Raw genomic sequence first — 230,686 nt, forward strand, 5'->3', positions numbered from 1 at the left:
GCCGCGCATCAGCCAGCTGCTCACCACCTCGCCCGCCTGGTAAGCCCGCTGCACCGCCTCCGACTCCCCTCGGGGAGTCGGACCGGGCGGGCCGAAGCGGTGTCAGGCGGACTGCAGCGCGGTGCGGATCACCTTGGCCAGCTGGTCGGCCGCAGTGTCGAGGTAGAAGTGCCCGCCGGGGAACACCTCCAACTCGGTCGGCCCGGTGGTGAGTCCGCGCCAGGCCCCGGCCTCCTCGACCGGGACCACCGGGTCCGCGTCGCCGACCAGCGCGGTGAGCGGGCAGTGCAGCTGCGGCTGCGCGGACCAGTGGTAGCCGCTGAGCGCGCGGTAGTCGGCCCGCAGTGCGGGCAGCACCATCTCCAGCAGCTCCGGATCGTCGAACACTGCGCCGCTGGTCCCGCCCAACAGGCGGATCCTGGCGATGAGTTCGGCGTCGTTGCTCACCCGGTCCGCCCGGCCGGGGCCGAGCGAGGGCGCGCCGCGTCCGGAGACGAAGAGCCGGGCCGGGCCCTGGTGCCGGTGCTGGTCCTGGCCGGGGCCGAGCAGCCGGGCCGTCTCGTACGCGACCAGTGCGCCCATGCTGTGGCCGAACAGCGCGTACGGACGGCCGGCCTGGAGGCGCAGCTCGGCCGCGACGGCCTCGGCGACGGGGCCGAGCCGGGTGGCCGCCGGTTCGAGCCGGCGGTCCTGCCGGCCCGGGTACTGGACGGCCAGTACCTCGATCTCGGGTGCCAGCGCGCGGGCCAGCGCGATGAACGCGCTGGCCGCGCCGCCGGCGTGCGGGAAGCAGATCAGCTGCGGTGCGTCCGGCAGCGGGGTGTGCAGCCGCCGGAGCCAGCTGCCGGTGCCTGTGCTGGTGCCTGGGGTCGCCATCGCCGCCCTCAGCCCTGGAACAGCCGCTGCTCGTCCTGCCGTTCGAGCACCGCGCACAGGTCGCGCAGTGCCGTCTCCAGCTGGTCCACCTCGGCCTGGCTCAGCTGGACGGAGGGCTCGAAGCGCAGCGTGTTCACGGCGCTGGCGGTGGGGAAGGTGCGGATCCGGTGCGCCCGCAGCAGGAAGCCGGAGAGCACGTAGCCGAAGGTCTCGGAACGGGCCGCCTCCCGGATGCCGGTGGCGGTGGCGTCCGACTGGTCGTGGAACTCCAGCCCCAGCATCAGGCCCTTGCCCCGGACGTCCTTGACCACCGCGGGGAAGTCCCGGCGGAGCGCCTCGAACAGCGCCAGCAGCCGCGCGCCGTTCTGCTCGGCGAGCCGGTAGGCCGCACCGCCGTCGGCCTCCAGCAGCTCCAGCATCTTCAGCGCCAGCGCGGAGGAGAAGGTGTCCTTGGCGAAGGTCGAGCTGTGCAGGAGCTCGAACTCCTTGCGGTAGCGGCCGCTGCGGATCAGGGTGGCGGAGGTCTTGGCGATACCGCCGCCGAGGCCCTTGGCCAGGGTGAAGTAGTCGGCCCGCAGGCCGATGTGCGAGCTGGCGAAGAAGGCGCCGGTGCGGCCGAGGCCGCTCTGGATCTCGTCCACCACGATCGGGCAGTCGATCGACGCGCAGACCTGCTCGATCTCGCGCGCGAACTCCTCGGTCACCACCCGGATCCCGCCCTCGCCCTGGATCACCTCCAGCACGAAGGCGCCGAACAGCGGGAAGTCGTGCTCGACCACCGCGACCACGCCGTCCTCCACCGCCAGGCCCAGCGCGCTGACCCGCTCCGCCTCGACGATCTTGGCGAGCGCGCCCGGCTGGTTCAGCGGCACGAACCTGGCCGGGGCGGCCATGGCCGCGAACGGGGTGCGGAAGGCCGGGTTGTACGTCAGCTGGATGCTGCCGACCAGCTTTCCGTGGAACGAGCCCTCCGGGGTCAGGAACAGCGGCGGCCTGGCCGCCAGCTCACCGTTGTGCCGTGCCACCTCGGCCAGCAACAGCTCGAAGCCGGCCGCCCCGGAGTCCCCGGCCGGCAGGCCCAGCCGCCGGTACGCCGCGGCCGGCACGGCGGCTGTGCCGGCCTCCACCGCCGCCCGGGCCTGCCCGGCCTCGGCCTCGATCGCCTGGAACAGCGCCTGGACCCGGAGCACCCGGTCGAGTTCGGCGTGCTTGGTCGCCACCTCGACCGACTCCGCGCCGCTGTTGGCGAAGACGGTGAAGTACGGCTCGGAGCCCGGGAACTCGCGCTGGACGATGCGGTTCAGGGTGGCACCGACCCGGCTCGCGTACGGGTGCAGCGAGGCCTGGGCCAGCACCGGCGCCCCGCTCTCCAGCAGAGCCTTCGCGGTGGCCACCAGCTCGGGGTGGTTGTGCCCGAGCACCAGGGCGCCGTAGCCGCCCGCGTAGTCGAGCACGGGCACCTCCCGGCCGTCCCGGTCCAGGTACCAGAGGGTGTTGCCCTCGGCCCGGACGTACTCGACGTCGATCCCGAGCATGGCCAGGAAGCCCAGCATGTGCGGTTCCACCAGGTCGAGTTCGGGTTCGGCGGCTGCGGTCATGTCGGCTCCTCCATTGCCTCGCGGTGACGGTCGGGGCCGACCATAGTTGCGGCCCGTCCCCTGGGCGGTCACGCACCGGTAAGCGGGTGTCCTGCGGACCGATGGGCCGCCGGTTACCTGGCGCTGGCCGGCTGCAGCGGTCCGGCCGGTATCGTCACAGGGACCTTGATCATGATTCAACGGGAGCCGCACGTACGGGATTTGAGCCGAGTGGCGCCCGTCGATGTGCCTGATGGAGTGCCATGACTCCCGCAGGAAGGATGAGATGTCCGACAGCAGTCGATCCTCCCCTCTGTTGGCCCTCGACGACCCGATGGAACCGACCCCACTGCGTGAGGTGATGTCACGGTTCGCGACCGGGGTCGTCGTGCTCACGGTCGGCGGGGAGGACATCCACGGCATGACCGCCAACGCCTTCAGCTCGGTGTCGCTGGATCCGCCGCTGGTCCTGTGCTGCGTGGCCCACAGCGCGGTGATGCACCAGGCCGTCAGCTCCGCGGGGCACTTCGCGGTCTCCGTGCTCGGCGCCGATCAGGAACAGCAGGCCCGGCACTTCGCGGACAAGCAGCGGCCGCTCGGCCAGGCCCAGTTCGAGAGCGTCCGCACCCGGCCCGGCACCCGGACCGGGGCGCCGCTGCTGGTCGGCGCGCTCGGCTGGCTGGAGTGCGAACTCACCGAGTCGTACCGGGCCGGCGACCACTCGATCTTCGTCGGTACCGTCCTCGACTCCCGGCGCGGGCCGGGACAGGACGCGCTCCTCTTCTTCGAGGGAAGCTTCCGGCCCGGTGCCTGCGAGCCCCGCAAGACCTCGTGAGCCGGCCAACCCCGTCCCATCGTCCACACCGTCACCATCGTCACCACGGAGAGAAGCGATGACAGAGCAGCACTGCCCGTACGCCATGGACCAGAGCGGCCAGGACATCCAGGGCGAAGCCACCCTGCTGCGCGGGCGCGGCCGCGCGACCCAAGTGGAGCTGCCCGGAGGGGTCGTGGTCTGGGCGGTCACCGACATGGCCCTGACCAAACAACTGCTGACCGACTCCCGGGTCTCCCGCGACCCGTACCTGCACTGGCCCCGCTGGGAGAACGGCGAGGGCGAGTTCGCCCGGACCTGGCCGCTGGCCATGTGGGTCGCCGACCGCAACATGATCACCGCGTACGGTGCCGAGCACAGTCGGCTCCGCAAGCTGGTCGCCAAGGCGTTCACGGCCCGCCGTACGGCCGCCCTGCGCCCTCGGATCGAGGCGATCACGGCCGAACTGCTCGACCGGGTGGCCGAACTGGCCCAGGACGGCCCGGTGGACCTGCGCGCTGACCTCGCCTACGCACTGCCGACCCGGGTCATCTCCGACCTGCTGGGTATCCCGGACGACCTGCGGCCCGAACTGCTGCGCATCGTGGGTGCCTGGCTGCACGGACCGGCGTCCGAGGAGGAGGCGATGGCACTGGCCGGTGAGATGTATGCCCTGCTGGCCCGGCTCATCGAGCTCAAGCGGTCGGTGCCGGGCGACGACCTGGTCAGCGGACTGATCGCGGCCCGGGACGAGGACGACGGCGCGGGGCTCAGCGAGCAGGAGCTGGTCGACACCGTCCTGCTGCTCTTCACGGCCGGGCACGAGACCACCGTCAACCTGCTCGATCACGCCGTCCACCGCCTGCTCAGCCACCCCGATCAGCTGGCGCTGGTTCGGGCCGGAACGGCCAGCTGGGACGACGTGATCGACGAGACGGTCCGGCTGGAGGCGCCGTTCGCCAACATGCCGCTGCGGTTCGCGGTCGAGGACATCGTCCTGGACGACGTCACCTTCGCCCGGGGCGACGCCATCATGATCTCCTTTGCCGGAGTGGGTCGTGACCCGCTGGTGCACGGTGAGAGCGCGGACCTGTTCGATCTCACCCGGTCCACGCTGCGCGACCACATCGGCTTCGGCCACGGGGTGCACTACTGCATCGGTGCCCCGCTGGCGCGGCTCGAGGTGGCCATCGCGCTGCCGGCCCTGTTCGAGCGCTTCCCCGGCCTCGAACTGGTGGAGCCGGCCGACGGACTGAAGCCGCTGGAGTCCTTCATCTCCAACGGGCACCGCGAACTCCCGGTCAGGATTCAGCCGTTGGTGACCGCTGGGGTCTGAGCGCGAAGCGGGCCGGACCGTCGGTGACGGTCCGGCCCGCTGGCGTTTCGGTGTCTGCTGTCAGACCGCCGATCCGACCAGGGAGGACATCGCCGTGACCGCCTCGGCCGCCCGGATGCCGGACTCGATCGCTCCGTCGATGTAGCCGCTCCAGCCGCTGGCGATGTCACTGGTGGCGAAGGCGAGCCGCCCCTGCGGCTGCTGGATCGCACGGTACTGGTGGGTCAGCTGACCGGGTTGGCGGCAGGCCCAGCCACCCAGCGAGTACTGGGCGTTGCCCCAGTCCTGCGCCGTGACGGCGAGCACCTGGATCTCCGGTACGAGCTGCCGCAGCACGGTCTGGACCTGTGCCGCGTCGTTGATGTTGAGCGTCGGGTCGTCGCAGAACGCGAACAGCAGCACGTTGCCGTCGGGCAGGCGCTTGAACGGTATGACGGTGGAGATCGGGAAGCCCTCCTGCGTGTTGGCCCCGAACAGGCCGACATTCCCGGCGGCCTTGATCCAGATCTTCCGGCTGATCGGTGCGCCGATGGTCGCCTGGGACACCGCGTTGTAGACGCTGGGCAGGCCAGGGTTGAAGGTGATCGTCTTCCAGACGTTCACCGGCACGGCCAGCACCGCGTGCGGCGCCGAGTACTGGCGGCCCGCCTGGGTGGTGACCCGCACCGAGCGGCCGGTGTCCGTGATGGTGGCGACCGGCGAGTTCAGCTGCAGGGTGGCACCGGAGTCCAGCAGCAGCGCGCGGGCCAGCTGGATCGTGCCCTGCTGCGGACGGCTGCTGTTGAGCCCCGCGAACCCGGCGGCGCTCCAGCCGGACAGCGCCCAGATCTGGCCCATCATGGTGAGCGCACCGCGCGCGCTTGATCCTCCGGACAGTCCGGCCAGGATCCCGGTGACCCAACTCCGGTCCAGCGTCGAGTAGTTCAGCTGGTCGAGCCGGGCGCGGAGCGAGAGCTGGTCAACGCTCTGGAGCAGGTCCTCGCGGTAGAACGGATTGGTGGGGTGCGGGAAGTAGTCGGTGGAGCCGTCGAACAGCGGGGTGAGCAGCTGACCCATCCGCGGGCCCGCCTGCGCCGGCGCGTACGCGGCGAAGCCGGTACCGCTGGGCATCACCGTCCGCTCCTCCTCCACGCTGGCCACCAGCGGGATGTTGTAGCGCTGGATCTCGTTCCAGACGTACGGCTGCTTGGGGTCCACGAAGGCCCCGCCGTACTCGATCACCTCGCCCGCGAAGCTGCCGGTCCAGGTCCGGCCCCCGATTCGGTTGCGGGCTTCGAGCAGCAGTACTCGCAACCCCTTGGCCCGGAACTCCCGGGCGGCCGTCAGCCCGGCGAAGCCGGCCCCCACCACGATGACGTCGTAGGCGGACGTCTCCGCCTCCGTGGTCTCCGCCCAGGCCGGGCCGGCGGCTGTGATTCCGGCGGCGCCGAGCAGTGCGGTCGAGCCGGCCGCCTTGAGCAGGCTCCGTCGTCTCATTGCGTTCGCGGAGCCGGGCATGCTGCTGGTGTTCATGTTGGTCCCCCATGAGATGTGTGGGTAAGGCCCGCCGGCCGGACACGGCCGACGGGCGGGTTCAGCGGATCGGAGCGCGGATGCTCAGAGGAAGAGGGTGTCCGGGTCGAGACCGAGCAGGACCCGCCCGTGCAGCTCCAGATTGGTGTAGGGCGTCATCATGCCGTGGCGCGAGAGACCCTCCAGATCGCGGTAGAAGCGCTGGAAGTGCGCCTGCCGGGAGAGCGCCGAGGCACCGGAGACCTCGTGCAGCTCCTCCACCGCCTCCTTCACCAGCTGGATCGCGAAGCCGCACTGGCCCCGCACCGTGGCGCTCTCGGTGGGCGCCGGCAACTCGCCCGCGTCGGCGCGCTGCTGGAGCAGCGCGAGGTAGCCGTCGGTGAGGGCCTGCGCTGCGGTGATCCGGTTGGCCGCCAGGGCCACCTTGATCTGCGTCAGCGGGTGCTGACTCTGCTCGGTCCAGTTGGTGTACGCGATGGCCTTGCCGGGCAGCCGCTCCAGGAAGGTCTCCAGCGCTCCTCGGGCGATGCCGAGATAGGTGGCCACGGACAGCGCGGAGACAAAGGTGATCAGGCCGTAGTTGCGCCCGGTGGCACCGGAGTTCGTCCGTCCCTCCAGGCCGCCGGTAAGCAGCTGGGCCACCGAGAGGGCCCGCTCGGCCGGGACGAACACGTCGGTGGCACTGGTGGTGAAGCTGCCGGTGCCGCTGGCCGCCGAGACGTCCCAGTCGTCGGCGATGGTCAGCTCGCTCATCGGCACCAGCGCGTAGAGCACGTCGTGTTCGCCGTCCGGCAGCTCCTGCACCGCCGCGACGAAGTTCCAGTCGGCGCCCCGGCAGCCGGTGTTGAAGCCCCAGCTGCCGTTGAGCACGAACCCGCCGTCGGTCGGTACCGCGAGCCCGGTCGGCGCCAGTCCGCCGGAGACCCGGATCTGCCCGCCGGCGAAGACCTCCTCCTGGACCCGGTCCGAGTAGAGCGTGGCCACCCAGGCCCCCTCCAGCCAGGCCGCGACGACCCAGCCGGTGGAGCCGCACCCGCGGGAGATCTCCGCCACGATCCTGGCCTGGTCGGCGAGCGGGAGATCGAGACCGCCGAACCGCGCGGGCACTGCCGCCCGGAACACCCCCGCCTTCTCCAGCAGAGCGATGTTCTCGTCAGGTATCCAGCGCCGGCTCTCCGCCTCGGCCCCGTTCTCCCGGAGCCGGGGCACGATGCCCGCCAACTCGGTGAGCAGCGAAGCCGTTCCGGTGTTCGCTTCAGCCATTCTTCCTCCATGCGTCGCCGTGCCAATGGGTGCGATCCCGCGGCAGTGGCCGCCGGTTGCCTGGCGGGATCATTTCGGATGCGCAGTCACTGCCCGGCAATCCCGGGCCGACCGGCCGCAATGAGCGGACAGTGGGCGGCCGTTGGGCGGGCGTCAGGCGGCCGCCCAACGGCTCGCGGCCGGCCCGGGAGGGTGCCGTCAGGCGGCCGCCGCCTCGCCGAACGGGTTGTCGATGGCGAAGCGCCACTTGCCGTCGGCGCCCCGGCGCAGCACGTCCAGACCGGTGCCCTGGAGGTGCTCCGGCCCGTCCGGGGTGGTCACGTCGATCTCCCACTCCACCACCAGCAGCGCGGTGTTGCCGGTGATGTGCGACTCGCGCAGCTTCGCGCTCATGGTCGGACGCATCGAGAGGAACTCCGCGAGGGCGTCCTTCCGGGCCTGGCCGGTGAGCGGGTTGCCCGGCTCCCAGACCGAGATCGCGTCCTCGGTGTACATCCGGTTCACGGCGTCCACGTCGCCGGAGTTGAAGGCCTTGACGTACAGCTTGCCGTGCTCCTCGGCATCGCTGGCGAGCTCGAAGTCCTGTGCAGTGCTGGCCATATCGGAATTGCTCCCACTCTCTTCGCGGTCGAATCGCGGTCGAATCATCGACGCGGGGACGTGCAGCGAAGCTATCCGGGGCCGACTCACTCGCCGTTCACCCCGGGGCCACGGACCACCCATCAACCAGGCCGAACCGGCGGGTTACCCGCACGTTACCGGTCGCTGGGACGGCCTTCGCCAGACTGCAGAACGTGCAGTCCCGAATGTCGAGGAAGGGAAATCCTGACGTGATGGCGAATGGCGGCCGGCCCGAAGTGACGGCAGCGCACGATGGTCAGGACGGATCGCCCATCGCCATCGTCGGAATCTCCTGCCGACTGCCGGGGGCGCCCAACCCGGCCGACTTCTGGCAGCTGCTGCGCACCGGTTCCAGTGCGATCACCGACGCCCCGGCAGGCCGGTTCCGGCCCGGCGGCGAACCCGCCGCGGGAGTGCGCCGGGGCGGGTACCTGGACCGGGTCGGCGACTTCGACCCGGCCTTCTTCGGCATCTCGCCGCGCGAGGCCGTCACGATGGACCCGCAGCAGCGCCTGGTGCTCGAACTCGCCTGGGAGGCACTGGAGGACGCCGCGATCAGGCCGGCCGACCTCGCGGGCAGCCGGGCCGGGGTGTTCGTCGGCAGCCTCCGGGACGACTACGCCGCACTGCTGCTCCAGCACGGCGAGCACGCGATCACCCAGCACACCATGACCGGGGTGAACCGCGGCATCATCGCCAACCGCGTCTCCTACCACCTCGGGCTGCACGGGCCGAGCCTGACCGTCGACACCGCCCAGTCCTCCTCGCTGGTCGCCGTCCACCTGGCCTGCGAGAGCCTGCGCAGTGGCGAGTCCACCCTGGCCCTCGCGGCCGGGGTGAACCTCAACCTGCTCACCGGAAGCGCCCTGGCCGAGGAGCGCTTCGGCGGGCTCTCCCCGGACGGCCTCAGCTACACCTTCGACGCCCGGGCCAACGGCTTCGTCCGGGGCGAGGGCGGCGCCGTCGTCCTGCTCAAGCCGCTCGGACAGGCCCTCGCCGACGGGGACCGGGTGCACGGCGTGATTCTGGCCAGCGCCGTCAACAACGACGGCGCCACCCCCGGCCTCACCGTGCCCAGCCGGGGCGCCCAGGAGCAGCTGCTCCGCCGGGTCTACCGCCGGGCCGGGGTGCCGGTCGAGGCGGTGCAGTACGTCGAGCTGCACGGCACCGGCACCCCGGTCGGCGACCCGATCGAGGCCGCCGCGCTCGGTGCCGCGCTCGGCGCCGGACGAAGCCCGGAGCAGCCGCTGCTGGTCGGCTCCGCGAAGACCAACGTCGGCCACCTCGAAGGCGGCGCGGGCATCGTCGGCCTGCTCAAGACGGTGCTCGGCCTGACCCACCGCCTGCTGCCGGCCAGCCTCAACTTCGAGACCGCCAACCCGCAGATCCCGCTCGCCGAGCTCGGTCTCTCGGTGCAGCGCGAGCTGACCGGGTGGCCGCGTCCGCAGGAGCGGCTGATCGCCGGTGTCAGCTCGTTCGGCATGGGCGGCACCAACTGCCACGTGGTGCTCGCCGAGGCCCCCGCCGTCACGCTCCCGCCGCGCGGCCAGGCGCCTGCCGTGCTGCCGCTGGTGCTGTCCGGTCGCAGCGGGGACGCGCTGCGCGCCCAGGCCGCCCGGCTGCGGGCTGCCCTCGCCGCCGACGGCGCCCCCGAGGCGGTGGACGCGGCCTGGACGCTGGCTGCCACCCGGACCGCGTTCGAGCACCGGGCCGTCCTCCTCGCCGAGGACCGGGACCAACTGCTGGACGGGCTGGACGCGCTGGCCGAGGGCCGGCCCGCCCCGCAGACGGTCGCGGGCACGCCCGGACCCGGCGGGCTCGCGGTGGTCTTCACCGGGCAGGGCAGCCAGCGGATCGGCATGGCGCAGGAGCTGTACCGGGACTTCCCGGTGTTCCGGGCCGCCTTCGACGAGCTCTGCGGCCACCTCGACCCGCTGCTGGAACGGCCGTTGCGCGAGGTGATCGCCTCCGGCGAGGGCCTGGACCGGACCGAGTACACCCAGCCCGCGCTGTTCGCGGTCGAGGTCGCCCTGTACCGGCTGGTCACGTCGCTCGGGGTCCGCGCCGACTTCCTGGCCGGCCACTCGATCGGTGAGATCGCCGCCGCCCACGTGGCGGGTACCTTGTCGGCCGCGGACGCCTCGGCCCTGGTGGCGGCCCGTGGCCGTCTGATGCAGCAACTCCCGTCCGGCGGTGCGATGATCGCGCTCCAGGCGACCGAGGAGGAGGTCCGCCCGCTGCTCGCGGGCCGCGAGCACCAGGTCGCGATCGCCGCCGTCAACGGACCCGCCGCCCTGGTGATCGCGGGCGAGGAGGCGGCCGCTGCCGAGATCGCCGCCACCGTGGCGGCCCTCGGCCGCCGTACCAAGCGCCTGACGGTCGGTCACGCCTTCCACTCGCCCCTGATGGAGCCGATGCTGGCGGAGTTCCGTACCGTCCTGGCCGGCCTGGCCTTCCACCCGCCGCAGCTCCCCGTGGTCTCGACCGTCACCGGTGGCCCGGTCGGCGACGAGCAGTGGTGCTCGCCCGAGTACTGGGTGGAGCAGGTCCGGCGCCCGGTGCGCTTCCTGGACGCCGTCCGGGCGTTGGAGGACGCGGGAGTGGCGACGGTCCTCGAACTCGGGCCGGACGGCACCTGCTCGGCGATGGCGGCGGAGTCCGTACGCCGCCCGGCGGCCCTGGCGGCCGTCCCGGTGCTGCGCCGTGACCGGCCGGAGGCGCGGTCGCTGTTCGCCGCCCTGGCCACCGTCTTCGTCCGGGGTGGTCGGGTCGACTGGAGCGAGGCCTACGCCGGGAGCGGTGCGCGCCGGGTGGCCCTGCCCACGTACGCGTTCCAGCGGCAGCACTACTGGGTGGCGGGAGAGCCGGAGCCGACCGCCCCGGCTCCGGTCGGCGTCAGCCCCGCGCCCGAGTCCGTGCCCGAGTCCGCGCCCGCCCCCGTGGCCGGAGCCGTCACCGGGCGGCGGGAGCTGGCCGAGCTGGTGACCGGCCTGATCGCCACCGTGCTCGGCCTCGGCTCCGCCGCACAGCTCGAACCGCGGCTGACGTTCCGTGACCTGGGCTTCGACTCCCTGATGGTGGTGGAGCTGCGCGACGCGCTGGCCGCCGCCACCGGCCTGCCGCTGTCGAGCGGCCTGCTGTTCGACCACCCCACCCCGGCCGCGCTGGTCGCACACCTCCAGGACACCCTGCTGGGGACGGGCGCCGTCACCACGGCCGCCGTCACCACCGCCGGGGACGACGAGCCGATCGCGATCATCGGGATGGCCTGCCGCTACCCGGGCGGGGTCGAATCCCCGGACCAGCTCTGGCAGTTGGTCGCGAACGGCACCGACGCCATCGGCGCCTTCCCGGCCGACCGGGGCTGGCGCGAGGACCTGCACCACCCGGACCCCGACCGGGCCGGTCACACCTCCGCCCGGGCCGGTGGGTTCCTGCACGGCGCCGCCGACTTCGACGCCGAGTTCTTCGGCATCTCGCCGCGCGAGGCCCTCGCCATGGACCCGCAGCAGCGGCTGCTGCTGGAGAGCGCCTGGGAGGCCGCCGAGCGGGCCGGCCTCGACCCCGAGTCGCTGCGCGGCAGCCGTACCGGTGTCTTCGTCGGCGCGACCGGCTCGGACTACGGCCCCCGGATGCACGACGCCCCCGAGAGCGTCGGCGGACACCTGCTGACCGGCACCACCCCCAGCGTGATGTCGGGCCGGATCGCCTACCAACTCGGCCTGACCGGACCGGCGCTGACGGTCGACACGGCCTGCTCGTCCTCCCTGGTCGCGCTGCACCTGGCGGTCCGCTCGCTGCGTTCGGGCGAGTCCGACCTGGCCTTCGCGGGCGGAGCGAGCGTGCTGGCGACCCCCGGCATGTTCGTCGAGTTCTCCCGCCAGCGCGGGCTGGCCGCGGACGGCCGGAGCAAGTCCTTCGCCGAGTCCGCCGACGGCACCTCCTGGGCCGAGGGGGTCGGGCTGCTGCTGGTCGAACGGCTCTCGGACGCCCGGCGCAACGGGCACCGGGTGCTCGCCGTGGTCCGGGGGACCGCGGTCAACCAGGACGGCGCCTCCAACGGCCTCACCGCCCCCAGCGGGCTCGCCCAGCAGCGGGTGATCCGGGCCGCCCTCGCGGACGCCCGGCTGCTCCCCGCCGACATCGACGCGGTCGAGTCGCACGGCACCGGCACCAGGCTCGGCGACCCGATCGAGGCCGAGGCCCTCCTCGCCACCTACGGACAGGGCCGCGAGGGCCGCGAGCCGGTCCTGCTCGGCTCGCTCAAGTCCAACCTCGGCCACACCCAGGCCGCCGCCGGGGTCGGCGGCGTGATCAAGATGGTGCAGGCGATCCGGCACGGAGTCCTCCCCGAGAGCCTGCACATCGACCGGCCGACCCCGTACGCCGACTGGACCACCGGCTCGGCCGAACTGCTCACCGAGGCCCGGGCCTGGCCCGAGACCGGCCGCCGGCGCCGGGCCGCCGTCTCCTCCTTCGGCATCAGCGGCACCAACGCACACGTCGTCATCGAGCAGGCCGCGGACGCCGAGCAGACGGAGCAGGCCCGGCCGGTGGCCGCGCCCGCGCCGGACCGGTCACCGCTGACGCTGCCCTGGGTGCTCTCCGCCCGTGACCAGGCGGGGCTGCGCGCGCAGGCGGCCCGGCTGCACGAGCTGGCCTCCGCCGACCCCGCGCCCCGGCCGGCCGACCTCGGCCTCGCCCTGGCCACCACCCGGACCGCCTTCGACCACCGCGCGGTCGTCACTGGCCGGGACACCGCCGACCTGCTCACCGGGCTGGACGCGCTGACCCGGGGCGCCGATGCGCCCAACCTCCACCTCGGCACCGTCGGCCGGGCCGGCCGCACCGCCTTCCTGTTCACCGGCCAGGGCGCCCAGCGTCCCGGCATGGGACGCCGGCTGCACCAGCACTTCCCGGTCTTCGCCGAGGCGCTGGACGCCGTGCTGGCCGCGTTCGAGCCGCACCTGGACCGCCCGCTGGGCGAGCTGCTGTTCGCCGCGGAGGATTCGGCCGAGGCGGAGCTGCTGCACCGCACCGAGTACGCCCAGCCCGCACTGTTCGCGGTCGAGGTCGCGCTGTACCGGCTGCTCCGGCAGCACGGTCTGGAGCCCGACCTGCTGGCCGGCCACTCGATCGGCGAACTCGCCGCCGCCCACGTCGCGGGCCTGTGGACCCTGGCCGACGCGGCCGCGCTGGTCGCCGCCCGCGGTCGCCTGATGCAGTCCGCCCGCGCCGACGGCGTGATGATCGCGATCGAGGCGGACGCCGCCGAGATCGCCGCCTCGCTCACCGAACTCGCCGAACTCGCCGACGGGCACGGCACGGTGGCCGTCGCGGCCGTCAACGGCCCCAGGGCCGTGGTCGTCTCCGGGGACGCCGAGGCTGCCACCGCGCTCGCCGCCGCCTGGGCGGCCAAGGGCCGCCGCACCCGGCAGCTGACGGTCAGCCACGCCTTCCACTCGCACCACCTGGACGGCATCCTGCCGGAGTTCAGGGCGGTCGCCGAGAGCATCGCGTACGGCACGCCCACCGTGCCGATCGTCTCCACGCTCACCGGCGCGGTCGCCGATCCCGCGCAGCTGCGCACCGCCGACTACTGGGTCCGCCAACTGCGCGAGCCGGTGCGGTTCCTGGACGCCGTCCGGACCCTGGAGGACCAGGGCGCGGGCCTGTTCGTTGAGGTCGGACCGGACGCCGTGCTCAGCGCGCTGGCGGACGCCTGCTTCACCGGGCGCGCCACCGCCGTCCCGCTGCTGCGCGCGGGCCGGCCGGAGACCGAGACCCTGGCCGCCGGCCTGGCCCGGGCCTTCGTCGCGGGCGCCCCCGCCGCCGTGGCCGCCGGCTTCTTCCCGGCCGCCACCCCGGCCGAGCTCCCCACCTACCCGTTCCAGCGCCGCCCCTACTGGCTGGCCCCGGCTCCCGCCGCCGACGCGCGGAGCCTCGGACTCGACCCGGCGGGTCACCCGCTGCTCGGCAGCGCGGTCGAACTGGCCGACCGGGACGACCTGGTGCTCACCAGCCGCCTCTCGCTCGGCACCCAGCCGTGGCTCGGCGACCACCGGATCGACGGCACCGCCCTGGTGCCCGGCACCGCCTTGCTGGAGCTGGCGGTCGCCGCCGGGCAGCGGGCGGGAGCGGAGCAGGTCGCCGAGCTCACCCTGGAGGCACCGCTGGCCCTGACGGAGGGTCGGGCCGCCCGGATCCAGGTCGCGGTCGGCGCCGCGGCCGCCGACGGCCGACGGCCCTTCACCGTCCACGCCTGCCCCGACTCGGGCGACGACGGGCCGCAGCACTGGACCCGCCATGCCTCGGGCCTGCTGGCACCCTTGCTGTCAGGCACGCCGACGGAGGAGCTGCACGACTGGCCGCCCGCCGGTGCCGTGCCCGATCAACCGGCTGACAGCTACGCCATGTTGGCCGAGGCCGGCTACGAGTACGGCCCTGCCTTCCAGGGCCTGCGGGCGGTCTGGCGACGCGGCGAGGAGCTCTTCGTCGAGGTCCGGCTGCCCGAGCCGCAGCAGGCCGGCGCGGAGGCGTACGCGCTCCACCCGGCACTGCTCGACGCCGTACTGCACCCCCTGGTGCTGGCCGCCGCCGACCCGGACGAGCCGGGCCGCATCCTGCTGCCGTTCGAGTGGAGCGGCGTGGCGGTACAGGCCGTCGGCGCCACCGCGCTGCGCGCCCGGATCGTGCCGACCGGCACCGACACCGTTGCGCTGACCCTCGCGGACGGCACCGGTGCGCCCGTCGCCACCGTCGAGGCACTCACCCTCCGGCGGGCCGTCAGGGCCGAGTTGGCCGCCGCCCCGCAGACGGGTGACGCGCTGTTCGAACTGGAGTGGCCCGCCCTGGCCGTACCCGAGGTGGCACCGCCCCGGTGGGTCGAGGCCGACGGCGACGACCTCCCGGACGGCGATGACCTGCCGGCCGGTGGCGAGGACACCGCGCTGGTCGTCGTGCGGTTCCGGCCGGTCGCCGGAGCGGCGCCCGAGCAGGCCGCGCACGCGGAGGCCCGCCGGGCCCTCCGGCTGCTGCAGCAGTGGCTGGCCGAGGAACGCCCCGCCGCCGCACGGCTGGTGCTCGTCACCGAGCGGTCGGTCGCGACCGGCACCGGTGACGCGGTCGACAACCCGGCCTCCGCTCCGGTGTGGGGGCTGGCCCGGGTGGCGCAGTCCGAGCACCCGGACCGGGTGGTGCTGGTCGACGTCGACGGCGGCGCCGCCGACGATCCGGCCGTGCTGGCCGCCGCCGTGGCCGGAGCCGTCGCGCTCGGCGAGCCGCAACTCGCCCTCCGGGGCGGGCAGATCCACGTCCCGAGGCTGGTCCGCGCCGGTGCACCGCAGGCCGGTGCATCGCAGGCCGGGGCACCCGAGCTGGACCCGGACGGCACCGTGCTGATCACCGGCGGTACGGGCGGACTCGGCGCGCTGTTCGCCCGCCACCTGGTCGCCCGCTACGGCGTCCGCCACCTGCTGCTCAGCAGCCGGCGCGGCCCGGCGGCCGACGGCGTGACCGCGCTGACCGCCGAACTCGCCGCAGCGGGCGCACAGGTGACGGTGGTCGCCGCCGATGCCGCCGACCGCGACGCGGTCGCAGCCCTGCTGGCCGCCGTCCCGGCGGCGCACCCGCTGACCGCCGTCGTGCACACCGCCGGCGTCCTGGACGACGCCACCGTCGCCACCCTCACCCCGGACCGGCTGGCGTCCGTCCTGCGTCCCAAGGTCGACGCGGCCTGGCACCTGCACGACCTGACGCAGCACCAGAAGCTCGCGGCCTTCGTGCTGTTCTCCTCGGTCTCCGGTCTCACCGGCACGGCGGGGCAGGCCAACTACGCCGCCGCCAACACCTACCTCGACGCCCTGGCCGCCCACCGCGCCGCCGCCGGTCTGCCCGCCACCGCCCTGGCCTGGGGCCTGTGGGACGGCACCCACGGCATGGGCGGCCGACTGACCGACACCGATCTGGCCCGATGGTCGCGGGCCGGGATGCTGCCGCTGACCCCCGAGCAGGGCCTGGCGCTGTTCGACGCCGCACTGGCGGGCACGGCACCGCTGGCGGTGCCGGCCGCACTCGACCTGGCCCGCCACCGCTCCGGTCCCGACCTGCCGCCCGTCCTGCTGCGCGGCCTGGTCCACCCCCGCCCCCGGGCCCGCAGCACCGCGCAGGCGGACGGACCGGACAGCGGCGCGTCCTGGGCACGCGAACTCGCCGCGCTCGGTACGGACGAGCGGACCGCCGCCGTCCTGGAGCTGGTCCGCTCCGAGGTCGCGGCCGCACTCGGACACACCGGGGCCACCGCGGTCGACCCCGACCGCGCGTTCAAGGACCTCGGCTTCGACTCGCTGGCCGGGGTGGACCTGCGCAACCGGCTGAACCGCGTCACCGGCCTGCGCCTGCCCGCCACCGCGGTCTTCGACCACCCGTCCCCGGCGGCCCTGGCCGGCTACCTGCTCGGACGCCTGACGGAGAGCCAGGCCCCGGCGGGTGCGGCGGCCCGGCCGGTGGCCACCAGGACGGCCGGCCCGGCCGACGAGCCGATCGCGATCGTCGGGATGGCCTGCCGATTCCCGGGCGGGGTCAGCTCGCCCGAGGAGCTGTGGCGCCTGGTCGAGTCGGGCACGGACGCGGTCAGCGGCTTCCCGGAGAACCGGGGCTGGGACCTGGACGCGCTCTACGACCCGGACCCGGAGCACCGGGGCACCTCCTACGTCCGCACGGGCGGATTCCTGCACCAGGCCGACCAGTTCGACCGGGAGTTCTTCGGCATCTCGCCGCGCGAGGCGACCGCCACCGACCCGCAGCAGCGGCTGCTGCTGGAGACCGCCTGGGAGACCTTCGAGAGCGCCGGGCTCGACCCGGCCACCGCTCGCGGCAGCAACACCGGTGTCTTCGTCGGTGCGATGTACGACGACTACGCCTCCCGACTGGCCAGCGCCCCGGACGAGTTCGAGGGCTTCCTGCTCGCGGGCAACCTCTCCAGCGTCCTCTCCGGGCGGCTGTCCTACACCTACGGGCTGGAGGGTCCGGCGGTCACGGTCGACACGGCGTGCTCGTCGTCGCTGGTGGCGCTGCACCTGGCGGCGCAGGCGCTGCGTCAGGGCGAGTGCGATCTCGCGCTGGCCGGTGGAGTGACCGTGATGTCGAGCCCCAACACCTTCGTCGAGTTCTCCCGGCAGCGTGGCCTGTCGGCGGACGGGCGGTGCAAGTCGTTCTCGGCCGCTGCTGACGGAACCGGGTGGAGTGAGGGCGTCGGTCTGCTGTTGGTGGAGCGGCTTTCGGATGCGCGGCGCAACGGCCACCAGGTGTTGGCGGTGCTGCGTGGGAGTGCGGTGAACCAGGACGGTGCGTCGAACGGTCTGACGGCGCCGAACGGTCCTGCGCAGGAGCGGGTGATTCGGCAGGCGTTGGCGAATGCCGGTCTGTCTGCGGTGGATGTGGATGCGGTGGAGGCGCACGGTACGGGTACCACGTTGGGTGATCCGATCGAGGCGCAGGCGTTGATCGCGACGTACGGGCAGGGTCGTGCTGTTGAACGGCCTCTGTGGTTGGGGTCGTTGAAGTCGAACATCGGTCACAGTCAGGCGGCGGCCGGTGTCGGCGGTGTGATCAAGATGGTCGAGGCGATGCGGCGCGGCGTACTGCCCCGCACCCTGCATGTCGACCAACCGTCCCCGCACGTGGACTGGGAGTCGGGGGCTGTTGCGCTGCTGACGGAGCAGCAGGAGTGGCCGGAGACGGGTGCACCGCGCCGGGCCGGCGTCTCCTCCTTCGGTATCAGCGGCACCAACGCCCACGTCATCATCGAGCAGGCGGAGCCGACGGCGGCACCGGAGCCCGTACCCGCTCCGGCGATGGTCCCGTGGGTGCTGTCGGCGAAGTCGCCGCAGGCCCTGCGCCGCCAGGCCGAGCAGCTGCACCGCCACGTCACGGAGCACCCCGAGCTCACCGTGGCCGACATCGGGCACTCGTTGGCCACCACCCGGGCCGCCTTCGAGCACCGCGCGGCCGTGGTCGGCGCCGATCGTGCCGAACTGCTGGACGGTCTACTGCAGTTGGCTGAGGGTCGGGAGGCGCCGGGCGTGCTCCTGGGAGAAGGCCCGAAGCGTGGCCGGACGGCGTTCCTGTTCACCGGTCAGGGCAGCCAGCGGCTCGGGATGGGGCGTGAGCTCTACCAGCAGGTCCCCGTGTTCGCCGCTGCGCTCGACGCCGTCTGCGTCCAGCTCGATCCCGAGCTCGACCGCCCGCTCAAGGACGTGATCTTCGTCGAGGCGGACACCGCCGACTCGGCCCTGCTCGACCAGACCGCGTTCACCCAGGTCGCCCTGTTCGCCGTCGAGGTCGCCCTCTACCGGACCCTCGAACACCACGGTGTGTCGCCCGACTTCCTGCTCGGCCACTCGGTCGGCGAGGTCACTGCGGCCCACCTGGCCGGTGTCCTCGACCTGCCCGACGCCTGCGCCCTGGTGGCCGGCCGGGCCCGGCTGATGCAGGCCGCGAAGGAGGGCGGCGCCATGGTGGCGCTCGAAGCCTCCGAGGACGAGGTGCTGGCGATGCTCGCCGAGTACGGCGACCACACGGCAGCCGTTGCCGGGGTGAACGGGCCGCGCTCGACGGTCGTCTCGGGCGACGAGTCAGTCGTCGACGGGATCGCGGCCAGCTGCCGCGCCCAGGGCCGCCGGACCAGGCGACTGGCCGTCAGCCACGCGTTCCACTCGCCGCACATGGACGACATTCTGGACGAGTTCCGCGCCGTCGCGGCCGCGCGCACCTTCCGCGAACCGCAGCTCCCCGTGGTGTCCAACCTCACCGGCCGGCTCGCCACGGCCGAGCAGCTCCGCTCCCCGGACTACTGGGTCAGCCACATCCGCGAGGCCGTCCGGTTCGCCGACGGCATCCGCCACCTGGAGTCGCAGGGCGTCACCGAGTACCTGGAGCTCGGCCCCGACGGGGTGCTCACCGCGATGGCCCTGGACACCCTCGCCGAGCAGCCCGGCACGCTCCTCCCCGTCCTGCGCAACAGCCGGTCCGAGCTGCGCACGCTCACCACGGCTCTCGCCCAACTGCACTTGAGGGGTGTGGACATCGACTGGTCCACGGTCTTCCCCGGCGCCCGCCGGGTGGATCTCCCGACCTACGCATTCACCCACGGGCGGCACTGGTTGGAGGGCCCCGACACCGTCGGCGATGCCGTCGGATTCGGCCTCGGCGAGACGGGCCACCCGCTGCTCGGCGGCATGGTCGCCCTGGCGGACCGCGACGAGTACGTCTTCACCGGACGGCTCTCACCGCGCAACTGGCTTGGTGAGCATGTGGTGTTGGGGTCGGTGGTGGTGCCGGGTTCGGTGTTTGTGGAGTTGTTGTTGGGTGTGGGTGAGCGGGTTGGTTGTGGGGTGGTGGTGGAGTTGGTGTTGGGGGCTCCGTTGGTGTTGGGGTCGGGTGGGGTGCAGTTGCAGGTTGTTGTGGGTGGTGTTGGTGGTGGTGGTGTTCGTGGGGTTGAGGTGTTTTCGCGGGTTGGTGGTGGGGTGTGGGTGTTGCATGCCTCGGGTGTGTTGGGTTCGGCTGATGGGGCTGATGGGGCTGGTGTGGGGGTGTGGCCGCCGGTTGGTGCGGTTGAGGTTGATCTGGCTGGTGTGTATGGGCGGTTGGCGGTTGGTGGGTACGGGTATGGGGCTGCGTTTCGTGGGTTGAGTCGGGTGTGGCGGGGTGGGGGTGAGTTGTTTGCCGAGGTGGTGTTGCCGGAGGGGGTGCGGGGTGAGGCGGGGCGGTATGTCTTGCATCCGGCGTTGTTGGATGCGGCCTTGCACGCACTGCTCCCCGGAGTGGTGGAGGACGACGGCCCGGCCTGGCTCCCCTTCACCTGGTCCGGCGTCAGCGTGCACGCCGCCGGCGCTTCCACTCTCAGGGTCAGGCTGACGCCCACCGCCCCCGACCCCGAAACGCTGTCCGTCGCCCTGTCCATCGCCGACGACACCGGAGCACCGGTGGCCACCGTCGACTCGCTGCTGCTGCGGCCGCGCTCGGCGGAGGCCCTGCGCGCGGCCGGGGCGGCCACCGCCTCGGACGGTCTGTTCCGAGTGGACTGGGTGCCCACGGCCGTACCGCAGTCCGCTCCGGACGGTTGGGCTGTGTTGGGTGGTGTGGGTGTTGGTGTGGGGCGTTCGTTTGTGGACTTTGCCGGGTTGGTGGCGGAGTTGGATGCGGGTGGGGTGGTGCCTTCGGTGGTGGTGTTGCCGTTGGCGGTTGGTGGTGTGGTGGGTGAGGTGACGGTTGGTGTGTTGGGGGTGTTGCAGGGGTGGTTGGGGGAGGCGCGGTTGGGTGGTTCGCGTCTGGTGGTGGTGTCGGTTGGTGGGGATTTGGGTCAGGCGGGTGTGTGGGGTCTGGTGCGGTCGGCGCAGACGGAGCATCCGGGTCGGTTTGTGTTGGTGGAGGTTGATGAGCTCGTTGGTTGTGGGGCTCTGTTGGCGGGTGTGGTGGCTTCGGGGGAGTCGCAGGCGGCGGTGCGTGGTGGTGTGGTGTCGGTGCCGCGGTTGGTGCGGGCGGGTGTGAGTGCTGGTGCGTCCGGGCCTGGTTGGGGTGCTGGGACGGTGTTGGTGACGGGTGCTTCGGGTGTGTTGGGTGGTGTGTTGGCGCGGCATCTGGTGGTGGAGCACGGTGCGCGTCGGTTGTTGTTGGTGAGTCGTCGTGGTGGGGGTGCGCCGGGTGCGGTTGAGCTGGCGTCGGAGTTGGCGGGGTTGGGTGCGGAGGTGGTGTGGGCGGCTTGCGATGTGGCTGATCGTGAGGCGCTTGGTGCGGTGTTGGCGGATGTTCCGGTGGAGTTTCCGTTGGTGGCGGTGGTGCATACGGCGGGTGTTGTTGATGATGCGGTGATCGGGTCGATGTCGTCGGCGCAGTTGGCTGGTGTGTTGCGGCCGAAGGTGGAGGCGGCGTGGAATCTGCATGAGTTGACGCGTGGGTTGGACCTGTCGGCGTTTGTGTTGTATTCGTCGGTTGCCGGTCTGTTGGGTACTGGTGGGCAGGGCAACTATGCGGCGGGCAATACGTATTTGGATGCGTTGGCCGAGCACCGTCGGGGGCTGGGTCTGCCTGCCACCTCACTCGCCTGGGGCCTCTGGTCCGAGGGAAGCACCATCTCGGGCCACCTGGCGGAGACGGATCTCCGCCGTCTGGCCCGGATGGGTCTGCGCCCGCTCCCGTCCTCGGATGCGATGGCACTGTTCGATGCCGCGCTGAGGTCGGACGAGGCCGTTCTGGCGGTCACTCATCTCGACCAGGCCGCTCTGAGTGCCCCGGACGCCGACGTACCGGCCCTGCTCCGCGGGCTGGTACCGGCGACCCGCCGCCGCGCCGAGACGGCCGAGGTGAACCAAGGTCCTTCGCTGACCGACCAGTTGGCACGTCTCGACCCGGTGGATCAGGAGCGCGTGCTGACCGACCTGGTCCGCACCCAGGTGGCCGGGGTGCTCGGCCATGCCGACCGCAACGCGGTGGAGGCGGACCGGGCCTTCCAGGAGATGGGCTTCGACTCGCTCACCGCCGTCGAACTCCGCAATCGGATCAACGCGGCCACCGGCCTGCGACTGCCGGCCACCCTGACCTTCGACCACCCGTCCCCGGCCGCGCTGGCGACTCATCTGCGAGGCCAGTTGGACCTCGGGGGTTCGGCGGCCGAGGAGCCTGTCCTGGCGCAGTTGGACAGCCTGCGGGCCGAACTGCACACGGCCCTCGGCAACACCGGCCTGCAGGACCGAATCGCTGAGCAGCTCAGGGAGTTGCTCGCCATTGCGGAGGCGGCCGGGGGAGCCCGGGACACCGAATCGGACGGCCCCGACCTCGAGTCGGCGAGCGACGAGGAGCTCTTCGCCTTCGTGGACGAGCTCGACTGATCAGCCGGCCCGCCGACCCTTCGGCGGCGCACGACCCGTACCTGTTACCACCTTGACCGGAGAGCTGAGATCCCGTGGCTGACGAAGCGCAACTTCGCGAATACCTCAAGCGCGCCATTGCCGATGCCCGCGAGGCGCGCAAGCGCCTGCGCGAGGTGGAGGACCGCGAGCACGAGCCGATCGCGATCGTCGGGATGGCGTGCCGTTATCCCGGTGGGGTGCGTTCCCCCGAGGACCTGTGGCGTCTGGTCGAGTCGGGCACGGACGCGGTCACCGGCTTCCCGGAGAACCGGGGTTGGGACCTGGACGCGCTCTACGACCCGGACCCCGACCAGGTCGGCCGCAGCACCACCCGGTCGGGTGGGTTCCTGCACGACGCGGATCAGTTCGATGCCGAGTTCTTCGGGATGTCCCCGCGTGAGGCGCTCGCGACCGATCCGCAGCAGCGGCTGCTGCTGGAGACCGCCTGGGAAGCGTTCGAGAGCGCCGGCCTCAACCCCGACTCGCTCCGTAGCAGTCGGACCGGTGTCTACACGGGTGTGATGTACAGCGAGTACGGCTCGCGCCCCGACCTCCCTGCGGACGGCTTCGAGGGCTACCTGTTCAGCGGCAGCGCGGGCAGCATCGCGGCCGGGCGGCTGTCCTACACCTACGGGCTGGAGGGCCCGGCCGTCGCGGTCGACACGGCGTGCTCGTCGTCGCTGGTGGCGCTGCACCTGGCGGCGCAGGCGCTGCGTCGGGGTGAGTGCGATCTCGCGCTGGCCGGCGGGGTCACGGTGATGTCGACTCCGGTCGCCTTCCTCGAGTTCTCCCGGCTGCGTGGTCTGTCGGCGGACGGGCGGTGCAAGTCGTTTTCGGCTTCGGCCGATGGGACGGGGTGGAGTGAGGGGGTGGGGCTGCTGTTGGTGGAGCGGCTTTCGGATGCGCGGCGCAATGGCCACCAGGTGTTGGCGGTGCTGCGTGGGAGTGCGGTGAACCAGGATGGTGCGTCGAATGGTCTGACGGCGCCGAACGGTCCTGCGCAGGAGCGGGTGATTCGGCAGGCGTTGGCGAATGCCGGTCTCTCCACGGCGGATGTGGATGCGGTGGAGGCCCACGGTACGGGTACCACGTTGGGTGACCCGATCGAGGCGCAGGCGCTGATCGCGACGTACGGGCAGGGTCGTGCTGTCGAACGGCCTCTGTGGTTGGGGTCGTTGAAGTCGAACATCGGGCACAGCCAGGCGGCGGCCGGTGTCGGCGGCGTGATCAAGATGGTGGAGGCGATGCGGCGCGGTGTGCTGCCGCGTACGTTGCACGCGGAGGAGCGTTCGCCGCATGTGGACTGGGAGTCGGGGGCTGTCGCGCTGCTGACGGAGCAGCAGGAGTGGCCGGAGACGGGCGCACCGCGCCGGGCCGGCGTCTCCTCCTTCGGGTTTGGTGGGACGAATGCGCATGTGATCGTGGAGCAGGCTCCGGTCGAGGAATCGGAGGCTGTGGTGGAGCCGGTGGTGCTGCCGGTGGTGCCGTGGGTGGTGTCGGGGAAGTCGCCGCAGGCGGTGGCCGATCAGGCACGTGTGCTGCTTCCGGCCGTGGAGGGCCGTGAGGCGCTGGATGTGGCCTTCTCGCTGGCGACCGGCCGCTCCGCGTTGGAGCACCGCGCAGTGCTCGTCGGCACCTCTCGGGACGAACTCGTCGAGAAGTTGCGTCAGTTGGCCGACGGCGCTCCGGTCGCCGCGCGTACCGCCGGTCGGCTGGGGTTCTTGTTCACGGGTCAGGGTGCGCAGCGGGTGGGGATGGGGTTGGAGCTGTGTGCCGGGTTCCCGGTGTTCGCGGCTGCGTTCGATGCGGTGTGTGCTGAGCTGGACGGGCAGTTGGACCGGCCGTTGCGTGAGGTGATCGCCTCGGGTGTGGGTCTGGATCTGACGGGGTTTGCGCAGCCGGCGTTGTTCGCGGTGGAGGTGGCGCTGTTCCGGTTGGTGGAGTCTTGGGGTGTGCGGCCGGACTACCTGGTGGGGCATTCGATCGGTGAGCTGGCTGCGGCGCATGTCGCGGGTGCCCTCACGCTTGCTGATGCGGCCCGGTTGGTGGGGGCGCGTGCGCGGTTGATGCAGGCCCTGCCGGGTGGCGGTTCGATGGTCGCGGTGCAGGCGTCCGAGGACGAGGTGCTGCCGCTCCTGGTCGATGATGTGTCGATCGCTGCGGTGAACGGGCCGCAGGCCGTGGTGGTCTCGGGCGACGAGCAGGCGGTCGCCGAGGTCGCGGCAGCGCTCGCCGCCCAGGGGCGCCGTACCAAGAAGCTGACCGTCAGTCACGCGTTCCACTCCGCGCACATGGACGGCATGCTGGCCGAGTTCGCCCGGGTCGCCGCGGAGGTCGACTACCAGCGGCCTCGCATCCCGATCGTCTCCACCCTCACGGGGCAGCTGGCCGACGGCGATGACCTGCGCACTCCCGACTACTGGGTCCGCCAGGTCCGCCAACCCGTACGTTTCCTCGACGCCATCCACACCCTTGAGGCCGAAGGCGTCAGCGCCATGCTGGAACTCGGTCCCGACGCGGTGGCCGCGGGCATGGCCGCCGCCGGCGTTCAGGACCCGGCCGCCACCTTGGCCGTCCCGGCCCTGCGGGCGAACCGTCCGGAACCGGAGACCCTGGTCGCGGCGCTTGCCCAACTGCACGCCCGGGGAACCACCGTGGACTGGTCGGCCTACTTCGCCGGCACCGGAGCCCGCCGGATCGACCTGCCCACCTACGCCTTCCAGCACCGCAGTTTCTGGCTGGCGCCCACGGCCGGTACGGGCGACGTGTCCGAGTTCGGCCTCACGCCGACGGGGCACCCGTTGCTCGGCGCAGTGGTGGAGTCGGCCGACGGGACCGGTCTGCTGTTCACCACCAGGCTGTCGCGGGAGTCGCAGCCGTGGCTTGGTGAGCATGTGGTGTTGGGGTCGGTGGTGGTGCCGGGTTCGGTGTTTGTGGAGTTGTTGTTGGGTGTGGGTGAGCGGGTTGGTTGTGGGGTGGTGGTGGAGTTGGTGTTGGGGGCTCCGTTGGTGTTGGGGTCGGGTGGGGTGCAGTTGCAGGTTGTTGTGGGTGGTGTTGGTGGTGGTGGTGTTCGTGGGGTTGAGGTGTTTTCGCGGGTTGGTGGTGGGGTGTGGGTGTTGCATGCCTCGGGTGTGTTGGGTTCGGTTGGTGGGGCTGGTTCGGTTGGTGGGGTTGGTGTGGGGGTGTGGCCGCCGGTTGGTGCGGTTGAGGTTGATCTGGGTGGTGTGTATGGGCGGTTGGCGGTTGGTGGGTACGGGTATGGGGCTGCGTTTCGTGGGTTGAGTCGGGTGTGGCGGGGTGGGGGTGAGTTGTTTGCTGAGGTGGTGTTGCCGGAGGGGGTGCGGGGTGAGGCGGGGCGGTATGTGTTGCATCCGGCGTTGTTGGATGCGGCCTTGCACGCACTGCTCCCCGGCGTCGCCGACGAGGTGGGGCAGACCGGGTTCCCGTTCACCTGGTCCGGCGTCCGGGTCTCCGCGACGGGCGCCGCGTCCCTGCGCGTGAAGCTCGCTCTCACGGGCCCCGACACCGTCTCGTTGACGGCCTTCGACGGCACCGGCGCGCCGGTGGTCGAGGTGGACTCGCTGCTGCTGCGTCCACTGTCGCCGGAGGCCCTCCGTGCGGCCGATCGGGGCACTGGCCACGACATGTTCGGCCTTCGCTGGGTTGATCACCCGGTCGACAACACCCGTGCTGATCTGGGTGATTGGGCTGTGTTGGGTGGTGTGGGTGTTGGTGTGGGGCGTTCGTTTGTGGACTTTGCCGGGTTGGTGGCGGAGTTGGATGCGGGTGGGGTGGTGCCTTCGGTGGTGGTGTTGCCGTTGGCGGTTGGTGGTGTGGTGGGTGAGGTGACGGTTGGTGTGCTGAGGCTGCTGCAGGGGTGGTTGGGGGAGGCGCGGTTGGGTGGTTCGCGTCTGGTGGTGGTGTCGGTTGGTGGGGATTTGGGTCAGGCGGGTGTGTGGGGTCTGGTGCGGTCGGCGCAGACGGAGCATCCGGGTCGGTTTGTGTTGGTTGAGGTTGATGAGCTCGCCGGCTGCGGTGGGTTGTTGGCGGGTGTGGTGGCTTCGGGGGAGTCGCAGGCGGCGGTGCGTGGTGGTGTGGTGTCGGTGCCGCGGTTGGTGCGTGCGGGTGTGAGTGCGGGTGCGTCCGGGCCTGGTTGGGGTGCGGGGACGGTGTTGGTGACGGGTGCTTCGGGTGTGTTGGGTGGTGTGTTGGCGCGGCATCTGGTGGTGGAGCACGGTGCGCGTCGGTTGTTGTTGGTGAGTCGTCGTGGTGGTGGTGCGCCGGGTGCGGTTGAGCTGGCGTCGGAGTTGGCGGGGTTGGGTGCGGAGGTGGTGTGGGCGGCTTGCGATGTGGCTGATCGTGAGGCGCTTGGTGCGGTGTTGGCGGATGTTCCGGCGGAGTTTCCGTTGGTGGCGGTGGTGCATACGGCGGGTGTTGTTGATGATGCGGTGATCGGGTCGATGACGCCGGCGCAGTTGGCTGGTGTGTTGCGGCCGAAGGTGGAGGCTGCGTGGAACCTGCATGAGTTGACGCGTGGGTTGGACCTGTCGGCGTTCGTGTTGTATTCGTCGGTTGCCGGTCTGTTGGGTACTGGTGGGCAGGGCAACTATGCGGCGGGTAATACGTATTTGGATGCGTTGGCCGAGCACCGTCGCGGTCTGGGTCTGCCTGCCACCTCACTCGCCTGGGGCCTCTGGGAGGAGACCAGCGCGCTGAGCGCCGGGCTCGCCGAGGTCGACCGGAAGCGGATGGCCCGGATGGGCCTGCGGCCGCTGGCCACCACGGACGCACTCGCCCTCTTCGATGCGGCCCTGAAGTCGGACGAGGCCGTCCTGGCGCTCACCCCGATCGACCAGGCCGCTCTGAGCGCTCCGGGCGCCGACATACCGGCCCTGCTCCGCGGGCTCGTGCCGGCTACCCGCCGCCGCGCGGCCGACCACGGTGCGGAGAGCGGCCTGTCGGACCGGCTGGAAGCGCTCGCGCCGCTGGAGCGCGAGCAGTTCCTCCTGGATCTCGTGCGAGGCGAGGTCGCCGGGGTGCTCGGTCATACGGACCGGGCGGCCATCGATGTGGACCGCGCCTTCCAGGAGATGGGCTTCGACTCGCTCACCGCCGTCGAACTCCGCAACCGGATCAACGCGGCCACCGGCCTGAAGCTGCCCGCGACCCTCACCTTCGACCACCCGTCCCCGGCCGCCCTGACGGCACACCTCGCTGCCGCACTCTCCGGAACCACCGTGAGCCGCAACCGGGTTGAGGTCGCCGGCACGTTCACTTCGGAGCCGATCGCGATCGTCGGGATGGCGTGCCGCTATCCCGGTGGGGTGCGGTCCCCCGAGGACCTGTGGCGTCTGGTCGAGTCGGGTACGGATGCGGTCAGCGGCTTCCCGGAGAACCGGGGTTGGGACCTGGCGGGTCTCTACGACCCGGACCCCGCGCGGGTCGGTCACAGCTACACCCGGTCGGGTGGGTTCCTGCACGATGCGGACCAGTTCGATGCCGAGTTCTTCGGGATGTCCCCGCGTGAGGCGCTCGCGACGGACCCGCAGCAGCGGCTGCTGCTGGAGACCGCCTGGGAGACGGTGGAGAGCGCGGGCGTCGACCCGTCCACCTTGCGGGGCAGCCGGACCGGTGTCTACACGGGTGTGATGTACCACGACTACGGATCGACGGTGCAGAACGTCCCGGACGAGCTGGAGGGTTACCTCGCCGGGGGCAACGCCGGCAGCATCGCCTCCGGACGGGTCTCCTACACGCTCGGCTTGGAGGGTCCGGCGGTCACGGTCGACACAGCCTGCTCCTCCTCGCTGGTGGCGCTGCACCTGGCGGCGCAGGCGCTGCGTCAGGGCGAGTGCGATCTCGCGCTGGCCGGCGGGGTGACGGTGATGTCGTCCCCGCAGGCGTTCGTGGAGTTCTCCCGGCAGCGCGGGCTCTCGACCGACGGTCGCTGCAAGGCCTTTGCCGCCGCTGCGGACGGAACTGGGTGGAGTGAGGGTGTCGGGCTGCTGCTGGTGGAGCGGCTTTCGGATGCACGGCGCAACGGCCACCAGGTGCTCGCGGTGCTGCGTGGCAGTGCGGTCAACCAGGACGGTGCGTCGAACGGTCTGACGGCGCCGAACGGTCCGTCCCAGGAGCGGGTGATTCGGCAGGCGCTGGCGAATGCCGGTCTCTCCACGGCGGATGTGGATGCGGTGGAGGCCCACGGCACGGGCACCACGCTCGGTGACCCGATCGAGGCGCAGGCGTTGATCGCGACGTACGGGCAGGACCGCCCCGCTGAACGGCCGTTGTGGTTGGGGTCGTTGAAGTCGAACATCGGGCACAGCCAGGCGGCGGCCGGCGTCGGTGGCGTGATCAAGATGGTCGAGGCGATGCGGCGCGGCGTACTGCCCCGCACCCTCCATGTCGACGAACCGTCCCCGCACATCGACTGGAGCGCGGGCTCGGTCGCTCTGCTGACGGAGCAGCAGGCCTGGCCGGACACCGACGGTCCTCGGCGCGCGGGCGTCTCGTCGTTCGGGTTCGGTGGGACGAATGCGCATGTGATCGTTGAGCAGGCTCCGGTCGAGGAGTCGGAGGTTGTGGTGGAGCCGGTGGTGCTGCCGGTGGTGCCGTGGGTGGTGTCGGGGAAGTCGCCGCAGGCGGTGGCCGATCAGGCACGTGCACTGCTTCCGGTGGCCCAGGCCGATGACGTGCTGGACGTGGCTTTCTCGCTGGCGACGGGCCGCGCCTCGCTGGAGCACCGCGCAGTACTGGTCGGCGCCTCCCGTGATGAACTCGTGCTCCAGTTGAGCGAGTTGGCCGACGGTGCGTCAACCAGCACGCGTAGTTCTGCCCGCTCTGGCTTCTTGTTCACGGGGCAGGGTGCGCAGCGGGTGGGGATGGGGTTGGAGCTGTGTGCCGGGTTCCCGGTGTTCGCGGCTGCGTTTGATGCGGTGTGTGCGGAGCTGGACGGCCAGTTGGAGCGGCCGTTGCGTGAGGTGATCGCCTCGGGTGTGGGTCTGGATCTGACGGGGTTTGCGCAGCCGGCTTTGTTCGCGGTGGAGGTGGCGCTGTTCCGGTTGGTGGAGTCGTGGGGTGTGCGGCCGGACTATCTGGTGGGGCATTCGATCGGTGAGCTGGCTGCCGCGCATGTCGCGGGTGTCCTCACGCTCGCTGACGCGGCCCGGTTGGTGGGGGCTCGTGCGCGGCTGATGCAGGCCCTGCCGGGCGGCGGTTCGATGGTCGCGGTGCAGGCGTCCGAGGACGACGTGCTGCCGCTCCTGGTGGACGGTGTGTCGATCGCCGCGGTGAACGGGCCGCAGGCCGTGGTGGTCTCGGGCGACGAGCAGGCGGTCGCCGAGGTCGTGGCAGCGCTCGCGGCGCAGGGGCGGCGTACCAAGAAGCTGACTGTCAGTCACGCGTTCCACTCCGCGCACATGGACGGCATGCTGGCCGAGTTCGCCCGGATCGCCGCGGAGATCGACTACCAGCGGCCCCGGATCCCGATCGTCTCCACCCTCACCGGGCAGCTGGCCGACGGCGACGACCTGCGCACCCCCGACTACTGGGTCCGCCAGGTCCGCCAGCCCGTACGCTTCCTCGACGCCATCCACACCCTTGCCGGGCAGGGGGCGACGACGCTGGTCGAACTCGGACCCGACGCCGTCCTCACCGGACTCGCCGAGGAGATCCTGGACGCGCGGGCCTCCGACGGGCCGACGACCGCCGGGCACAGCGCGGTGGCCCTGCTCCGCCGGGACTGGCCGGAGGCCGAGACCGTCGTCGGCGCGGTGGCCCGACTGCACGCCCAGGGAGCCACCGTGGACTGGTCGGCCTACTTCACCGGCACCGGCGCCCGCCGGATCGACCTGCCCACCTACGCCTTCCAGCGCCGCCGGTACTGGCTGGCCTCGACCGGGCCGTCCACCGATGCGGCCGGGCTCGGGCTCCGGCCGACCGGTCACCCGCTGCTGGGGGCCGGGGTGTTCCTCGCGGGCCAGGACGAGGTGCTGTTCGCCAATCACCTCTCGGTGCACCAGCACCCGTGGCTGGCCGACCGGGCGGTCCTCGGCTCGGTCGTGCTCCCGGTGTCCGCCCTGGTCGAACTCGCCCTGCGGGCCGGTGCGGAGGTCGGCAGTACGACGCTGGAGGAGCTGTCCCTGCGGGCACCGCTCGTCCTGCCGGAGGGCGGCGGGGTTCAGCTCCAGCTGAAGCTCGGCGCACCGGACGCAGCGGGCCTGCGCAGCCTCGCCATCCACTCCCGCGCGGACGAGTACGCCGCGTGGACCCTGCACGCCGACGGGCGGCTCGGGGACGGCGCTTCCACCGGATCCGCTTCCCCGGCCGGGCAGTTGGCATCGATCGAACTGCCGGAGGAGTACCGGCAGGAGAGCTCGGGCTACGGCCTCCACCCGGACCTGTGGGAGGCCGCCCTGCTCGGCCAGGGGGCGGCCGGCCGTGACGGTACGACCTCGGTACCCGCCGAGTGGCGTGGTGTGCGCCTCTACGCGACCGGGGCTCCGGCCGCCCGGGTCCTGGTGACCCCGGCCGGAGAGTCGGCAGTATCGGTCCAACTCTTCGACGAAGCAGACCAGTTGATCGCCGAGGCGGAGTCGGTGGCGTTCCGTGGGCTGGCCGACCAGGAGTTCGGCACGGGCCCCGGCCCGTTGCTCCGGGTCGACTGGACCCCGACCCACCTGCCGGTACCTGCCGTGCCGTTCGGCTGGGCACGGCTGGCCGGTGCGTCCGGAGGCGCAGCAGCGGGAGAGGCGTTCGCCGACGTGGCCGCGGTGGCGGCGGCGCGGGACGCGGGTGCGGCGTTCGACGCCGTACTCGCAACGCCGCTGCAGGGTACGGCCGGTGGCGATCCGATCGGCACCGCTCACCGGGTCATCGCCGGAACGCTCGCGTTGGCGCAGCAGTGGCTGGCCGAGGAGCGACTGGCCGGGGTCCGCCTGGTGGTGCTGACCAAGGGGGCGGTTGCCGTTGCGGCCGACGAGCCGGTGGACCCGGGAGTCGCGGCGGCCTGGGGGCTGCTGCGGTCCGCCCAGTCCGAGGAGCCCGGCCGGATCGTGCTGATCGATGTCGATGCGGACGGCCATGCGGACGACGATGCGGACGGCGAGGAGAACCCGGACCTGGCGGCCCTGTCGGCAGTGCTGGCCTCGGGTGAGGAGCAGGCGGCACTCCGGTCCGGCACGGTTCACCTGCCCAGGCTGGACCGCCTGCCCGAGGTCCGCCCCGGCGGCCTCGACAGCGACCTGCCCGACGACCGGCACGTCCCCCTCGCCGCCCTCGCGGACGGCACCGTCCTGATCACCGGCGGCACCGGCGCCCTCGGCGCCCTGTTCGCCCGTCACCTGGTCACCCGCCACGGCGCCCGGCACCTGCTGCTGGTCGGCCGCCGGGGTGAACACGCCCCGGGCGCGGTCCGGTTGGCGGCCGAGCTGACCGGACTCGGCGCCGCCGTCACGCTGGCCGCCTGCGACGTGGCGGACCGCACCGCGCTCGCGGACCTGCTGGCCGCGATCCCGGCCGAGCACCCGCTCGCCGCCGTCGTGCACGCGGCCGGGGTCCAGGACAACGCCCTGGTCCCTGGGCTCTCCGCCGATCGGCTGGCCGCCGTCCTGCGGCCCAAGGCCGACGCCGCCTGGCATCTGCACGAGCTGACCCGGGAGCTGGATCTCGCCGCCTTCGTGCTGTTCTCCGCGACGGCCGGCGTTCTCGGCAGTCCGGGCCAGGCCAACTACGCTGCCGCGAACGCGTTCCTGGACGGGCTCGCCCAGTACCGCCGGGCCCAGGGCCTGCCCGGTACCGCGCTCGCCTGGGGGCTGTGGGCCGGTGGCGAGGGCATCAACGGGCAGCTGGGAGAGGCGGATCGGCTCCGCTTCGCCCGGGACGGCTTCCGGGAGGTCACGCCCGAGCAGGGCACCGCCTGGTTCGACCGCGCGCTCGGCGCCGATGCCGCTGCCCTGTTGGCCGTCCCGCTCGCCCTCCCGGTCAGGTCGGCGGCGCGCGCGGGGGAGCAGGTGAACCCGCTGCTGCGCGGTCTGCTGACGGGACCGGTGCGTCGCCCGGGGCAGGCCGGGTCGTCGGCGCAGGCCGCCGTACCGCTGGCCGAGCGGCTGGCCGGGCTCGGCGAGGCGGAGCGGTACGAGGCCGTACTGGCCGTCGTGCGCGGGGTGGTGGCCACGGTGCTGGGGCATGCCGAGGCCGTCGCGGTCGGGGCGGACCGGCCGTTCCAGGAGCTCGGCTTCGACTCGCTGACCGCGGTGGATCTGCGCAACCGGCTCAATGCGGCGACCGGCCGCAGGCTGCCCGCCACCGTGGTCTTCGACCACCCGAGCCCGGCCGCGCTCGCCGGGCACGTGCTCCGGTTGCTGGCCGAGGAGGCCGGTACGGCCGCCCGGAAGCCGGTGCTGGCCGAACTGGACGACCTGGAGGCCGCGTTGGCCGCCACCGTCCCGGACGCGGTGGACCGGCAGCTGGTGCTGACCCGGCTCCGGACCATGCTGTCGCGGTTCACCGAGACCGCCGGCACCGAGGAGCCGGCCGTCGGCCCCGACTTCGAGAGCCGGCTGGAGGGTGCTTCCGCCGCCGACATCTTCGACCTGATCGACTCCGAGTTCGGCCACCTCCCGGGCTGACCGCCGGGCTGACCGCCCGATCAACAACCTTGCCCCGTCGGGCTTCTGACGTCGTAGGAGACGCGTAACCACATGTCGAACGAAGAGAAGCTGGTCGAGTACCTCAAGCGGATGACCGCCGATCTGCAGAAGTCCCGCCGCCGGGTCGCCGACCTGGAGGCCGGTCTGGAGGAGCCGGTCGCGATCGTCGGGATGGCCTGCCGCTACCCCGGCGCGGCCTCGCCGGACGAGCTGTGGCAGCTGGTCCTGGACGAGGCGGACGCCATCACGGACTTCCCGACCGACCGCGGCTGGGACCTGGCCGGCCTGTACGACCCGGACCCGGCGAAGCCCGGCAAGACCTACATCAAGCAGGGCGGATTCCTGGACGGCGCGGGCGAGTTCGACGCCGCGTTCTTCGGGATCTCCCCGCGTGAGGCCCTCGCCATGGACCCGCAGCAGCGAGTGCTGCTGGAGACCGCCTGGGAGGCCCTGGAGCAGGCCGGGATCGACCCGACCGGGCTCAAGGGTTCGAACACCGGGGTCTTCGCCGGTCTGGTCGAGCAGAGCTATCTGGACCTGGACGGCCCGGAGGAGTTCGAGGGCTACCAGATGACCAGCAAGCTCAGCAGCATGGCCAGCGGCCGGATCTCGTACACGCTCGGGCTGGAGGGTCCGGCGGTGTCGGTGGACACGGCCTGCTCCTCCGCGCTGGTGGCGCTGCACCTGGCCGCCCAGTCGCTGCGTTCGGGGGAGTCGTCGCTGGCGCTGGCCGGTGCCTCCTACGTGTCGGCCCACCCGGGCGGCTACCTCGACGGCGCCCGGCAGCGGGCGCTCGCGCCCGACGGCCGGTGCAAGCCCTTCGCGGCGGCGGCGGACGGCATCGGCTGGTCCGAGGGCGTCGGCGTGCTGGTGGTGGAGAAGCTGGCCGACGCGCGGCGCAACGGCCACCGGGTGCTGGCGATCGTCCGGGGGACGGCCGTCAACCAGGACGGCGCGTCCAACGGCCTGACCGCGCCGAACGGCCCCTCCCAGGAACGGGTGATCCGCACGGCGCTCGCGGGTGCGAAGCTCACCACCGCCGACGTGGACGTGGTCGAGGCGCACGGCACCGGCACCCGGCTCGGCGACCCGATCGAGGCGCAGGCGCTGCTGGCCACCTACGGGCAGGGCCGGCCGGCGGGCCGCCCGCTCTGGGTGGGCTCGGTGAAGTCCAACATCGGCCACCCGCAGGCGGCCGCGGGCGTCGCCGGATTGATCAAGATGATCCAGGCGATGCGCCACGGCGTGCTGCCCCGGATGATCAACCTGGACCAGCCCACTCCGCTGGTCGACTGGTCGGCGGGGGACGTCCGGCTGCTGGCCGAGGCCCGGCCCTGGCCGGAGACCGGGGCCCCGCGCCGGGCGGCGGTGTCCGCCTTCGGCGCCAGCGGCACCAACGCCCACGTCATCCTGGAGCAGCCGCCCGCCGAACCGGCCGAGCCCGCCGAACCGGCCGGGTCCGCCGAGCTGTTCCCGTACCTGCTCTCCGGCCGGACCCCCGAGGCGCTGCAGGACCAGGCCCGCAGGCTGACCGCCTTCCTCGACCGCGAACCCGCCGCCCGCCCGGCGGACCTCGCGCTCTCGCTCGCCACCACCCGCACCGCGCTCGAACACCGGGCGGTACTGGCCCCGCAGGACCCGGACGGCCTGCGGGACCTGCTGGCGGCGCTGGCTGACGGAGCGTCGGCCCCGGGCCTGGTCCAGGGCCGGTCGGGCGAGGTCGGCCGCACCGTCTTCGTCTTCCCGGGGCAGGGCAGCCAGTGGGCCGGGATGGCGGCGCAGCTGCTGGCCGGGTCGCAGGTCTTCGCCGAGCGGATCGCGGACTGCGAACGGGCGCTCGCGCCCTACCTGGACTGGTCGCTGGAGGACGTCCTGCGGCAGCGCGACGGCGCACCCTCGATCGACCGGCTCGACGTCGTGCAGCCGGTGCTGTTCGCGGTGATGGTCTCGCTGGCCGCGCTCTGGCGCTCCTGCGGCGTCGAGCCCGCCGCCGTGGTCGGCCACTCGCAGGGCGAGGTGGCGGCCGCGTACGTGGCGGGCGCGCTCTCGCTGGAGGACGCCGCCCGGGTGGTGACCCAGCGCAGCCGGCTCGCCCTCTCGCTCCAGGGCGGCGGCGGCATGGGCGCGGTCGCCCTGCCCCGGGACGAGGTCGCCCGGCGGCTGGAGCAGTGGGACGGGAAGCTGTCCATCGCCGTGGTGAACGGGCCGAGTTCGGTCCTGGTCGCGGGCGACCGCGCCCTGCTGGACGAGTTCCTCGACCAGTGCAAGGCGGACGGCGCCCGGACCCGGCGCTTCGGCACCGACTTCGCCTCGCACTCGGCCCAGGTCGAGCCGGTCCGGGACGAGCTGCTCGCGGCGCTGGCCCCGATCCGTCCGCAGGCCGGGAGCATCCCGTTCCTGTCCACGGTGACCTGCGACTGGGTGGACGGTGCCGCGCTCGACCCGGCCTACTGGTACTCCAACCTGCGCCGGCCGGTCGAGTTCGACAACTCGGTCCGCGCGCTGGCCGAGCAGGGCCACCGGGTGTTCGTGGAGATCAGCCCGCACCCGGTGCTCACCTCCGCGCTCCAGGAGATCGCCGAGGACGCGGTCGTCACCGGGACGCTGCGCCGGGACGAGGGCGGTCCGGAGCGCTTCCTGGCCTCGCTCGGCGAGCTGCACGTGCGCGGGGTGGCGATCGACTGGCCGACGCTGTTCGCCGGCACGGACGCCCGTCCGGTCGAGCTGCCCACCTACGCGTTCCAGCACGAGCGGTACTGGTTCGCCCCGGGGTCGGCGACCGTCGACGCCGCCGGGCTGGGGCTGGCCCCGACCGGGCACCCGCTGCTCGGCGCCGCCGTGGCGGTGGCCGGCTCCGACGAGCTGCTCTTCACCACCCGCCTCTCCCCGCACACCCACGGCTGGCTGGCCGAGCACGCCGTCGGGGACGCCGTGGTCGTCCCGGCCGCCGTGCTGGTGGAGCTGGCCGTCCGGGCCGGGGACGACTGCGGCTGCACCGCCCTGGACCAACTGGCCGTCGGCGCACCGCTGGTACTGCCCCCCAGCGGCGGCCTCCAGCTCCAGCTCAAGGTCGGCCCGCCGGATCCGGCCGGGCGCCGCACCCTCACCGTGCACGGCCGCCCCGACCAGGGCGAGGGCAGCTGGACCGAGCACGCCCGGGGGACGCTCGCGGTGCGCGGGCCCGGAGCACCGTTCGAGCTGACCGAGTGGCCACCTCCCGGGGCCGAGCCGGTCGAGCTGGACGGGGCCTACCGGAGGCTCGCGGACCAGGGCCTGACGTACGGTCCGTCGCTGCAGGGGCTGACCGCGCTCTGGCGCCGGGGCGACGACCTGTTCGCCGAGGTCGAACTGCCGGAGCCGGCCCGCGCGGAGGCCGCCGCCTTCGGTCTGCACCCCGCCCTGCTGGACGCGGCCCTGCACGCCGTGCAGCTCGATCTGCCGGGCGCCGCCGCCGTCGACTGGGGCAGCACCCGGCTGTACGCGACCGGGGCCACCGCGCTGCGCGCCCGGCTGAGCCCGGCGCCGGACGGCAGCCGGACGCTGCGGCTGGCCGACCGCAGCGGCCGGGCGGTCGCCGCCGTCGACGGGCTGCGGCTGCGCCGGGCCGAGCCCGGCGGAGCACACGCCCGGTCGGTCGGCGACGCTGTGCTCCAGCCGGCCTGGGCGCCGATCGCGTTCGACGCACCGGCCGAGCCGCTGCGCTGGGCCGAGCTGGGGTCGGCGGCCGGTATCGCCGGGCTGGCCGCGGCGGTCGCGGCGGGCCAGCGCCTCGACGCCGTCCTGGTTCGCCAGCAGACGGAGCCGGACGCCGACGTGGTCGAGGCTGCGCACGCGGGTGCGCAGCGCGCCCTGGCGCTGGTCCAGCAGTGGCTGACGGAGGACCGGTTGGCCGAGCTGCCGCTGGTGCTGGCCACCCGTGGTGCGGTGGCCGTGACGGCGGGGGAGGGCGTCACCGACCCCGCCTCAGCCCCGGTGTGGGGGCTGCTGCGGTCCGCGCAGTCCGAGCAGCCGGACCGGGTGGTCCTGGTCGACCTCGACCCCGACCGTGCCGCTACTCCCGAACAGGAGCAGGCCGCGCTCTCGGCGGTCGTCGCCGCCGGTGAGCCGCAGGCCGCGATCCGCGGCGCCGGGGCCTACTTGCCCCGACTGCGCCGGGCCCCGGCAGCCGGACCCGACGCCCCGTCAGGGGCGTGGAACCCCGACGGGACGGTCCTGATCACGGGTGGTACCGGCACGCTGGGCGGACTGTTCGCCCGGCACCTGGTGACCGAGCACGGGGTACGGCACCTGCTGCTCACCAGCCGGCGGGGTGAACAGGCGCCCGGCGTACCCGAGTTGACCGCCGAACTGGCCGGGCTCGGGGCCCAGGTCACGGTCGCCGCCTGCGACACCGCCGACCGGGCGGCGCTGGCCGCGCTGCTGGCGGCGGTCCCCGCCGACCGGCCGCTGACCGGGGTGGTGCACGCCGCAGGCACCTCGGACGACGGGCTGATCGGCGGGATGACGCCGGAGCGGCTGGCCTCGGTGCTCCGGCCGAAGGTCGACGCGGCCTGGTACCTGCACGAGCTCACCCGCGACCTCGGCCTGTCCGCGTTCGTGCTGTTCTCCTCGCTCGCCGGGGTGATCGGCGGCGCCGGACAGTCCAACTACGCGGCGGCCAACACCTTCCTGGACGCCCTGGCCGAGCACCGGTCCGGCCTCGGGCTGCCCGCCACCTCGGTGGCCTGGGGCCTGTGGGCGCAGAGCGGCAGCATGGGCGAGCACCTCGACCAGGCCGACCTCGACCGCATCGCCCGGGCCGGCTACCCGCCGATCGCCTCCGACCAGGGGCCCGCGATGCTCGACCTCGCCCTCGGCCTGAGCCGGGCGACCGCGGTGGCCGCCCCGCTGGACCTCCAGGCGCTGCGCGAACAGCCCCGCCCGGCCCCGGCGGTGCTGGCCGGACTGGTCCGCCGGCCCGCCCGCCGCGCCGCCCGCAACGACGACGGCGCCGGGACCGCCGTGCTGGAACTGGCCGGTCTCACCGAGGCCGAGCAGCACCAGCGCCTGGTCGTGCTGCTCCGGACCGAGGCGGGCGCGGTCCTGGGGCACCCGGCCCCGGACAGCCTGGACGCCGACCAGCCGTTCGGCGAGATCGGCTTCGACTCGCTCACGGCCGTCGAACTCCGGAACCGGCTGGGCCAGTTGACCGGTCTCCGGCTGCCGACCACGCTGGTCTTCGACCACCCGACCCTGAACGCCCTGGCCGAGCACCTGCGCCCCGAACTGCTCGGCGGGGACGGGCCCGAGGCGGACCGGGGCCCGCTGCCGGGCGACTTCCGGGCCGAGATCCGGCTGGCGGACGACATCCGGCCCGCCGCCGAGGTCCGGTCCACGGTCGAGGACCCGACCGAGGTCTTCCTCACCGGCGCCACCGGCTTCCTCGGCGCCTTCCTGCTGCGCGACCTGATGCGGACCACCCGGGCCCGGGTGCACTGCCTGGTGCGCGGCACCGACCAGGCCGCGGCCACCGCCCGGCTGCGGGCGAACCTGGAGTGGTACCGGCTCTGGGACGAGGTGGACCAGGACCGGCTGTCGGTCGTGGTCGGCGACCTCGGGCTGCCCGGCCTGGGCCTGACGCCGGATCACTTCGACGAACTGGCCCGCCGGGTGGACGCCGTCTACCACCCCGGGGCGATGGTCAACTGGGTCCAGCCGTACGCGATGCTCAAGCCCGCGAACGTGCTGGGGACGGAGGAGATCCTGCGGCTGGCGGCCCGCTACCGGACCGTGCCGGTGCACTACGTCTCCACCCTCGGCGTCTTCGTCGGCCAGGAGGCCGGCGGTGCGCCGCTGCGGGTGGCCGACCCGACCGGCCCGGGCGAGACCCTGCCGACCGGGTACACCCAGAGCAAGTGGGTGGCCGAGGAGATCATCGGCCTGGCCCGCGAGCGCGGCCTGCCGGTCTCGGTCTACCGGGTCGACCTGATCGCGGGCGACCAGCGCAACGGCGCCTGCCAGACCAGGGACTTCGTCTGGCTCAGCCTGAAGGGCCTGATCCAGGCCGGGGCGGTGCCGGCCGGGCTGGCGGTCGACTTCCACCTGACGCCGGTGGACTACGCCAGCTCCGCGATCCTCGCCGTCTCCCGGAACCCGGAGGCCGCCGGAGGCACCTTCCACGTCTGCAACAACAGCGGGTTGGGCTTCACCGCCATCGTGGACCGGCTCCGGTCGTTCGGCTACCGGCTGGACGAACTGGACTGGGACGACTGGCGCAGCCGCGTCCTCGCCGACCCCGACAACGCGATGGTGCCGCTGTTCGACGCCTTCGAGTACATGGCGGCCAGCCCGGAGACCTTCTACCCGGCGATCGACGACACCGAGACCAGGAAGGCGCTGGCCGGCACCGGCATCGAGTGCCCGCAGGCCGGAACCGAACTGTTCGACAAGCACGTCGAGTTCTTCGCCCGGACCGGGTACTTCCCGGACGCCTCCGCCGCAGCGGAGTAGCCCGGCGGGACCCGCCAGGACAGCGAACGCAGGAGGTGCCGGCCGATTCACGGCCGGCACCTCCTTGCTGCGCGTCGGGGTCGGACGGGTCAGACCCGGACGGGCAGGCGCTCGCGGCCCCAGGCGCCGAGCGGCTTCAACGCTTCGTCAAGTGCCAGGCCGTCCTCGGTCAGTGAGTACTCGACCCGCAGCGGAGCCTCGTCGTACGTCTCCCGGAGCACGATCCCGTCCGCCTCCAGCTCGCGCAGCTGCTGGATCAGAACCTTCTCGCTGACGCCCGGAACCTGCCGCCGGAGATCGCCGAACCGTCGGGCCTGGTGGCGCAGCGCCCAGAGGATCAGCACCTTCCACTTGCCGCTGATGACTTCCATCGCAGAGTCCAGACCACAGTGTGTCGGTCTTGCCCGAACGCTCACAGTCCCACCCCTGCCATCTCGTAGGTCCTCGTTCGACCACGCTCAGTTCCGGTGTGCGCTCCAGCGTAACCCAGGGGCGGCGAGGGGGAGCTGGGTTGTGAAAGAGCCTCCACGATTGCCCTGAAGGGCTCGTTCGCGGGAGAACCAGCACGGTGCCCGGTTCCTCGGACGCTGCCCTGCAGGCCCGGTGGGGGAGGGTCCCGCGACGGTGTCGGAGCCGGCCGCAGGCCGGTCGGCGGTTACGCGAAGCGGAACCGGTTGATGTTCATGACGCCGCTGTTGCCGCCGGACAACCTCGCCGGTCCGATTACCGATCGGGAGGCGGCCGAGGTTCTGGAGACCGCCTGGGCCGGCGGCATCCGCTACTTCGACACCGCCCCGCACTACTGCCTTGGCCGCTCCGAGCGCCGTCTGGGCGAATCCCTCCGGGCCCGGCCCCGCAGTGAGTTCACCCTCTCCACCAAGGTCGGCCGCTTGCTCGAGCCTGTCCCGGGCCGGCTCGACTTCGTCCCGGGCCGGTGACTACCTGGCCAAGGGCTTCGCTGTGCCCGCCACCCATCGCCGGGCCTGGGACTTCACCGCCGACGGCGTCCGCCGCAGCAGCCATCGCCGGCACCGGCACCATCGTCCTCGACACCGGCCAAGGCCGCCGCGTCCTCACCCTCTTCCCTGACCACCACCTCTGCCTGGTGAAGATCAGTCATATCCTCGCCGACCTCTCCGATCCGACCCGCCGGCCTGCCAAGTCGTCTGGGCCCCGGGTCGGCTCGCCTCCACTCCCGTCCGGCTATTCCACCGCTTCCCTTTCCTCCAGGGGTTCTTCCGGGCCGGTCCGCTCGGCGGTCGACCGATGACGGCCACCCCGGTGCAGCTCGGCCTGGACCTTCCGCCAAGCACGGATGATCGGGGGTACCTTTGACAGCACCTCGCTGATCTGTGTCAGCAACAAGGTGACGCATCCGAACGATGCGAGAACGAGCAGCGTCACCTGATCCCAGCTCACTGAACTCCCTTTGATCTCCAGGCACTCGACCTACGCCACTGCGGCGTGATCGAGATGTCGGCCAACGCCTCGTATGGGCCGGGCCGCCTGGGGCCGAGGGCTCCAGTAGTGGCTCGGTACTTGTCGATGCTCTGTGTCGCCTGCCGGCACGACCGGTTCCCCGCCAGGCGAGGCGGTCTGCCGCTAGCCGAGGAGGACATTGCGGCGGAGCCATCCGAGAGCGTTCACTCCCAACCGGTCCGGCGCCTGGAGCAACGCGGTCTCCACGGCCTCGAGATCGGCGAGTTCCGGGGGTGCGGACAGTCGATCGAGCGAGGAAAGACGCTCCATCGCGGTCGCCACAATGGCGGGCCAGCCGGGCATGCCGAAGTGGTGGGTGGCCTTGAACACAGCTGTGAACGCACGGTGCAGGAGGGCGTCCTGCCAGCCCTGCCGGCGCATCAGCTCCTCGGTGATCCATACCTGTTCCTCGACAGTGCGGACGAAGTCGACCACCGGTCCTGATGCGGCTCGCAGGGTGAATCGGGAGCCGCCTGCCCAGGGGAGGTCCAGGTCCGAGGCGACCGCCGTGAACGCACCCAGTCGTTCAGGCCCGCCGTCGCGGGCGGCGAGGAGCGCCTTGCGGGCCCGGCGGTAAAGGTCGACACCCTGCGCAAAGACATCGCCTGCGTCCGGCCCGCCAGGCGCCGCACGAATGGCGTCGAGAGCCTCGTTCAACAGCGCCTCGGCGGCCAGCCCGGCCGCCGCCGCACTCAACAGGACCTCCGGGTCGCTGGCGTCGACTCCTAGATGGGCTAGTACGGTCGAGGCCTGCTCCTCCAGTCCCGGGAACAAGGGGGGCTGCTGCTCAGGCCGTGGTGCGAGGAGTGCGGTGAGCCGCGACGACAGGGGAGGTGGGCCGGGCTCCTCGACGGTGACGCCGTGCTGTTGAAGGTCCTCGAAGATGGCGTCCGGCCCGCAGTCGATGTCCGACACGTCATGTCGTCCCGAGCAGTCCTCAGGGCACTCGAACTCCTCGCACATCTCCGGCTCTTCGGACTGTGCCGCGTTGATCAGGTGATAGGCGAGCCGGTCGGCCACAGCCTCACGAGCTGTGATCATGGAGTGGCTCAAGTGCCTTTCCGCGCTTGTCAGAAGAGCATCCTCCTGACTGATCGAGGCCGGCGGCTGCGGTGTGTCGGGAATCCAGGTGTATGCCGACTCAAGCGATACCGACAGCCAGGCCACCCGCAATGCCGGGATCTCGTCATTCCCGGCCAGCGCGGCGACTTCCTCCGCTGCCCGCCCGACCGCGTCGAGTTGGGCCAAGTGGTGTTCACGGACAGATTGCCAGCTCTCGGTGTCCTGGCGTACCTGTTCGGCACCCTGAGCGAGGGCTGCGTCCCGGGTCTCCCGTGCCCGGCTCACCAGTCGGGTCAGGCACGGCCGGCATCCGGATGGACCGGACTCCGGATCGGAGCCGAGCGGTACCGCGCCGAGAGTCCGGCTGAACGGGGCACCGCACACGCAACAGTCCGCGTTCTCCACTTGTCGGACCGTGGGCACGGCGGGTAGGGCGGCTCGGATCGTGCTGTGTGCGTAGACGGGGATGTGCACTGGTGGTGAGCTCCTCAGATGTTGCGTTCCGCAGCTGTCCTCACCATGCTCACCTGGCTGTTCGGCCGCTAGTCACCAATTGGTTCGCTGGGTGCCAAACTTGACGAAAGCTGACTGCGTCGTAGAGGGCGGCAGCAGAACTTGACACCGGCTGGCATCTGTTCGCCGGCCCCGATCAGGAGGACCCGAGTGACGGGAACCCATGACGAGTCCCGGCCGGAAGGCCACCACCAGGATCTGGTCGACGCCCTGCAGGAACTGCACCGCGCGGCAGGCTCGCTGAGTTCTCGAAAGGTGAGCGCGCTGATCCGTGGGTGGGAGGAAAGACTGTCCGAGGCCAGCCATGAGACCGTGCGGTCCACGATCAACGGAAAGGCGATACCCCGTTGGGAGACTGTGCACGACATCGTTGTGGTGTTGGCAGGCCTGTGCAGTCCCCCTCGGGACGCTGATACCGAGTCAGGAAGGTTCCTGTTGCTGTGGCGGGCGGCTCGTGAAGGGGAGAAGGGCGCCCTGAAGTCGTTCCAGGAACTGGCCAACAGCGGCTGGGGTGGTGAGGACGGCAAATGGACACCCGAGATGATCATGGGCATCCTCGTCAACCCGTTCAGCGCCATTCAGATCGCCCCCGGGCTCGCCGCGCCACACGAACCGGTCATCTCCGAGGACGAGTGGATCCGGGCGATGGAGAAGTTCATCGAGGACGACGGGGCCGAGCACGCGCTGAGGCTACTGCTGCACACGCTGAAGGGCGACTACATCGGGGCCGTCGAAGGCACCCCGTTCGGCTACCAGGACATGGACCGGGAGGCACTGGACGCCTACATGGCCTTCCAGTACGGCTGCCGGGAAGTGCGCCGCCGCCTGCGGGCCGAGCCGAATCTCCTCGCCGAGTCGATTCGCGCGATGCGGGCCGACGAGACGATGGACCGGGACGACAGGGCGGAGATGCTGGAGAACGAGTCGGACCTGGCTCTGATGAGGGAGGTCATGATCGTAACCCCGGACACCTGGGACGAGGTCTCGGAGGAGGCCCACCACATGGTCTTCGGCTACCTGATTAAGCAGATAGGTCCGCCCGGCCCGCTTAACCTGCCGGACGCCTATCGCTTCCCTATCCTCTGGCGCATCCCCGAACCTTCCGTGGAGTAGCTCCGACGCTGGCTGGCCGGGGCGTGGTCGACCTCTTGCTCCAAGGTCGGATGCCGGCAACCTGCGTCTGTGCTGGGCGCACAAGGTCAGATCGTGCGGGACCGACCAGGCACATCCCACTGCGAGCCAGAACTCGCCGACTTCGCCCTCACCGTCCTGGAGTCGTGAGATCGCCTTGAGTCGCCCATGTGGTTGGGGCACGGAGCCGGTCCAGCTGTGCAATCGACTCCAGGGCGCTGCCCAGAGCAAGCGTTTCCGCAGGCCGGCGAGGGGCCGGCCTGCGGAAACGAGGAGAGGCTGACCCGCGCTTCGGCAGGTCGACCTCTTGCCTACAGGTCGTAGTACAGCTCGAACTCGTGCGGGTGCGGCCGGAGGGCGATCGGGGCGATCTCGTGGGTGCGCTTGTAGTCGATCCAGGTCTCGATCAGGTCCGGGGTGAAGACGCCGCCCGCGAGGAGGTACTCGTGGTCGTCCTCCAGGGCTTCCAGGACGGCGCCGAGGGAGGCGGGGACCTGGGGGACGGAGGCGTGCTCGTCGGGGGCGAGCTCGTAGAGGTCCTTGTCGACCGGCTCCAGCGGCTCGATCTTGTTCTTGATGCCGTCCAGGCCGGCCATCAGCATGGCGGCGAAGGCGAGGTACGGGTTGGAGGCCGGGTCGGGGGCGCGGAACTCGATCCGCTTGGCCTTGGCGTTGGAGCCGGTGATCGGGATCCGGATCGCGGCGGAGCGGTTGCGCTGGGAGTAGACCAGGTTGACCGGGGCCTCGAAGCCGGGGACCAGGCGGTGGTAGGAGTTCACCGAGGGGTTGGTGAAGGCGAGCAGTGAGGGGGCGTGCTTGAGCAGGCCGCCGATGTAGTAGCGGGCGGTGTCGGAGAGCCCCGCGTAGCCCTGCTCGTCGTAGAAGAGCGGGGAGCCGGCGGTCCACAGCGACTGGTGCACGTGCATGCCCGAGCCGTTGTCGCCGAAGATCGGCTTCGGCATGAAGGTGGCGGTCTTGCCGTTCCGCCAGGCCACGTTCTTGATGATGTACTTGAACAGCATCAGGTCGTCGGCCGCGTGCAGCAGGGTGTTGAACTTGTAGTTGATCTCGGCCTGCCCGGCGGTGCCCACCTCGTGGTGCTGGCGCTCGACCTCCAGGCCGGACGCGGCGAGTTCGAGGGACATCTCGGCGCGCAGGTCGGCGAAGTGGTCGACCGGCGGGATCGGGAAGTAGCCGCCCTTGTACTTGACCTTGTAGCCGCGCACGTCACCGGTCTCGGAGCCGGAGTTCCAGGCGCCGGCCTCGGAGTCGATGTGGTAGTACGAGGCGTTCGCGCTGGTCTCGAAGCGGACCGAGTCGAAGACGTAGAACTCGGCCTCGGGCCCGAAGTAGGCGGTGTCGGCGATGCCGGAGGAGGCCAGGTAGGCCTCGGCCTTCTTGGCGACGTTGCGCGGGTCGCGGCTGTAGGCCTCGCCCGTGATCGGGTCCTGGATGAAGAAGTTGATGTTGAGGTGCTTCTCCTTCCGGAACGGGTCGAGCCTGGCGGTGGTCAGGTCGGGCACGAGCGCCATGTCGGACTCGTGGATCGCCTGGAAACCGCGGATCGACGAGCCGTCGAACATCAGCGTCTCTGCCGGGTCGAAGGTCGCCGCAGGCACTGAGAAGTGCTGCATGACGCCCGGCAGGTCGCAGAACCTCACGTCGACGAACTTGATGTCGTTGTCCGCGATGTACTGCTTGACCTCGGCGGCGTTGTTGAACATCCATCCTCCTCAGCGAGCCGGTTAAGGGGTCAACCCTAGGAATCGGCCGTTTCCGGCCGGTGACCCCTTCGTTTCCTGAATGTTAACCGGGCTGCTCAAGGGGGAGTCAAAGGCATACGGTTCCGGGCAAAATGCCACCCCGGAACGGGGTCCGTCCGACCAGTGGTCCAGACCACTCCCGGAAGCCCGGTGGGAGTGATTCACCCGCTCGGGGGGAGGGGGCCGAAGATCGCCCGCACTGCCCGGATAGTGTGGATTCGTGGACACCAGAGATGCGTTGGGATCGTGGATCGACGGCCCGAAGACTGCCGCCGAGCGGATGGGCGCCGACTTCGGCTACCGCGGTGAGCGCCTCGGCCTGCCCAAGGAGGGCCCCGGCGCGCTGGCCGGCCCGGGCCGGCGGATCGGCGCGCTGTGCGTCGACGGCTGGCTGGTCAGCCTGATCGCGTACGGGCTGCTCAGCAAGGGCGTCGCGGCGAGTGCCAACGTGTGGACCACGCCGCTGTTCTACGGCATCACGGTGCTGCTGCTCGCGACCACCGGCACCACGGTCGGCAAGCGGCTGTTCGGCCTCCGGGTGGTCCGGCTGGACGGCAGCCGGGCCAGCATCCCGCAGGTGCTGCTGCGTACCCTGCTGCTCTGCCTGGTCGTCCCCGCCGTGGTCTGGGACCGGGACACCCGCGGCCTGCACGACAAGGCGGTCGGCACCGTCGAGGTCCGGATCTGACCCGACCCGGGAGCAGGATCCGACCCCGGAGCAGGAAGTCGGGAGCAGGAAGTCGAACGGCCCCGCCGCGAGGATCTCGCGGCGGGGCCGTGGTGTGTCGGGGGGTGGAGCGGTCAGCGGACCTGGCCGCCCTTGGGCATCCGGGCGCCCTTGGGCATCGGGCCCTTGGGGATCGGCGCCTTGGAGAGCAGGTCGCCCAGGGCGCGCAGCCGGTCGTTGGTCTCGGTGACCTGGCCGGGGGTGATCGCCCGCGGCAGGCGCATCAGGTGCACCTGCAGCTTCTTCAGCGGGACCTCGCCCTCGCCGTTGCCGACCACGATGTCGTGCACCGGGACGTCGCCGACCACACGGGCCATCTTCTTCTTCTCGGCCGCCAGCAGCCCGCGCACCCGGTTCGGGTTGCCCTCACCGATCAGTGCGATGCCGGGACGGCCGATCGCGCGGTACACCGCGTCCTGGTTGCGGGTGACCGCGACCGGGGTCGGGTTGGCGCTCCAGCCGCGGCGGATGTTGTTGAGCACGGCCGCCACGGCGCCCGGCTGTCCCTCCATCTGTCCGAAAGCCGCCTTCTCGGCCCGGCGCCCGAAGACGATCGCCATGGCCAGGAAGCCCACGATGAACCCGAGAATGCCCAGGTAGATGGGGTGGTCGATCGCAAAGCCGATGGCGAGGAAGACGCCGAAGGTGATGAGTCCGACGCCCGCGATGATCAGGCCGATTTTGGTGTCGACCTGCTTGGTCATTTTGTACGCCTGGCGGATCTGCTTCAGCCGCCCAGGTGTTTCCGATGTTTGCCTCGCCATAACGCTCATGGTACGTGGCGGGAGCACGGGATATCCAAGGGCGCCCCCAAACTGCAACCCGGACGCGCCCCCGAGGCCGACCGAACGGAAGCGGGCGGGCCCGGAGCTCAGGCGCGGCGGAGCGCACCGCCCCGTTCGGCGGGCAGCAGCGCGGCCGCCTCGGAGCGGTCGGCGGCGTGCCGGCGGTTCTCGCAGACGGCCGCCCAGGCGTTCCGGCGGGCCCGCTGCTGGCCGCCCGCCAGGAGCACCCGTTCGGTGCGCCGGAGGGCGTGGGCGAGGATTCCGGTGGTGTTCGGCATGCTCCCAGCATCCCCCGAAGGTGTTACCGCACGGTGACCTGCCGGTCAAAGCCGGATGAAAGACCGGCGGCCGGGGTGTGGGAACCACACCCCGGCCGCCGAAGTCCGGTGCCTCAGACGCCCGCGCGCTCGCGGTGCTCCAGCGCCTGGCGGTAGAGCCGCCCGGCGCGGTAGGAGGAGCGGACCAGCGGGCCCGACATGACGCCGGCGAAACCCAGCTCCTCGGCCTCCTGCTGGAGCTCGACGAACTCGTGCGGCTTCACCCAGCGCTCGACGGGGTGGTGCCGCACCGAGGGCCGCAGGTACTGGGTGATGGTGATCAGCTCGCAGCCCGCGCCCACCAGGTCGGCCAGCGCCTGGCTGACCTCCTCGCGGGTCTCGCCCATGCCCAGGATCAGGTTGGACTTGGTCACCAGACCGGCCGCGCGGGCCTGGGTGATGACGTCCAGCGAACGCTCGTACCGGAACGCCGGGCGGATCCGCTTGAAGATCCGCGGTACCGTCTCGACGTTGTGCGCCAGCACCTCGGGACGGGACGAGAAGACCTCGGCCAGCTGCTCGGGCACCGCGTTGAAGTCCGGGATCAGCAGCTCGACGCCGGTGCGGCCGGTCTCCCGGCCCGCCGTCAGCGCGTGCACCTGGCGGACCGTCTCGGCGTACAGCCAGGCGCCGCCGTCGGGCAGGTCGTCACGGGCGACACCGGTGATGGTGGCGTAGTTCAGGTCCATCGTGACGATCGACTCGGCCACCCGGCGCGGCTCGTCCCGGTCGAAGTCGGCGGGCTTGCCGGTGTCGATCTGGCAGAAGTCGCAGCGGCGGGTGCACTGGTCACCGCCGATCAGGAAGGTCGCCTCGCGGTCCTCCCAGCACTCGAAGATGTTGGGGCAGCCGGCCTCCTGACAGACCGTGTGCAGCCCCTCCTTCTTCACCAGGGCGTGGAGGGAGTTGTACTCGGGGCCCATCTTGGCCCGGGTCTTGATCCACTCGGGCTTCCGCTCGATGGGGGTCTCGCTGTTGCGGACCTCCAGGCGGAGGAGCTTCCTGCCGTCGGGCGCGACAGCGGACACGTGCGACTCCTAGAACTAGACGGGGTACCCCCAGGGTACGCCTGTGCTTGTAGGGCTTGTACCGGGCCTGGACCCTGTATTCGCAGGGAGCACAGCGCCCCGGTGGCGCTGGGCATTCCCGCTCAGCGGGCCAGTGCGGGGGCCGGGAGTTCGGCCAGCACCTCGCGCAGCCTGCGTTCCACCACCGGCAGTGCCTCGCCGACCCCGAAGTCGCGGCCCAGCTCCGAGCTGACCGAACCCACTCCGGCGTCCCGGATGCCGCAGGGCACGATCCGGTCGAACCACGTCATGTCGGGGTCGCAGTTGAGCGCGAACCCGTGCATCGTCACCCCGCGCGCGACCCGCACGCCGATCGCCGCCAGCTTGCGGTCGTCGCCGCGCTGGCCCGCGTTGGAGGCCGCGTACTCGGGCCCGGCCAGCCGGGGGTCGATCCCCAGCGGCAAACCCATCCGGAGGGTGAGTTTGCCGATCTCGACCACCTGGGACGGGTCCACCACGGCGTCCGGGATCTCCTGGCCGAGCACCCACACCCCGCTGCGGCCCTCGATCCGGGTGGTGGCCACCCCGAAGTCGCCGCAGGCGCGGATCAGCGCCTCCTCCAGCCGGCGGACGTACGCGACCACGTCGATCGGGTCCGGCAGCTTCACGATCGGGTAGCCGACCAGCTGGCCGGGGCCGTGCCAGGTGATCTCGCCGCCCCGGTTCACCTGCACGACGGGGGTGCCGTCGAGCGGGAAGTCCTCGGGGTTGGTGCGCTTGCCGGCCGTGTAGACCGGCGGGTGCTCCAGCAGCAGCACGGTGTCCGGGATCTCGTCCGCGACCCGGAGCGCATGCAGCCGCTGCTGCTCCGCCCAGGCCTCCTCGTACGGCACCGACCGCTCGCCTGTGCCCATCCGCACGAACCGCACCTGCTCGCTCACCGCTGCTCCTTGCCCATGGCGTTCGAGACCGACCCCGAAACTGTACGCCCCCGTTCGGGTGACAAGGGTGGGGGGAACCGCAGCCGGACCCGGCCGGCTCAGCCGTCGGCCAGGAGCTGCAGACGCAGGGCGAGCTGCAGCTCCAGCGAGCGCTCCGGATGGTTCCAGTCGTGCCCGAGCAGGACCTCGACCCGGTCGAGGCGCTGGACCACGGTGTTCACGTGCACGTGCAGTTCGTCCTTGGCCCGGGTCAGGCTGCCGCCGCAGTCGAAGTACGAGCGCAGGGTGCGGACCAGCTCGGTGCCCCGGCGGGCGTCGTAGTCGAGCAGCGGGCCGAGGGTGGCGCCGACGAAGGCGGCCACGTCGTGGCCGTCGCCGAGCAGCACGCCGAGGAAGCCGAGGTCGGCGGCCGACGCCCCGTCGCCCTCGCGGCCCAGCACCCGCAGGGCCCGGACGCAGCGCAGGCCCTCCGTGTACGCGGCCGCCAGCGCGACCGGTCCGGCGGCGGCCCGGCCGGCGCCGACGGTGACCGGGACGCCGGCCACCCGGGCCAGCCGGTCGGCGGCCCGCTCGGCCGCGTCGCCGGGGGTGGCGGTGCCGTCGTCGGGCAGCAGCAGCACGACCGCCTCGCCGTGCTCGGCGCTGATCCCGCGCGAGCCGAACAGGTAGCGGGAGGCCGCACCGGCGAGCCGGGCCCGGTCGGCGGCGTCGACCACCGCGACCAGCACCAGGTGCGGCCGCCCGAGGTCGACGCCGAGCCGGCGGCCGCGGGCGGTCAGCCCGGCCGGGTCCCGGCCGGGGGCGCTGAGCAGGTCGGCGAGGAGTTCGCCGCGGACCCGGTTCTCGGTCTCGGCGACCGAGCGGCGGAGCAGCAGCAGCAGCGCGGTGACCACGCCGGCCCGTTCGAACAGCCGCCGGTCGGCGTCGTCCAGATCGGGCCGGTCGTGCAGCACGATGCTGCCCAGCGGCTCCTGGCCGGCCAGCACCGCGCAGACCCAGCTGTCACCGGCCCGGACGGCGCGGCCCTCGGCGCGCGAGGCGGCGATCGCATCCGTCAGTCCGTCAGCTCCCGGCGTGCGCCCGGCCAGTACGAGCCCCTCGGCATCGCGTACGCCCACCTCGCCGCCGAGCAGGGTGGCCACGGCGGCCGCCACGTCCGGGACCTCGGCGCCGCGCAGCACCAGGTCGGTGAGCCGGTCGTGGGCCCGTTCGGCCCGCTGGACGGCGGCGGAGTGGGCCTGGATCACCTCGTTGGCGGCGTTCAGCTCGGCCAGGGCGGCACGGGTGTCGGCCAGGGCCTTGGCGGTGTCCAGGGCGATCGCCGCGTGCGCGGCCAGGGTGCAGAGCAGCGCGACCTCGTCGGGGGAGAACGCCCGCGGCGAGCGGTCGGCGGCGAACAGCACGCCGATCACCTGGCCGCCCAGCAGCAGCGGGACGCCGATGATCGCGACCAGGCCCTCGTCCAGCACCCCGGCGTCGATCTTGCCGGTGTGGTGGAACCGGGCGTCGGAGCGGTAGTCCGGGGTGGCGTACGGCCGGGCGGTCTGCGCGACCAGGCCGCCGAGGCCGTCGCCGAGGCTCAGCCGCAGGGTCTGGAACAGCACCGAGACCGAGCCGTCGGTGACCCGCATGTAGGTGTCCCCGGCGGCCTGGTCCGGCAGGGTCAGGTACGCGGTGTCGGTGCCGAGCAGCATCCGGGCCCGGCGGACGATCGCCTGCAGCACCGCGTCCAGGTCGCGGGAGGCGGCCAGGTCCCCCGCGGTGTCGAAGAGCGCCGTCAGCTCGGCCTCGCGGCGCCGGTGCTGACGCATCGTCCGGTGCACCCGCAGGGCCAGCCAGGTGGCGTCGTCGATCTCGGCCAGCACGGCGGCCGGCGCGCCCTGGCGCCGGGCCTCGGCCAGCACCTCGGCGAAGTCCTCGGTGGCGGCGCCGGAGGCGAGCAGGTCGAGCAGCCGCCGCAGGGCGGGGGCGGCGCTGGAGTGGGGGTGCGGGTCGTCCATGGTGCGGGCCATCGTGCCAGTTCCGGCGAGAGGGAGGAACGGTCGGTACCGAACCGGTACCGACCGTTCGTGCGGGATCGGAAGGGTGCGGTCCGATCAGACGGTGACGCGTTCTCCGGCCGGGGACCCGGCGTCCTCGCCGACCTCGGCCAGGTCGCGGCCCCGGGTCTCCCGGGCGCAGAGCACCGCGACCACGGTGATCACCGCGGCGATCGCCACGTACACCGCGATCGGGGTCGAGCTGCCGTAGTCCTTGAGCAGCGCGGTGGCGATCAGCGGGGCCGGGGCGCCGGCCGCGACCGAGGCGAACTGGGAGCCGATCGAGGCGCCCGAGTACCGCATCCGGGTCGCGAACAGCTCGGAGAAGAAGGCCGCCTGCGGGGCGTACATGGCGCTGTGGAAGAACAGGCCGATGGTCACCGCGAGCAGCAGCGAGCCGAAGCTCTTGGCGTCCACCAGCCCGAAGAAGACGAAGGCCCAGACGCCGACCCCGACCGCGCCGAACAGGTAGACCGGCTTGCGGCCGATCCGGTCGGAGAGCGCGCCGAACAGCGGTATCAGGGCGAACTGGATCGCCGAGGCGATCAGCACCGCGTTCAGCGCGGTCTGCTTGGGCAGGTGGACGTGGCCGACCGCGTAGGCCAGCACGAAGGTGGTCATCACGTAGTACGAGATGTTCTCCGCCATCCGCGCGCCCATCGCGGTCAGCACCTCGCGCCAGTGGTGGCGCAGCACCGCGACCAGCGGCGGCTGCTCGGGCGCCTGCGCCTTGCGCGCCTCGGCGGCGGCCAGGGCCTGCTTGAACAGCGGCGACTCGTCCACCGCGAGCCGGATCCACAGCCCGACCATCACCAGCAGCGCGGAGAGCAGGAACGGCACCCGCCAGCCCCAGGCGATGAAGTCCGCGTCGGACTGCACGGCCGTCATCAGCGAGAGCACACCGGCCGCGAGCAGGTTCCCGGCGGGTGCGCCGCCCTGCGGCCAGGAGGCCCAGAAGCCGCGACGCTTGGCGTCCCCGTGCTCGGAGACCAGCAGCACCGCCCCGCCCCACTCGCCGCCGAGTGCGAAGCCCTGGACCAGCCGGAGCAGGGTGAGCAGCAGCGGGGCCGCGACACCGGCCTGGTTGTACGTCGGCAGGCAGCCGATCAGGGTGGTCGAGCCGCCCATCAGCAGCAGGCTGAGCACCAGCAGCTTCTTGCGGCCGATCCGGTCGCCGAAGTGGCCGAAGACCAGCGCGCCGATCGGGCGGGCGGCGAAGCCGATCGCGTAGGTGAGGAAGGAGAGCAGGGTGCCGGTCAGCGGGTCGCTGTTGGGGAAGAAGACCTTGTTGAAGACCAGCGCGGCGGCGGTGCCGTAGAGGAAGTAGTCGTACCACTCGATGGTGGTGCCGATCAGGCTGGCGCCGACCACCTTGCGGAGCGAGGCGCCTTGGGTTCTCGCTGCGTCGGGAGAACTGGGCATGGGGTCACCTGTCTTGTTGCCGGGGGAGCGGGGACGGGGCAGGGCGGGACGGGGGTGGAGCGGGCGGGGCGGGAGCGGGGATCAGTGTGCGGTCCAGCCGCCGTCCATCGGCAGGCTGGCCCCCGTGATGTAGGAGGCGTGCGGGGAGCAGAGCCAGAGCGCGAGCTGGGCCACCTCGTCGGCCTCGATCAGGCGTTTCACGGCGGTGCGGTCGAGCATGATCTGCTCGACCACCTCGTCCTCGTGGATGCCGTGGGCGAGGGCCTGGGCGGCGATCTGCTGCTCCACCAGGGCGGTGCGCACGTACGCGGGGTTGATGCAGTTGCTGGTGACGCCGTACGGGGCGCCCTCCAGGGCCACGGTCTTGCTCAGGCCCTCCAGGCCGTGCTTGGCGGTCACGTACGCCGACTTGAAGGCGCTGGCCCGGAGCCCGTGCACGGAGGAGATGTTGACGACCCGTCCCCAGTCCTGCGCGTACATGTGCGGCAGGGTGCGGCGCAGGATGCGGAACGGGGCCTCCACCATCACCCGCTGGATCAGGGCGAACCGGTCCGGCGGGAACTCGTGCACCGGCGCGACGTGCTGGAGGCCCGCGTTGTTGACGACGATGTCGGCGTCGTCCGGCAGGGCGTCCACCGCAGCGGGGTCGGAGAGGTCGGCGACGACCGCCTCGCCGCCGAGCCGGGCGGCGAGTTCCTTGGCCGGCCCGGCGGAGAGGTCGACGACGTAGACCCGGGCGCCGGCCGCGGCGAAGACCTCGGCGCAGGCCCGGCCGATCCCCGAGGCGGCGCCGGTGACCAGCGCCGTACGGCCTTCCAACGAGCGGGCTGAAGTGGTGTCCATGGCCGAGAACGGTAGGAACCCGCGGCGCCTGATCCTATGTGACAGACAGCTACAGGTCCGGGGCCGACCATGGCGGTGGGCACCACTGGGGCGGCTCGGCCCGGGGCGCCCACCAAGCCAAACACCTGCCGCCGCACCTTCCCTACAACGGGCGCCATTGCGTCACCCGTTCGGAGGATTGCCCGCCCAGATCCACCCATAGCGGCGAAATGCTCGCTACATTCACGCCGATTCCCGACAGGGGGCGCCGCTCCATGGACCGGGGGGACTGGTGAGGCGCTCGAGAGGTGTGACTGATATGCCCCAACGGCCTGCAACCGACAGCCCGGCGTACGGACCGCTCGACCCGCTCGACCCGCACCTCGATCCGCGCGAGAGGCAGGTCGAGGCACGGTCGGCCGAGGTGCACTCGGCCGAGGTGCGTTCGGCCGACGCCGAGGTGCCCGCCTGCCCGGCCGGTGCCGACGGTCAGGCCGGGGTGTCCGGCGCGCCCGCCGCGTCCGGTCCGGACAAGACCCAGAACCCCCGGCTCGCCGCACTGATCGAGGAGGCCGGCTTCTCGCACGCCGGGCTGGCCCGCCGGGTCGACCAGCTCGGCCTGGAGCACGGCCTGGACCTGCGCTACGACAAGACCTCGGTGACCCGCTGGCTGCGCGGTCAGCAGCCCCGGGGCGCCACCCCCGCGCTGATCGCCGAGGTGTTCACCCGCCGGCTGGGGCGGCGGATGACCGCGCAGGACATCGGGCTGGACGCCTTCGCCCCGGTCTACGCCGGGCTGGAGTTCGCCGAGAGCCCGCAGGAGGCGGTGGACATCGTCGCCAGCATGTGGCGCAAGGACACCGGCCTCCAGTCCGAGCTGCGCCGGATCGCCTTCACCCCGGCCGGCCTGGTGGTGCCCAGCCGGGACTGGCTGATCGGCCGCACCGACGAGCGGGTGGCCCGGGACGGCTCCGTCCCCGGCCTGCCGCCCGGCCCCGCCGACGGCCCGTCAGGCCGCCAGGTGCCACCGGGAGTCCGGGGTGCGCTCCCCGCCGCCCGGGGCGCCGTCCGGGCACCCCAGCCCGGCCTGGCCCGGGTGCCCAGCCAGAGCCGGGGGGTGCTGCCGGCCGCCCTCGACGCCGCCGAGGCGCGCGAGCAGCGCCCGCCGCTGCGGGTCGGCCGGGGCGACATCGCCGCCATCCGGGCCGTCGGCGACCTGTTCCGGGCCCTGGACCACGCGTACGGCGGCGGCCACGCCCGGCAGGCGCTGGTCCGGTACCTGGAGAGCGAGGCCGAGCCGATGCTGCGCGGCCGGTACGGGGAGCAGATCGGGCGGGCCCTGTTCGGCGCGGTCGCCGACCTGACCAGGCTGGCGGGCTGGACGTCCTTCGACATCGCCGCGCACGGCCTGGCCCAGCGGTATTTCGTCCAGGCGCTGCGGCTCTCGCAGGCGGCGGGGGACAGAGTGCTCGGCGGCTACGTGCTGACCACGATGAGCCAGCAGGCGGTCCACCTCGGCCACGGCCGGGAGGCGATCCAGCTGGCCCGGGTCGCCCAGCAGGGCGTCGGCGCGGCCGCCGCGCCCACGGTCCAGTCCCTGATGCACGCCGCCGAGGCCCGGGGCCACGCCCTGCTCGGTGACGTACGCTCCTGCACCACCGCTCTGGTCCGCTGCGAGCGGGCCCTCGGAATCGCCCGCCCCAACGACGAACTCCCCTCCTGGGCCCGCTACTTCGACGAGGCGCAGCTCGCCGACGAGTTCGCCCACTGCTACCGCGACCTGCAGCAGTGGCGCCCGGCCGCCCAGCACGCCGAGAAGTCGCTCCGACTACGGGCCCCCGCCTACGCCCGCAGCCGCATCCTCTGCCGCCTGGTGCTGGCCACCTCCCGCCTCGGCCTGGGCGAGATCGACGACGCCTGCAACCTCGCCACCGAGGCGCTCCGGGCGGCCGGCGAGATGCGCTCGGCCCGCACGGTCGAGTACCTGCGGGACTTCCACCGCCGCCTCACCCCCTACCGGGCCAACCAGGCCGCCCGCTCCTTCGACGACGCGGCCCGCCAGTCGGGGGTGATCTGAGCCGCCGTCACCCGGACCGCCGTCACCAGCTCTCCGCGCGGACCCGGGGGCGGCCCTCCGGGGGCGGTGGCGGCGAGGCCTGGCCGCGGACGCGCTGGGCCAGCAGCGGGAAGAGCAGCACGGACAGCATGCCGGCGCCGACCAGCGCCGCGGCGGTGGACGACGGGAGGTGCCCGGCCTCGACCTCGATGGTGGTGATGACCACCACCAGCGGGAGCGCGGTGGAGCCGAACAGGCCGAGCGCCACCCGGTCCCGGCCGGTCAGTCCGGCCGGGGCCAGCAGGGCCGCCGGTACGCCGCGCACGGCTGCGTACAGCACCAGGAAGACCGGGACGAGCAACAGCGTGCCCGGGTCGGAGAGGAGCGCGTCGAGGTCGAAGTTCATCCCGCTGACCACGAAGAAGATCGGCACCAGGAAGCCGAAGCCGACCCCTTCCAGCTTGGCCTCGATCACCTCCTCCTCGGCCTCGGCCACGTCGGCCAGCAGCAGCCGGGAGATGATCCCGGCCGTGAAGGCGCCCAGCAGCATGTCCAGGCTGAGCCAGATCGCGGCCCCGACCATCACCGCCAGCACCAGGATCACCATCCGGACGGCGAACTGCCCCGAGGTGCGCAGCGTGCGCCCGATCAGCCGGCTGATCCAGGCCGGGCGGGGCCGCCGGGCGTAGGCGACGGCGGCGGCGGTGAGGACGGCGAAGGCGGCCAGGATGACGGCCGACCTGACCGGGGTGTTGCCGCTCAGCAGCACGGCGATCGCGATGATCGGGCCGAACTCGCCGACCGCTCCGGTGGCCATCGTCATCGAGCCGAACGGGGTCGGCAGCGTGCCCGAGTCGCGCAGGATCGGCAGGATGGTGCCGAGCGCCGTGGTGGTCAGCACCAGCCCGGCGAAGGCGCCGTTCAGCGGGTCACGGTTGATCAGGGCGCCGGCGCCGAGCGCGACCGCGACGCTGACCAGCCAGGCCAGGACGGCGCGTTTGAGCGGTCCGCCGCGCAGCCGGGCGAAGTCGATCTCGTAGCCCGCCAGGAACATCAGCATCGCCAGGCCGAACTCGGAGAGCGCGTCGACCAGGTCGTCCACCTCGGCCCAGCCGAGCACGTCGGGGCCGATCAGGACGCCGAGCACGATCTCGAAGACCACGGTCGGGACGGCCAGCCACCGCTGCGCGCGGTCGGCGAGCAGCGGGGCGGCCACCGCGCAGGCCGGGATGAGGACGAGGGTGAGCGCCGAGGCGTCGGTGGTCGTCATCGGCGGAATGTCCGACTGTGAGTCATATCGGCATACTGGCACGGCGTTCCGGTGGGGGCGCAGAGGCAACGCCGCTGCGCCCCCACCCCGGAGCGGCTCAGGCAGCCTCGGCGGCCGCCGCGGTGAGCGGGATCCGGAGGTCCCGCAGCACGGCCTGGGCGGCCCGCCGGCCGGAGACCAGGGCGCCCTGGATCGTGCTGGTGTCGCGGTGGTCACCGCAGACGTACAGGCCGGCCAGCAGCCGGACCGGGCGGCGGAAGTTGTGCGGCGGCGGCATCGCCGGCACGGCGTCCGGGACGTGCCGGACGGTCAGGAACTCCCACTGCGCCGCGACCGAGCCGTAGAGCTGGACCAGCCGGCGCCGCAGCAGCGGCTCGTGGCCGGCCGGCCCGCCCTGGTCGAAGGCCCGGCGGCCGAGCACGGTGGTGGCGATCAGCGCCCGGCCGGGCGGTGCGTACGAGGGGTCCACGTCGCTGAGCACCAGGGAGTGCGAGAGCACCGCGCGGCCCTGCGGCCGGTCGGCGTCCAGCAGCAGCACCGGCTCGTCCAGCGGCGAGCGGTCGGCGGTGTGGAAGAACGTGGTGACGGGGTGGAAGTCCGGTACCCGGAGTCCGGGGAGCAGCCCGGCGGCCGACTGCGCGTCGGTGGCCAGCACCACGGCGCGGGCGGCTATCCGGCCGTGCGCGGCGGTGTGCACCCCGTCGGCGGCGACCGAGGTGACCCGGACCCCGAGCCGGAGCGTCCCGGCGGGCAGGCCCTCGGCCAACTGCCTGGGTACGGCGGCCAGTCCGGCCGCCGGAAGACAGAGTCGGCCGCGCGCGTACGAGCGCAGCACCAGGTCGGCGACCCGGCTGCTGGTGCCGAGCGCCGGGTCGCTGAGCAGGGCACCGAGCAGCGGCCGGAGCAGGCCGTCGACGGTGCGCGGCGGCAGGGCCCGTTCGGTCAGGGAGCGGGCGGCGGTGGTCTCCGGGCGGGCCAGCAGCCGGGGCACCGGGGTGGCGGCCAGCCGGCCGAAGGCCGAGGCCAGCCGGGCCCGGTCCAGCGGACTGCCCAGCGGGCCGCGGGCGGCGGCCTGCCGGGCCGGGGTCTGCTGCGGGTCGCCGAACCGGTGGCGGCGCCCGGCGCTGTGCACCAGCACGCCGGGGGCGAGCGGGCGGAGTTCCAGCCGGTCCAGGTCGAGCCGGCGGCCCGGCTCGGGGAAGTCGGTGTTCAGCAGCTGGCCGGCGTGGTCGAGCCGGAAGCCGTCCAGCTCCCGCCCGGCCGCCCGGCCGCCGATCCGTTCCGTCGCCTCCAGGACCTGGACGGTGAGGCCGCGGTCGGTCAGCGCCCGGGCGGTGGCCAGCCCGGCGAGTCCGGCGCCGACCACGATGACGTCAGGGTCGGCCTGACGGCGGGTGCGGCGGGTGAAGTCATGTGCGGGCACGAGTGTGCTCCCTCCCTGGTCCCGGGGCTGCGGCCGGGCAGGCCGCAGGGCGCCGGAACACGGTCCGAGCATGTGATGCCCCGTCAATCGGCGGATCAGGCCGGGAGTCGGGCTCGAATCGGGAGGAGCGGGGACAGGCTGCGGGGCACGGTCACGGGCTGTGCGCCGGAAGGGCGCGCCCGGCCGCTCGGTGGGCGCGCACGGTCACCAGGGGCGCGCAGTGCGCCGTACCCCTGCTGCCGTGCGCCCCCCTACGCCCGGGGCCAACGACGGGTGCGGGTCAGAGCGCCGCGCGCACCGCCGCCTCGGCGGTCGGGTGCCGGAACCGGAAGCCGGCCGCCAGCAGCCTGGCCGGGACGGCCCGGTGACTGCCCACCACCTCGACCGCCATCTCGCCGAGCGCCGCCTTGAGCGCGAACTCCGGCACGGCGAAGACGGCCGGCCGGCCGAGGGCCCGGCCGAGCAGCTCGGTCAGCTCGCCGTTGGTCACCGGTTCGGGGCCGGCCAGGTTGAACGGGCCGCTCAGCCCCGGGGTGTCGATCAGGTGGCGCAGCGCGGCCACCTCGTCGGCGAGCGAGATCACGCTCCAGTACTGGCGCCCGTCGCCCAGCCGGCCGCCGAGGCCGAGCCGGAACAGCGGGAACAGCCGTCCGCCCGCGCCGCCCTTCGCGGACAACACCAGCCCGGTGCGGGCGTGCGCGACCCGGATGCCGGCCTGCTCGGCCGGGCGGGTGGCCGCCTCCCAGTCGACGCAGACCCGGGCCAGGAAGTCGTCGCCGGGCGGGGCCTCCTCGTCGATCACCGCGTCCCCGGTCTGGCCGTAGTAGCCCACGGCCGAACCGCTGACCAGCACCCGGGGCGGCTCCTTCAGCTCGGCCAGCGCGGCGGCCAGGGTCTCGGTGCCGAGCACCCGGCTGTCCCGGATCTCCTGCCGGTACGCGTCCGTCCAGCGCCGGTCGCCCACCCCGGCCCCGGCCAGGTGGACCACCGCCTCGACCCCGTGCAGCCCGGCCCGGTCGAGCTGCAGCAGCTGCGGGTTCCAGCCGACCCCGACGGTGCCGTCCGGCTGCACGCCAGTCCGCGATCGCTGCCGCACCAACCGCACCACCTCGTGCCCGTCCGCCAGCAGCGAGCCGACGAGCGCCGAACCGATCAGACCTGTGGACCCAGTCACCGCAATACGCATGACCCCATCCTGGCAGTTCGCCGACCGGGAAAAGCGGCGCAACGGCGGTGGCGCGGATCTACCATGGCCGCCATGAACGGTGAGCTGAGGATACGGACGGCCCGGCCCGAGGACGAGCCCGAGCTGGCCCGCCTCGACCACGTCTCCTGGTCCTGGCTCAGCGACGTCGTCCCGCAGCCGGCCCCGGACGCCCAGCTGTTCGACGAGCGCCGCCCGCCGGTGAACTTCCTGGTGGCGGAGTCGGAGGGCCGGATCCTCGGCTACATCCAGCAGGGCTCGCCGACCCCGCTGCCGAGCAACCGGCACATCCGGCAGATCCAGGGCTTCGTGGTCGACCCCGCCGCCCGCGGCCGGGGCATCGGACGGGCGCTGGTCGAGGCCGCCTGCGCGCTGGCGCGGGCGGACGGCGTCCACCGGATGACGCTGCGGGTGCTCGCGCACAACGCCCAGGCCCGGCGGCTGTACGAGCGCTGCGGCTTCCAGGTGGACGGTGTGCTGCCGGAGGAGTTCTGGCTCGACGGGGTGTACGTGGACGACGTCTGGATGGGCCGCAAGCTCTGACGGACCGATCCCTGACGGATCGTCAACTGTCGAGCGCCTGACGGGGCGAACGGGTGAGCGGTACCGTACCCGGGTGACCTACTCGACCCCGCCCGGCTGGTACCCCGTACTCGACCCGGGGCCGGACGGCCGCGCCCAGGAGCGGTGGTGGGACGGCCAGGCGTGGACCGCCGAGCTCCGCCCGGTCCCTGCGCCGGTGAGCGCCCCGAAGCGCGGGGCGAAGGTGGGGCTGGTGATCGGCCTGGCACTGGTGGTGCTGGCCGGGGGTACGGGCGTGCTGCTCTGGGCCACCCGGGACGCCGACCCGGCGGGCCGGCCGGCGGCCGCGCCACCGGCGGTGACGGGCAGTCCGAGCGGCACCTCGAGTGCGAGCCCGAGTACGACTCCCAGCGCGAGCCCGACTGCGAGCCCCACCCCGGCCCCGGTGCCGAGCCTGACGCCGGTGGTGCCCAGCCGGCCCCCGCTGCCGTCCACCCGCTCGGTGCAGGACCTGCCGGACGGCTGGGAGGTCCCGGTCCCGTCCGGCTGGCGGATCGACGACCACACCGACACCGTGACGCTGCAGTTCTCCACCACGCCCTACTCGTGCAACGTGGGCAGCGGCAACTGCGTCCGGGCCAACTTCGCGGTGGCCGCCGAGCGCTTCGAGGGCGCCTCCGCCCAGGCGGTGGTGCGGGAGCGGATGTCGGTCTACGGCCCGACCCTGTACGGCGACCTCACCGGGACCCGCACGGTGACCGCGGGCCCGGTCATGGTGGCGGGCCGACTCGGGCACGCCGAGCGCTGGCGGCTGGACCCGGTGAAGGGCGTCCCCGGCTACGTCCTGGTGGTGGCCGTCCGGTCGCCCCAGGGCGGCTACACCGTGCTGGTCGGCTCGACCGACGAGCACCCCGACGCCCCCGGGCCCGAGCTGCTCGACCAGCTGGTCGACAGCATCCGCCCCATCAGCGGCACGGGTACGGGCGCGGGCACCGGGAGCGCTGCCTAGCGGGCCGTCCGCTCCTCGACGAACGACAGCTCGACGGCGGTCAACTCGGCGATCAGCAGCCGGTAGAGCCGCTCGACCAGGTCGGCGGGCAGTCCGTGCCCGTCGGCCAGCGCGCGGACCTTGGCGACCACCTGCTCGACCCGGTCGGGGGCCCGGACCGAGGCCTCGTCGGTCTTGTACCGGGAGACCTCGCGGACCACGCCGACCCGCTCCGCCAGCACCGCCACCAACTGCGCGTCCAAGGCGTCGATCCGGTGGCGCAGTTCGGTGATACGGGGGTCAACGGCGGGCATGGGCGGTGCTCCAGAGGGTGGCGGGACGGTCGGTCAGACCGGCAGCCGCCGACGGGGGATCCGCTCGTTGCGGTCGTACGAGGGCAGCAGGTCGTCCGGGTATTCTCCCTGACTCCGTCTCAGCAGTCCGCACATGTCCAACATCCGGTGCACCATCCGCTCCAGTGCGTCCAGGCCCTCCTCGTCGTTGAGCCCGGGCTGCGCCTCGGTGTTGCGCAGCAGGGCGGGGAACCCGCTGCCGACCAGGATCATCCGGTTCAGCAGCAGGTTGTCCACCAGCTGGTTGTGCACGGACGCCTCGCTGTAGCGGCGGCCGGTCACGATGATGCCGCCGACCTTGTTGGCGAGCGGGCGCTCGAACCGGAGGTAGCCGACGCCCGCCCGCTCGATGAAGATCTGCATCAGGTGGGCCAGGCCGAAGCCGTGCACCGGGGTGGCGTAGATCAGGCCGTCGGCCTGGCGCAGCCGGTCGACGATGCCGGGCATGTCGTCGCGCAGCTCGCAGCTGGTGGCCCGGCTGTTGCAGTCCCCGCACGGGCTGCACGGGCTGATCCGGTGCTCGCGCAGGTGGATCACCTCGAACTCGGCGTCGCGTTCGCGGATCAGCTCGCCCGCGTACTCCAGCGCGAGGTCGGTGTTGCCGTTGTGCCGTTCGGAGCCGCAGATCGCGACGATGCGCACGGGTCGGTCGTACATGGGTGCGGGCACTCCCGTCGGGGCAGTCGGTGGTCGGGGTCGGTCAGTCGGCGACGGCGGCCGGAGCCGGGGCGGGTGCGGCCGGGGCAGCGGCCGGTGCGGGGGCCGGGAGCCGGGTGGCGACCAGGGCCACCAGCAGCGAGACGGCGATCAGGCCGCCGCCGAACAGGCCGAGCCGGTCCAGGCCCTGCTCGCTGCTGTCCGCCGCGCGCAGTACCGTGCGGCCGAGGAAGCCGCCGAGCGCGATCCCGGCGAAGGTGGCCGCCGAGTTGAGCGAGATCAGCAGCGGGCCGGACTGCGGGGCGATGCCGAACAGCCGGTGCTGCTGCGGCGGTTGGGTGGCCATCCCGGCCAGGCCCCAGACCGCCAGGGCGACCGCGGCGGTGCCGAGGCCGTCCCGGGTGAGTGGGAGGGTGACCACCGCGAGGCCGAGCAGTGCGATCGAGACCAGCAGCACCGGGGACGGGCTCCAGCGGTCGACCGCACGGCCCGCCAGGGTGGTGCCGGCCACGGCCGCGACGCCGAAGCCGAGCAGCAGCAGGGCCAGCGTGGAGCCGTTGCCGTCGGTGGCCGGGGCGAGCACGGCGCCGATGTAGGTGAGGGCCAGGTAGCCGCCGGTCATGAAGAGCAGCGTGGTGGCGACGGTGGCGGCCACCCGGGGGTCGCGGGCCGGGGCGAGCCGGGCCTTCAGGCCGGGGGACGGCGGGAGTTGGACCTTGGGCAGCCCGTACCCGACCGCTGCCGCGCAGAGTGCGCCCAGCCCGGCGAGCAGCCAGAAGGTGGCCCGCCAGTCGATGTCCGCGGCCAGCCAGGTGCCGAACGGGACGCCGGCCACGGTGGCGGCGGAGAGTCCGCCGAGCACCACGGCCATGGCCCGGGCCCGGCGTTCGGGCGCGGACAGCGCGGCCGCGCCGGCCGAGGCGGCCGGGATGTAGAGCGCGGCACTGGCGGCGGTGGCGACCCGGGCGAGCAGCAGCAGGCCCAGGTTGGGGGCGAGGGCGGAGAGCGCGTTGCCGACGGCGAAGCCGAGCAGCGAGACCACCAGCAGGGTCCGGCGGTCCACCCGGCCGGTGAGCGCGCCGAGCACCGGAGCCAGCACGGCGTAGGTCAGCGCGAACACGGTGCTGATCCAACCCGCCTGGTCGATGCCGACGTTGAGGTTGTCGGCGACCTCGGGCAGCACACCGGCCACCACGAAGGTGTCGGTGCCGATGGCGAACGCGCCGACCGCCAGTACCGGCAGGAACGGGATTCGGGGGGCGGTGGCGGTCACTGCTGGGCTCCGATCAGAGCGCGGTCGGGGGAGAGGCGGCCGGCGACCAGCAGGCCGCCGAGCAGGGTGGCCTCGATGCCGCCCGGGCGGGACAGCACGGTGATGTCCTCGGCCGGGTCCTCGGTGGTGACCACCAGGTCGGCCAGCCGGCCCGGCCGGACCTGGCCGGCGGTGTCGCCCCGGCCGGCCAGGGCGGCGCCGTTGGCGGTGGCCCAGCGGAGCACCTCGCGGGCCGGGATGCCGGCCATGGTCACGTAGGTCTCCAGCTCCTCGGCGTAACTGCCGTGCGGGGTCCAGGCGAAGCCGAAGTCGTCCCCGGCCACGATCGGGATGCCGAGCTCGACCATCAGCGGCAGGATCCGCAGGCTGTTCTCCACCTCGGCGCCGAACTCCAGCGTCTCCAGGTAGTCGGTGGTCTTGCCGTACTGCTCGCCGGTGGTGAGCAGCCGGTGCGGCTGGTGCAGGCTGGGGATCACGTAGATCCCGCGCTCGGCGATCGCGTCCAGCGCGGCGTCGTCGGCGTAGCTGGCGTGGTCGATCACGTCGACCCCGGCGGCGATCGCGTTCCGGATGCCCTGCAGGCCGCGCGAGTGGGCCCGGATCTGGGCGCCGTGCTCGTGCGCGGTCCGCGCCGCGATCACCAACTCCTCAGCGGTGAAGAGGAGTTCGTGTGAGCGGCCGTTCGGGAAGGTGTCGTCGCCGGAGGAGAACACCTTGACGATCTCGGCCCCCTCGGCGATCTCGGTGGCCACGTACTCGGCCAGCTCCTCCGGGGTGTCGGCGAGCCGCATCAGATCGGTCGGGATGCGCTTCTTCACCTCCCCGTTCCGGCGCTCCGGCGGGCCCGAGACCATCAGGTCCCGGCTGCACGGGGTGATCCGGGGGCCCAGCAGCCGGCCGGAGTCGACCGCCCGGCGCAGCGCCATGTCGATGCCGGAGACCGAGCCCGCGCCGACGAAGGCGGTGTAGCCACAGGCCAGCAGGGCGGTCGCGTTGGCGGCCGCCCGCAGGGTCAACTCCGGTACGGAGTACTTGAACAGCATCTCCCGGCCGTCGTGCACGTCCAGGTACGCGATGTGGGTGTGGCCGAGCGTCATGCCGGGCATGACGGTGCGTCCGGTCAGGTCGACGGTCTCGATGCCGGGGTTGCCGACCGGGGCCTCGCCGGCGGGCAGCACGGCCTCGATCCGGTCGCCGTCCAGCAGGACGCTCCGGGCGGGCAGCGTGGCCCGGCCCAGGCCCTCCTGGACTCCGACGTTGTGCAGCAGCAGTTTTCGGGTCATGGCGGTACTCACTCCACGGGGGTCAGGGGCCGGGTACGGGAACCGAAGACGGTCCAGACGATCTCGGCGCCGGGGCGGTTGGCGACCCAGCTGAGCCGGTACGCCCGGACGCCGGGGTCGTTGGTGACGGCGAGGTCGCTGCCGCCGGCGGCCAGGATCTCCGCGGCCTGCTGGGTGGACTCGGCGTCCACCCAGGTGAACGGGCGGTCGCGCAGCTCGGCGGGCACCACCTCGTGGTAGATCCGGCGCACCTCCCACATCGCCGACACCCGCAACTCGGGCTTGTCGCCCGGGCCTTCGGCCCTGGAGGCGATGCCGTAGGCGGGGGTGGCGCGGGGGAAGAAGCCGAGCAGCTCCAGCTCGCGGTGCCAGTGGAAGCTGGTCAGCCCGGAGTAGGCGCTGGGCACCAGCACCACGTCCACCTCGCCCGCCAGCAGGGCGGCCAGCACCTCGTCGAAGGTCGGGTAGAGCCGGAGCGAGATGGGGTAGCGCTCGGCCAGGAAGTCGGCCGCCAGATGGCTGGAGGTGCCGCTCGGGCCGAGCGTGCCGAGCACGGTGCCCGGTGCGGTCGCCCAGCGGTCCACCAGGCCGGTCCAGCGGGCCGAGTACTCGTCCACCAGCCGGTCGACCAGGTCGGTGTCGATCGCCGCCTCGCCACCGGTCGGCAGGGGGTCGGACAGCAGGGGATCGGTCGGCAGGGGGTCGGTCGGGCGGGCCTCAGTCGGTGAAGCCACGGTTCGCCGCCATTTTCTGGGCCACCTTGGTCTCGTGGTCCGGCTCGGTACGGCGGTCCACGATCCGGGCCGCCTTCCAGCTGACGAATGCGCCGGTGCTGACGATCGGGTCGAGGCCGTCGCTCAGCTCGACCGTGACCGGCACCTTGAGCGCCTCGGTGGCCCGGGCGGTGAGCGCCGCGGTGTCCACCCGCTCGTCCTTGAGCAGTTCGAGCCGGACCGTCAGCCGGTCCTGGCCGCTCGCGTCCTGGTCGATCACCACCTGGTACCCGGCCGAGCCGGTCACCCCGGTGAGCACGGCCAGCTCGATCTGGCCGGCGGTGAAGCGGGCGCCGCCGAGCGAGATCCGGTCCAGCGTCCGGCCGACGATCCGCACCAGGTCGCCGGGCAGCTCGCAGTCGCAGTCGGAGGCCTCCACCGCGACGGTGTCCCCGGTCCGGTAGCGGACCAGCGGCTTGACCCCGTCGACCAGCATGGTGACGGTCAACTCGCCGTTGCCGCGCGGGCCGTGCGACTCGCCGGTGTCCGGGTCGACCACCTCGAACAGGTAGTTGGTCTGGGACAGGTGCATCCGCTTGTTGCGGCAGGCGGTGGCGATCACGAACGCCTCCTGCGAGCCGTACAGGATGTTGTAGACGTCCGCGCCCCAGACCGACTCGAGGTTGGCGGCCAGCGCGGGGGTGCACATCTCACCGGTGACGAAGAGCAGCTTGACGCCGAAGTCCCGCTTCAGGTCGTAGCCGTAGTGCTCGGCGGCCTTGGCCAGGGTGAGTGCCACGCCGGGGGTGCAGCAGATCACCTCCAGCTCCAGCTCCTGCATCAGCTGGAGCGCCTTGGGGAAGCCGATCACCGGGGAGTACGGCCAGATCTTGGCGTTCATCGAGCCGGTGTTGCGGGCCACGTCGCCCAGGGTGTCGCCGAAGGAGTGCACCTCGGTCGGGCCCATCAGGCCGATCCGGGGCCGGTGGTCGCCGAAGTGGTGGCGGAAGATCGAGGCCCAGCTCTCGGTGACGTGGGCGTTGCTGGCCAGCACCTCGCGGCCGTCGCGCGGACAGGGGGTGGCCCGGCCGGTGGTGCCGGTGGTCTCGTAGAAGAACACCGCCTCGTGCAGCGGGCGGCTGAGCACGTCCAGCATCTCGCGGCGCAGGTCGTCCTTGGTGGTGAACGGCAGGCTGGTCAGGTCGTCCGGGCGGACGGCGGCCAGGTCGTGGCCGGCCAGGTGCTTGCCGTAGAACGGCGAGCCGGACGCCACCTGGTCGAGCACCCGGGTGAGCTGGGTGGAGCGCCAGTCGGCGAGCGCCTCTGCGCTCAACTCGCGGGCGTAGAACGAGCGGTGCAGCGGGAGGTAGTCGGCGGCGAACTCGGCCGCGGAGCCCTCGGTGGGGAGCCACATGGCAGGTCTGTCCTTGCGTCGTGGTGTGTCGTCGGTGGAGTGGAGCAGGGCTCAGACGGCGGCGAAGCCGGACGCCTGCTCCAGGAAGGCGGCGAACAGCCGCTCGCCACCCTCGGTGGTGATGCTCTCGGGGTGGAACTGGACTCCCTCGATCGGGAGTTCGTGGTGCCGGAGCCCCATCACGGTGTGGTCGTCGAGGGCCCGGGCGGTGAGCCGCAGCTCGGTCGGCAGCGGCTCCTCCACCACCAGGGAGTGGTAGCGGGTGACCGTCAGCGGCCCGGATGGGGCGGCGGCGAACACCCCGGCGCCGTCGTGGTCGACCGCGCTGGTCTTGCCGTGCTTGGGCTGCGGGGCGACCTCGACCCGGCCGCCGAAGGCCAGGCCGATCGCCTGGTGGCCCAGGCAGACGCCGAGCAGCGGAGTCCGCAACGCGGCGAAGTGGTGCACCAGTTCGACGTGCCCGCTGACGGCGGGGTGGCCGGGGCCCGGTCCGAGCACCACGGCGTCGGGCGCCAGCGCGGCCAGCTGCTCCGGGGTGCGGGTGCGCGAGCGGACCACGGTGGTGCGGGCGCCGAGCGAGCGGAGGTACTGGTCGATGATGTGGCTGAAGCTGTCGTAGGCGTCCACCAGCAGGACCTTCACGGCGTCAGCTCCGTCCCGGTCAGCGCCCAGTGCAGCGCGCTCAGCTTGGTCAGCGTCTCGGCCCACTCCTCGGCCGGCTCCGAGTCCGCCACCACGCCGGCCGAGGCCTGGATCGAGAAGACCCCCTCGTGGTGCACGGCGGTGCGGATGCAGAGTGCGAAGAGCGCGAAGCCGCGGACGTCGAACAGGCCGACCGCGCCCGCGTACAGGCCGCGCGGCTCGCGCTCGATCTCCTCGATCAGCTCCATCGCGCGGATCTTCGGCGCACCGGTCATGGTGCCGGCCGGGAAGGTCGCCCGGACCACGTCCCAGAGGTCGAGGCCCGGCTCCAGCTCGCCGGAGACGGTGGAGACCAGGTGGTGGACGTAGCCGAACGGCTCGGCCCGCATCATCGAGTCCACGCTGAGCGTGCCGGGGCGGCAGACCCGGCCGATGTCGTTGCGGCAGAGGTCGACCAGCATCACGTGCTCGGCGCGCTGCTTGGCGCTGTCGCTCAGCTCGGCCACCTGCCGGGCGTCCGCCGCCTCGTCGCCGTCCGGGCGGGCGGCGACCGTGCCGGCGATCGGCCGCATGGTCAGCACCCCGTCCACCACCCGGACGTACAGCTCGGGGCTGGCCCCGACCACCGTCCGGCCGGCCCAGGGCAGCAGGTACATGTACGGGGCCGGGCTGCGGTGCCGCAGCCGGCGGTAGGCCGCCAGCGGGGTGAGCGCGGTCTCCACGTCGATCCGGTGGCCGATCTGGATCTGGTAGACGTCGCCGACCCCGATGTGGCCCAGGCAGCGCTCGGTCCGGTCCAGGAAGGTCTGCTCGGCCACGCTGTCCCGGACCGCGAACGGCGCCGGGGCGGAGGGGAGTTCGAGACCGTCCGGGGTGCCGGCCGGCGGCACCGGGGCGGGCTCGGGGAGCAGCGGCCCGGTGGCGGTGAGCAGCCGGGCGGTGCCGCTGGCCAGGTCGTACCAGGCGGTGTGCTGGAACAGGGTGAGCGTCTGCCGCGGAGTGGCCTCCGGGCGCTCCGGCTCGGGCAGCTCCTCGATGTCCCAGGCGGACCGGTAGGCGAGCGTGGTGAGGAAGCCGAACGCGAAGGTGGAGCTGGGCAGTTCGGTCCGGACGGTGAAGACCGCCTGGACCGCGCGGATCGCCTCGAACACCGCGGACGGGGCCCGGAGCAGGTGCCCGGGGCCGAGCGCGCGGTCCAGCGCCGCGCGCAGCACGGCTCCCAGCCCGCCCTCGGCGTCGAGCTCCACCCGGCCCTCGTGGAAGCGGAGTTCGGCCAGCCGGCCCCAGCCGACCACGGCGGAGCGCAGGTCGTCGTCGGGCCCGGACAGGCTCTCGAACAGGTAACAGTCCTCGGTGACGGCACGTACGTCCCGGTAGAGCGTCAGCGGATCGCGGTGGAGCAGCGGTTCCGAGCTGACGCCGACCGTCAGGGTGTCCGTGGCCGAGGAGGTGGTGAGTATGGACATCGATCCCCCGTTGTGGCTGATACCGCACAGGACGGCCGCCGTGGGCCCGCTCCTGCGGTTTCAGGAACACTTCATCACCTCGGGCCTCAGCGGGCCCAAACCACTTCGCACTTGTGTGCACAGACCAGTTGCGGAAAGGCAGCACGAAAGCCCGCACGAAAGGCAACACGAAAGGGGTGCGCCGTCATTGACGGCGCACCCCCTCGGCGGGCGTCCGGTCAGTGCTGACCGGAGAGCAGCGCGGCGGCCCGGAGCAGGCTCGCGGCCACCGACTCGGCGTCGATGCCGGGCACGACGCAGCCGAGCAGCACCACCCGGGTGGTGGCGGTGGTGACGGACTGGTGGATGCCGTCGCGGTGGGCGAAGAGCGAGAGCACCCGGGCGCCGTCGGCCAGGATCAGCCGGCCCGGGTCGAGCTCCGCGGTGTGGTCGGCGCCGAGCGCGAGGAAGGCCTCGCCGCCCTGGCTGACCGTCAGCCGGACCTCGCCGGTGACCTTGTCGGCGTCGAAGACGCCGAGCGCGGCCAGGTCGGTCACGGCGGCCGCGTTGACCGCGTCCACCACCGGGTTGATCCGGGGCCAGGCGCCGGCCGGCTTGCCGCGCAGGCCGCGGTCGATCAGGGCCTGGATCGAGGGCGGCTGCCGGTCGGGGTCGGCCCCGATCAGCTTGGACAGCTGCCGGTACGCGGCCACCCGGGGGTGGTTGCGGATGGTGGCCCGGGAGGCCTCGTGCCACTCGGCGTGCTGGGCCAGCCAGAGCCGGTCGGCCGCCTCGGCCAGGCCGTCGACGGTCACCTCGGCGGTGGTGGCCAGCACCTCGACGCCGGGGAAGGCCTCGGCGGCCCGGGCGTCCACGGCGATCGGGGCCGGGGCGGCCGTGGACAGCGGGGCGGTGGTCTCCGTCATGCGCGCTCCTTGAAGACGACCAGGTCACCCGCGCGGAGGTCGAGGTCCTCCGCGGTGAGCAGCCGGTCGGTGTGGATCAGGACGTTGTAGTGGTTCGGGAAGTGGCACTCGTCGAAGCCGACGACCTCCCCCACCAGCCTCTCATCAAGCCAGAGTTGGTCGCCCTGTTCGAGCACGGTGGCGGTGGCGAACTCGGCGAAGCCGAGGAAGCCGACCGCGTCCACCCGGTCGCCGGGGGCGGTGGGCCGGTCGGTGGTGGTGACCAGCTCGTGCACCTCGCCCGCCCGGATGCACCGGGTGGCCCAGGGCGACTGCGTCATGCCCCGGTCGTCCCGGCGGTGGAACAGCAGCTTGACCAGCTTGGCGGAGACGTCCTGCTTGGCGGGCATCCGCAGCCGCCGCTCCTTGCTCCGGCCGATCCGGTACGCCTGCTCGACCAGGTCGACCACCACCGGGCCGTCGTCGGTCCGGCCCGGGCCGGCCGCCACCGCCGCGCGGAAGTCCGCCATGATGCCCTGGTACTCGTGGTCCAGCGAGGACTTGAAGCCCTGGTAGCCCGCGAGCATGTCGGCCACCAGCGTGCTGCCGTCCTTGAGGTGGACCACGATGTCCTTGGTCTCGCCGGTGGGCAGCGCCCAGTCCAGCTCGACCGTGACCGGGATGCCGTCCTCGGTGCGCAGCTCCAGCTCGGCGTAGAACTCCACGCCGCCCCGGACGTCGCCGATGGTGGCGTCGGTCAGGGTCAGTTCGCCGACCACCTGGCGCAGCGCGTCCAGCGCGTTCGGTCCGTTGTCGATCACGCAGCCGCCGCCGCACCGGTCCCGGTCCAGGTACCAGTGGTCGTCGCCGGTGTGCTCCTCGATCTTCTCGTGGTAGCGGCCGACCACCCGCTCGATCAGCTCGCGCGGGGGCAACTCGGCGGCCAGGCGCTGGACATGGCTGTTGTAGCGGCGGTGGAAGGCGGTGAAGAGCGTCCGCCCGGTCCGGTCCGCGACCGCCGCCAGCTCGCGCGCGTCGCTGCTGTGCACGGTGAGCGGCTTCTCGCAGCAGACGTCCACCCCGGCCTCCAGCGCGGCCGCGACCACCGGTGCGTGCAGGTGGTTCGGCAGCGTGATCACCACGCCGTCCACCAGGCCGGAGCCGAGCAGTTCCCGGTAGTCGGTGAACAGTTCGGGCCCGTCCGGCAGCCGGTCCAGCTTGGCCCGGTCCAGGTCGCAGGCGGCGGTCAGGTCGAGCTCGCCGTCCTGTTCGATCGCCCGGAGGAAGTACGGGGCGATCACGCCGAGGCCGATGATGCCGATCCTCATCGGGCGGACACCGCCTCGCCGCGCAGCTCGACCGGGGTGGCCAGGTCCAGCCGCTCGGCCAGCGCGACCAGTTGGGCCGCCACGTGGCCGGGCAGGGCCACGCCGCTCGCGCGCGACTCGGCCGCCTTGGCCGCCTCGGGGGCGCCCGGGTAGGTGACGTACCCGCCCGGCACGGCCGGCGGGCAGGCGCTGACCGTGTCCAGCAGCTCGCGGGCTCCGGCGCCGAAGGACTCGGCGGCACCGAAGGCGGCCGGGTCGATGGCTATCACGGTGTGGCCGATGTCGGTGTCCGGGCGCTCCTCGCCGTTCTCCAGCAGGTCCGGGGTGGGGCCGTAGGAGGCGCCCGCCAGCGGGCCGCAGAGCAGGTCGACCAGGATCGCCAGGCCGTAGCCCTTGGCGCCGCCGGTGGCGGCCGAGCCGCCGAGCCAGGTGACGTCCGCCTTGCCGTCGAAGTAGGCGTCCGGGTCGGTGACCGGGGTGCCGTCAGGCGCGGTCAGCCAGCCCTCGGGGACGGACCGGCCCTCGCGCTGGGCGGCCCGGATCTTCCCGGTGGCGACCGTGGTGGCGCTCATGTCCAGCACGAACGGGGCGCCGCCGGGGGCCGGGGCGGCCACCGCGAGCGGGTTGGTGCCGAGCATCCGGGTCAGCCCGCCGAGCGGCGGGGCGACGCCCTGGGCGCCGCAGTTGGTCATCGCGATGGCGATCAGACCGGCCTCGGTGGCGCGGTGGGCGTAGTACCCGGCGCTGCCGAAGTGGCTGCTGTTGCGGACGGCCACCATGGCGATGCCGGTCTGCTTCGCCTTGGCCACGGCCAGGTCGGTGGCCAGCGTGGTGGTGACCAGGCCGAGGCCGCCGTCACCGTCGATCACCGCGCTGGAGGCGGTCTCGGCGACGGTGCGCGGGGCGGCGGCCGGGTTGATCCGGCCGTCCAGCAGGCGGGGCGAGTAGATCCCGGCCAGCGCGTTGCTGCCGTGCGTGGTGAAGCCGTGCTCGTCGGCGTAGACGACCACCTCGGCGGCGGTGGCCGCGGCCTCCTCGGTCAGCCCCGAGCGCACCAGCGCCTCCCGGGCGAAGGCGCGCAGGGTCTCCAGCGGGATGCGGATGGTCATCGCTTGTCCTCCAGTGCTGCGGTACGGGTGCCGAATCGCACCACGAGGTCCTTGATCTGCTGTGCGTAGCGGGCGAGTTGCTCCAGTTCGAGGAACTCGCCGGGGGTGTGCGCGCCGTGCGTGTCCAGGCCGCCGGGGCCGCAGACCGCGACGTAGCGGTCCGGGCCGCCGGCCCAGATGGCGTCGCAGGTGAACGCGGAGCCGTCGGCCAGCCCGTCGTGCCGGGGGAAGCCGGCCTCGGCGAGCAGCGCCTCCATCGCCGGGTCGCGGTTGTCCAGCACCGGCAGCCCGCGCTTGAGCCAGTCGAACCGGACCACCCGGTCCCAGTCCTCGACCAGCCGGGCGGAGAGCGGGTTGCCCGCGTGCGCGGCGGCGAACTCGTCCCGGGCCCGCGGCAGCAGGCCGGCCAGCTCCCGCTCCAGCACCGCGGCCTGGTCGGCGCTCTGGTAGGCGATGTTCATCCGCAGCTCGCCGGTGCCGTAGACCCGGTTGTGCGAGTCGCCGGTGTGCAGGCCCGCCACGCAGAGCTTGGCGCCGAGCTCGTGCGCCCGCGGACCGAGCCGCCGGGCCAGAAAGTCGGCCAGGAAGCCCAGCGCCACGGTGGCGTTGTGCCCGCCGGCGGGGTGGTCGTCGGTGGAGTCGGCACCGGTCACGCTGAACCGGGGTGTCATCGCGGCGGTGCAGGCGTCCATCACCCGTCCGCCGGTCGGCTCGGCGAACAGCATCAGCCGTCCGACCAGGCCCTGCTCGACCAGCCAGCGGGTGCCGTAGGTGCCCATCGCGCCGCCCTCCTCGCCCGGTACGGAGGCGAGTTGGACCTCGATGGCCCCGGCCAGCCACGGCTCGGCCGCGAAGGCCGCCGCGATCCCGGCCGCGGCCGCGATGCCGGGGCCCTTGTCGTCCACCGCGCCGCGCCCGTACAGCACGCCGCCGTCCAGTCGCGGGTCGATGTGCGGACCGACCGTGTCGACATGGAAGTTGACCACCAGTCGGCGCTCGGGACCGGCGGCCCGGCCCATCCGCACCACCGCGCTGGGCTGGGTGGCGAGGAAGCCGGGGCCGACCCGGCGGACCGGTGCCGGGACGTCGTCCCGGTCCAGCAGGGACGGCTCCGGGCTGCCGAACAGCACCTGCTCGAAGCCGCGCGCCAGGGCGCCGTCCAGGAAGACCCGCTGGGCGTCCACGGTGTGCTCGGCCTTGCCGCCCTCGAACGGGGAGACCGAGGGGACGGCCATCAGGTCGAGCAGCCACTCCAGTTCGGCCGGGCCGAACGGGCCGTCGGCGAGCAGGGGTTCACTCATGGCCGATCGTCTCCCAGATGTCCCGGAAGCTCTCGGTGCAGGCCCGGTAGCCCGCCGCCAGCTCCTCGGCCCCGGCGGTGGCCGCCAGGTGCGGGATATGGGCGACATGCGGCTCCAGGCTGTACCGGCCCCGGTAGCCGGACCGCTCCAGCAGCCCGACGCAGGCCGCCACGTCGATCTCGCCCTTGCCCGGCAGGGTGAACACCGCGCCGGCGGGGGTGCGGTGGCCGTCCTTGACGTGCACGTGGTCCACCCAGGGCAGCACCTCGGACAGGTAGCCGACCGGCTCGTAGCCGTAGGCCAGCCCGTTGCCGATGTCGAAGACCAGCCGCAGCGCCGGGCTGTCCACGTGCTCCAGCAGCCGGAGCGTCTGGGCGGCGCCCTGTCCGGCCCAGCCCTGGCAGTTCTCGTGCAGCAGCACCACGTCCAGCCGCTCGGCCTCCCGGGTCAGCACCGCCAGCCGGCGCAGCGACTCGGCGGCCCACTCGGCCTCCGGGCGCCCGTCGTTGGGGTAGGACATCACCCGCAGCCAGCGGCTGCCGAGCGCGTGGGCGGCCCGGGCCGAGCCGGCCAGCACGGCCAGCTCGGACTCCGGGTCGGTGGCCACGGTGGTGGACCAGTTGCCGATCGGGGTGTCGACCGCCGGCACCGTCAGCCCGGAGGCGGCGACCTCGGCCACCACCTCCGCCAGCCGCTGCTCGGTCAGCTCGTGCAGGCCGAGCCCGTCGACGGTGCGCAACTCGATCGCGCCCAGGCCGAGTTCGGCGTGGATGGCGAGCTGTTCGGTCAGCCCGGGGGCCGCCTCGTCGCCGATCCCGCAGGACCGGTCCCGCCAGTTCGCCGTGTCGTCCCCGGTCACCGGGCACCCCGGTAGAACCGCTCGACGGCCGAGGCCACCCGGGCCACGTCGCCGGGCCGCATGTCCGGGTGCAGCGGCAGCGCCAGCGCCTCGCGGGCGAGCTGCTCGGCGACCGGGAAGTCGCCCGGCCGGTGGCCGAGGTATGCGAAGGCGGGCTGCAGGTGCAGCGGCTTCGGGTAGTAGACCACCGTCTCGATGCCCTCGCCGGCCAGGAACTCCTTCAGTTCGTCCCGCCGCGCCGCCCGCACCACGTAGGTGTAGACGGCCCGGTGGTCGTACCCGTCCGGCGGGGTGAGCAGGTCCGGCGCCAGGTGGGCCAGCCGCTCCTGGTACTCCTCGGCGATCTGCCGCCGGGCGGTCAGGAACCCGTCCAGCTTCGGCAGCCGCTGGAGCAGGAAGGCCGCGGTGATCTCGTCCATCCGGCAGTTGAAGCCGACCTTGTGGTGCAGGAAGCGCACCCCGAGGTCCTGCCCGTGGTTGCGCAGCATCCGGATGTCCCGGGCGAGGTCGTCGTCGTCCGTGACCACCATGCCCGCGTCGCCCGCGCCGCCGATCGGCTTGGCGGGGAAGAACGAGTACACCCCGGCGGTGCCGAACCGCCCGGCCTGGCGGCCGTCCACGGTGGCGCCCAGGCCGACCGCGCTGTCCTCGACCAGCGCGACGCCGCGGCGCTCCGCCAGCTCGGCCAGGCCGGTCATGTCCGGGTGGGTGGTGAACAGGTACGCGGGCAGCACCGCCCTGGTCCGGTCGGTGACGGCGGCCTCGGCGGCGGCCAGGTCCAGGCAGGCGGTGTCGGCGTCGACGTCCGCGAAGACCGGCTTGGCACCGCGCAGCGCGACGGTGGAGGCGGTGGAGATGAACGAGAAGGCGGGGGTCACCACCTCGTCGCCCGGGCCGATCCCGAGCGCGGCCAGGATCACGGTCAGCGCGCCGGTGCCGTTGGCCACCGCGATCGCGTGCGCGGCGCCGGTCCGCTCGGCGACCCGGCGCTCCAGCTCGGCCACCCGGGACTTGAGGATGAACTCGTCCGAGTCGGCCACCTGGCGGACCGCGTCGAGCACCTCCTCGGTCCAGTCCCGGTAGCGGTTGTCCCAGTCGTGGTAGGACACGGTGGTGGTCACGGGGTCTCCTTGTGGAACCGGTGGATCAGCTCGCACACCCGGTCGACCTGCTGGTCCGTCAGGTCCGGGTACATCGGCAGCCCGACCGCGCGGCGGCTGGCCGCCACCGCGACCGGTACCGGGTGCTGTGCGCCCGGCAGTTGGGCCAGCGCGGGCTGCTCGGTGAGCGCGCGCGGGTAGTACACCTCGGTGCCCACCCCGTGCGCGGTGAGGAACTCCACCAGCTCGTCCCGGCGGTCGCTCTCGATCAGGTACACGTAGTACACCGGGTTGCCCGGCTCGGCCGTCTCGGCGAACCACGGGATCTGCACCACCGGTGCCAGCGCCGCCAGTTGGCGGTCGTAGCGGTCGGCCAGCTCGGCCCGCCGCTCGATCTCGGCGCTCAGCGTCCCGAGCCGGGTGAGCAGGACGGCGGACTGGATCTCGTCCAGCCGGCTGTTGTAGCCCAGCTCCAGGTACTCGTAACTGCCGTCCACCTCCTGCCCGTGGCTGCGCAGCCGGCGGGCCCGGGCGGCCACCTCGTCGTCGTCGGTGAGCACCATGCCGGCGTCGCCGAGCGAGCCGAGGGTCTTGGTCGGGAAGAACGAGAGCACCCCGCCCTTGCCCCACAGACCGGCGTGCCGGCCGCCCATCACCATGTCGATGCCCTCGGCACTGTCCTCTAGCAGCAACAGGCCGTGCTCGTCCGCCAGTTCGCGCAGCGTCCGCATGTCGGCCATCTGCGAGAACAGGTGCACCGGCATGATCGCCCTGGTCCGGGCGGTGATCGCGGCCCGGGCCGCCGCCGGGTCCATCGCGTAGCTGCCGGGCAGGATGTCCACCAGCACCGGCTCGGCGCCGACGTGCAGCACCGCCGAGGCGGTGGCGAAGAAGGTGTACGCCGGGACGATCACCTCGTCGCCGGGGCCGATCCCGGCCGCCCGGAGCAGGATCACCAGGGCGTCGGTGCCGTTGCCCACCGCGACGGCGTGCTTGGCGCCGGTGCGCTCGGCGATCGCCTGCTCCAGCTCCCGGCCGAGCGGCCCGAAGGTGAACCGGCCGCTCTCGGCCACGGTGCGCAGCCGGGCTTCCAGTGCGGGCCAGTCCGCCCGGATCGAGGCGGCCCCGGTGAAGAACGGGACGGGTGCGTCGGTGCTCATCGGCAGGCCGCCTTCAGCTCGCCGACCAGCTCGCTGGCGGCCAGGATGCGCCGGGCCGGGGTGTCCGCGTCCCCGATCGCCCGCAGCAGCGCGCTGCCCACGATGACGCCGGTCGCCCGGCCGCGCAGCGCGGCGACGTGCTCGGGCCGGGAGATGCCGAAGCCGACGCAGACCGGCAGGGTGCCGGCCGCGGCGCGGACCCGGTCGAGGTAGTCGTCGATGCCCGGGTCGAGCTCGTCCCGGACGCCGGTGACGCCGTTGGCGGCCAGCGAGTAGAGGAAGCCCCTGGACCGCTCGGCGGTCCGCTGCAGCCGCTCCGGGCTGCTGCCGGGGGCGGAGAAGAACACCTGGCCCAGGTCGTGCGTCTCGGCCGCGGCCAGCCACTCGTCCGCCTCGTGCGCGGGCAGGTCGGGGACGATGAAGCCGTCCGCCCCGGCCGCTGCGGCGTCCGCGTAGAGCTGCTCCAGGCCGTAGCGCAGGAAGGGGTTGCAGTACCCCATCAGCATGATCGGGACGTCCACGCCGTTCTCCCGGGCACCGGCGACGATATCCAGTACGGCGGCGGTGGTGACACCGCGCTCCAGCGCGGCCTGGGTGGTCGACTGGATCACAGGTCCGTCCCCGAGCGGGTCGGAGAACGGCACTCCCAGCTCGATGATGTCGGCACCCGCCGCGCAGACCGCCTCGATCAGCGGGCCGGTCTCCGCCAGGCTCGGGTACCCGCCCGTCAGGTAGGCCACCAGTGCCGTCTCGCCGGTCTCCGCGAGCCGGGCGAAGGTCTTTTCAAGCCGCTCCACCACTCTGCTCCTTCCGCTGCCCGATGGCCGTCATGGCCGAGGTGAGGTCCTTGTCGCCACGGCCGGAGAGGTTCACCAGCAGGTGGCTCCCCGGGGCGAAGCCGGAGGCCAGCCGCACGGCGGCGGCCACCGCGTGCGAGGACTCCAGCGCGGGCACGATGCCCTCGGCGCGGGCCAGCAGCTGGAAGGCCTCCAGCGCCTCCTCGTCGGTGGCGGTCAGGTACTCGACCCGGCCGGTGTCCTTGAGGTGGCTGTGCTGCGGCCCGGCGCCCGGGTAGTCCAGGCCGGGGGCGATGCTGTGGGTGAGCAGCACCTGGCCGTCGTCGTCCTGCAGCAGGTAGGTCCGCATGCCCTGCAGCACGCCCGGCTCGCCGTAGAGCAACGGGGCGGCGTGGTGGCCGAGTTGTCCGCTGCCGTCGCCGGCCGCCTGGACCCCGATCAGCCGGACCTCGTCAGCCAGGAAGCCGCTGAAGACGCCGATCGAGTTGGAGCCGCCGCCGACGCAGGCGATCACCGCGTCGGGCAGCTGCCCGGTGGCGGTGAGGAACTGCTCGCGGGCCTCGGTGCCGATCACCGACTGGAAGTCCCGGACGATGCTCGGGAAGGGGTGCGGGCCGACCACCGAGCCGAGCAGGTAGTGGGTGTCGTCGGGGTGGGTGATCCAGTCCCGGATCGCCTCGTTCACCGCGTCCTTGAGGGTCGCGGTGCCCTGGTCCACCAGCCTGACCTCGGCGCCGAGCAGCTCCATCCGCTGCAGGTTCGGGAGTTGGCGCTCGGCGTCCACCCGGCCCATGTAGACGGTGGCGTCCAGGCCGAGGTACGCGCAGGCGGCCGCGACGGCCACGCCGTGCTGGCCGGCGCCGGTCTCGGCGATGATCCGGCGCTTGCCGAGCCGGTGCGCCAGCAGCGCCTGCCCGATGGCGTTGTTGATCTTGTGGGCCCCGGTGTGGGTGAGGTCCTCGCGCTTCAGCCAGATCGTCACCCCGTGCTCGGTGCCGAGCCGGCGCAGCCGGGTGAGCGGGGTCGGGCGGCCCACGAAGGTGGCCAGCAGGTCCGCCAACTCGGCCTGGAAGTCCGGGTCCTGGCTTGCCTTCAGATAGGTGTCCCAGACCTCCTCCAGCGGACCCACCAGGGTCTCGGCGACGAACTGGCCGCCGTACTCGCCGAACCGTCCCGCGGTCATGCCGCCACCTCCCCGACCCGGACGCCGAGCAGCTCGCCCAGGGCCTGCGCGGTGTCGGCCGCGCCCAGCAGGTTCTCGCCGATCAGCGCGGCGTCGAAGCCGTGCCCGGCCACCCGGGTGAGGTCGGCCCGGCTGCCGATGCCGCTCTCACTGACCGTCAGCACGCCGGCCGGGATCCGGGCCCGCAGCCGAGCCGAGTTCTCCAGGTCGACCGCGAAGGTCTGCAGGTCGCGGTTGTTGATGCCGACGATGCCCGCCCCGGCGGCCAGCGCCCGGTCGATCTCCTCGGCGGTGAAGGTCTCCACCAGCGCGTCCAGGCCGAGCCCGGTCGCGGTCTGGATCAGGTCCTTCAGCAGCACGTCGTCCACCGCGCGGACGATCAGCAGCACCGCGTCCGCACCGGTGGCGTAAGCGAGTTCGACCTGCCGGGTGTCCACCAGGAAGTCCTTGTACATGACCGGGACGGTCACCGCGGCGTCGGTCGCGATCTCGGCCACCAGCTCGGGCGAGCCGCCGAAGAAGGCGGTGTCGGCGAGCACCGAGACGGCCGAGGCCCCGGCCGCCGCGTACGTCCTGGCCTGCTCCACCGCGCGGTCCAGCGGCAGCAGTTGGCCCTTGGACGGCGACTTGGGCTTGACCTCCGCGATCACCGACACCTCGGGGCCGGTGATCGCGGCCGCGAAGGTGCCGGGCACGGCGGGTTGGGGGCGTTCGGCGCCCAGGGACGGGACGCCGGTGATCCGGCTCCAGTCCTCGCGCTTGCGCGCGACGATCTCGTCGAGGTGCACGGGTACGGCTCACTCTCTGTCTTTGCGGATCTGTGCGGGACGGGAGGCGGTCTGCGGCGGCCGGAGGTGAGGGCCGCTACGAACCGAGGGCGAGCAGCAGCTCGGTCGCGGCGCCGGAGGCGACCGCGGCGCGGGACAGGGCGAGGCCGGTGGCCAGGTCCGGGGCCAGGCCGGCCAGGTGCAGGACCACGGCCGCGTTGTAGTGGCAGGTGTCCAGCACGGGGGCCGGGGCGGTGCCGGCCAGGACGGCCCGGGCGGCGTCCGCGTTGGCGGCGGTGTCGCCGCCGCGCAGGTCGTCCGCGTCGGCGGGCCGCAGGTCGAGGTCGGCGGGGTCGAGCACGCGCTCGTGCACCCGGCCGCCGTCCACGGCCAGCACCCGGTTGGGCCCGGTGGTGGTCAACTCGTCCAGGCCGCCGTGCCCGTGCACGATCCAGGTCCGGTCCAGGCCCAGTTCGGCGGCGGCCTCGGCCATCACGTCCTGGTCCCTGCGGTCGGCGGCGCCGATCAGCCGGCCGTGCAGCCGGACCGGGTTGGCCAGCGGACCGGCCAGGTTGAACAGGGTGCGGAAGCCGAGCCGGCGCCGGATCGGCGCCAGCCGGCCGATCACCGGGTGCACGGCGGGGGAGAACAGGAAGGCGAACCGGTGCCGGTCCAGCAGCCCGGGCACCAGCTCCACCGGCCCGAGCGGCACGCCGAGCTCCTCCAGCACGTCGGCACTGCCGCAGCGGCTGGTGGCGGCCCGGTTGCCCGCCTTGGCGACGGTGGCCCCGGCCGAGGCGGCCAGCAGGCCCGCGACGGTGGAGATGTTGACCGAGTCGCTGCCGTCGCCGCCGCTGCCGACCACGTCGACGGCGGTGCCGTGCCAGTCCACCGGCCGGGCGGCGGCCAGGATCACCCGTACGGTGGCGGCCAGTTCGGTCGCGGACGGGCGCTTGGCGGACATCGCGGTCAGGAAGGTGGCGATGTCCAGCGGGTCGGCGGTCGCGTCCAGCAGGGCGGAGACCGCGGCGAAGGCGGAGTCCGCGTCCAGCTCCCGGCCGAGCACCAGCTGTCTGGTGGAGGCGGTGAGCACGGTGGCCGGAGCCATCAGAGCACCTCGACGTTTCCGGTCCGGGCCAGCTCGTTGCGGGTGTCCAGGACCAGCGGCGCAGCCTCCCAGAGGGCGTCGCCGAGGACCCGGCCGTGCGGGGTCACCAGGACCACGCAGTCCTGCGCGGCCAGCTCCTCCCGGGTCCAGCCGACCGACTCGACCGGCTGCCCGTCGAGCTCCAGCTCGGGCACCATCGGGTCGAAGTAGCCGATGGTGGCGTCGAGCTCGCGCAGGCCGCGGATGATGTCCAGGGCCGGGGCGTTGCGCAGGTCGGACACGCCGGGCTTGTAACTGACGCCCACCAGCAGGACCTTGGCGCCGGCCGTGGCCCGGCCGCGCTCGGCCAGCAGCTCCCGGATCCGGGCGACCACCTGCTGCGGCCGGTCGGTGATCCGCCGGTGGGCGGTCTCCACCAGGTCCAGCACCAGGCCCTCGCGGCGGGCCTGCTGGCTCAGGAACAGCGGGTCCACCGGGATGCACTCGCCGCCCACCCCGGGGCCCGGGTAGTGCGGCAGGAAGCCGAACGGCTTGGTCGCGGCGGCGTCGATCACCTCGCGCACCGGCAGTCCCAGGGCGTGGCAGAGGTCGGACATCTCCAGCGAGAGCGCGATGTTGACCAGGCGGAAGGTGTTCTCGTACACCTTCGACAGCTCGGCCACGGCGGGGCTGGAGACCGGCACCACGGTGCGGCAGATCTGCTCGAACAGCAGCGTGGCGCGGCGGGTGGACTCCGGGCCCACGCCGCCGACCAGCTTCGGGGTGTTCAGCAGGGTCCAGCCGTTGGTGTTGGCCGGGTCGACCCGCTCGGGGGCGGTGGCCAGGTGCAGGTCGCGGCCCGGCACCAGGCCGGTGCGCTCCTCGATGGTGCGGGCGATGCCCGCGGTGGTCCCGGTCGGGACGGTGGACTGCAGGACCACCAGGCTGCCGGCCCGCAGGTACGGCAGCAGGCTCTCCACCGCGGCGTCCACGTAGGCCAGGTCGGCGGTCTGCTCGGGGGTGACCGGGGTCGGGACGCAGATCACCACGGCGTCCGCGTCGTACAGCGCCGCAGGGTCCGCGAAGGCGGTCAACTTCTCTGCGACGTCCTGCAGTTCGATGTCGGTGAGGTCGGGCAGGTAGGACTCCGAGCGGTTCACGGAGTCCACCTTGACGGTGTCGATGTCGACCCCGGCGACGAGGAACCCCGCGGTGGCGAAGCCCAGCGCCAGGGGCAGGCCGGTGTAACCCAGCCCGACGATCCCGACCTTCAGGGTGCGGGCGGCCACCTTCGACGTGAAGTCCTCGGCGGTGGCCTCGGCCGACTCCGACGTCGCGATATCCGTACTCGCGACGGCGAGAGCGTGACCAGACAAGCTCGTCATGTCTTCGATCCCTCAGTCCAGCTAGCGGCTCGGTGTGTGCGGTGGTCCCAAGTCGACCAGCTCGACCTGACACACACCCAGACCACTCGGGCGCTCCCGGAACGGACCAGCTGACCTTGGACCCCGAGCCCGTTTTGGGGCGGATATCCGGCCTTGGGTGATTGATCCGTGATGGTCCACGATTGGTTTCCGTGGACGATCGAATTTATTGCCGTGTGGAACTTGTGTGGGACACTCGTTCGATGCCCAGGGGAGGGACCGACAATGAGCTGGCACATTTCCATCGAGGTCGATCGCGAGTCCAGCGATTCACTGACCCGACAAATCCAGGAAGCCATCCGATGCCGCATTGTCGAGCGGATCCTGCACCCCGGAACCCGTCTCCCGTCTACCCGTCAGCTCGCCAGTGACCTGGGGGTTTCCCGCAGTGTGGCGGTCGAGGCATACGAACAGCTCACCGCCGAGGGATATCTGACCTGCCTCCAGGGCTCGGGCACCAGGGTGGCCGATCGCCCGAATGGTGAGACTTCAACGAATTCCCAAACGCTCCGTGAGATCGACCCGATCATGCCGGTGACCTGGGATCTTCGTACCGGACGGGTGAATGTCACCAATTTCCCGCGCATCGAGTGGCTCGCCTGTTACCGGACGGTGCTGGCCGCGGCCGGACGGGACGAGCTGGACTACCCGCCGGTGGCCGGCCTGCCCGCGCTCTGCGACGCCCTGGCCGGCTACCTCGGCCGGGTGCGCGGGGTGCGCGGGAGCGCGGAGACCGTGATGGTGACGGCCGGGTTCGCCCAGGGCCTCTCGCTGCTGTGCGAGGCGCTGCCCAAACTCGGCATCCGCAAGCTGGCGATCGAGGACCCGGGCCACAACGGCCAGCGCAGGTTCATCGAGGAGTGCGGCATGCACTCGGTGCCGGTCCGGGTGGACCGGGAGGGGGTCGACGTCGCGCACCTGGCCGCCACCGGCGCCCGCGCGGTCCTGGTGACGCCCGCGCACCAGTACCCCACCGGCGTGACCATGTCGGCCCAGCGCCGCCGGGCGCTGATCCGCTGGGCGCAGGACGTGGACGGCCTGATCATCGAGGACGACTACGACGGCGAGTTCTGGTTCGACCGCCGGAGCCGGCCGTCCGCCCTCCAGGGCATGGCGCCGGACCAGGTGGTCTACGCGGGCACCGCGAGCAAGACCCTGGTGCCGGGGCTGCGGCTGGGCTGGCTGGTGATCCCGCCGCACCTGGCGGCGATGCTCAGCCGGATCCGCTCCCGGCACGACCTCGGTTCGGACGGCATCACCCAGTGCGCGTTCGCCGAGCTGATCACCAGCGGCATGCTGGACCGCCATCTGCGCCGGGTCAGGTCGCGCTACCGCTCCCGGCGCGAGGCGTTCACCCAGGCGGTGGAGCTGCACCTGCCGCAGGCCCGGGTCACCGGCTCCTCGGCCGGCCTGCACGCCTACCTCCAACTCCCGCCCGACATCAACGAGTCGGCCCTGGTGGAGGCGGCCCTGGCCAGGTCGGTGCTGGTGCACGGCGGTTCCAGGTACCAGTTCGCCCCGGGGGAGCGGCCGCCGGCCCTGGTGGTCGGCTACTCGACCCTGCCGTTGGCCGGGATCTCCGAGTCGATGTACGCGATCCGGGACGCGGTGGACGAGCAACGCGCCGCCCGGGGACGCTCGTTGAGCGCCCCGCCGACCCGGAGCCGGGCCAAGGGCCGGGCCGACGCCCGGATCTGCGCGGTCTGAGCCGGGCCGTCGCGCCGGAGCGTCGGAGTGCTGGGCCGTCGGAGTGCCGGAGCGCGGAGGGCCGCCCCCTGCCGGGGGCGGCCCTCCGGTGTCAGCCCGCGGCCTTGGCCCGGCGGACGAACTCCTCGATCAGCGCCGGGTCCTTGACCCCGCGCCGCACCTCCACCCCGCTGGAGACGTCGACGCCCCACGGCCGGGCCGCCGCGACCGCCGCGGCCACGTTGGCCGGGTTGAGCCCGCCGGCCAGCATCCACGACCCGCTCGGCGGGTTGGCACCCAGCTCCGCCCAGTCCCACGCCTCGCCCGAGCCGGGCACCGGCGAGTCCAGGATCAGCAGGTCCTCGCCGAAGTCGCCGCAGGCCGCGCCCGCGGCGGCCGCCGCCGAGGTGGCCCGGACCAGCTTCAGCCCCAGGTCCCGCAGCGCGGCGAAGGCGGCGGGCGGGTGGTCGCCGTGCAGCTGGACGGCACCGACCCCGGCCGCCGTCGCCGCCTGCCGGACCACCTCCGGCGCCTCGTCGGTGAACACCGCCACGGTGAGCACCCCGGCGGGCACCTGCTCGGCGAGCAGCCGGGCCTGCTCGGGCTCGATCCGGCGCGGGCTGGGCGTGAGGACGAAGCCGATGGCGTCGGCACCGGCCGCGACCGCGGCGGCTACGTCCGGTGCGGTGCTCAGACCGCAGATCTTGACGAACACTTGGCTGGTCTCTCCTCGATCGCTGACTGCTGGTCATTGACGGCTGTCGGTCAAGTGGTCCGGCCGACCGGACCGGAAGTGGCCGGGCATGTCGCGGGTCGCTCTGCCCTAGGTTCTCCGTATGCCCATTGACGCAAGCACGCTTCGCGGCAGCCTCTGTGCCGGTGTCGCCATGGTGACCGTCGGCAGCTCGGCCGCGGTGAGCCCGCTGCTCACCCACTACCCGCTGCTCTCCGGCCAGGCCTGGCGGTACCTGGTGGCCGGGCTGCTGCTCCTGCTGGTCGGCCACCGTACCGCCACCGCGGCCGTGCGACCCACCGCGGCCCAGTGGACCAGAATCACCCTGCTCGCCGCCACCGGCATGGCCGGGTTCAACGTGTTCCTGCTCAAGGCGGTCCAGTACGCCGACCCGTCCACGGTCGGCGCGGTGGTCGGCGCCGCACCGGTGGTGCTCGCCATCGCCGGCCCGCTCGGGGCGGCCCGGCGGCCGTCCGGCCGGATCGCGCTCTGCGCCGTGGTCACCACCGCGGGCGTGATGGTGATCCAGGCCTTCGGCTCCGGATCGGCCACCGGCCTGCTGTACGCGCTCGGTGCGCTGGCCTGCGAGTGCTGCTTCTCGCTGCTCGCGGTCGGCCTGCTGCCGGCCCTCGGCCCGCGCCGGCTGTCCGGGCTGGCCTGCCTGGCCGCCGCCCCGATGCTCGGCCTGGCCGCCGCCGTCACCGACGGCACCGACGCGCTCCGGGTGCCCACCCTGACCGAGGGCCTGGCGCTGGCCTACCTCACCCTGGTGGTCACCGCGCTCGCCTTCTTCCTCTGGTACGCGGGCATCGGCCTGCTCGGCGTCGACCGGGCCGGGCTGTTCGCCGGCATCATCCCGCTCACCGCCGTCCTGCTCGGCCCGGTCCTCGGCACCGGCCGGCTGGAGCCGACCGCCGTGCTCGGCTCGCTGATGGTCGGCGCCGCCGTCCTCTACGGCGTCAGCGCCCCGCCGCCGCGGGCTCGGGAGGCCTGACCGGGTCCGCCACGCCGGTGGGGTCGGCCAGCCGGACCGTACGGGAGCCGTAGAAGACCAGCGCCCCGGCCACCAGGCCGACCACCACCACCAGCAGTGCCCCGCGTGCGCCCACCCACTCCGCCAGCAGCCCGCCGGTGAACCCGCCGATCGGGATCACCGCGAAGGCCACGAACCGGAACGTCGCGCTCACCCGCCCGGTCAGCTCGGTCGCCACCAGCGCCTGCCGCAGCGCCACCGAGTGCACGTTGAAGACCGTCATCCCGAAGCCGTTCAGCACGTAACCCACCGTCAGCACCGCGACCACCAGCGCCGTCGGCCCGCCCGCCAGCGGCAGCAGCACCAGCGCGGCACAGGCCAGCAGCATCCCGGCCGCCATCGCCCGCCCGGCGCCGACCCTGGCCCCGAACCGACGGGCCACCAGCGAGCCGCCGAACGCCCCGACGCTGCCCGCCGCGATCACCAGGCCCAGCCCCGCCGCGTTCAGCCCCAGCTCGCGGATGCCGTAGATCGGCACCACCACCAGCACCACGTCCCAGAGCAGGTTGAACCAGGCCGACTGGACCATCACCACCCGCAGCACCGGCTGCGCCATGGTGACCCGGAAGCCCTCGGCGATCTCCGCCGCGACGCTGCGCCGGGGCCCGGTCCGGACCGGCTCCGGCGTACGGATCGTCAGCAGCGAGGCCACCGAGACCAGGTAGCCGAGCGAGTTGACCACGATCGCCACCGGGGCGGTGAGCAGCTGGATCAGCACCCCGCTCAGTCCCTGCCCGGCGGTCTGCGCGATCGACTGGCTGGACTGCAGCTTGCTGTTGCCCTCGACCAGCAGCCGCCGCTCGATCAGCGACGGCAGGAAGGCCTGGTACGCCACGTCGAACTGGGCCGTGAACAGGCCGGTGACGAAGGCGACCGCGTACAGCAGCCCCATCGACAGGTGCCCGGCCCAGGCGAGCACCGGGATCGACGCCAGCACCAGCGCCCGCCCCAGGTTGGCCGCGATCAGCAGCGGGCGGCGCCGGACCCGGTCCGCCAGCACGCCCGCGAGCAGGGTGACGCAGGCGACCGGCAGGTACTCCAGCGCGTTCAGCAGGCCGAGCTGGCCGGGGGAGGCGTCCAGCAGCTCCATCGCCGTCAACGGCAGCGCCAGCAGGGTGACCTGGGCGCCGAACAGCGCGACCGTCTGCCCGGCCCACAGCCGGAGGAAGTCCGCGTGCCGCCAGAGCGCGCCCCCTCTGGCCGGCGCGGGCGCCGGCTCAGACACCGGAGACCTCGGCCGCAGCGGCGGGGGACCAGTCGATCTCGTACAGCTTCACCGCGGTCTCGATCGCCGCCTGCACCCGGGCGGAGCTGTCGGCCCGGAACCGGAACGCCCCTGCCGTGTGCACCGCGCCGCCGTTGCCGTCCAGCACCGTCCCGGCCGGCGGCAGCGCCTCGGTGTACAGCTCGGGGATCGCGGCGGCGAGCGAGGCCACCCGGTGCACCACGGCGGGCCGCACCGGCGGTTCGGGCATCATCAGGTACCCGGCCACCTCGCCGCCGACCTCCGCGGTCGGGTAGGTCCGCCCGATCCCGAGCTGGACGTGCACCGAGGCCTCGATCAGGTCGAGCCCGTACACCTCCTCCCAGACGAACCGGACCTGGCCGCCGCCCGCCCGGGCGCCGATCTCCAGGAAGACCAGCTCGTCCGAGCCGTTGGCCCGGAACACCTCCAGGTGGAACACCTCGTCGGTGAGCTGCAGCGCGGCCAGCACGCCCTCGGTGAAGGCGACCACCCGGGCCTCGAACACCGGGTCGTCGTTGGCCACCGAGCCGAACGGGGAGCCGACCGCGAAGTCCAGGCAGGAGCCCAGGCAGCGCCAGCTGCGGATGGTGCGCAGCACGCCGCCGGACACCACGCCGTCCACCTGGTACAGGTTGCCGTCGATGAACTCCTCGCACTGGAAGTCCGTCAGCGCCGTGTCCGCCAGCGCACGTTCGACCGCCGCCGGGTCCTCCAGCACGTACACGCCCTGGCTGTCCGCCCCGGCCCGGGGCTTGAGCACGAACGGGTAGCCGTGCTCGGCCCCGAAGGCGCGGACGTCCTCGGCGGCGGCCACCGCCCGGTTGGCCGGCACCCGCAGCCCGGCGGCGGCCACGGCGGCCTTCATCACCACCTTGTCCCGGACCAGCCGGATCTCCTCGACGCCCTTGCCGGGCACCTTCAGCAGCTCGCGCAGCTCCGCGCCGAGCTCCAGGTCGAACTCCGACAGGGCCAGCACATGGGTGAACGGACCGTGCTTGAGCGACAGTTCGAGCGCCTCGGCCGCCACCTCGACCCGGTCGGCCAGGTCGGCGACCACCCGGATCTCCTCCGCCAGCTCCGCGCTGAGCGGCCCGGCGCCCGCCGCCGTGGTCAGGTAGCTGACCCGGTCCACCGTGTGGTCCAGGTAGCGGTGGTACTCGGCGAACCGGTTGTTCCAGCGGTTCAGGATCAGGACGTGGCGTCCCATGATGGCGGGCTCCGTTCGGGGGTCCGTGGTCAACTGCTCGAAGTGCACGCCGAGTTCGGCGGCATCGAGGGCGGCGGTGGTGGCCCGGGGGTCCGGTCCGGCCGCGATGGCGTAGCCGAGGCGGCTGGACGAGCTGCCCTGGGGAGGGACCGGCCGGCCGGGCGCGATCAGGGCGCCGACCTCCCGGACCAGTGGATCGGCGGACACGCCCGGATCGACCACCATCCGGTGGTAGGAGTCGAGTTCGGGACGCAGGAAGAACCGGATGCCGGCGTGGCCGACACCCGTGGCGGGCTGCGCGGGGGCGCACGGCAGGCCGAGGTGCGAGCGGACGGTGATCTCGTACAGGTCGGCGCCGACGGCCAGCCGGAGCAGGTCGGGAATCCGGTCCCCGGGCAGCCTGGCAGCCACCTCCATCAGCAGCGGCCCCCGCTCGGAGAGCCTCAACTCGGCATGGAAAGGCCCGAGTTCGAGGCCGAGCGCGGTGACCGCCCGGACGGTGTACCGCTCGATCCCGGCCCGGACGTCCTCGTCCAGCGCAGCCGGGAAGAGGTGCCCGGTCTCGACGAAGAACGGCTCGGGGCCGAGCTGCTTGGCGGTCACGCCGAGCACCGTCACGGTGCCGTGCTCGACGTACCCCTCCACGCTGAACTCCGGCCCGGCCACGTACTCCTCGACCAGCACCAGCGGCAGCCCGGCCCGGTCCAGGTAGCCGGTGCCGTACCCGTGGATGCGGCGGAACGCCTCGACCGCCTCGGCCTCGGTGCGGGCCTTGTGCACGTTCAGACTGCCCGACTGGTCGACCGGCTTGATCACGCAGGGCAGGCCCAGCCTGGCGATCGCCGCCGGGAGTTCGCACTGGGTGGAGACCAGCGCGTAGGCCGGCTGGTCCAGCCCGTACTCCCGGACCAGGCTCCGCATGACGTGCTTGTGCCGCAGCGCCAGCGCCGTCCGCGGGCTCAGGCCGGGCAGCCCCAGCTCGGCGGCGGCCGCGGCGGCCAGCGGCACGTAGTGCTCGAAGCCGGGGATCACTGCGGCCAGCGGCCGCCGCCGGTGCAGCGCCCGCAGCCGGGCCAGCACGGCCGCGTCGTCGTTGGTGTCGACCGACTCGACCCGGGCGGCGTGGGCCAGGTGCACGTCCGGCACCCTCCGCTCGCCCCGGCCGGCCGTCAGCACCACCACCTCGTGCCCCAACTCGGCTGCTCGATCAACCAGTTGGTAGCCGGAGGAACGCGGTTCGACGATGGCGATCCTCACCACGTCGCCAGCTCCTCGACGGTCGTCGGAACGGCCCGCTCCCGGGCCTGCTCCAGCAGCTCGATGGTGTGGTGGTGCAGCGCCAGGTCGGCCGGCGGCAGCGGACCGCCGTCGAGCAGGTGCGCGTACGCGGTCTCGACGAAGTTGGTCAGCGGCGCGTCCTCGATCACCGCCCGGCCGGGGCGGCCGGAGATCCTGATCTGCCCGAACGCGTCGTCGGTGGAGACCGGGAAGTCGGCCAGCACCTCGCCCCTGGTCCCGGTCACCCGCAGGTGCCGCCGCCGGGACGGCGAGGTCAGGTCGCTCAGCAGGGTGCTGATGATGCCGCCGGTGTGCTCCAGCCGGAGCAGTGCCCCGCCCATCGCGGGCACCGAGCGGTCCGGCAGCGGCATCGCCCAGGTCGGCGAGGAGAGGATCCGGGCCTCGTCCCCGGCCAGGTGCAGCGCCAGCAGCACCTGGTGCGGCAGCTCCACCTCGAAGGCGGTCCGGTGCGAGTCCGAGGAGCCCGTCCGGCCGAACCGCGGCTTGCTCTGCTCCATGTACAGCGCCACCGGCTCGCCGATCTCGCCGTCCGCGATGATCTGCCGGACCCGCTCGGTCACCCGGCTGTTCGGCCAGACGCTGACCGGCAGGATGGTGGCCAGCCCCGCCAGCTCGCACAGCTTGCGGCTCTCCGCCGAGGTGGGCGCGATCGGCTTCTCCAGGATGATCCGGCGGGCGCCCAGCGCCACCAGCTCCTCCACGCAGGCCAGGTGGTCGTGCGGCGGCGTGGCGACGTGGTACACCGCCTCGGGGCCGAACTCCCCGACCGCGGCCCGCAGCGAGGGCAGCAGCACGGTCCTGGGCTGCGCCTCGGTCAGCGCCGGGTCGACCACGGCGACCGTGTAGTCCGGCCCGTACAGCGACCGCAGCGCGTGGTGGTGCAGGTCCCGGCCGGCCCGCCCGTAGCCGACGATCACGGTGGGCGGACGCTCCCGTCCACCCGGGATGGTGGTACTCAACGCCGACACAGTGGCCCCCGCTTCCGGCTCACCCAGGGTCCGTGCACGGTAGTGCCCGGATCTCCAACGGATATGCCACAAGTCTGCGAATGTGTCAGGTCATGCTCCAGACCACTACCGGTGGAGCTGCCCGGACCACTCAGGCCACTGAGGTGCTGTCAGCCCCCGTAGAGCTCCCAGAGCTTCGGGAAGCGCTTCGCCATCTCGTCCGTGTCCTCGAAGTCGAAGCTGTCGCCCTCGGGCCGTCGGGGCTGCGGGGTGCCCAGATCCGGCAGCGGCAGCCCGGTCAGCTGCTCGTGCGCCTCGTCGGCGGCGTAGCCGAGGTCCTCGGCGTCGCCGTCCTCCTCCTCGTCGAAGTCCGGCACCAGCTCCGCCAGGTCGTCCGGCTGGTGCACCGCCCCCTCGAACACCTCCCGGCCCTGGCCGATCAGCCAGCACCGGAAGAAGTCGAAGGTGTCCTCCGAGGCCCCGTCCAGCAGCAGGTACGCCGCCGCCCACAGGTCGTACCGGTAGGCGCGCTGGAACCGCGCCTCGAACAGCCGGGCGAAGTCCACCACGTCATCCGGCGTCAGCTGCGCGAGCCGCTCCACCAGCGCCTCGGCCTGGTCGTCCGGATCGCCCTCGGCCGCGTCCCTGGTCTCGTCGATCAGTTGCCAGAAGTCCGTCTCGTACATCACCGCTCCAGCATCGCCGGTCAAGCCCACGAGCGCACGTGTTGCCCGCCCCGCCAGGCGCGTCGCTCGGCCGTCAGTGCGACCCCGGGGGCAGCCGCGGCGCGCGCAGCCGCTGCCAGAGGTTGCTCCCCCGGGGCTTCACCGGGTCGCTCTGCGGCGGCACCCGGTACTCCGACCCGACCGGGAGGATGGCGGCGGCCGGGATCGCGTTCGCGCCGAGGTGGAGCCGGGGGAGGGGGCGGGAGGTGGAGTCGTTGGCCTCCAGGAACGCCTCCGCCAGCAGGTGCGCCTGGCCGACGGACTGGCCGGCCCCGATGTTGCGGTAGAACTCCGAGGCGAACCTGGCGGCGTCGGTGTCGTCCAGCAGGCCGTCGGTACCGATCGCGCACCCGACCCGTTCGGCGAGCTCGGTGGCGAGCGGCGCGCTGTGACAGGTGTTCAGGACCACCGCGAGCAGATCGGGGGTGGCGAAACCGTCGATCAGCTTCAGCAGCCCGGGCGAGTGCAGCGGGGCGTGGCCGCCGTCGTCGGTGGCGAACAGCAGGTTGCCGTTGCCGTCCGCTCGCCCGGAGACGTGCAGGACGGTCGGGATCTCCTCCCGCAGGGCCCCGGTGAGGTCCTCCAGCCGGGCCGCCGGGACCACCCGGATCCGCAGGGCAGCGCGGTAGCGGGCACCGCGCAGGGCCTGCTGGATGTTCCGCAGCTCCTCGTCCAGCCGGAGCGGTGGCAGCTGACGGGCCGCCGACTGCACGACCAGGACGGATCCGCTCACTCCGTGGCGGGCGGCAGCAGGAGGTGCAGCAACTTTCCCAGGCCGGCGGCGTGGACGGGGTGCCGGCGGATCAGCTCCGCCACCTCGGCGAGCGCGGCGTTCCGGGCACCGGGGTCGGTGGTGGCGAGGCCGGGGTCGGCGGCGGGGAGCGGGGCGTCGGTCAGGGCGTCGGCCATCAGGCGGTGGCCGGCAGCGGCGAACTCGTCGCGGTAGACGGCGAGTTCGATGGCGGCGCAGTGGCGGAGGGCGGTCGGGTCGGGAGCGGCCAGGGCCTGCCGGAGGCGGGCGTGGAGGGTGGCCCGGTCGGCCAGCGCCCGGTAGGCGGTGGGGACGTCGGTCTCGGCCGCCAGATGGAGGATCGCCAGGTGGAGCCGGACGTCGAGGTCCTCCTCCTCGTCCTCCAAGTCCAGCAGCTCGGCGGCGCCCGGGGCGAGCAGCTCGGTCCGGTGACGCTCCAGGAAGTCCTGGGAGGCGGGCCAGTCGGGGGTGTTCAGCCAGTCGACGGCCAGCTCTTGCAGGATCTGCCGGCGGAAGGCGGCCTCGGGGCCTTCGGCGGCAGCTCGGTGGAGCAGGGCGACCAGGAACTGCACGAACTCGGGCGGGAGCGGCCCTGACTCCTCGACGGCGGTCGGAAGGTCCAAGCCCCGCAGGGCAGTTGTGTGCTCTGAGTAGAAGTCGCGCCGAGCGGACCACGAGGGGAGGTTGACCCAGGAACGGACCAGCTCGAGGTCACCGGGGGACACGGTGAGCCAGGGCGGCAGTGCGCTGGGGGCGGTGGCCGCCCACTCCTCGGCGACGAGGGAGAGCAGCTCGCCGGACTCCGCTGCCAGGTCGCGGAGCAGCGTGTGGCAACGGTGTCGGAGCTCCGGTGTGAGCTGGACCTCCGCAGTGTCACTGAGCAGGTCGAGGGCTTGTCGGACACCTGAACGCTGGTTGTCGGAACGGATGTTGTGCGATGCGAGGGCGAGGGTGAGCCGGGCGACCGCGAGGGGGTGGCCGGCCAGTTGGGAGATGCACCGATCGAAATGGGGAAGGGCCGCTGTGGGCGTTCCGGCGGCGATGTGCTGGCTGGAGAGGTTGTTGAGGGCGCTTGCGAGGTCGGGGAGGAAGGCTTGGGGGTTGGTGGTGGTGAGGTCGCGGCGGATGGTGACGGCTTCGGTGATGGTGGCGAGGGCGTTGTGGCGGTCGCCGAGCGCCGCCTGTGCGGAGGAGAGGTTGTTGAGGGAACTTGCGAGGTCGGGGAGGAAAGCCTGGGGGTTGGTGGTGGTGAGGTTGCGGTAGTGCTTGACGGCTTCGGTGATGGTGGCGAGGGCGTCATGGTGGTTGCCGAGCGAGGCCTGGCGGTTGGCGAGGTTGTTGAGGGACATGGCGAGGTTGGGGAGGAAGGCTTGGGGGTTGGTGGTGGCGAGGTTGCGGCGGATGGTGACGGCTTCGGTGATCGTGGCGAGAGCGTTGTGGCGGTCGCCGAGGTCACTCTGCGCGGAGGCGAGGCTGTTGAGGGCGCTTGCGAGGTCGGGGAGGAAAGCCTGGGGGTTGGTGGTGGTGAGGTTGCGGTAGTGCTTGACGGCTTCGGTGATGGTGGCGAGGGCGTCATGGTGGTTGCCGACCGCGGCCTGGCGGTTGGCGAGGTTGTTGAGAGAGCCTGCGAGGTTGGGGAGGAAAGCCTGGGGGTTGGTGGCGGCGAGGTTGCGGCGGATGGTGACGGCTTCGGTGACGGTGGCGAGGGCGTCATGGTGGTTGCCGAGCGCGGCCCGGTAATTGGCGAGGTTGTTGAGGGACATGGCGAGGTTGGGGAGGAAGGCTTGGGGGTTGGTGGTGGTGAGGTTGCGGTAGTGCTTGACGGCTTCGGTGATGGTGGCGAGGGCGTTGTGGCGGTCGCCGAGCGCGGCCTGGCGGTTGGCGAGGTTGTTGAGGAAGCCTGCGAGGTTGGGGAGGAAAGCCTGGGGGTTGGTGGCGGCGAGGTCGCGTTGGATGGTGACGGCTTCGGTGACGGTGGCGAGGGCGTTGTGGCGGTCGCCGAGCGCGGCCTGGCGGTTGGCGAGGTTGTTGAGGGCGCTTGCGAGGTCGGGGAGGAAGGCTTGGGGGTTGGTGGTGGTGAGGTTGCGGTAGTGCTTGACGGCTTCGGTGATGGTGGCGAGGGCGTTGTGGCGGTCGCCGAGGTCACTCTGCGCGGCGGCCAGGTTGGTGAGGGCGCTTGCGAGGTTGGGGAGGAAGGCTTGGGGGTTGGTGGTGGTGAGGTTGCGGTAGTGCTTGACGGCTTCGGTGATGGTGGCGAGGGCGTTGTGGCGGTCGCCGAGCTCACCCTGCGCGGCGGCCAGGTTGTTGAGGGACATGGCGAGGTCGGGGAGGAAGGCCTGGGGGTTGGTGGTGGCGAGGTCGCGCCGGATGGTGACGGCTTCGGTGATGGTGGCGAGAGCGTTGTGGCGGTCGCCGAGCGCCGCCTGCGCACCGGTGAGGTTGTTGAGGGACATGGCGAGGTTGGGGAGGAAGGCTTGGGGGTTGGTGGTGGCGAGGTCGCGGTAGTGCTTGACGGCTTCGGTGATGGTCGCGAGGGCGTTGTGGCGGTCGCCGAGCTCACCCTGCGCGGCGGCCAGGTTGTTGAGGGACATGGCGAGGTCGGGGAGGAAGGCTTGGGGGTTGGTGGCGGCGAGGTGGCGGCGGATGGTGACGGCTTCGGTGATGGTGGCGAGGGCGTTGTCGCGGTCGCCGAGCGCCGCCTGCGTGGCGGCCAGGTTGTGGAGGGCGTCGGCGAGGTCAGGGAGGAAAGCCTCGGGATCTTCGGCGGTGAGGCCGCGGTAGTGCTCGACCGCCTCCAGCGCGGGCGCCCCGGCAGTCAGCCGCTCCCCGCGGGTCGCCCTGGTCGCCCCGAGCCGGTTGAGGGCTTGGGCGAGAGTCGACCGGAAGGTCTCACTGTCCCGCTCGTTGAGCGCCCGTAGGCCCGGGATCCCCGCCCCGTCCCCGAGCCCGGCATGCTCGGCCAGATACCGCCGCAGGTAGAAGTCCCCCGCCCGGTGTGAGCCCTCCCCCGTGAGTCGCGCGGCCGCCAGTTCCCCGAGCGACTCCGTCGCCGCCCGAGCGGGCCCCGCCCAACGGGCCTGGACCGCACGCTCGTTGAACGATCCGGCCAGGTGATCGATGAACTCCTGGTGGTACAGCCGGTAGACCGCCACCCCGCCGCTGGTGTCCTCCACGATGAACCGGCCGAGCGCCTCCAGCGCCCAGTCCACATCCTTGGTTCCGTATGTCTCCCCGGTCGGATCCAGTGCCCCCGCGACGGCCTCCCACACCCCGTCCGCCGGCAGTCCCCGACCGAACGCCCAGGCCAGCGCGGTCAGCAGCACCCGCCCCGCCTGCGGAACCGCAGTACCGTCCCCCCGCCGCCGCACCTCCAGCGCGTCGACAGCGGCATCGAACGCGGCCGCCACCGTGGTCGGCAACTCCTCGACCCACCCGGCCGGCTCCTGCCCGGACAGCCGCTGGGCGACCACCGGCCCCACCAGGCGCGCGAACAGGAACCCGCCCCCGCTCGCGACCGCCCGGTCGCCCAGCAGTCGGGCCGCTGCCACAGCCTGATTGCCCGTCATGCCGTCTGCCCGCAGCCGCAGTTCCAGGTGTCCGGCGATGTCCTCCGCCGTGTCCTGCTCCTGGTCCAGGTCGATCTCCTCCGGACGGGCCAGCCGCAGCCGTTCGAGCGCGTCCTTCCACTGCTCGCCCCGCTGGAAGGCACTGCTGCGCAGGCTCACCAGCACCAGCCCGATCCGGGCCAGCGGCTCCAGCAGCTCGACCATCGGGCTGATCTCGCCCGGCCCGACCTCGTCCAGCCCGTCGAAGAGCAGCACCGGCGGGCGCTCGTCCCCCCGGACGTCCAGCTCCAGCCACGCCACCAGCTCGGACACCGTCCGGGGATCGCCCAGACCCCGCTGCTCCGCCACCGCCGCCGCGGCCTGAAGCGCCGTCAGCCCGCGCAGGTGGACGGTGACCGCCACGCTCCCCGCTCCGGGGTCCGGATCGCCTGGCGCCAGCGGGAGGTGCTTGAGCACCTCGGTGCGCTGCTGCGGATCGGAGAGCGTCGCGAGCCGTCCCAGCACCGCCGACTTCCCGCACCCGGCGCTCCCGGTCACCAGCCGGAGTCCGGGCCGGTCCCCGCCCATCCAGGTGACCAGCTCGCCCAGCACCCGCTGCCGGCCGTGGAACAGCCAGGACTCCTCGGTGGGGTCCGCCCCCTTCGCGGCCAGTACCAGGTGCTCCACCAGGGCGGGCCGGGCCGCCGGCTGCCAGCGCGGGTTCCGGAACATCACCCGGGGCACGCCGGTGGCGGTGTACGCCGGCCGCTGCCCCTCCTCCGTCCAGCCGGCCTGCACCGCCTCCGCCAGCGCCTGCCCGGTCACGCCCTCGTTCCGTACGCTCCACGCCCGCCGGTACGGCCCCGGCGCCGGACCGTCCCGCAGCACCTCCAGGACGGCCTCCAGCAGCACTCCGCGCCCGTCCGCCTGCTCCCGGGCCCGGCAGCTGGCCAGCACGCCCAGCCACAGGTCCTGACCCTGCGCCAGGGTGCGCAGGTCATGGTCCCGGATCGCCTCCTGCACCACCTCGGTCGAGCCCGCCCCGGCATGGCAGGTGTCGATCAGCAGCAGCGCCTGGTGGGCGCCGGACCGCAGCACCTCCTCGGCCAGCTCGCCCGGCGCGTACGTCTCGCCGAGCGCCTGCCCGCTCTCGGTGTCGGCCGCGACCAGCCGCAGTCCGCCCGGCTCCCGGACGGTGCCGTGCCCCGACCAGGCGACCAGCACCGGACCGTTGGCCCCGTCCCGCCGCCACTCCGTCCGCCACTCCTTGAGCCGGCTCCGCACCCGGTCCAGCGCCAGGTTCTCCCCGATATCCACCCGGTACTCGAACTCACCCGCCAGTTCGCCGAGTTCGCGGACCTGCTGCACCGCGTTCGGCAGCCGGGGGAAGTGCTCGTAGGTGTCGAACGCGATTCCGACCATGGTGCCTTCACGCATCGCCGTCCGCCTCCCCGCCGACCAGCACCAGCGAGGTGACCGCCGAGTCGGTGTACCCCTCGGCCGCAGCCACCGCCCGGTACGCCCCGGGGGCCGGCCGCTCGAACACGGTCCCGTACCGCCCGCCGCCCCGGTTGCCCATCGTCCGCCGCACCGCCGCACCGCCGCCCACCGCCGTCAGGGTGACCGTGACGGCGAGGTCGTCCCGGCCGGTGCTGACCGTCACGGGGTACGGCTCCCCGGGGTCCACCAGGTCGGGTGCGGAGACGGCCAGTTCGACGTCCCCGTGCTCGCCCCGGTGGGTCGGGCGCTCGGGGCCGAGCAGGCCCCACAGCTCGTCCCGGACGGACCGGTGGTTCTGCAGTGAGCCGTGCTTCTCGCGCGGCGTGCGCACCAGCGCATCCGGGAACTCCACCGGTGTCCCGGCCAGCCGGGGGACGGTGCCGTCGCCGCCCTCGTCCTGCCCGCCGATGGTGAGCAGCGGCACCAGGCGCTCGCCGTCCCACTCCGCCGTGGTCGGGGTCGGCTGCCGTACCCCGGTGAACGGGATCAGCTCCGCCGGCCCGCCCGCGGCGATCTCCCGGTGGAGCAGGCCGGCCGCCGCCAGCAGCTCCAGGTCCACCCCGGGCAGCCCGGTGACCTCCTCCGGGCGCAGCAGCGTCCCGTCCGGGCCCGGCAGGCAGGCGTACCCGGGGAGCAGCTCGTGCAGCGAGGGCAGGCTGCGGGCGAACGCGGTCAGCGACAGGGCCGACGGCAGCCACGGCTTCGCGAGGCCGTTCACCAGCCGCAGCAGTGCGTCCAGCGAGCCCCGGTGCGGGGTGCCGAGCGTGATCAGACGCCGGGTCACCTCCCAGCCGCCGCGGTGGGCGACGTAGTGCCGGGCGATCAGGCCGCCCATCGAGTGGCAGACGAACACCACCCGGGCCTCCCGCCGTTCGGGCGCGGAGCCCCGCCAGAGCTCCAGTTCCCGGGCGACCCGGGTGGCCAGCCGGGCGGAGTTGACCCGGCAGGAGAGCCGCCAGTCGTAGGCGAACTCGACCAGGTTGACCGGGAGTCCGGCGGGCAGCCCGGCGGTCCGCGCGGTCAGGGTGAACTTCTGCTGCAACCAGGTGGTCAGCCCGTCGTAGCCGTCGACGGGGGTCCACACCCCGGGCAGCACGTGCAGGTCGCGCATCAGGCCGACCGCCCGGACCCCACCGTCCTCGCCGTCCGGGCCGACGGACAGCCGGGGAGCCAGGCCCGCGAAGGCCCGGAGGCCGCGCAGGGCGGCCGGGCCGGAGAGGTTCCAGACCGGTTTCCCGTCCCGGTCTGCCAGCCGGCTGCCCATGATCCCGGGGACCACCACCACCAGGTCGTTCACCTGCACGCGTGCCACGATTCGTCCGCCCCTCGAATGTGCCTGTACCGCTCGGGAGTTGGCACCGGAACGGTCGGATCACACTACCGGAGCCGTCGGCCGGGCCCGGCAAGCGGCGGAACGGCGCCGGAAACGACGGTGCCCCGCCGGGTCCGAGGACCGGGCGGGGCACCGAGGGGTGGAGCGGGGACTACAGGCCGAGCTCGACCTCGAACTCGCCGGCCTCCAGGATCTCCTTGACGGCCACCAGGTAGCGGGCGGCGTCGGCGCCGTCCACCAGGCGGTGGTCGTAGGAGAGCGAGAGGTAGGTCATGTCACGGATGCCGATGGCGGTGCCGCCGTCGGCCTCGATCACGACCGGGCGCTTGACGGTGGCGCCGATGCCGAGGATGGCGGCCTGGTTCGGCGGCACGACCACGGTGTCGAACAGCGCACCGCGCGAGCCGGTGTTGCTGATGGTGAAGGTGGCGCCGGACAGCTCGTCCGGGCTGATCTTGTTGCTGCGGACCTTGCCGGCCAGCTCGGCGGTCTTCTTCGAGATGCCGGCCAGGTTGAGGTCGCCCGCACCCTTGATGACCGGGGTCATCAGGCCCTTCTCCGAGTCCACGGCGATGCCGATGTTCTCGGAGTCGAAGTAGGTGATGGTGCCCTCGGCGTCGTTGATCCGGGCGTTGATGACCGGGTTGGTCTTCAGCGCCTGGGCCGCGGCCTTGACGAAGAACGGCATCGGCGAGAGCTTGACGCCCTCGCGGGCCAGGAAGGACTCCTTGGCCCGGCCGCGCAGCGCCATCACCTTGGTGACGTCGACCTCGACCACGGTGGTCAGCTGGGCCTGCTCGTGCAGGGCCTTCAGCATGTTGTCGCCGATGACCTTGCGCATGCGGGTCATCTTGACCGTCTGCCCGCGCAGCGGGGACGGGGCGGCGGCGGCCTTCGGCGCGGCGGCGGCCGGAGCGGCCACCGGGGCCGGGACGGCCTTCGCGGCCTCGGCGGCGGCGATGACGTCCTGCTTGCGGATGCGCCCGCCGACACCGGTGCCGGTGACGGAGGAGAGCGCGACACCCTGCTCGGCCGCGAGCTTGCGGACCAGCGGGGTGACGTAGGCGTCGGAGCCGTCGGCGACCGGAGCGGCAGCGGCGACCGGGGCCGGAGCAGCCACGGGAGCCGGAGCCGGAGCGGCGACCGGCGCGGCCGGAGCAGCGGCCACGGGGGCCGGTGCGGCGACCGGAGCCGGGGCGGCGACCGGGGCGGGGGCGGCGACCGGGGCCGGAGCCTCGACCACGGGAGCCGGGGCCGGGGCGGCCGGAGCAGCGGCGGCGGCCGGAGCCGCACCCGCCGCACCGATCAGCGCGAGCTGCGCGCCGACCAGGGCGGTTTCGTCCTCGCCGACCAGGATCTTCACCAGGACGCCGGCGACCGGCGACGGGATCTCGGTGTCGACCTTGTCCGTGGAGACCTCGAGCAGCGGCTCGTCGATCTCGATGGTGTCGCCCTCGGCCTTGAGCCAGCGGGTGACGGTGCCCTCGGCGACCGACTCGCCCAGGGCGGGGAGCAGCACCGGGGTGGCGTCGGCGGCGGCGGGGGCGGCAGCGGCCGGAGCGGCGGCCACGGGGGCCGGCGCGGCGGCGGGCGCCTCGGCGACCGGGGCGGGGGCGGCCGGGGCGGCCTCCGCGACCGGAGCGGCGGCGGCGACCGGCGCACCGGAGCCGTCGTCGATGATGGCCAGCTCGGCGCCGACCGCGACGGTCTCGTCCTCGCCGACCTTGATCGAGGCCAGGATGCCGGAGACCGGCGCCGGGATCTCGGTGTCGACCTTGTCGGTCGAGACCTCGAGCAGCGGCTCGTCGACCTCGACCCGGTCACCCTCGGCCTTCAGCCAGCGGGTGACGGTGCCTTCGGAAACGCTCTCGCCCAGCGCGGGCAGTGTTACTGAGACCGCCATGGTTTCAGCGACTCCTATCAAGTCTTGCGTACAGGAATGGATGGACTGCCGGGACGAGCGCGATCAGTCGTGCGCGTGCAGAGCCTTGCCGGCCAGCGCCAGGTGCGCCTCGCCGAGCGCCTCGGACTGCGACGGGTGCGCGTGGATGAGCTGCGCGACCTCGGCGGGCAGCGCCTCCCAGTTGTAGATCAGCTGGGCTTCGCCGACCTGCTCACCCATGCGGGCGCCGACCATGTGGACACCCACCACGGCGCCGTCCTTGACCTGGACCAGCTTGATCTCGCCGGCGGTCTTGAGGATCTTGCTCTTGCCGTTGCCGGCCAGGTTGTACTTGAGCGTGACGACCTTGTCCTTGCCGTACAGCTCGACGGCCTTGGCCTCGGTGATGCCGACGGAGGCCACCTCCGGGTTGCAGTAGGTGACCCGCGGCACGCCGTCGTAGTCGATCGGCACGGCCTTGAGGCCGGCCAGCCGCTCGGCGACCAGGATGCCCTCGGCGAAGCCGACGTGGGCCAGCTGGAGGGTCGGGACCAGGTCGCCGACGGCCGAGATGGTCGGCACGTTGGTGCGCATGTACTCGTCGACCAGGACGTAGCCGCGGTCCATTGCGACCCCGGCCTCCTCGTAGCCGAGACCGGCCGAGACCGGGCCGCGGCCGATGGCGACGAGCAGCAGCTCGGCGTCGATCTGCTTGCCGTTCTCGGTGGAGACCCGGACGCCGTCGGCGGTGTACTCGACACCGGAGAAGCGGGCCTTCAGCTCGAACTTGATGCCGCGCTTGCGGAAGGCGCGCTCCAGCAGCTTGGAGGAGTTCTCGTCCTCCAGCGGGGCCAGGTGCGGCAGGCCCTCGACGATGGTGACGTCGACGCCGAACGACTTCCAGACCGAGGCGAACTCGACGCCGATCACGCCGCCGCCGAGGATGACGGCCGACTTCGGGATCCGGTCGAGCTTGAGCGCGTGGTCCGAGGAGATCACGCGGTCGCCGTCGATGTTCAGGCCGGGGAGCGACTTCGGCACCGAGCCGGTGGCGAGGACGATGTGACGACCCTCCACCCGCTGGCCGTTGACGTCCACCGAGGTCTGCGAGGAGAGCCGGCCCTCGCCCTGGATGAAGGTGACCTTGCGGGAGGCCACCAGGCCCTGCAGGCCCTTGTACAGGCCGGCGATCACGTCGTCCTTGTACTTGTGGACGCCGTTGATGTCGATGCCCTGGAACGTGGCCAGGACGCCGAACTCGGCGGCTTCCTTGGTCTCGTCGGCGATCTCGGCCGCGTGCAGCAGGGCCTTGGTCGGGATGCAGCCGCGGTGCAGGCAGGTGCCGCCCAGCTCACCCTTCTCGATCAGCGCAACGCTCAGACCCAGCTGCGCTGCACGGAGCGCCGCGGCGTAACCGCCGCTTCCGCCTCCGAGAATGACTACGTCGAAAACGGTGCTGGCGTCGTTCGCCACGTCACGTCCTCCATGCAAAGGGGTGCGGTTCGCCGGGCCGGTCGCGGTCCGGTGGGGGGTAGGAAGCCCTTGTAAGGCGCCCAGTCGTCCGGGAGTACATCCTCGCACTTGTTCGCGGCGGCTGGTGGCCGGGGCTGCCCCGGACAGTCGGGCCGGTTGCCGGGAGCGGTGTCGGATGTCCCGTACGTCAGGGTATATCCGCAGCTCACAGCCCTGTGACCAGCCCGGGGAGGGCGGGTCCACCCGAGCGCCGACCTGGGCTGTTCCACCGTACGGAACAAAGTTTCGCCCGCGGCGAACACACGTTGTCAGAAACGGTCCGGCGTATTACCGGCAGGTAATCGCAGCAGAGCGGGGCCCGACGCCGTCAGGCGCCGGGCCCCGCAAGGGCTCAGAGGGCTCGGAGAGCTCAGACCGAACCGTTGGCCGCGGTGTCCTCGGCGAACCGGAGCAGGGTGCGGATCGCGCTGCCCGTGCCGCCGCGCGGGGTGTAGCCGAACGGCCCGCCCTCGTGGAAGGCCGGACCCGCGATGTCCAGGTGCGCCCAGTCGATGCCCTCGGCGACGAACTCCTTCAGGAACAGGCCGGCCACCAGGCCGCCGCCCATCCGCTCGCCCATGTTGGCGAGGTCGGCGACGGTGGTCTCGGTCATGCCCTTGCGCAGCTCGACCGGCAGCGGCATCGGCCAGGACTGCTCGCCGGCCGCCTCGGCGGTGGCGTGCAGGCGGTCGCGCAGCTCGTCGGTGTTGGCCATCACACCGAAGATCCGGTTGCCCAGGGCCAGCACCATCGCACCGGTCAGGGTGGCGACGTCGACGATCACGTCGGGCTGCTCCTCGCCGGCCCGGACGATCGCGTCGGCCAGCACCAGCCGGCCCTCGGCGTCGGTGTTCAGCACCTCGACGGTCTTGCCGCCGTACATCTTCAGCACGTCACCGGGGCGGGTGGCGGTGCCGGACGGCATGTTCTCCGCCAGCGCGAGCCAGGCGGTGATGTTGACCTGGAGGCCGAGGCGCTTGGCCGCGACCACGGTGGCGAACACGGCGGCGGCGCCGGCCATGTCGCACTTCATGGTCTCGTTGTGGCCGGCCGGCTTGAGCGAGATGCCGCCCGAGTCGTAGGTGATGCCCTTGCCGATGAAGGCGAGGGTCGCCTTGGCCTTCGGGTGGGTGTACGCCACCTTCACCAGCCGGGGCGGGTTGGCCGAGCCGTTGCCGACGCCGAGCAGGCCGCCGAAGCCGCCCTTGAGCAGCGCCTTCTCGTCCAGCACCTCGACCTTGAGGCCGTGCTCCTTGCCGGCCGCCTGGGCGATCGCGGCGAAGGACTTCGGGTTGAGGTCGTTCGGCGCGGCGTTGACCAGGTCGCGGGCGCGGTTGATCTCCTCGCCGACGGCGGCGGCGCGCTCGACGGCGGCCTTGGCGTCCTTGCTGCCCTTGCGCTCGGTCAGCACGACCAGCTCGCCGACCGGGGCCTTGCCGTCGCCGGTGCGGTACGTGCTGAAGGAGTACGAGCCGAGCAGGGCGCCCAGCGCCACCGCCTCGATCTCCTCGGTGGTGGCGGCGGGCAGCGCCAGCGCGGCCTTCTTGGCACCCGCGAGGGTGCGGGCCGCGACGCCAGCCGCCTTGCGCAGGGTCTCCAGCGAGTGGCCCTGCTCGGCCTCACCGAGGCCGACCGCGAGCACGAGCGGGGCCTTGACGCCTGCGGGAGCCGGGAGCTTGACCGCCTCGCCCTCGGCACCCGTCGCGCCCAGGGTGGCGAGCAGCTCGGCCAGCTTGCCCTCGAACGCCTCGGCCACGGCCTCCGCGCCGGACGCCAGCAGCAGGCCCTTCGGGCCCTTGGCCACGCCGATCACCAGGGCGTCCGCGCGCAGCGAGGCGGCGGAGGAGGTGCTCACAGACAGTGCAGTCACTAAACGAGTCCTGTTCTTTCGCGGTCCAAGCCGAGTGCGGCGCCGGTGCCGCACCGGCAACGACCCCGGCGTGCTCCGCAGGAACAGGGCGCAGGGTCACGGTGCTCACCGCATGGTAGTCCGCATGTTGGGATGCTGCCGCCCTGGGCCGCCCCTGTATTTCGGTCACAGCGGGTGAAGGGCCACCACCGGGCCCCGGGCGGACCGGACCTGACGAAGCGTCGGACGATCAGTGGACTATCCTGCTCGGCTCGGGCCGGGGCGACTGCCCGTCGGCCACCGACAGGGGGGCCGACATGGTCACGGACGAAGCGATCCGGATACCACCGCTGCGGGCCGGGCGGCGGCCGGCCGGCCAGGCGCTGCTCGGCTGGCTGGACGACACCAGGGCCCCGGCGCTCTGCCGGGTGGCCGGCAGCTCCGGCAGCGGCCGCACCCACCTGCTGGACTGGCTGGCCGCCGCCGCCCCCGCCGACCACCCCAGGACCGCCCGCCGGGTGCACGCCGTCCTGCCGGTCCGCGGGACGACCCCCGACAGCGCCGCCAACCTGCTGGCCCGGCGGCTCGGCGGGTTCGCCCGGAACCCGGCCGAGCTGCTCGCCGCTCTGCAGGACGGACAGCCCAGGACCGTCGTGGTCACCGGGCTCGACCCGGTCGGCGGCCTGCCCGACCGGTCCCGGCGGATCGCCGCCGAACTGCTCGTCCCGCTGCTCGGCCTCCCGGGCCTGCGGCTGGCGGTGGAGTCCGCCGACGGCACGGCCGCCACCGGGCTGCTGACCGCCGCCGTCCCCGGCGCGGCCGTGCTGGACCTGGACGACCCCCGCTGGACCGACCCGGACGCCTTCGCCGCCTGGTGCGCCCGGCTGCCCGGCACCCCGGCCGCCGCGCTCTTCCCCAGCCCGGGCCTGGCGCTGCTGGCGTCCCGGGTCGGCGGCGGGGTCGTGGTGGATCCGGCCGCTGCGGCGGCCGACCGGGCCGCTGCGGTGTGCGCCGCCTGGTGGGAGGCGCTGCCGGCGGAACTCCGGCCCGCCGTGCGGGCGCTGGCGGTGGCCGACCGGGCGGTGCCGGCCGGGACCTGGGCCGAGCTGCCCGGCGCGGGCGGGGCCGAGGCGGTCGCCCGGGCCGGTGCGCTGCTGCCGCCGGGCTTCGACGGGGAGACCTGGGAGCTGAGCATGCGTCAGCTGTCCGCCCTGGTCCGGCCCGCCTGGTGGGTGAACTGGACCTACCGGCCGCCGAGCGGGGCGGTGGACGCGCTCTGCCTGGGCCGCGAGCCCTGGTCCGGCCGGATCCTGGCGGCCACCGCGGCCGGTGCACAGCTGCTCGACCAGGAGAGCGGCCGGGAGCTCGACCGGGCCCCGCTCCGGCTGCCGGTCACGCCGTCCGCGCTGGCGTGCGGCGAGGACGGGGTGCTGGTCGCGCTGGACCGGGCCAGGACCCTGGGCGTGCTGCCCTCCGCGGTGCCGGACAGCCGCAACCGCGCCGTCCGGGTGGTGGAGTGGGTGGCCGGGCAGGCCGGCGGCCGGATGACGGCGGTCGCGGTGAAGCGGGACGAGGGCAGCAGCTCGCTGGGTTTCGGCGACACCGAGGGACGGGTGGCGTTCCAGCTCAACGACTTCGGCCAGGCCAAGACCCCCGACCGGCCTTCGCACCGGGGCCCGGTCACCGCCCTCTCGGTGGCCGACACCCGGCGCGAGCTCTGGCTGGCCAGCGGGGGGACGGACGGCCGGGTGGTGCTCTGGGGCTACAGCCGCGCGGAGGCCGAGCCCCCGATGGACGAGCGCGAGGCCCCCGTCACCGCCGTCGCCGTGGCCGGGATCGCGGACGGCCTGCTGACCGTCGCGGCCTGGGCCGACGGGCTGGTCCGGCTGCGGCGGCAGGGGGAGGACCTGGACACGGTGCTGGACCTGCGCCTCGACGCCCCGGTCCACTCGGCCGTGATCGACCGGAACGGCTGGATCTGCCTGGCGCTGCCGGACCGGGTGCTCAGCATCGGGCTGGGCTGAGCGGCCCCCTGACGCCGGGTCGCCTGATGCTGCGTCAGGAGACGGCGAGCGCGAGCAGGGCGCCGGTCGCCGCCGTCTCCGCGGTCGCCCCCAGCACGTCCCCGGTGATCCCGCCGAACCGCCGGACGCAGCGGCGCAGCAGCAGCCACCCGCAGCCGAGGCCCACGGCCAGCGCGAGCGGCAGCCGGGGCGAGAGCCAGGCCAGGCCGAAGGCGAGCGCGGCCGACACCCCGAGCGCGGCGGGCCAGGGCACGGTGGCGGCGACCATCGCGCCGAGCCCGCCCGGCCGGGCCGCCGGTACGGAGCGCAGACAGCCCCAGCTGAGCGCGCACCGGGCGGTCAGCGCGGCGGTCAGCACGGCCAGCCCGCCCTGCCGGAGCGAGCCCTCGAACTGCCCGGCCAGCGCGGCGACCTGGGCCAGCAGCACCAGCAGCAGCGTCAGCACCCCGAACGGGCCGATGTCCGACTGCTTCATGATCCGCAGCGCGTCCTCGGCCGGTTTCCCGCTGCCGAGGCCGTCCGCGACGTCCGCCAGGCCGTCCAGGTGCAGCCCCCGGGTCAGCCCGGCCAGCACCGCCACCGCCGCCACCGCACCGAGCAGCGGCCCGCCGCGCCAGGCCAGCAGGACGCCGGCCCCGGCCGCCAGGCCGCCGAGCACCAGCCCGACCAGGGGAGCGGCGATCATCGCCCGCCCCCCGGTCTCCCGGTCCCAGCGGTCGACCCGGACCCGCAGCACCGACAGCGTCCCGAAGGCGAACCGCAGTCCGTCCAGCAGCCCGTGCGGCAACCCGGACTCTCAGCCCCGGCCGAGCAGCTCGGCGGCGGTCGGCAGCCGCGGCGGCTCGACCGGCCCGCGCGCGGCGGCCGTCATGGCCGGTACCTCCGAGGGCTCGGCCAGCGTGTCGGCGGCGGCCTGCAGCAGCGGCAGCGCGAGCAGCGCGCCGACGCCCTCGCCCATCGAGACGTCCAGACCCTGGAGCGGGGTCAGGGTGAGCCGGTCGTACGCCTTCGCCTGGGCGGGCTCGCCGGTGGACTGCCCGGCCCGCCACCACTCGGGGGCGCGGAAGGCGATCCGCTGCGCCACCAGGGCGCAGGCGGCCGAGACCACGCCGTCCAGCACCACCGGCAGCTTGCGGGCGGCGGACTGGAGCAGGAAGCCGGTGATGGCGGCGAAGTCCGCGCCGCCGACGGTGGCGAGCAGCGCGAGCTGGTCGCCGAGCACCGGGCGGGCCCGGCGGAGCGAGTCGCGGACGGCCGCGCACTTGACCATCCAGGTGCGGTCGTCGATGCCCGAGCCCCGGCCGGTGACGGCGGCGGCGTCGGTGCCGCAGAGCGCGCCGATCAGCACGGCGGCCACGGTGGTCGAGCCGACCCCGAGGTCGCCGAGCACGACCAGGTCGGTGCCGGCGTCGGCCTCCTCGTCGGCGATCGCCATCCCGACCCGGAAGGCCTCGACCGCCTCGGCCTCGGTGAGCGCGTTCTCCAGGTCGATCCGGCCGGAGCCCCGGCGGACCCGGAACCGGCTGACCTCGGCCGGGAACTCGTCCGGTGCGGCGTCCACGCCGAGGTCCACCACGCGCAGCCCGGCGCCGTAGCGGCGGGCCAGCACGGCGACCGGCGCGGTGCCGTCGAGCACCGCGTGCACCCGGCGGGCGGTGCCGCCCTGGGCGGGGAGGTTGGAGAGGCCGGCCGAGGCGATGCCGTGGTCGGCCGCGAACAGCAGCACCTTGGCGGCGGTGAGCGGCCGGGCCGGTGAGGCGCCCTGTACGGAGGCCAGCCAGCTGCCCAGCTCCTCCAGCTGCCCGAGGCCGCCGCGCGGCTTGTCGAGTTGCTGCCAGCGCTCCTCGCCGGCCCGGCGAGCGCTCTCGTCGGGGCGCTCCACGAGCGAGGAGAAAGTGTCGAGATCCACGGTGGTGTCCATCGCCTCGAAGGCTACACGCCAGTGGGTTTGACGGTCAGTACCTGCCCCGCAACCACCAGCAGGACCTGCTCGGCGCCGTCCGCGACCGCCATGTTCAGCCGCCCCAGGGTGTCCCGGAACCGCCGCCCGGCCGCCGTCGCGGGGACCACGCCCATCCCCACCTCGTTGCTCACCGCGACCACCTGACGGCGGGTCACCCGCCAGGCCGCCGCCAGCGCGTCGCAGCGCTGCTGCACCGCGCGCTCCGCGCCGTCGTACCAGGCCGCGTCGTCCCAGGCCCCGCACTCGTCCATCACGGCGGTGAGCCAGAGCGCCAGGCAGTCGATCAGTACCGGCGCCGGGTCCGAGCCGTCCGCCAGCACGGCCTCCAGCTCGCAGGTCTCGGCCGTCCGCCAGCTCTCCGGCCGCCGCTCCCGGTGCAGTTCGACCCGCCGGGCCCAGTCCTGGTCCCCGTCCCGGCGGCCGCTGGTCGCGACGTACAGCACGTCGTCGTACGCGCCGAGCAGCTGCTCGGCGCGGGTGGACTTGCCCGAGCGGGCGCCGCCGAGGACCAGGGTGCGGGGGAGTGCCATGCGGCCCATCCTGCCCGACCGGTCCGGCCCGGCCAGGCATGGGGCGGCTCCGGGCGGGCACGCTAACCTGCGCAGCAGAACCGAGAAGCGAGGAGCCGGGCATGGTCTGGACGTGGCGGTACGAGAAGGCGGACGGGACCCTCGTCCAACTGGCCGGCGAGCAGGAGGAGTTCCCCGGCCAGGGGGACGCCGAGTCCTGGATCGGCGAGGAGTTCAAGGCCCTGCTGGAGAAGGGCGTCGAGCAGGTGGTCCTGCTGGACGACGGCAAGGCGATCTACACCATGAGCCTGCAGGAGGGCTGAGCTACTTCGCGCCGACCAGGTGCAGCAGGGCCGCGACCCGACGGTACGGGTCCTGCTGCCCGGCCCGTTCCTCCGCGTCCAGCAGCTGGGCCAGCTGGCGTCCGTCCACCGGGGCCTGGTGGTCCGGCGTGGTGTCGGTGAAGACCCGCACCCCGTACCAGCAGCGCAGCGGGACGGCGATCTCGCCGAGGGTGGTGGTCAGGTCGGCCAGCCGGTCGGCGCGGGCGTTCAGGCCCAGCCGGTTGGTGTACCTGGTGGTCTCGAAGGCGTCCAGCGCGGTGCGCCAGTCGCCGTTCAGCGCGGGGCGCATGGCCAGCGCGTCCGCGTTCCGGACCACCAGCGAGAGCACGCCGCCGGGGGCCAGCAGCCGGGCCAGCGAGGCGAGCATCGGGTCCGGGTCGGAGAGGTACATCAGCACGCCGTGGCAGAGCACCACGTCGAAGCTGCGCGGGCCGAACCAGCGGCCGACCTGGTGGCAGTCGCCCCCGAGCAGCTGGACCCGCTCGCGGACCTGCGGCGGTTCGGCGGCCAGCGCGGCCTGCGCCGCGCCGAGGGTGACCGGGTCCGGGTCGAGCCCGGTGACCAGGTGGCCGGCCCGGGCCAGCCGGAGCGCCTGGGTGCCCTGGCCGCAGCCGACGTCCAGCACCCGCAGCCCGGTCAGGCCGATGAGCTGTCCGGCCAGCTGACGGGCCACCAGCTCCTGCCGGACCAGGTTGCGCAGCCCGCCCTGCCGCTCCGGCCAGTTGGCCGCGGTGGGCAGGACGCCCCGGGTGGGCAGCCGGTCGTGCATCCCGCCGCCCTGTCCGGGCAGCGGGGGCGCCCCTGACCAGCCCTCAGCCGTCCAGGGCTGGGCCCAGGACGGCTGAGGGACGGGCTCGGCGGTCAGGGCTTCTCGCCCCGCTTGACCTGCACCTTCGGCAGTCGCAGGCGGCGCATCTGGAGCGTGCGCATCAGGCCGTACGGCACCGCGCCCTTGGCGTTCTGCCCGGGGAAGTTGGTGGCCAGCGCCTTGCGCAGGCCGAAGCCCAGGCGCAGGAAGTCGGCGATCACCAGCACGAAGAACAGCATGAACAGCAGCGTGGAGGCGAACTTCAGCACGTTCGACGGGACCACGCTGAGGATCAGCACCACCACGGCGTACGGCAGGAAGAACTCGGCCAGCGACCAGCGCGAGTCCACGTAGTCACGGGCGAAGCGCCGGACCGGGCCCTTGTCACGGGCCGGCAGGTAGCGCTCGTCGCCCTCCAGCAGCGCGGTGCGCTGCTTCTCCCGCTCGGAGCGCATCCGCTCGCGCGACTGCTTGGCGGCCTCCTTGCGGTCCTTGGGGACCGTCACCCGGGTGCGGCGATGGGCCTCGGCCTCGCTGCGCTTGGGGGTGGGCCGGCCCTTGGGGGCCTGCGGGTCACGGGGCAGGTTGTCGTCCTGCTCGGCCAGCGCGGTGGCGGAGGAGGAGGCATCGTCTGAGCGGCGTCGGAACACACCACCAGCGTACGTGCTCCGTCCGCGATGTTCGGAGTGCCATAGGACCCAAACAGATATCGATGCCCCCCGGAGTGTCCCCTAGGCGTTCCCCGCCCTTCGGCCGATCATGGTCAGGGGTCGTCTCCACCCAGGGGATGAGGCCCGCACGTTTCGGCTGTAGCAGGCTTGTTGCAGGCAGGAGCACTGCGGCGAGGACACTGCCGCGCATAGACTCGATCCTGTCCAGTACGAGACGGAACGCAGGCCCGAGAAGGGGGCACCCGAGGCCCATGAGCGACGGAATCATGAAGCGTATGGGGCTGATCTTCCGCTCCAAGGCGAACAAGGCCCTGGACCGTGCGGAGGACCCGCGGGAGACGCTCGACTACTCCTACCAGAAGCAGCTCGAACTGCTGCAGAAGGTGCGCCGGGGCGTCGCCGACGTGGCCACCTCGCGCAAGCGGCTGGAGCTCCAGCTGACCCAGCTGCAGCAGCAGTCCGCCAAGTACGAGGACCAGGGCCGCAAGGCGCTGTCGCTCGGCCGGGAGGACCTCGCCCGCGAGGCGCTCACCCGCAAGGCCAACATGCAGTCCCAGATCACCGATCTGGAGACCCAGTACCAGGCCCTGCAGGCCGAGGAGGAGAAGCTCACGCTCGCCTCCCAGCGCCTCCAGGCCAAGGTGGACGCCTTCCGCACCAAGAAGGAGACCATCAAGGCCACCTACACCGCGGCGCAGGCGCAGACCCGGATCGCGGAGTCCTTCTCGGGCATCTCCGAGGAGATGGGCGACGTCGGCCTGGCGATCCAGCGGGCCGAGGACAAGACCGCCCAGATGCAGGCCAGGGCCGGCGCGATCGACGAGCTGCTGGCCTCCGGCGCGCTCGACGACGCCAGCGGTCTCGGCCGCAAGGACGACATCGAGGCCGAGCTGGAGCGGGTGGCCGGCGGCAGCGACGTGGAGCTGGAGCTGGCCCGGATGAAGGCCGAGCTCACCGGTGGCTCCCCGGCGCCGCAGCAGGCGATCGAGCAGGGCAAGCAGGACACGCCGCCCACGATCAACTACAACAAGTAACCCCCTACGCAGGGAGACCACCGGCATGATCATGCGGGTCATGGGCGAGGGCCAGTTCCAGGTCGGCGAGAGCCACCTGAACCAGCTCAACCAGCTGGACGAGGAACTCCTCGCCGCACTCGAGTCGGGGGACGAGCAGCAGTTCCGGGCGGCGCTCGGAAACCTGCTCAGCGCGGTCAAGCAGTACGGCACGCCGCTGCCGGACGACTCGCTGGAGCCGTCCGACCTGATCCTGCCGGATCCGGAGGCGTCGCTGGACGAGGTCAGGGCACTGCTGCGGGACGAGGGCGACGGGCTGATCCCCGGCTTCTCGGAATGAGACATGACGGAGGGCGGGCCCCGGTCGGGGCCCGCCCTCCGTCAGGTCCGGCTACGGCAGGGCCAGCATCCGGTCCAGCGCGGCCTTGGAGTACTTGGCGACCTCGGGGTCGACCGTGATCACGTTCGGCACCCGGCCCTCGACCAGCGACTCCAGCGCCCAGACCAGGTGCGGCAGGTCGATCCGGTTCATGGTCGAGCAGAAGCAGACCGCCCGGTCCAGGAAGACGACCTCCTTGTCCGGGTGCGCCTTGGCGAGCCGGCGGACCAGGTTGAGCTCGGTGCCGATGGCCCACTTGGAGCCGGGCTCGGCGGCGTCCAGCGCCTTGATGATGTACTCGGTCGAGCCCACCAGGTCGGCGGCGTCGACCACCTCGTACTTGCACTCGGGGTGCACCAGCACGTTGACCCCGGGGATCCGGGCCCGGACGTCGTTCACCGACTCGACCGTGAAGCGGCCGTGCACCGAGCAGTGGCCGCGCCAGAGGATCATCTTGGCGTTCCGCAGCTGCTCGACGGTGAGGCCGCCGTTCGGCTTGTGCGGGTTGTAGAGCACGCAGTCGTCCAGCGACAGGCCGAGCTCGCGGACGGCGGTGTTGCGGCCCAGGTGCTGGTCCGGCAGGAAGAGCACCTTCTGGCCCTGCTCGTACGCCCAGGTGAGCGCCCGCTCGGCGTTGGAGGAGGTGCAGATGGTGCCGCCGTGCTTGCCGGTGAAGGCCTTGATGTCGGCCGAGGAGTTCATGTACGAGACCGGGACGGTCACGTCGGCTATGCCGGCCTCGGTGAGCACGTCCCAGCACTCGGCGACCTGCTCGGCGGTGGCCATGTCGGCCATCGAACAGCCGGCCGCGAGGTCCGGCAGCACGACCTGCTGGGTGGCGCTGGTGAGGATGTCGGCCGACTCGGCCATGAAGTGCACGCCGCAGAAGACGATGAACTCGGCCTCGGGCTTGTTGGCGGCGTCCCGGGCCAGCTTGAACGAGTCGCCGGTCACGTCGGCGAACTCGATCACCTCGTCCCGCTGGTAGTGGTGGCCCAGGATGAAGACCCGGTCGCCCAGGGCGGCCTTGGCCGCGCGGGCGCGCTCGACCAGGTTCGGGTCGGAGGCGGGCGGCAGGTCGCCGGGGCACTCGACGCCGCGCTCGCTGTTCGGGTCGGCCTCGCGGCCGAGCAGCAGCAGTGCCAGCGGCGTCGGGGCGGGGTCGACGCCGTAGGTCTCGGTGGTGGTGGTCACGGGCGGGTGCCCTCCTGTGCGGCGGAGCTCTGAGCTGGGGCTCTGGGCTGGGGCCAAGCCTTTTCGTCTATCTGACGCTATCTATGATAACCCGTTGGTGTCACTCTGACGATGGCCAACGTGTCGATGTGACGAGAACCGCGTGCCGTTGCGTCCCGTTCCGGCCGCCGTCGGGTTGGCTACCAGCCATGAAGGCAATCGCGATCAGGCAGTACGGCGGACCCGAGGTGGTCGAGTACCTCGAACTCCCCGATCCCAAGGTGGGCCCCGACTCGGTGCTGGTCCGGGTGAAGGCCGCCGGGGTCAACCCGGTGGACTGGAAGATCCGCCAGGGGTACCTGGACGGCATCCTGGACGTGCACTTCCCGCTGGTCATGGGCTTCGACCTGGCCGGGGTGGTGCAGGCCGTCGGCGGCGCGGTGACCGAGTTCGCCCCCGGCGACGAGGTGATCGGCTACGTCCGCAAGGACGCGGTCGAGCACGGCACGTACGCCGAGCTGGTGGCGGCCCCCGTCCGGACCCTGGCCCGCAAGCCCGCCGCCCTGGACTGGGCCCAGGCGGGCGGGCTGCCGCTGGCCGGGCTGACGGCCTATCAGGGCCTGGTCAAGGCGCTCCGGGTGCAGCGGGGCGAGACCGTCCTGGTGCACGCCGCCGCCGGGGGTGTCGGCGTGCTCGCGGTGCAGCTCGCCGTCTCCCTCGGCGCCCGGGTGATCGGCACCGCCGGGGAGCGCAACCACGCCTTCCTGCGCACCCTGGGCGCCGAGCCGGTCCGGTACGGGGACGGCCTGGCCGACCGGGTCCGGGCGCTCGCCCCCGACGGGGTGCACGCCGCGCTCGACCTGGTCGGCGGCGAGGCGGTCGAGGTCTCGGCCGGGCTGGTCGCCGATCCGGCCCGGATCGCCTCGGTCGCCGACTTCGGCGTGGTGGCCCGGGGCGGCCACTACGTCTGGACCCGTCCCGACGCCGCCGACCTGACCGAGCTCGCCCGCCTCGCCGACGCGGGGGTCCTGACCGTCCCGGTCGCCTCCACCTTCCCGCTCTCCCAGGCCGCCAGCGCGCAGGCCCTCAACGCCGAGGGCCGGACCCGGGGCAAGATCGTCCTGCTGGTCGACTGATCGGTCGGTGTACGGATGACCGCGCCGCTTCCGGGCCTCTCTGACGATCTGTCAATACGGCCTTGTGAACACCGGTTTCTTCCATGAGGATCTGGTCGGATCGATGAAGATCCACTGAGTACTCCATGGGGGATGCGCATGTCCGTTCAAGAACGAGGAAACCTCGGCCGCCGGTCGATCCTGGCCGGCCTGACCGGCGCCGGGGCGATCGCGGGCAGCCTGGCGCTCGGCAGCGGCAGTGCCGCCGCCGCCACGATCGGCCTCGACACCTACGTGGTCAACGTGCTCGCCAAGGGCGCCGACCCGACCGGCCAGACGCCGAGCGACCAGGCCTTCCACGACGCCGCGGCCGAGCTGCTGGGCTCGTTCCAGACGCCGCCGCTCTCGGGGGCGATCCCGAAGAAGGTGCTGCTGGTCCCGCCGGGCAACTACCTGCTCACCCAGCCCGACCAGCTGCTCCCCGGCGAGGCCGGCCCCGGCCACGGCGGCATCGTCGACGGCATCGCGATCGTCGGCTACGGCAAGCGGCTGTCCCGGATCACCTACGCCCCGACCGCCCGGAACACCACGTTCTGGACCAACCGGGACCGGTACAAGAACATCCGGATCAGCGGCCTCACCTTCGACAGCAAGGACGCCACCTCCACCTTCAACTACGCCTTCTCCTCGGACGCGGGCGGTGTCCAGGACACCTGGTACACCGACGTCGAGTGGCACGGCGACTGGAAGGCCGGGATCGTGCTGGACGGCGCCCCGGACCGCGAGCCCGGCGACACCACCAGCCCGCAGTCGGACCTGAACAGCGAGATGGGCTGGGACCACTGCCAGGTCGGCGGCTCGTACACCGACGCCTTCCTGGTGATCGGCGCCAGCCCGACCGAGAGCCAGCAGGACCAGTTCCTCAACTTCTGGTTCCGGGACTGCAAGGTCGAGTTCAAGTACGGCACCTTCGTCCGGAACGAGCGCGGCGGCTCGATGAACTTCACCGGCGGCTCGTACATCCTCACCGACCCGAACACCGCCGGGACCTTCTTCAAGCTCGGCGGCACCACCGGCCGGGCCGACTCGGTCAACCGGCTGTACGTGCAGGGCATCCGGTTCGAGATCCGCAGTGCCAAGCACAAGGTGATCGACTCGGCCTGGTACAAGGGCAACATCACCTTCGTCTCCTGCGACGACACCGCGCTCTCGTTCCAGTCCTGGGCGACCACCGCCCAGCCGCACGTCTACCGCTTCGACGCCGTCACCCCGAACCGGGCGCCGATGATCCGGTACCAGGACTGCGCCCTGATGGGCTCGCACCAGATCACCTCGCCCACCGCCACCACGGCGGGCAAGCTGCTCTACGACGGCTGCCGCTTCATCGACATGACGACCGGCACCGGCGGCACCGCCGCGTTCCTGCGCTGGACCGGGGTCGCGCCCTGGTACGAGTTCAAGGACTGCCTGATCGGCAGCACCCGCCTGGCCGACGCCAAGGGCCAGTGACCCGCTGACCGGCACGCCTGCCGCGCAGGCGTGCCGGTCGGTGCAGAATGGTCCGGCGTTTCGTTTCTTCCCAGGAGCCCCGTACCGATGAGCACCAACAGACCGTCAGATCAGGGCGGGGCCTCCGTCGACGACACCGACCGCCTGCTGCTCGCCCACCTGAGCCGGGACGGCCGCGCCTCGTACGCCGAGATCGGGCTGCTGGCCAACCTCTCGGCCACCGCCGTCCGCCGCCGGATCGACCGGCTCCGGGCCCGCGGCGTGGTCCGCGGCTTCACCGTCGTCCTCGACCCCGACGTGCTCGGCTGGCAGACCGAGGCCTTCGTCGAGGTCTACTGCCGGGAGCGGACCGCGCCCGAGGAGATCCTGGCCAGCCTGCGGCAGTTCCCCGAGGTGGTGGCCGCCTGGACGGTGACCGGCGACCCGGACGCCCTGGTGCACCTGCGGGCCGCCGACACCCGGCACCTGGAGGCCGTGATCGAACGCATCCGCAAGGAGCCCGGCGTCCAGCGCAGCCGCAGCTCCGTGGTGCTCTCCCGGCTGATCGGCTGACCGGGCACCCCCGTCCGGAGCAGTCCGCCGGGTGACGCAGGAAAGCTGCGCGGGCCCCCTCGAACGCGCCCGAATCCGACCCGGACGGCCGGGTTCCGACGCGCGCCGGAAGCCCCTCGCTGCCTAGGCTGATCATGTCCGGCAGGCCCCAACCGCCCCGGGCCTCCCATGACACCCACTCCGTGAGAGGGACAGCCATGTCCGCAGCCCCCGACCGCATGCACCAGCCGGACAACGAGCTGGTCGACCTCGTGTTCACCTACATGCGGGAGCGGCTGCAGTACGACCCCGTACCGCTGGACCACCCCGGCGACGGCGAGCACCTCAAGGCCCAGCTGGCCGGCCTGCTCAACCCGAACGGCAACGCCCCGGCCGACGTGCTCAAGCTGTACGACCACGAGCTGTCCCGCGCGGTGATCTCCGCCGACAGCCCGCGCTACCTGTCCTTCATCCCGTGCGCCCCGACCAAGGCCGCGCTGCTCTTCGACATGGTGGTCTCCTGCGCCTCGCTGCAGGGCATCTCCTGGCTGGAGGCGGCCGGCGCGATCGCGGCCGAGAACCAGGTGCTGCGCCTGATAGCGGACCGGGCCGGCCTGCCCGAGTCGGCGGGCGGCACCTTCGTCTCCGGCGGCTCGGCGGGCAACCTGTCCGCCCTGGTGGTCGCGCGGGACACCGCCCGGCGGACGCTCGGCCCGGACGCCAAGCTGCGGATCGCGGTCTGCGACCAGGTGCACTCCTCGGTGAAGAACACCTTCAACATCATCGGCGTCGAGGCCTTCAAGGTCCCCGCCGTGGACCGCCGCTTCACCGGCGAGGCCCTGCGCGCCGCGCTGGCCGCCGACCCCCACCCCGAGACGGTGATCGCCGTCGTCGGCACCGCGGGCACCACCAACGAGGGCATCGTCGACGACCTGGCCGGCCTGGCCGAGGTCACCCGCGAGCGCGGCCTGTGGTTCCACGTCGACGGCGCGTACGGCGGCGCGGGCCTGTTCGCCCCCTCGGTCCGGGAGCGCTACAACGGCATCGAGCACGCCGACTCCTTCGTGGTCGACCCGCACAAGTGGCTGTTCGCGCCGTTCGACTGCGCCGCGCTGATCTACCGCAACCCGCAGCTGGCCCGGGCCGTGCACACCCAGGACGCCTCCTACCTGGACGTGCTGCACACCGAGGGCGACGAGTGGAACCCCACCGACTACGCCTACCACCTGACCCGCCGGGCCCGGGGCCTGCCGCTCTGGTTCTCGCTCGCCGTGCACGGCACCCAGGCGTACACCGACGCGATCGAGGCCGGGCTCACGCTGGCCCGGGAGACCGCCGCGCTGATCGAGGCCACCGAGCACCTGGAGCTCCTGATGGACCCCCAGCTCTCCTCGGTCTGCTTCCGCCGCACCGGCTGGACCCAGCAGGACTACTACCGCTGGTCCCAGCAGCTGTTGGCGGACCAGATCGGCTTCGTCACCCCGACCGGCTGGGACGGCGAGACGGTGGCCCGGTTCGCCTTCCTGCACCCCGGCACCACGATCGAGATGGTCGAGGAGATCCTCGCCACCATGGCGTGAGTCAGCGGGAGCCGGGCGCGCGGTCCAGCACGCAGTCGCCGCACAGGCCGCCGCCCGGCACCCGGTAGTACAGACAGCAGGTGGTCCGCCGGAAGGCGCCCGCCGGGCCCCCGCCGCCGACCAGCGGAGGCTGCTCCAGCAGCCCGCCGACCAGCGGCCGGGCCACCGCCCGGACCGTCGGGGGCAGCACCTTCAGCACTCCCGCCAGCGCCGAGGCCGCGTTCCCCCAGAGCAGCCGCTCGGCCACCGGGGTGACCGCGCGGATCGCCGCCCCGATCGGCGCCAGGTTCTCCACCGCCACCGCCTGCCGCAGCGCGGCCACCGGCTCGCCCGCCCGTACGCCCGGCACCCAGAGCTCCAGCGTGCCGCCCCTCGGCAGCCGCCAGTGCGCCCGGTCCGGGCCGAGCTCGGGGACCACCCCGGCCAGCGCGGCCGTACCCAGCGCCACCGACCAGAGCCGGGCCGCCAGTCCGAGTTGGGCCACCGAGGCGGCCACCCGGGGCTCGTCGGTGCGCAGCCTCGGGCCCACCTCGTTGATCCGCCGCTCCCAGAACCCGGGCGTGGCCAGCTCGCCGAGCGGCCGGAAGTCCGGCGGCAGCGGCCCGTCCACGGTGGCGAAGAACGGCCCCAGCGCGCTGGTCCGTCGCAGGATCTGCTGAGCATCCGTCACGGCAGGCAGGGTAGCCGCTCAGAGGAAGCCGGGGTTCGGGACGTACGGGGCCGGCGGCCGCAGGCCCCGGACCGCCAGGTACCCGCTGGTGGAGAGCGAGAGCCCGAGCTCCAGGCCCACGTCGACCGCCCACTCCTGCTCGGCGGTCAGGTGCGAGACCAGCGCCGGGACGCCGTCCGGCACCCGGGCCAGCGCCTCGCGCAGCAGCCGGACGGCGATCCGCTTGGAGGTGGCGGCCAGCAGCTTGACCTCGCCGCCGATGCGGTAGCAGTAGCCGCTGCCGGCCAGGGTGTCCGCTATCAGCAGGTCGTCGTAGTGCGCCAGCATGAACGCGTGGTCGGGCCCGTGGGCCGAGCCGCGCAGCCGCCGGTCCACCGAGTCCAGCAGGTGCAGCTGGGTCGCGTTGCCGGGATGGACCGGTATGTCCCCGGGGTCGACCAGTCCGGCCCGGTCCACCGGGCCGGCCAGCTGCATGGTCGGGTGCAGGGTGAATCCGGCCCGCCGGTAGCGGCGGGCGGCGGCCGGGTCGGCGGAGGAGCAGAGCAGGCCGCGCAGACAGCCCCGGCCGTACTCGCCGGCCCGTTCCAGCAGGATCCGGCCGACGCCCCGGCCCTGCGCCTCGGGCAGTACCGCGAGCAGCGAGAGCCCCCAGAGCCCCTCCCGTCGCAGCGACAGCGCCACCCCGATCGCCCGGCCGTCCTGCTCGGCGACCCAGCAGCCGCCCGGGTCGTGCCGGACGAGGTGCGCCGCCCGGGCGAGCTCGCGGACCAGCTGGTGCGGGTCCGGCGGATCGTCCTGGGGCTTCCCGGCCAGGTGGCGGAAGGCCGCGCGGCTGACCTGCTCGACGGCCTCGGCGTCGGCGGACGTGTCCCTGAGCTGACGAATGATCACCTCCCCATCCTGCCGCCGGGGCGTCCGCGGGGCGGGCCGTTTCACAGGATCGGACGATGACCACGGTCCGCCGGTGTGCGAGCATGGGTGGCAGGGGAGTGGGTTACGCACCACGTTCCCCAACAGGACCACCGCCCGGGAAATGAATCCGGGCGGCCGCTGGTTGGCACTGGCGGCAGATCGTCGTCACAGACCGGGAGTACACAGATGAGCGTCCAGGACGAGACCACCGTCGAGAGTGGTCTGCTCCTCTCCGATGCCGCCGCGGCCAAGGTCAAGGGGCTGCTGGACCAGGAAGGCCGCGACGACCTCGCGCTGCGCGTCGCCGTGCAGCCCGGTGGCTGCTCGGGCCTGCGGTACCAGCTGTTCTTCGACGAGCGCTCGCTCGACGGCGACGTGGTGAAGGACTTCAACGGCGTCAAGGTCGTGACCGACCGGATGAGCGCCCCCTACCTCGGCGGCGCGACCGTCGACTTCGTCGACACCATCGAGAAGCAGGGCTTCACGATCGACAACCCGAACGCCACCGGCTCCTGCGCCTGCGGCGACTCGTTCAGCTAGCAGCAGTGCGAAGGCCCCCGAGGTGACCGCCTCGGGGGCCTTCCGCATGCCCGGGTTCTTCGGGCTGGGTGGTTCGGGCTCAGTACTTCGGGCCGCCCACCGGGTCGGGGCCGGGCACCGGGGTCAGCTTCTGCATGGTGCCCTGGTCGAAGACCGTCCGGCCGTCCAGCGGAGCCTTCAGGTCGGCCGCGACCTCCTGCTGCTTGGCCACCGCGGCGCAGCTGGTGCCGGGCTGCACCGGCTCCGTCACCACCACCTTGGCCAGCACCGTGCCCGGCTTGGACTCGTCCAGCTTCAGCCCGTACTTCTCGCAGATCCCGCCGTAGAAGACCACGGTCAGCCGCTGGCCGTTCACCCAGTACGAACTGGCGGGCAGCTTGCCGCTCGGGTCGGGCTCGCCCACCGCGATGCCCGGGGCGGGCGGGGTGGTCGGGGTCGGCTCGGGGGACGTCTTCGGCATCGACGGCTTGGGCATCGGGCTCGACGGCGAGGCGGCCGGGTCCGAAGGCGAGCCGGCCGGGCTCGACGCGGCGGGCGAGCCGGACTGGGCGCCGGACGCGTCGGAGCCCGCCTGCCCGCAGGCCGCCGCGGCGCCGAGCGTGAGCAGCAGCGCGGAGGCGGCGAGGGTCCGCCGGAGTCGGTGCGGGGTGGCTGCGGTGTTCTGGTCCATGGTGCGTGTTCCTCCCGAGGGCTCAGCGCTCCGCTACCGCAGCGGCGCTGTGCGACTTTGACGTGCCCGGGAGGAATCCGGTTCCGTCAGGCCCCGTACTCGGACATTCCGGCCACCAGGCGGCGGGTGCGGGAGGGCACCGAGACACCGGTGGGCACCGTGTGCACCGGCTCGGTCGGGACGGCGTGGGCGGGCCAGAACGGCTCCATCCGCCGGGACGAACTCACCAGCGCGTCAAGGGAGTCGGCATCGGCCTCACCCTTCAGGGCGGACGGGACGTGCAGGGTCGGCCGGTTCGGCATCATCGGTCTTCGCTCCGATCGGCGGGCCGCGGGCGGAGCACCGCGGACCAGAACGGGGCGGCTGGTCCGGCCCCGGTACCCCCGACCCTAGATCGGCCCGGGGCCCCGGGCCAGAGCTACCCCGCGGTAGTACCCGACCGGGTGGCGCGGAGGCGTGGTGGGCAGCCCGGGGACGGCCCGGTACCGTGTGAGGGTCAATTTCACCGCTGTTTCCGGCCCCTCACCCGGCCACCTGAGGAGTACCAGTGCGCATCGCCGTCGCCGGCTCGATCGCCACCGACCATCTGACGACCTTCCCGGGCCGTTTCGCCGACCAGTTGGTCGCCGAGCAGTTGCACACGGTCTCGCTCTCGTTCCTGGTGGACACCCTCGACATCCGTCGCGGCGGGGTCGCCCCGAACATCGCCTTCGGCATGGGCGTGCTCGGCCTGCGCCCGATCCTGGTCGGCGCGGCCGGCGCGGACTTCGAGGAGTACCGCAGCTGGCTGGAGCGCAACGGCGTGGACACCGAGTCCGTGCACATCTCGGAGACCGCGCACACCGCGCGCTTCATGTGCACCACGGACCTGGACCACAACCAGATCGCCTCCTTCTACACCGGCGCGATGTCCGAGGCCCGCAACATCGAGCTGAAGCCGATCCACGACCGGGTCGGCGGGCTCGACCTGGTGCTGATCGGTGCGGACGACCCGCAGGCGATGGTCCGGCACACCCAGGAGTGCCGCACCCGCGGCTACGCCTTCGCCGCCGACCCGTCCCAGCAGCTGGCCCGCCTGGAGGGCGAGGACATCCGGGACATCGTCGACGGCGCCGCGTACCTGTTCACCAACGAGTACGAGGCCGCGCTGATCGAGACCAAGACCGGCTGGGACGCCGAGGAGATCCTCGGCCGGGTCGGCACCCGGATCACCACGCTCGGCGCCAAGGGCGTCCGGATCCAGCGGGCCGGCGAGCCCGACGTCACCGTCGCCTGCCCGGCCGAGGACCGCAAGGCCGACCCGACGGGCGTGGGCGACGGCTTCCGGGCCGGCTTCCTGGCGGGCGTCTCCTGGGGCTTCGGCCTGGAGCGCTCGGCCCAGCTCGGCTGCATGCTCGCCACCCTGGTGATCGAGACGGTCGGCACCCAGGAGTACGAGCTGCGGCACGGGGCGTTCCTGGACCGCTTCGCCCTGGCGTACGGCGACGAGGCCGCCGCCGAGGTCCGCGGCAAGCTCACCGCCTGATCAGCTTTTCGCAGGAGCCCAGGCAACTACGGTCAGGGGCTCGGGGAACGGCGAGGATGTCTGGCGTGCGGGTCAAAGGCGAAAGTGCCTGACCGCCCACGCACGCGTGACCTCTACTGAGGTCGGCGCCGCCGTTCCCCGGGCCCCTGATGGCTGATCCGTGTGCCTACCCGGTCCGGGTGACCAGGTAGGCCGTGCCGCGGTCGAAGCCGTAGGTGGTGGGTGGGGCCTGGCCGGCGTAGGTCTGGTGGCGCATGTCGCACCAGGCGGGGATGTCGAGGCGGGCGGCCTCGTCGTCGGCGAGGACCACGACGGTGCCGCCGACCGGGACTTCGCCGATGCGTTTGGCGAGTTCGATGACCGGGAGCGGGCAGCGCTTGCCGAGCATGTCGAGCACCAGGGTGTCCGAGGCGGCGGCGGGGGCGGCCGGGTCGAGGCCGAGCGGGGCGCGGATGTCGGCGACCAGGCGGGGGAGCAGGTCGAGGAAGCGGGTGACGTCGGCCTCGGGGACGTCGTTCGGCAGCGAGATCCGGATGTTCCCCTCGGTCAGCACGCCCATCGCCGCCAGCACATGGCTGGGCGTCAGGGTGCTGGAGCTGCAGGAGGAGCCGGAGGAGACCGCGAAGCCGGCCCGGTCGAGCCCGGTGAGCAGGACCTCGCCGTCGACGTAGAGGCAGGAGAAGGTGACCAGGTGGGGGAGCCGGTGGACCGGGTCGCCGACCACCTCCACCTCGGGGACCAGCTGCGGCACCTGACGGCGGATCCGCTCCACCAGGGCGTGCAGCCGGGCGTTCCCGTCCGCCGCCTCGGCCCGGACGGCGCGCAGCGAGGCCGCGGCGGCCACGATCGCGGGGACGTTCGGATAGCCGGGCACCCGCCCGCCCTCCCGCTCGTCGGCGGGCAGCGGCGAGACGTACCGGACGCCCTTGCGGACGGCGAGCACGCCGACGCCGGCCGGGCCGCCCCACTTGTGGGCGCTGGCGGTGAGCAGCGCCCAGCCGGACGGGACCGGGACCCGGCCGACCGACTGGGCGGCGTCCACCAGCAGCGGGACGTCGCCGAGCAGGGCGGCGGTCTCCTCGACCGGCTGGAGGGTGCCGACCTCGTGGTTGGCGGACTGGAGCACGGCCAGTGCGGTGTCCGCCCGGACCAGGGCGGCGAACTCGGTGGCGGAGACCCGGCCCTGGCGGTCCACCGGGGCGACCGAGACGCTGCCGCCGTCGGCCTCCACCCGTTCGGCGGTGTGCAGCACGCTGGAGTGCTCGACGGCCGAATGGAGCAGGTGACGGCCCGTCCGGCGACGGCCGGTCAGGGCGCCGAGGATCCCGGACTGGACCGCCTGGGTGCCGCCGGAGGTGAAGGAGATCTCGTCCGGACGGCACCCCAGTACCTCGGCGACCGTCTCCCGGGCCGCGTCCAGCAGCATCCTGGCCTGCCGCCCGGAACGGTAGAGCCGGGCCGGGTCCGCCCAGCCCTCGTCCAGGGCGGCGAGCAGCGCCTGCCGGGCGACGGGGTGCAGCGGAGTGGTGGAGGCGACGTCGAAATAGGACACGGAACACACCCTACTCACCGTCAGACGGCACCCTTTTTGTTCTGGTTCGTGGGCACCCGGTCGGGTGGCCGACGGTCCGTCACCCGCGTGTCCGGGGGCCGCTGTCCGGGTGTCCGTGCGAGCCTCGAACGGCAGCATTGACCTGCGACTCCACTCCTTTGGGGGCTGATCGGGTAGCCGGGCGGCGCGTTACCGGGGGCTGCTCGTGAGTGCCGCATAAGGATGGAGTAGCGTTTGGCCCGCATAAGCATTCAAACCGTGCCCGTGGCCGGGTCGCCGGGGAGGCGCGCACAGCGACTCCCGGCAGCGACGCGATCTCGGGCGAGACTTCGGGAAGGCGCTACGTGAGTCCCAACGGCTCCGACCGCTCGCCGCGGCGCACGATGCGGCGGAAGCTGCCTCAGGCGCTGGCACTGGGCCTCGTCATCGCGACCGCCACCGGCTGCTCGGCCAACGACCTCCCCAGGCTTGGCCTCCCGAGCCCCGTCACCGCCGAGGGCCCGATGGTCCTCCGGATGTGGCAGGGCTCCTGGATTGCGGCTCTGGTGGTCGGCGCACTGATGTGGGGTCTGATCATCTGGAGTGTGATCTTCCACCGCCGCAGCCGCACCAAGGTGGAGGTCCCCCCGCAGACCCGGTACAACCTGCCCATCGAGGCGTTGTACACCGCGGTCCCCCTCGTCATCGTCTCGGTGCTCTTCTACTTCGTCGCGCGCGACGAGGAGCGGTTGACCCAGACCTCCGCCAAGCCGGACCACATGGTCAACGTGGTCGGCTTCCAGTGGAGCTGGGCGTTCAACTACGAGAACACCGAGAACCCGGACCCGGCCAACACCCAGGCCGCGTACGAGGTCGGCACCCCGGCCGAGCCGCCGACGCTCTACCTGCCGATCAACGAGACGGTGCAGTTCCGCCTCACCTCGCGGGACGTCATCCACGACTTCTGGCCGGTGAACTTCCTGATGAAGCAGGACGTCGTCCCGGGCGTGGTGAACAAGTTCGAGGTCACCCCGACCGCGCTCGGCACCTACCGCGGCAAGTGCGCGGAGCTCTGCGGTGTCGACCACTCGCGGATGCTCTTCAACGTCAAGGTCGTTGAGCGCGCCGAGTACGACAAGCACCTGGCGGAGCTTCGGGCCAAGGGCCAGAAGGGCGCGGTGCCCTCGGGCATCTTCACCATGGGAAGTGAGAAGTGACTATCCTCAACGAGCCCGCCGCCGCCGGCGGGGCTGCCGGGGCTACGGTCACGGCCGGCACCGAGCGGACCCGCAAGCCCGGGTCCACCATCATCAAGTGGCTGACCACCACCGACCACAAGACGATCGGCACCCTGTACCTGGGGACGTCGTTCGCGTTCTTCCTGATCGGTGGTGTGCTCGCGCTGGTGATGCGCGCCGAGTTGGCTCGTCCGGGGACGCAGATCGTCTCGAACGAGCAGTTCAACCAGGCGTTCACCATGCACGGCACGATCATGCTGCTGATGTTCGCGACCCCGCTCTTCGCGGGCTTCGCGAACTGGATCATGCCGCTCCAGATCGGTGCCCCTGACGTCGCCTTCCCGCGACTGAACATGTTCGCCTACTGGCTCTACCTGTTCGGCTCGATCATCGCGGTGGCCGGCTTCCTCACCCCCCAGGGTGCGGCCGACTTCGGCTGGTTCGCCTACTCCCCGCTGTCGGACGCGGTCCGCTCGCCGGGCGTCGGCGCCGACATGTGGATCATGGGTCTGGCCTTCTCCGGCTTCGGCACCATCCTCGGCTCGGTCAACTTCATCACCACCATCATCTGCATGCGCGCCCCCGGCATGACGATGTTCCGGATGTCGATCTTCGTCTGGAACGTCCTGCTGACCGCCGTGCTGGTGCTGCTGGCCTTCCCGGTCCTCGCGGCCGCGCTGTTCGCCCTGGAGGCGGACCGGAAGTTCGGGGCGCACGTCTTCGACCCGGCCAACGGCGGGGCGCTGCTCTGGCAGCACCTGTTCTGGTTCTTCGGTCACCCCGAGGTGTACATCATCGCGCTGCCGTTCTTCGGCATCGTCTCGGAGATCATCCCGGTCTTCAGCCGCAAGCCGATGTTCGGCTACTCCGGCCTGATCGCGGCCACCATCGCGATCGCCGGCCTGTCGGTGACGGTGTGGGCGCACCACATGTACGTCACGGGCCAAGTGCTGCTGCCGTTCTTCTCGTTCATGACCTTCCTGATCGCGGTCCCGACCGGTGTGAAGTTCTTCAACTGGGTCGGCACCATGTGGAAGGGCTCGCTGAGCTTCGAGACCCCGATGCTCTGGACGGTCGGCTTCCTGGTGACCTTCCTGTTCGGCGGTCTGACGGGTGTTCTGCTCGCCTCCCCGCCGATCGACTTCCACGTCTCGGACTCGTACTTCGTGGTGGCGCACTTCCACTACGTGGTGTTCGGCACCGTGGTGTTCGCGATGTTCGCCGGCTTCCACTTCTGGTGGCCGAAGATGACCGGCAAGATGCTCGACGAGCGCCTTGGCAAGATCACCTTCTGGACGCTGTTCATCGGCTTCCACGGCACCTTCCTGGTCCAGCACTGGCTCGGCGCGGAGGGCATGCCCCGCCGCTACGCCGACTACCTGGCCTCGGACGGCTTCACCACGCTGAACACCATCTCGACCATCGCGTCGTTCCTGCTCGGTCTGTCGATCCTGCCGTTCCTCTACAACGTCTGGAAGACCGCGAAGTACGGCGAGAAGATCGAGGTCGACGACCCGTGGGGCTACGGCCGTTCGCTCGAGTGGGCGACCTCCTGCCCGCCGCCGCGGCACAACTTCCTCACCCTGCCCCGGATCCGTTCGGAATCCCCGGCGTTCGACCTGCACCACCCGGACATCGCCGCGCTCGACTACCTCGAGTACCACGGTGAGCCGGCCAAGCACTTCGAGGGCGTCACGCCCGCGAAGTACGACGCCCCCAAGCTGGGCAAGGCTCCCACCAAGGAGGGCGACGCCTGATGAAGGAACAGGGCAAGATCTTCATCGGCTTCGCCGTCTTCATCCTGGCGATGGCCATCACCTACGGCGTGTGGACCAACCACTCCGAGCACGGTGTGGAGGCGGCCGGCACCACGGCGCTCTTCCTCGCCTTCGCCCTGTGCGCGATGGTCGGCTACTACCTCGCGTACACCGCCAAGCGGGTCGACACCGGCGCGGGTGACAACCCCGAGGCCGAGGTCGCGGACGACGCCGGTGACCTGGGCTTCTTCGCCCCGCACAGCTGGCAGCCGCTCTCGCTGGCGATCGGTGGCGCGCTCGCGTTCATGGGCGTCATCTTCGGCTGGTGGCTGCTGTACTGGTCGATCCCGATCATCCTGATCGGCCTGTTCGGCTGGGTCTTCGAGTTCTACCGCGGTGAGGACCAGAACCAGTAGGTTCTCCCCGCACCGAGCGGCCGGGCATCCCTGACGGGGTGTCCGGCCGCTCGATTTGTAGGGCCCACCGGGTGAGGTGATCACCCGCTCGGGTCAACCGGGGCCCCCGCCGGAGGCCCGGCGGGGTCGGCTGTTCCTACGATCTGATACGTCGTCGGACCCAGGAGGCAGCCGTGAAGACCAGGCCCGGAGTCGCACTGACCGCCGCCCTGCTGGTGCTGGCCCCGCTGGCCGGCTGCTCGTCCTCCGGCGGCTCCGCGGCCGTGGTGCGGCCCGCCGCACCGGTGGACGTCAGCGGGCTGGTGCACACCTCCGCGAACGGTGCGGTGGACCCGGCGAAACCTTTCACCGTCACCGCCGACCAGGGCGGCCGCCTCACCGACGTCACCGTCACCGGGGCCGACGGCCGGGTGGTGCCGGGCAGGCTCGCGGCCGACCTGAAGAGCTGGCAGAGCACCGGCCGGCTCAAGGCGGACACCCGGTACGCGGTCAGGGTCGCCGCGGACGACGGCAAGGGCGGCCGGGGCGAGACCAGCAGCGAGTTCGGCACCGTCGCGGCCACCAGGCTGCTCACCGCCGAGCTCGGCCCCGACTCCGCCGGCACCGGCGTCTACGGCGTGGGCCAGCCGCTCACCGTGGAGCTCTCCGAGGCGGTCAAGGACCCCGCCGCCCGGCAGGAGGTCGAACGGGGCCTGACGGTGGCCTCCGAGCCCGCCGTGACGGGTGCCTGGTACTGGGTCGACGGCAAGAACCTGCACTTCCGGCCGAAGGACTACTGGCCCGCCAACGCGAAGATCCGGTTCGCCTTCGACCTCAAGGGCGTGCCGATCGCGGACGGCCTGTACGGCGGCGAGCCGGTCAGCCGCTCGCTGAGCACCGGCGACCGGGTCGAGGTGGTGGTGGACGCCGGCTCGCACTACCTGACGTACCGCCGCAACGGCGAGGAGGTCAGGTCGATCCCGGTCACCACCGGCAAGCCCGGCTTCTCCACCCGCAACGGGATCAAGGTCGTGCTCGGCCAGGAGGCGCAGGTCCGGATGAACGGCGAGTCGATCGGCATCCGGGAGGGCAGCAGCGAGGCGTACGACCTCCAGGTGAAGTGGGCCACCCGGGTCACCTGGAGCGGCGAGTACGTGCACGCCGCCCCGTGGTCGGTCGGCTCCCAGGGCGTCGAGAACGTCAGCCACGGCTGCACCGGGATGAGCACCGACAACGCGAAGTGGTTCTTCGACCAGACCCGGATCGGCGACCTGGTCCAGGTGGTCAACAGCAAGGGCGCCCCGATGGAGCCGTTCGGCAACGGCTTCGGCGACTGGAACGTCCCCTGGGCCGACTGGGTCGCCCACAGCGCCCTGGGCGCACCGGTGAGCACCGGTGGCCCCACCCGGCTCGCCGCCGCGCACGCGGACGATCCGGTGATGCGCTGACTCAGCCGCCGTGCACGGCCTTGAGCGCGGTGGCGACGGCGGCCAGGGCCTCGTCCCGGCCGAGGCCGAGCCGGGTGGCGCGCTCCGCGTAGTCGGCGGCGGCCGCGGCGGCGAGCCTGTGGGCGGTGTCGCCGGTGGCGGCGATCAGGGTGCCGCGGCGGCCGTGGGTCTCCACCACGCCGTCGGCCTCCAGCTCGCGGTAGGCCCGGGCCACCGTGTTGGCGGCCAGGCCGAGTTCCTCGGCCAGGGCCCGGACGGTGGGGAGCTTGAGGCCGGCCGGCAGCGTCCCGCTCCGGGCCTGGTCGGCGATCTGGGCCCGTACCTGCTCGTACGGGGGAGTGGCGGCATCGTGGTCGACGGACAGCTGCACGGGGTCTCCTGACGCTTCGTTGGCCCACATTCTGCCGCAGCAAGGCCGATGGCCCCCCACCGCGAACGGTGGGGGGCCATCGGCTGTGGCGACTGCGCGGTCAGCCTCGGGATCAGTGGTGGCCGTGGCCGCTGGTGATCTCGTGGTGCTCCTCGGCGGTGGGCTTGGGGATCTGGTTCCCCTCGCCGTAGAAGCCCTGGGAGAGCTTGGCGCGGGTCTTGGCGATGACGCCGACCTTGCGCTTGACGCCGTTCTCGTCGACCTCGTCCGGCAGTTCGAGCGGCTGCGGCTGCTCGTGCGCGGTGTAGGTGTGGAGCTTGCCGGCGGGCAGCTGCGCGTGGATCTCGACGAACTCGCCGTGCGGCAGGCGCTTGATGACGCCGGTCTCGCGACCGTGCAGCACCTTGTCCTTGTCGCGGCGCTGGAGGCCGAGGCACCAGCGCTTGGTGACGAAGAAGGTGATCACCGGCACCACGAAGAACCCGACCCGCACGAAGTACGTGATGTCGTTGATCGAGAGGTGCAGGTGGGTGGCGAACAGGTCGTTGCCACCACCGATCAGCAGGACCAGGTAGAGGCTGATCCAGGCCGCGCCGAGACCGGTGCGGACCGGGGCGTTGCGCGGGCGGTCCAGGATGTGGTGCTCGCGCTTGTCGCCGGTCACCCAGCTCTCGATGAACGGGTAGACCGCGATGGCCACCAGGACCAGCGGGAAGATCATCAGCGGCACGAACACACCCAGGTTGAGGGTGTGGCCCCAGAGGCCGATCTCCCAGCCCGGCATGATCCGGATCAGGCCCTCGGAGAAGCCCATGTACCAGTCCGGCTGGGCGTCGGTCGACACCTGGTCGGGGCGGTACGGGCCGTACGCCCAGATCGGGTTGATGGTCGCGATCGCCGAGACCATCGCGATGATGCCGAAGACCAGGAAGAAGAAGCCACCGGCCTTGGCCATGTAGACCGGCATCAGCGGCATGCCGACGACGTTCTTCTCGGTCTTGCCCGGGCCCGCCCACTGGGTGTGCTTGTGGTAGAAGACCAGGATCAGGTGGGCCACCAGCAGGCCCAGCATGACGCCCGGGATCAGCAGCACGTGGATGGTGAAGAACCGCGGCACGATGTCGGTGCCGGGGAACTCCCCGCCGAACAGGAACATCTGCAGGTACGTGCCGACCAGCGGCACGGCCAGGACCGCGCCCTCCATGAAGCGGATACCCGTACCGGAGAGCAGGTCGTCCGGGAGCGAGTAGCCCATGAAGCCGTCGAACATGCCCAGGAACAGCAGCAGGAAGCCGAACAGCCAGTTGACCTCGCGCGGCTTGCGGAACGCGCCGGTGAAGAACACGCGCATCATGTGCACGAGCATCGCGGCGACGAACACCAGCGCGGCCCAGTGGTGGATCTGACGGATCAGCAGGCCACCGCGGACCTCGAACGAGATGTCCAGGGTGGAGGCGTACGCCTCCGACATCCGGATGCCCTGCAGCGGGGCGTAGGAGCCGTGGTAGACGGTCTCGCCCATGCTCGGGGTGAAGAACAGCGTCAGGTAGACGCCGGTCAGGATGATGATGATGAAGGTGTAGAGGCAGATCTCGCCGAGCATGAAGGACCAGTGGTCCGGGAAGATCTTCCGCAGGTTGGCCCGGGCCAGGGTGTAGAGGCCCAGCCGGCCGTCCACCCAGTCCGCGGCCGACTCCGCCTTGTTGGCGGGCTTGGCACGGGTGCTGGCCGGCTTGGCGGCACCGCTGGTGCTGCTCGCGGTCATCGGCTGCGCTCCCAGTAACTCGGACCAACGGGCTCGTCGAAGTCGCCGGTGGCGACCAGGTAGCCCTTCTCGTCAACGGTGATCTTCAGCTGCGGCAGCGGGTGGCCGGCCGGGCCGAAGATCACGCGGGCGCCGTCCGCCAGGTCGAAGGTCGACTGGTGGCAGGGGCACAGTGCGTGGTGGGTCTGCTGCTCGTAGAGGCTGATCGGGCAGCCGACGTGGGTGCAGATCTTCGAGTAGGCGAGGATGCCCTCGAAGCCCTTCTCGCGGGACTCCTTGTCCTTGATGTCCTCCGGAGCGATCCGGATCAGCATCAGGGCGTCCTTGGCGATCTGAACCTGGAAGTCGTGCGCGTCCTCTTCGAGGCCCTCGGGCTTCGCGAAGCTCAGCGAGCCGACGATGATGTCCTCGGGCTTCATCGGCTCATTGGTGTTCATGTTGATCAGCTGGAGCGGCTTGGCCGTGGTGGCCTCCTTCCAGCCGGTGTGCTCCAGCTTGTCCTCGGGCAGCGGCCCGAGGTCGCGGAGCAGCACCACACCGGAGAGCGGCACCAGGGCCATCGACCCGATCAGCGTGTTGCGGATCATCTTGCGGCGGCCGAAGCCGGACTCGGCGGCGCCGGTCTTGAACTGCTCGATGACGTCCGCGCGGACCTCGTCGTCGGCCTCGATCGCGTGGCGCTCGGCCGGCAGCTCGTGGTCCGACATCAGGGTGCGGGCCCAGTGGACCGCGCCCGCGCCGATGCAGAAGAGCGCCACCCCGAGGGTCAGGCCGAGCGAGAAGTTCAGCGCGCTGACGTGACCGATCGGGAAGATGTAGACGATCTTGTCGATCGGGAAGATCACGAAGGACGCGATGAACCCGATGGTCGACAGCATCGACAGGATGAAGAGCAGCGAGACCTGGCGCTCGGCCCGGTTCGCGGCCTTCTCGTCGATGTCGGTCCGACGCGGCTGGTGGGCCGGCAGGCCCGGGTCGGCGAACGGGTCCCCGTGCGGGGCGACCTCGGCGCCGTGGGAGTCGTGCGACTCCGGCAGGTTGTCCTTGGACATGTTGTCGTGGCTCATGACTTCTTGGCCTTGGTGGTGTGGGCGGCGACCCAGATCGCGATCGCGATCAGGCTGCCGAGTCCGAAGATCCAACCGAACAGACCCTCGGTCACCGGGCCGAGGCTGCCCAGGCTCAGACCGCCGGGGTTGGGCTCGTCGTTGGTGGTGTGGCGGACGAAGGCCACGATCTGCCGCTTCTGCTCCTCGGGCATGATGCCGTCGGGGAAGGAGGGCATGTTCTGCGGGCCGGTCTGCATGGCCTCGTAGATGTGCTTGGCGTCCACGCCCTCGAGCGAGGGGGCGTACTTGCCCTTCGTCAGGGCACCGCCCTGGCCCGCGAAGTTGTGGCACTGGGAGCAGTTGGTACGGAACAGCTCGCCACCCTTCGCCACGTCGTCCGGGTTGGTGGAGGTGTACTGCTCCTTGCCGGGAACGACCGGGCCGGGGCCGAGCGAGGCCACGAAGGCGGCCATCTGGTCGATCTCGGTCTGGCTGTAGATGTTCTTCTTCTTCGGCACCTGGGCGCCGGGCTGCTGGGCCGGCATCCGGCCGGTCGCAACCTGGAAGTCCACCGCTGCGGAACCGACGCCGACCAGGCTCGGACCGTCCGAGCTGCCCTCGCCGTTCAGACCATGGCAGGAGGAGCAGCCGACGGCGAAGAGCTTCTTGCCCTCATCGATCGCGAGCGACTGCACCGAGCTGTCGGCCTGCGCCTTCTCGGCGGGCAAGAACGCGGCGTACAGCCCCCCGGTGGCCGCCAGGGCGAAGAGTAGGACGACCAGCGCCGCCAGTGGATGGCGCCGTCGTGCGGAGAGCTTTTTCACGGATTAACCCCGGGGTCAGGATCTGGTCGGCTGGTGGGCGTGCCTCGCGGCCCGGTCTGCCCGGGTCGGCTGCGGGGACGCGCGCGGTCGGTCGGTGCGGGTACGGCTCCGGCCGTCGGCCAGCGACCTGATCAGCTGGTTACTTGATCAGGTAGATGGTCGCGAACAGGCCGATCCACACGACGTCGACGAAGTGCCAGTAGTACGACACCACGATCGCGGCGGTGGCCTGCTCGTGCGTGAACCGCTTGGCTGCGTACGTCCGTGCCAGGACCAGCAGGAACGCGATCAGACCACCCGTCACGTGCAGACCGTGGAAGCCGGTGGTCAGGTAGAACACCGTGCCGTACGGGTCGGAGGACAGCGAGAGGCCGTCCTTCTTGACCAGCTCGGTGTACTCGAAGATCTGGCCGCCGATGAAGATCGCACCCATCACGAAGGTGATCATGAACCACGAGCGGAGCTTCTTCACGTCACCGCGCTCGGCGGCGAAGACGCCGAGCTGGCAGGTGAGGGAGGAGAGCACCAGGATCGTGGTGTTCACCGACGAGAAGGGCACGTTGAGGGCGTGGGCCTTCTCGGTCCAGAACTCTGGGCCCTTGACCGAGCGGAGCGTGAAGTACATCGCGAACAGGGCCGCGAAGAACATCAGCTCCGAGCTCAGCCAGACGATGGTTCCGACGCTGACCAGGTTCGGCCTGTTGACCGCTCCGTGCGCGTGTCCGGTTTCTGTTGCTGTTGCTGTCGCCACGACGGACATTATGTCGGTCCCTTATTCCGTCTTCACGCCGGGGGGTGTACCTCGGAGTGTCCGGTGCGTGCGGTATGCCCCGTTGGCAGCCGACGGGGCGTCGGACGTGGGCTCCGAGGAGGCGGGCTCCCCTTTCTGACGGTTCATTGGAGCGCTCAGTACCCGTTCGCCCCGCGTGTCCCTGCGGGGCCGGGCGGCCCGGGTCGGTTAGAGGGGTCCGCCGTACGGGTGGAACCGGACTTCTGGGGTGACGATCCGTCGCCCGTGCGAGTGATCGGCGTGGCGCCGGTCGCGGCTCGTCCGAGGGAGATCGCGTCAGGGGCTCACTACACGGGGTGCGCGGGAGTAGCATCCGGAGGTGAACGTGGTCCGGATCACACCCGGGCCGGGTGGAGCCGACGCACGCTTGAAAAAAGCACAGCCATATAAGAGGACGAGCACCCGGGAGCAGGGCCCATGGCGCACACGACCGACGAGACGCTCACCGTTCTCGTCTACAGCGACGACCGCAACACCCGCGAGCAGGTCACCCTCGCTCTGGGCCGCCGCCCCGCCGCCGACCTCCCCGAGGTCGAGGTGCTGGAGTGCGCCACGGTGCCCGCCGTGCTCCGCGCGCTGGAGAAGGGCGGCATCGACCTCTGCGTGCTGGACGGCGAGGCCGTGCCGGCCGGCGGCCTCGGGGTCGCCCGGCAGGTCAAGGACGAGATCTACGGCTGCCCGCCGGTGCTGGTGCTGATCGGCCGCCCGCAGGACTCCTGGCTGGCCGCCTGGAGCCGGGCGGACGCCGCGATCTCGCACCCGATCGACCCGGTGGCCACGGCCGAGGCCGCTGCCACCCTGCTCAGGGCCCGGGTGGCCAAGCGCACCCCGGCCCACCACTGAGCCCCCGTCAGACCGCGTCTCACCTGTAGAGAAGGACCCCGCGCCGGGGTGCCCCGGCTCGCTAGGCTGGCTCCAGCATCCCCGATCGAGAGCTGGAGTCAGCCATGGTGAACGCACAACCTGCGAACGGCGGTAGCGACCCCGCGCAGGTGGTCCGCACCTGGCCGGATCTGCTGAGCTCGCTGCTGGCCGGCCAGGACCTGGCGCAGGCGGACACCGCCTGGGCGATGGACCGGATCATGAGCGGTGAGGCCACGCCGGTCCAGGTGGCCGGCTTCATGGTCGCGCTGCGGGCCAAGGGCGAGACGGTGGAGGAGATCACCGGCCTGGTCGAGGCGATGTACGCGCACGCCGAGCAACTCCACGTCCCCGGCCCTGCGGTGGACATCGTCGGGACCGGCGGCGACCGGGCCAAGACGGTGAACATCTCCACCATGTCGGCGATCGTCGCGGCCGCCGCCGGGGCCAAGGTGGTCAAGCACGGCAACCGGGCCGCCTCCTCCGCCAGCGGTGCCACCGACGTACTGGAGAAGCTCGGCATCGGCCAGAACGTGAGCCCGGCCCGGCTGGCCGAGATCGCGCAGGAGATCGGGCTGACCTTCTGCCCGGCGGCGCAGTTCCACCCGGCGATGCGGCACGCCGCCCCGGCCCGCCGCGACCTCGGGGTGCCGACCGCCTTCAACATCCTCGGCCCGCTTACCAACCCGGCCCGGGTCACCGCGCACGCGATCGGCTGCTTCGACACCCGGCTGGCCGGGCTGATCGCCGGCGTGCTGGCCCGGCGCGGCTCCACCGCCCTGGTCTTCCGGGGTGACGACGGCCTGGACGAGCTGACCATCTCCACCACCTCGCACGTCTGGCTGGTGAAGGACGGTCAGGTCACCGAGACCGTCTTCGACCCGCGCGAGGTCGGGATCGAGCCGGTCGGGATCGAGGCCCTGCGCGGCGGCGACCCGCAGTTCAACGCCGACGTGGCCCGCCGGCTGCTGGCGGGTGAGCAGGGCCCGGTCCGGGACGCCGTCCTGCTGAACACCGCCGCCGCGCTGACCGCGCTGGAGCTGACCGGCGCCCCGCTGGCCGAGCAGCTCGCGGCCGGGATGGTGCGGGCCGCGGCGGCGATCGACTCGGGTGCGGCGGAGGCGCTGCTGAAGGACTGGGCGGCCGCCAGCAACCGCGCCTGACAAGGTGGTTGAGGGCCCGGCAGGTCACTGCCGGGCCCTCGGTCTGTCCGGATGGCGGACTGGTGTTTGACCACGCCTCGGAAGCTCGCCTAGAGTCCAGCACAGGTCATGAGTGACAGCGACAAGCCCCAGCTTGCTGTCCGGCAACCCTCCGTCCGTGGCGGGGTGCCCTGGGTGAGGACCGGGCTCCGCGGCGAACCGTCCGCGTGGCAAGCGCGGACGTCGGCGGCACACCTGCACCCCGAGGTCCCGGACCTTCCGAGGAGTGCACCCCCATGTCTGTTTCGACCGAAACCTGCGCCCCGCTCGCCGTTCTCGGCCACGACGTCCAGGTCCCGCTGGCCTCCGGTGAGAAGGTCACCTACGCCGCCCTGGACTACGCCGCCAGCTCCCCGGCGCTCCAGCGGGTCTGGGACGACGTCGCCGCCTACGCCCCCTACTACGGCAGCGTGCACCGCGGCGCCGGCTACCTCTCCCAGCTCTCCACCGACCTGTTCGAGCAGAGCCGCCGCACCGTCGAGGAGTTCCTCGACCTGCGCGAGGGCGACCAGGTGGTCTTCACCCGGGCCACCACCGACTCGCTCAACCTGCTGGCCGGCGCGGTGCCGGAGGGCACCCGGGTGTTCGCCTTCGAGACCGAGCACCACGCCTCGCTGCTGCCCTGGCGCCGGGACGGACTGACCGTCAGCTACCTGCGCGCCCCGCGCTCGCACGCCGAGGCGGTCGCCGCCCTGGACGCCGCGCTGGCGGCGGAGCCGGCCGAGCACCGGCTGTTCTGCGTCACCGGCGCCTCCAACGTCACCGGCGAGCTCTGGCCGGTGGCCGAACTCACCGAGGTCGCCCACCGCCACGGCGCCCGGGTGGTCCTGGACGCCGCCCAGCTGGCGCCGCACCACCGGGTCTCGGTCCGGGAGTTGGACGTGGACTGGATCGCCTTCTCCGGCCACAAGCTGTACGCCCCGTTCGGTGCCGGCGTGCTGGCCGGACGGAGCGACTGGCTCGACGCCGCCGAGCCGTACCTGGCCGGCGGCGGCGCCAGCCGTACCGTCGCCCGGGAGCTGGACGGCTCGGTCGCGGTCGAGTGGCAGACCGGCCCGGCCCGGCACGAGGCCGGCTCCCCGAACGTGATCGGCGCCTACTCCATCGCCTCCGCCTGCCGGGCGCTCACCGAGGCCGGCTTCGACGCGCTGGAGGCGCGCGAGCAGCAGCTGATCGACCGGCTGCAGGCCGGTCTGGCCGAGATCCCCGAGGTCCGGGTGCTCAGCCTGTTCGGCGAGGGCGCGGCCCGGGTCGGCGTGCTCTCCTTCGTGGTGCAGGGCTGGAACAGCTCGCACTTCTCGGCGGCGCTCTCGGCCGAGTACGGGATCGGGGTCCGGGACGGGCTGTTCTGCGCGCACCCGCTGGTGCGGACCCTGCTCGGGGGCGAGGAGGCGGCGCCGTCCGAGTGCGGTGCGCCCGAGCCTTCGCTGCCGGGCGAGCGCAGCCTCAACGCGATCCGGGTCAGCTTCGGCGCCGGCACCCCCGACGAGCACCTGGACCGCTTCCTCGGGGCCGTCCGCGAGCTGGTCACCGACGGAGCGGCGTGGAGCTACCGCAACGAGGGCGGCCGCTGCGTCGCGGACACCCGCCGCTGAACATGTACCACCAGGGGCCCGAGGCTCTGCTGATGTGCGGCTCCGCCGCGCGGGCGGCGCCGACCTCAGGAGCGTTCAACGTGCGTGCAGGGTCAGGCACTTTCGCCTTTTGACCCGCACGCCACGTAGCGTCGCCGTTCCCCGAGCCCCTGGACAGTGCAACTTTGCGACCTGCAAAAGGCTATTCGTCGAGGCCGAGGGCGAAGGCGGCTTCGAGGTCGTGCTTGGAGTAGGTGCGGAAGGCGATCTGGGTCTCGGTGTGCTCGACGCCCGGGATCTTGTTGAGGCGGCCGGGGATCACCGTGGCGAGGTCGTCGTGGTGCCGGACCCGGACCATCGCGACCAGGTCGTAGCCACCCGTCACCGAGTAGACCTCGCTGACGCCCTCGATCGAGGCGATCGCCTCGGCGATCTCGGGAATCCGGTCGACGCTGGTCCTGATGAGCACGATCGCGGTGATCACTCTTGTGGCTCCTGTCCGTGGGTCCTGCCGGTCAGCGTAACCGTCGCCCAGGTGGCCAGGTACCCGGCGACGAAGCCGATCACGTGGACCGCGTACGCCACCCCGGGGCCGTCCTGGCGGACCGAGAGCCACTGGAGCAGGAACCAGAGCCCGAGCACCAGCCAGGCCGGGAAGCGCAGCGGCAGGAAGAGCAGCACCGGCACCAGCGTGGTCACCCGGGCCCGGGGGTACAGCCGCAGGTACGCGCCCAGCACCCCGGCGATCGCGCCGGAGGCCCCGACCAGGGCCCGCACCGACTCGGGCCCGTGCGCCTCCGCCAGCGCCCAGCCGTAGGTGGCGAGGCAACCGACCGTCAGGTAGCCGAGCAGGAACCGGACCCGGCCGAACCGCTGTTCCACCCCGGGGCCGAAGACGAACAGGAAGAGCATGTTCCCGAGCAGGTGCAGCCAGCTCGCGTGCACGAACAGCGAGGTGAGCACCGAGAGCGCCGGGATCTTCCGGGGCGTCTGCACCGGCGGGCAGTCCGCCGCCGGCGGTGGCACGGCGGCCGACCGGTCCGCCGTCAGCGGGTGCCCGGAGAGCAGCTCGGCGGGCACCGCGCCCCAGCGCTGCTCGTAGCGCTGCTCGGCGCAGACCCGGGCCGCCCCGGTGCCGTAGCGGGGGTTGAGGCCGAAGCTCGGGGCGGTCAGCAGGACCAGCACGCTCAGCCCGATCAGCGCGAAGGTGACGACCGGCGGGCGTTCCGCGGCCCTGCCGCCCGGGGTGTCGAGGTGGTCCAGGACGGGGATGGCCATAGCGGAGAGCATTCCTCCGGGAGCCCCCGCCGACACCGTCCGGTACTGCGGCTGGCCTACTGCCCGCATCACGGACCGACTGCCCGCGGGTCGGACGGCAGGCAATAGGCTGGGCGCTCCGGACCCTGGGTGACCGCCGCGAGGCGGCACCAACGAGAGGACTTGGCAGAATGACGATCGCCGCCCCCACCGCCGAAACCCGCTGGCGCTGCACCCTCTGTGGCAACCTGACCCGCTTCGACGTGACCCGCTCCTCCCGGGTGGTGGAGTTCCTCCACTTCGACCTGGCCGGCGACTCCAAGGTGGAGGAGACCGAGGTGCTGACCGAGACCCTGGAGTCGGTCCGCTGCCGCTGGTGCAACGCGGTCGACCAGGTCGAGCTGGTGGCGCGTCCGGACGCCGAGCAGGCGGCCAAGGAGCAGCAGGAGTCCTGACCGGACAGGGCCTGGTGCACCGGCCCCGGCCCGCGCGGAGTGTGGCGCGGGTCGGGCCGGGGCACGGTTACCGCGACAATTGCAGAGAGCGGTGTGTTTGAGGGCAGCGGCAACCGGCCGTACGGACCCCGCGCAGCAGGATCGGAGCCGAGGACGTGGTGGACGCAGCATGGGGGGCGGCCGAGTCGCAGGAGCAGCCTCCCGCGGCCACGACCCCGCCCGCCCGGGAGCCCGCCGAGGCGCCGGTGCCCGCTCCCGCCGAAGCCCCCGAACAGCTCGGCCGGCCGCTCCCCGAGGGCGTGCGGCACCGGGTGGTGGGGATCGCCGCCGACGCGCTCGGCGGCCTGCCCGCGGCCGAACTGCCGGTCTCGCTGCGCCAGTACGCGAAGTTCACCCCGGCGCGGCGGGCCAAGTACGCGGCCACCGCACTGGCGGCCGCGCTGGAGGCCGACCCGGCCTTCCGGCTGCGGATAGCCGATCGGCTCCGGCTCGGGCAGCCGGATCTGGTGCGGGCGCTGGAGGCGGGCAGTGTGCCGGGTGCCGCCGACCCGATGGACGTCGCCGCCGCCGCCTACCTGCTCCGCCCGGCCGGCTGGGCCGTGCTGGTGGCCGAGGCGGGCGAGCAGGTCGAGCGCGCCGGTGCCGAGGGCGCGGCGGCCGAGGCGGCCCGGCTGGTGGAGAAGCTCCAGGAGGAGCTGGCCGAGCTGCGCACCCAGTCCCGGGCCGACCTGGACCGGCAGCGGGCCGACTCCGAGGGCGTACGGCGCGAGGCGGAGTCGCTCCGGAAGAAGGTCCGCACGCTGGAGAGCGACACCCGCCGGGCCCAGGCCGAGGTGCGCAAGCTGCAGCTGGAGCTGACCGAGGTCCGCGCGGCGGCGGCCACCGAGCACAGCACGGCGGAGGCCGAGGCCCGGCGACTGCGGCACCGGATCGGCGAGTTGGAGACCGCGCTGGAGACCGGTCGGCGTTCGGCCCGGGAGGGCCGCAGCGTCGAGGACATGCGGCTGCGGCTGCTGCTGGACACGGTGCTGCAGTCCGCCCAGGGGCTCCAGCGCGAGCTGGCGCTGCCGGTGGCGCAGGTCCATCCGGCCGACCTGGTGGACGCGGTGGCACCGGGTTCGGCCTCGCCGCACGACGTGGCCCGCCGGGCGCTGGCCGAGGACGACCCGGCGCTGCTGGACCAGCTGCTGGCGATCCCGCAGGTGCACCTGGTGGTGGACGGCTACAACGTGACCAAGACCGGGTACCCGACGCTGCCGCTGGAGCAGCAGCGGATCCGGTTGCTGGGCGGTCTGGCGATGCTGGCCCAGCGCACCCAGGCCGAGGTGACCTGTGTCTTCGACGGCCAGGACCTGGACGTGCCGGTGATCCTGGCGCCGCCGCGCGGGGTCCGGGTCCGGTTCAGCCGGACCGGGGAGACCGCGGACGAGCTGATCCGCCGACTGGTCCGGGCCGAGCCGCAGGGGCGTCCGGTGGTGGTGGTCTCCACCGACCGCGAGGTCGCGGACGGCGTGAAGAAGGCGGGTGCGCGCCCGGTGGCGTCGCTGCTGCTGCTGAAGCGGCTGGCTCGGCCCTGACCTGCCCTGACGGTAGGTCAGGGCGGCGTGGCGGGCATGTGTCGGTCCGGTGAATTCCGGTCCGTGGACGGAAGTTCGTACGGGTTGGGGAGTAGCGGACCGCTGGCAAGTTCACTAGGGTCTGGCGTCAAACCTATATTCTGGACATGCACCCGATCGGGTGAGGTCGAGTCCAGGAGTGATGAAGGAGCTCGTCCTTTGGCTTCCCACCGCCGCCCCAAGCAGCCCAGTCGCGCACGGGTCTCCGTGTTGACCGCTGCCGCTGCCACCGCGGTCGCCCTCTCGGCCCAGGCCGGTGCCCACGCGGCCCCTGCCAAGCCGAACAAGGACGAGGTCAAGATCCAGGTCGACAAGCTCTACGAGGAGCAGGAGCAGGCCGCCGAGCGCTTCAACGGCGCCAAGGAGCGGGCCGAGCAGCTGCGCAAGCAGGCCGACCAGCTCCAGGACCAGGTGGCCCGCAGCCAGGACCAGATGACGCAGCTCCAGAGCGGCCTGGCCGCCGTGGCGGCGCAGGAGTACCGCGACGGCGGGGTGGACCCCTCGGTGGCGCTGATGCTCTCCTCCAACCCGGAGGACTACCTGACCCAGGCGTCCAGCGTCGACCAGGTGAACCGGACCCAGACCGACAGCCTGCAGTCGCTCAAGGACCAGCAGCGCCGCCTGGACCAGCAGAAGACCGAGGCCGCGGAGACGCTGGCCGAGCTGGACCGCAACACCAAGGTGCTGAACGACGCCAAGGCCGAGGTGCAGAAGAAGCTGGCCGAGGCCCAGCGCCTGCTGAACCAGCTCAGCGTGGCCGACCAGCGGGCCGTGCTCGGTGACCGCGCCTCGCGCGACTCCAGCCGGATCGACCTCAGCAACCTGCCGCCGGCCTCCGGCTACGCCGCCAAGGCGCTCGCCGCCGCGATGAGCAAGCGCGGCTCGGCGTACGTCTGGGGCGCCACCGGCCCGAACACCTTCGACTGCTCCGGCCTGATGGTCTGGGCGTACGCGCAGGCCGGCGTCTCGCTGCCGCGCACCTCGCAGTCGCAGGCCTCGGCCGGCACCGGCGTGGGGAACAACCTCGCCAACGCGCAGCCGGGCGACCTGGTGATCTACCACAGCGACGCGCACCACGTCGGGATGTACATCGGCAACGGCCTGGTGGTGCATGCCCCGCGCACCGGTGACGTGGTCAAGGTGATGCAGGGCGACGCGATGCCGATCAAGACCATCCGCCGGATCTGACCTTCCGTCAGCCTGATGCGGCATAACGGACATCTCCGTAGCAACACCCGCAACTGACGCGCCGTGACACGCGCGGGCCCGCCGAAATCTCTCTGTGATCCGGGACACATTCGGCGGGCCGTTCCATGCCCGCAACCTGAGGTTTCGTCAGCACAGTGTGCATTTCCGGTCACTGGCAGTCGTAAATTCTGACGAATCACGACTTCATTACGACTTTTTACTTACAAGGATTTGAACCGATCACGGTTGGGTTACTAGGGTCGTCTCGAACCACCGCACTGTCGATCACCCAGCCTGGGTGGCGGCGGGGGTTACCGCCGAGTTCGAGCGCACAGCGCGGCAGTCCGACTGCCGTACGGGGAAGCCCCTGTGAGGGTGCTGTCGATCGGAGCCGGGGAACCACGTTCCTCGGGGTGAATCGGCGCCAGGTCGACGGACCGTCGTGAGACGGCTCGCCGGTGAGGCGTCGTAGGGCATCTCTTCCAGCCCGAACCCGTCAGCTCACCCGGTAGGCGGACGTAGGAAGAAGGAGCCCGCCTTCGTGGCGTCCCATCGTCGTCCCAAGCCTGCCGGCCGTACCCGCGTCTCGATCATCACGGCTGCCGCCGCCGCTGCGGTGGCCCTGTCCGCCCAGACCGGTGCCCACGCCGACCCGACTCCCACCAAGGACGAGGTCAAGACCCAGGTCGACCAGCTCAACGAGCAGGCCGAGGCTGCGACCGAGCAGTACAACGCGGCCACGGAGAAGCAGCAGACCCTGCAGCGTCAGGTCAGTGCCCTCCAGGACCAGGTGGCCCGGCAGCAGGCCGAGGTGACCACCATTCAGAGCGCCCTCGGCGAGGTCGCCGCCGAGCAGTACCGGACCGGCGGGATATCTCCCACCGTCCAGCTGATGCTCTCCAGCAGCCCGGACGCCTTCCTGGGCCAGGCCGACTCGCTGAGCCAGCTCGGCACCTCGCAGGCCGACGCGCTCAAGACGCTGAAGGGCGAGCAGGCCAAGCTCGACCAGCAGAAGTCCGAGGCGCAGAACAAGCTCGCCGACCTGGAGAGCACCGCCCGGGAGCTCAAGGCCGGCAAGGAGCAGATCCAGGCCAAGCTGGCCGCCGCGCAGTCGCTGTTCGACTCGCTGAGCAAGCAGGAGCAGGAGGCGCTGCGCGCCGCCGAGGCCAGGTCCGCCGCGGAGGCCGCCACCAAGGCGACCGCCAAGCCCGCCTCGGACGACCGCGCCTCGCGCACCGAGAGCCGCCCCGACCTGAGCGGCCTGCCGGCCGGTTCGCACGCCGCCGCCGCGGTCGCGGCCGCGGTGTCGCAGATCGGCAAGCCGTACGGCTGGGGCGCCACCGGCCCGGACAGCTTCGACTGCTCCGGCCTGATGCTCTGGGCCTACAACAAGGCCGGGGTCTCGCTGCCGCGCACCTCGGAGTCGCAGATGGGCGCCGGCCAGAACATCGGCACCAACATCGCCGACGCCAAGCCCGGCGACCTGATCATCTACCGCGGTGGCGGCCACGTCGGCATGTACGTCGGCAACGGCCAGATCGTGCACGCCCCGCGGACCGGCACCCTGGTGCGGTACGAGTCCGCCACGGTGATGTCGATCACCCGCATCGTCCGGGTCTGACCACCCGTTCGTCGTACTGCCCGCAGGCCCGGCCCCGTGCCGGGCCTGCGGCGTTTCCGGAACCGGCACTGGTGTCCGATTAGTGGTCAAATATTCGGTGCTGTAGGGGTTTGGACTAGATCGCTGCGACTCGCTAACGTCTGCCCCCGGACCTTCGCGAGGACGCCGCCCGACCCGGGCGACGGCGGTGGCCCGGCGCAGGAATGGAGCCGCCGCCGGTATGTCGACGCACAGCCGTTCTCCCCTGCCAGGCGCCCGCCGGTTCACCCGGGCGCTGGTGCTGACCGCCGCGGCCACCACGGTGCTCGGGCTCGCCGCGACCGGCACCGCCGGGGCGGCACCCGGTGCCCCGGCCGAACCGCCGACCCGCAAGGACGTCAAGGCCCAGGTCGACCAGCTCTACGAGGAGGCCGAGCAGGCCTCGGAGAAGTTCAACGCGGCGATGGAGCAGCAGCGGCAGCTGCAGGCCGACACCGGTTCGCTGCAGAGCCAGGTGGCGGTGGCCCAGGAGGAGCTGACCCAACTGCGCTCCGGGCTCGGCTCGGTGGCCGCCGCCCAGTACCGGGCGGGCGGCATCGACCCGGCGGTGCAGCTGATGCTGGACTCCGACCCGGACGCCTACCTGACCCGGGCCCGCACCCTGGAGCAGACCACGGAGCGGCAGAGCGACACCCTGCGGCACGTGATCGACCGTCAGCGCCGGCTCGACCAGCAGCGGGCCGAGACCACCGCCAAGCTGGCCGAGCTGGAGTCCGTCCGCCGCACCCTGGACGAGGGCAAGCAGGAGATCCGGCAACGGCTGGTCAAGGCCCAGCGGCTGCTGAACACGCTGGGCGCGGGGGAGCGGGCCAGGATGGCCGACGACGACGCCAGGGACGCCGCCAAGCGGGCTGCCCGGGGCGGCGAGCGGCTCGACCTCGGCAACCTGCCCGCCGCCTCCGGCCGGGCCGCCGCCGCACTGGCGGCCGCGAGCAGCAAGATCGGCTCCCCGTACGTGTACGGTTCGACCGGCCCGCGTACGTTCGACTGTTCGGGTCTGATGTACTGGGCCTGGCGGCAGGCCGGAGTGACCCTGCCGCGCACCTCGCAGCAGCAGGCAGGCGCGGGGCAGCGGATCAGCCTCGCCGAGGCCCGGCCGGGAGACCTGGTGATCTTCTACAGGGACATGCACCACGTCGGGATGTACGCCGGCGGCGGTGTCGTGGTGCACGCGCCCTACCCCGGGGCCCGGGTCCGCTACGAGAGCGTCAACGCGATGCCCGTCACCGGGGTGGTGCGGGTCTGACCGGTCCACGGCCGTCGGCCGCCGACCCTGCCCCGGTGGACGGGGGAGCGGTCGGCGGCTCCGTGCTGTCCCGCCGCGCCGCGCTGCTGCTGGCGGCGGCCGGCTTGGTCCAGCTCTCGCCGCCGGCCGTGCGGACGGTCCCGGCCACCGTGGTGGCGCCGAGCGCCTCGGCCGGCGCCACCCGGCCCTCGGCCAGGTCCGCGGTCGAGGCGTTGCTCGCCGACCGGGCCAGGGCGCAGCTCCGGCTGGACCGCTCCGCCCTGCTGGCCGGGGTCACCCCGGCGTCCCGGCCGGCCGAACAGGCGGCGCTGGCCCGGCTGGCGCAGCTGCCGCTGGCCGAACTCTCGTACCGGATCACCGAGTTCGCCGAGCCGGTCGGCGGCACGCTCACCCTGACCGCCGAACTCGGCTGGCGGATCGCGGACTTCGACGACCACCCGGCCGTGCTCACCCGGCGGATCGGCTGCGAGCTGGTGGACGGGGCGTGGCTGCTGAGCAGCGACCGGCCGGTCGGTGGTGCGGCGCTCTGGGACCTGGGCGAGATCCGGGCCGTCCGCGGCACCCACAGCATCGTGCTGGGGCAGGCCGACCCGGCCGCGCTGGCCGCGGCGGCGGCCGCCGCCGACCGGGCCGTACCACTGGTGACCGAGCTCTGGGGCGGTGACTGGCCCGGTCGGCTGCTGCTCGAACACCCGGCCACCGGCGAGCAGTTCGCCCAGCTGCTGGGGGTCTCCGCGGACGGGTACGCGGGCATCGCCGCCGTCACCACGGCGGCCGCGGGGGCGCCGGTGCACAGCCCGGCCGACCGGGTGCTGATCAACCCGCAGGCGTACGCGGGCCTGAGCGAGCTGGGGCGCCGGGTGGTCACCGTGCACGAGGCCGCCCACGTGGCGACCCGGGCCGACACCCGGCCCTGGACGCCGCTCTGGCTCTCCGAGGGCGTCGCCGACTACACCGGCTACCGGGGCACCGGCCGGACGCCCCGGCAGATCGCGCCCGAACTGGCCAAGGCGGCCGCGGCCAAGGGCTTCACGGCCGTGCTGCCCGCCGACGGCGACTTCGCGGCCGGATCGGCCGGGATCGGCCTGGCCTACGAACTCGCCTGGTCCGCCTGCGACCTGATCGCCCGCCGGTACGGCGAGCAGCGGCTGGTCGCCCTCTACCGGGCCGCCGGGGCCACCCCGCCGGCCGGCTCCCGGGAGGAGTGGCTGGACGGGCTGCTGCGGGCCGGTCCCGGCCCGGGCCTGGCCGACTTCACCCGGGAGTGGGGCGAGGACGTCCACCAGCGCTTCGCGCACTGACCGCCGGGGCGGCGGAGCCGCCGCTACTGGTGGACGGACTTCGGGGTGTCGATCCCGTCCAGCAGGTTCTGCTCGTACGCGATGCCGGGGCGCACCGGGTACCCGGCCGGGGCCGGGCCCTCCAGGGCGGGCGGCAGCACCAGGGTGCGGACCGGCTCGACCGCCCGGGTGGAGCGCCAGAGCCGGACGCAGGAGAGCACGGCGGCCGCCAGCAGCAGCAGGTTGCGCACCGTCAGGACCACCACGCCCCACAGCTGACTGTTCAGCACCTGCCCGAACAGCACCGGGAACTCCAGCGTGGTGAACAGCGTGGCGGCCAGCACCAGCAGGGCCACCGGCCGCTGGCTGGTGCCGCGCACGGTCAGGCAGACCGCCGTCACGCCGACCACCCAGACCAGGTACTGCGGGCTGATCACCCGGCTGGTCACGGTGAAGACCAGCAGCGCGGCCAGGGCCGCGTCGAAGGTGGTGGCGGTCTGCCAGCGCTTGGCCCGCAGCCGCCAGAACAGCAGCCAGGCGAAGCCGATCACGGAGAGCGCGACCATCACCTTGGAGATCACCGTGACCCACGGCCCGAGCATCTCCACCGAGCCGTAGTTCATCTTCACCTCGCCGTGCCAGCCGCCGGCCAGCCGGGCGAAGTGCAGCGGCAGCGCGCCGAGCGACTCCACCTCGATGCCCCGGTCGCGCTGGAACTTGAGGAACTCGAAGGCGCCGTTCATCCCGGCCGCGAGCAGGAAGCCGAGCGCGCTGAACGAGGCCGCGGCCGCCGTCCAGGACCGCCTGGTCCGCCGCCCCTTCGGGGTGCCGATCAGCGCCAGCACCGGCCAGACCTTGACCAGCCCGCCGATCCCCAGCAGCACACCGCCGAGCGCGGGGCGCCGCAGCACCACCAGCAGCCCGGCCACCGCGAGCGCGGTCACCATGATGTCGTACCGGCAGTACACCGTCGGCCCGAGCAGCGGCACGCCCGCGACCCAGACCCAGGCGCCGGTGAAGCTCCGGCCGCGCCGGGTGCCGGCCCGCATCAGCAGGCCCATGGTGAGCGCGTCCACCAGCCCGCAGACCACCCAGAACGAGACCAGGTACGACCAGGGCAGCAGCCCCGGCAGCAGGATCACCAGCGCGGCGCCCGGCGGGTACTGCCAGGTCACGTCGTCCAGCGGGAAGGTGCCGGTCTGCAGCACCTGGTACCAGCCGTGGTAGATCACCGAGACGTCGGCGGTGACGTCCGCGCCGGAGATCCTCACCACGCCGAGCACCATCAGCACCACCAGCACCCGGGTGGCGACCCAGCCGCCTGCCAGGCCCCAGAGCGCCCCGGGGGCCGGGGACGGTGCCGGGGTGCGGTCGGTACCGCCCGCGCTGATGCCGGTACTACCGGCCCGGGCCAACTCCACCGCACTCCCTCGTTCGACTTGGTGCGCGTCGCGCAGATCCACCCCCGAGCCCCCGTCCGTTCTCGCCGTGTCGTCTCCCGCATGCCTCGACCGGCACGGAGCCTGGTGCTACCTGCCGGTCGCGTTCCCGGCACACCGGGGTGTTGACCTATGGTACGGATCACCGACCGGTACACCGAGCACCCCCCGACCGAGCGAGCCGCGGCCATGCACAAGACCTTGATCGTCACCAACGACTTCCCGCCCCGTCCTGGCGGCATTCAGGCCTTCGTCCACAACATGGCGGTGCGTCAGCCGGCCGGCAGCATTGTGGTGTACGCCTCATCCTGGCGGGACGGCACCGAGGTGGCCAAGTTCGACGCGGAGCAGCCGTTCCCGGTGATCCGGGACCGGACCAAGATGATGGTGCCGACGCCCCGGGTGACCCGGCGGGCCGCCGAGATCCTGCGCGCCGAGGGCTGCGACTCGGTCTGGTTCGGCGCCGCCGCCCCGCTCGGCCTGATGGCCCCCGCGCTGCGCCGGGCCGGGGCCGGGCGCCTGCTCGGCATGACGCACGGCCACGAGGCCGCCTGGGCCCAGCTCCCGGGCTCGCGGCAGCTGCTCCGCCGGATCGGGGCCGGTACCGACACCCTGACCTACCTCGGCGAGTACACCCGCTCCCGGATCGCCGCCGCGGTCGGCCCGGAGGCGGCCGGCCGGATGGTCCAGCTGCCGCCGGGCGTGGACGAGCAGACCTTCCGGCCCGACTCCGGCGGCGCCGAGATCCGGGCCAGGCTCGGCCTGACGGACCGTCCGGTGGTGGTCTGCGTCTCGCGGCTGGTGCCGCGCAAGGGGCAGGACACACTGATCACCGCGCTGCCGCAGATCCTGCGGGACGTCCCCGACGCGGTGCTGCTGATCGTCGGCGGCGGGCCCTACCAGGGCGAGCTGGAGAAGCTCGCGGAGACCCACGGGGTCAGCGCCTCGGTCCGCTTCACCGGGGCGGTGCCGTGGTCCGAGCTGCCAGCCCACTACGGCGCGGGCGACGTCTTCGCCATGCCCTGCCGCACCCGCCGCCGGGGCCTGGACGTCGAGGGCCTGGGCATCGTCTACCTGGAGGCCAGCGCGACCGGCCTCCCCGTGGTCGCGGGCGACTCCGGCGGTGCCCCCGACGCCGTCCTGGAGGGCGAGACCGGCTACGTCGTCCCCGGCAGCTCCCCGGCCGCCGTCGCCGAACGCATCGTCCGCCTCCTGCACGACCCCGAACTCCGCCGCACCATGGGCGAAGCCGGCCGCCGCTGGGTCGAGCGCTCCTGGCGCTGGGACCTGCTGGCGGGCCGGCTCACGGCACTGCTGGCGAACGAGTGACCGCCAGGGGCCCGGGCCCCTGGCGGTCAGCCCGCTACGGCCGGCGGTAGAGGCCCTCGACCTCGGCGGCGTAGTCCTTCATGACCACGTTGCGCTTGAGCTTCAGCGAGGGCGTCAGGTGGCCGCTCTCCTCGGAGAAGACGGTGTCCAGGACGTGGAACTTCTTCACCGCTTCGGCCTGCGAGACCGCCTGGTTGCCGTCGTCGACGGCGGACTGGACGGCCTTGAGCAGGTCGGCGTCGTCCCGCAGGTCGGCGATGGTGGCACCGGCGGGCTTGCCGGCCAGCTCCTTCCACTTGGGGAAGAAGTCCTCGTCGATGGTGACCAGGCAGGCGATGAAGGGCTTGCGGTCGCCGACCACCATGACCTCGCCGATCAGGGCGTGGGCGCGGATGCGGTCCTCGATCACGGCGGGGGCGACGTTCTTGCCGCCCGCGGTGACCAGGATCTCCTTCTTCCGGCCGGTGATGGTCAGGTACCCGTCCGCGTCCAGGCTGCCCAGGTCGCCGGTGGCGAACCAGCCGTCGCGCAGGGCCTCGGCGGTGGCGGCCGGGTTGTTCCAGTAGCCGGTGAAGACCTGCGGGCCCTTGAGCAGGACCTCGCCGTCCTCCGCGATCCGGACGGCGGAGCCGGGCAGCGGCTGGCCGACGGTGCCGATCTTCGGCCGGTCGTGCGGGTTGAAGGCGGTGGCCGCACAGGTCTCGGTCAGGCCGTAGCCCTCCAGCACGGTGAAGCCGATGCCGCGGTAGAAGTGGCCGAGCCGCTCGCCGAGCGGGGCGCCGCCGGAGATCGCGTGGGTGGCCCGCCCGCCGAGGGCGGCGCGCAGCTTGCTGTAGACCAGCTTGTCGAAGACCGTGTGCTTGAGCCGCAGGGCGAGGCCGGGGCGGCCGTGGTCGAGGGCCCGGCTGTACGCGATGGCGGTGTCGGCGGCCTGGTCGAAGATCTTGCCCTTGCCGTCGGCCTGCGCCTTGGCCCGGGCGGTGTTGTAGACCTTCTCGAAGACCCGGGGCACGCCCAGGATCAGGGTGGGCCGGAACGAGGCGAGTTCGGCGGTGACGTCCTTGATGTCGGAGACGTGGCCGAGCTTGATCGGGGCGATCGCGGCGGCGATCTCGGCGATCCGGCCGAGCACGTGGGCCAGCGGCAGGAACAGCAGCACCGAGCTGTGCCCGGTCCGGAACAGCGGCTCCAGCCGGGCCGTCACATTGCCGAGCTCGGCCATGAAGTTGCCGTGGGTGAGCTGACAGCCCTTCGGGCGGCCGGTGGTGCCCGAGGTGTAGACGATGGTGGCGATCGAGTCGGCGTCCGGCACCGAGCGGCGCTCGGTGACGGTGCTGTCGGCGACCCGGGCACCGGCCGAGGCCAGCTCGGCCAGGGCGCCGCGCTCGATCTGCCAGGTGTGGGCGAGGGCGGGCAGCCGGTCGCGCAGTCCGGCCACCAGGGCGGCGTGGGTGTCGGTCTCGGTGACCACCGCGACGGCGCCGGAGTCGCCGAGGATCCAGGCGACCTGCTCGGCGGAGGAGGTCTCGTACACCGGCACGGTGATCGCGCCCGCGCACCAGACGGCGAAGTCCAGCAGGGTCCACTCGTACCGGGTGCGGGACATCACGCCGACCCGGTCGCCGGGGTTGACGCCCGCCGCGATCAGGCCCTTGGCCGCGCTGTGCACCTCGGCCAGGAACTGGGACGCCGTCAGATCCACCCACTGTCCGTCCAGCTTGCGGCTGAGAACCGCCACGTCCGAGTGCTGCTCGGCGTTCTGGTGGACCAGGTCGGAGAGGTTACCGCCGCTCGGTACCTGGTAGCGGGCCGGAAGGCTGAACTCGAGCAAGACTGCTCCTCGTCTGCGACGCTGCGGGACGGCAGGACGTTACTGCCCGGTAGGTGGATTGGCCAGAGTTGTCCGGCCCGGTGTTCGAAGAGTCACACCGCCGACCGGGTCCGACGCCCTCGACTCGCACCCTACGACAGCGCGCCGGTGACCCGCCGGTAGCCCCTACCGCCGTGACCAGGCCCGATGCCCCGGCGGCCGGGGCGGCTCCGGCAGCGCGATAGCCTTCCCTGGGCGCACCACCCGAATCAGGACAGCGGAGGCCGTGTCATGGCGGAACACACCAGGTCGAGCATCACCATCGACGCGACTCCGGCCGAGGTCATGGCGGTGATCGCGGACTTCGCCGCGTACCCGGCCTGGACCGGCGAGGTCAAGGAGATCGAGGTCCTGGAGACCGCGGCGAACGGCCGGGCCGCCCAGGTGCGCCTGCTGCTGGACGCCGGCGCGATCCGCGACGAACACGTGCTCGCCTACACCTGGGACGGCGACCGCGAGGTCAGCTGGACCCTGGTGAAGAGCCAGATGCTGCGCTCGCTGGACGGCAGTTACGCGCTGGCCGCGGCCGGCAGCGGCACCGAGGTCACCTACCAGCTGGCCGTGGACGTCAAGATCCCGATGCTCGGCATGATCAAGCGCAAGGCCGAGAAGGTCATCATCGACCGCGCCCTGGCCGGGCTGAAGAAGCGCGTCGAGAGCTGAGGCAGCCCGTGCGGACCATCCTGGTCAGCGGCGACGGGGCCGACGAGGTCGCCGCCGCCACCGCCCTGCACCACGCGCGGCAGGGCCTGCGGACGCACCTGCTGGCCGCCGACGACCCGCACCGCACCCTGGACACCGTCCTCGGCACCCGGCTGACCGAGCAACCCGCCCGGTACGCCGACGCCCTGACGGTGGCCAGGACCGACGGCCCGTCAGCGTTCCGGGCCGCCGTCGAGGGGCTCTCCGGCACCCTGGCCCCCGCCTTCGACCTGCTCGGTGCCACCCCGCTGGACCCGGAGGAGCTCACCCCGCTGCCCGGCACCGGCCAGCTCGCCCTGCTCCGCTCGCTGCGCACCGTCCGGGCCGAGGTGCTGGTGGTGGCCGCGCCCAGGCCGGCCGAGCTGATCGCCGCGCTCGCGCTGCCCGAGCAGCTCGACCGCTACCTGGCCCGGCTGCTGCCCGAGCAGCGCCAGGCCGCCCGCGCGCTGCGCCCGCTGCTGGCCGCCGTGGCCGGGGTGCCGATGCCCGCCGAGTGGCTGTTCGAGGCCAGGGGCAGGGCCGCCGCCGCGCTGGCCGAGGCCCGCGCGGTGATCGAGGCCCCGACCACCACCGTCCGCCTGGTGGTCGACGCGGCCGCACCCCGGCCCGAGGAGCTGCGCCGGATCAGGGCCGGTCTCGCCCTGCACCGGCTGCGGCTGGACGCGGTGGTCGCGCACCGGGCGCTGCCCGCCGCCGCGACGGGCTCCGCCGACCCCTGGCTGGCCGCGCACGCCGCCCGCGAGCGGGAGGCGCTGGCCGCGCTGGCCGCCGGCCTCGACGTCCCGCTGCTGACCAGCCGTCAGCCCGGGCCCGCGCTGGAGGCGGTGGCGGACCAGCTGTACGGAGTCGGCGCGGCCGGCCCCCGGGCGGCTGAGCAGTCCTGGTGGGTGGAGGACCGGCTGGCCGAGGACGGGCTGCTGGTCTGGCACCTCGCCCTGCCCGGCGCCGACCGGGCCGAGCTGGAGCTGGTCCGGCGCGGCGACGAGCTGGTGGTCGGCCTCGGCGACTACCGGCGCCTGCTGCCGCTGCCCGCCGCGCTGCGCCGCTGCACGGTGAGCGGGGCCGGGCTGGCCGACGGCGTGCTGGCCGTCCGCTTCGCTCCGGACCGGGACCTCTGGCCCCGGGGCATCGGGTAGCGTCGGCGCAGCCGCACCGCACACCGAGGGAGGGCCCGATGGCCGACGAGCAGTCAGACCGCACAGCCGGAGCCGACCTGGTGGAGGAGGTGCGCCGGTTCGCCGCGGTGGTGGGGGAGAAGGCCCAGGAGATCGGCGGCCGGCTGCGCGAGCAGAACCCGGAGGTGTACGGACACCTGGCCGCCGCCGGGGGCGAGCTGCTGGCCGCCTACCGGGCGGCCGTGAGCGGCCACGAACGCACCTGGTCCGCACCCGGACACGCCGACGCAGAGCGCATCGACCTTGACGGAGCGTCGGACAAGTAGTGAAGTCGCTGGTCAGACCTGGTGACCCGCTGGTAGCAAGATGTCACCGAACGGGCCGAATCGTACGACTTCTGAATGCTGGCTCCTCGGCTTCCGGGAAATTGTCTTCGAATAATGTATGAATCGGTGTGTACGGGAGCCCCCCGGGCAGGTACCGTTTCCGCTCAGCGGGAACGAGTGAATAGCTGAGGGACACATGGCTCTGACCATCGGCGTCGATGTCGGCGGTACGAAGATCGCGGCCGGCGTGGTCGACGAGAACGGCGAGATCCTCGCCCGGACTCGGGTACCCACCCCGGCCGACCCGCAGTGGGCGGTCGACGCCATCGCGCAGTCCGTACGCGAGCTCAAGGAGCAGCACCCGGAGGTCGCGGCCGTCGGTGTCGGGGCCCCCGGTTTCGTCGACCGGGACCGCTCCACGGTCATCTTCGCGCCCAACATCGCGTGGGAGAACGAGCCGCTCAAGGTCCGGGTCGAGGAGCTCACCGGCCTCACCACCGTGGTGGAGAACGACGCCAACTGCGCGGCCTGGGCCGAGTACAGGTTCGGCGCGGCCGCCGCGCACGAGGACACCGTGCTGATCACCGTCGGCACCGGCATCGGCGGCGGCATCGTGCTGGACGGGCGGCTGCACCGCGGCCGGTTCGGCGTCGCGGGCGAGATCGGCCACCTCAACATGGTGCCGGACGGCCTGCTCTGCGGCTGCGGCGGCAAGGGCTGCTGGGAGCAGTACGGCTCCGGCCGCGCGCTGCGCCGCTACGGCCGGGAGAAGGCCGCCGCGGACCCGATCGCGGGCAAGCGGATGCTGGAGCTGAACGACGGCGTCGCCGAGACCATCCGCGGCATCCACATCACCGAGGCCGCCGCCGAGGGCGACCCGCTGGCGCTGGAGTGCTACACCGAGCTGGCCGACTGGCTTGGCCGCGGCATGGCCGACCTGGCCGCCCTGTTCGACCCGGCCGTGTTCGTGCTCGGCGGCGGCGTCTCCGACTCCGGCGAGCTGCTGCTCGACCCGGTCCGGGCCGCCTTCGAGCAGTACGTCACCGGCGGCGTCCACCGCCCCCGGGCCGAGGTGGTCCTCGCCACCATGGGCTCCGCCGCCGGCATCGCGGGCGCGGCCGACCTGGCCCGGATCTGACCCAGGCTCGACCCGACGGGCAGTCACCGCACAGCGCGGTGGCTGCCCGTTCGGCTGTTCCGCTCCCGGCGGCCCATAGACTCCTCGGATGGACACGACGTCGCCCGACCCGCTGATCGGTACGCTGCTGGACGCCCGGTACCGGGTGGAGCAGCGGATCGCCGTGGGCGGGATGGCCACCGTCTACCGGGCCACCGACACCAGGCTGGACCGGGTGGTGGCGGTGAAGGTGATGCACCCTTCGCTGGCCCAGGACGCCGAGTTCACCGGCCGGTTCATCCGGGAGGCGAAGGCGGTGGCGCGGCTCGCCCACCCCAACGTGGTGAACGTGTTCGACCAGGGCGCGGACGGCCGCTCGGTCTTCCTGGCGATGGAGTACGTGCCCGGGCGCACCCTGCGGGACCTGCTGCGGGACCGGGGCGCGCTGAGCGTCCGGGGTGCGCTGGACGTGCTGGAGCCGGTGCTGGCCGCGCTCGGCGCCGCGCACCGCGCGGGCCTGGTGCACCGCGACGTGAAGCCGGAGAACGTGCTGATCACCGACGGCGGCCTGGTCAAGGTGGCCGACTTCGGCCTGGTCCGGCTGCTCAGCGGTGCGGACGGGATCACCGAGACCACCTCGGCCGGCACCGTGCTCGGCACCGTCTCCTACCTGGCGCCGGAGCAGATCCAGCCCGGCCTGCCGACCGACCAGCGGGTCGACGTCTACGCGGCGGGCATCCTGCTGTACGAGATGCTCACCGGCGCCAAGCCGTACCAGGGCGAGAACCCGATGCAGGTGATCTACCGTCACCTGCACGAGGACGTCCCGCCGCCGTCCCTGGTCGCCCCCGGCGCGGGCGCCGAGCTGGACGCGATAGTCGCCGCCGCGACCTCGCGCGACCCCGGGGCCAGGCCGTACGACGCGGTGGAGCTGCTGGCCGCGCTGCAGCGGGCCCGGCGCGGCCTGACCGCCGCCCGGCTGGACGCGGAGCCGCCGGCCTCGGCCCGGCACAGCCCGCTGCACCCCACCACCGAGGCCACCTCGGTGATCAACAACCCGGTGGAGCGCACCAGCGTGCTGGAGGTGCCCACCATGCTGCTGACCCGGCCCCGCCCGTATGACGAGCCGGCTCCGGCCCGGCGGGCCCGGCCGCGCCGCTCGCGCAAGCCGCTGATCTGGGCCTCGGTGGTGACCGCCGTGCTGCTGCTGGTCGGTGCGGCCACCTACTCGCTCTCCGGCGCGCTCTACGCCGCGGTGCCCGCGATCATCGCGCAGACCCAGGCGCAGGCGGTGCAGTCACTGGACTCGGCCGGGCTGCAGGGCAGCTTCAACCAGCAGTTCAGCGAGACCGTCCCGGCCGGCCAGGTGATGGCGACCGACCCGGTGGTGGGGCAGCGGGCGCGCAAGAGCGACCCGGTGCGCGTCACCCTCTCCAAGGGCCCCGAGCGGGTGCCGGTGCCGGCCGTGGCCGGCCGGTCGCTGGAGGACGCGAGGAGGGATCTGGGCGCGGCCCGGTTGACGCCCGGCACGGTCACCGAGGTGTACAGCGACACCGTCGCCCAGGGCACGGTGATCGCCACCGCCCCGGTCGCCGCGACCGCGGTGGCACCGGACGCACCGGTGGCGCTGACCGTCAGCAAGGGGATGAAGCCGGTCCCGAACGTGGTCGGGCTGAGCAAGGACGAGGCCGAACAGGCGCTCAGGGAGGCGGGGTTCAAGGCCAGGGCGCCGTTCCTGTCGCTGGGCTTCGGCAAGGTGACCAAGCAGGATCCGGTCGCCGGCCAGCCGGCCAGGCAGGGGACCGAGGTCACCGTCACCACCCAGTTCTGACCGGGCGTCAGCGCAGCGGGCCGTCGCCCGGCTCCTCCTGGTAGGAGTAGCGCTGCTCCGACCACGGGTCGGCCAGGTTGTGGTAGCCGCGCTCCTCCCAGAAGCCCCGGCGGTCGGCCCGCATGTACTCGACCGCGCGGACCCACTTGGGGCCCTTCCAGGCGTACAGCCGGGGCACCACCAGCCGGACCGGGAAGCCGTGTTCGACGGTCAGCGGCCGGCCGTCGTGGTGGGTGGCGAAGACGGTCGAGGGGTCGGCGAACTCGGCCAGGGTGAGGTTGGCGCTGTAGCCGTACTCGGCCCAGACCATCACGTGGGTGACGTGGTCGGCGGGCGGGACCTCGGCCAGCACGGTGGCGGCGGGGACGCCGCTCCACTCGTTGTCGAGCATCGAGAACCGGGTCACGCAGTGGAAGTCGCCGCGCACGGTGGCCCGGGGGAGGGCGTGGAAGCCCTCGAAGTCCCAACTGTGCTTCTCCGCCGAGGCGGTGGCCCCGAACACCTGGAAGTCCCAGGTCAGCGGCTTGAACCGGGGGACCGGTCCGTAGTGCAGCACGGGCCAGCCGCGCTGCAGGCGCTGGCCCGGGGGGAGTCTCGGGCCAGACGGCTGGAGCTGTTCGCGTTCTGACTGACCCATGCCTCCATGGTGACAGACGGCGGGCGGTGCGCCGCGCGCGCCCCTCGGCGCCCGGTCCCTCTAATGGTGTAAATCGGATATTCCGACACATGTTCCAGTAAGTGTGAACTTACTGGAAATTACGCCCGCGACAGTGCCACGATGCGGTCAGCCGTGGTTCCGCGAGTGTTGTCGACGAAGAGCACAGGAGGGCACCGCCATGAAGGGCGACGCCGAGGTCATCGAATTCCTCAACGAGCAGCTCACCGCCGAGCTGACCGCCATCAACCAGTACTTCCTGCACGCCAAGATGCAGGAGAACTTCGGCTGGACCAAGCTCGCGAAGTACACCCGGCACGAGTCCATCGACGAGATGCGCCACGCCGAGACGCTGACCGACCGGATCCTCTTCCTGGACGGGCTGCCGAACTACCAGCGGCTGTTCCACGTCCGGGTCGGGCAGACCGTCAAGGAGATGTTCGAGGCGGACCGCCAGGTCGAGGTCGAGGCGATCGACCGGCTCAAGCGCGGCATCGTGGTGATGCGGGCCAAGAACGACATCACCTCGGCCAACATCTTCGAGTCGATCCTGGAGGACGAGGAGCACCACATCGACTACCTCGACACCCAGCTCGAACTGCTGGAGAAGCTCGGTGAGGCGCTCTACCTGGCGCAGCTCATCGAGCAGCCCGAGAGCTGATCAGGCGGCCCGGACGGCCGGCTGCTCCGGCTCGGCCAGGCCGAGCCTGGCGGCCAGCCTGGCTGTCGGGCACGGGCGGGCGCCGTGCTCCCCGAGCAGGGCCTGGATCCGGCGGACGCACGAACCGCAGTCGGTACCGGCCTTGCAGCCCTTGGCTATCTCGCGCGGGGTCTGCGCGCCCTCGTCGATCTGCTGCTTGACCTGGGCCTCGGTGACCGCATGGCACATGCACACGTACATCGCGGTGACTCCCAAGGACTAGTGCGGCGCGTTGAGCTAAGGCTTACCTTACCCAATAATGCGGGCACGAAAAAGCCCCTCCTCTCTTCGTCATCCGAAAAGAGGAGGGGCTTGCGTCACATCCGGGGTCAGTGGCCCCGGTACATCTCCGCCACCAGGAACGCCAGGTCCAGCGACTGGCTGCGGTTCAGCCGGGGGTCGCAGGCCGTCTCGTAGCGCTGGTGCAGGTCGTCGACCATCACCTCGTCGCCGCCGCCGACGCACTCGGTGACGTCGTCACCGGTGAGCTCGACGTGGATGCCGCCCGGGTGGGTGCCGAGGCCGCGGTGCACCTCGAAGAAGCCCTTGACCTCGTCCAGCACGTCGTCGAAGCTGCGGGTCTTGTGACCGCTGGACGCCTCGAAGGTGTTGCCGTGCATCGGGTCGCAGATCCACACCGGCTGGGCGCCGGAGGCGGTGACCTTCTCCACCAGGGTGGGCAGGTGCTCGCGGACCTTGCCCGCACCCATCCGGGTGATGAAGGTGAGCCGGCCGGGCTCGCGCTCGGGGTCGAGCTTCTCGATCAGAGTGAGCGCCTCGTCGACCGTGGTGGTCGGGCCGAGCTTCACCCCGATCGGGTTGCGCACCTTGGAGGCGAACTCGATGTGCGCGTGGTCGAGCTGACGGGTGCGCTCACCGATCCAGACCATGTGGCCGGAGACGTCGTACAGGTCGCCGGTCCGGGAGTCGACCCGGGTCAGCGCCGTCTCGTAGTCCAGCACCAGGGCCTCGTGCGAGGAGTAGAACTCGACCGTCCTGAACTCCTCCGGGGCGACCCCGCAGGCGTTCATGAAGGCGAGCGCGTTGTCGATCTCGCGCGCCAGCTGCTCGTACCGCTGTCCGGCCGGGGAGTTGCGCACGAAGTCCTGGTTCCAGGCGTGCACCTGGCGCAGGTCGGCGTAACCACCGGTGGTGAAGGCCCGGACCAGGTTGAGCGTCGCCGCGGAGGCGTTGTACATCCGCTTGAGGCGCTCCGGGTCCGGGATCCGGGACTCGGGGGTGAAGTCGAAGCCGTTGACCGAGTCGCCCCGGTAGACCGGCAGGGTGACGCCGTCCCGGGTCTCGGTCGACTTGGAGCGCGGCTTCGAGTACTGGCCCGCGATCCGGCCGACCTTCACGACCGGCACCGAGGCCGCGTACGTGAGTACGGCGGCCATCTGGAGCAGGGTCTTCAGCTTGTTGCGGATGTGCTCGGCCGAGACGCCGTCGAAGGCCTCGGCGCAGTCGCCGCCCTGCAGCAGGAACGCCTCACCACGCGCAACGGCACCGAGCCGGGCGCGCAGCTGGTCGCACTCGCCGGCGAAGACGAGCGGCGGATAGGAGGCGAGGTCCGCAAGAACCTTGCGCAGCGCCTCTTGATCCGGCCATTCAGGCTGCTGCGCCGCGGGCAGGGACTGCCAGGAGTGCTGATTTGTCACGGTCACGGGACCAAGGCTACGGGGTGTGACAACCAAATTGTGACTGCCGCCCGATGGGTGAGACGCCCGGTGGACATTCGGGTGATCCGCTTCACCCGGCCGCACCATCCGCTAGGCTCGCCCTTATGCACGCGCCGCACACCTACTCCTGGTGGTGGGCCAACCCCATGGGTGGCCCACGAGTCGCGCGTTCCTGAACGCACACGACGGCCGCCCCTCGGGGCGGCCGTCGGCGTATGGAGAGCAGGACGGCCCTCCCGGAAGCGGAAACACACACCGCACACCTCCCGGAAGGACCAGTCGAACCGTGACCAGTCTCACCTCCCTGCTGCACCGCCTGACCGCCGCCGACGCCCCGGCCTACGCGCTGCTGCACCGCCGCGCCCCCCGGATCGCCCTGGACACCGTCGAGATCCTGATCGGCACCCGCGGCGCGTACGAGGAGCTGGCCGACCTGCCGCTGCCGGCCGGCGCCCCCGAGGGCGGCGCCCGGCACGACCTGCTCGCGCTGGTGCCGTACCGGCAGATCCGCGAGCGCGGCTTCGAGGCGCACGACGACGGCACCCCGCTGCAGGGCATCAAGGTCGAGGAGCAGTACGCCTTCCCGCTGGCCGAGGTGCTGGAGGCGCTGCCGCAGCTGCCGATCTCGCTCACCGGCGGCTCCTTCGACATCGAGGACGAGGAGTACGCCGGCATCGTCCGCCGGGTGATCGAGGACGAGATCGGCCGCGGTGAGGGCGCCAACTTCGTGATCCGGCGCGACTTCACCGCCCGGCTGGACGACTTCGGGCCCGCCACCCCGTTCAGCCTGTTCCGCCGGCTGCTGGACCAGGAGCGCGGGGCGTACTGGACCTTCCTGGTGCACACCGGCGAGCGCTACCTGGTCGGCGCCTCGCCGGAGGTCCACATCCGGCAGAGCGGCGGGACGGTGGTGATGAACCCGATCTCCGGCACCTACCGCTATCCGGCCGAGGGGCCCGGCATCGACTCGCTGCTGGACTTCCTCAACGACCCCAAGGAGCTCGAGGAGCTCACCATGGTGGTCGACGAGGAGCTCAAGATGATGTGCACCGTCGGCGACCTGGGCGGCCAGGTGCTGGGGCCGCGGCTGAAGGAGATGGCCCACCTCGCGCACACCGAGTACGAGCTGCGCGGCCGGACCTCACTGGACGTCAGGGAGGTGCTGAAGGAGACCATGTTCGCCGCCACCGTGACCGGCAGCCCGGTGCAGAACGCCACCCGGGTGATCAAGCGCTACGAGCGCACCGGCCGCGGCTACTACTCCGGCGCGCTCGCCCTGCTCGGCCGCACCGCCAGCGGCGGGCAGCAGCTCGACTCGCCGATCTGTATCCGCACCGTCGACATCGACCTCACCGGCGGCCTGGTGGTCCGGGCCGGCGCCACGCTGGTCCGGCACTCCGACCCGGAGTCGGAGGTGGCCGAGACGCACGCCAAGGCCGCCGGGGTGCTCACCGCGATCGGGGCCCGCCCCGCGCCCGCCCACCGCGCGGTCCGCAAGGCCGGACCGGTGCTCGCCGACGACCACCGGGTGCAGAGCGCGCTGGACTCCCGGCGCACCAGGCTCGCGCCGTTCTGGCTCCGGATGCAGCAGCCCGCCACCGTCACCGCCGAGCACGAGACCCTGGTGGTCGACGGCGAGGACACCTTCACCTCGATGCTGGCCCACCTGCTCACCTCGCTCGGCCACCGGGTGCGGGTACTCCGGTTCGACACCCCCGGACTGCGCGAGCTGGTCGCCGCCCACCAGGGGCCGCTGGTGCTCGGCCCCGGCCCGGGCGACCCGGCGGACCCGGCCGACCCCAAGATGGCGCTGCTCCGGCCGATCGTCGCCGAGGCGCTGGCCGCCGCCCGCAGCGGTGCCCGGACGGCGCCGCTGCTCGCGGTCTGCCTCAGCCACCAGCTGGTCTCGGCCGAGCTCGGCCTGCCGCTGGCCCGCAAGGACGTCCCGTACCAGGGCGCCCAGGAGAGCATCGACCTGTTCGGCACCCGGCGGACGGTCGGCTTCTACAACACCTTCACCTCGCGCTGCACCGACGCCGACGCCGCCCGGCTGGCCGTCGAGGGCATCGAGGTCTGCCGCGCGGACGAGGGCACCGACGTGCACGCGCTGCGCGGCCCCGGCTTCGCCACGCTGCAGTTCCACCCCGAGTCGGTGCTCACCCGCGAGGGCGTCGAACTGGTCGCCGAACTGCTGGAGACCATGGGCACCGTGACGGTCTGACCGGATTCGGCCGGGGCCCCGGGGACAGCGCGTCCACCGGGGCCCGGGCCGGTCAGAGGGTGTCGTCCAGGCCCTGTTCGATCGCGTAGCGGACCAGCTCGACCCGGTTGTGCAGCTGGAGCTTGCCGAGCGTGTTCTGGACGTGGTTCTGCACCGTGCGGTGGGAGAGCACCAGGCGGTCGGCGATCTGACGGTAGGACAGGCCCTTGGCGACCAGGCGCAGCACCTCGGTCTCGCGGGCGGTCAGCTGCGGGGCGGAGGGGGCGGACGGGCCGGTGGCCAGCCGGCGGAACTCGCCCAGGACCAGGCCGGCGAGTCCGGGGGTGAAGACCGGCTCGCCGAGGGCGGTGCGGCGGACGGCGTCGATCAGCTCGTCCCGGTGCGCGGACTTGAGCAGGTAGCCGGTGGCGCCGGACTTCACCGCCTCCAGCACGTCGGCGTGCTCGCCGCTGGCGGAGAGCACCAGCACCCGGACGGCCGGGTCCTGGGCGACGGCCTGGCGGCAGACCTCGACCCCGGGCATGGTGGGCAGGTTGAGGTCGAGCACGATCACCCGGGGGCTGCTGGCCCTGGCCCGGCGGACCGCCTCCTCGCCGTCCCCGGCGGTGGCCACCACGTCGAACCCGGCTTCGGCCAGGTCCCGGGAGACCGCCTCGCGCCACATCGGGTGGTCGTCCACCACCATGATCCGGACCGGTTCCTGTCCGTGTGCCTGACCGTCCATCAGCTCTCCCGCATCCTCGGTACCCGCAGCTCGACCTCGACGCCTTCGCCCGGGGACGAGTACAGCTCGGCGGTGCCGCCCAGGTCCAGCAGCCGGCCCCGGATCGACTGCGAGACGCCGAGCCGGCCGGCCTGCTCCGCCTCGGCCAGCCGTCCGGCCGGGTAGCCGGGGCCGTCGTCGCGGATGCTCACGGTGACCGCCTCCGGCTCGTCCTCCACCAGGATCCAGGCCCGGGCCGTACCGCCCGCGTGGCGGCGGACATTGTCCACGGCGGCGCCGACGGCGGCGGTCAGCTCGGCCGCGACCGGGCCGGGGAGGAGCACCGGGGTGGCCGGGGCGGAGAGGGTGACCCGGTCGTCGGCGTAGTGGCCGAGCAGTGCCAGCAGGTCGAGGCCCTCGTCCTCGGCGACGGGCCGACTGCCCGTCATCAGGGTGCGCAGGGCGCGCTCCTGCTCGCCCGCCAGCCGGCTCAGCTCGGCGGGTTCGCCCTCGCCGCGCTGGACCAGGGCGAGCACCTGGAGCACCCCGTCGTGGATGTCCCGGGAGAGCCGCTCGCGCTCCCGGGTGGCGGCCTCCACCTGGAGCGCCCGGGTGAGCGCGGCCTCGCTGGCCCGGGCCAGCTCGATCACGTAGCCGATGGCGCAGCCCGCGAGCATCAGCAGCACGATGTTGTGCAGGTTGTCCGGGGTGATCCCGCCGTGCCCGGCGATGTTGGCCACCCCGACCACCGCCCCGGCGAAGGCCGCCCAGCGCCAGCCGCCCTTGCCCGCGAAACCGAGCACGGTGCCGGCCGCCCAGATGGTCGGCAGGGTGGGGGCGCCCGCGTGGATCCGGGCGGCGGTGTCGATCACGCCGCTCATCACGATGCCGGTCACCGCGAAGCCCAGGTCGGTGGCCAGCACGTACCAGGTGCAGCGCTCGGGACCGGCGAACGCCCGGGTGCTGGCCAGCGTCCAGAGGGTCAGCGCGCCGAGGAAGATCCAGCCGGAGACCGGGTGCAGGAAGTCCAGGTACGAGCCGAAGTAGCGGAGCACCGCGTACGCCAGCGCCAGCACCCGGAAGAACGAGATGGCCCGCCAGAGCGGGAGCTCGACCGACATGCCCCCGGCGGCCAAGGTGCCGCCGTACCCCGGCCGCTGACCGGCCATCGTCCCCACGCTCCTGCCTACTGCTCGGTCGGGGCGTCCTTCTCGGCGGCTTCGGCGGCAGCGGCCTCGGCGGCCTTCTTCTCGGCCTCCTGCTGCGCCTTGACCGCCTTCTGCTCCGCCCGCCGCTCGGCGTCGGTGCGCTTCTTGTCCTCGGTGATCTGCCGCTTGGCGGCGGTCGCGTAGATGTCGACGTACTCCTGGCCGGACAGCCGCATGATCTCGTACATCACCTCGTCCGTCACGGAGCGGAGGATGAAGCGGTCGTTCTCCATGCCGTGGTAGCGGGAGAAGTCGAGCGGCCGGCCGATCCGGATGCCGGGGCGGACGCCGAAGTTCGGCACCACCTGGCCGGGGGGCTGGACCTTCTCGGTGTCGATCATCGCGACCGGGATCACCGGTGCGCCGGTGGCCAGCGCGACCCGGGCCAGGCCGCCGACCTTGCCCCGGTAGAGCTTGCCGTCGGGGGAGCGGGTGCCCTCGGGGTAGACCCCGAACAGCTCGCCCCGCTCGATCACCGCGACGGCACTGCGGATCGCGGCCTCACCGGCCCCGCGCACGCCCGAGCGGTCGACCGGGAGCTGGCCGACGCCCTTGAAGAAGGCGGCGGTCAGCTTGCCCTTGATGCCGGGGGTGTTGAAGTACTCCGCCTTGGCGATGAAGGTCACCCGACGCTTCATCAGGGCGGGCAGGAAGAACGAGTCCGAGAACGACAGGTGGTTGCTCGCGATGATCGCGGGGCCGTCGTCGGGGATGTTGTCGGCACCCTCGATCCAAGGCCGGAAGAAGATTCGCAGCAGTGGTGCGACGATCATCTTCATCAGTCGGTAGAACAACCGGGGCCTCCTGTTGTGCGGACCGGTCGATCCTAATGCTTCCGGCCGCCGCCGTACGCACCGGCAGGGCTGTACGAGTCGCCGCCGACCATGGGACGATTCGGATGCCAGTGCCAGGACCCGTCGCCGACGCCCCGTCAGGTCGGCCCGGATCCGTCCCGCGAATGGAGCCCGCCGATGCCGTTGCTGCCCGGAGCAGAACCGTTCCGCCACCGTGGTGGCCAGGTCGGTGTGCTGTTCGTGCACGGCTTCACCGGGTCGCCGCAGTCGCTCCGCCCCTGGGCCGACGCGTTCGTCGAGGCCGGGTACTCGGTCTCGCTGCCGCTGCTCCCCGGCCACGGCACCCGCTGGCAGGACATGCAGCTGACCCGCTGGGAGGACTGGTACGCCGAGGCCGACCGGGCCTTCGAGGAGCTGGCCGCCGAGTGCGGGCAGGTCTTCGTCTGCGCGCTCTCGATGGGCGGCGCGCTCGCGCTGCGGCTGGCCGCCCGGAAGGGTCCGGCGGTGGCCGGCGTGGTGGTCGTCAACCCGTCCGTGCGTTCCGACAACCCCGCAAGTGTGCTGTTGCCGGTGCTCCGGCACCTCGTACCGAGCCTTCCCGGCGTCGCCAACGACATCGCCAAGCCCGGCACGCAGGAGATCGGCTACGACCGGACGCCGCTGCATGCCGCCTGGTCACTGGCCCGGCTGTGGAAGAACGTGCAGGCCGAGCTGCCGGACGTGCGGCAGCCGGTGCTGCTGCTGCACAGTCCGCAGGACCACGTGGTCTCCCCGGCCAACTCCGAGTTGGTGCTGGCCCGGATATCCTCGACCGATGTGACCGAGCTGCTCTGCGAGCGCAGCTACCACGTGGCCACGCTGGACCACGACGCCGGACTGATCGTCGAGGCAAGCCTCGACTTCGTCCGGCGCCTGGGCCCGGCCGTCCCCGTGGACGCGAGTGCCGTGGACGCGAGCGCCGAGGACCACCTGGGCTGAAGGGCCGGCAGTGCAGATGAACAACACCGCGGGCGACGACGAGGAACTGCCCCTGGACGGCGAGGCGAAGGCCGAGCCGACCGGGGCTTCCGACGCGCCTGCGCGCCGCCCGGTGGGGGGCACCCAGGCCGAGCAGGACGCCATCTTCGCGGCCCTGGTCGCGCAGTTCGACGACCCGGTCGACCTGAACAACCCGGAGTGGCCGGAGATCGAGAACATCCGGGCCAAGGAAGTCCGGCGCGAGCCCGGGAACGAGCTGAACGACCTCGCCCCGCAGCCCCGCCCCCGCCCGGCCAACAGCGACCCCCGGGCCTACGTGGCCGCCGAGGACCCGGACGAGGGCCACTTCGTCCCGCCGGAGCCGCCGCCGCTGCCGCCGATGGACACCACCGCCAAGTTCGCCTGGCTCGCGGTGCTCGGCGGCCCGGCGCTGCTGCTGTTCGACGTGCTGGTCTGGCGCGAGGTCTCCGGCTGGCCGGCCTGGGTCGGCGTCAGCGCCTTCCTGGGCGGCTTCGTCACCCTGGTGGTCCGGATGAAGGACCGGGACCCGGACGAGCCGGAGGACCCGCACGGCGGGGCCGTGGTCTGACCCCCGGCCGCTAGCCGGGGCGCCCCGGCTAGCCGGCCGGGACGCGCAGGACGGCGAGCAGCGGCAGGTGGTCGGTGGCGGCCAGCAGGTCGGCCGGTTCGACGCCCGGGAGTTCGTGCGGGACGCCGCAGGCGAGCACGGTGAGGTCGGGGGAGACGAAGACGGCGTCGATCCGCTGGTGCGGGTTGCCCGGGACCGAGGTGTTGGTGCCGCCCCAGGGGGCGACCACGTGGCCGTCGCGGTAGCGCGAGGCCAGTCGGCGCCAGCCGGGGCCGTCGGGGTGCTCGTTGAAGTCGCCCGCGACCACGGCGGTCTCGTCGTCCCCGGCCTGCTCGGGGAGCAGCGCGAACTGCCGCAGCCGCTCGTCCTGGTCCAGGCTGAGGTGACAGCTCGTCAGTACGAACGGTGCGGAGCGGCCGATCCGCACCTTCGCGGTGGCGAAGCCGCGGGCGTGCAGGCCCCGGGTCTTCGGCAGCAGCCGGTCCCGTACCTCCAGCACGTCCACCGCCAGCCGCCCGAGCAGCAGTGGACCGGCGGCGATCCGGCCCCCGCCGGAGAGGACCACCGTGCCGGTCCGCCGGGCCAGCCAGGCGGCCTGCCCCTCGGGCCGCCAGTACCGGGGCGACTCCTGGATGCAGACCAGGTCGGGCGCGCAGGCCCGGATCACCCGGACCAGCGCCTCGCGGTCGTCCCGGAGCGAACGGACGTTGTAACTGAGCAGCCGGACCACCTGCGCCCCGTCGGGCTCGGTTCCGGACGCGGGCAGCTGGATCACGCTGCCGATGGTAGGTGACCCGGCGTCAGAAAGCGGGCCGTTCGCGGGTGTCGAGGTCGGCGCGCCCGGCCATCGCGGAGGAGGCCTCGGCGTGGAAGCGGCGCGGGATGCGGCCGGCCCGGAAGGCGAGCCGGCCGGCCTCGGTGGCGCGGCGCATGGCGTCGGCCATCAGCACCGGCTCCTGGGCCCGGGTGACGGCGGAGGCCAGCATCACGGCGGAGCAGCCGAGCTCCATCGCCAGCGCAACGTCGGAGGCGGTGCCCGCGCCGGCGTCCAGCACCACCGGGACGCCGGCGCTCTCCACGATCAGCTGGAAGTTGTGCGGGTTGCGGATGCCGAGCCCGGAGCCGATCGGCGAGCCGAGCGGCATGATCGCCGCGCAGCCGACGTCCTCCAGCTTGCGGGCCAGCACCGGGTCGTCGTTGGTGTAGGGGAGCACGGTGAAGCCGTCGTCGACCAGGGTCTCGGCGGCGTCCAGGAGTTCGATCGGGTCGGGCAGCAGGGTGCGCTCGTCCGCGATCACCTCCAGCTTCACCCAGTCGGTGCCGAGCGCCTCGCGGGCCAGCCGGGCGGTCAGCACGGCCTCCCCGGCGGTGTAGCAGCCGGCGGTGTTGGGGAGCACCCGGATGTTGTTGCGGGTGAGCACGTCCAGCACCGAGCCCTGGGTGCCCGGGTCGACCCGGCGCATCGCCACCGTGGTCAGCTCGGTGCCGGAGACCCGGAGCGCCTGCTCCAGCACCTCCAGGCTGGGGGCACCGCCGGTGCCCATGATCAGACGGGAGTTGAAGGTGACTCCGGCGATCGTGAGGGTGTCGTCGGCCATGCTGGTCAGCCTCCCTGGACTGCGGTGAGGATCTCGATCCGGTCGCCCGCGCCGAGGGCGGTGCTCTCCCAGGCCGAGCGCGGCACCACGGCCTCGTTCAGCGCGGCGGCCACCCCGGTGGGGGAGGTGCTCAGGGCGGCGACCACCTCGGCCAGGGTGGCGCCCGGGGGCACCCGGCGGGGGGTGCCGTTGACGGTCAGCGTCAGCTCGTTCATGCGGTGGCCTTCGGGGCGAAGCGGCTGGGGGAGAAGGGGGCGGCCAGCGCCGGGACGGCGCCGGTGGCCAGGTGCTCGGCGATCAGGTCGGCGGTCACCGGGGTGAGCAGGACGCCGTTGCGGTAGTGGCCGGTGGCGGCGACCAGGCCGGGCAGCGCGGTCGGGCCGAGCAGCGGGGCGTTGTCCGGCGAACCGGGCCGCAGGCCCGCACCGGTCTCCACCAGCGGCAGCTCGGTCAGGCCCGGCACCAGCTCGTGGGCGTCCCGGAGCAGTTCGTAGACGCCGCCGGCCGTGACGGTGGTGTCGTAGCCCTGCTCCTCGCTGGTCGCCCCGATCACCAGCTCGCCGTCGGCCCGGGGCACCAGGTAGATGTGCTGCCCGCGCACCACGGCCCGGACGTTGCGGGACAGGAACGGCGCGTACCGGTCCGGGATCCGCAGCCGCAGCACCTGCCCCTTCACCGGGCGCACCGGCGGCAGCACCCCGGCGGGCAGCCCGGGCAGCAGGTGGCTCTGCGGCCCGGCGGCCAGCACCAGCTGACCGGCCGTCAGCCGGTCGCCGGTGCTCAGCCGGACGCCGGTGGCCCGGTCACCGGTCAGCAGCAGCTCGGTGACGGAGGCCCGGAGCAGGGTGACGCCGGAGCGCTCGCAGGCCAGCACCAGGGCGGCGGCCAGCCGGCGGCCGTCCACCTGGTGATCGCCCGTGACGTGCAGGCCGCCCCGGACGCCCGGGGCCAGCATCGGTTCGAGCTTCCGGCACTCGCGGCCGGTGAGCCAGTGCGACTCCAGGCCGAGCCGCTGCTGGAACTCGTGCAGCTCGCGCAGCTCGGCCCGGTCGTCGGCGTCCAGCGCCACGGCCAGCGTGCCGGTCTCGCGGTAGCCGGTGTCCAGCTCGGTCAGGTCGGCCAGCTCGGCGACGAAGTCGCGGTAGCGGTCGTTGGAGGCCATCCCCAGCCGGAGCAGCGGCTCCTCGCCGTACTGCAGCTCGGTGACCGGGGCCAGCATCCCGGCCGCGACCTGGGCCGCGCCCCGGCCGTGCTCGGGGTCCACCACGGTGACCTGCAGCCCGCGCTGGGCGGTCCGCCAGGCGACCGCGAGGCCGATGATGCCGCCGCCGATGACCAGGACGTCGCTCTCGGTGCGTGTCAAAGTACTTCGCTCTCCCTTCGCCGGTATGACCCGGATCAGGTTCGGACGGTCGCAGGCCGCCGCAGCCCGCCTCTCAGCCCGGTGCACCGGGCTCCCGTGTAACGCCACCCACCATATCCCCGGCCGCCGGGCACCCCGAAGGCCGCTGACCGAAGGGTGGACAGGCCCGGCGGGGCGCGCCTTTCTCCGGTTCCGCAGGGGCAACTCCTCGTCCTGACCGCCCCGGGCTCAGTAGGGTGGGCCGGGTGGAGCTGACGGGTGGGCGGATGATCGTGGTCGGCAGCGGCATGGCGGGCGCGCAGTCGGCGCTGGCCCTGCGGCAGGGGGGCTGGGAGGGGCCGGTGGCCCTGCTCGGCGCGGAGGCGGAGCTGCCGTACGACCGGCCGCCGCTCTCCAAGGACGTGCTGCTCGGGCAGCGCGACAGCACCACCCTGGACATCGACTGGGGCGGGGTAGAACTGCTGCCCGGACACCGCGCGACCGGTCTCGAACCCGGGCTGCTGCACACCGACCGGGGGACGCTGCCGTACGACGGCCTGGTGATCGCCACCGGCGCCAAGCCGGTCACCCTCCCCGGCGCCCGCACCCTGCGCACCCTCGACGACGCCCTGGCGCTGCGCGCGAGCCTGCTCCCCGGACGGCACCTGGTGCTGGTCGGCGCGGGCTGGATCGGCGCGGAGACCGCGACGGTGGCCCGGCAGCTCGGCTGCCGGGTGACGGTGGTGGAGGCGGCCGCGACCCCGCTGGCCGGGGCGCTGCCCGCCGAGCTCGGCACCCTGATGACCCGCTGGTACGAGGACGCCGGGGTCGAGCTGCGCTGCGGGGCCAAGGTCGCGGCGGTCGAGCCGGGCGCGGTGCTGCTGGCCGACGGCACCGAGCTGGCGGCCGACGAAGTGGTGGTCGGCATCGGGGCCCGCCCCGCGACCGGCTGGCTGGCGGGCTCCCCGGTGGAGCTGGACCGGGCCGGGGCGGTGCTGACGGACGACCGGCTGCGCACCTCGCTGCCCGGGGTCTGGGCGGCGGGCGACTGCGTCAGTTACCCGTCCGCCCGGCTGGGCGCCCGGGTGAACGTCCAGCACTGGGACCACGCGCTGCAGTCCGGCCGGGCCGTGGCCGCCTCGGTGCTCGGGGCGGGCACGCCGTACGACCCGGTGCCGTACTTCTGGTCGGAGCAGTTCGGGCGGATGGTGCAGTACGCCGGGCGGCACGCGGAGACCGACCTGATGCTCTGGCGCGGCTCGGCCGGGGACCCGGCCTGGACGGTGCTCTGGCTCCGGGACGGCCGGCTGACCGGGCTGCTCTCGGTGGACCGGCCGCGCGACGTCAACCAGGCGAAGAAGCTGATCGAACGCGGCGCCGTGCTGGACGCCGTGGCCGCTGTCGACCCGTCCGTGCAGTTGAAGGCGGCGGTGGCCCCGAATTCGCTGTGAGATTCTGGTGCCGTGAGCGAGATGACGTCAGAGAAGATCGAAGCCCTGGTCCCCGCGTGGATGTACCTGCCCGACATCAGTGAGCAGTGGGGTGTCCCCGTCACCGAGGTCCGCGACATGGTGAAGTCCGGAAAGCTGATCGCGGTCCGCCGCGGTCCGAACAAGTCCCTCCAGGTGCCCGCCGCCTTCATCGACGGGGCCGGCCTGGTCAAGCACCTCTCCGGCACGCTGACGCTGCTGCGGGACGCCAAGTTCACCGAGGCCGAGATCATCGACTGGCTGTTCACCGAGCAGCCCTCGCTGCCCGGCAGCCCGATCGAGGCCCTGGTGGAGAACCGCGGCACCGAGGTCAAGCGCCGGGCCCAGGCGGAGCTGATCTGATGACCGACGCCCGCACGCGGCTGGCCGACGCCCGGCTGTACCTGTGCACCGACGCCCGCCGCGAGCAGGGCGACCTGCCCGAGTTCCTCGACGCCGTGCTGGCCAACGGGGTGGACATCGTCCAGCTCCGGGACAAGGGCCTGGAGGCGAAGCAGGAGCTGGAGTACCTGGAGGTCTTCGCCGACGCCGCCCGCCGGCACGGCCGGCTGTTCTCGGTGAACGACCGGGCCGACGTCGCGCACGCGGCCCGGCCCGACGTGCTGCACCTGGGGCAGGACGACCTGCCGGTGCCGGCCGCCCGGGCGATCCTCGGCGACGACGTGGTCTTCGGCCGGTCCTGCCACGCCGAGTCCGAGGTCGACGCGGCGATCGCCGAGCCCGGCGTCGACTACTTCTGCACCGGCCCGGTCTGGCCCACCCCCACCAAGCCGGGCCGCCACGCCCCGGGCCTGGGCCTGGTCTCGTACGCCGCCAAGGCCGCGACGGACCGCCCCTGGTTCGCGATCGGCGGCATCGACCTGGGCAACCTGGACCAGGTGCTCGACGCGGGCGCCACCCGGGTGGTGGTGGTCCGCGCGATCACCGCCGCCGAGGACCCGGGCGCGGCCGCCGCCGAGCTGGCCCGCAGGATCCGGCGGTAGTACGCGCAGGGGATCACCCGACCGGCCGCCCGCGGAGACGCTCCGCAGGCGGCCGGCGACGTGAACTCCACGGCGCTGAGCGTGAGTTCGGCGAGCGGCTGCGCTAGTACTTGCGGACCGTGGCCGCCTCGGCCAGGGCGAGCAGGGTGGCGCGGGCCGGGCCGGCGGCGAGCGGGGCGGCGTCGAGGGCGGCGAGGGACTGGGCCATCAGTTCGTCGATCCGGTGCTCGACGATCTCGGCGGCTCCGCTCTTCTCCACCAGGCCGCGCAGGACCGGCACTTCGTCGGCGGCCAGGTCCGCCGCCCCGAGCCGCTCGTCCAGGTGGACGGCGTCCGCCTTGGACAGGCCCCGCATGGCGTGCGCGACCAGCAGCGTCCGCTTGCCCTCGCGCAGGTCGTCGCCGGCCGGCTTCCCGGTGACGGTGGGGTCGCCGAAGACGCCGAGCAGGTCGTCCCTGAGCTGGAACGCCTCGCCCAGCGGCAGGCCGAAGTCCGAGTAGGCGGCGACCAGTTCGGGCCCGGCCCCGGCCAGCAGCGCGCCGACCTGGAGCGGCCGCTCGATGGTGTACTTCGCCGACTTGTAGTGCAGGACGGTCTGCGCCCGCTCCAGCGCACCCTCGTCCGCGGAGTCCCCGGCGACCGGCTCCAGCACGTCCAGGTACTGCCCGACCATCACCTCGGTGCGCATCAGGTCGAAGGCGGGCTTGGCGGCGAGCACCCGCTCGGCGGGCAGCCCGGAGCGCAGGAACAGCTCGTCGCACCAGATCAGCAGCAGGTCGCCGAGCAGCACCGCCGCCGAGGCGCCGTACTGCTCCCGGTCGCCGCGCCAGCCGCGCTCGCGGTGCAGTGCCTCGAACCGGCGGTGGATCGAGGGCAGCCCGCGCCGGGTGTCGCTGCGGTCCATCAGGTCGTCGTGCACCAGGGCGCTGGCCTGGAGCAGCTCCAGCGCGGCGGCGGCCCGGGGGAGCCCGGCCGAGTCGGCGGCGCCGCCCGCCCCGCGCCAGCCCCAGTAGCAGAAGGCCGGCCGCAGCCGCTTGCCGCCGTCCAGCAGGAACTCGCGCAGCGCGTCGGCGGCGGGGGCCAGCTGGGCGGAGACCGTGCCGAGCAGCTCGGTCTGCTCGGCCATGAAGTCCGCCAGCGCCGCGTTGACGCGCTCGCGGACGTCCTCCACGTCGATGGGGCTGACCGGCCGGGCGGTGGACGAGGGCACGATGGACTCCGGAGTCGAAGACAGGGGTGAAGATCAGCCTAACCGGGCCGGGTGAACACCCGTGGTCAACACCGGCGCCGTGCCCGTCCACCGAACGGGTCGGGGACGTCTCAACCAGTGGACCACGATTGCCAGGCGCTTCGCGGGGCGGGCTAGTCTGCCAGCATGGCACTCGGCATCCCCTCCACCAGAACAGACCGGGCGGAGACCGTCCGCGACCTGCTGGCGGCAGGCGACCGTTCGTTCTCCTTCGAGTTCATGCCGCCCCGGACCGAGGCCGGTGAGTCCAAGCTGTGGGACGCGATCCGCCGGGTCGAGTCGCTGGACCCCAACTTCGTCTGCATGACGTACGGCGCCGGCGGCTCCTCGCGCGGACGGACCGTCAACCTGGTCGGCCGGATCGCCACCGAGACCACGCTGACCCCGGTCGCCCACCTGACCGCGGTCGACCACTCGGTCGCCGAGCTGCGCAACATCATCGGCCAGTACGCGGACGAGGGCGTGCGCAACGTCCTCGCGGTCCGCGGTGACCCGCCCGGCGACCCCGAGGGCGAGTGGGTCCGGCACCCGAAGGGCGTCGAGTACGCCTACCAGCTGGTCGAGCTGATCAAGAGCATCGGCGACTTCTGCGTCGGGGTGGCGGCCTTCCCGTCGATGCACCCGCGCTCGGAGAACTGGGACGAGGACATCAGGCACTTCGTGGCCAAGTGCCGGGCCGGTGCCGACTACGCGATCACCCAGATGTTCTTCGAGGTCGAGGACTACCTGCGGCTGCGCGACCGGGTCGAGGCGGCGGGCTGTTCGACCCCGATCATCCCGGAGATCATGCCGGTCACCAACATCCGGCAGCTGACCCGGTTCCCGCAGCTCTCCGGCTCGGACTTCCCGCCGGAGCTGAAGCGCCGGTTCGAGGCGGTCGCCGAGGACCCGGCGGCGGTCCGCGCGATCGGCATCGAGCACGCCACCGCGATGGCCGAGCGGCTGCTCGCCGAGGGCGCGCCCGGGCTGCACTTCATCACGCTCAACCACTCCACCGCGACGCTGGAGATCTACCAGAACCTCGGTCTGCACCAGCGCTGAGCCCGGCCGGTCCGGGGATGTGGGCCGGGGCGCGCCGAGCCTGTACAGTCGCCGCAACGCGCAGGGGTCGGTGACGGTGGAGGTCGCGGTATGGGCATCGGGTTCCTGTTGCTGTACGCCGCGCTCGCGGTGGTGGCGCTCTGGCTGGTGGCCGAGCTCCTGCTGCAGAACCGCGCCCCGCTGCACTGGCGCGCGCTGGCCCTCGGCGGCTTCCTCGCCGTCGTCGCCGGGATGGCGCTCTCCTCGGTGCTGGTGATCGGCGCCGGGGCCGCCCTGTTCGCGGCCGGCCAGGTCCTGGTCACCCTCTCGGCCAAGCGCGGCTACGTCGCGGGCTGGTCGCTGCGCCGCGCGGACGGTGCGCTGCCGGGCCCGCTGGCCAAGGTGCCGCTGCTCAGTGCCGCCACCGGCGGCGCGGAGGAGGAGGCGGCCGCCGAGGCGGTCCAGCAGGTCGGCGAGGTCGGGCCGATCGAGCCGGAGCAGGCGCCGGTGGCGTTCGAGTTCGAGCAGATGCAGGAGCTGGCCGCCGAGCCGCTCGCGGAGGAGGGCGTCTACGCCGCCGCGTACTACCAGCAGCCCTACTACGACCAGGGCTACCAGCAGCAGCCGCAGTACGGCTACGAGCAGTACCAGTACCAGGACCCGTACGCCCAGCCGCAGCAGGAGCCGCAGCAGCCGTACTACGACCAGGGCTACCAGCAGCAGGAGTGGCAGCAGCCGGCCGTCCCGCAGCAGTACCTGCCCGAGCAGCCGGTCCAGCCCGGCCAGCCGGAGCAGCAGAACTGGAACTACCAGCAGCAGATCTGACGGCCGGTCAGGACTCGTAGCCCTCGACCTCGGCGGCCGGGCGGACCGTGGCCGCGCCGGGGTCCTCGCCGAACTCGGTCCTGGCCCGCCGCTGCCGCAGCAGGTCCCAGCACTGGTCGAGCCGGACCTCGATCGCCGCCAGCTCCGCCCGGGCGGCCGCCCCGTCGGCGGTGCCGTCCGCGATCCGGGCGCGGAGCAGCTTCTCGGTGTCCACCAGGCTGCTGATCGAGCCGAGGATGTCGGCGTTCTCCTGGCCGGTCATGGGGCCTCCTTGGGTACGGGCTGCGGACACCGCTCATCCTCGGGCCGGGCCGGGCGCCGCGCATGCCGGGAACACCCGGACGGCCGTGTCGGTTGAGGCGGGCGGAAACGGAAGGAGACCAGCCCCCATGAGCTACCAGGAGTACCAGCGGGCCACCCTGTTCTTCGACTCGAAGGACTACATCGGCGCGGCCCGGATCCTCACCCCGATCGTCGAGGCCGACCCGGACAACCGCGCGGCCGTCGAACTGCTCGGGCGGTCCTACTTCCACAGCGCCCAACTCGGCCGGGCGGAGCGGACGTTCCAGCAGCTGGTCGAGCTGGACCCGGGCAACGGCTGGGCGTACGAGGCGCTCGGCCGGACGCTGGAGCGCAAGGGCCGGGCCGATGAGGCCGCCCGCTACCGCAAGCTGGCCCGGGCGATGGGTCAGGGCAGCGGTGACGGGGCGGTCTACTCGGTGCGGGCGGCGAACCTGGTGGAGTGAGGGCGGTCAGGCCGGGCCGACCAGGCCCGCCACGATCGAGGCCGACATCCCGGCCCGGGCCAGCCCGCCGCCGGGGTGGGCGGTCGCCCCGATCCGGTAGAGACCGGCCGGGCCGGCCGCGTTCGGCGGGCTGAGGAAGCCGCCGCCGGCGCCCGCCAGCGAGGGCAGCGGGTGGGTCCGCCGGGGGGCGAGCTGCTCGCTCCAGCGGACCTGCCCGCGCAGGTCGAGACCGGCTGCCGCGAGGTGGTCGAGCAGGTGGGCGGTGTACCCGGCGGGAGGCTCCACCGGCGGGACGGTGACCGTGAGGGTGGCGGTGTGTCCGTCCTCGGGGGCCAGCGACGGGTCGTCCGGGCGGTGCATCTGGACGGTGGGGAAGCGCGGGTACTCGGCCGCGTCGAAGAGCGCGGACAGCTCGGCGGCGGTGTCGCGGGCGTGCACCACGGTGCGGACGGCGGTGCCGGCCGGGCGCTCGCCGTCCAGCGCCAGCAGCACGGTCAGCCGGGCCTGCCCCGGCCGGGTGGTGCCCTCGTCGCGGGCGGACAGCACGGTGTCGGCCTCGAAGATCTGTTCCCCGGCGGCCATCCCGGTCACCCGCCCGTCGGCCGTCAGCACCTCGGTGACCTCGGTGTCGAACCGGAACTCCACCCCGCGCTGCTCGCACCGGCGGAACACCGCCTCGGCCAGCGCGCGCATCCCGCCGCCGACGTACCAGACGCCGAAGGACTGCTCCATGTACGCCAGCACGGTCGCTCCGGCGGGGGCGGTGCGCGGGTCCAGGCCGAACCTGAGCGCGTACTCGTACAGCAGCGCGGTCGGCCCGGCGCCGCCGAGTTCGCGGGCGGCGACCCCGGCCACCGTGTGCCCGGACGGCCGCCGCAGCCGGGCCAGGCCGCGGCGGGCCGGGACGGGGTACGGGTCGGTGTGCAGCGGGGTCGGGTCGGCCGGGAGGGGCTCCTCCAGCAGCGGCCTGCGGGTGGCCTCCCAGACCGTCCGGGCCCGGTTCATCACCTCGCTCCAGCGCTCGCCGGAACCGGGGCCGAAGGCCGTGTCGAGGGCCTGCTCGACGCCGCCCCGGGAGGCGTTCGGCAGCAGCAGGTCGGTGCCGTCGGGGAACAGGTGCCGGCTCTCGGGCTCGACCGGGGAGAGCCGCACCAGCTGTTCGAGCGGCTCCTTGCCGGTCTTCAGCGCGAGGTCGCGGTAGACGGCGGGCAGTGCCAGCAGGGTCGGCCCGGTGTCGAAGGCGAAGCCGTCGCGCTCGTACCGGCCGACCTCCCCGCCGTACGTCGGCCCGGCCTCGCAGACCGTCACCCGGTGCCCCAGGGTGGCCAGCCGTGCCGCGGCGGCCAAACCGCTCATTCCCGCGCCGATGATGACGATCCGTGCCATGGGGCACGATCTTAGACCCGGCCCCTGACCTGCCCGGCCCGGGCCTGCGGAACCGACTGCCCGTCAGCTTTCGGCTGTCATATCGTCGGACCGGTCCGTCCACAGCACCGACGGATCCCGACGAACCGAAGGTGTGACCCGATGAGTGAGCTGGACCTGCTGGCCGAGCGGTTCGAGGCGGAACGGAGCCGGCTCCGGGCGGTCGCCTACCGGATGCTCGGCTCGGTCGGCGAGGCCGAGGATGCCGTCCAGGAGACCTGGTTCCGGCTGGAGCGGTCCGACGTGGCGGAGGTGCAGAACCTCCCGGCCTGGCTGACCACGGTGGTCGGCCGGGTCTGCCTGGACCTGCTGCGCTCGCGCCGGTCCCGGCGGGAGGATGCGCTGGAGTTCCACGTGCCCGACCCGGTGGTCGGCGAGCTGGGCGTGGTCGACCCGGAGCAGCAGGCGCTGCTCACCGACTCGGTCGGGCTGGCGATGCTGGTGGTGCTGGACACCCTGCCGCCCGCCGAGCGGCTGGCCTTCGTGCTGCACGACATGTTCGCGGTGCCGTTCGAGGCGATCGCCCCGATCGTCGACCGGGAGCCCGCCGCCACCCGGCAACTGGCCAGCCGGGCCCGGCGCCGGGTCCGGGGCGCGGCGGCCCCGGAGGCCGACCTCGGGCGGCAGCGGGTGGTGGTGGACGCCTTCCTGACCGCCGCCAGGGCCGGCGACTTCGAGGCGCTGCTCACGGTGCTGGACCCGGACGTGGTGCTCCGTGCCGACGCCGGGGCGGGCGGCCTGGCGGGCGCGTCCAAGCTGATCCGGGGCGCGGCGGCGGTGGCGTCCCAGGCGCTGATGTTCGCGGCGCTGGCCCCGTACTCGCGGGTGGTCCTGGTCAACGGCGCGGTCGGCCTGGTCGGCGTACCGGGGGGCCGGATCCAGTCGGTGTCGGGCTTGACCATTCGGGACGGGCGGATCACCGAGATGAACCTGCTGGCCGACCCCGACCGGCTGGCCGGGATCGACGTGTCCTTCCTGACCGGCTGACCCCGCGTCAGTACGGCACCCGGGTCGCCCCGCTGCCGCCGCCCGCCCCGGGAACGGGGTGCCGGGCGGCGGCACGGTCGGCCTTGCGCTCGCGCCGCCGGACGACGAAGCGCCGGATCCGGGAGACCGCGAACCAGACCAGCAGCGCGCCGGTCAGTATCAGCACGGCGGCGGCCGAGGCGGCCAGCCAGGGGTGGAAGATCGCCAGGGTGACCAGGCCGGCCACCGAGAGGTCCTCGGTGATGCTGGCCACGATGTTGCTGGCGGGCTCGGGCGAGGTGTTGATCGCCATCCGGAGCGAGGCCTTGATGCCGTGGCTGACCAAGGCGGTGGTGCCGCCCATCGCGCCGGCCGCGACCTCGCCCAGCGAGCCCGGGTCCTGACTGGCCAGCAGGACGCCGATGGTGGCGCCCGCGACCGGCCGGATCACGGTGTGGACCACGTCCCAGACCGAGTCCACGTACGGGATCTTGTCGGCCACCGCCTCGCACAGGAACAGCACGGCGGCGGCGATCAGCACGTCGGTGCGCTCCAGCGTGGGCGGCACCGAGTCGGCACCGCCGAACCGGCCCAGCAGCCCGAGCAGCAGCACCACCGCGTACGCGTTGACCCCGCTCGCCCAGCCGCTGGTGAAGACCAACGGGACGACGCTCATCCGTTCCCCCTCCGTGCTCCGTGGACCCTGCCGTGGTTCGGCGGCTCACCGTACCGGGACGTGACCCCCGGCGGCTCAGGACGCCCCCGGGCGGATGGTGGTTCCCGGTCGGCCGAAGATGAGTACGGATACTCAGATTGTCAGTTGAGTACCCCAACGGATGGCCCCCCGACCTGCGGGAACGGCAGAGTGGGGGCCACCCGGGAGGACGGCGCGTCAGCTCCGTTCCCGGGCAGCGGCCCGGACCGGTCCACGGACTGTGGGGGATCGATGGACACCCTCGGGCCGCGACACCGAAGCCGGGCACCGGCCGCGGACCGCCGACACGGGGCGGCGGACCGCGGTTCACGGGGGGAATGCCCGGCTGCGGCGGGGGGACAGCGGGGGGAACCACGGGGGGAACTCGTGCAGGGCGCCCCCGCCCGAACGGGGACCGGCGACGGTCGCGATCCGGTCGGGCGGGGGCGCCCTCTCAGGTGCTCCGGCGGAATTGTCAGTGCCGCCGTACACGATGGAGGGGCTCGGGTCAGCCGGCCCGGGTCACCCGCCGTGGACCGGGGGATCGCATGACCATCAGTCAGCCCGAGACCGCCCCACTGCTGCCCGCACCCGCCCGCCCGCTCCGGGGCGCCGACATCCACCCCGTCCCGCGCCGGGCCGCCGCGCCGCCCGGTGCGATGGACCTGCTCCGGCACGCCGAGCTGACCCTGATCCAGTCCCGTCACTACGAGGACCCGCTCCAGCGCTACGCCACCGCCCATCTGGCCGCGCTGCGCACCACCGCCGCCGTGCTGGCCGTCCGGGGGCGCCCGGAGAAGCGGACCAGGCGGCGGCAGGCGATCCGCAGCGCCTGGGAGGTGCTGCCCGAGGTGGCACCCGAGCTGGCCGAGTGGGCCGCCTACTTCGCCGCAGGGGCCCGCCGCCGGGCCGCCGCCGAGGCGGGCATCCGGCACGCCGCCAGCGCCCGGGACGCGGACGACCTGATCCGCAACACCGCCCTCTACCTGCGCCTGGTCCAGCGCCTGCTCGACCTCCACCCGGACCAGCCCCTACCGCTCGACGCGAGCTGAGCCGGGGCGGGTGGGGCGGAAGGTGCCCGGTGTCCGGGTGCATTGCCTCTAAGGTGGTGGCGTTCAGTGACATCGCTGTGGTGAGGAGCCTCCACCGTGTACCCGACCCGTCCCCGCAGTGCCCTGCGTACCGCCGTGGTGTGGGAGGTGGTGCGAGCAGGCCTGGAGCAGCGGGTCGCGGAGCTGGGCCGGCCCGTGCTGGAGGTGCTCGACACCGGCGGCGGCACGGGCAACTTCGCCGTGCCGGTGGCCCGGCTCGGCCACCGGGTGACCGTGGTCGACCCGAGCCCGGACGCGCTGTTCGCGCTGGAGCGCCGGGCCGCCGAGGCCGGCGTCACCGAGCTGGTCCGGGCCGTCCAGGGCGACACCCAGACCCTGCCGGAGCTGGTCACCCCCGGCACGGTCGACGCGGTGCTCTGCCACGGCGTGCTGGAGATGGTGGACGACCCGGCCGAGGCACTGGGCAACCTGACCGCGACGCTCGCCAAGGGCGGCCTGGTCAGCCTGCTGGCCGCGAACCGGAACGGCGCCGTGCTGGCCCGCGCGCTGGCCGGGCACTTCGCCGACGCCAGGGCGGTGCTCGACGCCCCCGACGGCCGCTGGGGCGCGCAGGACCCGATGCCCCGCCGGTTCAGCGTCGAGGAGCTGGGCGAGCTGGCCGCGGCGGCCGGCCTGGAGGTCACCTCGGTGCACGGGGTGCGGGTCTTCGCCGACCTGGTCCCGGGCGTCCTGGTGGACACCGAGCCGGGTGCGATGGAGGCGCTGCTCAAGCTGGAGCAGGCCGCCGCCGAGCAGCCCGCCTTCCACGCCGTGGCCACTCAGCTGCACGTCCTGGCCGCGCTGGTCTGACCGGCCCAGCCCCGCTCACCCGCTCCGGTGGAGGTCGTTCCGACCAATCGGGCACTTGTCGGGGTGCTCCAGCGTTGGGCACGTGCAGGACGGCCCGACGGGCAGGTCGGCGGACGTGGCCGGAGCCACGGACGCGTGACCATCCCGATCCGGCCGCTCGGACCGTATGATCTGGGTAAAGCCGTAAAGCATGACAGCCAGGCGCATGGGGCATATGGACCACACAAGGCCGAGCCAGGGGTGGCGGACCGGTCGCCCCGCGACCGACGAGTAGGAGGACTCCGTGCCGCTCTCGGAGCACGAGCAGCGACTGCTCGAGCAGATGGAGCGAGCGCTGTACGCCGAAGATCCCAAGTTCGCGTCAGCGCTTGAGGGAACCGGGCTGCGCACCTACACCCGTCGGAGGGTCTACCAGGCCGCCGCAGGGTTCGTGGTGGGCATTGCCCTCCTGATGGGGGGCATGGTCGCTCAGCAAATCTGGGTGAGTGTCGTCGGGTTCCTGGTGATGCTGGGCTGCGCGGTCCTCGCCGTTACCGGCTGGAAGCGTGGTCCGGCCGGGCAGGGAGCGGGACCGAAGGCGTCCCCTGCTCCGCGCCGGAAGGCCGGTGTGATGGACCGGATGGAGCAGCGTTGGCAACGCCGTCGGGACGAACACGACGGAATGTGAGCCGACCGGAAGTACGGAGCTGAATGAGGGCGGGCAGTCGATTCGACTGCCCGCCCTCAGCCATGCCGGGGGGCCGGGTCAGGACCGGCCGCGCCGCCGCAGCCCCGGCAGCCGCCGGACCGCGGCGAAGGCCCGGTCCACCCGGGCCCGGACGGCCTCGTTGACGGTCAGCACCCGGTCGCCGATCCGCCGGCGCAGCCGGGCGGAGGAGGCGGGCAGCAGGACCGCCCTGGCCCGGCCGCGCCGTCCGGCGGCGGCCCGCAGCCCCTCGGTGGCGGTCCGGACGTCCGGACCGAGCGGCAGCCCGGGGCCGGCCGCCCGGGCGTACAGCACCCGCTCGGTGGCCAGCGCGACCCGCCCGGCCGCCGCGGCCGCCGGGGCGTCCAGCCCGCCGGTCTCGGCGATCCGGTGCACGGCGCCGCGCGGGGTGCGGGAGTCGTCCGGCGGGATGCCCAGGTCCCAGGCGCTGTCGATCAGCTCCTCCCAGGCGGCCAGCACCTGCTGGTCCGTCAGCTCCTGCGAGCCCTCCGCTCCGGCCAGGTGCCGCCCGGCCCCGAGCCGGCGGCGGCGCTGCCTGATCCGCCAGAGCATCGGGGTGGCCAGCAGGAGCAGCACCAGCAGCACCACCGCGAAGCCGGTGAGCGCGGGCCAGCCGAGCCACCAGGACTCCTGCTCGACCTGCCGCAGTGTCACCGCGGCCTCGTCCTCGCACTCGCCCGGCCGCTTCTGCTGCGTGCCGCAGCTGCTGCTGGCGCTCGGCTGGGCCGAGGCGTTCGGGTCGGCCGAGATGCTGGGCTGGGCGCTCGGGGCGGTGGTCGGCTGGGCCACCTTCTCCTCGGTGTAGCCGGGGGTGGTGCCCCGGCTCGGGGTCGGCTCGAAGCGCAGCCAGCCGGAACCGGGGAAGTACAGCTCGGGCCAGGCGTGGTAGTCCTGGCTGCGCACCACGTAGCTGCCGTTGCCCTGGTCGGCGCCGGGGGCGAAGCCGATCGCGACCCGGGCCGGGATGCCCAGCGTGCGCGCCATCGCGGCCATGGTGGCGGCGAAGTGCACGCAGAAGCCGGTCTTGTCCCGGAGGAACGTGGTGATCGCCTCGTTGCCGGTGCCCGCGTTCACCTTGAGGCTGTAGCGGAACTCGTCCGAGGTGAACCAGGTCTGCAGGGCCACCGCCTGGTCGTACGGGTTGTTCTTGCCCGCGACCACCTTGAGCGCGGTGTCGCGGACCACGGGCGGCAGGTTCTGCGGCAGCGCGGTGTAGCGCTGCGCCAGCTCGGTCGGGACGGCCCCGGCGCTGCGCAGCCGCTCGGCGGTGGGTTCGACCGCCAGGCTGAGCACGTCGTAGGAGAGCTTGTCGGTCTTCTGCCCGTTGTCCCCGATCACCGCCCGGGTGGACGGTTCGTACCGCCAGTTGCCGCGCGGTTTGACCCGCTCGGCCGGGTAGGGGAGCGGCAGCCACTCGGTGCTGAGCTTGTCGGAGATCTGGATCTTGCTGGCGAAGCTGGTGGCCGGGGTCTCCTGGCCGAGGCCCTGCACGCCGGGCAGCGGGTCCGGGATGGTCTGCAGGTGCTGCTCGGAGGAGCGCCACTGGACGCCGTCGAAGCTGTCCAGGGCGCCGATCCGCAGGTACAGCTGGTCGCCCCGGGCGGCGTCGGTGGAGTAGCGGAGCATCTCCACGTTGTCCTGGCGGTTCAGGTTGGCGGTCAGGGCGACCACCGGGTTGAGCGAGGTGACCTGCTTGCCGTTGCCGGGGCCGAGCCCGTCGCCGTTGCCGCGGTCGATCAGACCGAGGTCGGTGTACGGGATCATCAGCGGCAGTGCCACCGCCACCGCGAGGGCCAGCAGGCCGATCCGGTGGCCGCTCTGGGAGAGGCCGCCGGAGCCGTCCTGCGAGCTGCCGTGGAAGACCCGGCCCCAGCGGGACAGCCGGTCCTGGCCCTCGGCGTTGAGCAGCAGCAGGAAGCCCGCGGCGGCCATCAGGAACCAGAGCCAGGCGTTCTCCGGGGCACCGATGCCGGTGCCGACCGAGAACAGCGTGAGCAGCGGCAGCCCGGCCAGCGCGGCCCGGCGGAAGGTCACCGCGAGGGCGTCCACCAGGACCGCGATCAGGGTGACCGCGCCGACCAGGATCAGCTGGATGCCGTCGGTCTCGGGGGCCGGGATGGTGTACTGCTGGATGTCGGTCATCCCGCTGGAGAGCAGGGTGCCGACGGCGTCCAGGGCGCGCGGGCCGGGCAGGACCGCGTACGTCATCGAGGACTGCACGTTCAGCAGCAGCACCAGGTAGAGCATCACCAGCAGCTGGAGCGGGGTCTGCAGGGCCCGGGCGACCGAGAGTCGGCGCAGCCCGGCCCCGACCCCGCCGGTCACCGCGATCACCAGCAGGGCCTGGCCGATCCAGCTGCTCGGCTCCACCAGCGGGAGCAGGCAGAACGTCACCAGCGCGGTGGCCAGCGCCGAGAAGAGCGTCAACTTCGCCCGGGTGGTCACGAGGCGGCTCCGTTCCGGTAGGGGGCCGGGCCCGCGGTGCGCTCGGCCTGGCGCCACAGGGTCGGGACGGAGTCGCCGGCCTTGGCGGGGAGGACGGTCCAGCCGGCCTCGCGGAGGCGGTGGACCTGGTCGGCGGCGTTGTCGTCGGGCGCGTCCGGCAGGATGTGCCGCAGGCCCGCCCAGGTGGCGGTGTCCAGCAGGATGGCGACGGCGCCGCCCGCCCGGCGGCGGAGCCGGCCGAGCCGGGCCACCTGCTCGTCGTCCAGCTCGCCGAGGATCGCCACCAGGACGCCCTCGCCGCCGAGTCGGAGCACCTCCTCAGCCCGGGCCAGCCCGCCGCCGTCGGACTGCTCGACCACCGCGAGGGAGTCCAGCAGCAGCCCGGCGGCCTCGCCGACCGAGGCGACCACGCCGCCCTCGGGGCCCGGCACGGCCAGGCCGGTGTCGGTGAGCAGCCGGGTGGTGTAGCCGCGCTCCATCAGGTGCACGCCGACCGAGGCCGCGCAGCCGACGGCCCACTCGAACGAGGAGGCGGGGCCGCTGCCCCGGTGCCCGATCTCCCGGGTGTCCAGCAGCACGGTGGCCCTGGCCTTGAGCGGCTGCTCCTCCCGACGGACCATCAGCTCGCCGTAGCGGGCGGTGGACTTCCAGTGCACTCGGCGCAGGTCGTCCCCGTGCCGGTACTCGCGCGGGATCACGTCGTCGTCCCCGGCCAGCGCCAGGGTGCGGGTGTTGGAGTCGCCGTGTCCGGCCGCCTCGCCGGGCAGCCGGACCGGGGGCAGGGTCTGCACCTGCGGCACCACGGTCAGGACGTCGGAGGCGGCGAACGACCTGGTCAGCTCGCACATCCCGAACGGGTCGGCGACCCGGAGCTGGAGCGGCCCGAGCGGGTAGCGCCCGCGCAGGTCGGAGCGGACCCGGTAGGAGACCTCGCGGAAGCCGCGCGGCTCGACCCGGTCCAGCACGAAGCGCGGGCGCGGCCCGAGCACGTACGGGACCTTGTCCTCCAGCAGCAGCAGACCGGTGGGCACCCGGGAGACGTTGTCCAGCCGCAGGTGCACCCGGGCCTCCTGCCCGGCCGCGACCCGGTACGGGCTGAGCCGGCGGCCGCCCGCGACCCGGTAGCGGGTGCGGACCAGCAGCACGGCGGCGGCCAGCGGGAGGGCGGCCAGCAGGACGCCGATCTGCAGCAGCGCGTCCTGTCCGAAGACGTAGGCGCAGAGCGCGGCGGTGCAGCCGGCGGCCAGGAAGGAGCGGCCCCTGGTGGTCAGTCCGCGCAGGCCGGTGCGCAGTCCTGACGGACTGTCGGCCTTGGGCACCTCAGCCCCGACCCTGCGGGCGCGGGATGGGCAGCCGGGCCACCAGGTCGAGCACGATCTGCTCGGTGCTGCGGCGGCTCAGCTGGGTCTCGGCGGTGGGGATCAGACGGTGCGCCAGCACCGGGACGGCGAGCGCCTGGATGTCGTCCGGCAGCACGTAGTCGCGGCCGTCCAGCGCGGCGGCCGCGCGGGCGGCCCGGATCAGGTGCAGGGTGGCGCGGGGCGAGGCGCCGAGCCGCAGCTCCTGGTGGTGGCGGGTGGCGCCGACCAGCTCGACCGCGTAGCGGCGGATGCTGTCGGCGACGTGCACGGTGCGGACCACGTCGATCAGCTTGAGGATGTCGTGGGCGTGCGCGACCGGCGTGATGTTCTCCAGCGGGTTGGCCCCGCCGTGGATGTCGAGCATGGCCAGCTCGGCCTCGGCGCTGGGGTAGCCGATCGAGATCCGGGCCATGAAGCGGTCGCGCTGGGCCTCGGGCAGCGGGTAGGTGCCCTCCATCTCGACCGGGTTCTGGGTCGCGATCACCATGAACGGCGAGGGCAGCTCGTAGCTGGTGCCGTCGATGGTGACCTGGCGCTCCTCCATCGACTCCAGCAGCGCGGACTGGGTCTTCGGCGAGGCCCGGTTGATCTCGTCGCCGACCACGATCTGGGCGAAGATCGCGCCCGGCCGGAACTCGAAGTCGCGGCGGTTCTGGTCGAAGACGTTGGTGCCGGTCACGTCGGACGGCAGCAGGTCGGGGGTGAACTGGATCCGGCGCACCGTGCAGTCCACCGACCGGGCGAGCGCCTTGGCCAGCATGGTCTTGCCGACGCCGGGGACGTCCTCCAGCAGCAGGTGGCCCTCCGCCAGCAGGACCGTCAGCGCGATCCGGACGGCCTCGGGCTTGCCCTCGATGACGCTCTCCACCGAGGCCCGGACGCGCTCGGCCACTGCGCCGAGTTCGTGCAGGCCCGAACCGCCCGCGCTGGTCTGTCCGCTGTAGGTCGTCACGCGATTGCTCCCATGCCCCGAAAATCCCCTGGCCGCCACACTGCCGGGTCGGCCCGCAGGCGCATTCTTCCCTGTCAGGCGGCCCGTCGTCACCCGCCCGGGCGACACGCGCCACACTGTCCCGGTTCGTCCGGTGGACGCGCTCGGGGCGGATCCGGTTCCCGGCGCCGCCCGGGCAGCAGAACGGGCCCGGACGGCGCTGGCCGGGCCCTGGCGGACGGAACGAGGGGTCAGTGGATCTCGCGGAGCAGACCGGTGTGCACGTCGAAGACGAATCCGCGCACGTCGTCGCGGTGCGGGATGAAGGGGGAGGTGCGGACGCGCTGCATCGACTGCCGGACGTCGCCGTCCAGGTCGACGAAGGACTCCACCGCCCAGGTCGGGCGCTGGCCGACCTCCAGCTCCAGGTCGCGGCGGAAGTCCTCGGTCAGGCCGAGCAGGCCGCAGCCGGTGTGGTGGATCAGGGCGATCGAGCGGGTGCCCAGCGCCCGCTGGCTGATGGTCAGGGAGCGGATGGTGTCGTCGGTGACCACCCCGCCCGCGTTCCGGATCAGGTGGGCGTCGCCGAGCTCCAGGCCGAGTGCGGCGAACAGGTCGAGTCGGGCGTCCATGCAGGCCACCACGGTGACCTTCTGGACCGGGCGGGCGTCCATACCGCCGTCACGGAAGTCGACGGCGTAGGCGCGGTTGGCCTCGATGAAGCGGTCGATGACGGCAGGTTCGGCAGCGGCGTTCGGCGTGGGCCGGTCGGGGGTCACTGTCATGCCGATGACGGTAATGGGATTTCGGCCGCCGTGGTGGGGCGGAGAGCAGTCGGGGGGCCGGTGTGACGGAGGGCATAGCCGACCGGCCGTCGCTCCGTCTGCTTTGTCCCGCTCTGTCCCGGCGTACGCGAGGGGCCGTGCGCGGTACCGCCGAGTGGGCGACGCTGCCGCCCGAACCGTCCCGACCTGCGGTGATTCATGACTCCAGCCGGGTGGTGCGCCGTCGCGGACAATTGACTGCGCGGGTCGGAACGGTAAAGTCGGCGCTGTGGAGCACGGACCTCACAGTTCGTCAACTCTCCTGCCGGGCACGGCCGTACGCAGCCCGCGGCCTCCACCCGCTCCGTGCCACCTGGCGCACCTTCCCCGGTGCCGGGCGGTCACTCCTTCCCCAGGCGAGCGGGCGGGGACCACGGGCGGCGTGCGGCGGGTGGTCCGGGATGGACCAGAATGGTCGTCATGAGCACCGACAGCCCGGCCCCCAAGCACGTCCCGGTGATGCTCCAGCGCTGCGTCGACGCGCTGGCCCCGGCGATCACCGCCCCCGGATCGGTGGTGGTGGACGCCACCCTGGGCCTCGGCGGCCACAGCGAGGCGCTGCTCACCCAGTTCCCCGAGGTCCGGCTGGTCGCGGTGGACCGCGACCCGGCCGCGCTGAAGCTCTCCGGCGAGCGGCTGGCCCGGTTCGGCGACCGGGCCACCCTGGTGCACGCGGTCTACGACGAGATCCCCCAGGTGCTGGCCGACCTCGGTATCCCGAAGGCGCAGGGCATCCTGTTCGACCTCGGGGTCTCCTCGATGCAGCTGGACGAGGCCGACCGGGGCTTCGCGTACGCCCAGGACGCACCGCTGGACATGCGGATGGACCAGACCCGCGGGCTGAGCGCGGCCGAGGTGCTGAACACCTACACCCACGGCCAGTTGGCCCGCATCCTCAAGGTCTACGGCGAGGAGCGGTTCGCCGGGAAGATCGCCTCGGTGATCCTGCGCGAGCGCGAGAAGGAACCGTTCAGCAACAGCGCGCGTCTGGTCGATCTGGTGCGCAACGCCATTCCGGCCGCCACCCGGCGCACCGGCGGCAACCCGGCCAAGCGGACCTTCCAGGCGCTGCGGATCGAGGTCAACGGCGAGCTGGAGGTGCTGGACCGGGCGATCCCGGGCGCACTGGACTCGCTCGCGCTCGGCGGCCGGATCGTGGTGATGTCCTACCAGTCGCTGGAGGACCGGCTGGTGAAGCAGTACTTCGCCGCCGCGGCCACCAACACGGCGCCGCCCGGCCTGCCGATCATCCCCGAGGAGCACCAGCCCTGGCTGAAGCTGCTCACCCGCGGTGCCGAGCTGGCCACGGAGGAGGAGATCGAGGAGAACCGGCGCGCCGCGCCCGTACGGCTGCGCGTGGCGGAGAGGATCAGGGAGCCCCGCGGCTAGTCCGGGTCGGCGGGGGAGCGGACGAGGCTAGGGAGAGACGCGGTGCCGGTGGCCGGCGGTGGCCCGACGGGTCGAACACAGCGGGGGCGCGGGGCGCTCCCCGGCCGGGGCGGCAGGGCGAGGATCACGGTACGGCCGGGGCGGGGCTCCGCCCGGGGCCGGACCCCGTTCGCGGTCCTGGTGGTGGCGCTGCTCTCGGGCGGCCTGTTCGGGCTGCTGATGCTCAACACGGCGCTGAACGAGGGCTCCTTCGAGCTCAGCCGGCTGGAGCGGCAGTCCACCGAGCTGACGGACCGCCAGCAGACCCTGCAGGCCGAGATCGACCAGCAGTCGGGGCCCGACGCACTCGAACGGCGGCTGCGCGAGCTGGGCATGGTGCCCGGCGGCGACCTGGCCTTCCTGGAGACCAAGGACGGCTCGGTCAAGGGCAAGCCCGCCGCGGCCGGGGACGACCCGCCGGTGAAGCGCTCGGCCGAGGAGCTCTGGCAGCGGCCCACCCCGAACGCGGCCGGCCCGAACGCGCCCACCCCGAACGCGCCCGCCGCGCCGAGCGGTGACCCGGGCGTCCAGATCAACCCGGCCCCGCCCGCCGCCCAGTCGGCCCCCGCCCCGTCCGCCGGAGGTACGCCGCGATGAGCACGCCCCGCCAGCCCCCGCGCCGCCCCGTCCGTCCGCAGCCGGGCCGCGCCCCCGGGCGCCCGGCCCGCCCGGCCGACCGCCCGCGCGCCCCGCGCCCGCGGGCCGGTGAGCCGCCCCGCCGCCCGGCCCCGCGCCGCCCGCAGCCCGGCCCGCCGCCGGTGCGCACCATCAAGCTCGGCGACCCGCGCCGCCGGCTGCGGCTGGTGACGGTCGCGCTGGCGCTGGTCTTCTCGGTCTTCGCCGGCCGGCTGATCCAGCTCCAGCTGCTCGACTCCGACGCCCTGGCCGCCGCCGCCGGGGCGAACCAGTACACCGAGGCCGTGCTCTCCGCCGACCGGGGCTCGATAACGTCCTCCGACGGCTTCGCGCTGGCCACCACGGTGGACGCGTACGACATCACCGCCGACCCCTCGCTCTACCCGGCCGAGAAGTCCTTCGTACCGGACGCACCCGAGCAGGCCGCCGCGCTGCTGGCGCCGATCCTGAACCGGACCAAGGAGCAGCTCACCGCCGCGCTGCGGACCCCGAAGACCAAGTGGGTGATGCTGGCGCCCCGGCAGAGCCCGGAGACCAAGAAGCAGATCACCGACCTCAAGGCGACGCTGGCCAAGCAGGCCGACACCGCCGTCTGCCGGGCCCAGCGCAAGCTGGTCGGCAAGCCCGCGGAGCAGGGCGGCCGCCCGTCCGTGGACAACGTCTGCGCCAACCCGCTGGCCGGGATCATCTACCAGGACAGCAAGCGCCGGGTCTACCCGGCCGGCGGCCTGGCGGCCAACCTGCTCGGCTACGTGAACGTGGACGGCACCGGTACCGGCGGCCTGGAGAAGCAGTTCCAGGACGAGCTCGCGGGCAAGCCGGGCCGCAGCACGTACGCGCAGGTGAACGGCCGGATGGTGCCGACGGCCGGCGGCAGCCAGCAGTCCCCGGTGGAGGGCACCGACCTGCGGCTCACCGTCGACCGGGACATCCAGTGGGCGGCCCAGCGGGCGATCACCGACCAGGTGGCCAACGCCGGGGCGGAGAAGGGCTACGTGATCGTCCAGGACGTGAAGACCGGTCAGATCCTCGCGATGGCCGCCTCCCCGGGCTTCGACCCGAACGACCTGAGCCGGGCCAAGCCGGAGCAGCTCGGCAACGCGGCGGTCGGCGACGCCTTCGAGCCCGGCTCGACCGCGAAGCTGATGACGATGGCGGCGGTGCTGGACACCGGTACGGCCGCCTGGGACACCTACGTCGAGGTGCCGAACACGCTGCAGCGCTCGGACCGGGTCTTCCACGACGACATCGACCACCCGACCTGGCACCTGACCCTGGCGGGCGTGCTCGCCAAGTCCTCCAACATCGGCACCATCCTGGCGGCCGAGCACCTGGGCAAGAGCCAGCCGGAGTCCAACAAGGTGCTGGCCGACTACCTCGGCCGGTTCGGCATCGGCCAGGCCACCGGGCTCGGCTTCCCCGGCGAGACCAAGGGCATCCTGGCCAAGCCGGAGGCGTGGAACGGCTCGCAGCAGTACACCATCCCGTTCGGCCAGGGCCTGTCGGTGAACGCGCTGCAGGCCACCTCGGTGTTCTCCACCATCGCCAACGGCGGGGTCCGGGTGACGCCGGGCCTGGTCGCGGGCACCACCGGGCCGGACGGCAAGTACCTGCCGGCCGGGCCCGGCAAGGAGACCCGGGTGGTCAAGCCGGAGACCGCGAAGACCCTGACCGAGATGCTGGAGTCGGTGGTCTCGGACGAGCAGGGCACCGGTGCCAAGGCCAAGATCGAGGGCTACCGGGTGGCCGGGAAGACCGGCACGGCCAACCGGGTGGACCCGAAGACCGGCAAGTACAACGGCTACACCGCCTCCTTCATCGGCTTCGCCCCGGCCGACCAGCCCCGGGTCACCGTCTCCTGCGTGATCCAGGACCCGAAGAACGGCCACTTCGGCGGCCAGCTCTGCGGGCCGGTGTTCAAGCAGGTGATGGAGTTCACCCTGAAGACCCTGCGCGTCGCCCCCAGTGGCAGCGAGGCGCCCAACCTCCCCGTCGAGCGGAAGCCCTGATGAACAGCCAGACCCCGCCCCAGCAGTCCGGCCCCGGCAGCGCCCCGCGTGGGGGAACGGGGGAGGTTCCGGGCGAGTCCGGTGCAGATATCGGGTCGCGGCCCGCGTTTGGCTCATCGGGGGGTGCGGCGGATAGCCTTCCGGCCGTGCCGAAACCCGATCAAATCTCCGCCAGCCCGCCCCGACCGACCGGCCCGGCCCCCGTGCCGCTGGCCGAGGCCGCCCGCCTGCTCGGCCTGCCGCCGGTCGAGGGGGCGCCGGTCAGCGGCGTCACCCACGACTCCCGGGCGGTCCGGCCTGGCGATGTGTACGTCGCGTTCCCCGGGGCCAACCACCACGGTGCCAAGTTCGCCGCCCAGGCGGTCGCGCTGGGCGCGGTCGCGGTGCTGACCGACCGGGACGGCGCCGTCCAGGCCGCCGACTGCGGCGCGCCGCTGCTGGTGGTGGAGAGCCCGCGGGCCCGGATGGGCGAGCTGGCCGCAGCGGTCTACGGCCGCCCCAGCGAGAGCCTGCGGATGATCGGTCTGACCGGCACCAACGGGAAGACCACCACCGCCTACCTGGTCGAGGGCGGCCTCAAGGGCGCGGGCCTGACCCCCGGGGTGATCGGCACGGTGGAGATGCGGGTCGGCACCGACCGGATCAAGAGCGAGCGCACCACCCCCGAGTCCACCGACCTGCACGCGATCCTCGCGGTGATGCGCGAGCGCGGCGCCGAGGCCGTGGTGATGGAGGTCTCCAGCCACGCGCTCAGCTACGGCCGGGTGGACGGGGTGGTCTACGACGTCGCGCTGTTCAACAACCTGACGCCGGAACACCTGGACTTCCACCCGGACATGGAGGACTACTTCCGGGCCAAGGCCAAGCTGTTCCAGCCCGACAAGGCCCGGCTCGGCGTGGTCAACCTGGACGACGCGTACGGCCGCCGGCTCTTCGCCGAGGCGCCGATCCCGGTCACCGGCTTCTCCGCCAAGGGCGACCCGGCCGCGCAGTGGCGGGCGCTGGACGTCCGACTCGGCCCGCTCGGCTCGACCTTCACCGTGGTCGGCCCCGACGGGCAGTCGGCCGAGGCGAGCGTGCCGCTGCCCGGCCCGTTCAACGTCGCCAACGCGCTCGGCGCCCTGACCGCGCTGGTCACCGCCGGGGTGCCGCTGGAGCAGGCGGTGGCCGGGGTGGCCGCCGTCCCCGGCGTGCCCGGGCGGCTGGAGCGGGTGGACGCCGGGCAGCCGTACGTCGCCGTGGTCGACTACGCGCACAAGCCGGACGCGCTGCAGGCCGTCCTGGAGTCGCTGCGCGAGGTCACCAAGGGCCGGCTGCACGTGGTGGTCGGCTGCGGCGGCGACCGCGACCCGTACAAGCGCGGGCCGATGGGCGCGATCGCCGCCCGGCTCGCCGACACCGCGGTGCTCACCAGCGACAACCCGCGCTCCGAGGACGCCCTGGCGATCCTCGCCACCATGCTGACCGGCGCCACCGGGGTGCCGGAGGCCGAGCGCGGCGAGGTGCTGGTGGTGCCGGACCGGGCCGAGGCGATCGCCGACGCCGTGAAGCACGCGCACGCCGGGGACACCGTCCTGGTCGCGGGCAAGGGCCATGAGTTGGGCCAGTACGTCCGGGGCGAGGTCCGGCCCTTCGACGACCGGCAGGTACTGCGCGAGGCGATCGAGCACCGCGTCAGCCGAGGAGTAGTGGAGCAGCCGTGATCGCACTGACCCTTGCCGAGGTGGCCGAGGCCGTCGGCGGCACCCTGCACAACGCCGACCCGGCGGCCCTGGTCACCGGACCGGTCGAGCACGACTCGCGGAAGGCCGCCCCCGGCGGCCTGTACGTGGCGATCGTGGGCGAGCGGGTGGACGGCCACGACTTCGCCGGTCAGGCGCTGGCCGCCGGCGCGGTCGCGGTGCTGGCGACCCGTCAGCTGGACCTGCCCACCGTGCTGGTGGCCGACGTGCAGACCGCGCTCGGGCAGCTGGCCCGGGCCGTGGTCCGGCGCTCCGAGGCCGAGGTGGTGGCGCTCACCGGCTCGGCCGGCAAGACCAGCACCAAGGACCTGATCGCCCAACTGCTGCGCCACCGCGGCGAGACGGTCTTCCCGCCCGGCTCGATGAACAACGAGATCGGCCACCCGATGACCGCGCTGCGGGTCGAACCGACCACGAAGCACCTGGTGCTGGAGATGGGCGCCCGGCACAAGGGCGACATCGCCTACCTGGCCGAGATCACCCCGCCCACCGTCGGCCTGGTGCTGAACATCGGCACCGCGCACCTCGGCGAGTTCGGCTCCAAGGCCGGGATCGCCGAGGCCAAGGGCGAGTTGGTGGAGGCGCTGACCAGCGACGGGATCGCGATCCTGAACGCCGACGACCCGCTGGTGCGGGCGATGGCCTCGCGCACCAAGGCCCGGGTGCTGTACTTCGGCGAGAGCCCGGGCGCCGACGTCCGGGCCACCGGAGTTCGCCTGGACGACGCCGGACGGCCACAGTTCACGCTCACCACCCCGGCCGGTTCCGCACCGGTACGGCTGCGCCTGTACGGTGAGCACCACGTTTCGAACGCCCTCGCCGCCGCTGCGGTGGCGGTGGCGCTCGGCATGTCCGTCGACGACACCGCCGCCGCACTCGGCGAGGCGGAAGCGCTGTCCCGCTGGCGCATGGAGGTCGTCGAACGGGCCGACGGCGTCACCGTGGTCAACGACGCCTACAACGCGAACCCGGAGTCCGTGCGGGCCGCGCTGCGGGCGCTGGTGTCGATGGGGGGCCGCGGTCCGGAGCGCCGCCGTACCTTCGCGGTGCTCGGTGAGATGCGGGAGCTCGGCGAGGACAGCCTCACCGAGCACGACGCCATCGGGCGGCTCGCGGTCCGACTGGACGTCACCAGGCTGGTGGCGGTCGGCGGACGCGACGCGGCCTGCATGGAACTGGGCGCGAGGAACGAAGGTTCGTGGGGTGAGGAGTCGGTGCTGGTGTCCGACGCGGACGCGGCGGTCGAGCTGCTGCGCAGTGAGCTGCGGCCAGGGGACGTGGTGCTGGTGAAGGCATCCCGTTCGGTTGGCCTGGAGCGGGTGGCCGAGGCGCTGCTGGCCGATGGAGCCGCGAAGTGAAGCAGATTCTCTTCTCCGGGATGATCGGGCTGGTGCTGACCCTGCTCGGCACCCCGGCCCTGATCCGGCTGCTGGCCAAGCACGGCTACGGCCAGATGATCCGCGACGACGGCCCGAAGGCGCACGCCAGCAAGCGCGGTACGCCCACCATGGGTGGTATCGCCTTCATCCTGGCCACCCTGATCGCCTACGCCGCGACCAAGGTGATAACGGGTGAGAAGCCCACCGCCTCCGGGCTGTTGGTGCTCTTCCTGACCGCCGGTCTCGGCCTGGTCGGCTTCCTGGACGACTACATCAAGGTGGTCAAGCAGCGCTCCCTCGGCCTGCGGGCCAAGGCCAAGCTGCTCGGCCAGTCCTTCGTCGGCCTGACCTTCGCGATCCTGGCGCTCCAGTTCAAGGACGACCGGGGGCTGTCCCCGGCCTCCACCAGCCTCTCCTTCGTCCAGGACTTCAGCTGGTCGATCGGCCCGGTGCTGTTCGTGATCTGGGCCTACTTCATGATCGCCGCGATGTCGAACGGCGTGAACCTCACCGACGGTCTGGACGGCCTGGCCACCGGTGCCTCGGTGATGGTGTTCGGCGCCTACGTCTTCATCGGCGTCTGGCAGTACGGCCAGACCTGCGCCTCGATGGCCACCGCCACCGCCAGCTGCTACGACGTCCGGGACCCGCTCGACCTGGCGGTGATCGCCTCGGCGCTGATGGGCTCCTGCTTCGGCTTCCTGTGGTGGAACACCTCGCCCGCCAAGATCTTCATGGGCGACACCGGCTCGCTCGCGCTCGGCGGCGCGCTGGCCGGCCTGGCGATCTGCTCGCGCACCGAGATGCTGCTGGCGCTGCTCGGCGGCCTGTTCGTGATCATCACCCTGTCGGTGGTGATCCAGGTCGGCTCGTTCCGGATGACCGGCAAGCGGGTCTTCAAGATGGCACCGCTGCAGCACCACTTCGAACTCAAGGGGTGGAGCGAGGTCCTGATCGTGGTCCGGTTCTGGATCATCCAGGGCCTGTGCGTCGCGGTCGGCCTCGGCCTGTTCTACGCGGGCTGGGTGACGGGGTGACGGATTTCGCGGACCTCCCGGTCGTGGTGGCCGGCCTCGGCGTCTCGGGCATCTCCGCCGCCCGGGTGCTGCGCGACCTGGGCGCGGTCGTCACGGTCGTGGACGGCGGCGACGGCGAGGGCCTGCGGAAGCGGGCCGCCGAACTGGACGGCGTGACCGTCCGGCTCGGGGACGGCGCCACCCTGCCCGAGGGCACCCGACTGATCGTCACCTCGCCCGGCTGGCCGCCGAACAGCCCGCTGTTCCTGGCCGCCGAGCAGGCCGGCGTCCCGGTCTGGGGCGACGTCGAACTCGCCTGGCACCTGCGCCGGCCGCTGGCCGCCACCGGCGAGCCGGCCCCCTGGCTGGCCGTCACCGGCACCAACGGCAAGACCACCACGGTCCAGATGCTCGCCTCGATCCTGACCGCCGCCGGACGGCGCACCGCCGCCGTCGGCAACGTCGGGGTCTCGGTGCTGGACGCGGTGCTGGCCGAGGAGCCGTACGACGTGCTCGCGGTGGAGCTCTCCAGCTACCAGCTGCACTGGGCGCCCTCGCTGCGCCCGCACTCGGCCGCCGTGCTCAACCTGGCGCCGGACCACCTGGACTGGCACGGCTCGATGGAGGCGTACGCCGCAGACAAGGGCCGGATCTACCAGGGCAACCAGGTCGCCTGCGTGTACAACCTGGCCGACCCGGCCACCGAGGCGCTGGTGGTCGAGGCCGACGTCGAGGAGGGCTGCCGGGCGATCGGCTTCGGCCTCGGCGCCCCCGGCCTGTCCCAGTTCGGCGTGGTGGACGGGCTGTTGGTGGACCGGGCGTTCGTCCCGGACCGGCAGAAGAACGCGGCCGAGATCGGCGCGGTCGAGGACGTCCACCCGCCGGCCCCGCACAACATCGCCAACGCCCTGGCGGCGGCGGCGCTGGCGCGGGCGTACGGGGTGGACACCAAGGCCGTCCGGGAGGGCCTGCGGGCGTTCCGCCCGGACGCGCACCGGATCGCCGAGGTCGCGGTGGTCGGCGAGGTGACCTGGATCGACGACTCCAAGGCCACCAACACCCATGCCGCGGCAGCCTCGTTGGCGGCCTACGAGTCGATCGTCTGGGTGGCCGGCGGCCTGGCCAAGGGCGCGACCTTCGACGAGCTGGTGCAGGGCGCGGCGAAGCGGCTGCGGGCCGCCGTGCTGATCGGTGCCGACCGGGCGCTGATCAGGGAGGCGCTGGCGCGACACGCCCCGGATGTTCCGGTGATCGAGGCCGCCGAGGGTGAGACTGGCGCGGTGGCGATGACCGAGGCGGTCCGGGTGGCCGCGGGGCTGGCCCGGCCGGGGGACACGGTCCTGCTGGCACCGGCCTGCGCCTCGATGGACATGTTCGTCAACTACGGCCAGCGCGGCGACTTCTTCGCCGAGGCGGTCCGGGCGCTGTAACGACAGACACGACGGGGGAGCTGTGTGATGGCCGGTCAGGAAACGGCTGGGCCGGAGCGCAGCTCCTCCAGGTTCCAGGTGATCTCGGCGAGCACCACCACGTTCAAGGCGGCCGACCCGGTCACCCGGCTGCGGGCCTTCCGGGCCCGGGTGGGCTACCTGCTGGACCGGCCGCTGACCCCGTACTACCTGATCCTGGGCTCGGCACTGCTGCTGGTGGTGCTCGGCCTCGGGATGGTCTTCTCCTCCTCGCAGATCCTGGCCAAGCGCTGGGACCTGCCGATGACGTTCTTCTTCCGCAAGCAGCTGGTCGCGGTGGTGCTCGGGCTCGGCCTGCTGGTGCTGTTCGCCCGCACGCCGCTCAAGCTGCTGCGGGCGGTGGTCTACCCGGTCCTGTTCGGGGTGCTGGGCGCCCTGGTGCTGGTGGCCGTGCCCGGCATCGGCAAGGACGTCGGCGGCAACCGGAACTGGCTGGACCTCGGCTTCTTCCAGGTCCAGCCGTCCGAGTTCGCCAAGCTGGCGCTGGTGCTCTGGGCGGCCGACCTGCTGGCCAGGAAGCAGAAGACCAGGACGCTGGACCAGTGGAAGCACCTGCTGGTCCCGCTGGTGCCGGGCACCCTGCTGCTGATGCTGCTGATCATGCTCGGCGGGGACATGGGCACCACGATGATCCTGATCGCGATGCTGTTCGGCCTGCTCTGGATGGTCGGCGCCCCGCTGCGGCTGTTCGCCGCCGTGCTGGGCATCGCCGTGGTGGCCTGCACCGCGCTGATCATCACGGTGCCGCACCGGCTGGACCGGCTGGCCTGCATCGGGGTCACCAAGCCGGACCCGAACGTCAACTGCTTCCAGGCGCTGCACGGCCTGTACGCCTTCGCGGCGGGCGGCCCGTTCGGCTCCGGCTTCGGCGCCGGGGTCGAGAAGTGGGGACAACTTCCGGAGGCGCACACCGACTTCATCTTCGCCGCACTGGGCGAGGAACTCGGTCTGGTGGGGACGCTGTCGGTACTCGGTCTCTTCGCGGCACTAGGCTACGCGGGTATCCGTGTGGCCAGCAGTACGAAGGATCCCTTCGTCAGGTACGCCGCGGGAGCAGCCACCACCTGGATCATGGCGCAGGCCATGGTCAACCTGGGGTCGGCACTGGGACTTCTGCCCATCGCGGGCGTCCCGCTCCCGCTGTTCTCCTACGGGGGGTCGGCGATGCTGTCGGCCATGTCCGCCGTCGGGGTGCTGCTGTGCTTCGCACGCAGCTCGCCGGCGGCGAAGGCGGCCCTGGCCGCCCGGAGTTCTCAGTGCCGGTTCAGGACTCGCCTGTCCCGGGTGCTGCCACGACGAACCACAGCGCGCGGGGCCGGCAAGGCGTCGCGCAGGGAGCGGTGAATTTCGGTGCATGTCGTACTCGCAGGCGGCGGAACCGCCGGGCACATCGAGCCGGCCATGGCGCTCGCGGACGCGCTCCGCAGGCACGACCCGTCGATCGGCATCACCGCCCTCGGTACCGAGCGGGGTCTGGAGACCCGGCTGGTGCCCGAGCGCGGCTACCAGCTGGAGCTGATCCCGGCCGTCCCGCTGCCCCGTAAGCCCACCCCCGAACTGATCACGGTTCCGGGCCGGCTGCGCGGCACGGTCCGGGCGGCCCAGGCGATCATCGAGCGGGTCAAGGCGGACGCGGTGGTCGGCTTCGGCGGCTACGTCGCGATGCCCGCCTACCTGGCCGCCAAGCGCGCCGGGGTCCCGATCGTGGTGCACGAGGCCAACGCCAGGCCCGGCCTGGCCAACAAGATCGGCGCCCGGTACAGCGACTTCGTCGCGGTCTCCACGCCCGACTCCAAGCTGCGCGACTCCCGGTACATCGGCATCCCGCTGCGCCGGACCATCGCCACCCTGGACCGGAACGCGGTCCGGCCGGAGGCGCGGGCCTACTTCGGGCTCGACCAGCGGCTGCCCACGCTGCTGGTCTCCGGCGGTTCGCAGGGCGCCCGGCGGCTCAACGAGGTCGTCCAGGCCATCGCGCCCCGGCTGCAGCAGTACGGCGTGCAGATCCTGCACGCGGTCGGCCCGAAGAACGAGCTGCCGTTCATCGACGACATCCCCGGGATGCCGCCGTACCGCGCGGTGCCGTACGTGGACCGGATGGACCTCGCCTACGCCGCCGCTGACCTGATGCTCTGCCGGGCCGGGGCGATGACGGTGGCCGAGCTGGCCGCGGTCGGGCTGCCGGCGGCCTTCGTGCCGCTGCCGATCGGCAACGGCGAGCAGCGGCTGAACGCCCAGCCGATGGTGAAGGCGGGCGGCGGCCTGCTGGTCGACGACGCCGAGCTGACCCCGGACTGGGTGCTGCAGAACGTGCTGCCGGTGCTGACCAACCCGCAGAAGCTGTGGGACATGAGCCGGGCGGCGGCCGAGTTCGGCCGCCGGGACGCGGACGATCTGCTGGTCGGGATGGTGTACGAGGCGATCGAAGCGGCCAGAGGTGGTCGCCGCCGTGGCTGAGACGCCCGTCCTCGCGGACCCGGTGGACGTGGACGAGGAGGAGGCCGAGGAGGAGTACGCTCCCCGGCTCCGCCTCTCCCGCCGCGGGATCGTGGTGCTGAGCGCGCTCGGGGCCCTGCTCCTGGGCGCGCTCGGCTGGCTGGTGTTCCTCTCCTCGGTGCTGGACGTCCGGGTGGTCGCCGTCCAGGGGCTGACCGGCGACAAACTGACGGCGCACCAGGTGACGGACGCACTGGGCGGCGGCCAGCACGGGCCGCTGGCCCGGGTCGACCTGGACGAGGCCGAGCGCCGGGTGCAGGCGCTGCCCCGGGTGGCCAGGGCCGAGGTCTGGCGCGGCTGGCCGCACACCCTGCGGATCAAGGTGGTGGAGCGCCGCGCGGTGGCCGCCGTCAGGACCGAGGACGGGAAGTACACCCAGGTCGACGCGGCCGGCTTCGGCTTCGCGACCGAGGACGAACCGCCGACCGGGGTGCCGGTGGTGGAGCTGGCACTCAGTCAGCAGGCGAACGACGCCTTGCCGGTGTTCGGGAAGCCGGAGCTGGTGCGGGCCGCCGTGACGGTGGCGGCGGGCCTGCCGCGGGAGGTGGCCAAGCAGGTCGGGGCGGTCCGGGTGCACAGCTACGACGACATCCAACTGCAGCTCGCCGACGGTGTGGTGGTGCGCTGGGGGAGCGCGGAGCGGACCGAGCGCAAGGCCCAGGTACTGGCCGCATTGCTGCCCCGGAAGGCGAAGATCTACGACGTCAGCGCGCCCGACGCCCCCGGTATCGGCGGATGATGGCCCGGCGTGTCGGGAAGATCCGGTAAGTTCTCTTCCCGAGGGCGGTGTTGACGGACCGGTGGCTCCGCCCCGAACCTTGGTGGTCACCCCGGTTTCACCGGGTGATGGATGATCACATAGGCTCAAAAGAAAAACGGGAAGCTCGGCGTGTTCGTTGAACACAGATGAGTTGCCACCTAGTGTCCTGTGTCACCGGGCTGTGTCCCACGGTGATGTGATGCAGGCACAGCCACAACCCTAAAGGTCAAGTTTAGGGTTCGGGTCGGTGGTCGGAATTTCGGACATACAGTCAGGAAATACCCGGGCTCCCCACCCATCGACATCCGTCGGCCCTCACAAACGGGGGGAAGCCGACCCGGAATCTCGAGGCGAGAGGCCTTCGACGTGGCAGCACCGCAGAACTACCTCGCAGTCATCAAGGTCGTCGGTATCGGCGGCGGTGGTGTGAACGCCATCAACCGGATGATCGAGGTCGGTCTCAAGGGCGTCGAGTTCATCGCGATCAACACCGATGCGCAGGCCCTCCTGATGAGCGACGCCGACGTCAAGCTCGACGTGGGCCGTGAACTCACCCGGGGCCTCGGCGCCGGGGCCAACCCCGAGGTCGGCCGGAAGGCCGCCGAGGACCACCGCGAGGAGATCGAGGAGGTCCTCAAGGGGGCCGACATGGTCTTCGTGACGGCCGGCGAGGGCGGTGGCACCGGTACCGGTGGCGCCCCCGTGGTGGCGAACATCGCCCGCTCGCTCGGCGCCCTCACCATCGGCGTGGTCACCCGGCCGTTCACCTTCGAGGGCCGCCGCCGGGCGAACCAGGCCGAGGACGGCATCGCCGGGCTGCGCGAGGAGGTCGACACCCTCATCGTGATCCCGAACGACCGGCTGCTCTCCATCTCCGACCGCCAGGTCAGCGTGCTGGACGCGTTCCGCTCCGCCGACCAGGTGCTGCTCTCCGGCGTGCAGGGCATCACCGATCTGATCACCACCCCGGGCCTGATCAACCTCGACTTCGCCGACGTCAAGTCGGTCATGTCGGACGCCGGTTCGGCCCTGATGGGGATCGGCTCGGCCCGTGGCGAGGACCGCGCCAAGGCGGCGGCCGTGATGGCCATCTCCTCGCCGCTGCTGGAGGCGTCCATCGACGGCGCCCGCGGCGTGCTGCTCTCCATCTCCGGCGGCTCCGACCTCGGCCTGTTCGAGATCAACGAGTCGGCCCAGCTGGTCAGCGAGGCGGCGCACCCCGAGGCGAACATCATCTTCGGCGCGGTGATCGACGACGCGCTCGGCGACGAGGTCCGGGTCACCGTGATCGCGGCCGGGTTCGACGGCGGCCAGCCGCCCGCCATCGTCCGCGACCCGGTGGTGAAGTCCACGCCGGCCGCCGGTGGTTCGACCCCGGAGCGCCCGGCGGGCCGCCCGTCCTACGGCAGCATCGGTTCGGTGACGGACCGTCCGAAGGACAACGAGGGCACCACCACCACCGCTCCGCCGGTCCCCCCGCAGGTGCAGCCGGTCCGGCAGCCGCTGCTGGAGAACCCGGCCGAGGAGCTCGACGTACCGGACTTCCTGAAGTAACCGACCGCACCGATGCCCACCGTGTCCCCGTTCCGGACGGGAACACGGTGGGCATCGTGCGGTCCTGGGTGCGATTATCTGGTTTTCTCTGGCCGACACCTGGTGGGGCGACTGTGACTGACTTGTACGGACCTGAGCCGGGCGGCCCGGCGTTCCTGGCCGGGCTGACCGAGGGTCAGCGCGCCAGGTACGAGGAGCTGGGCGCCAACCTCGAGGTGGTGGAGCGCCGGATCGCGAACGCCTGCGCGGCGGCCGGACGGGCCCGGGACGAGGTCAGGCTGGTGGTGGTCACCAAGACCTACCCGGCCGAGGACACCGCCCTGCTGGCCGCCCTCGGCGTCACCGACGTGGCGGAGAACCGGGACCAGGACGCCGGGCCCAAGGCCGAGCTCTGCCGCGAACTGCCGCTGGACTGGCACTTCGTGGGCCAGCTGCAGACCAACAAGGTCCGCTCGGTGGTGCGCTACGCCAACCACGTGCACTCGGTGGACCGGCTCCGGCTGGTGCAGTCGCTGGCCGCCGCGGTGGCCAACGCCGGGCGCCCGCCGCTCGGCTGCCTGGTCCAGGTCGCCCTGGACAAGGAGGCCGGCGAGGGGGAGGGCCGGGCCGGGGTGGCGCCCGACGAGGTGGCCGCACTGGCCGACGCGATCGCCGACACGCCCGGGCTGCGGATGGCCGGTGTGATGACCGTCGCTCCGCTGGCGGGGCCGCTGGCCGGCGATCCGGCGAAGGCGTTCGAGCGGCTGGCGGAAATCGCAACCGGCCTACGGGCGAGCCATCCGACTGCCACGATGGTCTCGGCAGGGATGAGCGGTGACCTGGAGCAGGCAGTGGCCGCCGGAGCGACACATGTGCGCGTCGGTACGGCGGTGCTCGGAGTGCGGTCAACGCTCCGGTAACGTCACCGGGTAGTAGATCAGACTGCAGGACAAAACAGGACAGAACCTAGCAGCTGACTACAGCGCTAGCGAACCGTGGATCGATCGAAATCCGCAGCCACCCCCACTCTATGACGGAGCGTCGGGTGCCGTGCGGAATCCGCAGGCGAAGCCGGTGGCGATCCACCACAGAGCGGAGGAGACAGGAGCATGGCCGGCGCAATGCGCAAGATGGCGGTCTACCTCGGCCTCGTGGAGGACGAGACGTACGACGGCCAGGGTTACGACCCCGACGACGACTACGACACGGACCCCGAGCCGATCCGGACCGGACGGACCGAGGGCCTGGAGCGCCCGGTCGCGGCACCCGCCGCGCCGGCGCCGGTCGCCCACATCGCGCCCCAACCCGTCCCGGCCGCCGTGCCGATCCGGCAGGAGCAGCCGCGGATGGCCCCAGTGTCGTCCATCACACCCGACCGCCGCCAAAACCTGGAGAAGAGCACCCCGGTGATCATGCCCAAGGTCGTCAACGAACGAGAGCCCTACCGCATCACCACGCTGCACCCGAGGACCTACAACGAGGCCCGTACCATCGGGGAACAGTTCCGTGGCGGCACCCCGGTGATCATGAATCTGACCGAGATGGACGACACGGATGCGAAGCGGCTCGTAGACTTCGCCGCTGGACTCGTCTTCGGTCTGCACGGCAGTATCGAGCGAGTGACACAGAAGGTGTTCCTGCTGTCGCCTGCTAACGTCGATGTAACGGCGGAGGACAAGGCTCGGATCGCCGAGGGTGGGTTCTTCAACCAGAGCTGACCCGACCACGACTTCTCGGTGGATCTCGTGGCAGTAGTACGTGACTGACGGTTTGTCCGGTTCGACCGGGGATGGGACAGGGAGACGCGATGGGGATCGTGCGGGGAGTGCTCTTCTATGCGCTGAGTGCCTTCCTGTTGGTCCTGCTCTTCCGTCTTGTCATGGACTGGGTCTTCCAGTTCGCCCGCTCGTGGCGTCCGGGGAAGGCCATGGTCGTGGTGCTGGAGGCCACGTACACTGTCACCGATCCGCCGCTCAAGCTTCTTCGGCGATTCATTCCGCCGTTGCGTTTCGGGGGCGTGGCGCTCGACCTGTCCTTCTTCGTACTGATGATCATTGTGTTTGTCCTGAGATCGCTCGTGCTGACTCTGCCGTCTTGAGCGCTGCGACAGGATGCCGGTGTGCCGACGATCACGTTGAGGTGAAGAGATGTCACTGTCCCCCGAGGACGTTCGGAACAAGCAGTTCACGACCGTCCGGCTGCGTGAAGGCTATGACGAGGACGAGGTCGATGCCTTCCTCGACGAGGTCGAGGCCGAGCTGACCCGACTCCTGCGCGAGAACGAGGACCTGCGGGCCAAGCTCGCCGCGGCCACTCGTGCCGCCGCGCAGAACCAGGCCAACATGCGCAAGGAGCAGCAGCCGCAGGACGGCCGCCAGGGCGCTCCTGTCCCCGCCGCCATATCCGGCCCGCCGGTTCCCGGCCAGGGCCAGATGCAGCAGGGCCCCGGCCAGCAGCAGATGCAGCAGCAGATGGGCAACCAGCCCCTCGGCCTGCCGTCCGGTGCGCCGCAGCTCCCGTCCGGTCAGGGTGGCCCGATGGGCCAGCCGATGGGCGGCCAGCAGCAGATGCAGCCCATGCAGCAGCAGCCGATGCAGCAGCAGATGGGCCAGACCATGGGCGGCCAGCAGCAGCTGGTGCAGCCGATGGGCGGCCAGATGCTGCAGCCGATGGGCCAGCAGCAGATGGGCCAGACCATGGGCGGCCAGCTGCAGCCGATGGGCGGCCCGATGGGCCAGCAGCTGGGCGGTCCGCTCGGCGGCCCGATGCAGCAGCAGCCGCAGCAGGCTCCCGGTGGCGACAGCGCCGCCCGGGTGCTCGCGCTCGCCCAGCAGACCGCCGACCAGGCGATCTCCGAGGCGCGGTCCGAGGCCAACAAGATCGTCGGGGAGGCGCGCAGCCGGGCCGAGGGTCTGGAGCGGGACGCCCGTGCCAAGGCCGACGCCCTGGAGCGGGACGCGCAGGAGAAGCACCGGGTCGCGATGGGCTCGCTCGAGTCCGCCCGCGCCACGCTGGAGCGCAAGGTCGAGGACCTGCGCGCCTTCGAGCGCGAGTACCGCACCCGCCTGAAGTCCTACCTGGAGACCCAGCTGCGCCAGCTGGAGTCGCAGGCGGACGACTCGCTCGCCCCGCCGCGGATCCCGGCCACCGCCTCGCTGCCGCCGGCCGGTGCCTCGGCGATGAGCAGCCAGCCGTCCTTCGGCGGGCAGTCCTCCTTCGCCGGTGCGGGCCAGCCGTCCTTCGGCGGCCAGTCCTCCTTCGGCGGCGGCAACGGTCAGCCCTCCTTCGGCGGCCAGCCGAACGGTGCTCCGAGCGGTGCCTCGCAGATGGCGCCGGCCGGGATGACCCAGCCGATGGCGGCCGTCCGGCCGCAGCCCCCGCAGCCGATGCAGCAGGCCCCCGCTCCGATGCGCGGCTTCCTGATCGACGAGGACGGCGACAACTAAAGCGGTAACCATCGAGGGCGCCCCTGCCGTGACGAATCGTCACCGCGGGGGCGCCCTCGTTTTTTGGCACGTGGCCCGGCAGACAGGGGCTCGGGGCCCTGCTGATGTGCGGCTCCGCCGCGTGGGCGACGCCGACCTCGTACAAGGTCACCCGTGCTGCATGGCTTTCGCCTTTGACCCGCACGCCAGGTGGCGTCGCCGTTCCCCGAGCCCCTTGCGGGGCTCGGGGTGAGCCGTCAGGCCTTGCGGAGCTGGAAGCTCAGGCCGAGGCCCTCGTCGGTGAAGGTCTCCGAGGTCCACTCCGCCGCACCCGCGAGGAAGTCGGTGGCGAGCACCTCGTCCGCGACCAGCTGCCCGTGCTCGGCGATCGCCTCGGCGGTCTCCTCGTTGGCGGCCCGCCAGCGCAGCACGATCCGGTCCGCCACGTCCAGGCCGGAGTTCTTCCGGGCCTCCTGGATCTGCCGGATCGCGTCCCGGGCGATGCCGAGCCGCTTCAGCTCCGGCGTGATGGTCAGGTCCAGTGCCACCGTGGCGCCGGACTCGTTGGCCACCGCCCAGCCCTCGCGCGGGGTCTCGGTGATGATCACCTCGTCCGGGGTGAGCTCCACCGTCTCGCCGTTCAGCTCGACCGCCGCGGTGCCGTTGGCCCGCAGCGAGGCGGCCAGCACGGCGGCGTCGGCGGCCGCGACCACCTTGGCGACGTCCTGCACGCCCTTGCCGAACCGCTTGCCCAGGGCCCGGAAGTTGGCCTTGGCCGAGGTGTCGACCAGCGAACCGCCGACCTCCGCCAGCGACTCCAGCACCGAGACGTTCAGCTCCTCGGCGATCTGCGCCCGCAGGTCGGCGGGCAGCTCGTCCCAGCCCTGGGCCGCGATCAGGGCCCGCGACAGCGGCTGACGGGTCTTCACACCCGACTCGGCCCGGGTGGCCCGGCCGAGCTCGACCAGTCGCCGGACCAGCGCCATGTTCCGCGACAGGTCGGTGTCGATCAGCGCCTCGTCGGCGACCGGCCAGGTGGCCAGGTGCACCGAGGCGGGGGCGTCGGCGACGACCGGGACGACCAGGTCCTGCCAGACCCGCTCGGTGATGAACGGGGTCAGCGGGGCCATCAGCCGGGTCACCGTCTCCAGCGCCTCGTGCAGGGTCGCCAGCGCCGCCGCGTCACCCTGCCAGAACCGCCGCCGCCCGCGCCGGACGTACCAGTTGGAGAGGTCGTCGACGAAGCCGGAGAGCAGCTTGCCGGCCCGGTGGGTGTCGTACGCCTCCAGTGCCGCGTCCACCTCCCGGACCAGGGTGTTCAGCTCGGAGAGCACCCACTTGTCCAGCTGCGGGCGGTCGGCCGGGGCCGGGTCCGAGCCGGACGGGGACCAGTCGGCGGTGCGGGCGTACAGGGCCTGGAAGGCCACCGTGTTCCAGTAGGTCAGCAGCGTCTTGCGGACCACCTCCTGGATCGCCCCGTGCCCGACCCGGCGGGCCGACCACGGCGAACCGCTCGCGGCCATGAACCAGCGCACCGCGTCGGCGCCGTGCTGGTCCATCAGCGGGATCGGGTCGAGGGTGTTGCCCAGGTGCTTGGACATCTTCCGGCCGTCCTCGGCCAGGATGTGGCCGAGGCAGACCACGTTCTCGTAGCTGTTCTTGTCGAACACCAGGGTGCCGACCGCCATCAGCGTGTAGAACCAGCCGCGGGTCTGGTCGATCGCCTCGGAGATGAACTGGGCCGGGTACCGGCTCTCGAACAGCTCCTTGTTCCGGTACGGGTAGCCGTACTGGGCGAACGGCATCGAGCCCGAGTCGTACCAGGCGTCGATCACCTCGGGCACCCGGGTCGCGGTGGCCGAGCAGGTCGGGCAGGCGAAGGTGACGTCGTCGATGAACGGGCGGTGCGGGTCCAGCGCGCCCTGGTCGGTGCCGGTCAGCTCGGAGAGCTGGGTCAGCGAGCCGACGCAGGTGAGGTGGTCCTCCTCGCAGCGCCAGATCGGCAGCGGGGTGCCCCAGTAGCGGTTGCGGGACAGCGCCCAGTCGATGTTGTTGTTCAGCCAGTCGCCGAAGCGGCCGTGCTTGACGTTCTCGGGGAACCAGTTGGTGGCCTCGTTCTCCCGGATCAGCGCGTCCTTGACCGCGGTGGTGCGGATGTACCAGGACGGCTGCGCGTAGTAGAGCAGCGCGGTGTGGCAGCGCCAGCAGTGCGGGTAGCTGTGCTCGTACGGGAGGTGGCGGAAGAGCAGGCCGCGGGCCTGCAGGTCGGCCACCAGGGCCTCGTCGGCCTTCTTGAAGAAGACGCCGCCGACCAGCGGGACGTCCTCCTCGAAGGTGCCGTCGGCGCGGACCGGGTTGACCACCGGCAGGCCGTACTTGCGGCAGGTGGCGAGGTCGTCCGCGCCGAAGGCGGGGGACTGGTGGACGATGCCGGTGCCGTCCTCGGTGGTGACGTAGTCGGCGTTCAGGACGTAGTGCGCGTCCTCGATCTCGACCAGGTCGAACGGGCGCCGGTAGGCCCAGCGCTCCATCTCGGCGCCGGTGAACGACTCGCCGGTGGCCTCCCAGCCCTCGCCGAGCGACTTGGCCAGCAGCGGCTCGGCCACCACCAGGCGCTCGGTGCCGTCGGTGGCCACCACGTAGGTGACCTCCGGGTGCACGGCGGCGGCGGTGTTGGAGACCAGGGTCCACGGGGTGGTGGTCCACACCAGCAGCGCGGCGGTGCCGGCCAGCGGGCCCGAGGTGAGCGGGAAGCGGACGAAGACCGAGGGGTCGACCACGGTCTCGTAGCCCTGGGCCAGCTCGTGGTCGGACAGGCCGGTGCCGCAGCGCGGGCACCAGGGGGCGACCCGGTGGTCCTGGACCAGCAGGCCCTTGTCGAAGATCTGCTGGAGCGACCACCAGACCGACTCGATGTAGGACGGGTCCATGGTGCGGTAGGCCTGGTCGAGGTCGACCCAGTAGCCCATCCGCGTGGTGAGCTCGGTGAACGCGTCGGTGTGCCGGGTCACCGAGTCGCGGCACTTGGCGTTGAACTCGGCGATGCCGTACTTCTCGATGTCCTGCTTGCCGGAGAAGCCGAGCTCCTTCTCCACGGCCAGCTCGACCGGGAGGCCGTGGCAGTCCCAGCCGGCCTTGCGGGCGACGTGGTAGCCCTTCATGGTCCGGTAGCGGGGGAAGACGTCCTTGAAGACCCGGGCCTCGATGTGGTGCGCGCCGGGCATGCCGTTCGCGGTCGGCGGGCCCTCGTAGAAGACCCACTCCGGGCGGCCCTCGGACTGCTCCAGGCTGCGCTGGAAGATCTTGCTGTCCTGCCAGAAGGACAGGATCTGGTGCTCCAGGACCGGCAGGTCCACCTGAGCGGGTACGGAGTTGTACGTGGTCATCGCGGGGTCTACCTCCGACGGATGCGTGGACAGGCTTCCGACGGAGGGACGAGACGGCCGGGCCGTCCCGCGGTACCACCCTCCTTGGCCGCGTTGCTGCTCGATGCGGCCCTCTTGTTTAGGGCTTGCTGCCGGGTCTAACGGGCTGGTGGGCCCCTCTTCCGGCGGCTCCGGGGTGATCTTCCCGCCGCGCACACCCCCGGGCTCGCACCATCCCCGGGTCGCTCCTGGCTGCGTACGTCGGTACTCGTCCCATCAGCGCCTTGCAGGCTCAGTGTATCGGGCCCGACAACTCGTTATGTCCGCTCACACGCGTGGTTAGCCGATGACGATCTGGGCACAACTTGGTCAGCACGCGGGCGGACCCCCGCCCACGTGGGCGGCTGCCCGGGTGGGAAGCCAGGTCCCTATCGGTATGTCCCGTTGTGGGGTGATTCGATGGGGATTATCGTTCCGGCACTGGAGGCCGCCGGGAACCGGCGGTTCGTTTCGTTCGTAGATGAGGTCGAAGCCATGGCTGAGAAGGCAAGTGGTGCTACCGCCACCAAGCGGACGCGCAAGGCCGTGGCAGGCGACTCAGGGGAGGGGACCGTGAGCACTACACGGCGGAAGACCAGCACCAGCACCGGACGGGTGGCGGCCACCAGCCGCACCCACGCCCCGGCGGGGAGCGGGGCGCGCGGCGCCGAGTCGGTGGACCCGGCGGAGCTGCCGGTCCGCCCCGGCGAGGACGCCTGGACCACGGCCGAGGTGGCCGAGCTGCACCAGGAGCTGAACGAGGACGCGGACCGGCTCCGCACCGAGATCGCCGCCGCCGAGCTGGCGCTCAACGGCCTGATGCGCGACTCCAACGACGGCGCGGGCGACGACCAGGTCGACGCCGGCACCAAGAACATCAGCCGGGAGAGCGAGCTCTCGCTCGCCAACAACGCCCGGGACAGCCTGGCCCAGACCGAGCGGGCGCTGGCCCGGCTCGAGGGCGTGGGCTTCGGGGTCTGCGAGTCCTGCGGGCAGGCGGTCGGCAAGGCCCGGCTGCAGGCCTTCCCACGCGCGACCCTGTGCGTCACCTGCAAGGCCAAGCAGGAGCGCAGGTAACGAGTCGGCCACGGGGGTCGGGCGGTACCGTACGCTCGACCCCAGTTACTCGTTCACTCTCGGCAGCGGAGCGGATCATCAGCACTCCAGGTTCTCCCCAGACCCAGGACGACTCCGTCCAGCCCGCTTCCGTCGAGCTCGCGGAGGACGCGGTGGGCACCCCCCAGGAGTCGACGGGCAGCCCCGAGGGGGCCGCCGCGCCGGTCCGCACGCCGGAGGAGACGGCCCGCCGGGAGGCGCTCCGCCGCCGCCGGATCGTGCTGCTGCTCGGGGTCGCCCTGCTCGCCTACCTGATCGACCTGGGCAGCAAGCTGCTGGTGGTGGCCAGGCTGGAGGGGCACCAGCCGATCGAGGTGCTCGGCGACGTGATGACCTTCCAGGTGATCCGCAACGCCGGTGCCGCGTTCGGGATGGGCCAGGCGATGACCGTCGTCTTCACCGCCATCGCCGCCTCGGTGATCGTGGTGATCTGGCGGATCGCCCGCAAGCTCTACAGCCTGCCCTGGGCGATCGCGCTCGGCCTGCTACTCGGCGGCGCCCTGGGGAACCTGACCGACCGCCTGTTCCGCTCGCCCGGCGTCTTCCGCGGCCACGTGGTCGACTTCATCTCGGTCCAGCACTTCGCGGTCTTCAACCTGGCCGACTCCGCCATCGTCTGCGGCGGCATCCTGGTCGTCCTGCTCTCCTTCCGCGGCAGCAACCCGGACGGCACCGTGCACCAGGTGACCAAGACCGACAAGGCCGACAAGAGCGCCTGAGCCCGGTTCGGCCGGGCACCCGCGGCGCCGCGCGGTCCGGCGGCGGCGCCGGGTCCGGCATACTCGTACGGGTGAGTACCGCAGCGCAGACCCGCAGCCTCCCCGTTCCCGACGGCCTGGAGGGTGAGCGCCTCGACGCCGCCCTGGCCCGGATGTTCGGCTTCTCCCGGACCAAGGCGGCCGAGCTGGCCGCCGACGGGAAGGTCACCATCGACGGCGTGACGGCCGGCAAGTCGGACCGCGTCATGGCCGGCGCCTGGCTTGAGGTCGAGCTCCCGGCCCCCGCCGCCCCCGTCCGGATCGTCGCCGAGCACGTCGAGGGCATGCGGATCGTCCACGACGACGCCGACATCGTGCTGGTGGACAAGCCGGTCGGCGTCGCCGCCCACCCGAGCCCCGGCTGGACCGGACCGACCGTGATCGGCGGCCTGGCCGCGGCCGGCTACCGGATCTCCACCTCCGGTGCGGCCGAGCGCCAGGGCGTGGTGCACCGCCTGGACGTCGGCACCTCCGGCCTGATGGTGGTCGCCAAGTCCGAGCGCGCCTACACCGACCTCAAGCGCCAGTTCCACGACCGGATCGTGGAGAAGAAGTACAACACCCTGGTGCAGGGCCACCCCGACCCGATGAGCGGCACCGTGGACGCGCCGATCGGCCGCCACCCCAGCTCGGACTGGAAGTGGGCCGTGGTCAAGGACGGCAAGCACTCGATCACCCACTACGACCTGATCGAGGCCTACCGCGCCGCCTCGCTGCTGGACATCAAGCTGGAGACCGGCCGCACCCACCAGATCCGGGTGCACATGTCCGCGCTGCGCCACCCCTGCGTCGGCGACCTGACCTACGGCGCCGACCCGACGCTGGCCAAGCGGCTCGGCCTGACCCGGCAGTGGCTGCACGCGGTCTCGCTCGGCTTCGAGCACCCCGGCGACGGCGAGTGGGTGCAGTTCGACAGCGAGTACCCCGAGGACCTGCGCCGGGCGCTCGACATCATCTCCGCGGAGAGCTGATGGCGGCCGAACTGCGGATCGCCGCCGGCGAGATCGACCTGGCGCTGGTCCGGCTGATCCGGCACGAGGTCTTCGTGGTGGAGCAGGGCGTGCCGGCCGAGCTGGAGTACGACGAGTACGACGCCACCTCGGTGCACGTGCTCGCGCTGGTGGACGGCATGGCGCTGGGGACCGGTCGGCTGATCCACGGCGCCGAGGCGCTCGGGAAGACCGGGATCGCCGGACGGGTGCTGCTCGGCCGGCTCGCGGTCCGCAAGGCCGCCCGGGGCACCGGGCTCGGGGCCGAGCTGGTCCGGGCGCTGGAGCGGGCCGGGCGCGAGCACGGCGGTACCGAGCTGGAGCTGCACGCGCAGGTGCAGGCGCTCGGGTTCTACGAGCGGCTCGGCTACGTCGCCGAGGGGCCGGTCTACGACGACGCCGGCATTCCGCACCGGACCATGACGCGCAAGCTCTGGCTCGCCGGGCGCTGACGCACGACCTGCTCGGACGAGCGTGGAAGTACCGGGATCCGGGTGGCCGATCGGCCGCCCGGATCCTCTGTTTTGCCCTTTCTGCTCCCCACCGGATGTACGCCCGGGCAGTGTTTCGGCCGAACCCCCGCTCAGACCCGTCGTGGCTTGAGAGTCGCAGGTTTGAAGTGCTTCGATGACGGCTCACACGCGCGAGAGGGCTGGGGGTTTCGGTGCGCCGGTTGAGTTCGTCGGGCACCGTTCCGGCACTTCAGGACGGTCGGGTGGAGCTGCGCCGCCCGGTCGAGCAGGATGCCGACACCCTGGTGGCCGGTTCGCGCGACCCGCTGGTCCGGGAGTTCATGCAGGGCATCCTGCCGCACCCGGACCGGGACTCGGCGGCGCGCTGGATCACCGAGGTCGCCCCCGAGCTCTGGGACGCCGACCGGGCCGCGTACTTCGCGGTGTTCGACGGCCCCGGGCCCGCCGTCGGCTGGGCCGAACTGGTCGACCTGCGGCCGGAGGAGGGCGCGGCCGAGGTCTCGGTCTGGCTGCTGCCCGCCGCCCGCAGTCTCCGGGTGGCCTCCTGCGCGCTCCGGCTGGTCTGCCGGTTCGGCTTCGAGCAGCTGGAGTTGGAGCGGATCGACGCCTACGCCGCGGCGGACAACATGCCGGTCCAGGTGGTCGGAGCCTTCATCGGCTTCCGCCGGGCCGGCTTCCGTCCGCAGCTGTTCCGCAGCTCCCGCACCCACACGCTGCACGACGCCGTGTACGCCACCGTGGTGCCAGGTGAGCTCTGCTGACACCCCGGGAGCCCGCCAGGGCCACTCCCGCCGACTGCTGAATTCCGACCCGTACGTTCTTGGGGGCACTGTGTCTGGCAAGGTTCGCTTCACCGCCGGGGCGCGTCAACTGGCCATCGGCCGGATGGAGTTGACGATCGACGAGGACGGCTCGCTGCAGCTCCTGCGACAGCTCCCCGAGGGCGACACGGTGCGGTACGGCCGACTGGACCAGGCGGTGCGGCAGCGGCTGCTGACCGCGCTCCGGGCCGCCCCCGGTGGGCCGGCCGACCTGCCGGTCGCGGACGAGGCGGCCCGGCGGCTGACCGTCGGCGACACCGGATGGGCGGACGGCACCGAGCACCCGGTGCCCCCGGTGGCCCGGCTGCTGGAGGCACTCGCCGTCCAGCTGCTCCGGCCGCTGGACGGCGGCCAACTCCCGCTCGCGGTGGTCGAGTCGGAGCCGGTCGCAGCCACCGCCGAGGCGGTCCGCCCGGCTGCCGCGATCGGCACGGTGGACGGCCGGCCGGCCTTCGCGCTGGCCGAGGGCGGCCTGGGCTTCGACCTCGGCCGACTGCCCGACGGCGGCTCGCTCGGCGGCTCCGACGGCGAGGCCGGGCTGCTCCCCAGCGCGGTGGCGCTCGGCACCGTCGAGGGCCGGGAGCTGTTCGCGGTCGGCGCCGCCGACGGCGCGGTCCAGGTCTGGGACGCGTCCGACGGCGCGCTGGTGCACGGCACCGCGGGCGGCGAGGGCGCCCAGGTGGTGGCGGCCGGCCTGGTCCAGGGCGTCCCGCTGGTGTTCTCCGGCGGCCGGCGGGGCGAGGTCCGGGCCTGGCGGGCCGAGGACGGCAAGGGCCTGGGCCTGCTGGAGACCGGCGGCGAGGGCGCCCGCGCCCTGCTGCACGCCCACTGCGCCGGGGCCGACCTGGTGGTGGCGTCCGCACCCGACGGCACCGTCCGGGTCTGGGACGCCGGCGCGGGGGCCCGGCTGCACCTGCTGGTCGGCCACTCGGAGCCGGTCACCGCGCTCGCGGTGCTCCCGCTCGGCGACCAGGCACTGCTCGCCACCGGCGGCCAGGACTGCGACATCCGGCTCTGGGACCTGGCCACCGGCCGGGAGGTCGCCCTCCTCACCGGCCACTCCGCCACCGTCACCGGCCTGGCCTTCACCGAGCTGGACGGCCGCCCGGTGCTGGCCTCCTGCGCGCTCGACAACACCCTGCGCACCTGGGACGTGCACGCGGGCACCGCGCTCGGCGGCCGCCCGGCCGGCGGCAGCTGGCTGACCGCGTTGGTCACCGTCACGGTGGACGGCCGGGAGCAGCTGGCCAGCGGCGACGAGCACGGCCGGATCCGCCTCTGGGAGACCAAGGGCGGCAAGCCGGTGGGCAGTTACGAGCCGCAGCGGGCGGACGGCGCCGGCCCGGTGCCGGTCAACGCACTGGCGGCCGGGCAGCTGGACGGGCGCCCGGTGCTGCTGGCCGGCTACGGCGACGGCAGGGTCCGGCTCTGGGACGCCGCGAGCTGCTCCGAGCTGTACGCGCTGGAGTCCGACGGCGGTCCGGTCGGCTCGGTGGCGCTGCTGCCCGCCGAGGACGAGCCGGTGCTGGTCTGCGGCACGGTGGCCGGCGCGGTGCGCTGCCACCGGCTGCGCGACGGAGCCCCGCTCTCGGTGCCGACCCCGCACTCCGGGCCGGTCACCGCGCTGCTCTTCGGGGAGCCGGTGCCGGGCGCGGCCACCGTCCTGGTCTCCGGCGGGGCCGACGGCACCGTCCGGATCAGGAACGGCCAGGACGGCGCTCCGCTGCGGCAGTTGACGGCCCACCAGGACGGCGTGACCGCACTGGCGATCGGCGAGGTGAGCGGCCGCCGGGTGCTGGCCAGCGCGGGCCGGGACCGTACCGTCCGGCTCTGGGACGTCGACGGCGGCCAGGCCGGTCCGGTCCTGACCGGGCTCCGGGGCTCCGCCGAGAAGCTGGCGATCGGCAGCCTGGAGGGCCGGGCCGTGGTGCTGGCCGGCTGCGCCGACGGCTCCGTGCTCGGCTGGGACGTGGTGGGCGGCCACAGCATCGCCGACCTGCCCGGCGGCACCGCCGAGGTCCGCTCGCTGGTCTGCCAGGACCTGGACGGCGAGGTGCTGGTGGCCGCCGGGGACGCCGACGACACGCTGCGGCTCTGGCACCTGGCCAGCGGCACGCTGGTCAACGAGGCGCCGCTGGACCGCACTCCGCTGGCGATCGCCTTCGGCGAGGCCGGCCTCTACGTGGTCGGTCCGGGTGGCGCGCTCACCCTCTGAGCGCCGCCGTCCGTCCTATCGTTCTGAATTTTCCTAGGGGTTGGGAAGCATGGCAGGGGATTCCTTCAGTATCGACCTGGACGAGGTCGAGAATGCCGCCAAGATCATCCAGCTGATGCACGACGACCTGGAAGAGGCGTACATCAAGCTCTCGACGCTGGTCGAGACGATCAAGCCGGACGTCTACGGCACCGACCTGGTCGGCAAGTCCCTGGGCGGTGCCACCGCCTCGGTGATCGGGCTGGCGGACCAGCAGAAGAAGACCCTGGAGGGCTTCAAGGCCTTCCTGGCGAACACGGCCCAGGTCGCGACCAACCTGAAGACGATGACCGGCGGCCACCGCGAGACCGACACCGAGCACGCCGACCTGATCAACAAGATCGGCGACGGGACGGACATCGCGCTGCCGCCCCCGCCCTCGACCGGCACCGGCCCGAGCTACGTCTCGCCGACGGCCGGCCCGAAGCTCGACTACAACCACGCCGGCGACCGCCCCGAGCCGAGGCCCACGCCCACGTACGGGCGCCCGCAGGTGATGTGAGACCCCGTCAGCCCCCGTCACCGCCCGCGCCACCCTCCGTGCACCAGCGTCGACCAGGAAACGAGTAACCAACGGTGAAGAAAGAGCTGCCTCCCGAGCTTGCGGACGTGCTCAAGACCTTGCAGGCGAACGAGGAGGGCAAGGACGTCCTCTTCCCCGACGGCAACGAGGAGCGCATCCACGACCTGGCGGTGGCCTGGGAGACCTTCAACAAGGTCGCCGATGTGCGGATCCGGACCATCTGGGCGCACGCCCAGCGCGCCTGCGAGCACATGTCCGGTGAGGCGGCCGCGAGTTACGAGCGGTACCTGGAGAAGTACGGCGTCGGCGAGGGCTCGCACGCGGGGACGATCCTGACGGCCGGAAAGATGGTCGAGGCCCATCTCAAGGGCGCCGCCTCGGCGATCACCGACACCAAGACCACCATGATCAACCAGCTCGAGTACGCGAAGAAGTACATCGAGCAGAACCCGGCCGGCAAGAAGGACGACATCGCCAAGTCGGAGGGCATCAAGTCCGCCGTCGAGGCGTACCACACGTACGTCAAGCAGGTCACCGGCAGCGTCGACACCATGCTCAAGGCCGGGGCCGACCACGGTGCCGCGACCGACGCCGCGACCCAGATCGCCAACCTGGCCGGCAGCAAGGTCCCGCCGCCCGGCGGCCCGACCCCGCCGCCGACCGGTATCGACTCGGCGCCGCCGCCCGGCTCGGGTGGCGGCGGTGCGGGCGGTGGCGGTGCGGGCTCCGGCGCGGGTGGCGGTGGCGCCGGTGGGGGAGCGGGCGGTGGCGGCGGCGGTGCCAAGCCGAAGCCCAAGCCGTACCAGCCCCCCGCCGTCAAGCCGTACCAGCCGCCGCAGATCAAGAACCCCTACCTCAACGGCGGTGGCCCCGGCGGCAATTCGGCCTTCAAGCCCGCGGTGCAGCCGCCCGGCCTGAACCTGGCCGGCCACCCCGGCTACAAGGGCATCGGCGACGGCTCGACGCTCACCCCGTACTCCGGCTCCGGCGGTGGCGGCGGCTCGGCCGGTGGCGGTGCGGGCGGCGGCGGTCTCGGCGGCTTCGGCGGCGGCATGCCCGGTGGCGGTGCGGCCGGGCGCGGTGCCGGTGCCCTGGCCGGGGCCGGCGGCGCCGGTGCCCGGGGTGCCGGTGGTGCGGCCGGCGGTGGCCGGGGCATGGCCGGCGGCGCGGCCGCGGGTGCGACCGGCCGTGGCGGCGCCGGTGCGCCCGGCGCGGGTGCGATGGGCGGTGGCGCCGGAGCCGGTGGCGGCAAGGGCGGTGGCGCCGGGGGCAATCGCTTCCTCCGGCCGACCCGGTTGGGGTCGGAGGAGGAGAAGGAACGCCGTCGACGGGACCGAGGGATCGTCGGCGGGGAACAGGTCGACCACGAGACAGGCGACCCGCATTTCGAACGGATGCGGCGCCAGTGGCTGGACGAAGCTCGTGGGGGCTCGTCCGGTGAGGCCGCCGCGGCGGCTGCGGCAGCTGCCGCAGCCCAGCCGGCGGTCGGTGGGAGTGGCGATCTGATGGCCCAGCTGGCCGGCGCCCTGTTGGGCGGCGAGCCGGCTGCGGCCGAGGCCGGGGCGGAGGCGGGCGGAGCTGTGACCTCCGCCGACTCCCCGGCCGTGTCGACCGGTTCGGCGGTGGCCCCGGAAGGGAGCACCGCCGCACCGGCGGCGCCCGCAGCGGACGAGGAGTACCTCGACCGGGCGCGCTCGGTGGCCGAACGGCGCGGGCGCCCGGACGACGAGGGCCAGGTGACCGAGGCCGTACCGGCGGCGGCCCCCGAGCCGACGCCGATCCGGCAGGAGGGCGGGTACGACGTGCCCAGCCCGTTCCTGCGCGCCGCACTCTCGCGGATCGCGGCCGGGAACGCGGCCGGTGCCGGTGAAGGCGCACCTCGGGCCTGACGCCGAAGCAGTTCACGTACCACCGGGAGGGCGGAGGCCGTTCGTGGCCCCGCCCTCCCTGTTCCCCGCAGCACCCCTGCCCCAGAGACTCGATGAGGGATCGTCATGGAAGAACAGTCGGAGTTCCGACCGGCCGAATTCGTGGCCCCGACGCCACGACGGGCCGTCATGGAGCCGCAGGCTGCCCCGCTCTGGGGCAGCGCCGACACCGAGCCGGCCTTCGAGGCCCGGATCGGGACGGTCACCCAGGCCGAGTACGTGCGGGCGATGCCGGTGGAGCCGCTGACGCCGATGGCACCGATGGCCGGGGAGCCGCTCCAGCGGACGATGCCCGCGCAGGGCTTCGAGCGGGCGATGCCCATGCAGGCCATGGTGGGGGAGGACCCGTTCGGGACCGTTCCGGCGATGCGGAGCACCCGGGCGGACGGGCTGACGCCTGCGATGGACGTGAGCGGGGTCCCGGCGGACGGGCTGACGCGCGCGATGGACGTGAGTGGAGTCCCGGCCGAGGGGCTGACGCGTGCGATGAACGCCGGTGTTCCTGCGGGGGACGGGGTGACGTCCGCGTTGAAGGGCACGCCGGAGGCGTCCGAGGGACTGACCGCCGCGCTGAAGGTCGGCGGCACGCCCGCCACCGGACGTTCGCTCCAGTCCGCCTCGACGAGCAGCGGCAGCGCCGGTGCCGGGTTCGTCGCGATCCCGGAGCAGTACCGGGCCGCCGCCGGACCGGTGCTCGGCGTGGCCGACCACCTCAAGGAACTGCACACCGGCCTGAACGGCTACCTGAGCGGCATGCACGGCAACGCACCCTGGGGCAACGACGACGACGGCAAGACCTTCGCCAACGGCGAGGACGGCGAGCCGGGTTACCTCGGCAACGCCGGGGACATCCTGGATGGCCTGAAGTCGCTCGCCGAGATCGTCGAGACGATCGGCAAGCGGCTCAAGGGCATGGCCGACGGCTACGAGAACTCCGAGCAGTTCGGCCTCGACACGATCGGCAAGCCCGAGATCCCGCTCCCCGGCACCGGCCAGCCGGACATCGTCCTCCGGGACATCGCCAACGGCACGCTCAACGGAAGGCACTGACCCACCATGGCTGTCGAACTCCCCGAGCCCCTCCAGTGGGTCCTGCTGCTCCTCGCCGGTACCCGGTGGCCCGAGGGCGAAGAGGACCTGATGCGGGACATGGCCCGCCACTGGCGGTCCACGGCCGAGGGCCTGGACGAGGCCGGCCGGACGGCCGACTCGGCCGTCAAGCGGGCCCTCGACGGCCAACGGGGCGCGGCGTCGGACCAGTTGTCGCAGCAGTGGGACAAGCTGACCCTGCCGGCGGACGGCAAGAAGCCGGGCTTCTTCCCCGGCATGGTCAAGTCCTGCAACGCGATGGCCGACAGCCTGGAGGCGATGGCCAACTCCACCGAGACCGCGAAGATCTCGATCGTGGCCCAACTCGGCATCCTGGCCTTCGAGATCGCCACCGCCGAGGCCGCCGCACCGGTGACCGCCGGAGCCTCGCTGGCGACCATCCCGGCGTCGATCACGGTCAGCAAGACCGCGGTCCAGACGATCCTCAAGAAGCTCGCCAAGGAGATCATCGAGTACGCCCTGAAGGAGGCGTTCCAGGAGGTCGCGATCAACCTGCTGGCCCAGACCATCCAGCTCGCGGCGGGCAACCGCAAGGAGCTGGACGGCAAGGAGCTCGGCATGAGCGCCGCCGGTGGCGCCATCGGCGGTGCGGCGGGCGGCCTGATCGGCAAGGGCCTCGGCGCGGCCGGCGGCAAGCTGATCGGCAAGAAGATGGACACCCTCCCGGCCCAGATGGTCGAGGGCGCCCTCACCGACGTCGGCGCCGACGTCGTCACCCAGCTCGCCCTCACCGGCGAGGTGGACGCCTCCGGCCTGGGCGGCTCGGCCCTGAGCGGCGCGGGCAGCCCGGCCATCATGCGCGGCGCCTCCGCGCTCAAGGGCAAGTTCAGCGCCGGTGACATCCCGGACGCCTCCGACTTCGCGGGTGGCGGCGGCAACGACAGCGGTGGTTCGGGCGGGTCCAACTCCTCCGGCGGGTCCAACTCCTCGACCGGTTCCGACACTTCGGGCGGATCCGGCAACTCCACCGGCGGCTCCGGTACCGGTACCGGCAACTCCTCCGGCTCCGGCAGTTCGGGCGGGTCCTCCGGCTCCTCCAACTCCACCGGTTCCTCCGGCAACTCCTCCGGTTCGTCCGGCTCGGGTGACTCCAACTCTTCGAACAACTCCGGTGGTTCGAGCAGGCCGGACTCCCACGGTGACACCTCCTCGAGCGACCAGGGCAACCTGTCCGACATCGGGAGCGATGGCCACCACATCCGGCAGAACTACTCCGAGGGCGCCAACCCCGACACCCACACCTCCTCCGGTGACCAGGGCAACCTGTCCGACATCGGGAGCGACGGGCACCACATCCGGCAGAACTACTCCGAGGGTTCCGACCCCGACAGCCACGGCAAGCCCGACCAGGACACCACTCCGCGCACCTTCGCCACGAACCGCAGCAACCCGGACGTCACCCCCACCGTCGAGTCGACCTACGAGGGCCCGACCGGCAGGCGCTCGGACGACTCCGCGCCCCGCAACAACCTGACCCCGTACGAGGCGCCGGTCACGTCCCGGCAGGCCGACAGCTCGCCGATCTGGACGGACAACCCCACGCCGCGCTCCACGGACGCGCCGACACATCCCACGCCGGACCGCGCTCCGGACGCCGCGCCACGGGCCGACGTCCCCACCCAGCCCACCGAGCACTCGGCCCCGCCGCAGCGCCCGGACACGCCGTCGCAGCAGCCGAACCCCTCGCACCGGCCGGGACCGTCCACCGACACCGACCAGGCGCCCGATGGAGGCACCCGGATCGCCTCCGGCCCGGCCATGACGCGGACGGCGCCGGTCAACCCGACCAGTGCGTCGAACGATTCGCCCGGCCCCATCCCCACCGTTCCGATGCCGGACCAGGCGAACACGTCCACCGCACCCGCGTCCGCTGCCGCGCCGCCGACCGCAGGCGGGACCGCAGGCGGGTCCCGGCCGGGACCGTCCACGGTGCCGCCGCAGCGTCCGGCCCCGCACCAGGCCCCCGCGTCCGTACCCCGGAACGGTGGCCCGGTCGGCGACGCCGGTGCCCCCACCCACGGGCTCACTCCGACGCCCGACCCCGTCGCGCCGGACACACCCGGCCACGCCGACCCCGAGAGTCCGTCGGAGCCGGTCGTCGATGGCCCCTCCAGGTCCGAGTTCCAGCCGGACCCGTCCGGGATCCAGAAGCTGGATCACACGGCGGTCTTCTACCACGGTGGCGCCACGGTGAAGACCCAGGCGCTCCAGGACGGCAACTTCCCCGGCAGCCACATCAGGAAGCGCGACCAGCGGCACTGGTTCGGCTTCTACAGCGCCTCGTCGCCCAACGACGCCACCGGCTACATGGACTGGCAGATCAAGGAGGATCTCACCGGCCTCCACGGCGCCAAGGCCGAACTCGACGAGAACCTCCAGGGCCTCAAGGACCAGAAGGACCCGGCAGCCCCGGCGGAGGACATCAAGGCCGCCGAGGACAAGGTCAAGGATCTGCAGCAGCAGATCGACATGCGGCAGGACCTTCTCGACCAGAGCCGCTACGGCATGAGGAAGAAGGACGGCGAGTTCGAGCTGCTCAAGGTCCAGCTCCGCCCGGGCAAAGAGGGCTTCGACATCGTCACCATCGACGAGGCGACCTGGGACATGGCATCCCCGGAACGTGAGGCGGCCGTCTGGCAGAAGGTCGGCGAGCTCCGCGCGTCGGACGGCCCGTGGCCTCCCTTTGACCCGTCAACTCCGCTGCTGGAGCAGCTGGGTGGCAGGAACGTGGCGCTGCTCGGCCCCAGCGGTCAGGACTCGGAGGGGTCGGTCCCCCGGTACGAGCTGATCATTCCGTACAACCTGATGGACCGGATGTCCCTGACGCCCAACCCTGAGCAGCCTTCCCTGTTCGGCGGCTCGAAGTTCGATCTCGACAGCGGTCAGCTCCAGTCGATGGACGACTACCGGCAGGACGTCAAGAACGACACCCCCGAGGGTCATCAGCAGCGCCTCGAACAGGAGGCCGAGCAGCGCCGCCAGGCGAAGGAGCAGGCGGAGGCGGCTGCCAGGGCCAAGGCGGAAGCCGACGCGGAGGCGGAGGCTGCGCGGGTCAAGGCGGAAGCCGACGCGGAGGCCGAGGCTGCACGGGTCAGGGCCGAGGCTGCGCGGGTCAAGGCCGAGGCAGACGCTGCGCGGGTCAAGGCCGAGGCGGAGGCGGCAGCTTCCCGCCCGCAGCAGTCGGAGCAGGAGGTCGACCCGCTGGCGTGGATGGACGATGACACCCCGATTGCGTACGAGTCCGAGAACGAGTCCGACTCCGAGACGCAGCAGGAGGTCGACCCGCTGGCGTGGATGAACGACGACACTCCGATTGCGTACGAGTCGGAGACCGAGTCCGAGTCCGGCTCCGAGACGCAGCAGGAGGTCGATCCGCTGGCGTGGATGCACGACGACACCCCGGTCGCGTACGAGTCGGAGACCGAGTCCGACAGCAGCCAGCCGGGGGGGACCGACACCCGGGATCTCCCGACCGAGGTGGACGCCCCGTCGGAGCACGACGCCGGATCGGCGCTGCCCGAACCGGGGTTGCCCGAACCGGGGGCGGACGACGACGCGTACCGGCCCGCGACCGGCGGGCGGCCGCAGGGCAGTCCCGGTGGGCTGGTCGATCCGTCGGACCTGGACAGTTCGCGGGTCGCCAGTGCGGTGCCGCGCGATTCGGACAAGCGTCCGCAGGTGCACCCGGATCCCGCTGAGGGCAACTGGATCGGGGCGATCAACGGCGACGGTCCGCGCACTCCCGGGCGCAACAACAACTGCGCCGACGTCGCGTTGGCGATGGTGGACACCTACTCCGGCCATCCGACGGCTGCCGCTTCGCGGACACCCGATCCGGATGCCGAGGGCCGGCCGTCGCCGGTCGGCGAGCGCAACGGCCGGGACCGGATCGAGAACGCCCTCGGGGCCAAGTTCTCGTACCTGGGCAACACACCGTCGGCCTTCGGCCGGCTGGAGGGGACGCTCCGTCAGAGCGGCCACGGTTCGCAGGCCGTCATCATCACCGCCGACAAGCACGGGCGTTCGCACGCCTGGAACGCGGTCAACCACAACGGCAAGATCACGTACGTCGACGCCCAGACCGGCCGCCGGTCGGACCAGCCGCTGCACCAGGGCGAGGGCGGAATCTTCGTGGTCCCGCTCGACCCCGCCCGCAAGCCCGTCACCCCGGTGCCGGACACCACGGACCGGCCCTCCGACGACCCCGGTCATTCGTACGACGACGCCGATTTCGACTACGACGACTATGACTACGACGAGTACGACGATCCCGACTACGAGGACGACGTACCGGACCAGCATGCCGACGAGCCCGTGGAGGAACACGGTCACGACGAGGACGACGATCCGGACGAGACCCCGGTCCCCGATGGCCATCCGTCCCTGTCCGAGTTCCAGCCGGCGGCGAATGGGGTCCAGCGGATGGACCACTCGATGGTCTTCTACCACGCAGGCGCCACGGCGAAGACCGACGGCCTGAAGGAAGGTCGGTTCCCCGACAGTTCCATCAAGAAGGTCAATGACCGGCACTGGTTCGCCTTCTACAGCGCGTCCTCGCCGAACGACGCCTCCGGTTACATGGACTGGCAGATCCAGGAGGACATCGACGGCATCAAGCGGGCCCGGATGGGGCACAAGATCGAGCTCGACCGGCTCAAGGCGGAGAACGCCGAGCCGGACGAGATCAGGGCCGCCCAGCAGAAGATCATCGCGCTGGACGACCAGATCAGGTTCAGGGAGGGGCTCCAGGCCGAGGGGCGCTACGACCCCTACCGGCGGAAGAAGCCGACCGACTACGAGCTGCTCAACGTCCGGCTCCACCCGGACCAGGAGGGCTTCGACATCGTCACCTTCGACAAGGCGACGTGGAACAAGACGTCCCCCGAGCGGGAGCGGGTCATCTGGGAGGAGACCGGTCAGCGCCTGGGACGGGCGGACTGGCCTCCGCACGACCCGTCGATTCCGCTGCTGGAGCGGCTCGGGGCGGAGGGGGTCGCCCTGGTCGGCCCCAGCGCCCATGAGTCGGGCCAGGCACCCCGGTTCGAGCACGTGATCCCGTACAACCTGATGGGCCGGATGAGCCTGGAGCCGGACGCCCAGCAGCCGAAGACGTACGACGGCTTCAGGTTCGAGCTCGACGAGGCCCAGCTCCTGGCGATGGACGAGTACCGGCAGAGCCTGGCGCACCCGACCGGTGCGCCCGCGGATCCGGCCGGTACCGACCTCGGGGAGACGTCCAGGTCCGGTGGCGGCGAGTCGCAGGGCGACCAGCCGGGCCAGGACGGTCAGTCGGACCAGGACAACCAGGACGGCCGGTCGGACCAGGACGGCCTGACCGACGGTCAGGACCACGACGCGCCGGAAGGTCCGCTGACGACCGAAGGCGCGCTCGCGGCCACCCCGGAGTCCTTCCTCAAGGAGAACCTGGTCTTCGCCAACTCCGATGCCGGGCTGGCCCTGCGCCACGAGGGTGTGCTGACCGCGTCCGAGCGTGCGGATCTGCAGAAGCTGATCGACGAACAGCAGAACCACTGGTTCACGCTGGTCCCCGACCCGAACCGGAGCACCGAGGGCAGGCCGTCCTACGTCCTCACCCCGGCGCTGGAGAAGTACGCCGCGGCCGACGACCGGATCGCGAACCTGGTCAAGGACAAGCCGATGCCTCCGGTCGGGCCCGACTCCGACTACCTCCAGCCCGGGTACGTCCCGTTCATGTACGGAGCGCCGGCCAAGGTGCTGGGTTCGGACGGCGTCGAGCGGATCGAGCTGGGCAAGATCGGGCACACCGACGTCCCGCTGACCGGAGACGGCGGTGCGGGGTCCTCGAAGCTCGTCATCACGCCCACGATGAACGGGTGCGCCCTGGCCGTGACCCCGAGCGCACGGCCCGACCACTTCACCGCCTGGCACTACCAGTCGCCGAACGGCAACGTGGCCAACCAGAAGGCGGCCCTGTTCCGGCGCGACCAGCGCCCCACGGACTGGTTCGGCTGGGAGGAGTACGAGAGCGCGGACACCGGGGACACCGACAAGACCAAGACCTTCGAGGTGACCAACACCCTCTGGCAGGACAGCGACGGGGGCTGGCACATCGTCAGCCAGGAGAACCGGGAGACCAAGACCGGTGAGCAGGTCAGCACGGTCCGGACCCGTCCGCTGAAGCTCACCCCCGGGACCGAGCACGACCAGGCCGCGCAGGTGGCGGGGATCTATGCGGGGTTGGCGCAGAAGGAGCTGGTCGAGTTCGACCGGGCGTCGACGAAGCTGCTCGCGAAGCCGTACTGGACCCCGGCGGGGAAGCAGGAGGCGGAGCATCAACTCGGCGTGATGCGGCAGCAGATGGAGTCCCAGCGCGACGCGCTCCGCGCCATGGCGGGCCTTGACCCGACGGCCCCCTTCACCGGGACCAATCCGGTGGCGCTGCGGCCGCAGCAGCAGGGCGGGCAGCAGGTGCCCACCACCTTCGCCGATCTCCAGAACCTCGCCGCGCAGGCGAGGCAGCGCCGGGCCGCGATGGTGGAGGACACCAAGGCGATCCTGTCGGCCCATGCAGTGACCGGTCCGGGCGGCCGTGACGCGAAGCAGGCCGCCGAGCGGCAGGCGACGGTGAACAGCGACCTCAACTGGTTCACCCCCGACGAGCGGTGGCTGGACCAGATGGCGGCCGAGGTGACCGCGCACCCCGTGGCCCACGACGCCGACCCGGGGTACCGCCCCGCCACGGCCTACCGGCCGGGTGGTTCGGACGGGTTGGCGCCGCCGACCGCGGCCGACCAGGCCCGGATCGACGGTGCGGTGCCCCGCGTGGACGGGACGCCGGAGGTGCACCCGAGTCCGGACGCCGAGGGTGACTGGATCGGCGCCATCAACGGCGTCGACAACGGGGCGCCGGGGCGGGCGAACAACTGCGTCGACGTCGCCCTCTCCCTCGTCGACACCTATCTCGGGCACCCCACCGCCGCCGCCCCGCGTACGCCGCCGTCCACGCTGGGAGAGCTGGCCGGTCGCGACCGGATCGAGGACTCCCTCGGCGGCAGGTTCACGGACCTGGGCGACGGAACCGAGGCGTTCGGCCGGCTGGAGCAGAACCTCCTGACGAGTGGTCACGGCTCGCAGGCGGTGATCATCACCACGGACGCGCAGGGGCGCGGACACGCCTGGAACGTCGTCAACCACGACAACGCCATCACCTACATCGACGCACAGTCCGGCCGGCGCAGCCACGAACCCCTCCACGACGGGGGCAACGGTGTCTTCGCCGTCGTCCTGCGCCCCGACCGCAGCGTGGTCGACGTCGAGCCCGATCCGGAGCGCGGCACCAGCCGGCGTCCCGACGCCCGCCCTGCTGCCGACTCCCCGGAGGGCGGCAGCAGCAGCGGCACTCCGGCTCCGACCAAGCGGACGCCTCCGCCGCGGCCGCCCAAGCCGGCCAGTCTCCAATCGGCAGCGGTCGGTGCGGCGCCGGTGGCTGCTGCTCCGGTGGCCGCCCCGGTGGTTGCCCCGCCCGTGGTCGTGCAGGTGCCGCCGTCGACCGGGGACACCGGGGAGAGCACGATCCCGGAGCCGATCCGGACGGCCATCAAGGACGCGAAGACCGTCCCGCAGCTGATGGCTGCCCTGAACCAGCCCGAGACCGCCGGTCTGGACGCGTGGCAGACGATGGACCTGCTGACCTCCTCGGTCAACCCCGGTTTCAAGATGACCGACCACATCAAGCCGGTGCAGGTGCCGAGGCCGGTCCATCTGAGGGCGGCTCAGGACCGGCTCGCCATGACGTGGACGATCCGGCACTACACGGCGGCCGGCACCGCGGACGCGGCACCGCCGTTCGGGCAGATCGCGTCGACGTACGAGAACGCGGCGGCCGGGCGGATCAGCGCCAACACCAACCTGGCAGACTGGCAGAAGCTCGGGAACACCAAGTTCACCTTCTACGTGATCGCGGTGGACGGTCAGGTGGCCAACCGGACCTTCCTCGGGAACAGCCATTGGTACGCGGAGTGGCCCTTGGAGGCGCTCGAGAACTCCTGGGTGTCCCGGGACCTGCTCGACATCACCGGAGCCGGGGTCGACCCGGCGGAGGCGATCAAGAGCGACTTCCCGATCGTCGAGGGCAGCGGTCAGAATCTCAAGAAGTACCTGGCCTTCCACACGAAGGGCAGCAACCCGGCCGCTGTGGCCGCCGACCTGGACCGGCTGTTCGGTGGGAACCACGAACTGAAGGTCCCCGGAGGACTGCCACTGGCCAACGGGTCGGACTGGCAGCCCAACCCTCAGCGGCGATGAGGTGCGGGCGGCCGGGCCGGCCGCGGCGCATCCCAGGCCGTACGACAGCAACCCAGAGCCCGAGCGACAGAACCGTGCGGGCGGCACAGCATTTCCCTGCTCAACGAGGAGTTTTTTCGTGATCAGCCAGGAGCACGCTCTCAGCACGGCCGACGCCTGGCTGAACAGTGACAGCAACGGTGCGCGGCGCGAGGTCCGCCACCGCGAGTTCGACCTCGGCTGGGTCGTGTGGGCCGCCCCCGCACCCCTGGAGCGCGACCCCGTCACCGGCGCCCGCCGCCCCCCGGCCGACCTCGGCGACGCCTGCGGAGTCATCAACCGCCACACCGGCGCCCTCACCGTCTGGTCCTCCATCCCCGTCGACGAAGTCATCGACACCTACCGCGAACACCACCGCCCCCGCGTCGGACCCGGCAACACCCTCACCGCCACCCACACCGCCGGCAGTGAACCCGCCACCATCCACCTCACCGGCACCCCGGGCCACCCACCCGTCGAACACCAGCTGGTGGCCGAACTCGCCCGCCGCGCCATCCCCACCGACGCGGTCACCGCCGTCCACACCGCACTGCGCCCGGCCACCCTCCCCGGCAACTACGGCGCCGCCCTGCTCCAGCAGCACTTCCCCAGCGCGACCATCACCTTCGACCACCCCTACGGCATCACCGCCGCCGAACGCGCCGAAGGCACCACCGCCCTCGCCGGCCGCACCCCCCACCACCGCACCCCCGCACCCCAACCCGACACGGTCACCCCCGCCGAACCCGTCCGGGACGTCGCACTCGGCCGCCAACTCCCCACCGTCTTCGGCGAAGTGACCCGCTACGACGCGGACGACCTCGCGGCCACCAACCTCCCCGACTCCACCCGCTCGACCCTCACCTGGGCCGGACTCCCCGCCGAGGTCCCGCTCTTCTTCACCGCCGACCGGCCTGACGCCCCGCCCGCCGGAGGGCTCTTCCCCGACCTGCGCACCCACCTCCAGGCGACGGACTCCACCCTCGAAGCCACCACCCTCGACGCCCTCGCCAACTGGACCCGCATCGGCACCGACGGACACTGCACCATCGCGGTGCAGAACACCGGCAACGAAGCAGGCTCCGTCTGGGCCATCCACCCCCGCACCGGCAGCGGACGCTTCGTCAACACCGACGTCTCCACCTTCGCCCGCAGTCTCGCCCAGCTCACCACCACCCGCCCCACCCTCACCGACCTCGACCCCACCGAAGCCGCAACAGTCCTCACCACCCTCCAGACCACCCTCGCCCAGATCGACCCCCAGACCTTCCGCAAGGACACCACCTGGTGGTCCACCCTCATCGAACAGATGTGGCACGGACTCCTCTGAGACGGGCGACGGCGGCGTGAGCGTCGGCTCAGGAGTGCCCGTACGGGCAACCTGACGGTCACCACGCCGGTGAAGCGACCGGAGCTGTCCGGCATTCTGTGGGGGATGCCGGGCAGCTGGGCCGCGTTCATGGACCACGACCTGTTCCGGGCCCCTGCCGACCACGGGCGGGGTGACGCCCGCCGTTGTCCCGAAGTTCTCCTACCCACGCCCTGTATGACGCCGTGTATGCCATCTCGACACCCGAGAATCCGGGCTGATTCTTGCCTCTTCCGAGGCGTGTCGAGTCTGGGGGTTGGGATGCCGGGGCTGCTGGTCTTCTCGGTCGGTGCGGAGCAAGTGGCCGGGGGCAGGCTGGAGTTGACGCTGGACCAGTTCGGTGCGGTGCGGGTCGAGCATCGGGTCGGCGACGTCGTCGTGGTGCGCGGTGGCACGGTCGACCCGGCTGTGCCGGCCCGGGTGTTGAACGCGCTCCGGTCGGTACCCGGCGGGGTCGGCGGCGGCGCCGCCGAGGCGCGCCGCCTGGTCGCCGGTGACACCGAATGGGCCGACGGTACCGAGACCCCCGTGCCAGGGGTGGCCCGGCTGCTGGAAGCGCTGGCAGGGCAACTGCTGCAGCCGCACCTGCCCGCCCAACTGCCGGGACAGCTGGTCCAGTCGGCAGCGGTCGACCCGACCGAGGCCGGCCCGGCGGCGGCCATCGGTACGGTCGGGGGCCGCCCGGCCTTCGCGCTCGCCGAGGCCGGGCGCGGCTTCGGCCTGGCCGAGCTGGCGGCGGGCGGTGCCTCACTCGGCGGTTCGGACGCCGACTCCGGGCTGCTCCCGACGGCGGTCGCGCTGGGCGCCGTGAACGGCCGTGACCTGTTCGCGGTCGGTGCCGAGGACGGCGCGGTGCAGGTCTGGGACGCCGCCACCGGCACGCTGCTGCACGGCACTTCGGGTGGCGAGGGCGCCCAGGTGGTGGCGGCGGGGGTGGTGGAGGGCGTACCGCTGGCGTTCTCCGGCGGCCGCGAGGGCGAGGTCCGGGCCTGGCGGGCCGAGAACGGCAGAAACCTGGGCCTGCTGGCGGTCAACGGCCGGGGCGCGGCGGCACTGGCGTACGCGCACTGCGCCGGGCTCGACCTGGTGGCCGCGGCCGGCGGGGACGGCACCATCCGGGTCTGGGATGCGGGTGCCGGCACCCAACTGCACCTGCTGGTCGGCCACTCCCACCGCGTCGGCACGCTGGCCGTGCTCGCGCTGGGTGACCAGGCGGTGCTCGCGTCGGCCGGGGTGGACCGGGAGATCCGGCTCTGGGACCTGGCCACCGGCGAGCTGCTCGCGGTGCTGCTCGGCCACTCCGCCACCGTCACCGGCCTGGCCTTCACCGAGCTGGCGGGCGAGCCGGTGCTGGCCTCCTGTGCGCTGGACGGCACGGTGCGGACCTGGGACGTCTACCGGGGCACCGGCATCAACGGCTGGGCCACCGGCGGGGCCTGGCTCACCGCGCTGGCCATCGTCCCGCTGGCCGCTGGTCCGGCCCTGGCGGTCGGTGACGAGCGCGGGCGGATCCGGCTCTGGGAGCCCGAGTCCGGTACCCAGCTGGGTACGTGGGAGCCGGTCGGCGCGGCCGTCGGCCCGCGCCCGGTGAACGCGCTGGCCGCCGGTGCGCTGGACGGCTCGCCCGTCCTGTTGGCCGGCTACGGCGACGGTACCGTCCGGCTGTGGGCGGACGGTGCCGAGCGGTACCTGCTGGACGCCGACGGCGGCGCGGTCAACTCGCTGGCTGTGGCAGGGGAGTTGCTGGTCTGCGGGACCGTCACCGGAGCAGTGCGCTGCCACCGCCTGGCGGACGGTGCACCGCTCTCGGTGCCCACCCCGCACACCGGCCCGGTGACCGCGCTGGCACTGGGCGATGGCGCCCTGGTCTCCGGTGGCGCGGACGGAGTGGTCCGGGTCAGGGGCGCGCTGGACGGGGTGCCGCGGCTGCGGCTGGCGGCCCATCAGCAGGGCGTCACCGCACTGGCCCTGGGCTCGGTCGACCTGCGGAGTCTGATCGCGACGGCGGGCGGCGACCGTACGGTCCGGATCTGGGACGCCGTCAGCGGGGCACCCGGGCCCGCCCTCACCGGCCTGACCGCCCCGGCTGCGGCGCTGGCCTTCGGACGGTACGACGGCCGGGCGGTGGTGCTGGTCGGCTCCGACGACGGCACCGTCCGGGCCTGGGACGCGCAGAACGGCAGCGTGGCGACCGAACTCCCCGGCGGCGCCGCCGGGGTGCGGACGCTGGTCTGCCAGGAGATGGACGGCGAGGCGCTGGTCGCGGCCGGGGACGCGCTCGACACCGTCCGGCTCTGGCACCTGGCCAGCGGGACGCTGCTGAACGAGGCGCCGCTGGACCGGACGCCGTTGGCGATCGCCTTCGGCGAGACCGGACTGCACGTGGTGGGCCCGGGCGGCGCGATCACCCTCTGACCACCCGTCGGACAGTGATCGTTCACCGGACGGCCATGGCCGCGGACCAGAGTGGTCCCGGTATTCGGAATGCGGCAGCAAGGGGTGGACGGATGGCCGGGGGAGAGTCGTTCCGGATCGATCTGGACGAGGTCGAGGCGGCGGCGAAGATGATCCAGACCATGCTGGACGACCTGGAGCGGCCGACGGCCGACCTGCTGGCGGTGGTCGGGCAGATCAGGCCGACGGCCTACGGTACCGACGCGCTGGGCAAGTCGCTGACCGGGGCCACCGCCTCGGTGGGCGGGCTGACGGAGCATCAGCAGCAAGTCCTGGACGGGATAAAGAAGTTCCTGACCAACAGCAGCCAGGTCGCCGAGAACCTGCACCAGATGGTCCAGAGCTACCGGGCCGTCGACGAGGCGAGCTCGGCCGAGCTGCGCACGGTCGAAGGGGCGGGTGCGACGCCGCCTCCGGTGGACCGGTCGAACGCGCCGCGGCCGACCGGCGTCCAGCTGGTCGACGGACCTCCGGCCGCACCGCCGGTCGCACCCGCGGCCTACGACGATCCGGACCGGCCGACGCTGGAGTACAACCACGCCGACGACGAGCCCGACTACGTTCCGGTCATGTTCTGACCCTGCATCAGTCATCCTCAGCAGCCTCCCGCAGAAGGACAGACGCCGTGATCGTGCTCCCTCCCGACCTGGCCGAAGTGCTCAAGGTCATCCAGAGCAACGAGGACGGGAAGGCCATCACCTTCCCCGACAGCAACGAGGACCTGCTGGCCGACCTGGCCACCGCCTGGGAGCGGTGGAGCTCGGTGGCCGAGCCCCGGATCAGGACCATCGTCGCCAACGCCCAGCTGGCCGTGCAGCACATGGAGGGCGAGGCGGCCGACGGCTACCGGCGCTACCTGAAGAAGTACGCCGAGGGTGACGACTCGCACGCCGCCACCACCGTGGCGGCGGCGGGGCGGATCGCGCAGGCACTGCGCGGTGCGATCGAGGCGGTCACCCAGACCAAGAACGAGATGATCCGCGAACTCCAGTACACGAAGGAGTACATCGAGGACAACCCGGCCGGCAAGAACGACGACATCGCCAAGTCGGAGGGCATCAAGGAGGCCGTCAGCACGTACAACACGTACGTCGGCCAGGTCGGCACCAACGTCGACACGATGCTCCGCGAGGGAGCCGGGCACTTCGAGCGGATGACCGCGGCCGGCCAGGTCGCCACCCTGTCCGGCGGGGGGAGCGGGGGCGGTGCGGGGAGCGGTGGTCCGACGGCGCCCCGTACGACGCTCGACTCGGTCTCGACGGTGGCGCCGCCCACGGTCGGTGCACCCGGCGCGACGGGCGGTCCGCTGGGCGGTCCGCCCGATCTCGGGGCGGGGGCCGGTGGGGTCGGCGGTGTCGGCGGCCTCGGCCTGAGCGGCTTCAGCGGTGGTGGCGGTGGCGGTAGCGGCTTCAGCGGTGGTGGTGGTGGTGGCGCCGGCGGTGGGACGGGTGCCGGTGCGGGCGGTTTCGGCGGCGGGATGCCGGGCGGGGCTGGCGGAGCTGCGGCGTACCAGCCTGCCGCTGCCGCGCTCAAGCCCTTCCGGATGCCGACGCCTGCTGCGGCTCCCACGCTCTCCTCCTCCTCCGGAGCTTCGGGTGGGGCCGGCATGCCGGTCTTCAAGCCGCTGAGTGCGACCGCTCCCGGTCTCCAACTGGCGGGTCACCAGGCACCCGAGGGCCTCGGCGGTCTCGGGGGCAGCGGTTCGGGCCAGGTCATGAAGCCCCTCGCGCCGTTCCACCCGGGGGGTGCGGACGGCAGCGGTCCGCTGGGCGGCGGGCTGGGTGGCCTGCCCGGCGGGCGCAACACCGGTGGCCTGGCCGGACGGCCGGGCGGGTTGCCCGGCGGTGCGCTGGCCGGCCGGGGTGCGGTGCCGGGAACTGGCGGTACGTCAGGCCGGCCCGGTGGTTCGCCGGCGTTCACGCCCGGTGGGCGCAGTGCCGGTGGACTCGGTGTGGGCGGACTCGGCGCGGGCGGCGCAGGCGCTGCGGGCGGTGCCGCCGGAGCCCGAACGGGCGGGCTGGGCATGGGTGGTGGCGCCCGGCTCGGCGGTGTCGGCGGCGGCGCGGGCAGCCCGATGATGGCCGGTGGCGCCGGGGGCGGCAGCGGGCGCGGTGGAGGTTCGGCCGTCGGTGCGGGCAGCGCCGGAGGCGGCCACGGTACGGCCGGCGCGGGTACCGGTGCCGGTACGGGTGGTCGCGCCGCAGGCGGCGGCATGCCCGGCATGGGCGGCATGGGTGCGATGGGCGGTGGCGCCGGAGCGGGCAAGGGGGCGGGTTCCCGCTTCGTCCGGCCCACCAGGTACGGCTGCGAGGACGACGAGGACGAGCAGGTGCTGTCGGACTCCGGCATCCTCGGCCAGGCCGTCCGGCACGAGTCGGACGACCAGCAGTGGCAGCGGATGCGCCGCCGCTGGGTCGAGGAGTCCAGGACCACGTCGGTCGGCGAGCTGCCGCAGGTGGTGGTCGCCGGGGCCGAGCAGACGGCCGACCGGCCGACCGCCCCCGCCGGGGGCGACCTGATGAGTCAGCTCACCACGGCAGTGCTCGGGCCGGACGCGACGACAGCGCCGAACGGCTTGGTCACGGGTTCTGCTGACGGTACGGCAGCCGGTGGTACGCCGACGACCTCGGAGGACGCCTTCCTGGACCGGTCTCGGTCGGTGGCCGAGCGGCGGGGCCGTACGGACGAGGAGGCGCCGGACCGGACGGCCGCGTCCGCACCGGCAGGTGGCGGTCCGGCCGCTGCTCCGGCAGGCGGGCCGGCGCCGCTGCGCGAGGAGGAGGGCTTCCAGGTGCCCAGCCCGTTCATGCGGGCCGCGATGGCCCGCCTCGCGACCACGGGTGCCTTCGAGGAAGAGACCGAACAGGCGGGCTCCGCCACCGGGCAGAGCGCCCCGGCCGCTCCGGGCCGCTGAGGAGGGGACGATGGACGAACAGCCGATGTCGGCCCGGACCGCCGCGACGCAGGTGGCCAAGGTGGCTGCGCAGCCGAGTGGTTCGACAGCCGGCGATGCCGGGACGGGGTTCCGGGTCGATCCCGCGCAGTACGCGGGGGCGGTCGGTCCAGTGCTGTCCGGGTCGGACCAACTCGGCGATCTGACCCGGGGTCTGAGTGCCTACATGTCCGGGATGAATGCCCGGGTGCCGTGGGGCAATGACGACTCCGGGGAGAAGTTCGCCGACGGGGAGAAGGGCTATCTCACTTACAGCGGCAAGGTGTTGGAGGGCTTGGGCAATCTGCCCGCCGCGCTCAAGTACATCGCGGACGGTCTGAAGGTGATGGCCGAGAGCTATGACAACACCGAGGAGGGCCTGTCCACCGGGCTGACCTCGATGGAGGCCGAGCTGCCGGAGACGGCGCTGTTCCACCCCGACCTTGCCCTGCGGGACGTCGCCCAGGGGCGTCCGCACCAGACCGGAAGGCCCTGATCAACCATGGCGGTCGAGCTCCCCGAACCCCTCCAGTGGGTCCTGCTCCTGCTGGCCGGTACCCGCTGGCCGGAGGGCGAGGAGGACGTGATGCG

General features: G+C 72.7%; 174 protein-coding genes, 3 pseudogenes and 3 riboswitches (1 of these 180 cut by a window edge). Of the genes and pseudogenes, 88 read left to right on the forward strand and 89 right to left on the reverse strand.

Annotation, left to right across the window (positions count from 1 at the left end; genetic code table 11):
* Positions 1 to 102: 102 nt before the first annotated feature.
* A complete protein-coding gene (locus tag ABT118_RS19380) occupies positions 103 to 876 on the reverse strand; it encodes a thioesterase II family protein (protein WP_350669993.1) in 774 nt (257 codons plus the stop codon).
* Positions 877 to 884: 8 nt separating this feature from the next.
* Positions 885 to 2,474 (reverse strand): aspartate aminotransferase family protein, encoded by a 1,590-nt coding sequence (locus tag ABT118_RS19385; RefSeq protein ID WP_350669994.1) that lies wholly within the window; start codon positions 2,472 to 2,474, stop codon positions 885 to 887.
* A gap of 340 nt (positions 2,475 to 2,814) precedes the next feature.
* Between ABT118_RS19385 and ABT118_RS19390 the strand changes: the two genes are divergently transcribed.
* A complete protein-coding gene (locus tag ABT118_RS19390) occupies positions 2,815 to 3,288 on the forward strand; it encodes a flavin reductase family protein (RefSeq protein WP_350669995.1) in 474 nt (157 codons plus the stop codon).
* A 58-nt stretch (positions 3,289 to 3,346) separates the two neighbouring features.
* Positions 3,347 to 4,603, forward strand: coding sequence for a cytochrome P450 family protein (locus ABT118_RS19395; RefSeq protein WP_350669996.1), 1,257 nt, complete (start codon positions 3,347 to 3,349; stop codon positions 4,601 to 4,603).
* A gap of 60 nt (positions 4,604 to 4,663) precedes the next feature.
* Here ABT118_RS19395 and ABT118_RS19400 read toward each other — a convergent pair whose 3' ends face one another.
* From ABT118_RS19400 to ABT118_RS19410, 3 genes are all read right to left on the reverse strand, one after another.
* Positions 4,664 to 6,115 (reverse strand): flavin monoamine oxidase family protein, encoded by a 1,452-nt coding sequence (locus ABT118_RS19400; RefSeq protein ID WP_350669997.1) that lies wholly within the window; start codon positions 6,113 to 6,115, stop codon positions 4,664 to 4,666.
* 84 nt (positions 6,116 to 6,199) lie between these two features.
* A complete protein-coding gene (locus ABT118_RS19405; RefSeq protein ID WP_350669998.1) occupies positions 6,200 to 7,378 on the reverse strand; it encodes an acyl-CoA dehydrogenase family protein in 1,179 nt (392 codons plus the stop codon).
* A 198-nt stretch (positions 7,379 to 7,576) separates the two neighbouring features.
* Positions 7,577 to 7,978, reverse strand: a complete 402-nt coding sequence (locus ABT118_RS19410; protein WP_350669999.1) for a YybH family protein — start codon at positions 7,976 to 7,978, stop codon at positions 7,577 to 7,579.
* A 233-nt stretch (positions 7,979 to 8,211) separates the two neighbouring features.
* Between ABT118_RS19410 and ABT118_RS19415 the strand changes: the two genes are divergently transcribed.
* From ABT118_RS19415 to ABT118_RS19425, 3 genes and pseudogenes are all read left to right on the forward strand, one after another.
* Positions 8,212 to 21,885, forward strand: a complete 13,674-nt coding sequence (locus ABT118_RS19415; RefSeq protein ID WP_350670000.1) for a type I polyketide synthase — start codon at positions 8,212 to 8,214, stop codon at positions 21,883 to 21,885.
* A 92-nt stretch (positions 21,886 to 21,977) separates the two neighbouring features.
* Positions 21,978 to 32,534: pseudogene (locus tag ABT118_RS19420) on the forward strand (SDR family NAD(P)-dependent oxidoreductase); the annotation flags it as partial.
* 90 nt (positions 32,535 to 32,624) lie between these two features.
* A complete protein-coding gene (locus tag ABT118_RS19425; protein ID WP_502884608.1) occupies positions 32,625 to 39,044 on the forward strand; it encodes a thioester reductase domain-containing protein in 6,420 nt (2,139 codons plus the stop codon).
* An 89-nt stretch (positions 39,045 to 39,133) separates the two neighbouring features.
* On the opposite strand, the gene ABT118_RS19430 is transcribed toward ABT118_RS19425, so the two are convergent.
* Positions 39,134 to 39,415 (reverse strand): winged helix-turn-helix transcriptional regulator, encoded by a 282-nt coding sequence (locus tag ABT118_RS19430; protein ID WP_350670003.1) that lies wholly within the window; start codon positions 39,413 to 39,415, stop codon positions 39,134 to 39,136.
* Positions 39,416 to 39,721: 306 nt separating this feature from the next.
* On the opposite strand from ABT118_RS19430, the pseudogene ABT118_RS19435 reads away from it, so the two are divergent.
* Positions 39,722 to 40,061, forward strand: a pseudogene (locus ABT118_RS19435) (aldo/keto reductase); the annotation flags it as partial.
* The gene (locus ABT118_RS32760; RefSeq protein WP_502884597.1) at positions 39,979 to 40,314 is read left to right on the forward strand and encodes an LUD domain-containing protein; all 336 of its coding nucleotides are present in this window, start codon (positions 39,979 to 39,981) and stop codon (positions 40,312 to 40,314) included. The pseudogene ABT118_RS19435 and the gene ABT118_RS32760, both read left to right, overlap by 83 nt.
* Here ABT118_RS32760 and ABT118_RS19445 read toward each other — a convergent pair.
* Positions 40,248 to 40,463, reverse strand: coding sequence for a hypothetical protein (locus tag ABT118_RS19445; RefSeq protein WP_350670004.1), 216 nt, complete (start codon positions 40,461 to 40,463; stop codon positions 40,248 to 40,250). The genes ABT118_RS32760 and ABT118_RS19445 overlap by 67 nt on opposite strands.
* A 183-nt stretch (positions 40,464 to 40,646) precedes the next feature.
* Positions 40,647 to 41,990 carry a hypothetical protein gene (locus ABT118_RS19450; protein WP_350670005.1) on the reverse strand — a complete coding sequence of 448 codons (1,344 nt, stop codon included), beginning with the start codon at positions 41,988 to 41,990 and terminating at the stop codon, positions 40,647 to 40,649.
* A 258-nt stretch (positions 41,991 to 42,248) separates the two neighbouring features.
* Between ABT118_RS19450 and ABT118_RS19455 the strand changes: the two genes are divergently transcribed.
* Positions 42,249 to 43,211 carry a hypothetical protein gene (locus tag ABT118_RS19455; RefSeq protein ID WP_350670006.1) on the forward strand — a complete coding sequence of 321 codons (963 nt, stop codon included), beginning with the start codon at positions 42,249 to 42,251 and terminating at the stop codon, positions 43,209 to 43,211.
* A 329-nt stretch (positions 43,212 to 43,540) separates the two neighbouring features.
* Here the strand turns inward: ABT118_RS19455 and glnA are convergent, their stop codons facing one another.
* Positions 43,541 to 44,953 (reverse strand): type I glutamate--ammonia ligase, encoded by a 1,413-nt coding sequence (gene glnA, locus ABT118_RS19460; RefSeq protein WP_350670007.1) that lies wholly within the window; start codon positions 44,951 to 44,953, stop codon positions 43,541 to 43,543.
* A gap of 259 nt (positions 44,954 to 45,212) precedes the next feature.
* Between glnA and ABT118_RS19465 the strand changes: the two genes are divergently transcribed.
* On the forward strand, positions 45,213 to 45,680 hold the full coding sequence (locus tag ABT118_RS19465; RefSeq protein ID WP_350670008.1) for an RDD family protein: 468 nt from the start codon (positions 45,213 to 45,215) through the stop codon (positions 45,678 to 45,680).
* 113 nt (positions 45,681 to 45,793) lie between these two features.
* On the opposite strand, the gene ABT118_RS19470 is transcribed toward ABT118_RS19465, so the two are convergent.
* From ABT118_RS19470 to ABT118_RS19500, 7 genes are all read right to left on the reverse strand, one after another.
* Complete coding sequence (locus ABT118_RS19470; RefSeq protein WP_502884599.1) at positions 45,794 to 46,492, reverse strand: DUF4191 domain-containing protein; 699 nt, start codon at positions 46,490 to 46,492, stop codon at positions 45,794 to 45,796.
* 98 nt (positions 46,493 to 46,590) lie between these two features.
* Positions 46,591 to 46,782, reverse strand: coding sequence for a hypothetical protein (locus tag ABT118_RS19475; protein ID WP_350670010.1), 192 nt, complete (start codon positions 46,780 to 46,782; stop codon positions 46,591 to 46,593).
* Positions 46,783 to 46,895: 113 nt separating this feature from the next.
* On the reverse strand, positions 46,896 to 47,849 hold the full coding sequence (lipA, locus tag ABT118_RS19480; RefSeq protein WP_184920563.1) for a lipoyl synthase: 954 nt from the start codon (positions 47,847 to 47,849) through the stop codon (positions 46,896 to 46,898).
* A 122-nt stretch (positions 47,850 to 47,971) separates the two neighbouring features.
* Entirely contained in the window at positions 47,972 to 48,742 is a 771-nt protein-coding gene (lipB, locus tag ABT118_RS19485) for a lipoyl(octanoyl) transferase LipB (protein ID WP_502884609.1), read from the reverse strand.
* A gap of 125 nt (positions 48,743 to 48,867) precedes the next feature.
* Positions 48,868 to 50,769, reverse strand: coding sequence for a helix-turn-helix domain-containing protein (locus ABT118_RS19490; protein WP_350670307.1), 1,902 nt, complete (start codon positions 50,767 to 50,769; stop codon positions 48,868 to 48,870).
* 96 nt (positions 50,770 to 50,865) lie between these two features.
* Positions 50,866 to 52,230, reverse strand: a complete 1,365-nt coding sequence (locus tag ABT118_RS19495; protein ID WP_350670012.1) for an MFS transporter — start codon at positions 52,228 to 52,230, stop codon at positions 50,866 to 50,868.
* Positions 52,231 to 52,311: 81 nt separating this feature from the next.
* Positions 52,312 to 53,073: a 3-hydroxybutyrate dehydrogenase gene (locus ABT118_RS19500; protein WP_350670013.1), complete on the reverse strand. Its 762-nt coding sequence runs from the start codon at positions 53,071 to 53,073 to the stop codon at positions 52,312 to 52,314.
* A 298-nt stretch (positions 53,074 to 53,371) separates the two neighbouring features.
* Between ABT118_RS19500 and ABT118_RS19505 the strand changes: the two genes are divergently transcribed.
* A complete protein-coding gene (locus tag ABT118_RS19505) occupies positions 53,372 to 55,129 on the forward strand; it encodes an NsdA family TPR-like regulatory protein (RefSeq protein WP_350670014.1) in 1,758 nt (585 codons plus the stop codon).
* A gap of 22 nt (positions 55,130 to 55,151) precedes the next feature.
* On the opposite strand, the gene ABT118_RS19510 is transcribed toward ABT118_RS19505, so the two are convergent.
* From ABT118_RS19510 to ABT118_RS19520, 3 genes are all read right to left on the reverse strand, one after another.
* Positions 55,152 to 56,378 carry a cation:proton antiporter gene (locus ABT118_RS19510; protein ID WP_350670015.1) on the reverse strand — a complete coding sequence of 409 codons (1,227 nt, stop codon included), beginning with the start codon at positions 56,376 to 56,378 and terminating at the stop codon, positions 55,152 to 55,154.
* Positions 56,379 to 56,475: 97 nt separating this feature from the next.
* On the reverse strand, positions 56,476 to 57,801 hold the full coding sequence (locus tag ABT118_RS19515; RefSeq protein WP_350670016.1) for an NAD(P)/FAD-dependent oxidoreductase: 1,326 nt from the start codon (positions 57,799 to 57,801) through the stop codon (positions 56,476 to 56,478).
* Positions 57,802 to 58,081: 280 nt separating this feature from the next.
* Positions 58,082 to 58,987, reverse strand: coding sequence for a TIGR01777 family oxidoreductase (locus ABT118_RS19520; protein WP_350670017.1), 906 nt, complete (start codon positions 58,985 to 58,987; stop codon positions 58,082 to 58,084).
* A 72-nt stretch (positions 58,988 to 59,059) separates the two neighbouring features.
* Between ABT118_RS19520 and ABT118_RS19525 the strand changes: the two genes are divergently transcribed.
* Entirely contained in the window at positions 59,060 to 59,548 is a 489-nt protein-coding gene (locus ABT118_RS19525) for a GNAT family N-acetyltransferase (RefSeq protein ID WP_502884601.1), read from the forward strand.
* A 73-nt stretch (positions 59,549 to 59,621) separates the two neighbouring features.
* Positions 59,622 to 60,536, forward strand: a complete 915-nt coding sequence (locus ABT118_RS19530; protein WP_350670019.1) for a DUF2510 domain-containing protein — start codon at positions 59,622 to 59,624, stop codon at positions 60,534 to 60,536.
* On the opposite strand, the gene ABT118_RS19535 is transcribed toward ABT118_RS19530, so the two are convergent.
* From ABT118_RS19535 to ABT118_RS19630, 20 genes are all read right to left on the reverse strand, one after another.
* The gene (locus ABT118_RS19535; RefSeq protein ID WP_350670020.1) at positions 60,533 to 60,829 is read right to left on the reverse strand and encodes a chorismate mutase; all 297 of its coding nucleotides are present in this window, start codon (positions 60,827 to 60,829) and stop codon (positions 60,533 to 60,535) included. The genes ABT118_RS19530 and ABT118_RS19535 overlap by 4 nt on opposite strands.
* A 33-nt stretch (positions 60,830 to 60,862) precedes the next feature.
* On the reverse strand, positions 60,863 to 61,525 hold the full coding sequence (locus ABT118_RS19540) for a flavodoxin family protein (RefSeq protein WP_350670021.1): 663 nt from the start codon (positions 61,523 to 61,525) through the stop codon (positions 60,863 to 60,865).
* Positions 61,526 to 61,568: 43 nt separating this feature from the next.
* On the reverse strand, positions 61,569 to 62,798 hold the full coding sequence (locus tag ABT118_RS19545; protein ID WP_350670022.1) for an MFS transporter: 1,230 nt from the start codon (positions 62,796 to 62,798) through the stop codon (positions 61,569 to 61,571).
* Positions 62,795 to 64,081, reverse strand: coding sequence for an amidohydrolase family protein (locus ABT118_RS19550; protein WP_350670023.1), 1,287 nt, complete (start codon positions 64,079 to 64,081; stop codon positions 62,795 to 62,797). The genes ABT118_RS19545 and ABT118_RS19550 overlap by 4 nt, the downstream gene beginning before the upstream one ends.
* 8 nt (positions 64,082 to 64,089) lie before the next feature.
* Positions 64,090 to 64,815, reverse strand: a complete 726-nt coding sequence (locus ABT118_RS19555; protein WP_350670024.1) for a hypothetical protein — start codon at positions 64,813 to 64,815, stop codon at positions 64,090 to 64,092.
* Positions 64,799 to 66,208: a phenylacetate--CoA ligase family protein gene (locus tag ABT118_RS19560; RefSeq protein WP_350670025.1), complete on the reverse strand. Its 1,410-nt coding sequence runs from the start codon at positions 66,206 to 66,208 to the stop codon at positions 64,799 to 64,801. Before ABT118_RS19560 ends, ABT118_RS19555 begins: the two co-directional genes overlap by 17 nt.
* A gap of 51 nt (positions 66,209 to 66,259) precedes the next feature.
* Positions 66,260 to 66,850 carry an anthranilate synthase component II gene (locus ABT118_RS19565; protein ID WP_350670026.1) on the reverse strand — a complete coding sequence of 197 codons (591 nt, stop codon included), beginning with the start codon at positions 66,848 to 66,850 and terminating at the stop codon, positions 66,260 to 66,262.
* Positions 66,847 to 68,316: an anthranilate synthase component I family protein gene (locus tag ABT118_RS19570; RefSeq protein WP_350670027.1), complete on the reverse strand. Its 1,470-nt coding sequence runs from the start codon at positions 68,314 to 68,316 to the stop codon at positions 66,847 to 66,849. Before ABT118_RS19570 ends, ABT118_RS19565 begins: the two co-directional genes overlap by 4 nt.
* A 218-nt stretch (positions 68,317 to 68,534) precedes the next feature.
* Positions 68,535 to 69,221 carry a phenylalanine--tRNA ligase beta subunit-related protein gene (locus ABT118_RS19575; RefSeq protein ID WP_350670028.1) on the reverse strand — a complete coding sequence of 229 codons (687 nt, stop codon included), beginning with the start codon at positions 69,219 to 69,221 and terminating at the stop codon, positions 68,535 to 68,537.
* Positions 69,218 to 70,528 carry a Gfo/Idh/MocA family protein gene (locus ABT118_RS19580; protein WP_350670029.1) on the reverse strand — a complete coding sequence of 437 codons (1,311 nt, stop codon included), beginning with the start codon at positions 70,526 to 70,528 and terminating at the stop codon, positions 69,218 to 69,220. The genes ABT118_RS19575 and ABT118_RS19580 overlap by 4 nt, the downstream gene beginning before the upstream one ends.
* Positions 70,525 to 71,637: an Ldh family oxidoreductase gene (locus ABT118_RS19585; RefSeq protein WP_350670030.1), complete on the reverse strand. Its 1,113-nt coding sequence runs from the start codon at positions 71,635 to 71,637 to the stop codon at positions 70,525 to 70,527. Before ABT118_RS19585 ends, ABT118_RS19580 begins: the two co-directional genes overlap by 4 nt.
* Positions 71,634 to 72,938 (reverse strand): M20/M25/M40 family metallo-hydrolase, encoded by a 1,305-nt coding sequence (locus tag ABT118_RS19590; protein ID WP_350670031.1) that lies wholly within the window; start codon positions 72,936 to 72,938, stop codon positions 71,634 to 71,636. The genes ABT118_RS19585 and ABT118_RS19590 overlap by 4 nt, the downstream gene beginning before the upstream one ends.
* Positions 72,931 to 73,797: a sugar phosphate isomerase/epimerase family protein gene (locus tag ABT118_RS19595; protein ID WP_350670032.1), complete on the reverse strand. Its 867-nt coding sequence runs from the start codon at positions 73,795 to 73,797 to the stop codon at positions 72,931 to 72,933. Before ABT118_RS19595 ends, ABT118_RS19590 begins: the two co-directional genes overlap by 8 nt.
* Entirely contained in the window at positions 73,794 to 74,918 is a 1,125-nt protein-coding gene (locus ABT118_RS19600; protein WP_350670033.1) for a DegT/DnrJ/EryC1/StrS family aminotransferase, read from the reverse strand. The genes ABT118_RS19595 and ABT118_RS19600 overlap by 4 nt, the downstream gene beginning before the upstream one ends.
* On the reverse strand, positions 74,915 to 76,057 hold the full coding sequence (locus ABT118_RS19605; RefSeq protein WP_350670034.1) for a DegT/DnrJ/EryC1/StrS family aminotransferase: 1,143 nt from the start codon (positions 76,055 to 76,057) through the stop codon (positions 74,915 to 74,917). Before ABT118_RS19605 ends, ABT118_RS19600 begins: the two co-directional genes overlap by 4 nt.
* On the reverse strand, positions 76,054 to 76,854 hold the full coding sequence (gene trpA / locus ABT118_RS19610) for a tryptophan synthase subunit alpha (RefSeq protein WP_350670035.1): 801 nt from the start codon (positions 76,852 to 76,854) through the stop codon (positions 76,054 to 76,056). Before trpA ends, ABT118_RS19605 begins: the two co-directional genes overlap by 4 nt.
* A complete protein-coding gene (gene trpB / locus ABT118_RS19615; RefSeq protein ID WP_350670036.1) occupies positions 76,841 to 78,037 on the reverse strand; it encodes a tryptophan synthase subunit beta in 1,197 nt (398 codons plus the stop codon). Before trpB ends, trpA begins: the two co-directional genes overlap by 14 nt.
* A complete protein-coding gene (locus tag ABT118_RS19620) occupies positions 78,034 to 78,825 on the reverse strand; it encodes an indole-3-glycerol phosphate synthase TrpC (RefSeq protein ID WP_350670037.1) in 792 nt (263 codons plus the stop codon). Before ABT118_RS19620 ends, trpB begins: the two co-directional genes overlap by 4 nt.
* A 76-nt stretch (positions 78,826 to 78,901) precedes the next feature.
* The gene (gene trpD, locus ABT118_RS19625; RefSeq protein ID WP_350670038.1) at positions 78,902 to 79,912 is read right to left on the reverse strand and encodes an anthranilate phosphoribosyltransferase; all 1,011 of its coding nucleotides are present in this window, start codon (positions 79,910 to 79,912) and stop codon (positions 78,902 to 78,904) included.
* Positions 79,912 to 81,276 (reverse strand): nucleotide sugar dehydrogenase, encoded by a 1,365-nt coding sequence (locus ABT118_RS19630; RefSeq protein WP_350670039.1) that lies wholly within the window; start codon positions 81,274 to 81,276, stop codon positions 79,912 to 79,914. Before ABT118_RS19630 ends, trpD (ABT118_RS19625) begins: the two co-directional genes overlap by 1 nt.
* A 264-nt stretch (positions 81,277 to 81,540) precedes the next feature.
* On the opposite strand from ABT118_RS19630, the gene pdxR reads away from it, so the two are divergent.
* Entirely contained in the window at positions 81,541 to 83,022 is a 1,482-nt protein-coding gene (gene pdxR, locus ABT118_RS19640; RefSeq protein WP_502884602.1) for a MocR-like pyridoxine biosynthesis transcription factor PdxR, read from the forward strand.
* 91 nt (positions 83,023 to 83,113) lie between these two features.
* Here the strand turns inward: pdxR and ABT118_RS19645 are convergent, their stop codons facing one another.
* Positions 83,114 to 83,716, reverse strand: a complete 603-nt coding sequence (locus tag ABT118_RS19645) for a phosphoribosylanthranilate isomerase (protein ID WP_350670040.1) — start codon at positions 83,714 to 83,716, stop codon at positions 83,114 to 83,116.
* Positions 83,717 to 83,837: 121 nt separating this feature from the next.
* On the opposite strand from ABT118_RS19645, the gene ABT118_RS19650 reads away from it, so the two are divergent.
* The gene (locus tag ABT118_RS19650; protein WP_350670041.1) at positions 83,838 to 84,728 is read left to right on the forward strand and encodes a DMT family transporter; all 891 of its coding nucleotides are present in this window, start codon (positions 83,838 to 83,840) and stop codon (positions 84,726 to 84,728) included.
* Here the strand turns inward: ABT118_RS19650 and ABT118_RS19655 are convergent.
* The 10 genes from ABT118_RS19655 to ABT118_RS19700 form a co-directional block, all read right to left on the reverse strand.
* Positions 84,694 to 85,992: an MFS transporter gene (locus tag ABT118_RS19655; RefSeq protein ID WP_350670042.1), complete on the reverse strand. Its 1,299-nt coding sequence runs from the start codon at positions 85,990 to 85,992 to the stop codon at positions 84,694 to 84,696. The two genes, ABT118_RS19650 and ABT118_RS19655, sit on opposite strands and share 35 nt — an antisense overlap.
* Positions 85,985 to 88,477, reverse strand: a complete 2,493-nt coding sequence (locus ABT118_RS19660) for an ATP-grasp domain-containing protein (RefSeq protein ID WP_350670043.1) — start codon at positions 88,475 to 88,477, stop codon at positions 85,985 to 85,987. The genes ABT118_RS19655 and ABT118_RS19660 overlap by 8 nt, the downstream gene beginning before the upstream one ends.
* Positions 88,474 to 89,478, reverse strand: a complete 1,005-nt coding sequence (locus tag ABT118_RS19665; RefSeq protein ID WP_350670044.1) for a Gfo/Idh/MocA family protein — start codon at positions 89,476 to 89,478, stop codon at positions 88,474 to 88,476. Before ABT118_RS19665 ends, ABT118_RS19660 begins: the two co-directional genes overlap by 4 nt.
* Positions 89,479 to 89,636: 158 nt before the next feature.
* On the reverse strand, positions 89,637 to 90,152 hold the full coding sequence (locus tag ABT118_RS19670; protein ID WP_350670045.1) for a DUF4240 domain-containing protein: 516 nt from the start codon (positions 90,150 to 90,152) through the stop codon (positions 89,637 to 89,639).
* Between the two features lie 73 nt (positions 90,153 to 90,225).
* The gene (locus ABT118_RS19675) at positions 90,226 to 90,924 is read right to left on the reverse strand and encodes a CHAT domain-containing protein (RefSeq protein WP_350670046.1); all 699 of its coding nucleotides are present in this window, start codon (positions 90,922 to 90,924) and stop codon (positions 90,226 to 90,228) included.
* A complete protein-coding gene (locus ABT118_RS19680) occupies positions 90,921 to 95,924 on the reverse strand; it encodes a hypothetical protein (protein ID WP_350670047.1) in 5,004 nt (1,667 codons plus the stop codon). The genes ABT118_RS19675 and ABT118_RS19680 overlap by 4 nt, the downstream gene beginning before the upstream one ends.
* Entirely contained in the window at positions 95,917 to 97,299 is a 1,383-nt protein-coding gene (locus ABT118_RS19685; protein WP_350670048.1) for an esterase/lipase family protein, read from the reverse strand. Before ABT118_RS19685 ends, ABT118_RS19680 begins: the two co-directional genes overlap by 8 nt.
* A 172-nt stretch (positions 97,300 to 97,471) precedes the next feature.
* A complete protein-coding gene (gene sucB, locus ABT118_RS19690; RefSeq protein ID WP_350670049.1) occupies positions 97,472 to 99,223 on the reverse strand; it encodes a 2-oxoglutarate dehydrogenase, E2 component, dihydrolipoamide succinyltransferase in 1,752 nt (583 codons plus the stop codon).
* Between the two features lie 63 nt (positions 99,224 to 99,286).
* A complete protein-coding gene (gene lpdA / locus ABT118_RS19695; RefSeq protein WP_350670050.1) occupies positions 99,287 to 100,675 on the reverse strand; it encodes a dihydrolipoyl dehydrogenase in 1,389 nt (462 codons plus the stop codon).
* Positions 100,676 to 101,084: 409 nt separating this feature from the next.
* On the reverse strand, positions 101,085 to 102,584 hold the full coding sequence (locus tag ABT118_RS19700) for a leucyl aminopeptidase (RefSeq protein WP_350670051.1): 1,500 nt from the start codon (positions 102,582 to 102,584) through the stop codon (positions 101,085 to 101,087).
* Between the two features lie 296 nt (positions 102,585 to 102,880).
* On the opposite strand from ABT118_RS19700, the gene ABT118_RS19705 reads away from it, so the two are divergent.
* Entirely contained in the window at positions 102,881 to 104,587 is a 1,707-nt protein-coding gene (locus ABT118_RS19705) for a WD40 repeat domain-containing protein (RefSeq protein ID WP_350670052.1), read from the forward strand.
* Positions 104,588 to 104,621: 34 nt separating this feature from the next.
* Here ABT118_RS19705 and ABT118_RS19710 read toward each other — a convergent pair whose 3' ends face one another.
* From ABT118_RS19710 to cobU, 3 genes and pseudogenes are all read right to left on the reverse strand, one after another.
* The gene (locus tag ABT118_RS19710; protein WP_350670053.1) at positions 104,622 to 105,374 is read right to left on the reverse strand and encodes an adenosylcobinamide-GDP ribazoletransferase; all 753 of its coding nucleotides are present in this window, start codon (positions 105,372 to 105,374) and stop codon (positions 104,622 to 104,624) included.
* A 9-nt stretch (positions 105,375 to 105,383) separates the two neighbouring features.
* Positions 105,384 to 106,508, reverse strand: coding sequence for a nicotinate-nucleotide--dimethylbenzimidazole phosphoribosyltransferase (locus ABT118_RS19715; protein WP_350670054.1), 1,125 nt, complete (start codon positions 106,506 to 106,508; stop codon positions 105,384 to 105,386).
* 11 nt (positions 106,509 to 106,519) lie between these two features.
* Positions 106,520 to 107,068: pseudogene (gene cobU, locus ABT118_RS19720) on the reverse strand (bifunctional adenosylcobinamide kinase/adenosylcobinamide-phosphate guanylyltransferase); the annotation flags it as partial.
* Positions 107,069 to 107,181: 113 nt separating this feature from the next.
* Here cobU and ABT118_RS19725 point away from each other — a divergent pair.
* Entirely contained in the window at positions 107,182 to 107,382 is a 201-nt protein-coding gene (locus tag ABT118_RS19725; RefSeq protein WP_350670055.1) for a hypothetical protein, read from the forward strand.
* A 1-nt stretch (position 107,383) separates the two neighbouring features.
* Here ABT118_RS19725 and ABT118_RS19730 read toward each other — a convergent pair whose 3' ends face one another.
* The gene (locus ABT118_RS19730) at positions 107,384 to 108,172 is read right to left on the reverse strand and encodes a class I SAM-dependent methyltransferase (RefSeq protein ID WP_350670056.1); all 789 of its coding nucleotides are present in this window, start codon (positions 108,170 to 108,172) and stop codon (positions 107,384 to 107,386) included.
* A 92-nt stretch (positions 108,173 to 108,264) separates the two neighbouring features.
* Positions 108,265 to 108,861: a DUF3043 domain-containing protein gene (locus tag ABT118_RS19735; protein WP_350670057.1), complete on the reverse strand. Its 597-nt coding sequence runs from the start codon at positions 108,859 to 108,861 to the stop codon at positions 108,265 to 108,267.
* A 272-nt stretch (positions 108,862 to 109,133) separates the two neighbouring features.
* On the opposite strand from ABT118_RS19735, the gene ABT118_RS19740 reads away from it, so the two are divergent.
* Complete coding sequence (locus ABT118_RS19740; RefSeq protein WP_350670058.1) at positions 109,134 to 109,916, forward strand: PspA/IM30 family protein; 783 nt, start codon at positions 109,134 to 109,136, stop codon at positions 109,914 to 109,916.
* A 25-nt stretch (positions 109,917 to 109,941) separates the two neighbouring features.
* Positions 109,942 to 110,235 carry a PspA-associated protein PspAA gene (gene pspAA / locus ABT118_RS19745; protein ID WP_350670059.1) on the forward strand — a complete coding sequence of 98 codons (294 nt, stop codon included), beginning with the start codon at positions 109,942 to 109,944 and terminating at the stop codon, positions 110,233 to 110,235.
* Positions 110,236 to 110,286: 51 nt separating this feature from the next.
* Here the strand turns inward: pspAA and nadA are convergent, their stop codons facing one another.
* The gene (gene nadA / locus ABT118_RS19750) at positions 110,287 to 111,468 is read right to left on the reverse strand and encodes a quinolinate synthase NadA (protein ID WP_350670061.1); all 1,182 of its coding nucleotides are present in this window, start codon (positions 111,466 to 111,468) and stop codon (positions 110,287 to 110,289) included.
* Positions 111,469 to 111,656: 188 nt separating this feature from the next.
* On the opposite strand from nadA, the gene ABT118_RS19755 reads away from it, so the two are divergent.
* The 4 genes from ABT118_RS19755 (at position 111,657) to ABT118_RS19770 (ending at position 116,182) form a co-directional block, all read left to right on the forward strand.
* The gene (locus tag ABT118_RS19755) at positions 111,657 to 112,583 is read left to right on the forward strand and encodes an NADP-dependent oxidoreductase (RefSeq protein WP_350670063.1); all 927 of its coding nucleotides are present in this window, start codon (positions 111,657 to 111,659) and stop codon (positions 112,581 to 112,583) included.
* Positions 112,584 to 112,721: 138 nt separating this feature from the next.
* A complete protein-coding gene (locus tag ABT118_RS19760; RefSeq protein WP_350670066.1) occupies positions 112,722 to 114,071 on the forward strand; it encodes a hypothetical protein in 1,350 nt (449 codons plus the stop codon).
* A gap of 87 nt (positions 114,072 to 114,158) precedes the next feature.
* Entirely contained in the window at positions 114,159 to 114,623 is a 465-nt protein-coding gene (locus ABT118_RS19765; RefSeq protein ID WP_350670069.1) for an Lrp/AsnC family transcriptional regulator, read from the forward strand.
* A 197-nt stretch (positions 114,624 to 114,820) separates the two neighbouring features.
* A complete protein-coding gene (locus ABT118_RS19770; protein WP_350670071.1) occupies positions 114,821 to 116,182 on the forward strand; it encodes a pyridoxal phosphate-dependent decarboxylase family protein in 1,362 nt (453 codons plus the stop codon).
* A gap of 1 nt (position 116,183) precedes the next feature.
* Here ABT118_RS19770 and ABT118_RS19775 read toward each other — a convergent pair whose 3' ends face one another.
* Together ABT118_RS19775 and ABT118_RS19780 are read right to left on the reverse strand one after the other, a co-directional pair.
* The gene (locus ABT118_RS19775) at positions 116,184 to 116,852 is read right to left on the reverse strand and encodes a (2Fe-2S)-binding protein (protein WP_350670074.1); all 669 of its coding nucleotides are present in this window, start codon (positions 116,850 to 116,852) and stop codon (positions 116,184 to 116,186) included.
* A gap of 18 nt (positions 116,853 to 116,870) precedes the next feature.
* Positions 116,871 to 117,743 (reverse strand): GNAT family N-acetyltransferase, encoded by an 873-nt coding sequence (locus ABT118_RS19780; protein ID WP_350670078.1) that lies wholly within the window; start codon positions 117,741 to 117,743, stop codon positions 116,871 to 116,873.
* 207 nt (positions 117,744 to 117,950) lie between these two features.
* Here ABT118_RS19780 and erpA point away from each other — a divergent pair, with 207 nt between their 5' ends.
* Positions 117,951 to 118,304, forward strand: a complete 354-nt coding sequence (gene erpA / locus ABT118_RS19785) for an iron-sulfur cluster insertion protein ErpA (RefSeq protein ID WP_057232998.1) — start codon at positions 117,951 to 117,953, stop codon at positions 118,302 to 118,304.
* 79 nt (positions 118,305 to 118,383) lie between these two features.
* Here erpA and ABT118_RS19790 read toward each other — a convergent pair whose 3' ends face one another.
* Both ABT118_RS19790 and ABT118_RS19795 read right to left on the reverse strand, forming a co-directional pair.
* A complete protein-coding gene (locus ABT118_RS19790; RefSeq protein WP_350670082.1) occupies positions 118,384 to 118,974 on the reverse strand; it encodes a hypothetical protein in 591 nt (196 codons plus the stop codon).
* 86 nt (positions 118,975 to 119,060) lie between these two features.
* Positions 119,061 to 119,279, reverse strand: a complete 219-nt coding sequence (locus ABT118_RS19795; RefSeq protein WP_350670083.1) for a hypothetical protein — start codon at positions 119,277 to 119,279, stop codon at positions 119,061 to 119,063.
* A gap of 242 nt (positions 119,280 to 119,521) precedes the next feature.
* Here ABT118_RS19795 and ABT118_RS19800 point away from each other — a divergent pair, with 242 nt between their 5' ends.
* Positions 119,522 to 120,499 carry a carbohydrate kinase family protein gene (locus ABT118_RS19800; protein WP_350670086.1) on the forward strand — a complete coding sequence of 326 codons (978 nt, stop codon included), beginning with the start codon at positions 119,522 to 119,524 and terminating at the stop codon, positions 120,497 to 120,499.
* Between the two features lie 166 nt (positions 120,500 to 120,665).
* Here ABT118_RS19800 and ABT118_RS19805 read toward each other — a convergent pair whose 3' ends face one another.
* Entirely contained in the window at positions 120,666 to 122,051 is a 1,386-nt protein-coding gene (locus tag ABT118_RS19805) for a cysteine desulfurase/sulfurtransferase TusA family protein (protein ID WP_350670088.1), read from the reverse strand.
* A gap of 344 nt (positions 122,052 to 122,395) precedes the next feature.
* Here ABT118_RS19805 and ctaC point away from each other — a divergent pair, with 344 nt between their 5' ends.
* The 4 genes from ctaC to ABT118_RS19825 all read left to right on the forward strand — a co-directional run bounded on the left by ctaC (position 122,396) and on the right by ABT118_RS19825 (position 126,868).
* Positions 122,396 to 123,247: an aa3-type cytochrome oxidase subunit II gene (gene ctaC, locus ABT118_RS19810; RefSeq protein ID WP_350670089.1), complete on the forward strand. Its 852-nt coding sequence runs from the start codon at positions 122,396 to 122,398 to the stop codon at positions 123,245 to 123,247.
* Positions 123,244 to 125,025 carry an aa3-type cytochrome oxidase subunit I gene (gene ctaD, locus ABT118_RS19815; RefSeq protein ID WP_350670091.1) on the forward strand — a complete coding sequence of 594 codons (1,782 nt, stop codon included), beginning with the start codon at positions 123,244 to 123,246 and terminating at the stop codon, positions 125,023 to 125,025. Before ctaC ends, ctaD begins: the two co-directional genes overlap by 4 nt.
* A complete protein-coding gene (locus ABT118_RS19820) occupies positions 125,025 to 125,441 on the forward strand; it encodes a cytochrome c oxidase subunit 4 (RefSeq protein WP_350670093.1) in 417 nt (138 codons plus the stop codon). The genes ctaD and ABT118_RS19820 overlap by 1 nt, the downstream gene beginning before the upstream one ends.
* Positions 125,442 to 125,614: 173 nt before the next feature.
* Positions 125,615 to 126,868, forward strand: a complete 1,254-nt coding sequence (locus tag ABT118_RS19825; RefSeq protein WP_350670095.1) for a L,D-transpeptidase — start codon at positions 125,615 to 125,617, stop codon at positions 126,866 to 126,868.
* A 1-nt stretch (position 126,869) separates the two neighbouring features.
* On the opposite strand, the gene ABT118_RS19830 is transcribed toward ABT118_RS19825, so the two are convergent.
* The 5 genes from ABT118_RS19830 to ctaE form a co-directional block, all read right to left on the reverse strand.
* Complete coding sequence (locus ABT118_RS19830) at positions 126,870 to 127,268, reverse strand: GntR family transcriptional regulator (RefSeq protein WP_350670098.1); 399 nt, start codon at positions 127,266 to 127,268, stop codon at positions 126,870 to 126,872.
* 82 nt (positions 127,269 to 127,350) lie between these two features.
* Positions 127,351 to 129,003, reverse strand: coding sequence for a cytochrome bc1 complex cytochrome b subunit (gene qcrB, locus ABT118_RS19835; RefSeq protein WP_350670100.1), 1,653 nt, complete (start codon positions 129,001 to 129,003; stop codon positions 127,351 to 127,353).
* Positions 129,000 to 130,070, reverse strand: coding sequence for a cytochrome bc1 complex Rieske iron-sulfur subunit (qcrA, locus tag ABT118_RS19840; protein WP_350670102.1), 1,071 nt, complete (start codon positions 130,068 to 130,070; stop codon positions 129,000 to 129,002). The genes qcrB and qcrA overlap by 4 nt, the downstream gene beginning before the upstream one ends.
* Positions 130,067 to 130,876, reverse strand: coding sequence for a cytochrome bc1 complex diheme cytochrome c subunit (qcrC, locus tag ABT118_RS19845; protein WP_350670104.1), 810 nt, complete (start codon positions 130,874 to 130,876; stop codon positions 130,067 to 130,069). Before qcrC ends, qcrA begins: the two co-directional genes overlap by 4 nt.
* A 139-nt stretch (positions 130,877 to 131,015) precedes the next feature.
* On the reverse strand, positions 131,016 to 131,636 hold the full coding sequence (gene ctaE, locus ABT118_RS19850) for an aa3-type cytochrome oxidase subunit III (protein ID WP_350670105.1): 621 nt from the start codon (positions 131,634 to 131,636) through the stop codon (positions 131,016 to 131,018).
* Positions 131,637 to 132,083: 447 nt separating this feature from the next.
* On the opposite strand from ctaE, the gene ABT118_RS19855 reads away from it, so the two are divergent.
* The 3 genes from ABT118_RS19855 (at position 132,084) to ABT118_RS19865 (ending at position 135,324) form a co-directional block, all read left to right on the forward strand.
* A complete protein-coding gene (locus ABT118_RS19855) occupies positions 132,084 to 132,509 on the forward strand; it encodes a response regulator (RefSeq protein WP_350670107.1) in 426 nt (141 codons plus the stop codon).
* 104 nt (positions 132,510 to 132,613) lie between these two features.
* Positions 132,614 to 133,690, forward strand: coding sequence for an anthranilate phosphoribosyltransferase (gene trpD, locus ABT118_RS19860; protein WP_350670109.1), 1,077 nt, complete (start codon positions 132,614 to 132,616; stop codon positions 133,688 to 133,690).
* Positions 133,691 to 133,794: 104 nt separating this feature from the next.
* Positions 133,795 to 133,912, forward strand: a riboswitch (SAM riboswitch).
* A gap of 53 nt (positions 133,913 to 133,965) precedes the next feature.
* A complete protein-coding gene (locus tag ABT118_RS19865) occupies positions 133,966 to 135,324 on the forward strand; it encodes an aminotransferase class V-fold PLP-dependent enzyme (RefSeq protein ID WP_350670112.1) in 1,359 nt (452 codons plus the stop codon).
* A gap of 181 nt (positions 135,325 to 135,505) precedes the next feature.
* Here the strand turns inward: ABT118_RS19865 and ABT118_RS19870 are convergent, their stop codons facing one another.
* The gene (locus tag ABT118_RS19870) at positions 135,506 to 135,787 is read right to left on the reverse strand and encodes an Lrp/AsnC family transcriptional regulator (protein WP_184920654.1); all 282 of its coding nucleotides are present in this window, start codon (positions 135,785 to 135,787) and stop codon (positions 135,506 to 135,508) included.
* Positions 135,784 to 136,581, reverse strand: a complete 798-nt coding sequence (locus ABT118_RS19875) for a rhomboid family intramembrane serine protease (RefSeq protein WP_350670115.1) — start codon at positions 136,579 to 136,581, stop codon at positions 135,784 to 135,786. The genes ABT118_RS19870 and ABT118_RS19875 overlap by 4 nt, the downstream gene beginning before the upstream one ends.
* 170 nt (positions 136,582 to 136,751) lie before the next feature.
* Between ABT118_RS19875 and ABT118_RS19880 the strand changes: the two genes are divergently transcribed.
* From ABT118_RS19880 to ABT118_RS19905, 6 genes are all read left to right on the forward strand, one after another.
* Positions 136,752 to 137,015, forward strand: coding sequence for a hypothetical protein (locus ABT118_RS19880; protein ID WP_350670117.1), 264 nt, complete (start codon positions 136,752 to 136,754; stop codon positions 137,013 to 137,015).
* A gap of 245 nt (positions 137,016 to 137,260) precedes the next feature.
* Complete coding sequence (locus tag ABT118_RS19885) at positions 137,261 to 138,592, forward strand: NYN domain-containing protein (RefSeq protein ID WP_350670310.1); 1,332 nt, start codon at positions 137,261 to 137,263, stop codon at positions 138,590 to 138,592.
* A gap of 198 nt (positions 138,593 to 138,790) precedes the next feature.
* Complete coding sequence (locus tag ABT118_RS19890) at positions 138,791 to 139,819, forward strand: C40 family peptidase (protein ID WP_350670119.1); 1,029 nt, start codon at positions 138,791 to 138,793, stop codon at positions 139,817 to 139,819.
* A gap of 366 nt (positions 139,820 to 140,185) precedes the next feature.
* Positions 140,186 to 140,350, forward strand: a riboswitch (cyclic di-AMP (ydaO/yuaA leader).
* Between the two features lie 10 nt (positions 140,351 to 140,360).
* Positions 140,361 to 141,440, forward strand: a complete 1,080-nt coding sequence (locus ABT118_RS19895; protein ID WP_350670122.1) for a C40 family peptidase — start codon at positions 140,361 to 140,363, stop codon at positions 141,438 to 141,440.
* A gap of 220 nt (positions 141,441 to 141,660) precedes the next feature.
* Entirely contained in the window at positions 141,661 to 142,725 is a 1,065-nt protein-coding gene (locus tag ABT118_RS19900; RefSeq protein ID WP_350670124.1) for a C40 family peptidase, read from the forward strand.
* Positions 142,726 to 142,760: 35 nt separating this feature from the next.
* Entirely contained in the window at positions 142,761 to 144,026 is a 1,266-nt protein-coding gene (locus ABT118_RS19905; protein WP_350670125.1) for a hypothetical protein, read from the forward strand.
* Between the two features lie 23 nt (positions 144,027 to 144,049).
* Here ABT118_RS19905 and ABT118_RS19910 read toward each other — a convergent pair whose 3' ends face one another.
* Entirely contained in the window at positions 144,050 to 145,468 is a 1,419-nt protein-coding gene (locus ABT118_RS19910) for a glycosyltransferase 87 family protein (protein ID WP_350670129.1), read from the reverse strand.
* Positions 145,469 to 145,633: 165 nt separating this feature from the next.
* On the opposite strand from ABT118_RS19910, the gene ABT118_RS19915 reads away from it, so the two are divergent.
* Positions 145,634 to 146,773, forward strand: a complete 1,140-nt coding sequence (locus tag ABT118_RS19915; RefSeq protein WP_350670131.1) for a glycosyltransferase family 4 protein — start codon at positions 145,634 to 145,636, stop codon at positions 146,771 to 146,773.
* A 34-nt stretch (positions 146,774 to 146,807) separates the two neighbouring features.
* Here the strand turns inward: ABT118_RS19915 and ABT118_RS19920 are convergent, their stop codons facing one another.
* Entirely contained in the window at positions 146,808 to 148,604 is a 1,797-nt protein-coding gene (locus ABT118_RS19920) for an AMP-dependent synthetase/ligase (RefSeq protein WP_350670133.1), read from the reverse strand.
* A gap of 270 nt (positions 148,605 to 148,874) precedes the next feature.
* Here ABT118_RS19920 and ABT118_RS19925 point away from each other — a divergent pair, with 270 nt between their 5' ends.
* The 5 genes from ABT118_RS19925 to pknB all read left to right on the forward strand — a co-directional run bounded on the left by ABT118_RS19925 (position 148,875) and on the right by pknB (position 153,734).
* Positions 148,875 to 149,306, forward strand: a complete 432-nt coding sequence (locus ABT118_RS19925) for an SRPBCC family protein (protein WP_350670135.1) — start codon at positions 148,875 to 148,877, stop codon at positions 149,304 to 149,306.
* Between the two features lie 8 nt (positions 149,307 to 149,314).
* The gene (locus tag ABT118_RS19930; RefSeq protein WP_350670138.1) at positions 149,315 to 150,481 is read left to right on the forward strand and encodes an ArsA family ATPase; all 1,167 of its coding nucleotides are present in this window, start codon (positions 149,315 to 149,317) and stop codon (positions 150,479 to 150,481) included.
* Between the two features lie 38 nt (positions 150,482 to 150,519).
* On the forward strand, positions 150,520 to 150,786 hold the full coding sequence (locus ABT118_RS32765; protein WP_502884603.1) for a DUF5304 family protein: 267 nt from the start codon (positions 150,520 to 150,522) through the stop codon (positions 150,784 to 150,786).
* Between the two features lie 196 nt (positions 150,787 to 150,982).
* Positions 150,983 to 151,924 carry an ROK family glucokinase gene (locus tag ABT118_RS19940; RefSeq protein WP_350670142.1) on the forward strand — a complete coding sequence of 314 codons (942 nt, stop codon included), beginning with the start codon at positions 150,983 to 150,985 and terminating at the stop codon, positions 151,922 to 151,924.
* An 88-nt stretch (positions 151,925 to 152,012) separates the two neighbouring features.
* Complete coding sequence (gene pknB, locus ABT118_RS19945) at positions 152,013 to 153,734, forward strand: Stk1 family PASTA domain-containing Ser/Thr kinase (protein WP_350670145.1); 1,722 nt, start codon at positions 152,013 to 152,015, stop codon at positions 153,732 to 153,734.
* A gap of 7 nt (positions 153,735 to 153,741) precedes the next feature.
* Here pknB and ABT118_RS19950 read toward each other — a convergent pair whose 3' ends face one another.
* Positions 153,742 to 154,371 carry a sulfite oxidase-like oxidoreductase gene (locus ABT118_RS19950; RefSeq protein ID WP_350670148.1) on the reverse strand — a complete coding sequence of 210 codons (630 nt, stop codon included), beginning with the start codon at positions 154,369 to 154,371 and terminating at the stop codon, positions 153,742 to 153,744.
* Positions 154,372 to 154,570: 199 nt separating this feature from the next.
* Between ABT118_RS19950 and bfr the strand changes: the two genes are divergently transcribed.
* The gene (bfr, locus tag ABT118_RS19955; protein WP_350670153.1) at positions 154,571 to 155,050 is read left to right on the forward strand and encodes a bacterioferritin; all 480 of its coding nucleotides are present in this window, start codon (positions 154,571 to 154,573) and stop codon (positions 155,048 to 155,050) included.
* Here the strand turns inward: bfr and ABT118_RS19960 are convergent, their stop codons facing one another.
* Both ABT118_RS19960 and ABT118_RS19965 read right to left on the reverse strand, forming a co-directional pair.
* A complete protein-coding gene (locus tag ABT118_RS19960; protein ID WP_350670155.1) occupies positions 155,051 to 155,290 on the reverse strand; it encodes a (2Fe-2S)-binding protein in 240 nt (79 codons plus the stop codon).
* A 128-nt stretch (positions 155,291 to 155,418) separates the two neighbouring features.
* Positions 155,419 to 156,753 carry a class II 3-deoxy-7-phosphoheptulonate synthase gene (locus tag ABT118_RS19965; RefSeq protein WP_350670157.1) on the reverse strand — a complete coding sequence of 445 codons (1,335 nt, stop codon included), beginning with the start codon at positions 156,751 to 156,753 and terminating at the stop codon, positions 155,419 to 155,421.
* A gap of 301 nt (positions 156,754 to 157,054) precedes the next feature.
* Between ABT118_RS19965 and ABT118_RS19970 the strand changes: the two genes are divergently transcribed.
* On the forward strand, positions 157,055 to 158,989 hold the full coding sequence (locus ABT118_RS19970) for an anthranilate synthase family protein (protein WP_350670160.1): 1,935 nt from the start codon (positions 157,055 to 157,057) through the stop codon (positions 158,987 to 158,989).
* A 52-nt stretch (positions 158,990 to 159,041) separates the two neighbouring features.
* On the opposite strand, the gene ABT118_RS19975 is transcribed toward ABT118_RS19970, so the two are convergent.
* The 3 genes from ABT118_RS19975 to ABT118_RS19985 are packed head-to-tail and all read right to left on the reverse strand — an operon-like array spanning position 159,042 to position 161,679.
* Positions 159,042 to 159,713 (reverse strand): response regulator, encoded by a 672-nt coding sequence (locus tag ABT118_RS19975; RefSeq protein WP_350670163.1) that lies wholly within the window; start codon positions 159,711 to 159,713, stop codon positions 159,042 to 159,044.
* Entirely contained in the window at positions 159,713 to 160,861 is a 1,149-nt protein-coding gene (gene macS, locus ABT118_RS19980; RefSeq protein ID WP_350670165.1) for a MacS family sensor histidine kinase, read from the reverse strand. The genes ABT118_RS19975 and macS overlap by 1 nt, the downstream gene beginning before the upstream one ends.
* A 17-nt stretch (positions 160,862 to 160,878) precedes the next feature.
* Positions 160,879 to 161,679 (reverse strand): lysophospholipid acyltransferase family protein, encoded by an 801-nt coding sequence (locus ABT118_RS19985; protein WP_350670312.1) that lies wholly within the window; start codon positions 161,677 to 161,679, stop codon positions 160,879 to 160,881.
* Positions 161,680 to 161,871: 192 nt separating this feature from the next.
* On the opposite strand from ABT118_RS19985, the gene ABT118_RS19990 reads away from it, so the two are divergent.
* Together ABT118_RS19990 and ABT118_RS19995 are read left to right on the forward strand one after the other, a co-directional pair.
* Positions 161,872 to 162,672 (forward strand): alpha/beta hydrolase, encoded by an 801-nt coding sequence (locus ABT118_RS19990; protein ID WP_350670167.1) that lies wholly within the window; start codon positions 161,872 to 161,874, stop codon positions 162,670 to 162,672.
* Positions 162,673 to 162,688: 16 nt separating this feature from the next.
* Complete coding sequence (locus ABT118_RS19995) at positions 162,689 to 163,261, forward strand: hypothetical protein (RefSeq protein ID WP_350670168.1); 573 nt, start codon at positions 162,689 to 162,691, stop codon at positions 163,259 to 163,261.
* 28 nt (positions 163,262 to 163,289) lie between these two features.
* Here the strand turns inward: ABT118_RS19995 and ABT118_RS20000 are convergent, their stop codons facing one another.
* From ABT118_RS20000 to thiO, 4 genes are all read right to left on the reverse strand, one after another.
* Entirely contained in the window at positions 163,290 to 164,036 is a 747-nt protein-coding gene (locus ABT118_RS20000; RefSeq protein WP_350670170.1) for an endonuclease/exonuclease/phosphatase family protein, read from the reverse strand.
* Positions 164,037 to 164,061: 25 nt separating this feature from the next.
* The gene (locus tag ABT118_RS20005) at positions 164,062 to 164,859 is read right to left on the reverse strand and encodes a thiazole synthase (RefSeq protein WP_350670174.1); all 798 of its coding nucleotides are present in this window, start codon (positions 164,857 to 164,859) and stop codon (positions 164,062 to 164,064) included.
* A gap of 5 nt (positions 164,860 to 164,864) precedes the next feature.
* Positions 164,865 to 165,074 (reverse strand): sulfur carrier protein ThiS, encoded by a 210-nt coding sequence (gene thiS / locus ABT118_RS20010; RefSeq protein ID WP_350670176.1) that lies wholly within the window; start codon positions 165,072 to 165,074, stop codon positions 164,865 to 164,867.
* Positions 165,071 to 166,222, reverse strand: coding sequence for a glycine oxidase ThiO (gene thiO / locus ABT118_RS20015; protein WP_350670179.1), 1,152 nt, complete (start codon positions 166,220 to 166,222; stop codon positions 165,071 to 165,073). The genes thiS and thiO overlap by 4 nt, the downstream gene beginning before the upstream one ends.
* Positions 166,218 to 166,331, reverse strand: a riboswitch (TPP riboswitch). (Overlaps the previous gene by 5 nt.)
* A 157-nt stretch (positions 166,332 to 166,488) precedes the next feature.
* Here thiO and ABT118_RS20020 point away from each other — a divergent pair.
* The 3 genes from ABT118_RS20020 to thiE are packed head-to-tail and all read left to right on the forward strand — an operon-like array spanning position 166,489 to position 168,674.
* Positions 166,489 to 167,652: an NAD(P)/FAD-dependent oxidoreductase gene (locus ABT118_RS20020; protein WP_350670314.1), complete on the forward strand. Its 1,164-nt coding sequence runs from the start codon at positions 166,489 to 166,491 to the stop codon at positions 167,650 to 167,652.
* A gap of 21 nt (positions 167,653 to 167,673) precedes the next feature.
* Positions 167,674 to 168,033 carry an Rv2175c family DNA-binding protein gene (locus ABT118_RS20025; protein WP_350670316.1) on the forward strand — a complete coding sequence of 120 codons (360 nt, stop codon included), beginning with the start codon at positions 167,674 to 167,676 and terminating at the stop codon, positions 168,031 to 168,033.
* Positions 168,033 to 168,674 (forward strand): thiamine phosphate synthase, encoded by a 642-nt coding sequence (gene thiE / locus ABT118_RS20030; RefSeq protein ID WP_350670181.1) that lies wholly within the window; start codon positions 168,033 to 168,035, stop codon positions 168,672 to 168,674. The genes ABT118_RS20025 and thiE overlap by 1 nt, the downstream gene beginning before the upstream one ends.
* Before the next feature lie 103 nt (positions 168,675 to 168,777).
* Here the strand turns inward: thiE and ABT118_RS20035 are convergent, their stop codons facing one another.
* Positions 168,778 to 169,884, reverse strand: coding sequence for a polyprenyl synthetase family protein (locus tag ABT118_RS20035; RefSeq protein WP_350670183.1), 1,107 nt, complete (start codon positions 169,882 to 169,884; stop codon positions 168,778 to 168,780).
* A gap of 165 nt (positions 169,885 to 170,049) precedes the next feature.
* Here ABT118_RS20035 and metF point away from each other — a divergent pair, with 165 nt between their 5' ends.
* Positions 170,050 to 170,964, forward strand: a complete 915-nt coding sequence (gene metF, locus ABT118_RS20040) for a methylenetetrahydrofolate reductase [NAD(P)H] (protein ID WP_350670188.1) — start codon at positions 170,050 to 170,052, stop codon at positions 170,962 to 170,964.
* 90 nt (positions 170,965 to 171,054) lie between these two features.
* A complete protein-coding gene (locus ABT118_RS20045; RefSeq protein ID WP_350670190.1) occupies positions 171,055 to 171,768 on the forward strand; it encodes a hypothetical protein in 714 nt (237 codons plus the stop codon).
* Between the two features lie 7 nt (positions 171,769 to 171,775).
* Here ABT118_RS20045 and ABT118_RS20050 read toward each other — a convergent pair whose 3' ends face one another.
* Positions 171,776 to 172,030: a DUF2630 family protein gene (locus tag ABT118_RS20050; protein ID WP_350670192.1), complete on the reverse strand. Its 255-nt coding sequence runs from the start codon at positions 172,028 to 172,030 to the stop codon at positions 171,776 to 171,778.
* A gap of 127 nt (positions 172,031 to 172,157) precedes the next feature.
* On the opposite strand from ABT118_RS20050, the gene ABT118_RS20055 reads away from it, so the two are divergent.
* Positions 172,158 to 172,514, forward strand: a complete 357-nt coding sequence (locus tag ABT118_RS20055) for a tetratricopeptide repeat protein (protein WP_350670198.1) — start codon at positions 172,158 to 172,160, stop codon at positions 172,512 to 172,514.
* Between the two features lie 6 nt (positions 172,515 to 172,520).
* On the opposite strand, the gene ABT118_RS20060 is transcribed toward ABT118_RS20055, so the two are convergent.
* On the reverse strand, positions 172,521 to 173,900 hold the full coding sequence (locus tag ABT118_RS20060; RefSeq protein ID WP_350670201.1) for a phytoene desaturase family protein: 1,380 nt from the start codon (positions 173,898 to 173,900) through the stop codon (positions 172,521 to 172,523).
* 141 nt (positions 173,901 to 174,041) lie between these two features.
* Between ABT118_RS20060 and ABT118_RS20065 the strand changes: the two genes are divergently transcribed.
* On the forward strand, positions 174,042 to 174,926 hold the full coding sequence (locus ABT118_RS20065) for a sigma-70 family RNA polymerase sigma factor (RefSeq protein ID WP_350670203.1): 885 nt from the start codon (positions 174,042 to 174,044) through the stop codon (positions 174,924 to 174,926).
* Positions 174,927 to 174,933: 7 nt separating this feature from the next.
* Here the strand turns inward: ABT118_RS20065 and ABT118_RS20070 are convergent, their stop codons facing one another.
* Entirely contained in the window at positions 174,934 to 175,581 is a 648-nt protein-coding gene (locus ABT118_RS20070) for a DUF4126 domain-containing protein (protein WP_350670205.1), read from the reverse strand.
* A 566-nt stretch (positions 175,582 to 176,147) separates the two neighbouring features.
* Here ABT118_RS20070 and ABT118_RS20075 point away from each other — a divergent pair.
* The 3 genes from ABT118_RS20075 to ABT118_RS20085 all read left to right on the forward strand — a co-directional run bounded on the left by ABT118_RS20075 (position 176,148) and on the right by ABT118_RS20085 (position 178,167).
* The gene (locus ABT118_RS20075; RefSeq protein WP_502884605.1) at positions 176,148 to 176,651 is read left to right on the forward strand and encodes an SAV_6107 family HEPN domain-containing protein; all 504 of its coding nucleotides are present in this window, start codon (positions 176,148 to 176,150) and stop codon (positions 176,649 to 176,651) included.
* A 96-nt stretch (positions 176,652 to 176,747) separates the two neighbouring features.
* On the forward strand, positions 176,748 to 177,500 hold the full coding sequence (locus tag ABT118_RS20080) for a methyltransferase domain-containing protein (RefSeq protein WP_350670208.1): 753 nt from the start codon (positions 176,748 to 176,750) through the stop codon (positions 177,498 to 177,500).
* 283 nt (positions 177,501 to 177,783) lie between these two features.
* Positions 177,784 to 178,167 (forward strand): SCO2097 family morphological protein, encoded by a 384-nt coding sequence (locus ABT118_RS20085; RefSeq protein WP_184920735.1) that lies wholly within the window; start codon positions 177,784 to 177,786, stop codon positions 178,165 to 178,167.
* 78 nt (positions 178,168 to 178,245) lie between these two features.
* On the opposite strand, the gene ABT118_RS20090 is transcribed toward ABT118_RS20085, so the two are convergent.
* From ABT118_RS20090 to ABT118_RS20105, 4 genes are all read right to left on the reverse strand, one after another.
* A complete protein-coding gene (locus ABT118_RS20090) occupies positions 178,246 to 180,651 on the reverse strand; it encodes a transglutaminase TgpA family protein (protein ID WP_350670210.1) in 2,406 nt (801 codons plus the stop codon).
* Positions 180,648 to 181,970, reverse strand: a complete 1,323-nt coding sequence (locus ABT118_RS20095) for a DUF58 domain-containing protein (protein WP_350670213.1) — start codon at positions 181,968 to 181,970, stop codon at positions 180,648 to 180,650. The genes ABT118_RS20090 and ABT118_RS20095 overlap by 4 nt, the downstream gene beginning before the upstream one ends.
* A 1-nt stretch (position 181,971) precedes the next feature.
* Positions 181,972 to 182,964, reverse strand: a complete 993-nt coding sequence (locus ABT118_RS20100) for an AAA family ATPase (protein WP_502884606.1) — start codon at positions 182,962 to 182,964, stop codon at positions 181,972 to 181,974.
* 230 nt (positions 182,965 to 183,194) lie between these two features.
* Entirely contained in the window at positions 183,195 to 183,728 is a 534-nt protein-coding gene (locus ABT118_RS20105; RefSeq protein WP_350670214.1) for a beta-class carbonic anhydrase, read from the reverse strand.
* 459 nt (positions 183,729 to 184,187) lie between these two features.
* Between ABT118_RS20105 and rsmH the strand changes: the two genes are divergently transcribed.
* The 15 genes from rsmH to ABT118_RS20180 all read left to right on the forward strand — a co-directional run bounded on the left by rsmH (position 184,188) and on the right by ABT118_RS20180 (position 201,681).
* On the forward strand, positions 184,188 to 185,156 hold the full coding sequence (gene rsmH, locus ABT118_RS20110) for a 16S rRNA (cytosine(1402)-N(4))-methyltransferase RsmH (RefSeq protein ID WP_350670218.1): 969 nt from the start codon (positions 184,188 to 184,190) through the stop codon (positions 185,154 to 185,156).
* A 183-nt stretch (positions 185,157 to 185,339) separates the two neighbouring features.
* Positions 185,340 to 185,792, forward strand: a complete 453-nt coding sequence (gene ftsL / locus ABT118_RS20115) for a cell division protein FtsL (protein WP_350670220.1) — start codon at positions 185,340 to 185,342, stop codon at positions 185,790 to 185,792.
* Positions 185,789 to 187,840: a peptidoglycan D,D-transpeptidase FtsI family protein gene (locus ABT118_RS20120; RefSeq protein ID WP_350670223.1), complete on the forward strand. Its 2,052-nt coding sequence runs from the start codon at positions 185,789 to 185,791 to the stop codon at positions 187,838 to 187,840. The genes ftsL and ABT118_RS20120 overlap by 4 nt, the downstream gene beginning before the upstream one ends.
* Before the next feature lie 146 nt (positions 187,841 to 187,986).
* Complete coding sequence (locus ABT118_RS20125) at positions 187,987 to 189,543, forward strand: UDP-N-acetylmuramoyl-L-alanyl-D-glutamate--2,6-diaminopimelate ligase (RefSeq protein ID WP_350670224.1); 1,557 nt, start codon at positions 187,987 to 187,989, stop codon at positions 189,541 to 189,543.
* Positions 189,540 to 190,940, forward strand: a complete 1,401-nt coding sequence (locus tag ABT118_RS20130; protein WP_350670227.1) for a UDP-N-acetylmuramoyl-tripeptide--D-alanyl-D-alanine ligase — start codon at positions 189,540 to 189,542, stop codon at positions 190,938 to 190,940. Before ABT118_RS20125 ends, ABT118_RS20130 begins: the two co-directional genes overlap by 4 nt.
* On the forward strand, positions 190,937 to 191,998 hold the full coding sequence (gene mraY, locus ABT118_RS20135) for a phospho-N-acetylmuramoyl-pentapeptide-transferase (RefSeq protein ID WP_350670230.1): 1,062 nt from the start codon (positions 190,937 to 190,939) through the stop codon (positions 191,996 to 191,998). Before ABT118_RS20130 ends, mraY begins: the two co-directional genes overlap by 4 nt.
* Positions 191,995 to 193,407 carry a UDP-N-acetylmuramoyl-L-alanine--D-glutamate ligase gene (gene murD, locus ABT118_RS20140; protein WP_350670233.1) on the forward strand — a complete coding sequence of 471 codons (1,413 nt, stop codon included), beginning with the start codon at positions 191,995 to 191,997 and terminating at the stop codon, positions 193,405 to 193,407. Before mraY ends, murD begins: the two co-directional genes overlap by 4 nt.
* A 27-nt stretch (positions 193,408 to 193,434) precedes the next feature.
* The gene (gene ftsW / locus ABT118_RS20145; RefSeq protein WP_350670236.1) at positions 193,435 to 194,790 is read left to right on the forward strand and encodes a putative lipid II flippase FtsW; all 1,356 of its coding nucleotides are present in this window, start codon (positions 193,435 to 193,437) and stop codon (positions 194,788 to 194,790) included.
* Between the two features lie 6 nt (positions 194,791 to 194,796).
* Positions 194,797 to 195,903, forward strand: coding sequence for an undecaprenyldiphospho-muramoylpentapeptide beta-N-acetylglucosaminyltransferase (murG, locus tag ABT118_RS20150; RefSeq protein WP_350670239.1), 1,107 nt, complete (start codon positions 194,797 to 194,799; stop codon positions 195,901 to 195,903).
* Positions 195,896 to 196,681, forward strand: coding sequence for a cell division protein FtsQ/DivIB (locus tag ABT118_RS20155; protein WP_350670241.1), 786 nt, complete (start codon positions 195,896 to 195,898; stop codon positions 196,679 to 196,681). The genes murG and ABT118_RS20155 overlap by 8 nt, the downstream gene beginning before the upstream one ends.
* 387 nt (positions 196,682 to 197,068) lie before the next feature.
* Entirely contained in the window at positions 197,069 to 198,256 is a 1,188-nt protein-coding gene (ftsZ, locus tag ABT118_RS20160) for a cell division protein FtsZ (protein ID WP_350670247.1), read from the forward strand.
* Between the two features lie 155 nt (positions 198,257 to 198,411).
* On the forward strand, positions 198,412 to 199,155 hold the full coding sequence (locus ABT118_RS20165; protein ID WP_502884610.1) for a YggS family pyridoxal phosphate-dependent enzyme: 744 nt from the start codon (positions 198,412 to 198,414) through the stop codon (positions 199,153 to 199,155).
* Positions 199,156 to 199,344: 189 nt separating this feature from the next.
* Entirely contained in the window at positions 199,345 to 199,953 is a 609-nt protein-coding gene (locus tag ABT118_RS20170) for a cell division protein SepF (RefSeq protein WP_350670250.1), read from the forward strand.
* Between the two features lie 89 nt (positions 199,954 to 200,042).
* Positions 200,043 to 200,333 (forward strand): YggT family protein, encoded by a 291-nt coding sequence (locus ABT118_RS20175; protein ID WP_057233071.1) that lies wholly within the window; start codon positions 200,043 to 200,045, stop codon positions 200,331 to 200,333.
* A gap of 49 nt (positions 200,334 to 200,382) precedes the next feature.
* The gene (locus ABT118_RS20180) at positions 200,383 to 201,681 is read left to right on the forward strand and encodes a DivIVA domain-containing protein (protein ID WP_350670253.1); all 1,299 of its coding nucleotides are present in this window, start codon (positions 200,383 to 200,385) and stop codon (positions 201,679 to 201,681) included.
* 236 nt (positions 201,682 to 201,917) lie between these two features.
* On the opposite strand, the gene ileS is transcribed toward ABT118_RS20180, so the two are convergent.
* Positions 201,918 to 205,046, reverse strand: coding sequence for an isoleucine--tRNA ligase (gene ileS / locus ABT118_RS20185; RefSeq protein WP_350670255.1), 3,129 nt, complete (start codon positions 205,044 to 205,046; stop codon positions 201,918 to 201,920).
* 591 nt (positions 205,047 to 205,637) lie between these two features.
* Between ileS and ABT118_RS20190 the strand changes: the two genes are divergently transcribed.
* The 16 genes from ABT118_RS20190 to ABT118_RS20265 form a co-directional block, all read left to right on the forward strand.
* Positions 205,638 to 206,141, forward strand: a complete 504-nt coding sequence (locus tag ABT118_RS20190; RefSeq protein ID WP_350670257.1) for a TraR/DksA family transcriptional regulator — start codon at positions 205,638 to 205,640, stop codon at positions 206,139 to 206,141.
* A gap of 74 nt (positions 206,142 to 206,215) precedes the next feature.
* On the forward strand, positions 206,216 to 206,899 hold the full coding sequence (gene lspA, locus ABT118_RS20195; RefSeq protein WP_502884611.1) for a signal peptidase II: 684 nt from the start codon (positions 206,216 to 206,218) through the stop codon (positions 206,897 to 206,899).
* Between the two features lie 71 nt (positions 206,900 to 206,970).
* A complete protein-coding gene (locus tag ABT118_RS20200; RefSeq protein ID WP_350670261.1) occupies positions 206,971 to 207,909 on the forward strand; it encodes an RluA family pseudouridine synthase in 939 nt (312 codons plus the stop codon).
* The gene (locus ABT118_RS20205; protein WP_350670263.1) at positions 207,909 to 208,379 is read left to right on the forward strand and encodes a GNAT family N-acetyltransferase; all 471 of its coding nucleotides are present in this window, start codon (positions 207,909 to 207,911) and stop codon (positions 208,377 to 208,379) included. The genes ABT118_RS20200 and ABT118_RS20205 overlap by 1 nt, the downstream gene beginning before the upstream one ends.
* A 263-nt stretch (positions 208,380 to 208,642) precedes the next feature.
* The gene (locus tag ABT118_RS20210; RefSeq protein ID WP_350670266.1) at positions 208,643 to 209,161 is read left to right on the forward strand and encodes a GNAT family N-acetyltransferase; all 519 of its coding nucleotides are present in this window, start codon (positions 208,643 to 208,645) and stop codon (positions 209,159 to 209,161) included.
* Positions 209,162 to 209,231: 70 nt separating this feature from the next.
* A complete protein-coding gene (locus ABT118_RS20215) occupies positions 209,232 to 211,436 on the forward strand; it encodes a WD40 repeat domain-containing protein (protein ID WP_350670269.1) in 2,205 nt (734 codons plus the stop codon).
* Positions 211,437 to 211,485: 49 nt separating this feature from the next.
* A complete protein-coding gene (locus ABT118_RS20220) occupies positions 211,486 to 211,977 on the forward strand; it encodes a hypothetical protein (RefSeq protein ID WP_350670272.1) in 492 nt (163 codons plus the stop codon).
* Positions 211,978 to 212,084: 107 nt separating this feature from the next.
* Positions 212,085 to 213,887 carry a WXG100-like domain-containing protein gene (locus ABT118_RS20225; RefSeq protein ID WP_350670274.1) on the forward strand — a complete coding sequence of 601 codons (1,803 nt, stop codon included), beginning with the start codon at positions 212,085 to 212,087 and terminating at the stop codon, positions 213,885 to 213,887.
* A 168-nt stretch (positions 213,888 to 214,055) separates the two neighbouring features.
* Positions 214,056 to 214,976, forward strand: coding sequence for a hypothetical protein (locus tag ABT118_RS20230; RefSeq protein WP_350670276.1), 921 nt, complete (start codon positions 214,056 to 214,058; stop codon positions 214,974 to 214,976).
* Positions 214,977 to 214,982: 6 nt separating this feature from the next.
* Positions 214,983 to 223,322 carry a toxin glutamine deamidase domain-containing protein gene (locus tag ABT118_RS20235; protein ID WP_350670283.1) on the forward strand — a complete coding sequence of 2,780 codons (8,340 nt, stop codon included), beginning with the start codon at positions 214,983 to 214,985 and terminating at the stop codon, positions 223,320 to 223,322.
* Positions 223,323 to 223,440: 118 nt separating this feature from the next.
* Positions 223,441 to 224,670, forward strand: coding sequence for an SUKH-4 family immunity protein (locus tag ABT118_RS20240; protein WP_350670285.1), 1,230 nt, complete (start codon positions 223,441 to 223,443; stop codon positions 224,668 to 224,670).
* Between the two features lie 300 nt (positions 224,671 to 224,970).
* Complete coding sequence (locus ABT118_RS20245; protein WP_350670287.1) at positions 224,971 to 227,124, forward strand: WD40 repeat domain-containing protein; 2,154 nt, start codon at positions 224,971 to 224,973, stop codon at positions 227,122 to 227,124.
* 92 nt (positions 227,125 to 227,216) lie between these two features.
* Positions 227,217 to 227,741 carry a hypothetical protein gene (locus ABT118_RS20250; RefSeq protein ID WP_350670288.1) on the forward strand — a complete coding sequence of 175 codons (525 nt, stop codon included), beginning with the start codon at positions 227,217 to 227,219 and terminating at the stop codon, positions 227,739 to 227,741.
* 47 nt (positions 227,742 to 227,788) lie between these two features.
* On the forward strand, positions 227,789 to 230,077 hold the full coding sequence (locus ABT118_RS20255) for a WXG100-like domain-containing protein (RefSeq protein WP_350670290.1): 2,289 nt from the start codon (positions 227,789 to 227,791) through the stop codon (positions 230,075 to 230,077).
* 10 nt (positions 230,078 to 230,087) lie between these two features.
* Complete coding sequence (locus ABT118_RS20260) at positions 230,088 to 230,591, forward strand: hypothetical protein (protein ID WP_350670293.1); 504 nt, start codon at positions 230,088 to 230,090, stop codon at positions 230,589 to 230,591.
* A gap of 6 nt (positions 230,592 to 230,597) precedes the next feature.
* Positions 230,598 to 230,686 carry the start of a WXG100-like domain-containing protein gene (locus tag ABT118_RS20265; RefSeq protein ID WP_350670295.1) on the forward strand. It continues 10,105 nt past the right edge of the window, so the window shows 89 of its 10,194 coding nt (coding positions 1–89); it begins with the start codon at positions 230,598 to 230,600; its stop codon lies off the right edge, out of view.

Source organism: Kitasatospora sp. NPDC002040 (genome assembly GCF_040296785.1).
Lineage (GTDB): Bacteria > Actinomycetota > Actinomycetes > Streptomycetales > Streptomycetaceae > Kitasatospora.

Bases quoted from the DNA above. Each gene is read 5' to 3' on its own strand.
- ABT118_RS19380 (WP_350669993.1), bottom strand. From the start codon at position 876: ATGGCGACCCCAGGCACCAGCACAGGCACCGGCAGCTGGCTCCGGCGG.
- ABT118_RS19385 (WP_350669994.1), bottom strand. From the start codon at position 2,474: ATGACCGCAGCCGCCGAACCCGAACTCGACCTGGTGGAACCGCACATG.
- ABT118_RS19390 (WP_350669995.1), top strand. From the start codon at position 2,815: ATGTCACGGTTCGCGACCGGGGTCGTCGTGCTCACGGTCGGCGGGGAG.
- ABT118_RS19395 (WP_350669996.1), top strand. From the start codon at position 3,347: ATGACAGAGCAGCACTGCCCGTACGCCATGGACCAGAGCGGCCAGGAC.
- ABT118_RS19400 (WP_350669997.1), bottom strand. From the start codon at position 6,115: ATGAACACCAGCAGCATGCCCGGCTCCGCGAACGCAATGAGACGACGG.
- ABT118_RS19405 (WP_350669998.1), bottom strand. From the start codon at position 7,378: ATGGCTGAAGCGAACACCGGAACGGCTTCGCTGCTCACCGAGTTGGCG.
- ABT118_RS19410 (WP_350669999.1), bottom strand. From the start codon at position 7,978: ATGGCCAGCACTGCACAGGACTTCGAGCTCGCCAGCGATGCCGAGGAG.
- ABT118_RS19415 (WP_350670000.1), top strand. From the start codon at position 8,212: ATGGCGAATGGCGGCCGGCCCGAAGTGACGGCAGCGCACGATGGTCAG.
- ABT118_RS19430 (WP_350670003.1), bottom strand. From the start codon at position 39,415: ATGGAAGTCATCAGCGGCAAGTGGAAGGTGCTGATCCTCTGGGCGCTG.
- glnA (WP_350670007.1), bottom strand. From the start codon at position 44,953: ATGTTCAACAACGCCGCCGAGGTCAAGCAGTACATCGCGGACAACGAC.
- ABT118_RS19470 (WP_502884599.1), bottom strand. From the start codon at position 46,492: ATGAGCGTTATGGCGAGGCAAACATCGGAAACACCTGGGCGGCTGAAG.
- ABT118_RS19475 (WP_350670010.1), bottom strand. From the start codon at position 46,782: ATGCCGAACACCACCGGAATCCTCGCCCACGCCCTCCGGCGCACCGAA.
- lipB (WP_502884609.1), bottom strand. From the start codon at position 48,742: ATGGGCACAGGCGAGCGGTCGGTGCCGTACGAGGAGGCCTGGGCGGAG.
- ABT118_RS19490 (WP_350670307.1), bottom strand. From the start codon at position 50,769: ATGGACGACCCGCACCCCCACTCCAGCGCCGCCCCCGCCCTGCGGCGG.
- ABT118_RS19495 (WP_350670012.1), bottom strand. From the start codon at position 52,230: ATGCCCAGTTCTCCCGACGCAGCGAGAACCCAAGGCGCCTCGCTCCGC.
- ABT118_RS19500 (WP_350670013.1), bottom strand. From the start codon at position 53,073: ATGGACACCACTTCAGCCCGCTCGTTGGAAGGCCGTACGGCGCTGGTC.
- ABT118_RS19505 (WP_350670014.1), top strand. From the start codon at position 53,372: ATGCCCCAACGGCCTGCAACCGACAGCCCGGCGTACGGACCGCTCGAC.
- ABT118_RS19510 (WP_350670015.1), bottom strand. From the start codon at position 56,378: ATGACGACCACCGACGCCTCGGCGCTCACCCTCGTCCTCATCCCGGCC.
- ABT118_RS19520 (WP_350670017.1), bottom strand. From the start codon at position 58,987: ATGCGTATTGCGGTGACTGGGTCCACAGGTCTGATCGGTTCGGCGCTC.
- ABT118_RS19525 (WP_502884601.1), top strand. From the start codon at position 59,060: ATGAACGGTGAGCTGAGGATACGGACGGCCCGGCCCGAGGACGAGCCC.
- ABT118_RS19535 (WP_350670020.1), bottom strand. From the start codon at position 60,829: ATGCCCGCCGTTGACCCCCGTATCACCGAACTGCGCCACCGGATCGAC.
- ABT118_RS19540 (WP_350670021.1), bottom strand. From the start codon at position 61,525: ATGTACGACCGACCCGTGCGCATCGTCGCGATCTGCGGCTCCGAACGG.
- ABT118_RS19550 (WP_350670023.1), bottom strand. From the start codon at position 64,081: ATGACCCGAAAACTGCTGCTGCACAACGTCGGAGTCCAGGAGGGCCTG.
- ABT118_RS19560 (WP_350670025.1), bottom strand. From the start codon at position 66,208: ATGTGGCTCCCCACCGAGGGCTCCGCGGCCGAGTTCGCCGCCGACTAC.
- ABT118_RS19570 (WP_350670027.1), bottom strand. From the start codon at position 68,316: ATGTCCATACTCACCACCTCCTCGGCCACGGACACCCTGACGGTCGGC.
- ABT118_RS19575 (WP_350670028.1), bottom strand. From the start codon at position 69,221: ATGACGGAGACCACCGCCCCGCTGTCCACGGCCGCCCCGGCCCCGATC.
- ABT118_RS19580 (WP_350670029.1), bottom strand. From the start codon at position 70,528: ATGAGGATCGGCATCATCGGCCTCGGCGTGATCGCCCCGTACTTCCTC.
- ABT118_RS19585 (WP_350670030.1), bottom strand. From the start codon at position 71,637: ATGACCATCCGCATCCCGCTGGAGACCCTGCGCGCCTTCGCCCGGGAG.
- ABT118_RS19590 (WP_350670031.1), bottom strand. From the start codon at position 72,938: ATGAGTGAACCCCTGCTCGCCGACGGCCCGTTCGGCCCGGCCGAACTG.
- ABT118_RS19605 (WP_350670034.1), bottom strand. From the start codon at position 76,057: ATGAGCACCGACGCACCCGTCCCGTTCTTCACCGGGGCCGCCTCGATC.
- trpB (WP_350670036.1), bottom strand. From the start codon at position 78,037: ATGACCGCGGGACGGTTCGGCGAGTACGGCGGCCAGTTCGTCGCCGAG.
- trpD (WP_350670038.1), bottom strand. From the start codon at position 79,912: ATGGCTCCGGCCACCGTGCTCACCGCCTCCACCAGACAGCTGGTGCTC.
- ABT118_RS19630 (WP_350670039.1), bottom strand. From the start codon at position 81,276: ATGACGAGCTTGTCTGGTCACGCTCTCGCCGTCGCGAGTACGGATATC.
- pdxR (WP_502884602.1), top strand. From the start codon at position 81,541: ATGAGCTGGCACATTTCCATCGAGGTCGATCGCGAGTCCAGCGATTCA.
- ABT118_RS19650 (WP_350670041.1), top strand. From the start codon at position 83,838: ATGCCCATTGACGCAAGCACGCTTCGCGGCAGCCTCTGTGCCGGTGTC.
- ABT118_RS19670 (WP_350670045.1), bottom strand. From the start codon at position 90,152: ATGTACGAGACGGACTTCTGGCAACTGATCGACGAGACCAGGGACGCG.
- ABT118_RS19680 (WP_350670047.1), bottom strand. From the start codon at position 95,924: ATGCGTGAAGGCACCATGGTCGGAATCGCGTTCGACACCTACGAGCAC.
- sucB (WP_350670049.1), bottom strand. From the start codon at position 99,223: ATGGCGGTCTCAGTAACACTGCCCGCGCTGGGCGAGAGCGTTTCCGAA.
- ABT118_RS19705 (WP_350670052.1), top strand. From the start codon at position 102,881: ATGGTCACGGACGAAGCGATCCGGATACCACCGCTGCGGGCCGGGCGG.
- ABT118_RS19715 (WP_350670054.1), bottom strand. From the start codon at position 106,508: ATGGACACCACCGTGGATCTCGACACTTTCTCCTCGCTCGTGGAGCGC.
- ABT118_RS19725 (WP_350670055.1), top strand. From the start codon at position 107,182: ATGGTCTGGACGTGGCGGTACGAGAAGGCGGACGGGACCCTCGTCCAA.
- ABT118_RS19730 (WP_350670056.1), bottom strand. From the start codon at position 108,172: ATGCACGACCGGCTGCCCACCCGGGGCGTCCTGCCCACCGCGGCCAAC.
- ABT118_RS19740 (WP_350670058.1), top strand. From the start codon at position 109,134: ATGAGCGACGGAATCATGAAGCGTATGGGGCTGATCTTCCGCTCCAAG.
- pspAA (WP_350670059.1), top strand. From the start codon at position 109,942: ATGATCATGCGGGTCATGGGCGAGGGCCAGTTCCAGGTCGGCGAGAGC.
- ABT118_RS19755 (WP_350670063.1), top strand. From the start codon at position 111,657: ATGAAGGCAATCGCGATCAGGCAGTACGGCGGACCCGAGGTGGTCGAG.
- ABT118_RS19760 (WP_350670066.1), top strand. From the start codon at position 112,722: ATGTCCGTTCAAGAACGAGGAAACCTCGGCCGCCGGTCGATCCTGGCC.
- ABT118_RS19765 (WP_350670069.1), top strand. From the start codon at position 114,159: ATGAGCACCAACAGACCGTCAGATCAGGGCGGGGCCTCCGTCGACGAC.
- ABT118_RS19770 (WP_350670071.1), top strand. From the start codon at position 114,821: ATGTCCGCAGCCCCCGACCGCATGCACCAGCCGGACAACGAGCTGGTC.
- erpA (WP_057232998.1), top strand. From the start codon at position 117,951: ATGAGCGTCCAGGACGAGACCACCGTCGAGAGTGGTCTGCTCCTCTCC.
- ABT118_RS19790 (WP_350670082.1), bottom strand. From the start codon at position 118,974: ATGGACCAGAACACCGCAGCCACCCCGCACCGACTCCGGCGGACCCTC.
- ABT118_RS19795 (WP_350670083.1), bottom strand. From the start codon at position 119,279: ATGATGCCGAACCGGCCGACCCTGCACGTCCCGTCCGCCCTGAAGGGT.
- ABT118_RS19820 (WP_350670093.1), top strand. From the start codon at position 125,025: ATGAAGGAACAGGGCAAGATCTTCATCGGCTTCGCCGTCTTCATCCTG.
- ABT118_RS19830 (WP_350670098.1), bottom strand. From the start codon at position 127,268: ATGTGGGCCAACGAAGCGTCAGGAGACCCCGTGCAGCTGTCCGTCGAC.
- qcrB (WP_350670100.1), bottom strand. From the start codon at position 129,003: ATGACCGCGAGCAGCACCAGCGGTGCCGCCAAGCCGGCCAGCACCCGT.
- qcrA (WP_350670102.1), bottom strand. From the start codon at position 130,070: ATGAGCCACGACAACATGTCCAAGGACAACCTGCCGGAGTCGCACGAC.
- ctaE (WP_350670105.1), bottom strand. From the start codon at position 131,636: ATGTCCGTCGTGGCGACAGCAACAGCAACAGAAACCGGACACGCGCAC.
- ABT118_RS19855 (WP_350670107.1), top strand. From the start codon at position 132,084: ATGGCGCACACGACCGACGAGACGCTCACCGTTCTCGTCTACAGCGAC.
- trpD (WP_350670109.1), top strand. From the start codon at position 132,614: ATGGTGAACGCACAACCTGCGAACGGCGGTAGCGACCCCGCGCAGGTG.
- ABT118_RS19865 (WP_350670112.1), top strand. From the start codon at position 133,966: ATGTCTGTTTCGACCGAAACCTGCGCCCCGCTCGCCGTTCTCGGCCAC.
- ABT118_RS19875 (WP_350670115.1), bottom strand. From the start codon at position 136,581: ATGGCCATCCCCGTCCTGGACCACCTCGACACCCCGGGCGGCAGGGCC.
- ABT118_RS19880 (WP_350670117.1), top strand. From the start codon at position 136,752: ATGACGATCGCCGCCCCCACCGCCGAAACCCGCTGGCGCTGCACCCTC.
- ABT118_RS19900 (WP_350670124.1), top strand. From the start codon at position 141,661: ATGTCGACGCACAGCCGTTCTCCCCTGCCAGGCGCCCGCCGGTTCACC.
- ABT118_RS19915 (WP_350670131.1), top strand. From the start codon at position 145,634: ATGCACAAGACCTTGATCGTCACCAACGACTTCCCGCCCCGTCCTGGC.
- ABT118_RS19925 (WP_350670135.1), top strand. From the start codon at position 148,875: ATGGCGGAACACACCAGGTCGAGCATCACCATCGACGCGACTCCGGCC.
- ABT118_RS32765 (WP_502884603.1), top strand. From the start codon at position 150,520: ATGGCCGACGAGCAGTCAGACCGCACAGCCGGAGCCGACCTGGTGGAG.
- ABT118_RS19940 (WP_350670142.1), top strand. From the start codon at position 150,983: ATGGCTCTGACCATCGGCGTCGATGTCGGCGGTACGAAGATCGCGGCC.
- pknB (WP_350670145.1), top strand. From the start codon at position 152,013: ATGGACACGACGTCGCCCGACCCGCTGATCGGTACGCTGCTGGACGCC.
- ABT118_RS19950 (WP_350670148.1), bottom strand. From the start codon at position 154,371: ATGGGTCAGTCAGAACGCGAACAGCTCCAGCCGTCTGGCCCGAGACTC.
- bfr (WP_350670153.1), top strand. From the start codon at position 154,571: ATGAAGGGCGACGCCGAGGTCATCGAATTCCTCAACGAGCAGCTCACC.
- ABT118_RS19960 (WP_350670155.1), bottom strand. From the start codon at position 155,290: ATGTACGTGTGCATGTGCCATGCGGTCACCGAGGCCCAGGTCAAGCAG.
- ABT118_RS19975 (WP_350670163.1), bottom strand. From the start codon at position 159,713: ATGGACGGTCAGGCACACGGACAGGAACCGGTCCGGATCATGGTGGTG.
- macS (WP_350670165.1), bottom strand. From the start codon at position 160,861: ATGGCCGGTCAGCGGCCGGGGTACGGCGGCACCTTGGCCGCCGGGGGC.
- ABT118_RS19985 (WP_350670312.1), bottom strand. From the start codon at position 161,679: ATGAAGATGATCGTCGCACCACTGCTGCGAATCTTCTTCCGGCCTTGG.
- ABT118_RS19990 (WP_350670167.1), top strand. From the start codon at position 161,872: ATGCCGTTGCTGCCCGGAGCAGAACCGTTCCGCCACCGTGGTGGCCAG.
- ABT118_RS19995 (WP_350670168.1), top strand. From the start codon at position 162,689: ATGAACAACACCGCGGGCGACGACGAGGAACTGCCCCTGGACGGCGAG.
- ABT118_RS20005 (WP_350670174.1), bottom strand. From the start codon at position 164,859: ATGGCCGACGACACCCTCACGATCGCCGGAGTCACCTTCAACTCCCGT.
- thiS (WP_350670176.1), bottom strand. From the start codon at position 165,074: ATGAACGAGCTGACGCTGACCGTCAACGGCACCCCCCGCCGGGTGCCC.
- ABT118_RS20020 (WP_350670314.1), top strand. From the start codon at position 166,489: ATGATCGTGGTCGGCAGCGGCATGGCGGGCGCGCAGTCGGCGCTGGCC.
- ABT118_RS20025 (WP_350670316.1), top strand. From the start codon at position 167,674: ATGACGTCAGAGAAGATCGAAGCCCTGGTCCCCGCGTGGATGTACCTG.
- thiE (WP_350670181.1), top strand. From the start codon at position 168,033: ATGACCGACGCCCGCACGCGGCTGGCCGACGCCCGGCTGTACCTGTGC.
- metF (WP_350670188.1), top strand. From the start codon at position 170,050: ATGGCACTCGGCATCCCCTCCACCAGAACAGACCGGGCGGAGACCGTC.
- ABT118_RS20045 (WP_350670190.1), top strand. From the start codon at position 171,055: ATGGGCATCGGGTTCCTGTTGCTGTACGCCGCGCTCGCGGTGGTGGCG.
- ABT118_RS20050 (WP_350670192.1), bottom strand. From the start codon at position 172,030: ATGACCGGCCAGGAGAACGCCGACATCCTCGGCTCGATCAGCAGCCTG.
- ABT118_RS20055 (WP_350670198.1), top strand. From the start codon at position 172,158: ATGAGCTACCAGGAGTACCAGCGGGCCACCCTGTTCTTCGACTCGAAG.
- ABT118_RS20060 (WP_350670201.1), bottom strand. From the start codon at position 173,900: ATGGCACGGATCGTCATCATCGGCGCGGGAATGAGCGGTTTGGCCGCC.
- ABT118_RS20065 (WP_350670203.1), top strand. From the start codon at position 174,042: ATGAGTGAGCTGGACCTGCTGGCCGAGCGGTTCGAGGCGGAACGGAGC.
- ABT118_RS20070 (WP_350670205.1), bottom strand. From the start codon at position 175,581: ATGAGCGTCGTCCCGTTGGTCTTCACCAGCGGCTGGGCGAGCGGGGTC.
- ABT118_RS20075 (WP_502884605.1), top strand. From the start codon at position 176,148: ATGACCATCAGTCAGCCCGAGACCGCCCCACTGCTGCCCGCACCCGCC.
- ABT118_RS20105 (WP_350670214.1), bottom strand. From the start codon at position 183,728: ATGACAGTGACCCCCGACCGGCCCACGCCGAACGCCGCTGCCGAACCT.
- rsmH (WP_350670218.1), top strand. From the start codon at position 184,188: ATGAGCACCGACAGCCCGGCCCCCAAGCACGTCCCGGTGATGCTCCAG.
- ABT118_RS20120 (WP_350670223.1), top strand. From the start codon at position 185,789: ATGAGCACGCCCCGCCAGCCCCCGCGCCGCCCCGTCCGTCCGCAGCCG.
- ftsW (WP_350670236.1), top strand. From the start codon at position 193,435: ATGGCCGGTCAGGAAACGGCTGGGCCGGAGCGCAGCTCCTCCAGGTTC.
- ABT118_RS20170 (WP_350670250.1), top strand. From the start codon at position 199,345: ATGGCCGGCGCAATGCGCAAGATGGCGGTCTACCTCGGCCTCGTGGAG.
- ABT118_RS20175 (WP_057233071.1), top strand. From the start codon at position 200,043: ATGGGGATCGTGCGGGGAGTGCTCTTCTATGCGCTGAGTGCCTTCCTG.
- ABT118_RS20180 (WP_350670253.1), top strand. From the start codon at position 200,383: ATGTCACTGTCCCCCGAGGACGTTCGGAACAAGCAGTTCACGACCGTC.
- ileS (WP_350670255.1), bottom strand. From the start codon at position 205,046: ATGACCACGTACAACTCCGTACCCGCTCAGGTGGACCTGCCGGTCCTG.
- ABT118_RS20205 (WP_350670263.1), top strand. From the start codon at position 207,909: ATGGCGGCCGAACTGCGGATCGCCGCCGGCGAGATCGACCTGGCGCTG.
- ABT118_RS20220 (WP_350670272.1), top strand. From the start codon at position 211,486: ATGGCAGGGGATTCCTTCAGTATCGACCTGGACGAGGTCGAGAATGCC.
- ABT118_RS20230 (WP_350670276.1), top strand. From the start codon at position 214,056: ATGGAGCCGCAGGCTGCCCCGCTCTGGGGCAGCGCCGACACCGAGCCG.
- ABT118_RS20235 (WP_350670283.1), top strand. From the start codon at position 214,983: ATGGCTGTCGAACTCCCCGAGCCCCTCCAGTGGGTCCTGCTGCTCCTC.
- ABT118_RS20245 (WP_350670287.1), top strand. From the start codon at position 224,971: ATGCCGGGGCTGCTGGTCTTCTCGGTCGGTGCGGAGCAAGTGGCCGGG.
- ABT118_RS20250 (WP_350670288.1), top strand. From the start codon at position 227,217: ATGGCCGGGGGAGAGTCGTTCCGGATCGATCTGGACGAGGTCGAGGCG.
- ABT118_RS20260 (WP_350670293.1), top strand. From the start codon at position 230,088: ATGGACGAACAGCCGATGTCGGCCCGGACCGCCGCGACGCAGGTGGCC.